This is a genomic window from Mucilaginibacter terrenus, assembly GCF_003432065.1.
GTDB lineage: Bacteria > Bacteroidota > Bacteroidia > Sphingobacteriales > Sphingobacteriaceae > Mucilaginibacter > Mucilaginibacter terrenus.
The window spans coordinates 979,888-1,210,573 of sequence record NZ_QWDE01000001.1 but is presented as its reverse complement, the minus strand read 5'-3'; the positions used below and the strand labels follow the sequence as shown (position 1 = coordinate 1,210,573).

201 protein-coding genes and 1 tRNA gene (2 of these 202 running past the window's edge) are annotated in these 230,686 nt (G+C 43.8%); 99 read left to right on the top strand and 103 right to left on the bottom strand.

What is annotated here, in order from left to right:
* Nucleotides 1-3,831, bottom strand: partial view of a T9SS type B sorting domain-containing protein gene (locus tag DYU05_RS05335; RefSeq protein ID WP_117381929.1) — the 5' portion only. The gene continues 48 nt to the left of window position 1, outside the view; 3,831 of the gene's 3,879 nt are visible here — the first part of the coding sequence; it begins with the start codon at nt 3,829-3,831; the stop codon falls past the left edge of the window.
* 138 nt (nt 3,832-3,969) lie between these two features.
* On the opposite strand from DYU05_RS05335, the gene DYU05_RS05330 reads away from it, so the two are divergent.
* The 4 genes from DYU05_RS05330 (at nt 3,970) to DYU05_RS05315 (ending at nt 7,029) form a co-directional block, all read left to right on the top strand.
* Nucleotides 3,970-4,797, top strand: coding sequence for an MBL fold metallo-hydrolase (locus DYU05_RS05330; protein ID WP_117381928.1), 828 nt, complete (start codon nt 3,970-3,972; stop codon nt 4,795-4,797).
* Complete coding sequence (locus DYU05_RS05325; protein WP_117381927.1) at nt 4,797-5,474, top strand: pseudouridine synthase; 678 nt, start codon at nt 4,797-4,799, stop codon at nt 5,472-5,474. The genes DYU05_RS05330 and DYU05_RS05325 overlap by 1 nt, the downstream gene beginning before the upstream one ends.
* Before the next feature lie 66 nt (nt 5,475-5,540).
* Nucleotides 5,541-6,776, top strand: coding sequence for a beta-ketoacyl-ACP synthase II (gene fabF, locus DYU05_RS05320; RefSeq protein WP_117381926.1), 1,236 nt, complete (start codon nt 5,541-5,543; stop codon nt 6,774-6,776).
* A gap of 19 nt (nt 6,777-6,795) precedes the next feature.
* Nucleotides 6,796-7,029, top strand: a complete 234-nt coding sequence (locus tag DYU05_RS05315) for a DUF1456 family protein (protein WP_235853955.1) — start codon at nt 6,796-6,798, stop codon at nt 7,027-7,029.
* Here the strand turns inward: DYU05_RS05315 and DYU05_RS05310 are convergent.
* The 7 genes from DYU05_RS05310 to DYU05_RS05280 all read right to left on the bottom strand — a co-directional run bounded on the left by DYU05_RS05310 (nt 7,026) and on the right by DYU05_RS05280 (nt 14,163).
* On the bottom strand, nt 7,026-7,601 hold the full coding sequence (locus DYU05_RS05310) for a CAP domain-containing protein (RefSeq protein WP_117381924.1): 576 nt from the start codon (nt 7,599-7,601) through the stop codon (nt 7,026-7,028). The genes DYU05_RS05315 and DYU05_RS05310 overlap by 4 nt on opposite strands.
* Before the next feature lie 111 nt (nt 7,602-7,712).
* The gene (locus tag DYU05_RS05305; protein ID WP_133300165.1) at nt 7,713-8,486 is read right to left on the bottom strand and encodes a hypothetical protein; all 774 of its coding nucleotides are present in this window, start codon (nt 8,484-8,486) and stop codon (nt 7,713-7,715) included.
* Between the two features lie 221 nt (nt 8,487-8,707).
* Nucleotides 8,708-9,646, bottom strand: a complete 939-nt coding sequence (locus DYU05_RS05300; RefSeq protein WP_117381922.1) for a phosphatase PAP2 family protein — start codon at nt 9,644-9,646, stop codon at nt 8,708-8,710.
* Nucleotides 9,639-10,265: a sterol desaturase family protein gene (locus tag DYU05_RS05295; protein WP_117381921.1), complete on the bottom strand. Its 627-nt coding sequence runs from the start codon at nt 10,263-10,265 to the stop codon at nt 9,639-9,641. The genes DYU05_RS05300 and DYU05_RS05295 overlap by 8 nt, the downstream gene beginning before the upstream one ends.
* Nucleotides 10,266-10,271: 6 nt before the next feature.
* Complete coding sequence (locus DYU05_RS05290; RefSeq protein WP_117381920.1) at nt 10,272-10,877, bottom strand: DUF4833 domain-containing protein; 606 nt, start codon at nt 10,875-10,877, stop codon at nt 10,272-10,274.
* Nucleotides 10,874-11,587, bottom strand: a complete 714-nt coding sequence (locus DYU05_RS05285; RefSeq protein ID WP_117381919.1) for a CDP-alcohol phosphatidyltransferase family protein — start codon at nt 11,585-11,587, stop codon at nt 10,874-10,876. The genes DYU05_RS05290 and DYU05_RS05285 overlap by 4 nt, the downstream gene beginning before the upstream one ends.
* 32 nt (nt 11,588-11,619) lie before the next feature.
* Nucleotides 11,620-14,163 carry a DUF5686 and carboxypeptidase-like regulatory domain-containing protein gene (locus tag DYU05_RS05280; RefSeq protein ID WP_117381918.1) on the bottom strand — a complete coding sequence of 848 codons (2,544 nt, stop codon included), beginning with the start codon at nt 14,161-14,163 and terminating at the stop codon, nt 11,620-11,622.
* A gap of 374 nt (nt 14,164-14,537) precedes the next feature.
* Between DYU05_RS05280 and DYU05_RS05275 the strand changes: the two genes are divergently transcribed.
* Genes DYU05_RS05275 through DYU05_RS05265 form a run of 3 tightly spaced genes read left to right on the top strand, consistent with a single transcriptional unit; the run spans nt 14,538 to nt 16,187 of the window.
* A complete protein-coding gene (locus DYU05_RS05275) occupies nt 14,538-14,867 on the top strand; it encodes an ArsR/SmtB family transcription factor (RefSeq protein ID WP_117381917.1) in 330 nt (109 codons plus the stop codon).
* 39 nt (nt 14,868-14,906) lie between these two features.
* Nucleotides 14,907-15,752: an arsenite methyltransferase gene (locus DYU05_RS05270; protein WP_117381916.1), complete on the top strand. Its 846-nt coding sequence runs from the start codon at nt 14,907-14,909 to the stop codon at nt 15,750-15,752.
* A 12-nt stretch (nt 15,753-15,764) separates the two neighbouring features.
* Complete coding sequence (locus DYU05_RS05265; RefSeq protein ID WP_117381915.1) at nt 15,765-16,187, top strand: arsenate reductase ArsC; 423 nt, start codon at nt 15,765-15,767, stop codon at nt 16,185-16,187.
* Nucleotides 16,188-16,258: 71 nt separating this feature from the next.
* On the opposite strand, the gene DYU05_RS05260 is transcribed toward DYU05_RS05265, so the two are convergent.
* From DYU05_RS05260 to spt, 3 genes are all read right to left on the bottom strand, one after another.
* Nucleotides 16,259-17,587, bottom strand: a complete 1,329-nt coding sequence (locus tag DYU05_RS05260) for an inositol-3-phosphate synthase (RefSeq protein ID WP_117381914.1) — start codon at nt 17,585-17,587, stop codon at nt 16,259-16,261.
* A gap of 308 nt (nt 17,588-17,895) precedes the next feature.
* Entirely contained in the window at nt 17,896-19,017 is a 1,122-nt protein-coding gene (locus tag DYU05_RS05255) for a hypothetical protein (protein ID WP_317127850.1), read from the bottom strand.
* Nucleotides 19,018-19,088: 71 nt separating this feature from the next.
* Nucleotides 19,089-20,294 carry a serine palmitoyltransferase gene (spt, locus tag DYU05_RS05250; protein WP_117381912.1) on the bottom strand — a complete coding sequence of 402 codons (1,206 nt, stop codon included), beginning with the start codon at nt 20,292-20,294 and terminating at the stop codon, nt 19,089-19,091.
* 354 nt (nt 20,295-20,648) lie between these two features.
* Between spt and DYU05_RS05245 the strand changes: the two genes are divergently transcribed.
* From DYU05_RS05245 to DYU05_RS05230, 4 genes are all read left to right on the top strand, one after another.
* Nucleotides 20,649-22,073: a TolC family protein gene (locus DYU05_RS05245; protein ID WP_117381911.1), complete on the top strand. Its 1,425-nt coding sequence runs from the start codon at nt 20,649-20,651 to the stop codon at nt 22,071-22,073.
* 3 nt (nt 22,074-22,076) lie between these two features.
* Nucleotides 22,077-23,261 carry an efflux RND transporter periplasmic adaptor subunit gene (locus DYU05_RS05240; RefSeq protein WP_235853954.1) on the top strand — a complete coding sequence of 395 codons (1,185 nt, stop codon included), beginning with the start codon at nt 22,077-22,079 and terminating at the stop codon, nt 23,259-23,261.
* A gap of 55 nt (nt 23,262-23,316) precedes the next feature.
* Nucleotides 23,317-26,490, top strand: coding sequence for an efflux RND transporter permease subunit (locus tag DYU05_RS05235; RefSeq protein ID WP_117381910.1), 3,174 nt, complete (start codon nt 23,317-23,319; stop codon nt 26,488-26,490).
* Between the two features lie 418 nt (nt 26,491-26,908).
* Nucleotides 26,909-27,469, top strand: coding sequence for a hypothetical protein (locus tag DYU05_RS05230; protein ID WP_117381909.1), 561 nt, complete (start codon nt 26,909-26,911; stop codon nt 27,467-27,469).
* 57 nt (nt 27,470-27,526) lie between these two features.
* On the opposite strand, the gene DYU05_RS05225 is transcribed toward DYU05_RS05230, so the two are convergent.
* The 4 genes from DYU05_RS05225 to DYU05_RS05210 all read right to left on the bottom strand — a co-directional run bounded on the left by DYU05_RS05225 (nt 27,527) and on the right by DYU05_RS05210 (nt 31,729).
* Nucleotides 27,527-28,474: an SGNH/GDSL hydrolase family protein gene (locus tag DYU05_RS05225; RefSeq protein ID WP_117381908.1), complete on the bottom strand. Its 948-nt coding sequence runs from the start codon at nt 28,472-28,474 to the stop codon at nt 27,527-27,529.
* Between the two features lie 2 nt (nt 28,475-28,476).
* Nucleotides 28,477-29,901 (bottom strand): MBOAT family O-acyltransferase, encoded by a 1,425-nt coding sequence (locus tag DYU05_RS05220; RefSeq protein WP_117381907.1) that lies wholly within the window; start codon nt 29,899-29,901, stop codon nt 28,477-28,479.
* 173 nt (nt 29,902-30,074) lie between these two features.
* Nucleotides 30,075-31,268: a pyridoxal phosphate-dependent aminotransferase gene (locus tag DYU05_RS05215; RefSeq protein ID WP_205771791.1), complete on the bottom strand. Its 1,194-nt coding sequence runs from the start codon at nt 31,266-31,268 to the stop codon at nt 30,075-30,077.
* Between the two features lie 218 nt (nt 31,269-31,486).
* Nucleotides 31,487-31,729: a hypothetical protein gene (locus DYU05_RS05210; protein ID WP_117381906.1), complete on the bottom strand. Its 243-nt coding sequence runs from the start codon at nt 31,727-31,729 to the stop codon at nt 31,487-31,489.
* 164 nt (nt 31,730-31,893) lie between these two features.
* On the opposite strand from DYU05_RS05210, the gene DYU05_RS05205 reads away from it, so the two are divergent.
* Together DYU05_RS05205 and DYU05_RS05200 are read left to right on the top strand one after the other, a co-directional pair.
* The gene (locus DYU05_RS05205; RefSeq protein ID WP_117381905.1) at nt 31,894-32,298 is read left to right on the top strand and encodes a GlcG/HbpS family heme-binding protein; all 405 of its coding nucleotides are present in this window, start codon (nt 31,894-31,896) and stop codon (nt 32,296-32,298) included.
* Between the two features lie 310 nt (nt 32,299-32,608).
* On the top strand, nt 32,609-33,808 hold the full coding sequence (locus tag DYU05_RS05200) for a DUF763 domain-containing protein (RefSeq protein WP_117381904.1): 1,200 nt from the start codon (nt 32,609-32,611) through the stop codon (nt 33,806-33,808).
* Here DYU05_RS05200 and DYU05_RS05195 read toward each other — a convergent pair.
* From DYU05_RS05195 to DYU05_RS05185, 3 genes are all read right to left on the bottom strand, one after another.
* Nucleotides 33,800-34,333 (bottom strand): DUF4142 domain-containing protein, encoded by a 534-nt coding sequence (locus DYU05_RS05195; RefSeq protein WP_117381903.1) that lies wholly within the window; start codon nt 34,331-34,333, stop codon nt 33,800-33,802. The two genes, DYU05_RS05200 and DYU05_RS05195, sit on opposite strands and share 9 nt — an antisense overlap.
* A 96-nt stretch (nt 34,334-34,429) precedes the next feature.
* Nucleotides 34,430-35,605, bottom strand: coding sequence for a glycosyltransferase family 2 protein (locus DYU05_RS05190; protein WP_117381902.1), 1,176 nt, complete (start codon nt 35,603-35,605; stop codon nt 34,430-34,432).
* A complete protein-coding gene (locus DYU05_RS05185) occupies nt 35,602-36,525 on the bottom strand; it encodes a glycosyltransferase family 2 protein (protein WP_117381901.1) in 924 nt (307 codons plus the stop codon). Before DYU05_RS05185 ends, DYU05_RS05190 begins: the two co-directional genes overlap by 4 nt.
* A gap of 70 nt (nt 36,526-36,595) precedes the next feature.
* Between DYU05_RS05185 and DYU05_RS05180 the strand changes: the two genes are divergently transcribed.
* From DYU05_RS05180 to DYU05_RS05110, 15 genes are all read left to right on the top strand, one after another.
* Nucleotides 36,596-37,096: a hypothetical protein gene (locus tag DYU05_RS05180; protein WP_117381900.1), complete on the top strand. Its 501-nt coding sequence runs from the start codon at nt 36,596-36,598 to the stop codon at nt 37,094-37,096.
* 10 nt (nt 37,097-37,106) lie between these two features.
* Nucleotides 37,107-38,240 (top strand): fused response regulator/phosphatase, encoded by a 1,134-nt coding sequence (locus DYU05_RS05175; RefSeq protein WP_117381899.1) that lies wholly within the window; start codon nt 37,107-37,109, stop codon nt 38,238-38,240.
* Nucleotides 38,240-38,581, top strand: coding sequence for an STAS domain-containing protein (locus DYU05_RS05170; RefSeq protein WP_117381898.1), 342 nt, complete (start codon nt 38,240-38,242; stop codon nt 38,579-38,581). The genes DYU05_RS05175 and DYU05_RS05170 overlap by 1 nt, the downstream gene beginning before the upstream one ends.
* A gap of 8 nt (nt 38,582-38,589) precedes the next feature.
* Nucleotides 38,590-39,126, top strand: coding sequence for an ATP-binding protein (locus DYU05_RS05165; protein ID WP_117381897.1), 537 nt, complete (start codon nt 38,590-38,592; stop codon nt 39,124-39,126).
* A 93-nt stretch (nt 39,127-39,219) separates the two neighbouring features.
* Entirely contained in the window at nt 39,220-39,693 is a 474-nt protein-coding gene (locus tag DYU05_RS05160) for a helix-turn-helix transcriptional regulator (protein ID WP_235853953.1), read from the top strand.
* A 110-nt stretch (nt 39,694-39,803) separates the two neighbouring features.
* Entirely contained in the window at nt 39,804-40,343 is a 540-nt protein-coding gene (locus DYU05_RS05155) for a DUF4199 domain-containing protein (RefSeq protein ID WP_117381896.1), read from the top strand.
* 11 nt (nt 40,344-40,354) lie between these two features.
* Nucleotides 40,355-40,738 carry a VOC family protein gene (locus tag DYU05_RS05150; protein ID WP_117381895.1) on the top strand — a complete coding sequence of 128 codons (384 nt, stop codon included), beginning with the start codon at nt 40,355-40,357 and terminating at the stop codon, nt 40,736-40,738.
* Between the two features lie 140 nt (nt 40,739-40,878).
* Nucleotides 40,879-41,916: an aminoglycoside phosphotransferase/kinase family protein gene (locus DYU05_RS05145; protein WP_117381894.1), complete on the top strand. Its 1,038-nt coding sequence runs from the start codon at nt 40,879-40,881 to the stop codon at nt 41,914-41,916.
* Between the two features lie 61 nt (nt 41,917-41,977).
* Nucleotides 41,978-42,829: an HAD-IIA family hydrolase gene (locus tag DYU05_RS05140; RefSeq protein ID WP_117381893.1), complete on the top strand. Its 852-nt coding sequence runs from the start codon at nt 41,978-41,980 to the stop codon at nt 42,827-42,829.
* Between the two features lie 55 nt (nt 42,830-42,884).
* Nucleotides 42,885-44,069 (top strand): aldose epimerase family protein, encoded by a 1,185-nt coding sequence (locus DYU05_RS05135; protein WP_117381892.1) that lies wholly within the window; start codon nt 42,885-42,887, stop codon nt 44,067-44,069.
* Nucleotides 44,070-44,637: 568 nt separating this feature from the next.
* The gene (moaA, locus tag DYU05_RS05130) at nt 44,638-45,666 is read left to right on the top strand and encodes a GTP 3',8-cyclase MoaA (protein ID WP_235853996.1); all 1,029 of its coding nucleotides are present in this window, start codon (nt 44,638-44,640) and stop codon (nt 45,664-45,666) included.
* 4 nt (nt 45,667-45,670) lie between these two features.
* Complete coding sequence (locus DYU05_RS05125; RefSeq protein ID WP_117381891.1) at nt 45,671-46,864, top strand: molybdopterin molybdotransferase MoeA; 1,194 nt, start codon at nt 45,671-45,673, stop codon at nt 46,862-46,864.
* Nucleotides 46,865-46,896: 32 nt separating this feature from the next.
* Nucleotides 46,897-47,367, top strand: a complete 471-nt coding sequence (gene moaC, locus DYU05_RS05120) for a cyclic pyranopterin monophosphate synthase MoaC (protein ID WP_117381890.1) — start codon at nt 46,897-46,899, stop codon at nt 47,365-47,367.
* Nucleotides 47,348-48,523 carry an NTP transferase domain-containing protein gene (locus DYU05_RS05115; RefSeq protein WP_205771787.1) on the top strand — a complete coding sequence of 392 codons (1,176 nt, stop codon included), beginning with the start codon at nt 47,348-47,350 and terminating at the stop codon, nt 48,521-48,523. Before moaC ends, DYU05_RS05115 begins: the two co-directional genes overlap by 20 nt.
* Nucleotides 48,516-49,574, top strand: coding sequence for a ThiF family adenylyltransferase (locus DYU05_RS05110; protein ID WP_117381889.1), 1,059 nt, complete (start codon nt 48,516-48,518; stop codon nt 49,572-49,574). The genes DYU05_RS05115 and DYU05_RS05110 overlap by 8 nt, the downstream gene beginning before the upstream one ends.
* A gap of 6 nt (nt 49,575-49,580) precedes the next feature.
* Here DYU05_RS05110 and DYU05_RS05105 read toward each other — a convergent pair whose 3' ends face one another.
* The 4 genes from DYU05_RS05105 to DYU05_RS05090 all read right to left on the bottom strand — a co-directional run bounded on the left by DYU05_RS05105 (nt 49,581) and on the right by DYU05_RS05090 (nt 51,288).
* Nucleotides 49,581-50,000, bottom strand: coding sequence for a molybdenum cofactor biosynthesis protein MoaE (locus DYU05_RS05105; RefSeq protein WP_117381888.1), 420 nt, complete (start codon nt 49,998-50,000; stop codon nt 49,581-49,583).
* A gap of 1 nt (nt 50,001) precedes the next feature.
* Nucleotides 50,002-50,244 (bottom strand): MoaD/ThiS family protein, encoded by a 243-nt coding sequence (locus DYU05_RS05100; RefSeq protein WP_117381887.1) that lies wholly within the window; start codon nt 50,242-50,244, stop codon nt 50,002-50,004.
* A 50-nt stretch (nt 50,245-50,294) separates the two neighbouring features.
* Complete coding sequence (locus tag DYU05_RS05095) at nt 50,295-50,702, bottom strand: pentapeptide repeat-containing protein (RefSeq protein ID WP_117381886.1); 408 nt, start codon at nt 50,700-50,702, stop codon at nt 50,295-50,297.
* 163 nt (nt 50,703-50,865) lie between these two features.
* On the bottom strand, nt 50,866-51,288 hold the full coding sequence (locus tag DYU05_RS05090; RefSeq protein WP_117381885.1) for a secondary thiamine-phosphate synthase enzyme YjbQ: 423 nt from the start codon (nt 51,286-51,288) through the stop codon (nt 50,866-50,868).
* Between the two features lie 431 nt (nt 51,289-51,719).
* On the opposite strand from DYU05_RS05090, the gene DYU05_RS05085 reads away from it, so the two are divergent.
* Nucleotides 51,720-53,072 (top strand): APC family permease, encoded by a 1,353-nt coding sequence (locus DYU05_RS05085; protein ID WP_117381884.1) that lies wholly within the window; start codon nt 51,720-51,722, stop codon nt 53,070-53,072.
* Nucleotides 53,073-53,092: 20 nt separating this feature from the next.
* Here DYU05_RS05085 and DYU05_RS05080 read toward each other — a convergent pair whose 3' ends face one another.
* Nucleotides 53,093-53,947, bottom strand: a complete 855-nt coding sequence (locus DYU05_RS05080; RefSeq protein WP_117381883.1) for a helix-turn-helix domain-containing protein — start codon at nt 53,945-53,947, stop codon at nt 53,093-53,095.
* 125 nt (nt 53,948-54,072) lie between these two features.
* Here DYU05_RS05080 and DYU05_RS05075 point away from each other — a divergent pair, with 125 nt between their 5' ends.
* Nucleotides 54,073-55,056: a phytanoyl-CoA dioxygenase family protein gene (locus DYU05_RS05075; RefSeq protein ID WP_235853952.1), complete on the top strand. Its 984-nt coding sequence runs from the start codon at nt 54,073-54,075 to the stop codon at nt 55,054-55,056.
* 49 nt (nt 55,057-55,105) lie between these two features.
* Here the strand turns inward: DYU05_RS05075 and DYU05_RS05070 are convergent, their stop codons facing one another.
* Nucleotides 55,106-58,165 carry a PAS domain-containing protein gene (locus DYU05_RS05070; RefSeq protein WP_117381882.1) on the bottom strand — a complete coding sequence of 1,020 codons (3,060 nt, stop codon included), beginning with the start codon at nt 58,163-58,165 and terminating at the stop codon, nt 55,106-55,108.
* A gap of 136 nt (nt 58,166-58,301) precedes the next feature.
* Here DYU05_RS05070 and DYU05_RS05065 point away from each other — a divergent pair, with 136 nt between their 5' ends.
* Complete coding sequence (locus DYU05_RS05065) at nt 58,302-59,642, top strand: PhoH family protein (RefSeq protein WP_235853951.1); 1,341 nt, start codon at nt 58,302-58,304, stop codon at nt 59,640-59,642.
* A 1-nt stretch (nt 59,643) separates the two neighbouring features.
* Here DYU05_RS05065 and DYU05_RS05060 read toward each other — a convergent pair whose 3' ends face one another.
* Entirely contained in the window at nt 59,644-61,794 is a 2,151-nt protein-coding gene (locus tag DYU05_RS05060; RefSeq protein ID WP_117381881.1) for an FUSC family protein, read from the bottom strand.
* 198 nt (nt 61,795-61,992) lie between these two features.
* Here DYU05_RS05060 and DYU05_RS05055 point away from each other — a divergent pair, with 198 nt between their 5' ends.
* Nucleotides 61,993-64,566: a phosphoenolpyruvate carboxylase gene (locus DYU05_RS05055; protein ID WP_117381880.1), complete on the top strand. Its 2,574-nt coding sequence runs from the start codon at nt 61,993-61,995 to the stop codon at nt 64,564-64,566.
* 282 nt (nt 64,567-64,848) lie between these two features.
* On the opposite strand, the gene DYU05_RS05050 is transcribed toward DYU05_RS05055, so the two are convergent.
* Nucleotides 64,849-65,748: an SMP-30/gluconolactonase/LRE family protein gene (locus tag DYU05_RS05050; RefSeq protein WP_235853950.1), complete on the bottom strand. Its 900-nt coding sequence runs from the start codon at nt 65,746-65,748 to the stop codon at nt 64,849-64,851.
* A 123-nt stretch (nt 65,749-65,871) separates the two neighbouring features.
* Here DYU05_RS05050 and DYU05_RS05045 point away from each other — a divergent pair, with 123 nt between their 5' ends.
* The 5 genes from DYU05_RS05045 (at nt 65,872) to DYU05_RS05025 (ending at nt 69,919) form a co-directional block, all read left to right on the top strand.
* The gene (locus tag DYU05_RS05045; RefSeq protein ID WP_117381878.1) at nt 65,872-66,327 is read left to right on the top strand and encodes a DUF4268 domain-containing protein; all 456 of its coding nucleotides are present in this window, start codon (nt 65,872-65,874) and stop codon (nt 66,325-66,327) included.
* A 304-nt stretch (nt 66,328-66,631) separates the two neighbouring features.
* The gene (locus DYU05_RS05040; RefSeq protein ID WP_117381877.1) at nt 66,632-67,609 is read left to right on the top strand and encodes a cation diffusion facilitator family transporter; all 978 of its coding nucleotides are present in this window, start codon (nt 66,632-66,634) and stop codon (nt 67,607-67,609) included.
* Nucleotides 67,599-68,048, top strand: coding sequence for an NUDIX domain-containing protein (locus DYU05_RS05035; RefSeq protein WP_117381876.1), 450 nt, complete (start codon nt 67,599-67,601; stop codon nt 68,046-68,048). Before DYU05_RS05040 ends, DYU05_RS05035 begins: the two co-directional genes overlap by 11 nt.
* On the top strand, nt 68,045-69,310 hold the full coding sequence (gene bioA, locus DYU05_RS05030; RefSeq protein WP_117381875.1) for an adenosylmethionine--8-amino-7-oxononanoate transaminase: 1,266 nt from the start codon (nt 68,045-68,047) through the stop codon (nt 69,308-69,310). Before DYU05_RS05035 ends, bioA begins: the two co-directional genes overlap by 4 nt.
* A gap of 3 nt (nt 69,311-69,313) precedes the next feature.
* Nucleotides 69,314-69,919, top strand: a complete 606-nt coding sequence (locus tag DYU05_RS05025) for a hypothetical protein (RefSeq protein WP_117381874.1) — start codon at nt 69,314-69,316, stop codon at nt 69,917-69,919.
* Between the two features lie 78 nt (nt 69,920-69,997).
* Here DYU05_RS05025 and DYU05_RS05020 read toward each other — a convergent pair whose 3' ends face one another.
* The 4 genes from DYU05_RS05020 to DYU05_RS05005 form a co-directional block, all read right to left on the bottom strand.
* Nucleotides 69,998-70,645, bottom strand: coding sequence for a DUF4412 domain-containing protein (locus tag DYU05_RS05020; protein ID WP_133300164.1), 648 nt, complete (start codon nt 70,643-70,645; stop codon nt 69,998-70,000).
* 61 nt (nt 70,646-70,706) lie between these two features.
* Nucleotides 70,707-72,788, bottom strand: coding sequence for a ComEC/Rec2 family competence protein (locus DYU05_RS05015; RefSeq protein WP_117381872.1), 2,082 nt, complete (start codon nt 72,786-72,788; stop codon nt 70,707-70,709).
* 74 nt (nt 72,789-72,862) lie between these two features.
* Nucleotides 72,863-73,198 (bottom strand): MerR family transcriptional regulator, encoded by a 336-nt coding sequence (locus tag DYU05_RS05010; protein WP_117381871.1) that lies wholly within the window; start codon nt 73,196-73,198, stop codon nt 72,863-72,865.
* 56 nt (nt 73,199-73,254) lie between these two features.
* Nucleotides 73,255-73,797 (bottom strand): AAA family ATPase, encoded by a 543-nt coding sequence (locus DYU05_RS05005; RefSeq protein WP_117381870.1) that lies wholly within the window; start codon nt 73,795-73,797, stop codon nt 73,255-73,257.
* A gap of 106 nt (nt 73,798-73,903) precedes the next feature.
* On the opposite strand from DYU05_RS05005, the gene alaS reads away from it, so the two are divergent.
* Nucleotides 73,904-76,597 (top strand): alanine--tRNA ligase, encoded by a 2,694-nt coding sequence (gene alaS, locus DYU05_RS05000; protein WP_117381869.1) that lies wholly within the window; start codon nt 73,904-73,906, stop codon nt 76,595-76,597.
* 279 nt (nt 76,598-76,876) lie between these two features.
* On the opposite strand, the gene DYU05_RS04995 is transcribed toward alaS, so the two are convergent.
* Nucleotides 76,877-77,386: a hypothetical protein gene (locus tag DYU05_RS04995; RefSeq protein WP_117381868.1), complete on the bottom strand. Its 510-nt coding sequence runs from the start codon at nt 77,384-77,386 to the stop codon at nt 76,877-76,879.
* Nucleotides 77,387-77,570: 184 nt separating this feature from the next.
* Here DYU05_RS04995 and gatB point away from each other — a divergent pair, with 184 nt between their 5' ends.
* The 3 genes from gatB to DYU05_RS04980 all read left to right on the top strand — a co-directional run bounded on the left by gatB (nt 77,571) and on the right by DYU05_RS04980 (nt 80,956).
* The gene (gene gatB, locus DYU05_RS04990; RefSeq protein ID WP_117381867.1) at nt 77,571-79,040 is read left to right on the top strand and encodes an Asp-tRNA(Asn)/Glu-tRNA(Gln) amidotransferase subunit GatB; all 1,470 of its coding nucleotides are present in this window, start codon (nt 77,571-77,573) and stop codon (nt 79,038-79,040) included.
* 4 nt (nt 79,041-79,044) lie between these two features.
* Entirely contained in the window at nt 79,045-80,160 is a 1,116-nt protein-coding gene (locus DYU05_RS04985; RefSeq protein ID WP_117381866.1) for a TlpA disulfide reductase family protein, read from the top strand.
* A 106-nt stretch (nt 80,161-80,266) separates the two neighbouring features.
* On the top strand, nt 80,267-80,956 hold the full coding sequence (locus DYU05_RS04980) for a response regulator transcription factor (protein WP_117381865.1): 690 nt from the start codon (nt 80,267-80,269) through the stop codon (nt 80,954-80,956).
* A gap of 57 nt (nt 80,957-81,013) precedes the next feature.
* On the opposite strand, the gene DYU05_RS04975 is transcribed toward DYU05_RS04980, so the two are convergent.
* Nucleotides 81,014-81,523 (bottom strand): hypothetical protein, encoded by a 510-nt coding sequence (locus tag DYU05_RS04975; RefSeq protein WP_117381864.1) that lies wholly within the window; start codon nt 81,521-81,523, stop codon nt 81,014-81,016.
* Nucleotides 81,524-81,667: 144 nt separating this feature from the next.
* Here DYU05_RS04975 and DYU05_RS04970 point away from each other — a divergent pair, with 144 nt between their 5' ends.
* The 3 genes from DYU05_RS04970 to DYU05_RS04960 all read left to right on the top strand — a co-directional run bounded on the left by DYU05_RS04970 (nt 81,668) and on the right by DYU05_RS04960 (nt 84,363).
* On the top strand, nt 81,668-82,387 hold the full coding sequence (locus DYU05_RS04970) for an RluA family pseudouridine synthase (RefSeq protein ID WP_117381863.1): 720 nt from the start codon (nt 81,668-81,670) through the stop codon (nt 82,385-82,387).
* 16 nt (nt 82,388-82,403) lie between these two features.
* Nucleotides 82,404-82,724: a hypothetical protein gene (locus DYU05_RS04965; RefSeq protein WP_117381862.1), complete on the top strand. Its 321-nt coding sequence runs from the start codon at nt 82,404-82,406 to the stop codon at nt 82,722-82,724.
* Between the two features lie 223 nt (nt 82,725-82,947).
* On the top strand, nt 82,948-84,363 hold the full coding sequence (locus tag DYU05_RS04960; RefSeq protein ID WP_133300163.1) for a tetratricopeptide repeat protein: 1,416 nt from the start codon (nt 82,948-82,950) through the stop codon (nt 84,361-84,363).
* A 36-nt stretch (nt 84,364-84,399) separates the two neighbouring features.
* Here DYU05_RS04960 and DYU05_RS04955 read toward each other — a convergent pair whose 3' ends face one another.
* From DYU05_RS04955 to DYU05_RS04945, 3 genes are all read right to left on the bottom strand, one after another.
* Nucleotides 84,400-84,834: an RrF2 family transcriptional regulator gene (locus tag DYU05_RS04955; protein ID WP_117381860.1), complete on the bottom strand. Its 435-nt coding sequence runs from the start codon at nt 84,832-84,834 to the stop codon at nt 84,400-84,402.
* 67 nt (nt 84,835-84,901) lie between these two features.
* Entirely contained in the window at nt 84,902-85,180 is a 279-nt protein-coding gene (locus DYU05_RS04950) for a SelT/SelW/SelH family protein (protein ID WP_117381859.1), read from the bottom strand.
* Between the two features lie 17 nt (nt 85,181-85,197).
* Nucleotides 85,198-85,929, bottom strand: coding sequence for an NUDIX hydrolase (locus DYU05_RS04945; RefSeq protein WP_117381858.1), 732 nt, complete (start codon nt 85,927-85,929; stop codon nt 85,198-85,200).
* A gap of 103 nt (nt 85,930-86,032) precedes the next feature.
* Here DYU05_RS04945 and DYU05_RS04940 point away from each other — a divergent pair, with 103 nt between their 5' ends.
* Nucleotides 86,033-87,664 carry a carboxylesterase/lipase family protein gene (locus tag DYU05_RS04940; RefSeq protein ID WP_117381857.1) on the top strand — a complete coding sequence of 544 codons (1,632 nt, stop codon included), beginning with the start codon at nt 86,033-86,035 and terminating at the stop codon, nt 87,662-87,664.
* Nucleotides 87,665-87,709: 45 nt separating this feature from the next.
* On the opposite strand, the gene DYU05_RS04935 is transcribed toward DYU05_RS04940, so the two are convergent.
* The 3 genes from DYU05_RS04935 to lpdA all read right to left on the bottom strand — a co-directional run bounded on the left by DYU05_RS04935 (nt 87,710) and on the right by lpdA (nt 91,755).
* Entirely contained in the window at nt 87,710-88,660 is a 951-nt protein-coding gene (locus DYU05_RS04935) for an MBL fold metallo-hydrolase (RefSeq protein WP_117381856.1), read from the bottom strand.
* A gap of 29 nt (nt 88,661-88,689) precedes the next feature.
* Nucleotides 88,690-90,246, bottom strand: a complete 1,557-nt coding sequence (locus DYU05_RS04930) for an FAD-dependent oxidoreductase (RefSeq protein ID WP_117381855.1) — start codon at nt 90,244-90,246, stop codon at nt 88,690-88,692.
* Nucleotides 90,247-90,366: 120 nt separating this feature from the next.
* Complete coding sequence (gene lpdA / locus DYU05_RS04925) at nt 90,367-91,755, bottom strand: dihydrolipoyl dehydrogenase (protein ID WP_117381854.1); 1,389 nt, start codon at nt 91,753-91,755, stop codon at nt 90,367-90,369.
* A 317-nt stretch (nt 91,756-92,072) separates the two neighbouring features.
* On the opposite strand from lpdA, the gene DYU05_RS04920 reads away from it, so the two are divergent.
* Together DYU05_RS04920 and DYU05_RS04915 are read left to right on the top strand one after the other, a co-directional pair.
* A complete protein-coding gene (locus DYU05_RS04920; RefSeq protein WP_117381853.1) occupies nt 92,073-95,354 on the top strand; it encodes a TonB-dependent receptor in 3,282 nt (1,093 codons plus the stop codon).
* A 78-nt stretch (nt 95,355-95,432) separates the two neighbouring features.
* A complete protein-coding gene (locus tag DYU05_RS04915; protein ID WP_117381852.1) occupies nt 95,433-95,822 on the top strand; it encodes a hypothetical protein in 390 nt (129 codons plus the stop codon).
* Here DYU05_RS04915 and DYU05_RS04910 read toward each other — a convergent pair.
* Together DYU05_RS04910 and DYU05_RS04905 are read right to left on the bottom strand one after the other, a co-directional pair.
* Nucleotides 95,819-96,508 carry a sterol desaturase family protein gene (locus DYU05_RS04910; protein ID WP_235853949.1) on the bottom strand — a complete coding sequence of 230 codons (690 nt, stop codon included), beginning with the start codon at nt 96,506-96,508 and terminating at the stop codon, nt 95,819-95,821. The genes DYU05_RS04915 and DYU05_RS04910 overlap by 4 nt on opposite strands.
* A gap of 32 nt (nt 96,509-96,540) precedes the next feature.
* The gene (locus DYU05_RS04905; RefSeq protein ID WP_117381850.1) at nt 96,541-97,722 is read right to left on the bottom strand and encodes an AIR synthase related protein; all 1,182 of its coding nucleotides are present in this window, start codon (nt 97,720-97,722) and stop codon (nt 96,541-96,543) included.
* A gap of 207 nt (nt 97,723-97,929) precedes the next feature.
* Here DYU05_RS04905 and DYU05_RS04900 point away from each other — a divergent pair, with 207 nt between their 5' ends.
* Nucleotides 97,930-99,570 (top strand): chloride channel protein, encoded by a 1,641-nt coding sequence (locus DYU05_RS04900; protein ID WP_165851998.1) that lies wholly within the window; start codon nt 97,930-97,932, stop codon nt 99,568-99,570.
* 290 nt (nt 99,571-99,860) lie between these two features.
* Here the strand turns inward: DYU05_RS04900 and DYU05_RS04890 are convergent, their stop codons facing one another.
* Nucleotides 99,861-102,035, bottom strand: a complete 2,175-nt coding sequence (locus DYU05_RS04890) for a glutamine synthetase III family protein (protein ID WP_117381847.1) — start codon at nt 102,033-102,035, stop codon at nt 99,861-99,863.
* A gap of 584 nt (nt 102,036-102,619) precedes the next feature.
* Between DYU05_RS04890 and DYU05_RS04885 the strand changes: the two genes are divergently transcribed.
* The 3 genes from DYU05_RS04885 to DYU05_RS04875 all read left to right on the top strand — a co-directional run bounded on the left by DYU05_RS04885 (nt 102,620) and on the right by DYU05_RS04875 (nt 105,280).
* The gene (locus DYU05_RS04885) at nt 102,620-103,648 is read left to right on the top strand and encodes a porin (protein ID WP_117381846.1); all 1,029 of its coding nucleotides are present in this window, start codon (nt 102,620-102,622) and stop codon (nt 103,646-103,648) included.
* A 71-nt stretch (nt 103,649-103,719) separates the two neighbouring features.
* Complete coding sequence (locus DYU05_RS04880) at nt 103,720-104,298, top strand: DUF4468 domain-containing protein (protein ID WP_117381845.1); 579 nt, start codon at nt 103,720-103,722, stop codon at nt 104,296-104,298.
* A gap of 151 nt (nt 104,299-104,449) precedes the next feature.
* Nucleotides 104,450-105,280 carry an energy transducer TonB gene (locus DYU05_RS04875; RefSeq protein WP_117381844.1) on the top strand — a complete coding sequence of 277 codons (831 nt, stop codon included), beginning with the start codon at nt 104,450-104,452 and terminating at the stop codon, nt 105,278-105,280.
* 14 nt (nt 105,281-105,294) lie between these two features.
* Here the strand turns inward: DYU05_RS04875 and DYU05_RS21025 are convergent, their stop codons facing one another.
* The gene (locus DYU05_RS21025) at nt 105,295-105,516 is read right to left on the bottom strand and encodes a hypothetical protein (protein ID WP_117381843.1); all 222 of its coding nucleotides are present in this window, start codon (nt 105,514-105,516) and stop codon (nt 105,295-105,297) included.
* Nucleotides 105,517-105,532: 16 nt separating this feature from the next.
* Here DYU05_RS21025 and purL point away from each other — a divergent pair, with 16 nt between their 5' ends.
* Both purL and gloA2 read left to right on the top strand, forming a co-directional pair.
* Nucleotides 105,533-107,761, top strand: a complete 2,229-nt coding sequence (gene purL, locus DYU05_RS04865) for a phosphoribosylformylglycinamidine synthase subunit PurL (protein WP_117381842.1) — start codon at nt 105,533-105,535, stop codon at nt 107,759-107,761.
* Nucleotides 107,761-108,150, top strand: coding sequence for an SMU1112c/YaeR family gloxylase I-like metalloprotein (gene gloA2, locus DYU05_RS04860; RefSeq protein WP_117381841.1), 390 nt, complete (start codon nt 107,761-107,763; stop codon nt 108,148-108,150). The genes purL and gloA2 overlap by 1 nt, the downstream gene beginning before the upstream one ends.
* Here the strand turns inward: gloA2 and DYU05_RS04855 are convergent.
* A complete protein-coding gene (locus DYU05_RS04855; protein WP_117381840.1) occupies nt 108,147-108,566 on the bottom strand; it encodes an SRPBCC domain-containing protein in 420 nt (139 codons plus the stop codon). The two genes, gloA2 and DYU05_RS04855, sit on opposite strands and share 4 nt — an antisense overlap.
* An 83-nt stretch (nt 108,567-108,649) precedes the next feature.
* A complete protein-coding gene (locus DYU05_RS04850; protein WP_117381839.1) occupies nt 108,650-109,594 on the bottom strand; it encodes an ion channel in 945 nt (314 codons plus the stop codon).
* A 508-nt stretch (nt 109,595-110,102) separates the two neighbouring features.
* Between DYU05_RS04850 and trpD the strand changes: the two genes are divergently transcribed.
* Genes trpD through trpB form a run of 3 tightly spaced genes read left to right on the top strand, consistent with a single transcriptional unit; the run spans nt 110,103 to nt 112,888 of the window.
* Nucleotides 110,103-111,092, top strand: coding sequence for an anthranilate phosphoribosyltransferase (trpD, locus tag DYU05_RS04845; protein ID WP_117381838.1), 990 nt, complete (start codon nt 110,103-110,105; stop codon nt 111,090-111,092).
* A 1-nt stretch (nt 111,093) separates the two neighbouring features.
* Entirely contained in the window at nt 111,094-111,723 is a 630-nt protein-coding gene (locus tag DYU05_RS04840) for a phosphoribosylanthranilate isomerase (protein WP_117381837.1), read from the top strand.
* Entirely contained in the window at nt 111,707-112,888 is a 1,182-nt protein-coding gene (gene trpB / locus DYU05_RS04835) for a tryptophan synthase subunit beta (protein ID WP_117381836.1), read from the top strand. Before DYU05_RS04840 ends, trpB begins: the two co-directional genes overlap by 17 nt.
* A 20-nt stretch (nt 112,889-112,908) precedes the next feature.
* Here trpB and DYU05_RS04830 read toward each other — a convergent pair whose 3' ends face one another.
* Nucleotides 112,909-113,475, bottom strand: a complete 567-nt coding sequence (locus tag DYU05_RS04830) for a hypothetical protein (protein ID WP_117381835.1) — start codon at nt 113,473-113,475, stop codon at nt 112,909-112,911.
* Nucleotides 113,476-113,732: 257 nt separating this feature from the next.
* On the opposite strand from DYU05_RS04830, the gene DYU05_RS04825 reads away from it, so the two are divergent.
* The 3 genes from DYU05_RS04825 to DYU05_RS04815 all read left to right on the top strand — a co-directional run bounded on the left by DYU05_RS04825 (nt 113,733) and on the right by DYU05_RS04815 (nt 121,117).
* Nucleotides 113,733-116,159, top strand: coding sequence for an ABC transporter permease (locus DYU05_RS04825; protein ID WP_117381834.1), 2,427 nt, complete (start codon nt 113,733-113,735; stop codon nt 116,157-116,159).
* A gap of 84 nt (nt 116,160-116,243) precedes the next feature.
* Nucleotides 116,244-118,655, top strand: a complete 2,412-nt coding sequence (locus DYU05_RS04820) for an ABC transporter permease (RefSeq protein WP_117381833.1) — start codon at nt 116,244-116,246, stop codon at nt 118,653-118,655.
* A 38-nt stretch (nt 118,656-118,693) separates the two neighbouring features.
* Nucleotides 118,694-121,117, top strand: coding sequence for an ABC transporter permease (locus tag DYU05_RS04815; protein ID WP_117381832.1), 2,424 nt, complete (start codon nt 118,694-118,696; stop codon nt 121,115-121,117).
* Between the two features lie 24 nt (nt 121,118-121,141).
* Here DYU05_RS04815 and DYU05_RS04810 read toward each other — a convergent pair whose 3' ends face one another.
* The 5 genes from DYU05_RS04810 to DYU05_RS04790 form a co-directional block, all read right to left on the bottom strand.
* The gene (locus tag DYU05_RS04810) at nt 121,142-122,197 is read right to left on the bottom strand and encodes an L-dopachrome tautomerase-related protein (protein WP_117382957.1); all 1,056 of its coding nucleotides are present in this window, start codon (nt 122,195-122,197) and stop codon (nt 121,142-121,144) included.
* A 114-nt stretch (nt 122,198-122,311) separates the two neighbouring features.
* Complete coding sequence (locus tag DYU05_RS04805) at nt 122,312-122,833, bottom strand: GNAT family N-acetyltransferase (protein WP_117381831.1); 522 nt, start codon at nt 122,831-122,833, stop codon at nt 122,312-122,314.
* 26 nt (nt 122,834-122,859) lie between these two features.
* Nucleotides 122,860-123,450: a hypothetical protein gene (locus DYU05_RS04800; protein ID WP_117381830.1), complete on the bottom strand. Its 591-nt coding sequence runs from the start codon at nt 123,448-123,450 to the stop codon at nt 122,860-122,862.
* Nucleotides 123,437-123,937, bottom strand: a complete 501-nt coding sequence (locus DYU05_RS04795; protein WP_117381829.1) for an RNA polymerase sigma factor — start codon at nt 123,935-123,937, stop codon at nt 123,437-123,439. Before DYU05_RS04795 ends, DYU05_RS04800 begins: the two co-directional genes overlap by 14 nt.
* Before the next feature lie 50 nt (nt 123,938-123,987).
* Nucleotides 123,988-124,515, bottom strand: coding sequence for a hypothetical protein (locus DYU05_RS04790; protein WP_117381828.1), 528 nt, complete (start codon nt 124,513-124,515; stop codon nt 123,988-123,990).
* Nucleotides 124,516-124,582: 67 nt separating this feature from the next.
* On the opposite strand from DYU05_RS04790, the gene DYU05_RS04785 reads away from it, so the two are divergent.
* The 5 genes from DYU05_RS04785 (at nt 124,583) to rpmA (ending at nt 128,032) form a co-directional block, all read left to right on the top strand.
* Entirely contained in the window at nt 124,583-125,956 is a 1,374-nt protein-coding gene (locus DYU05_RS04785) for a dicarboxylate/amino acid:cation symporter (protein WP_117381827.1), read from the top strand.
* Between the two features lie 70 nt (nt 125,957-126,026).
* On the top strand, nt 126,027-126,524 hold the full coding sequence (locus tag DYU05_RS04780) for a hypothetical protein (RefSeq protein ID WP_117381826.1): 498 nt from the start codon (nt 126,027-126,029) through the stop codon (nt 126,522-126,524).
* Nucleotides 126,525-127,214 (top strand): tetratricopeptide repeat protein, encoded by a 690-nt coding sequence (locus DYU05_RS04775; RefSeq protein ID WP_117381825.1) that lies wholly within the window; start codon nt 126,525-126,527, stop codon nt 127,212-127,214.
* A 73-nt stretch (nt 127,215-127,287) separates the two neighbouring features.
* Nucleotides 127,288-127,596 carry a 50S ribosomal protein L21 gene (gene rplU / locus DYU05_RS04770; RefSeq protein ID WP_117381824.1) on the top strand — a complete coding sequence of 103 codons (309 nt, stop codon included), beginning with the start codon at nt 127,288-127,290 and terminating at the stop codon, nt 127,594-127,596.
* A gap of 49 nt (nt 127,597-127,645) precedes the next feature.
* On the top strand, nt 127,646-128,032 hold the full coding sequence (gene rpmA / locus DYU05_RS04765; RefSeq protein WP_117381823.1) for a 50S ribosomal protein L27: 387 nt from the start codon (nt 127,646-127,648) through the stop codon (nt 128,030-128,032).
* An 86-nt stretch (nt 128,033-128,118) separates the two neighbouring features.
* Here the strand turns inward: rpmA and DYU05_RS04760 are convergent, their stop codons facing one another.
* The 5 genes from DYU05_RS04760 to DYU05_RS04740 all read right to left on the bottom strand — a co-directional run bounded on the left by DYU05_RS04760 (nt 128,119) and on the right by DYU05_RS04740 (nt 132,322).
* Complete coding sequence (locus DYU05_RS04760) at nt 128,119-128,895, bottom strand: nitrilase family protein (protein ID WP_117381822.1); 777 nt, start codon at nt 128,893-128,895, stop codon at nt 128,119-128,121.
* 55 nt (nt 128,896-128,950) lie between these two features.
* A complete protein-coding gene (locus DYU05_RS04755; protein WP_117381821.1) occupies nt 128,951-130,096 on the bottom strand; it encodes a methionine aminotransferase in 1,146 nt (381 codons plus the stop codon).
* Between the two features lie 123 nt (nt 130,097-130,219).
* Nucleotides 130,220-130,972, bottom strand: coding sequence for a copper homeostasis protein CutC (locus DYU05_RS04750; protein ID WP_117381820.1), 753 nt, complete (start codon nt 130,970-130,972; stop codon nt 130,220-130,222).
* Nucleotide 130,973: 1 nt separating this feature from the next.
* Nucleotides 130,974-131,996, bottom strand: a complete 1,023-nt coding sequence (locus DYU05_RS04745; RefSeq protein WP_117381819.1) for a N(4)-(beta-N-acetylglucosaminyl)-L-asparaginase — start codon at nt 131,994-131,996, stop codon at nt 130,974-130,976.
* Between the two features lie 77 nt (nt 131,997-132,073).
* Nucleotides 132,074-132,322 (bottom strand): putative signal transducing protein, encoded by a 249-nt coding sequence (locus DYU05_RS04740; protein ID WP_117381818.1) that lies wholly within the window; start codon nt 132,320-132,322, stop codon nt 132,074-132,076.
* Between the two features lie 53 nt (nt 132,323-132,375).
* On the opposite strand from DYU05_RS04740, the gene DYU05_RS04735 reads away from it, so the two are divergent.
* Together DYU05_RS04735 and DYU05_RS04730 are read left to right on the top strand one after the other, a co-directional pair.
* Nucleotides 132,376-133,320 (top strand): helix-turn-helix transcriptional regulator, encoded by a 945-nt coding sequence (locus DYU05_RS04735; RefSeq protein WP_117381817.1) that lies wholly within the window; start codon nt 132,376-132,378, stop codon nt 133,318-133,320.
* A 99-nt stretch (nt 133,321-133,419) separates the two neighbouring features.
* Entirely contained in the window at nt 133,420-133,647 is a 228-nt protein-coding gene (locus tag DYU05_RS04730; protein ID WP_117381816.1) for a helix-turn-helix domain-containing protein, read from the top strand.
* Between the two features lie 50 nt (nt 133,648-133,697).
* Here the strand turns inward: DYU05_RS04730 and DYU05_RS04725 are convergent, their stop codons facing one another.
* A complete protein-coding gene (locus DYU05_RS04725) occupies nt 133,698-133,916 on the bottom strand; it encodes a hypothetical protein (protein ID WP_133300162.1) in 219 nt (72 codons plus the stop codon).
* A gap of 125 nt (nt 133,917-134,041) precedes the next feature.
* Here DYU05_RS04725 and DYU05_RS04720 point away from each other — a divergent pair, with 125 nt between their 5' ends.
* Complete coding sequence (locus DYU05_RS04720) at nt 134,042-135,163, top strand: acyltransferase family protein (protein ID WP_117381814.1); 1,122 nt, start codon at nt 134,042-134,044, stop codon at nt 135,161-135,163.
* Between the two features lie 4 nt (nt 135,164-135,167).
* On the opposite strand, the gene DYU05_RS04715 is transcribed toward DYU05_RS04720, so the two are convergent.
* The 5 genes from DYU05_RS04715 to DYU05_RS04695 all read right to left on the bottom strand — a co-directional run bounded on the left by DYU05_RS04715 (nt 135,168) and on the right by DYU05_RS04695 (nt 143,143).
* Entirely contained in the window at nt 135,168-138,203 is a 3,036-nt protein-coding gene (locus DYU05_RS04715; RefSeq protein WP_117381813.1) for a GH92 family glycosyl hydrolase, read from the bottom strand.
* Between the two features lie 161 nt (nt 138,204-138,364).
* Nucleotides 138,365-139,759, bottom strand: a complete 1,395-nt coding sequence (locus DYU05_RS04710; RefSeq protein ID WP_117381812.1) for an arginine decarboxylase — start codon at nt 139,757-139,759, stop codon at nt 138,365-138,367.
* 310 nt (nt 139,760-140,069) lie between these two features.
* Nucleotides 140,070-140,984 (bottom strand): citrulline utilization hydrolase CtlX, encoded by a 915-nt coding sequence (gene ctlX / locus DYU05_RS04705; RefSeq protein ID WP_117381811.1) that lies wholly within the window; start codon nt 140,982-140,984, stop codon nt 140,070-140,072.
* A gap of 45 nt (nt 140,985-141,029) precedes the next feature.
* Nucleotides 141,030-142,475: an arginine deiminase family protein gene (locus tag DYU05_RS04700; RefSeq protein ID WP_117381810.1), complete on the bottom strand. Its 1,446-nt coding sequence runs from the start codon at nt 142,473-142,475 to the stop codon at nt 141,030-141,032.
* Between the two features lie 305 nt (nt 142,476-142,780).
* Nucleotides 142,781-143,143: an endonuclease domain-containing protein gene (locus DYU05_RS04695; RefSeq protein WP_117381809.1), complete on the bottom strand. Its 363-nt coding sequence runs from the start codon at nt 143,141-143,143 to the stop codon at nt 142,781-142,783.
* Nucleotides 143,144-143,815: 672 nt separating this feature from the next.
* On the opposite strand from DYU05_RS04695, the gene DYU05_RS04690 reads away from it, so the two are divergent.
* The gene (locus DYU05_RS04690) at nt 143,816-146,773 is read left to right on the top strand and encodes a TonB-dependent receptor (RefSeq protein WP_117381808.1); all 2,958 of its coding nucleotides are present in this window, start codon (nt 143,816-143,818) and stop codon (nt 146,771-146,773) included.
* Between the two features lie 206 nt (nt 146,774-146,979).
* Here DYU05_RS04690 and DYU05_RS04685 read toward each other — a convergent pair whose 3' ends face one another.
* From DYU05_RS04685 to rnr, 9 genes are all read right to left on the bottom strand, one after another.
* Nucleotides 146,980-148,230: a sulfate adenylyltransferase subunit 1 gene (locus DYU05_RS04685; RefSeq protein WP_117381807.1), complete on the bottom strand. Its 1,251-nt coding sequence runs from the start codon at nt 148,228-148,230 to the stop codon at nt 146,980-146,982.
* Between the two features lie 21 nt (nt 148,231-148,251).
* Nucleotides 148,252-149,157, bottom strand: a complete 906-nt coding sequence (gene cysD / locus DYU05_RS04680) for a sulfate adenylyltransferase subunit CysD (protein ID WP_117381806.1) — start codon at nt 149,155-149,157, stop codon at nt 148,252-148,254.
* Nucleotides 149,154-149,879, bottom strand: a complete 726-nt coding sequence (locus tag DYU05_RS04675) for a phosphoadenylyl-sulfate reductase (RefSeq protein ID WP_235853948.1) — start codon at nt 149,877-149,879, stop codon at nt 149,154-149,156. Before DYU05_RS04675 ends, cysD begins: the two co-directional genes overlap by 4 nt.
* Complete coding sequence (locus DYU05_RS04670) at nt 149,880-151,388, bottom strand: TSUP family transporter (protein WP_117381805.1); 1,509 nt, start codon at nt 151,386-151,388, stop codon at nt 149,880-149,882.
* On the bottom strand, nt 151,366-152,157 hold the full coding sequence (gene cobA / locus DYU05_RS04665; protein ID WP_117381804.1) for a uroporphyrinogen-III C-methyltransferase: 792 nt from the start codon (nt 152,155-152,157) through the stop codon (nt 151,366-151,368). Before cobA ends, DYU05_RS04670 begins: the two co-directional genes overlap by 23 nt.
* A complete protein-coding gene (locus tag DYU05_RS04660) occupies nt 152,154-154,247 on the bottom strand; it encodes a HEPN domain-containing protein (RefSeq protein ID WP_117381803.1) in 2,094 nt (697 codons plus the stop codon). The genes cobA and DYU05_RS04660 overlap by 4 nt, the downstream gene beginning before the upstream one ends.
* Nucleotides 154,248-154,512: 265 nt before the next feature.
* Entirely contained in the window at nt 154,513-156,123 is a 1,611-nt protein-coding gene (locus DYU05_RS04655; RefSeq protein ID WP_117381802.1) for a M1 family metallopeptidase, read from the bottom strand.
* Nucleotides 156,124-156,134: 11 nt separating this feature from the next.
* Nucleotides 156,135-157,100, bottom strand: coding sequence for a polyprenyl synthetase family protein (locus DYU05_RS04650; RefSeq protein ID WP_117381801.1), 966 nt, complete (start codon nt 157,098-157,100; stop codon nt 156,135-156,137).
* Between the two features lie 92 nt (nt 157,101-157,192).
* Nucleotides 157,193-159,331, bottom strand: coding sequence for a ribonuclease R (gene rnr / locus DYU05_RS04645; RefSeq protein ID WP_117381800.1), 2,139 nt, complete (start codon nt 159,329-159,331; stop codon nt 157,193-157,195).
* Between the two features lie 142 nt (nt 159,332-159,473).
* On the opposite strand from rnr, the gene DYU05_RS04640 reads away from it, so the two are divergent.
* Nucleotides 159,474-160,868, top strand: a complete 1,395-nt coding sequence (locus tag DYU05_RS04640) for a tetratricopeptide repeat protein (protein WP_117381799.1) — start codon at nt 159,474-159,476, stop codon at nt 160,866-160,868.
* Nucleotides 160,869-161,133: 265 nt separating this feature from the next.
* Here DYU05_RS04640 and DYU05_RS04635 read toward each other — a convergent pair whose 3' ends face one another.
* Together DYU05_RS04635 and pbpC are read right to left on the bottom strand one after the other, a co-directional pair.
* Entirely contained in the window at nt 161,134-161,841 is a 708-nt protein-coding gene (locus tag DYU05_RS04635) for a 3'-5' exonuclease (protein WP_117381798.1), read from the bottom strand.
* Between the two features lie 13 nt (nt 161,842-161,854).
* Complete coding sequence (gene pbpC, locus DYU05_RS04630) at nt 161,855-164,251, bottom strand: penicillin-binding protein 1C (RefSeq protein ID WP_117381797.1); 2,397 nt, start codon at nt 164,249-164,251, stop codon at nt 161,855-161,857.
* Nucleotides 164,252-164,300: 49 nt separating this feature from the next.
* Between pbpC and DYU05_RS04625 the strand changes: the two genes are divergently transcribed.
* On the top strand, nt 164,301-165,011 hold the full coding sequence (locus DYU05_RS04625) for a tRNA1(Val) (adenine(37)-N6)-methyltransferase (RefSeq protein WP_117381796.1): 711 nt from the start codon (nt 164,301-164,303) through the stop codon (nt 165,009-165,011).
* Between the two features lie 10 nt (nt 165,012-165,021).
* Entirely contained in the window at nt 165,022-165,513 is a 492-nt protein-coding gene (locus DYU05_RS04620; RefSeq protein WP_117381795.1) for a metallophosphoesterase family protein, read from the top strand.
* A gap of 1 nt (nt 165,514) precedes the next feature.
* Here DYU05_RS04620 and rnhA read toward each other — a convergent pair whose 3' ends face one another.
* From rnhA to DYU05_RS04600, 4 genes are all read right to left on the bottom strand, one after another.
* On the bottom strand, nt 165,515-165,970 hold the full coding sequence (gene rnhA / locus DYU05_RS04615) for a ribonuclease HI (protein WP_117381794.1): 456 nt from the start codon (nt 165,968-165,970) through the stop codon (nt 165,515-165,517).
* Nucleotides 165,971-166,022: 52 nt separating this feature from the next.
* Nucleotides 166,023-166,096, bottom strand: a tRNA-His gene (locus tag DYU05_RS04610).
* 97 nt (nt 166,097-166,193) lie between these two features.
* Nucleotides 166,194-167,318, bottom strand: coding sequence for a hypothetical protein (locus tag DYU05_RS04605; protein ID WP_117381793.1), 1,125 nt, complete (start codon nt 167,316-167,318; stop codon nt 166,194-166,196).
* Nucleotides 167,319-167,335: 17 nt separating this feature from the next.
* The gene (locus tag DYU05_RS04600; RefSeq protein WP_117381792.1) at nt 167,336-168,460 is read right to left on the bottom strand and encodes an SPFH domain-containing protein; all 1,125 of its coding nucleotides are present in this window, start codon (nt 168,458-168,460) and stop codon (nt 167,336-167,338) included.
* A 157-nt stretch (nt 168,461-168,617) separates the two neighbouring features.
* Between DYU05_RS04600 and DYU05_RS04595 the strand changes: the two genes are divergently transcribed.
* From DYU05_RS04595 to DYU05_RS04590, 3 genes are all read left to right on the top strand, one after another.
* Nucleotides 168,618-169,202 (top strand): NUDIX domain-containing protein, encoded by a 585-nt coding sequence (locus DYU05_RS04595; protein WP_117381791.1) that lies wholly within the window; start codon nt 168,618-168,620, stop codon nt 169,200-169,202.
* Nucleotides 169,203-169,239: 37 nt separating this feature from the next.
* On the top strand, nt 169,240-169,413 hold the full coding sequence (locus tag DYU05_RS21020; RefSeq protein ID WP_165851997.1) for a hypothetical protein: 174 nt from the start codon (nt 169,240-169,242) through the stop codon (nt 169,411-169,413).
* A gap of 248 nt (nt 169,414-169,661) precedes the next feature.
* Complete coding sequence (locus DYU05_RS04590) at nt 169,662-171,947, top strand: PAS domain-containing sensor histidine kinase (RefSeq protein WP_117381790.1); 2,286 nt, start codon at nt 169,662-169,664, stop codon at nt 171,945-171,947.
* A 9-nt stretch (nt 171,948-171,956) separates the two neighbouring features.
* Here DYU05_RS04590 and DYU05_RS04585 read toward each other — a convergent pair whose 3' ends face one another.
* Entirely contained in the window at nt 171,957-173,024 is a 1,068-nt protein-coding gene (locus DYU05_RS04585; protein WP_117381789.1) for a PAS domain-containing protein, read from the bottom strand.
* 216 nt (nt 173,025-173,240) lie between these two features.
* Between DYU05_RS04585 and DYU05_RS21015 the strand changes: the two genes are divergently transcribed.
* The gene (locus DYU05_RS21015; protein WP_165851996.1) at nt 173,241-173,417 is read left to right on the top strand and encodes a hypothetical protein; all 177 of its coding nucleotides are present in this window, start codon (nt 173,241-173,243) and stop codon (nt 173,415-173,417) included.
* A 66-nt stretch (nt 173,418-173,483) separates the two neighbouring features.
* Nucleotides 173,484-174,188 carry a DUF92 domain-containing protein gene (locus tag DYU05_RS04580; RefSeq protein ID WP_117381788.1) on the top strand — a complete coding sequence of 235 codons (705 nt, stop codon included), beginning with the start codon at nt 173,484-173,486 and terminating at the stop codon, nt 174,186-174,188.
* Here the strand turns inward: DYU05_RS04580 and DYU05_RS04575 are convergent.
* Genes DYU05_RS04575 through DYU05_RS04560 form a run of 4 tightly spaced genes read right to left on the bottom strand, consistent with a single transcriptional unit; the run spans nt 174,181 to nt 177,430 of the window.
* Nucleotides 174,181-175,437, bottom strand: coding sequence for an aspartate kinase (locus DYU05_RS04575; RefSeq protein WP_117381787.1), 1,257 nt, complete (start codon nt 175,435-175,437; stop codon nt 174,181-174,183). The genes DYU05_RS04580 and DYU05_RS04575 overlap by 8 nt on opposite strands.
* Nucleotides 175,424-176,242, bottom strand: coding sequence for an RsiV family protein (locus DYU05_RS04570; protein WP_117381786.1), 819 nt, complete (start codon nt 176,240-176,242; stop codon nt 175,424-175,426). The genes DYU05_RS04575 and DYU05_RS04570 overlap by 14 nt, the downstream gene beginning before the upstream one ends.
* Nucleotides 176,242-176,724, bottom strand: coding sequence for a GNAT family N-acetyltransferase (locus DYU05_RS04565; RefSeq protein WP_117381785.1), 483 nt, complete (start codon nt 176,722-176,724; stop codon nt 176,242-176,244). The genes DYU05_RS04570 and DYU05_RS04565 overlap by 1 nt, the downstream gene beginning before the upstream one ends.
* A gap of 16 nt (nt 176,725-176,740) precedes the next feature.
* Nucleotides 176,741-177,430: a YggS family pyridoxal phosphate-dependent enzyme gene (locus DYU05_RS04560; RefSeq protein WP_117381784.1), complete on the bottom strand. Its 690-nt coding sequence runs from the start codon at nt 177,428-177,430 to the stop codon at nt 176,741-176,743.
* A gap of 43 nt (nt 177,431-177,473) precedes the next feature.
* Here DYU05_RS04560 and DYU05_RS04555 point away from each other — a divergent pair, with 43 nt between their 5' ends.
* Nucleotides 177,474-177,851 (top strand): DUF4296 domain-containing protein, encoded by a 378-nt coding sequence (locus tag DYU05_RS04555; RefSeq protein WP_117381783.1) that lies wholly within the window; start codon nt 177,474-177,476, stop codon nt 177,849-177,851.
* Nucleotides 177,832-180,195, top strand: coding sequence for an endonuclease MutS2 (locus DYU05_RS04550; RefSeq protein WP_117381782.1), 2,364 nt, complete (start codon nt 177,832-177,834; stop codon nt 180,193-180,195). Before DYU05_RS04555 ends, DYU05_RS04550 begins: the two co-directional genes overlap by 20 nt.
* Before the next feature lie 64 nt (nt 180,196-180,259).
* Here DYU05_RS04550 and rseP read toward each other — a convergent pair whose 3' ends face one another.
* The 7 genes from rseP to DYU05_RS04515 are packed head-to-tail and all read right to left on the bottom strand — an operon-like array spanning nt 180,260 to nt 187,552.
* On the bottom strand, nt 180,260-181,588 hold the full coding sequence (gene rseP / locus DYU05_RS04545; RefSeq protein WP_117381781.1) for an RIP metalloprotease RseP: 1,329 nt from the start codon (nt 181,586-181,588) through the stop codon (nt 180,260-180,262).
* A gap of 13 nt (nt 181,589-181,601) precedes the next feature.
* Nucleotides 181,602-182,777, bottom strand: a complete 1,176-nt coding sequence (locus DYU05_RS04540; protein WP_205771838.1) for a 1-deoxy-D-xylulose-5-phosphate reductoisomerase — start codon at nt 182,775-182,777, stop codon at nt 181,602-181,604.
* A 27-nt stretch (nt 182,778-182,804) separates the two neighbouring features.
* The gene (locus DYU05_RS04535) at nt 182,805-183,329 is read right to left on the bottom strand and encodes a hypothetical protein (RefSeq protein ID WP_117381780.1); all 525 of its coding nucleotides are present in this window, start codon (nt 183,327-183,329) and stop codon (nt 182,805-182,807) included.
* Complete coding sequence (locus DYU05_RS04530; protein ID WP_117381779.1) at nt 183,326-184,837, bottom strand: GH3 auxin-responsive promoter family protein; 1,512 nt, start codon at nt 184,835-184,837, stop codon at nt 183,326-183,328. Before DYU05_RS04530 ends, DYU05_RS04535 begins: the two co-directional genes overlap by 4 nt.
* 1 nt (nt 184,838) lies before the next feature.
* A complete protein-coding gene (locus tag DYU05_RS04525) occupies nt 184,839-185,573 on the bottom strand; it encodes a hypothetical protein (RefSeq protein WP_117381778.1) in 735 nt (244 codons plus the stop codon).
* Nucleotides 185,574-185,580: 7 nt separating this feature from the next.
* Entirely contained in the window at nt 185,581-186,549 is a 969-nt protein-coding gene (locus DYU05_RS04520) for a glycosyltransferase (RefSeq protein ID WP_117381777.1), read from the bottom strand.
* 52 nt (nt 186,550-186,601) lie between these two features.
* A complete protein-coding gene (locus DYU05_RS04515; protein ID WP_117381776.1) occupies nt 186,602-187,552 on the bottom strand; it encodes a glycosyltransferase family 2 protein in 951 nt (316 codons plus the stop codon).
* 265 nt (nt 187,553-187,817) lie between these two features.
* Between DYU05_RS04515 and DYU05_RS04510 the strand changes: the two genes are divergently transcribed.
* Both DYU05_RS04510 and DYU05_RS04505 read left to right on the top strand, forming a co-directional pair.
* On the top strand, nt 187,818-190,301 hold the full coding sequence (locus DYU05_RS04510; RefSeq protein ID WP_117381775.1) for a T9SS type B sorting domain-containing protein: 2,484 nt from the start codon (nt 187,818-187,820) through the stop codon (nt 190,299-190,301).
* Between the two features lie 55 nt (nt 190,302-190,356).
* Nucleotides 190,357-192,957 carry a M1 family metallopeptidase gene (locus DYU05_RS04505; protein ID WP_165851995.1) on the top strand — a complete coding sequence of 867 codons (2,601 nt, stop codon included), beginning with the start codon at nt 190,357-190,359 and terminating at the stop codon, nt 192,955-192,957.
* A gap of 70 nt (nt 192,958-193,027) precedes the next feature.
* Here DYU05_RS04505 and mqo read toward each other — a convergent pair whose 3' ends face one another.
* Complete coding sequence (gene mqo, locus DYU05_RS04500; RefSeq protein ID WP_117381774.1) at nt 193,028-194,527, bottom strand: malate dehydrogenase (quinone); 1,500 nt, start codon at nt 194,525-194,527, stop codon at nt 193,028-193,030.
* Between the two features lie 254 nt (nt 194,528-194,781).
* Between mqo and DYU05_RS04495 the strand changes: the two genes are divergently transcribed.
* Both DYU05_RS04495 and DYU05_RS04490 read left to right on the top strand, forming a co-directional pair.
* Complete coding sequence (locus DYU05_RS04495; protein ID WP_117381773.1) at nt 194,782-195,297, top strand: hypothetical protein; 516 nt, start codon at nt 194,782-194,784, stop codon at nt 195,295-195,297.
* Between the two features lie 274 nt (nt 195,298-195,571).
* Nucleotides 195,572-196,582: a glutamine synthetase beta-grasp domain-containing protein gene (locus DYU05_RS04490; RefSeq protein ID WP_117381772.1), complete on the top strand. Its 1,011-nt coding sequence runs from the start codon at nt 195,572-195,574 to the stop codon at nt 196,580-196,582.
* Nucleotides 196,583-196,612: 30 nt separating this feature from the next.
* On the opposite strand, the gene DYU05_RS04485 is transcribed toward DYU05_RS04490, so the two are convergent.
* Entirely contained in the window at nt 196,613-197,026 is a 414-nt protein-coding gene (locus DYU05_RS04485; protein WP_117381771.1) for a gamma-glutamylcyclotransferase family protein, read from the bottom strand.
* A 169-nt stretch (nt 197,027-197,195) separates the two neighbouring features.
* Between DYU05_RS04485 and DYU05_RS04480 the strand changes: the two genes are divergently transcribed.
* From DYU05_RS04480 to DYU05_RS04470, 3 genes are read left to right on the top strand one after another with little or no spacing between them, the layout of a single operon-like run.
* Nucleotides 197,196-198,554 (top strand): glutamine synthetase family protein, encoded by a 1,359-nt coding sequence (locus DYU05_RS04480; RefSeq protein WP_117381770.1) that lies wholly within the window; start codon nt 197,196-197,198, stop codon nt 198,552-198,554.
* A gap of 50 nt (nt 198,555-198,604) precedes the next feature.
* Nucleotides 198,605-199,675 (top strand): SGNH/GDSL hydrolase family protein, encoded by a 1,071-nt coding sequence (locus DYU05_RS04475; protein WP_117381769.1) that lies wholly within the window; start codon nt 198,605-198,607, stop codon nt 199,673-199,675.
* Nucleotides 199,676-199,722: 47 nt separating this feature from the next.
* Nucleotides 199,723-200,769, top strand: a complete 1,047-nt coding sequence (locus DYU05_RS04470; protein WP_165851994.1) for an SGNH/GDSL hydrolase family protein — start codon at nt 199,723-199,725, stop codon at nt 200,767-200,769.
* Nucleotides 200,770-201,820: 1,051 nt separating this feature from the next.
* Here the strand turns inward: DYU05_RS04470 and DYU05_RS04460 are convergent.
* Entirely contained in the window at nt 201,821-202,369 is a 549-nt protein-coding gene (locus DYU05_RS04460; protein ID WP_117381766.1) for a hypothetical protein, read from the bottom strand.
* 153 nt (nt 202,370-202,522) lie between these two features.
* Here DYU05_RS04460 and DYU05_RS04455 point away from each other — a divergent pair, with 153 nt between their 5' ends.
* The 5 genes from DYU05_RS04455 to DYU05_RS04435 all read left to right on the top strand — a co-directional run bounded on the left by DYU05_RS04455 (nt 202,523) and on the right by DYU05_RS04435 (nt 206,816).
* Nucleotides 202,523-203,227, top strand: a complete 705-nt coding sequence (locus tag DYU05_RS04455; RefSeq protein WP_117381765.1) for a CoA transferase subunit A — start codon at nt 202,523-202,525, stop codon at nt 203,225-203,227.
* A 6-nt stretch (nt 203,228-203,233) separates the two neighbouring features.
* The gene (locus DYU05_RS04450) at nt 203,234-203,890 is read left to right on the top strand and encodes a 3-oxoacid CoA-transferase subunit B (protein ID WP_117381764.1); all 657 of its coding nucleotides are present in this window, start codon (nt 203,234-203,236) and stop codon (nt 203,888-203,890) included.
* A 67-nt stretch (nt 203,891-203,957) separates the two neighbouring features.
* Nucleotides 203,958-204,614, top strand: coding sequence for a ribulose-phosphate 3-epimerase (gene rpe, locus DYU05_RS04445; protein ID WP_117381763.1), 657 nt, complete (start codon nt 203,958-203,960; stop codon nt 204,612-204,614).
* 150 nt (nt 204,615-204,764) lie between these two features.
* The gene (serC, locus tag DYU05_RS04440) at nt 204,765-205,832 is read left to right on the top strand and encodes a 3-phosphoserine/phosphohydroxythreonine transaminase (protein WP_117382954.1); all 1,068 of its coding nucleotides are present in this window, start codon (nt 204,765-204,767) and stop codon (nt 205,830-205,832) included.
* Between the two features lie 33 nt (nt 205,833-205,865).
* Nucleotides 205,866-206,816: a D-2-hydroxyacid dehydrogenase gene (locus tag DYU05_RS04435; RefSeq protein WP_205771785.1), complete on the top strand. Its 951-nt coding sequence runs from the start codon at nt 205,866-205,868 to the stop codon at nt 206,814-206,816.
* Nucleotides 206,817-206,893: 77 nt separating this feature from the next.
* Here DYU05_RS04435 and DYU05_RS04430 read toward each other — a convergent pair whose 3' ends face one another.
* From DYU05_RS04430 to DYU05_RS04420, 3 genes are all read right to left on the bottom strand, one after another.
* A complete protein-coding gene (locus tag DYU05_RS04430) occupies nt 206,894-208,294 on the bottom strand; it encodes an MBL fold metallo-hydrolase (protein WP_117381762.1) in 1,401 nt (466 codons plus the stop codon).
* Nucleotides 208,295-208,562: 268 nt separating this feature from the next.
* Nucleotides 208,563-210,431: a Fe-S protein assembly chaperone HscA gene (gene hscA / locus DYU05_RS04425; RefSeq protein ID WP_117381761.1), complete on the bottom strand. Its 1,869-nt coding sequence runs from the start codon at nt 210,429-210,431 to the stop codon at nt 208,563-208,565.
* Between the two features lie 119 nt (nt 210,432-210,550).
* Nucleotides 210,551-211,249 (bottom strand): hypothetical protein, encoded by a 699-nt coding sequence (locus tag DYU05_RS04420; RefSeq protein ID WP_133300161.1) that lies wholly within the window; start codon nt 211,247-211,249, stop codon nt 210,551-210,553.
* A gap of 160 nt (nt 211,250-211,409) precedes the next feature.
* On the opposite strand from DYU05_RS04420, the gene DYU05_RS04415 reads away from it, so the two are divergent.
* From DYU05_RS04415 to DYU05_RS04390, 6 genes are all read left to right on the top strand, one after another.
* Nucleotides 211,410-214,205, top strand: coding sequence for a hypothetical protein (locus DYU05_RS04415; protein ID WP_117381759.1), 2,796 nt, complete (start codon nt 211,410-211,412; stop codon nt 214,203-214,205).
* 87 nt (nt 214,206-214,292) lie between these two features.
* Nucleotides 214,293-215,264 (top strand): ABC transporter substrate-binding protein, encoded by a 972-nt coding sequence (locus DYU05_RS04410; RefSeq protein ID WP_117381758.1) that lies wholly within the window; start codon nt 214,293-214,295, stop codon nt 215,262-215,264.
* Nucleotides 215,264-216,130 carry an ABC transporter permease gene (locus DYU05_RS04405; protein WP_117381757.1) on the top strand — a complete coding sequence of 289 codons (867 nt, stop codon included), beginning with the start codon at nt 215,264-215,266 and terminating at the stop codon, nt 216,128-216,130. The genes DYU05_RS04410 and DYU05_RS04405 overlap by 1 nt, the downstream gene beginning before the upstream one ends.
* Entirely contained in the window at nt 216,127-216,876 is a 750-nt protein-coding gene (locus tag DYU05_RS04400) for an ABC transporter ATP-binding protein (RefSeq protein WP_117381756.1), read from the top strand. The genes DYU05_RS04405 and DYU05_RS04400 overlap by 4 nt, the downstream gene beginning before the upstream one ends.
* 33 nt (nt 216,877-216,909) lie before the next feature.
* Nucleotides 216,910-217,149 carry a hypothetical protein gene (locus tag DYU05_RS04395; RefSeq protein WP_117381755.1) on the top strand — a complete coding sequence of 80 codons (240 nt, stop codon included), beginning with the start codon at nt 216,910-216,912 and terminating at the stop codon, nt 217,147-217,149.
* Nucleotides 217,150-217,652: 503 nt separating this feature from the next.
* Nucleotides 217,653-218,162 carry a hypothetical protein gene (locus DYU05_RS04390; RefSeq protein ID WP_117381754.1) on the top strand — a complete coding sequence of 170 codons (510 nt, stop codon included), beginning with the start codon at nt 217,653-217,655 and terminating at the stop codon, nt 218,160-218,162.
* 66 nt (nt 218,163-218,228) lie between these two features.
* Here DYU05_RS04390 and DYU05_RS04385 read toward each other — a convergent pair whose 3' ends face one another.
* Nucleotides 218,229-219,539 (bottom strand): PQQ-dependent sugar dehydrogenase, encoded by a 1,311-nt coding sequence (locus tag DYU05_RS04385; RefSeq protein WP_117381753.1) that lies wholly within the window; start codon nt 219,537-219,539, stop codon nt 218,229-218,231.
* A 269-nt stretch (nt 219,540-219,808) separates the two neighbouring features.
* Here DYU05_RS04385 and DYU05_RS04380 point away from each other — a divergent pair, with 269 nt between their 5' ends.
* Entirely contained in the window at nt 219,809-220,789 is a 981-nt protein-coding gene (locus DYU05_RS04380) for a hypothetical protein (RefSeq protein WP_117381752.1), read from the top strand.
* 63 nt (nt 220,790-220,852) lie between these two features.
* Here DYU05_RS04380 and DYU05_RS04375 read toward each other — a convergent pair whose 3' ends face one another.
* The 6 genes from DYU05_RS04375 to DYU05_RS04350 all read right to left on the bottom strand — a co-directional run bounded on the left by DYU05_RS04375 (nt 220,853) and on the right by DYU05_RS04350 (nt 224,057).
* Nucleotides 220,853-221,803, bottom strand: a complete 951-nt coding sequence (locus tag DYU05_RS04375) for an aldo/keto reductase (RefSeq protein WP_117381751.1) — start codon at nt 221,801-221,803, stop codon at nt 220,853-220,855.
* Between the two features lie 3 nt (nt 221,804-221,806).
* Nucleotides 221,807-222,037 (bottom strand): hypothetical protein, encoded by a 231-nt coding sequence (locus DYU05_RS04370; RefSeq protein WP_117381750.1) that lies wholly within the window; start codon nt 222,035-222,037, stop codon nt 221,807-221,809.
* Nucleotides 222,038-222,113: 76 nt separating this feature from the next.
* Nucleotides 222,114-222,539: a c-type cytochrome gene (locus DYU05_RS04365; protein ID WP_117381749.1), complete on the bottom strand. Its 426-nt coding sequence runs from the start codon at nt 222,537-222,539 to the stop codon at nt 222,114-222,116.
* The gene (locus DYU05_RS04360) at nt 222,536-223,186 is read right to left on the bottom strand and encodes an SCO family protein (protein WP_117381748.1); all 651 of its coding nucleotides are present in this window, start codon (nt 223,184-223,186) and stop codon (nt 222,536-222,538) included. Before DYU05_RS04360 ends, DYU05_RS04365 begins: the two co-directional genes overlap by 4 nt.
* Nucleotides 223,183-223,581 carry a hypothetical protein gene (locus tag DYU05_RS04355; RefSeq protein ID WP_117381747.1) on the bottom strand — a complete coding sequence of 133 codons (399 nt, stop codon included), beginning with the start codon at nt 223,579-223,581 and terminating at the stop codon, nt 223,183-223,185. The genes DYU05_RS04360 and DYU05_RS04355 overlap by 4 nt, the downstream gene beginning before the upstream one ends.
* Before the next feature lie 8 nt (nt 223,582-223,589).
* Complete coding sequence (locus tag DYU05_RS04350) at nt 223,590-224,057, bottom strand: DinB family protein (protein ID WP_117381746.1); 468 nt, start codon at nt 224,055-224,057, stop codon at nt 223,590-223,592.
* A 284-nt stretch (nt 224,058-224,341) separates the two neighbouring features.
* On the opposite strand from DYU05_RS04350, the gene DYU05_RS04345 reads away from it, so the two are divergent.
* A complete protein-coding gene (locus tag DYU05_RS04345) occupies nt 224,342-225,697 on the top strand; it encodes a GH1 family beta-glucosidase (RefSeq protein WP_165851993.1) in 1,356 nt (451 codons plus the stop codon).
* Nucleotide 225,698: 1 nt separating this feature from the next.
* Here the strand turns inward: DYU05_RS04345 and DYU05_RS04340 are convergent, their stop codons facing one another.
* Both DYU05_RS04340 and DYU05_RS04335 read right to left on the bottom strand, forming a co-directional pair.
* The gene (locus tag DYU05_RS04340; RefSeq protein WP_117381745.1) at nt 225,699-227,801 is read right to left on the bottom strand and encodes an ATP-binding protein; all 2,103 of its coding nucleotides are present in this window, start codon (nt 227,799-227,801) and stop codon (nt 225,699-225,701) included.
* Between the two features lie 74 nt (nt 227,802-227,875).
* Nucleotides 227,876-229,057 (bottom strand): acyl-CoA dehydrogenase family protein, encoded by a 1,182-nt coding sequence (locus tag DYU05_RS04335; RefSeq protein WP_117381744.1) that lies wholly within the window; start codon nt 229,055-229,057, stop codon nt 227,876-227,878.
* A 225-nt stretch (nt 229,058-229,282) separates the two neighbouring features.
* Here DYU05_RS04335 and argS point away from each other — a divergent pair, with 225 nt between their 5' ends.
* Nucleotides 229,283-230,686 carry the 5' portion of an arginine--tRNA ligase gene (gene argS, locus DYU05_RS04330; protein WP_117381743.1) on the top strand. Its footprint extends 366 nt past the window's final position, so the window shows 1,404 of its 1,770 coding nt (coding positions 1-1,404); its start codon is at nt 229,283-229,285; its stop codon lies off the right edge, out of view.

The window sequence follows — 230,686 nt, the reverse complement described above, 5'->3', positions numbered from 1 at the left end:
TGTGTCAATAACGTAGTAGTATACGCCTGTTGGCAGGGGCTTTCCGTTTGATGTTCCATCCCATGGTTTGTTATACCCTGTTGATGTAGTTATCTGTTTTCCATTTCTGTTGAATATGCTAACCAAACACTTTGGGTAGGAAACAAGTGCCGGAATGCGCCACACATCGTTTATGCCATCTCCGTTGGGTGTAAAAGTATTAGGCGGAACTATTGCGGTAGGAGTAGGCAAGACAGTTATAGTTAGCGGCCCTGCCGTGGATGGCATAATACATCTGTCGGTGAATGTTACAACACAGCTTACGAGGTCGCCATTAGTGAGCGTATTGATGGTAAATGAAGGCGTATTGCTGCTTAGAGATACTCCGTTCACCATCCAGTTATAACTGCTTACTTCGCCTGCAACTGTAACCGTAAAAATGGCGTCCTGCCCGTCATATATCTTTTTGGGTACCTGTAAAGTTGCGCTTGGTCCGGGCAGTTTCGTGCCGGTACCTACAACAAGCTGCTTCTCGATTACCGGTGCTGCAACATATAAAAGTGAGGCATCCTGGTAGGCACTTAACGTGGTACTGCCCTCAGAAAGGATATGTATTAACCCGGCTGAAGAGATGGTTGCCACCGCAGGATTGCTACTGCTGTAAATTACAGGAGCTTGGCTATTAAGCGTTGTTACCGATAAAGTGAAATCTTCACTGCATATTGTTTTACCTGTTGCATCGGCAACAGACAGCATTGGATCTGCCTTTGCAACCACTATTTGCCTGGATACCGGTTGTGCAGGCAAATAATTATCGCTGCCATCCTGTGTTGCAGTAATAGTGGCTTCCCCAACACCCACAATGTGTAACGTGTTATCTGCATTGATAGTAACAATGTTTTCGTTGCTGCTTTTTAACACCAATGGGCTTTCTTGTTGATTGCTTGTTATTGTAGGGTTGTAGTTGAAGTTCTTGTCCCAACTGATCGGTACAGGTGGATCAGGAAAGGTTATCACCGACGGTTGCTTCACCTCGCTTAACACTACTTTAAGCGTAAGCGTAGTGGTTGAGCTTCCTCCCGAGTTGTACGCTGTTATGTGATAATCGGTAGATGGGCTAAGCACCGTCGGCTTGCCGGATATCACTCCGGTAACTTTATCAAAGCTCAGTCCCGCAGGCAGCTGCCTATCTATAGTGTACCTGTCAAAAGAAATCGTTTGAATTACGTTATCAGATGTAGGCATGTAGATCAATCCATCATTACCGAAAGTTATAGAATTTGGACCGGAGAGGTAAATCTCGCTGCCACCTGCGTCTACTATTCGCACCGTAGATACAACGTTATCCTTATCTATTCGCCTTAAAATAGCATTCCCCTCATTTAGCACATTGTTGCCTATGTCAAGAATATAAAGATCACCCCATTCGTTCATGCCAACGCTTACCGCATTACCAAAACTTGCCGACATTGCCGGACCATTAATTACACCGCTACTGCCATTACCTGCTATCGTAGTCACCTTGCCGTCCGTTGTTATTTGACGTATTGTAACGTAATCAGCAACATAAAGGGTGCCATTCTTGTACAACAATCCTTGTGGCGCATTGAACCTGGCGGCAGCGCCTTGCCCATCAACATTGCCCTTCAAGCGGCTTCCGGCAAGAGTGGTAACAACGCCCTGTGGCGTTATTTTTCTGATACAAGCATTGTTAAGATCGGCTACATATAAATTGTTGTTTTCGTCTACGGCGAGGTCAGCGAGTCCATCAAACCGCGCTTTACCACCCGAGTCATCAACGTAGCCGCCTGTAGCCCCACCTGCAAGGGTAGTTACGTTGCCGCTCTGGTCTATTCTTTTAACAGAGTATTGATCTGTTATATAAACAACTCCCTGCATGTCGGTAACAATGCCCGACAAACCTGTAAGGAAGGCATTTATTCCCGGGCCCACAACGGTACTTACAATGCCATTTGGAGATATTTTCCTCACCGAATAGTTGTTGCGGTCGGTAGTATATACGTTACTGTTTGCATCAATGGTTACTTTAAATGGCGAATCGAATTGGGCGGAAGCTTTAGGGCCATCAGTACGCCCGGCTTGCCCGGTGCCTGCATAATTATTAATTAATCCGTAAGAGTATCTTGCAACTACTCCACCGGTGTTTGATGGAGTTATTGTTACGGCAGCATTTAAGATAAGGGTTTGCGGCGTGTTGTAATTAATTACAGGTGCTGGAGGTGCCTTAACTATTTCGCCGGAAACTTTAATGTTTATTGTTGCCTGGCTTGGCCCGAGAGCATTAACGGCAGTTACCGTGTATATAGTTGCCGGCGAAATGGTAGTGGGAGTGCCGCTGATAACACCGGTATTTTGGTCAAGAATTAAGCCGGCAGGTAAGGGTTTGTCAATGCTGTATCCTTTGGGCTGCACGGCACCACCAGAGTTGGTAGGCTGTAAAGGCGGAATTGCTGAATTAACAACATATATTTTGGGTGTTGGATAACTTATCTTGGGAGCTTGTGTGGGTGGCGGTACGTTTACATCTTTTACTTCTATACTTAATGTTGTGGTGCTTGCTCCATCTTTGTTTATAGCTGTAATCTTGTAATCTGCGCTGGGCGACGCCGCAGCTGGTGTTCCTGTAATTACCCCGGTAACACGGTTCAATACTAACCCGGCAGGTAATGGCATGTCAACTGAGTAGCCAGAAAGCAGGATCTTTCGTACGACATGATTTGATATCTCGGCTGCATACAGCGTTCTGTCCCTGGCAAACGCCAACCCGGCCAAACCGTCAAACCGCGCTGTAGATACACTTCCATCAACGTAACCTGCTATACTGCTTCCGGTCACCGTGGTTACAGTTCCGTCAGGTGATACTTTGCGTAGTAAGCTGCCATCGCTAACGTACATGTCGTCGTTATCGTCCAATACAATAGGCCCCAAGTTCGCGAATCCTGCCATTTTTCCTTTGCCGTCAATTGATTGCGAACTGCCCGTTCCGGCGAGTGTAATCACTGTACCCGAAGGATCAATTTTCCGGATAGAATTATTATACAGATCACATACAAATACGTTACCATAGCGGTCGCAAGCTAAGGCATAAGGGTCCCCAAAACTTACATTAGTTCCTGTGCCATCACTTGCCGCGTTTATCCCGTTCCCTGAAAATGTGCTTACCTCTCCCGCTGGTGTTATTTTACGGATCAGGTGATTCCCTGTATCTGCAACATAGATGTTACCCGCGACGTCTATAGCTAATCCATTCGGGTCCCTAAAACTGGCTAATGCACCTGTGCCATTTGTATTACCCATCAGGCCGCTTCCCGCAAACAAGGTCACGTCACCGGATGGACTTATCTTTCGTATAGTTGCTCCAATGGATTCGCTAACATAGAAATTACCAGATGCATCACGTACAATGCCGGATGGCGCATAAAATTCTGCCAACCTTCCGTTGCCATTATTTCTACCAACCGAACCACTTCCTGCAAACGTTGACACCGCACCATCAGGTGCTATCTGTCGTATAACATGGCTGCCAAAATCGGTAAGGTAAAAATTGTCAGTTCCATCGTTGATCATGAAACTCGGTATCCTGAACGACGCCGTGGCAGGCGGCCCGTCAGCGGATCCGTACTGGCCATTACCAGTAAATGTAGCCGCGGCACCATATTCAGATCCGTTTATTGCGCCTCCTGTATTGGTTGGGGCAAGAGGAGGCACAGGGCTATTAACAATGTAGCTTTGGGGTGTTTTATAGGCAATGGATGGAGCTTGGGCGAACACGCCGGCACTTAACAGGTAGCTCGTCAAAAATATATAAAGCCTGGCTAAATGAATTTTCATCGGTTGGGTGACAATCTAACGCCCAGATCGTGAGATAAAAATACCCTTTTTACAGGATGTTTAGTCACTTAATTCAGTAGAATAATACTTGCAAGCACTGCTTCTGCAATTGCTAAAAATATTACTAAATTGCAGCCTATGCCGGTGTATATTGCGTCATTGAATTCAGGGAGTAACGGCAATTGCTATTACGTTGGTAACGAGCGCGAAGCCGTGTTGGTTGATGCAGGTATATCCTGCCGGGAAACAGAGAAACGGATGCTGAGGCTGGGCCTGTCAATGCAAAAGGTTAGGGCTATATTTGTTTCGCATGAACACTCAGACCATATCCGTGGGTTAGAAGTGCTGTCTAAAAAGTACAATCTTCCGGTTTATGTTACTGAGGCTACATCTGCATACTGCGGGTTGATACCACAAGGGTTGTGCATTCATCTTAACGCTTATTCGCCTGTTAAAATTGGCGATCTGGAAATAACTGCCTTCCCAAAACACCATGATGCCATTGACGCGCACAGCTTTATGATCACTAGTGGCGATACCCGCATTGGTGTATTTACAGATATAGGTGCACCGTGCGAACACCTCATCCGCCACTTTTCGCAATGCCATGCAGCTTTCCTGGAAGCAAATTACGATGAGCAGTTGCTAGACCAGGGCAGGTATCCATATTTCCTGAAAAGGCGGATCAGAGGTGGCAAAGGTCACCTTAGCAATAGCCAGGCTTTGCAGCTTTTTATAGATCATCGGCCGCATTACATGAGCCATGTGTTATTAGCACACCTCTCCAAGGACAATAACGACCCGGAACTCGCATTAAAGCTATTTTCGGCTCACGCCGGCAACACCCATGTAAGTGTTGCATCAAGAAATGTGGAAAGTGAAGTTTTTTGCATTGATCCTACAGGTGCCGCCACACATCTGGACATCAACCAGGTAACCGGTCAGTTTCAATTTGCTTTAAGCTGATGTTGGATATTCTTTACCAGGACGAGCATCTTATTGCTATAAATAAGCCGCATGGCTTGCTGGTGCATCGTTCATCTATAGCAGCTGATGCTACCGAATTTGCCATACAAATTCTGCGCGACCAAATAGGGCAGAAGGTGTACCCCGCTCATCGTATTGACCGGAAAACAGGTGGTGTATTGCTTTTTGCTTTAGATAAGGCAACAGAGATTGCTATGCAACAGGCTTTTATGGAGAACAGGTTGCATAAAAAGTATCTGGCAGTACTGCGCGGGTTTACACCTGACGAAGGTGAGATTGACTATCCCTTGCGAAAAGAGAATGGTACTTTGCAGGATGCGCTCACACGTTATAAAACCCTAAAGCGTGCCGAAATTGATGTGCCGCTTGGCAAGCATACCACTTCCCGGTATTCGCTTATTGAAGCCGAGCCGCAAACCGGCCGTATGCACCAGTTAAGAAAGCACTTTGCGCATATCTTTCACCCCATAATTGGTGACCGTACGCATGGATGTAATAAGCAAAACAAGTTGTTTAAGGAGCGCTGGGATATGGAGACCATGCTGCTGCATGCAAAGGAGTTAAACTTCACACATCCTGCAAGCGGAACAGCCATTACGATAGAAGCGCCGCTCCAGCCAGAGTTTACCGCTGCAATGGCGTTAATGGGCTGGTAAAAAAAATAACAAATACTCAAATACTGTGTTACTTTTGCATCGGCTATCTAGAGCCTATTATTGTTAATGAAAAGAGTTGTAGTTACCGGCATGGGCGTTGTCTCTGCCTGCGGCACCGACATCGCCGGATTTTGGAACACTATTGTTGAAGGCAGGAGCCCTGCCATACCGATTACCCGGTTTAATACCGAAAAGTTTAAGACACGTTTTGCTACCCAGATACCTGAGTTTAACGCTGCAAACTACCTTGACCGCAATGAGATAAAGCGAAGTGACCTTTACACACAGTACGCGCTTATTGCAGCCGATCAGGCTATTAAGGATGCAGGTGTAGATGTAAGCACCATGTCGCCGTTTGATATAGGTGTGATATTTGGAACAGCTCAGGGTGGTATGGATACCTTTGAACACCAATACCGCGAATTTGCGGAGAAGGGTTATGAACCACACTTTAATCCCTTCTTTATTCCTAAAACATTGGTGAATATGGCTGCCGGTCTAATATCTATTAAGCACGGCTTTATGGGGGTTAACTTTTCGGCTGCATCGGCTTGCGCCAGTGCAAATACAGCTATCATGGACGCTTTTAACTACATTAAGTGGGGTAAAGCTAAAATTATTATTACCGGCGGCTCTGATGCGCCTATTTCAGAAGCGTCAATCGGTGGTTATAATTCACTAAAAGCCTTATCTACACGTAATGACGATCCTACAAAAGCGGCACGCCCATTTGATATAGAACGTGATGGCTTTGTAATGGGCGAGGGTGCTGGTATATTAGTGTTGGAAGAATACGAGCATGCGAAAGCCCGCGGCGCACACATTTATGCAGAAGTGGGCGGTGCAGCTATGACATCAGACGCTTATCACATTACCGCAACACACCCGGAAGGTAAAGGTGCTATACGTGCTATGCACCTGGCGATGGAAGATGCAGGCGTAAATACAACAGATATCGGCTTTGTGAATGCACACGCTACCTCTACACCTGTTGGTGATATCAGCGAAGCTAAAGCAATAAAATCTGTTTTTGACGGACACGATGTTATGGTAAGCGCAACAAAATCTGTTACGGGGCACCTGTTAGGGGCAGCTGGTGCGGTAGAGGCTATAATCAGCGTAAAAGTAATTACCGACGGCATTATACCGGCAACCATTAACACCACAACCATTGACCCGCAAATACCGCAGGATCTTCATATTGTTACAGGAGAGTCGATAGACAAAAAGGTAAATGCAGCATTAAGCAACACATTTGGCTTTGGTGGCCACAATGGTGTGGTAGTATTTAAAAAGATATAGCATGAGCAATAATGAAGTAATGAAAAAACTCCGAGTAGCGCTTCAGCTACGCGATGACGACATTATTGAAATTTTAAAGCTAGTAAACTTCAGAACGACTAAGACAGAGCTAAGCGCCATCTTCCGCGCCGATGATCATCCAAATTTTATGCCTTGTAAAGATCAGCTGTTACGTAACTTCCTAAACGGATTGGTGATTTACAAACGCGGCCCTATGCCAGACAAACGCGAGAAGCCAGCACAAGAGCACTAGTGGCTGCTTACGTCTTTTTGTATCAGCCTGTATTTTCCTTGTTTAATAAGTTTTTGCTGTTCGGCAGAAAATGATTCTCGACCTCCAAAGTCCTGCACCCAGTACTTGTTTACTTCGGCGACACCAACTTCTTGAAAGCCCGGGTTCATCAGATTTTTGCAATGACCCTCACTTTTAAACCAGCCGGCCATTACCTCATCAATACTGGTCTGACCAAAAGCAATGTTCTCACCAATCATAAAGCTTTTAAATCCTTTGAAGTAATACCCAGCAAATACTATTCGGTCCTCCATGCTGCGGCCATCTTTACTGGTGTGGCTGAAATAGCTGCGTTTAGACATGTCTTTAGCATGGCCTTGTGCTGCTTTCTCCAGGTTGTTGTTCCAAACCAACGGCGCTGCAGGCGGGTAATACGTGTTACCGCAATTACACCCCATTTGCCGTGTTTTATTGATAAGACGTAAGAAATCCTGTTTAAAGTTATCGTAGCTAGTCTCTTCCTGCAAATACGCGAAACTGCTTACAGTTGCCAGAGTGGCTATTAAAGCTATACCTAAGATGTATTTTCTCATCACGTATATAGGACAACGTGAAACATTTAAGGTTTAGTTTGGCAAAAGCTGATTATGTGTTCCTTTTTCTGTAGCTAAATATTACAACAAGGATAACAATGATAGAAGTAACTATAACGATGCTACCAATTTTTTGACCGGAGCTTTGCGAACTGCTTTCTTTGTGGACGATGCGAGTAGTTTTTTTTTCGTTACCGGCTTTACTTTCTTACTACCAGAGGTATCAGGTGCTACTTGCAGCGCAGTAAGTTTAGCTTCTTCATCTTTTTTAATGCTGTCCAGTATGTCATCTGCACGCTTCATGGCAATCGTGCCTTTTTCATAATCCTTCATTCTGTTGTACAGAAATCCGTAATTCTTTTGTACAAGGGCTTCCATTTGCGGTGTGCGGATCTTTATTGACATACCAAGAGCTTCATTAAGGTCGCGCATGGCCAGCTTATAATCTTTAATAAGCATTTTTATGTTGGCCAACTTTACAAGAGAAGATATAATGTTTGTAGTATCGTTCCTTAATCTGGAGATACTGTTGCTTTGCAGAATAAACCATTTGGCCTGTGCAAACTTGCGCTGAGATGTGTATACCTTAGATAATGCTTCGAATGAGGTACGCAACCCTAATGTATCATCGTAACGGCTGTACAAGTGCAAAGCCATCATGCTGTAGTTGATAGCTTCGTTTTGATATCTCAACCTCATGCCTCGGTTGGTTATCGTATCATATTTTAAATACTCGTTAGCTATTTCGGTATATACAGGAGCTTTTAGTGAATCATAGGCAATCAATTGCAGCTTTTGTTTCAAACTGTCAAGATCACTATGCTGCGCTGCTTTTAGGCTGGATACGGCAAATAGAAGTGCGGTAAGGATAAATAGTTTTTTCATCTGGTTGCAGATATCATACATACACCATTGTTATTCAAATTGCATGCCCGAATAAGTGTAACAAGCTTCTAAGTTCATCCGGCGCTTGCAATCTGAGGTATGGATGATATAACCCGCTGATATGCAGGTAAAAGTGCATAAATTATATTTATCAACAGTATGCTTAATGTAAATACTATTAAATAATTGTACACAATACTATTCACAATCTTGAATATAGCCTACTGAATGATCTTTTCGTAATGATCAAGTGACCTTTTGATAAGCTTAGAAGAAGAGAGAATTAAATTAAATAGTATTATACCCAGTATTGCGCATATAATACCGGCCAGAACATCCAACACGTAGTGGTGGCTAGCATATACAGCTGTAAACCAAATTCCTACGGTTACTATAAAGAAAAAGATATTTGCTACACCAAGCTTATTTTTTATTCCGTAATACAATACTATAACCGGGTATGACGAGTGTAACGACGGCATTGCCGCAAAAACATTAGACCCTTTAGAGTAAATGGATTTAAACACATTTACGTTAAAGTATTTGTCAAAACGGTCCAACCCGGCGGTGCTACCGCGAGTTAAAGGGTGAAAGTTAAAACCATGTGCCTGTATATACCAGGGTGGTGCCGCAGGGTAGGTATAGTAAACAACAAAGCCCAGCAAGTTTACCACAACAAATGTAAGCGAAAAGTATAAGAACTGCTGCTTATTTTTAAAGAACAAGTAGGCTGCAAAACCAAGAGGAACCGGTATCCAGCACAGGTAAAAAAGACCGGCCATTACATCGATGAAGGATGTACTCCTGATCAAAAAGTATTCGTTTGGAGTTAACAGCTTACCGTCAACGTAAATGCCAAATAAACTTTTTTCTGCGTTGTACAGGTCGTCAATAGCTACAGGATTATAATTGTAGTTTGGAAACGCCTTCATATAATCGAAGATGATCCAATAGACAATGAAGATAGAAAAACCCAGGATGAATTTACGGGTAACTACCGATGCATAGAAAAGTACATTGAAGATGCCTATAAGCACCAACTGATCGCTTTTGAAGCCGACCAGAAAGTAGGAGATAATCAGGTATAAAACCGACAGCCCCGTTACAACACTTACACTTTTAAGATTGATACGGATGCTGCCATTAACAGCATCAGCCATTCTGCTTTTTAATAAAATCCGAATTGAACACTTTATCCCAAAGGGGAGAGCTCACACCGTAACCCTTGGTTGGATCCTGGTAATGGTGCAGCATGTGGTGTTGTTTAATCCTCTTCCAAAAGCTTCCTTTAAAGTTGAAATGATGTATGGCGTAGTGCGATATATCGTACACAAGATAACCTAAGATGAAGCCAGGAAAAAAGCCGAAAATGTAATTGGCCGGCAGCAAAGCATTAAACAGCAAGTAAAAAGCGGTAGCTAAAGGTATGCTGGCGGAAGGCGGCATTACCAAACGCTTTGCGTCGCTGGGGTAATCATGATGTACACCGTGGAATATAAAGTGCAGGCGTAATGCCCAGGGCGCCTTTGGCACAAAGTGAAACACAAAGCGGTGCATAACATATTCGGTAAGCGTCCATATGAACAGGCCTGCTAAAAACAACCATATATAGTTACCAACACCAATGTTGTTTGTGTAGGCAAAATAGCTGCAAACCAGTATAACAGGTACAAAAATTATAATCGGCACAAAGTAGTGCACTTTAGACAACCCTTCTAAAAGGTCGCTTTTGAACATCCTTACGGATTCTTGCGAGTTAGAAACAAAATTCCTTGCCATAAAACATCAGGGTTTAAAACGTTCTGTAATTTCTTTTCCGGTCACCGGGTCGTTGCCCCTCATCTCCACATACACAATATTGGGCAACCAGAAAGAACCTCCCTCTATTTTAATAAATATATAACTAAGCGCCATTAACTTTTGCGCAACAGTTGCGAAGATATGATATTTTCCGTCAGCACCCTTCATAAGGGTAAGCGGAAATTTTTTGTATGACACAAACCTGATATCATACTTGTCTTCACCGGTCTTTTTCTGCACCAGCCCATAAGCAAACTTGCGTTGTACATAGTTCAGCTCTTCTTTCTGGCCTTTATCTGCATAACGTATCCAGTAGGGGTGTACCGGTGCATCCTCGTTGGGCTTACCTGTTTCTTTGTCAATGTTAAGCTCGTATATCAGCGTGTTGATATTAGGCATACGCTGTACGTAGAACAGCCTGCTGAGGTCTGCAGGAGGCGTAGGAAAAACAATTGGCTTCTCGCCTTCGTAAGCATTGTTCAGCCTTAAACGACTGTCCGGATCGGTAATACTTGTCGCCTGTGTACGTGTTGCGCAAATAACTAACCCTACTAAAAGTAACGGTAATCTTAAACTTTTGTACCAGATCATTGCTCGTTCTCTGACAGCGCCTTTTTGGCGTCTACTAACCTTTTAAAGGCAGTAAAATTTGTTAATACAGCAAGTATTGCAATAGGAAAGGTGAAAACCGACATGGTTTCAAACACGTGGAAGCGAATGCCGGGTACAAACAGCTTATAATCGCCACCGATGTATGATGATGTAATGCCACAAGCTATAGCGAAGACGCCGATGGTAATAACTCGTTCCGGGCGCTGCATTAAGCCACCTTTTGATTCTACCCCAAGGCCTTCTGCACGCGCTCTTACGTAACTCACCATCATCGAACCTATAAGCGCTATAAACGCGAATATAGAGCTCAGAAAGTAATGGTGGGCTACCAGGTAGTAGCATATGCCCAGGAACATAATAAGTTCGCTATAACGGTCAAGCACCGAGTCATATAAAGCGCCAAATACCGATTTCATATTACCTAAACGTGCAACCTGCCCGTCCAGCATGTCAAATAATCCTGCAAAAAGGATAAGGGCACCTGCCCACCCCACATAAGTAAAATCCCCCCGGTTTCCGTCCTCAGCTCCAATAATGAAGATGGCCGCAACGCCTACGTTCAATACAAAACCAATTGATGTAACCGCATTTGGTGTTAAGCCCAATTTGATCAGCAGCTTAACAAACGGATCAATAATCTTGTATATCCCCAGCTGTAAACTGGTGCGTATTGATGTTTGCTGTTCCATTATATAATAAAAATAAAAAAATTCAACAATAATTAAAAATCGAACTTGATTTTGACCCTTAAGCCAATCTTGGCAATATCCGGGTGGTCCAGGTACGATAGTCTTTTTACAACGTCAAGCCTGATAAACTTGAAAATGTTTTCTACACCAACACTGGCTTCCATATAAGGAGTATTGCCAAGTGTGTAGGTAATAGGCGCACCCGCAGCGTTAACCGGGAACTGAAAAGTCTCCGGATTGGTAGCCGGGTTATTTTGCGTGCTTATTCCTCCCCATAGTGCCTTGAAAGATGCTGTTTCGCGCAGCTTTAAACGTTTTAGCAAAGGTACTTTATTAAAAAAGAAACCACCGAAATGCTGGTCGATATTTACACTTGCTGACCTGTCGCTTACAAATTCAAGAAAGTTCATCAGGTTATAAGAGTCGATAACATAGGCAAAGGTTTGATTGGCTCTGTGAATATTTAATAGCGGATAGGGTACATTGCCAAATATCCGCGAACCTTCAACAGTTACGTCTGAAAATCCGAATGGAGCTATATAAAAGCGTTTATCAAATCTTGCCTTTATGTCCTGGTAATTATATTCTCCGCCTAAAAAGTTCTTTAAACCTGCTGTAAAGTCGAGCGATACAATTGGATATTTATTAATGATAGGTGTGCGGAACATTTTACCCTGGTAGTATTGCTCATTTGGAGCATAACGGATACCCGCAGATACCTCTGACGTGGTAAGGTGGTAAATGATGTTGTTGCTGTTGTCAACAAACGGGAACAATGTGCCGGTAGGTGTTTGCACCCAGTTACGATAACCTAGTTTATACGAAAAGTGGTTCTCAAACTCGCGCACATAATCAATTTTGAACTGATCGTTATACAAGTACTTATCGTTTGTGCCACGCTTAAAAGATAACAATACGTTGTCTTCCTGTATAAACTGTAGCTCCTGGCCCGGTATTTTGGTGTCACGCTGATAACTTACACGCAGGTAGTTTTGCGGGAAACGGTAAATACTTTTACTATTAAGTGAGTATGTTGCCGCTAGAAAGTACTTCCAGCGGTCGTCTTTGAAACCGTACGCACCATATCCTTCAAAATAGTAGCGTTTGCTTAGCTCCGTTGTAGTACGGCCACCAACACGCAGCCTAAAACCTTCTATGGGGTTGAAGCTATAAAACGTACTTGCAGGTCCTACTTCAAATTTCCCAAAACCTTTATATCCCGCCAATAAAAGGGTAACCAAATCAGCAGTACGGCGGAAGGACGGCATGTGGGTGAGGCTGTCAATGTTTTTATAAACCTTTGATTCTGCTGTGGTAAGTGTATCGAGCCGGTTCTCGCGCCAGAATTCTTCGCTTCGGTGCTTCACCTCGTCGTTCACCTCCATATTTGGGGCGTACATAAACTCAGGCTCCTGTTTGTTCACAACATAGTTAGCAAACGTAACGGTGCGCACCCCAAAAAGCCCGCTTTTACGCTTTTGCGTGATACCGAAATCCGCAAAGGTGTTGCTGCGGCTAAGGTGATAACGACCGTCTGGATTGGCCTCAAAGCTAAGGTCGACATGCATCATGCGAACAAAGTTCACGTTGATGTTTTTATTTATGGTAAGGGCAGCCTTTTGTACGGCGTAGTTACCGTCAAGCGTAATATATATATCACCTTCAAACAAGATGTCGTTGGTGTTACGTGGCGTAAAGCTTAGCTGTACCAGTTTCTTGTTGTCGGCAGTTGTAATTGTATCTGTGATAAAGAATTTGTAATAAGAGGGTGCCGCATCAGCAATGGGGCTTAAAAACTGTCGTCCAAGCAGGTAAGAGCTGTTAGCATATATATCAACATCTGCATACAAGTGCTTAAAGTATTGACCAACACCTTCGTTATCAACTGCAGGGCCGAAGTTCACGCTTTTTTCTCCCAACGGCACTTCCTTTTTAATCTCAGGGCTTTTGCGATAGTATACCTGAGATAGCTTTTCTACCAGGTAAATGGGCAGTAACGATTTGCCGGGATAGCTTACACTGTCTTTATTCTCGAAAAGGAAGTTATATTTCTTGAAGAATTTACGCTCTGTTATCTTTTCTGACAAGTTGCTGAGCGAGAACTGCATCTTATCGTATTGTTTATATTCTACAAAATTGTAAGCTTCGGGCCGGTTCTTATCTTTATTAGCAATAACCTTGCGGATGAGTTCTACCGCAGGATTCTCTTTATTGGTGTAGCGCGCGTTCTTTTTTCCTTTTACTGTAACTTCAGTAAGCGATTTTGCAGACGGAAACATGCGGATGTTGATCACCTGCTGCTTGCCCGGCGTAACCTGAACTATGGCATCCTTATAGCCAAGGTAACTGGCTTTAAGCTGAGTATACGGCTGAGAAGATCTTATAGAAAACTGGCCCTGGTCATTTGTGTTAACACCTATTGTGCTACCGGGGAAAGTAACGGTTACAAATGGAAGCGGTTGTTTATTCCCGGCATCGGTAACAGTGCCGGTAACAATGGTTTGAGCAGATAACGCTGAGCTTACAAACAAGAATAGTATTAGCAGTAAATACTTGGTATTGATCTTATTATTCATTTATAAACTTGCTGTTGGCGGATACAACCTAACTGGCTAATAATTTAACTTAATGGGGATAATTTTAATTTACTGCTATTGATAATAAGTAGCTAGTGATAATTTGGAATTTGCCTGCTACTTAAGGTGCAAATGTAGCAAAAATTCGCTACAGACTATTGTGGTCAAAAAGTCAAATGTAGTTGTTGATTTTAACTCCGGTGGAACCAAAATTGTAGTTTGTGATCTCATCTTTTGTATTAAATAATGTAGCTTATTGCTGATGTAGACGTGCTAGGTTGGTAATTGTTACCATGTACGATAAAAATTGGAGAGTAGTAAGTTAAATACAAAATAAACTTGTATCTCAACTATTTATCGTAATATTGCGATGTATGGGAGTGACTAAAACCGAGATGTATACTAATGAGCAGAACCAATTGGCTGTTCAGTTAAAAGCTATTGCCCACCCGGCACGTATTGCCATTCTGCAAGAACTAATTAAAGCTAATGCCTGCATATGCGGCGACCTGGTCACTGAATTGGGTTTAGCACAGGCAACTATTTCACAGCACTTAAAAGAGCTAAAAAACGCCGGCCTTATACAAGGGACTATTGAAGGTGTAAGTGTTTGTTATTGCATCGAACCAAAAGCATGGAAGAACCTTCAGGAGAAATTTAATGTGCTGTTTTCTTCTTATCAGGAAAGCGGCACTTGTTGTTAATTTTTATTTCATAAAATCAATCGTAATATTACAATAAATATGGAAACAGATCAGGAATTAAAAGAAATTGTAAGGCAGAAGTATAGCGAAATTGCTTTACAGGACAAGGAAACCAATCAATCGTCTTGTTGTGGTGCCGGAGGATGTTCCACGGAAGTATACAACATTATGACGGACGACTACACGCAGGTAGCTGGCTACAATGCTGAAGCAGACTTGGGGCTTGGGTGTGGATTGCCCACACAATTTGCATTGATAAAGAAGGGGGATGTGGTTATCGACCTTGGGAGCGGCGCTGGTAACGATTGTTTTGTGGCCCGAGCGGAAGCAGGGGAAACAGGCAAGATAATTGGAATAGATTTTACTCCCGCTATGATTGATAAAGCACGTGCCAATGCAGAAAAGCTGGGCTTTAATAATGTTGAGTTCAGGCAGGGTGACATTGAGAAAATGCCCGTAACCTCTAACATTGCCGATGTTGTTGTAAGCAATTGTGTGCTTAACCTGGTTCCAAATAAAGACGGCGTTTTCAAGGAGATTTATCGTGTGCTGAAACCAGGAGGACATTTTAGTATATCTGATGTGGTTTTGGTAGGAGATCTGCCCGAAGCATTAAGGCGCGACGCTGAGATGTATGCAGGTTGTGTGTCTGGTGCTATCCAGAAAAATACCTATCTCGATTTGATTGTTGCTAACGGTTTCACAGGTATGACGGTACAGAAAGAAAAACCGATCATTATCCCGGATGATATCTTAACTAAATATCTGAATGAACAGGAACTGTCTGCATTCAAAGGAGGAAGTACAGGTATTTTCAGTGTGACAGTGTTTGCTCAAAAGCCAACAGAATCCCAAGCCTGCTGTGCACCCGGTTGTTGCAGTTAACTTGATAATCAAATGAAGAATATACTAGTATTATGTACAGGTAATAGTTGCCGTAGCCAAATAGCCGATGGCTACCTGCGCCATTTTACAAAAGGAAAAGCAAGTATCTATAGCGCAGGCATCGAAACACATGGTGTTAATCCTAGAGCAATAGAAATTATGAAGCGAGACGGCGTAGATATTAGCGATTATACGTCAAACAATGTGAATGAGTATTTAAACATCCCGTTCGACTTTGTAATCACTGTTTGCGATAAAGCTAAAGAAAGCTGCCCTTACTTCCCGTCGAATGCTGTCAGGTTGCATTACAATTTTCCGGACCCGGCAAAAGCGACGGGAACTGAAGAGGAGATTATGGAACAATTCAGAATAGTAAGGGAGATGATCAGAAATTATATTCAAAACTTTGTGAACGAAAACCTGAAAGATAGCTGACCTAATAAACGTTTTAAACAAATAAAGCCGGGTATTTACCCGGCTTTATTTGTTATTGTAGAGATGTAATGTTACTGTTGCTGACCTGCAAACATGTCATCGTAGTAATCAAGACCAAGGTGCGTGATAAGGTCTTCACCCATCAGGTAACGCAGGGTGTTTTCCAGTTTTATCAACTGTTTGAAGATGTCGTTTTCTGCGTGTAAACCAGGTGCAGTTTGAGGCGACTTCAGGTAGAATGATAACCACTCCTGTATACCGCTCATGCCTGCACGTTTAGCCATATCGCTGAAAATAGCAAGATCCAAAGCAATAGGCGCTGCAAGGATAGAGTCACGGCAAAGGAAGTTGATCTTTATCTGCATTTTGTAGCCTAACCAGCCAAAAATGTCGATGTTGTCCCAGCTTTCTTTGTTATCACCATGAGGAGGGTAGTAGTTGATACGGATCTTGTGGAAGATCTCACCATACAACTCAGGGTTCTCATCAGGGCGAAGGATATCTTCCAATACGCCAAGTTTCGAAACTTCCTTAGTTTTAAAGTTATCCGGATCGTCTAACACCAAACCATCACGGTTACCCAAAATATTGGTAGAGAACCAGCCGTGTACGCCCAATGCGCGTGCAGCAAGGCCCGGAGCCAAAACGGTCTTCATTAAAGTTTGACCGGTCTTGAAGTCTTTACCTGCAATAGGAGTTTGTGTTAACTTAGACAGCTCGATCATCGCAGGGATATCCACCGTAAGGTTAGGAGCGCCATTAGAAAATGGTACACCCAGCTTTAAAGCAGCATATGCGTAGATCATACTAGGAGCAATGCGTTTGTCATCGTCCTTTAATGCCTGCTCGAAAGCAGCAAGGGTTTCGTGTATTTCCGAACCTTCAAAGTAAACTTCCGTAGAACCGCACCAAACTAATACCACACGGTCAAGTCCGTTCTGCTCTTTAAAGTTCTTGATGTCTTCCATCACCTGCTCAGCAAGTTCCTGGCGGGTACCGGTTTTAACGTGGGTGCCATCCAGGTTTTTAGCATAGTTCTTATCAAACGCGGCTTTCATCGGTTTAATAGATTCTAAGCCTTCACGTACCTGGTTCAATAATGTTGGCTCAAGTACTTTTGCGTTCATTGCCGCTTCGTACACGTTATCTTCATATACGTCCCAACCACCAAAAACAATGTCTTCTAACTTAGCCAAAGGCACAAAGTCTTTGATCTTCGGGTGACGGTTCTCAGTCCTTTTTCCTAAACGGATGCTTCCCATTTGTGTAAGTGAACCCACAGGCTGAGAAATGCCTTTCTTAACGGCTTCAACGCCGGCAATCAGGGTTGTAGCTACCGCTCCTAAACCTGGTATTAAAATACCTAGTTTACCTTCGGCAGGTTTAATGTTGATCTTCATTATCGTAATTAGTGTTAAATGTATAATGAAACTATCCTAAGCCGGCTGAAGAAGCAACCCACGATAGTTATCATTTTCTTGTTTTTCATAATGGTCTAAGCCATGTCTGATGTGTAGCCGGTTTTAGTTGCCCGGTCTGCGGCGCAAAGAACTCGTTTTTACCTTCAAGCCGACAGTATTATTTACAAAGTTTACAGGCAGATGAAACTAAAATATACAATTTGAACTGCTTTGGTGCAAGGGCTTGGTATTCCTGGGGCATTGCACTTGTATCTTGCTCTGTTCCTCTTGTTCAGAGATAGGTTATCTTATATTTCCTTTTCGTAAATCCTGTATGTTTTGTATTGATCGCCGCCAATTGCCTCGATAGCGCGGTTGACCATGTCGTTTTTTTCAAGCGTCCATGATGCTTCTGCATATTTCAAGCCCTTACGGCGGTATTCTTTTATAATGCTACCATAAAGGCAAGCCTCTATGCCCATCTTGCGATACCCGTCTATAACTCCTAGAAGCATAATACGGATACCTTGTATCTTACTTTTATTCAACAGGAGCTTAAAAATACCGGTAGGCAATAAGCGACCTTTTTTTATTGTTTTTAGTATTTGGTTGATGTCTGGTATGGCAACACCAAAACCTACTATCTTCCCATTCTGCTCAGCAACAAGCGCGAAATCGGGGTCAAGTATCATCTTAAGATCTTTAGCGGTATAATCAAATTCCTCGTTGGTCATCGGGAAGAAACCAAGGTTCTTATCCCATGCCTTGTTGTATACATCACGCAAGGCATCAGCTTCCTGTTTAAATTTTTTAAGGTTTATTTTTCGTATAGTAATGCCGCTATTGCGTGTCAGGCGTTCCTGCAGCCTGTCTAGCATCTGTAACGATTTATCATTGTAATTTCCGCCTTCCCAGTACCAGGCTAGTAAGTCTGTCTGTTTCTGTAAACCTGCTTGCTCTAGCAGCGTAACATAATACTGGGGGTTGTACGGCATCATAACAACCGGCGGCTTATCAAAACCTTTGATCAAAAGCCCGCAGGTTTCGTTGGTAGATGGGTTTACCGGGCCTACTAACTTAGTAGCACCTTTTTCTTTAACCCAGTTAGCCGCAGTAGTTAACAGCAGATCGGCAGTTTCCTGGTTGTTCTCACAATCAAAAAAGCCGAAAAAGCCATCGTTAACATTGTTGAATTTGTTATGATTGGTGTTGTAAATAGCGGCAATACGGCCAACTATCTTGTCTCCGTCATAAGCCAAAAATGTTTGCAGCGATGAGTGCTTGTGAAAAGGGTGCGTGGTTAGCAAATCCTTTTGAGCTATAAATAATTCCGGTACGTAGTTTGGATCGTTTTTGTACAATTCATGCGGAAAATCAATAAAAGAAGCAAGCTCTTTTTTTGATTGAACCGGGACTATTTTTTTCATCATGAGAGATTAACTCCGGGACACAGCGGGGGCAATGAACAGAAGCAGGGCTTTTACAGACAGTTGATAATTGGTTATATATTTTCTTTAATGGTGTTTACACCAACTTCTTTACATACCGCTATCAACTTTTCTACAGCTTCATCTATCTGCTCAAATGTGTGCGTAGCCATTAAAGAAAAACGCAGTAAAGATGAGTCGGAAGGTACAGCAGGAGAGACAACCGGGTTAACGAAGATACCTGCCTTTTGCAAGTAATTTGTCACCAGGAAAGTCTTGGCATTGTCGCGTATATATATAGGTATGATCGGGCTTTCAGTAGCGCCTACATCAAAACCTTCGTCGGTAAGCAGTTTCATGGCATAATTTGTATTATCCCAAAGCTTCTGTATACGTTCAGGTTCAGATTCTATAATATCCAAAGCAGCAATAACACTGGCAACTGAGCCAGGCGTCATGCTCGCACTAAACATTAAAGAACGCGCACGGTGTTTAATGTAATCTATAGTTTCATAGTCGGCAGCAATGAAACCACCAAGAGAGGCAAGAGACTTGCTAAAGGTGCTCATGATCAGATCTACCTGGTTGGTTAGGCCGAAGTGAGATGCAGTGCCAGAGCCATTTTTACCAATAACGCCTAAACTGTGGGCGTCGTCAACCATAATGTTAACACCATATTTATCAGCTAGCTCAACAATTTCGGGCAATTTAACAATATCGCCTTCCATGCTGAAGATACCGTCCACCACAATAACCTTCACGGCTTCCTCCGGCAGGATGCTAAGCTTGCGCTCCAGATCTGCCATATCATTGTGCGCGTATTTGATCACTTTAGAGAAAGACAAACGGCTGCCGTCTATAATAGAGGCGTGGTCGTATTCATCAAGTATCAAGTAATCGTTACGGCCGGTAATGCATGATAATACGCCCAGGTTCACCTGAAAGCCGGTGCTGAAAAGCACAGCAGCTTCTTTGCCAACATAATTTGCCAAACGGTTTTCCAGCTCAATATGAATATCAAGTGTACCGTTCAAAAATCTTGATCCGGCACAGCCAGATCCATACTTATCAATGGCTTTTTTTGTAGCTTCTTTGATTTTGGGGTGGTTGGTTAATCCCAGATAGGAGTTAGAACCAAACATTAAAACACGCTGGTTATTTATAATAACTTCTGTATCCTGGCCGCTTTCTATAGGCCTGAAAAAAGGATACAGTCCCTGTGCCCGGATCATATTCGCATCCTGGAACTGGGCTATCTTCTCGTGTAACTTTTTAACCATTTATTAACACTTCTTTAAATTTTTGTAAAAATACCATGAATAAGCAAAACTCGGGCATACAACATGCAAAAAAATTTACACACATTTCATTCAAGCCACGCCACGGCATACTACTTCATCAGGCAAATTAATTAAATTTTTATTTAATCAATGTCACCAATTTTCAATTTCTCTCAAAAAGATGAACAATTATGCTGTTTTAAGCCTAAATATCTTTACTAAGTAAAAATTCTGTTGCCAACTTTATATTGTTTTATAATTGTTTCATCTTCGCAGCGCTATACTTAATAAATCAAAAATCAATGGGAACTTTCGGTCCCTATTTTGGTTGTAATATTCGAACTGTATTCCTCTATGAAAAAATTCTGCTTTCTATACCTTACTAATATACTATTTTTTTTACCAATTGCGGTATTTGCTCAAAGTTCCTCAGTTGATACGGGAGTAGCTATTGTAACATTAAAACAAAGTGTACAGTACGCGCTGCGCAACCAGCCTGTACTAAAGCAGGCATATATTGATGAGCAGATCAACGAGCGCGACATCCGTATAGGTTTGTCGGGATGGCTGCCGCAGGTGAACAGCAGCAATAGTGTTCAGCATTATTTTCAGCGTCCCAACATCATTGGTGGCGGTGTGGCAACAGGTGTTGGTACCGGCACTGGCGGTACTGGTACCGGTGGAACCGGCACAGGTGGTACAGGCACGGGAGGAACAGGCACCGGCACTTCACAGCAGAACCTGGCCATAGCTAAAAATGTATCTACACTTGGCGTATCGGCTAGTCAAACTATATATAATAATGATGTGTTGCTGGCGTCGCGTGCATCTAAATACTCAAGGCAGTACTACAAGCAAAATACCGAGAGCAACAAAATAGACCTGGTATCTGATGTAAGTAAGGCGTTTTACGATGTGTTGCTTTCTCAGCGCCAACTGGATATTATTAAGGAAGATATTGTACGGCTTCGCCGCAGTTTAAAGGATGCTTACTCGCGCTACCAGGCAGGTGTGGTTGATAAAACAGATTATAAACAGGCAACTATCGCCTTAAACAACGCCCTCGCATCACAAAAGCAAACTCAGGAAGCTATCAAAAGTAAAACTGCTTTCCTAAAACAAACGATGGGTTTCGACCCGAACAGACAGATAGTACTGTCGTATGATTCTGCACGACTCCAAAACGAAGCGGTGGCAGACACTACTCAGATGTTGAATTACGGCAACCGGGTTGAATACCGTTTGTTAGAAAGCACTAAAAGCCTGCAAAACCTTAATGTGTCTTATTACCGTTGGGGTTTCCTGCCTTCATTATCTGCTGTAGGCGCTTATAGCCTTGCTTACTTTAATGATAGCTTTAGTGGTTTGTACGATAAAGGATACCCAACATCTTACGTTGGCCTCTCATTAAACATTCCAATTTTTACCGGTACAAAAAGGTTACAAAACTTAAGCAAGGCCCGCTTGCAGGTTAAACGTACAGATCTTGACCTTGAAAATACCCGCAATGCCATTAACACTGAGTATGTACAGGCGCTTGCAAATTATAAAAGCAATTACACCAACTGGCAGCTGCTAAGCCAAAATGTGCAGCTTGCGCAGGATGTATATAAGGTAGTGGATTTGCAATATCGTGAGGGTATTAAAACTTACCTGGATGTTATTGTTGCTCAGGCCGACCTTCGCACCGCCGAACTTAATTACTACAACGCGTTATTCCAGCTGCTATCAGCAAAAATTGATCTTCAAAGAGCTTTAGGAACCTTGCCACTTGAATAGAATATGACCATGATAAACAAATACAATTCGTTTTTAGCCGCTGTTGCGTTGCTCGCTGTAACAGCCTGCGGTGATAAAAGTAAGAAAGATGCTGCCGCGGCTGCACCGCCCCCTACGCCTGTAAACGTTGTTGCTGCCGAAAAAGCATATGCAACCTATTATGATAACTACCAGGGTGTAGTAACAGCTATTAACACCGTAGAGCTTCGCAGCCAGGTAAGCGGCTTTATCACCGGCATATTCTTTAAAGAAGGTGATGTGGTTACAAAAGGAGCACCTTTGTACGAAATAGACAGGCGCAAGTATGTTGCTGCTTACGAACAGGCACAAGCCAACGTTTCCAGCGCAAAGGCTAACCTGGTAAAAGCACAAAAAGACGTAGACAGGTATAACATGCTGTTGAAAAATGATGCTGTTGCCCGCCAAACTGTTGACCAGGCCACCGCAGCTTATGAAACCAGCCGCAGCCAGGTGAGCGTAGCGCAGGCAGCACTTGCATCTGCAGCTACTGATCTTTCTTATGCTACCATCCGCGCGCCATTCACCGGCCGTATCGGCATCTCACAGGTAAAGCTAGGCGCACAGGTGTCACCGGGTACAACCTTGCTGAACACCATCTCTGCAGGCAACCCTATAGGTGTTGATGTTGTAGTAAACGAGCAGGACATCGATCGCTTTTACAAACTTCAAAAAGCAAGCAGCGATTCTACTTTTAGGTTAACGATGGCCAATGGAGATGAGTACCCTTATCATGGTAAGGTGTTCGCGATTGACCGTGGTGTAAGCGATCAGACCGGAAGTATTAAAGTACGTATACAGTTCCCCAATCCTAAAGATGATCTTAAGGACGGTATGAGCGGTGTGCTTAAGGTACTTAACACGGCATCTGGTGATAAAGTGCAGATACCTTACAAAGCTGTAATTGAGCAAATGGGCGAGTACTTTGTATTCATTTCTCAGGATACTATCGCCAAACAACAAAAGGTAACGTTAGGCCCGCGTGTACAGGCTAATGTTATTGTGCTTGACGGCGTTAAACCGGGCGATAAAATTGTAACTGAAGGTTTCCAGCGGTTAAGAGACGGTGGTAAGATAACACTTGGCCCTCCTCCGGCTGCAACAGGAGCAGGAGCTTCAGGCGCAGGTGCCCCGGCTGGCGGAGGTAAACCTGCAACTCAAAGCAAATAAAAAGACCAATAAGCAGGAGGGTAGTACCCTATTTTAAAGCTTAAAGAATTTAATAATGATCGCAGACACCTTTATACGACGCCCAGTAACCGCCATTGTAATATCACTGGTGATAGTTATCGTGGGCATCCTTTCTATCCTGAGCCTGCCGATAGGGCAGTACCCGGAAATTACACCACCTACAGTACAGGTTACCGGTAACTACACCGGTGCCGACGCGTTAACAGTAGAGCAAACCGTTGCTACACCTGTAGAGGTGCAGGTGAATGGTACCCCCGGCATGACCTACCTGCAAAGTAACAGCACCAGCAACGGTGCCATGAGCATGACGGTTAACTTTGAAGTAGGTACTGACATTAATATAGCAGCGCTTGACGTACAAAACCGTGTGGGTATTGCACAGCCAACGCTGCCGCAGGAAGTACAGCGACTTGGTTTGATCGTGCGTAAACGTAATCCAAGCATCCTGATGCTGGTTGCCATGTTTTCGCCTAAGGGCACACACGATGTAACTTTTGTAGATAACTATACCAACGTATTTATTAAAGACGCTTTGCTGCGTACTAAAGGCGTGGGTGACGTGTTTACCCGTGCAGACGACTTTAGTATGCGTATCTGGCTGAAGCCCGATAAACTGGCGGCACTCAACATGACTGCTGCTGATGTTACGCAATCATTGCAAGAGCAAAACGCCCAGGTTGCCGCTGGTACCGTTGGTGCTACACCACAAATGAAGGGGCAAACGTTTGAGTATACCGTTCTTGTAAAAGGCCGTTTAACCAGCAAAGCCGAGTTTGAGAACATAGTCGTAAAAACCCGCCCTGAAAACGGCGCGGTAGTCCACCTGAAAGATGTGGCGCGTGTGGAACTTGGTAAATTTAATTACTCCGGTAACTCATTTGTTGACGGTAAACGTGCCTCGTACCTGCTTATATACCAGGCGCCAGGTAGTAACGCTATCGAAACAGCAAACAATGTTGTGGCTACTATGAAGCAACTAAAAGCTACATTCCCTGCGGATGTGGACTTCGTAGTACCTTTCGAGTCGGTAACAGTGGTAAAGGTTTCATTGGAAGAAGTAATTGAAACCTTAGTTATCGCGCTGGCGCTGGTAATTGTGGTGGTATTCCTGTTCTTGCAGAACTGGCGTACAACACTTATACCTGTACTGGCTATTCCGGTATCGATAGTTGGTACGTTCATCTTTTTTATTCCGCTACACTTTACTATTAATACGCTAACGTTGTTTGGCTTCGTACTCGCAATAGGTATTGTGGTGGATGACGCCATCGTGGTGGTGGAAGCAGTTCAGCACTACATGGATGAAAAGGGGATGGATCCGCGTGAAGCTACAGAACACGCCATGCGAGATATATCCGCTCCAGTTATTGCTATTGCGCTCATCCTCGCGGCAGTGTTTGTGCCGGTTGGTTTTGTGCCGGGTATAGTAGGAAGGTTATATCAGCAGTTCGCAATTACCATTGCTATCTCTGTATTGATATCTGCTTTTGTCGCTTTATCACTTACCCCAGCGTTGTGTATTTTGCTGCTTCGTCCACATAAAATAGATGAGAATTCTACCGGTATCAACAAGTTATTTTACAAGTTCAACTTATGGTTTGATAGGGTTACCGGTCGTTACCGTAATGCTGTTGATAAAGGTATTAAGCACTCGAAGTTTGTTATCGTTATATTGATATGCGTGGTGGTAGGTACAGTGTTATTGTTTAAAGGTAAACCATCCGGCTTTATCCCGTTGGAGGATGAGGGCCGTGTTTATGTAACTTACGACTTGCCTGAAGGTTCATCTACCGAACGTACTGTAGCTGTATTACACGAAATGATGGACACGCTGAAGACAGTAGGAGCTATAAACCACTTTGCAGCCTTAGGCGGTTTGAACGCGGTTAACTTTGCAACAAAGTCTAACAGTGCTACCATATTTGTGCAGCTGAAGCCATGGGAAGAGCGTAAAGATGAAAAAGATCAGCTGAATGGGGTGATTGCAACTATCCAGAAGAAGCTGCTGAAATTTAAAGAGGCCAGCGTTGTAGTTATCTCTCCTCCGGCGATACCTGGTTTAGGTAACACAGGTGGTTTCTCGTTCATCCTGCAGGAAAAAGAAGCAGGCGGCGATATCAAGAATTTCGAGAAGGTGCTTAACACGTTCGTAGGTGCCGTGAACCAACGACCGGAGATAGCCAAGGCTTTCTCTTTCTTTGGTGCGCATACACCTGCTTATCAACTCACTATCGACAGGGAGAAAGCTAAAAAGCTGGGGGTAGCAATATCAGACATCAACAATGCCCTGCAAACGTATATGGGTAGTGCTTACGTAAACGACTTCACTATTTACGGCCGTAACTTCCGCGTGCTTACACAGGCGGATACAAATTATCGTACCAGTATACAAAACATAGGGCAGTATTTTGTGCGTAACTCGCAGGGAAGCATGGTGCCGCTAAGTACGCTTACCTCTTACAAGGTTATTGAGAATGCACCTTTGATATCGCACTACAACTTGTTCCGTTCTGCGGAGATAAACGGTGCAACAAAACCTGGGTATAGCTCGGGTGACGCTATTAAGGCGTTACAGGAAGTTGCAGCGCAAACGCTGCCTCAGGGCTACGGGTACGAGTTCTCCGGTTTGAGCCGTGAGGAGATCCTGTCAGGATCTAAAACAATATACATATTTGCTTTATCTATCGGGTTTGTATTCCTGTTCCTGGCTGCGTTGTATGAAAGCTGGTCGGTTCCGTTCTCGGTACTGCTTGCCGTGCCGCTTGGTGCCTTTGGTGCCATATTATTTTTATCATTTAGTAGTACGCTTACTAACAACGTTTATGCGCAAATCGGTCTGATTACGCTTATAGGTTTGGCAGCTAAGAACGCCATCCTAATTGTGGAATTTGCCAAGGAGCGCGTGGATAGGGGTATGGAACTTGAAAAGGCTACACTGGAGGCGGTACGGCTTCGTTTGCGGCCAATTATCATGACGTCGCTGGCGTTTATACTTGGTGTGTTACCGTTGCTGTTTGCATCAGGTGCTGGTGCCGAAGCACGTAAAACAATCGGCTTCACGGTATTTGGCGGTATGCTCACGGCTACATCGCTGGCAATATTCATCGTGCCGGTATTGTTTTACCTTATCACTAAGGTGGCTTACGGCAAAGAAAAGCTGGCGGAGTTGGAAAAAAACTATGACCCCGACGCTGAAGAAAATCATTAAGAATTGACATAACGAGAAGCCCCGCCAAGGGGCTTTTTTTATGGTATAAACGGTTGTAAACTGTTAAATAACGTTAATTAATGTTAAGCGGCACGGCAAAGCCACCACTTTGTCAAGGTTTCATTAAACGTTTTTATAGTATTAAGCATACACTTTTGTATGCTAACGGGAACGGATTTCACAATTTCTTAAAATTGTGATACAGCTTATCTGCCAACTATCGTGCACAGTCATGAGCGTGCATAAATTTATTGATTATCAGTGCATCTATGTTCAAAAATAGCGTTGCTAATTATTAAAATGGCAATTTTATTTTAAAAAAGTTGTAAGTATTAACGTATTGATTGGCATACACTGGCAAAGTATTTGATTATGCCGGGTTATCACAATTAAATTGTTTACTACTAAAAACACGACAATGAAAAAAATGACAACTTTAGTAGCCGCAGCTTTTACAGCCGCAGCTTTATTTATCGGAACTACTACAGCTAGTGCACAATCAACTCCAAGAGGAAAATGGCGCTTTGGTATTGGTGTAGAAGGTTTATTGCCAACTGGTAACTTGAAAGATATTTCGAGCTTCGGCCTTGGTGTTTCTCCACGCCTGCAGTATGGCCTAGCTGACAACCTTGCTTTAACCATCACATCTGGCTACAATGGCTATTTTGGTAAAGAGATAGGCAATACCGGTGTTGACTACAAATCTTACGGTTTAGTACCAGCTAAAGTAGGTATCAAAGCCTTCATTTCTCAAAATGTTTATTTGAGCGGTGAACTGGGTGCAGCTTTTGAAACTTCTGGTTTTGGAGAAGTTAAAGGCGGTCCGGACTATGACACAAACACCAAGTTTCTTGCTTCACCTGGTATAGGCTGGGCAAACCAAAGCTGGGATGTTGGTGTGCGTTATGAGAACTACACTGGCCAGAGCAACAACTTCGGTACAGTAGGTCTTCGTATTGCTTACGGTTTCGGTTTGTAAAACATACAACACAAAAGCCACAACAAAACAGAAGCCTCCTGCGAATTGCAGGGGGCTTTATTGTTTTATAATCTCGTCGGTATGCTTACGGATGGCTTTGATAACCTCTGCTGTAAAAAGGTGCGCGCCGTTTTCATTGAGGTGTTTAGGCTCCGAGAAGTTACCGGCCGTTAGGAGCGTGCCTTTGTTAGTCATATCAAGAAAAGGTATGTCCTGCTCGTGTGCTATTTGTTCAGCTAAAACATCGTAGTTTGGTCGCTGCAGGTACTTGCCATAATAGGGAGATTCAATCATAATCAGTTTTATATTCTCTTTTTTGCAAAAAGCTATAGCGGCTTTGTAAAACCTCACGCAATTACTATCAATGGGCATAGTAGCTCCATTGTAGGATGATACAGTTAGCGGTTCTGTCCAGGTATGTTTAAGCGGTACAAAACCCTTTACCGACGCTTCCTTTTTATCGCTTTTATATGCATTTACAACCTTGTTAAGGTTATACATCAGGGTTGAGTTATAAGGATAAACCCGCGACAGCATTTTGTACTTTTCTGAAGGCTTTGCGAAATCTATAACTTTCCTGATTTCTTCATGTGTGTTGTAAAAAGGGTCCAATGATGCCACATCCTGATAAGTAAGTTCGTTTTTGACAAGGCCTTCCCAGTAATCCCAGATAATTATTTTAGGGTGATACCGGTGTACAATAGTTTGCAGCGTTGCATACTGATGCAAAAAACGAGTACCCCACATGCCGGCATTATAACAACTTATATGCAGGCTGTCTTGTATTTGTTGTGCTACGTAACTATGGGTAGCTCTTGACGATCCTACAATCACAAGATCAGCTCTGGTAGAGTCCAGGGCATAAGTAAGATCATGGTATTTGCCTTCTTTCGGCTTAAAATAAAGGTAGCGCAGGCCCCAACCAACTGTTCTGTCCAGCAGAAACAAAAGTGCTAAGCACAGCAGTACTTTATAAATATTTTGATATTTTCCAGTCAGCTTCAAAGTTAAAATTGAAAATAAATAAATTGGCTTCCATCAAAAACTCCTAACGCCACTATTGATACGGCTAAAAAAGAATAAGATAGGCATCTCACCACAAAGTGGTCGCTTTTTATAAACCACTTATGCTGTGGGTAATATTCCTGCACTAATTCGCTTAAAAATAGTACCGCTGCTCCTAAAAATACATAAAGCATGTTCTCCTGAATAAATAGGTGTCCCCAAGCTGTAACTATTTTATTTACCGCATAAAGTGCACTGTGCATGTCGTTCGCGCGAAAGAATATCCAGGAGAAGGAAATCAGTATTATGGTTGTAATTATTTGAATAAGGGTGTAGAAGGCATTAATCTTGGTAATACCTGCAGCTTTATGCAACTTTTCTTTTGGCGCTTTAACAATAGCTCCAACAATAAGGTAGAAGCCATTAATGCCACCCCATACAACATAGGTCCAGCTGGCGCCATGCCACAATCCGCTGATCAGAAATACGATCATCAGATTAAAATATAGCCTTGGTACTGACACCCGGTTACCTCCCAGGGATATATAAACATAGTCCGTAAACCAGGTAGATAGAGATATATGCCATCTTCGCCAAAATTCAGATACCGTCCGGGCGAAATAAGGCCGTTTGAAATTCTCCATTAAACGGAAGCCCATGATCTCTGCAGTGCCAATAGCGATATCAGCGTAACCAGAAAAGTCGCAATAAATTTGGATGGCAAAGAACAAAGTGGCAACCACAAAGTCTACACCTGAATGGTGCGTAGGGTTGTCGTAAACAGCGCCAACGTACGTTGCGGCCCTATCCGCCACAACCAGTTTTTTGAAGAAACCCCACAGCATCCGCTTTGCGCCGCCACTTGCATTATCCCAGTTAAAATCATGTCGCTCATAAAACTGGTGCAGCATATTTTGAGGGCGTTCTATTGGCCCGGCTACCAATTGCGGGTAGAACATTACATACAGCGCATAGATGCCGAAATTACGTTCAGGAGGCTGATTACGGCGATACACCTCAATGGTGTAGCTCATGGCCTGGAACGTGTGGAACGATAAACCGATGGGCAGTAATATTTTTAGTAATGGCAGTGAATATTGCCAGCCAAAGCTCTGCAGCAGGCTGGTGAAGTTCTCACTAATAAAGTTAAAGTATTTGAATACTGCCAGGATACCCACATTGGCAACAATGCTTATGGTAAGCAGCATTTTTCGCCGCGTGCCTTCAGCATCGGCAATGTAAATGCCCGCAAAGTAGTCTATAAAGATAGTAAAACCCAGTATCAGGATGTATACCGGTACAAAAGCCATGTAGAACACACAACTTGCAGCTAACAATAAAAACCAGCGGAAGCGGTGAGGTAATAAAAAGTAGAGCGGCGTTACAATCAGGAAAAAGATAACAAACTCTACCGAATTAAAAACCATATAAAAGGATAAAGAGAGGCAATGGCTAAATAGCAGCCACTAATATAATTAATAATTACTCAGGATAGGAATTTACAGCATGTTGAGTAAATTGAAAAAAAGAATGACCGGTCGGGAACCCGACCGGTCTTTATGCTCATTCTTGAATTCTGTAAATCCTGATTCAGATAATATTACACCAGCTTGGCCAGTGCTTCTTTTATCCTGCGCACGGCTTCAACAAGTTTATCTTCTGCAGCTGCGTAAGATATACGGATTGATTTTTTGTCGCCAAAAGAGTCGCCGCCTACTGTAGCTACATGCGCTTCTTCCAGCAGGAAGATAGAAAGCTCATCGGCATCGTTTATGGTTTTGCCATTGTAGCTTTTACCAAAAAACGAAGTTACGTTAGGGAAGAAGTAGAACGCGCCATCAGGCAGGTTCACGGTAAGTCCCGGTATTTCTGTTAGTAACTTGTAAACAAGGTCGCGGCGTTTTTGGAACTGCTCGCGCATGGCGTGCACACTTTCCAGGCCGCCGGTGTACGCTGCTACACCCGCTTTTTGTGTAATAGAGCAGGTACCTGAAGTGATTTGTCCCTGCATTTTGTCACAGGCAGCTGCAATAGCGCTGTTGCTGGCTGTGTAACCTATTCTCCAGCCGGTCATGGCAAACGCTTTAGACCATCCGTTGATGATAACTACACGGTCCTTAATGCTTTCAAACTGGGCTATCGATTCGTGGCCGCCGATAAAGTTAATGTGCTCGTATATCTCGTCACTCAAAATATAAACGTGCGGGTATTTCTCAAACACTTTTGCTAGCGACGCCAGTTCGTCTTTGCTGTAAACGCTGCCGGTAGGGTTACAAGGAGAAGAGAACATGAACAACTTGGTTTTTGGCGTAATAGCAGCCTCCAATTGTTCGGCAGTTATTTTAAAGTTGCTCTCTACAGTAGTGTCAATAAAAACGCTTACACCTTCGGCAAGTTTTACAACTTCCGAGTACGATACCCAGTACGGGGTAGGGATGATCACCTCTTCGCCGGGGTTTACCAGGCATAGCACCGCGTTAGCAATAGCCTGCTTGGCGCCGGTAGATACAACAATTTGCGTGTCAGTATAATCCAGGTTATTCTCATCCTTTAACTTGGCTACTACAGCCTTACGCAGGTCAGGGTAACCGGCTACGGGTGTGTAGTAAGTAAAGTTTTTGTCCATAGCTGTTTTAGCAGCTTCTTTAATGTGCTCCGGTGTATGAAAATCCGGTTCGCCAAAGCTTAGGCTGATCACATCAACGCCTTTGGCCGCCAGTTCGCGACCCATTTTGGCCATCTTAATGGTTTGAGATTCCGACAGGTTGTTTATCCTGTTACTTAATGCGCTCATTGTTATGTGTTTTGTTGCGCGGCAAATATAGAAAATTAGTCGGGGCGAAGGCAAGCAAACAGCAAATGCAGTGTTCTGGAGCCGTTTATTTTGCACGGCTGCCACTACTCAACTTATCATAGTGTATCCGAAATACAATATAATTACCAGCACGCGATGTTCAAATAGCGAAGAGTAAATAAACAATGAGGGCCACTGTTTTGCAGTGGCCCGTTATTTTAAAGTGCAGTAGTTATAGCATGTAAGCTGCCGACATCAGATTTCGGGCGCTTCTTTTCTGCATGATCCTGGTGATATGGGAAGTTATGTACCTCTTCGGCAATTTCCCCACCTTTTCTCTTAAGGTAGTACCATGCAGCTGCACCTGCAGCGGCAGTGCCTAATGCTATTGCAGCAACCCAAAGGCCGCCATTACTTTTGTGTTCAAACGGGTTTTTCAGATTATCAAGTAGGTTTTTCATAGTAGTATTTTCTTTAAACAACACCTTATTAACTATTTGGTTGCAATTATTTTAAATTGGACGTATTGCCCGCCATCCGCCACGAGAAAGCTTGTATCAGCAATTTAATAACTAACAATTACCAGTACTAGCTGTTGCAGATAAGATTGATTAAAAACACAATTATGAGTATTACAATTGAACAAGCCGAAAGAATTTCCGAAGCAGCAAAAGCCAAAGCAGCAGCTATAGGCGTTGCCATGAATATTGCTATTGTTGACGAAGGTGCCAACCTGAAATCTTTTCACCGGATGGATGACGCGTGGCTGGGTTCTGTAGATATTTCTATAAAGAAAGCTAAGACAGCCCGTTATTTTGATATGGCGACCGGCGAAATTGGTAAGCTATCGCAGCCGGGTGGGCCGTTATACAATATTGAACATTCTAACGGCGGCTTGATCTCCTTTCCGGGCGGCGTGCTGTTAAAACAGGATGGAAAAATTGTTGGCGCAATAGGCGTGTCAGGCGGATCTGTAGACCAGGACCATGAAGTAGCCACAGCAGGGGCCGAAGCTTTTACAAACGGTTAACGGGTACTATGTAAAGAAATTAAAAGCCGGTTAGCCGGCTTTTAATTTGAATGATTATTTTATTGCCGCCTTATTAAAGAGGTTATAGGTGTCCCACCTCAATATCTTTAAATATGCTCTAATTGGTATAACCTGTTGTTTCATAAATGTTTATGAGGTTAAATTAAAGCTTTTGTACTGTCCCGCACTGTCCCGCTTGTGTTAGTTAAGCCGCTGTAAGTTAGACGTTTAGTGCAAAGAGGTGTCCCGGGTGTCCCGCTTGCAAAGCGGGACACTTGTAACTGAATAGAGATTTGCTAACTTTGTTAGCATGAAGCGATCCGGTAGTGCCGATCTTCCTTTACACCACGGGCATGTACCACCCTGGCTTGCCGAAAGGATGGCCAAGCTTGGTCTCGCTGTTGTGGAGAATATAGTGCTCGATTACGGTAAAGATGAAGTTCTTCGCAGATTAAGCGATCCTTTCTGGTTCCAGAGCCTTGGTGCCGTTATGGGTATGGACTGGCATTCGTCGGGCATCACCACATCTGTTATGGGGGCATTAAAAAAAGCTGTAAACCCCCATAGTAAACAACTAGGTATCTACATATGCGGCGGGAAAGGCAAGCATAGCCGCGCTACGCCGCAGGAACTTATAATGATAAGCCAGCGTACAGGGCTAAATGGTGACTACCTTGTAAAGTGCAGTAAGCTAAGCGCCAAGGTAGACAATACCGCGATACAGGACGGTTTCCAGCTATATATGCACAATTTTATCCTGAGCGACACCGGCAAGTGGGCCGTGGTACAGCAAGGCATGAGCGATGCCAGCAGCACCGCCCGGCGTTACCATTGGCACTCCGAACAACTTACTTCCTTTGTGGAGGAGCCGCAAACTGGTATATACGGCAAGAACAATGGCTTTATACTAAACATGGTAGCTAAAGAGGCTGACACCAGCAGGACCGGTGTCATGCAAATAGCACATGAACATCCGGAGAGAATGCTGAGGGAAATTAAACTGATAATGCCTACTCATCATGACGTCAGAGAGAAAGATGTAGACCTTAAGCGACTCGGCGCTGTGCTTTGGCTGGCGCATGAAAAACAACCAAAGGATTTTGAAGAGCTATTGCAATTAGAAGGACTTGGCCCGCGTACGCTGCAGTCTCTGGCTTTAGTTAGCGAAGTTATACACGGTACACCATCACGCTTTAAGGACCCTGCGAGGTTCTCGTTCGCCCATGGTGGTAAAGATGGGCACCCGTTCCCCGTACCTACAAAGGTTTACGATGAGACGATCAGTACACTTCAAACCGCGATAGAGAAAGCGAAGCTTGGCAATAGTGAAAAGAGTGACGCTATACGCCGCCTTACTAATATTGCACAAGCAGCTGAAAAAGAATTTACGCCTAATGCCAATTTCGACAAGGTTATAGAACAAGAACGCCGTAACTCCTGGAAGTACGGCGGTCAAACTGTGTTCGGGAAAGCAAAGCCGCCGGCAGGGCAGCAGCTTAAACTATTTTAGTTTTGCACAAATAGCATTTGCTTCTTTTAAATGCTCGCGCAATTTTGGCAACGTTTTATCGGCAAGGTCATTTATCTTCTTGTCGGTATTATCTGTAACGGTCTCAAACAAACCAATAGCTTTTTCATGATCATGAACCATTACCTGCATGTATTCTTTATCAAAGTCCGCACCTGTTTTGGTAGTAAGGCTGGTTAAGATACGGTTGTGTTCAGTATCAATCCCATCGGGAATATTAACTTTTCTTTTGCTGGCCAAATCGGTAAGCTCTTTGCCGTTTTGCGTATGATCGTTAATCATCATCTGGGCAAACTGCTTTATTTCAACATTTTGGGAGTTCTTTAATGCCAGTTCTGAAAGTTTAACTTCGGCGTTTCCACTTTGTATGCCCTTCTGTAAAAACGGCAGTGCCTGGTCATCAACTTGTGTTTTCTCGTTGTAGTTTTTGGCTTTGCGCTGGTCGTTACATGCGTAAACGCTAAATATTAAGCAAGACAGAAGTGCTATGCGGGTTAGTAGTTTCATTGTAAAATTGTTAAGCGTGTGGTTAATTTCTTAACAATAAATGGGGCATCATGTTTACATAGCCTTCACTTATTTTACTTGGAACTTATACCAGGCTTAAGTTCTACGTTGTGCCTTCTCCCAAACAGAGCTTTGTTTTTTTGTAAAATAGCGAATGATGCCTGCCATAACAGCATAGTTCATCACGCAGAAATAATAGGGTACAAACAAAGCCTTAACGCGTGTTTGTCTTTTTTCCATTATATAGCCAAGAAGCGCCAGCAAATAGAAAAAAACCTGTCCGGCAAACAATGCCTCGTAGATCCAGCCTTTTTCTGCAAAGGCAAGCGCCAGATTGGTTATGAATGCAAGGATCATGAAAAAAGGAGTAACTGTCCATCTTAAAACACGATGGCTAACATATTGAAAAGAAAGCAACGGATATTTAAAAGAGAATAGGAGAGGCTTTAACCGCAATATCGACTGCACGCCACCTGCCGCAATCCTTATTTTACGCTTGAGTTCTTCCGAGACGTTTTCCGAAGAGGTTTCCAGAGCGTAAGCGTCGGGTTCATAAACTATCCGGTAACCTTTCGCTGCTATCAGCATCGAAATCATAAAGTCGTCCAGTACGGTGTCCGCCGGTACGTCCTCATATAAATCCCTCCGTACGCTGAACAGTTCTCCGGCTGCGCCCACTACCGAGTATAATTCTGAGTCCCACTTTTTCAACGCCGATTCATACTTCCAGTAAAAACCTTCACCGGCAGCGCTTGCATCTGCACTGGCATCAATATGTACACGCTTTTCCCCGGCAACAGCTCCCACAGTAGCATCAGAATAGTGCCTGCAAATGCGAATGATCGCCTCCGGGTTTAAAAATGTATTAGCATCAGTAAATACAACAGCTTCGGTGTCTACAAACTCCATTGCGCGGTGCACTGCCGCTATCTTGCCAGACCGTTCAGGTTTATGCAGCAACTGAATTTGCGGGTAAGTAGCAATTATCTCGGCGGTACGGTCGGTAGAGCCGTCGGTCACAAATATAAATTTGAGCTTACCAGCAGGATAGCGAAGCAGCAGGCTATTTGCTATTTTCTCTGCTATAAAGTGTTCTTCGTTATATGCCGCAACCACAAGCGTGCAACGGGGGAGAAGCTCGTCTGCTACATCAAGTACCACTTTTCGGCCTTTAACGGCACGCTTTATCTTGATAATAATAAATAGCAGAAAGCCATAGCCAACAAAGGTGTAAAAGGCAATAAAAAGGCTGAACCAGAATGCGAACTTCATGAAACTTTATTTACGGTAAAGCCTAGTTCTTCGCTATGCTTGTTATGGGTAACGTTCCACCAAATTGCACGAAACAGTATGCTGATAAAATTATATTTTTTCTCTTTTACGTAGCTGATAATGTTACGTGGTACTACGGTAAGCATGAAATAGATGTAAAATACAAAAGCTTTCAACGGCGGCGCATTATGGCGAATGAAAAGAATGCGGTTGCGATTCATAAAATATTCCTTGAACGGACTTTTCTTACCAACCGTCATTGATTCTTTATGATATATAACAGCGTCCCCGCGCACCCAGGCCTGGTAGCCCGCCCTGTTGATACGTTCGCCCCAATCCACCTCTTCATAGTAGATAAAGAAATTGTCTGCCATTAAGCCAGCCTTATCGCATGTTTCCCGTTTAACCATCATGGCACCGCCGTGGCAGTAGCCTGTTTGGCCTAAGAAGCTATCGTACTGGCCAACATCCTTCTGGTTTTTACCAATAGCCTGGTTACGGCAGGTGTAATAATCAATTAAGGTAAAACCCATGTATTGAATTATGCTCCTGTCAAAGTCATACACCAGTTTTGGTGATATAATACCCACTTGCGGGTTTGCGTCTAGTACCTCAACAAGTTTTTGCACCAGCCCTGGTGTAAACTCGGTATCGTTGTTCACCAGGAAATAGTAATCGCCTGTGGCTTTTGCAATACCAATATTATTCCCTCCGGAGAAACCTAAGTTAAGTTCTGAACGTATAAAGGTCACATCAGGGTACTTTGGCAGCCATTTAGGGAGTGGATTTACAGTGCTTCCATTATCAACAACAATAATCTCTATGTTTTCATAGGTGTTTGTTGCGGCAATAGAGTCTAACAGTTCCTCGGTTATGGTATCCTGGTTAAAATTAATGGTGACTACAGAAACTTTTTTCATGTAATAATATTGATTACTGTTCTACGCTAAAATATAACAAAAGTTGGGGATTTTATCAGCAAATACAACATTGAAGAGTAAACAGGTTAATGACGAGGCAGCCTTACTTGAACTTAAGGCAGATGAATTGGTTAGTTTACTGCAGAAAGGCGTAGTAGATGTAGCGCGTGTGAAAGCCATACAGCAAAGGGTTATCATTGCATTGGATGAAGCATCGTTACCGAAAAAAATTGAAGCTTTTAAAGAAATAGACACCAACGCAGACCGGTTGGATATGCTGAACAGTTTTGAGCAACTACTTTCTCAGCATCAGCTGGATACCGCTGTGTCAAAAAAATACATCACCCGCGAACGGGTAAAAAAAGCTCTGGTTGTGGTTATAGGTATTATCATGATAACGCTTGGCATGGCCATGATAATTATGCCGGCTCCGCCATACTTTGAAATGTTTACCATATTCTATTTCAACGATAATGACGGCGTTACAATAATGGATATAATATCGTTGCTTATCGTTTTTACGGGCGTATATTTGTTCTTAAGCGCTGTGTTAAAAAAGCAGACGGCGTAACTGAACCTTAATGGCGCAATCCAAAAAAATTTTATTGGTTGACGATAACCCGCTTGTGCTGGAAATGATGGGCAGAGCTTTGTTTAAGGAAGGTTTTGAATGTATGAAGGCCAACTCTGCAAGCGACGCGCTGATATTGCTAAAGAATGAAAAGCCCGACATCATTCTGTCCGACTATCACATGCCGGACATAAATGGATTCGAGTTTCGGCAAACGCTTTTGTCCTCTCCGGATCTAAGCGACATTCCATTTATGTTTTTAACCAGCGAGGTAGATAATGAGGTAATGCTGGAGGGCATAAACCTGGATGCAGTAGATTATATTTTGAAAGATACGCCTGTAAAGGTGATTGTTACCAAAATAGATAACTTTCTTGCCTCAGTTCGTGAAGAACACGAGCGTACACTTCAGGAACTTAGCAGGCAGGCAATTGCACTGGGTTTGCGGTCCGTACCACGGCAAGCACCTAATATCACCGGTATAGAAGTTGATATCTGGCATAAGTCTTTCCAAAATTATCCTGGTGGAGATTTCATTGATTTCATCACCGTTGATGAACAATACACGTTTGCGGTTTTGGGGGATGTGATGGGAAAGAAGTGGGGTGCGTGGTACTTCTCATTCGGATTCTTAAGCTACATACGTGCTGCTGTACGTATCTGCATCGCCGAAGGAAACTTTTCTACCAGGAGCATAATGCAAAAGATCAACTCCGTTGTTTATCATGATCCTGTTGTAAACGATGTGCTTTCGAGCTTGTCAATGCTATTGATAGATGCTGTGAATGGCCTGGTAAGATATTCGGGAGCAGGAGACCTGCCTATGCTTTGTTACAATAAGCAGAACGATGCGGTTACAAGGGTGCAGTCGGCCGGATTATTGCTGGGTTTAATGCCTGATGGCGATTACGATGAAATTGAAGTAAAGTTAAACACCGGCGATCAGTTGTTTGTACTAACAGACGGGTTGATAGACAGTGAGACGGCGGAAGGAAAAAAGACAGACTACTATTCGTTTGAAATAGCTGTGCAACCCTTTTGGAGCAGTACGTTTGCAGAATTTAAAAATAGCACATTCCTGAAGGACAAGGCAAACAACCAGGTTGATGATTGCAGCCTCATATACTTAAAAAAAATTAGCTGATGATAGTACAAACAGAAGTTCAAGAGTCCGCCACAGTCGCAACCATTTTAGTGAAGGAAGCCAACCTGATGGTTTCCGATCAGTTTAAACAGGAGGTTACGCTATTGCTTGATGGCGGCCAAAAGTATCTGGTAGTTAGTTTTGAAAATGTGATATATGTAGACAGCTCCTTTCTGGGTGCTTTGGTTGCTGCTTTAAAGCACGCTATAGCCCATAAGGCAGATGTAGTTTTGGCCAATCTTAACAAAGATGTCCTGGGGTTATTTCAGCTGATAAGGCTTGATAAAGCTTTTAAGATTTACCCATCCGTTAACGACGCACTGGCGGCACAAGCTAAATAACCATCAATTTGGCTTTACATCATTATACCTTTAATAACAAGGCAGAAGAACTGTACCCGCTGGTAAGCACAGTGGAGCAGCTTTTGCAGTCGGTGGCTCATGCAAGCAGCGCCGCGGGTTTCCGTGCGAAAGCAGCACTTACCGAACTGCTCACAAACGCTATTAAGCACGCCGGAGATGCAGAGACTACCATCGAAGTTATAGTTGATGATCAGGCTATCCTCATAAAAAAACTCGACAGCGGAGAACCCCTGGTATTAACCAGTGATGGGCTCAAGTACGTATGGCCCTTGCCCGGTGTCCATCATCAGGAAAAAACCATTACTATATACGGCGATGACGAACTGGTGCTTAAAGCACGGTTCATCAATAACACTGAAGTAACTTTTTATACCGAAGAGCTGCTAAACTTACACCCTGATGCCGGTCACCTGCCGGAACACTTCGGATTGATGATAATTGCGCGGGCATGCTCACATTTTAGCTACCGATTTGACATTGACACCTGTACCAATATCTTCACGGTAATCATACCTACGGAATAGATTGAAGTAACAGCATATAGGCCCCGGCTAATTCCAATCTGTACTTGCTTTATCAGGGGCAAATTCTTTATTTTTAGCTTCCTTATAAAACACGTGGTCATTACTTTTTTTAACAAACATCATCAGGTTATTGTATATGGCGCAGCTTTGGCTTTGCTGCTCTTTGTGATGAAGTGGCTGGAATGGCGCTTCCTGATACTTGACCATGCTTTTGAAATATACGCCGGGTTAATTGCCTTGCTGTTTACAGGCCTGGGTATCTGGCTGGCATTAAAACTTACAACGCCAAAAGTGACCACTGTTGTTGTTGAAAAGGAAGTAATAGTAAACAGCCCCGAATTTGTGTTCAACAAGCAGGAACTTGAACGGGTTGGGATAAGCCAGCGCGAACTGGAGGTGCTGCAGTTAATGGCCGGTGGCCTGAGCAATGCCCAAATAGCCGATAAACTATTTGTATCGCTCAATACCGTTAAAACACATTCGTCAAAAGTTTTTGAAAAGCTGGAAGTGCAAAGGCGTACGCAAGCTGTCGAGAAGGCAAAACAGATAGGCCTTATACCTCGGTAAGCGTGATACTTTAGGGCGAATACAGGCTGTTTATTAAAAATCACCCTAAAGTATGAGCTTTGAAATGTGTATCATCAGCAACTTTGAGCCATAAACATTAACAAAAAGTTATGAAAAGAAATGTAATTGTGTTTGGACTGATAAGTGGATTGCTGATCTCCGCTTTTACGGTTTGTACGATGGCAATGTGCTACAATTCGGGCACGTTGGAAAGTAGCATGGTCATTGGCTTCTCGGCCATGATATTGGCGTTATCGTTGATCTTTGTGGCTGTAAAAAACTATAGGGATAAGTATAACGGCGGCGTAGTGAGTTTTGGCAAGGCCTTCCAAATAGGATTATTGATCTCGCTTATAGCGTCTACTATGTACACCCTGTCATGGGCCATAGAATACCACGTATTTATACCGGATTGGTTTGATAAATACACCGCGCATGCGTTACGTGACCTTCGTAACAGCGGCAAGAGCGCTACCGAAATAGCAGCCAAAACCCGCGAGCTCAACGAGATGAAAGTAGCTTATCAAAACCCGTTGATATTTGCAGCTTATACCTATTTGGAGATTTTCCCTGTAGGCGTTATCGTGTCTTTAATAGCTGCATTAATACTAAAGAGAAGACAAAGACCGGCACATTTTGCAACCGTATAACTTAAACATCTATGAAAATAACCATAACAAGCGTATTGGTTGACAACCAGGACAGAGCACTTGAGTTTTACACTGAAAAACTTGGGTTTGCCATAAAACATAATGTTGATATGGGCGAGTTTAAGTGGCTTACGGTAATATCTCCTGAAGGGCACGACGATGTAGAACTCCTGCTTGAACCTAATGCCAATCCCGCATCAAAAGACTTTCAGGCAGCGCTGTTTCAGCAAGGTATCCCGGCCACTATGTTTAACGTTGAAGACACGGATGCCGAATATGAGCGCCTTAAATCGCTTGGCGTGGAGTTTAAGATGCCGCCCACCCAGGCAGGACCTGTCAAGATTGCGATACTGAATGATACCTGCGGTAACTGGATACAAATTTATCAGCAGTAATAATAAGGCTAAGTAAAAAGGCGTGTACTTCCTGCTTATAGAAGCAGGAAGTACACGCCTTTTTTATTGATTTGTAGCGCTCAGGCAACCTAAAGCAAGCTAATTATTTGTAATCTTGCACCGCCAATTTACATCCTGTTATGGATTTTACTACCGTTATAAGAAAAGCCTGGGAAGGCTACGATGCTTCAAAAACCATCAGCAAGATCGAGGAGATCAGCGCGATGGTATCTACCAATCATGTATTCCGCATTACCTTTGATGATGACGATATTATCATTGCCAAGCTGTCCAACTTTGGCACTTTTGAGCATTTTAAAGAAGATCACCGCATCATACACTCGCTAAGCAATAACCTGCTTTACCCGTTTGAGAACGTATTAGCCAAGTCGCTGCTCAAAAACAACCGGGTATACATATATCATTATAAGCAGGGCAGAAGCGATGCCTGGGTTGTTTTTTATAATCCGACCCGTATACTCGACCGCTTGCCACGGCGGCTGGACGATGAACTGATTAAGCGCCTGGGACAGCAGATGGGCAAGTTCCATAAGGCATGTTCCAAGATCCGTAATGTGCTGCCAAAGTCATCTAAAACGCTGCGTACAGACATCTATGCTTTACAGCAGCAACTGGAAAAAAACGAGAAAGATTTTGGCTCTGCCATGCAGGTAGACTTTTTAAAATACCATTGCGACCTGTTCCTGCGCAACCGCTCTAAGTACAACATGAGCTCGTTTGACATTATTCCAGTTTTTATCGACTGGAACATCGGCAATTTTTCGGTAACGCCAAGTTATGAGCTATATTCACGCTGGGATTACGACTGGTTCAGGATGAGCTACCGTGTGCTGGACTTTTATTTCCTGAGCAGGGTAGTGTCAGACGTGGGCGACCGCACGGTGTTCAGTTACGTGATCACTACAATGATGGAAGATCGCTTTATCCTCTTTTTGCAAGAGTATCATAAGGTGTACCCGCTTACAGCTGATGAGATCCGTTTTATGAAGGAGGCGTACCGGTTTTTCATCCTCAACTATGTTATTAAGGACGGTAAGCACTTCTTTAGCGAGCAGTACGCTAAGAAGCTGCAGGCCGAGGCATTTGACGTTTATTTGCCATCAGTAGACCGCGACTTCGATGTTGAAAAAATAGTGGCTGCGCTGGGTTTAAAATAGCCGGCGAGAGCCAAACTATTTTGTTGTTTATATTATTAAATCATCTCTACCATAATTACACATGAGGCGCATAGAAGATTTCAGGGAAATAATTGATAATTATGAGGTGGTGTTCTTTGATGCCTTTGGGGTTATTAAAAATTATGGCGGCCTTGTACCCGGTATAGAAAAAACATTTGACTACCTGGAAGAGGTAGGCAAGGAGTATTATATTGTTACCAACGATGCATCCAGGAGTCCCGCGCAACTGGCCGAATCTTACCATAAAAAAGGGCTAACTGCAATAGCTGCCGACAGGGTAATATCTTCGGGCATGCTTACCAAGGAGTACCTGGACCTTAAGGTTGATGAAGGTATAGTAGCTTACCTGGGTACCGAAGATTCTGCGCATTATATTGACAGTTCCGGCCTGCATACCTTACCGGTAAGCGCCATTAACGACGACAACATAGATAGTGTTAACGCACTGGTGTTTTTGGATGACGAAGGCTTTGACTGGTTTTCAGACCTGAATAGAGCTGTGAACATTTTGCGCAGGCGAAACATACCTGCCATTGTTGCAAATACTGACAAGGCTTATCCATTATCAGTAAAAGATGTTTCTATAGCAATAGGGGGGCTTGCCGGAATGGTAGAGAACATTGTAGGCAAAAAATTTATCCGCTTTGGTAAGCCCGACTCGCAGATATTCATGTTTGCTTATGACCTTATCCGCGATTACCGGCCTATTAATAAAACCGAAATTGTAATGGTAGGAGATACACTGCAGACCGACATACTGGGAGGTAATAAATTTGGCCTGGATACGGTGCTGGTTTTAAGCGGAAACACGCTGCCTGCAGATGCACAGACCAGGATGACCAGCACCGGCATTGTACCCACTTATGTATGCGATACGGCAGTTATTAAATAGAATAATTGTACCTTAGACATCAATCCACCCGGACTAATCAATTATCATTTATATTATGCAAAACATTCTAAAAAACTCAACTTTGTCGTTGGCACTTGCGGGCAGCCTTTTAACTGCGGCTTGTAATCAAAACGCCTCCAAAAGCACAGCTACCATGACAGACAGTACTTCTTCTACAACGGCCGCCGCTACGTTGCCAGCAGCTTCCGGTTTCGAAAAAACTATAGATGGCAAGCAAACTCATTACTTTTTGCTAAGCAACAAAAATGGCTTAAAGGCAGCAGTGACAGACTACGGTGCTCACCTGGTTGGTTTACTTGTGCCTGATAAAACGGGTAAACTAACCGACGTTGTGCTTGGTTTTGATGATATATCCGGCTTCCAGAAAGCTAAAAGCGCTTACTATGGGGCAACAATAGGCCGTTATGGCAACCGCATTGCCAACGGTAAATTTAAACTGGATGGCAAAGAGTATACCTTATTTAAAAATAACGGCCCGAATACATTGCACGGCGGTAAAGATGGTTTCGACAGCAAAGTTTGGGATGCCAGGCAAATCGACAGCAGCAGCGTAGAGCTTACCTATACCTCAAAGGACATGGAAGAAGGTTTTCCGGGCAACCTTAAAGTTAAAGTAGTGTACACGCTTACAGACGACAATGGTATAAAAATCACTTACGAAGCTACGACGGATAAGAACACGGTTGTTAACTTAACCAACCATACTTACTTCAACCTTAATGGTGCCGGTAGTGGTACAAACCAGGATCATATTGTACAGATTGCTGCAGACGGCTACACTCCGGTAGACAGCACATTGATACCGACCGGTAAAATAGAACCGGTAAAAGGTACACCGTTTGACTTTACAAACGCGACATCCATAGGTAGCCGTATAGGAAATGATGACCAGCAACTGAAATTTGGTAAGGGATATGACCATAACTACGTACTGAACAAACATGACATGAATACACCTATTGCTACTGTTGTTGGCGACAAGAGCGGTATCCAGATGCAGGTGTTCACAGAAGAGCCCGGGCTGCAGTTTTACACCGGCAACTTTATGGATGGCAGCAACACTTTGTTCGGCGGAAAAAAAGACGAGCACCGTACGGCATTTGCCATGGAAACACAGCACTTCCCTGATTCTCCAAATCAGCCAAACTTCCCAACCACGGTGTTAAAGCCGGGTGCAGTTTACAAAACGCAAACCATTTACAAATTCTCAGTTAAATAATAACAAGAAGGGCTGTTCCGAAAAGAACAGCCCTTCTTGTTTAAAGATATATGAGACGGTAGGAAGTACTGTCTCGTAGGGTCTTCGCAATCAAGTTAATAGAATTGGGTTTCCATTGGCCACATTCACAAGCGAAAGCTGGTCAGGTATATGTTAGAGTTTTCTCACAGCAGTTGGTCTTACAACATTATTGTTCAATTTGTTTAGCACTATAGCACCACGTTTTAGTAATGTTGGAACAAATTCCAACCGTTAACACTACATATTGTTCAAGCTTAGATGCAGTACTTTTAAGCCGGGTATTTTAAGAAGTAATAACTTATTAAGTTCCAAATTTTTGTGAAAATAGGCCGATAAAAAAGTGTGGTTTTTAAAGGTGGCCACATGGTTTTTGGTGCGAAAACCTGCTTAACAGTGCTTTTTCGGCGGTTTTTATGAAGGTGTAAACAGGTGTTCAAAAATGCAGATTAAGTGATGAACACAAAAAAAGCTGAACACTTTTGAACACCTGAGCTGATTGCGGGTGATATAATCGTACTTTATCTTTACCACCGCCCGACAAACTTTGGTGCTCAACGAGGCGTTATCTGCTTATATTTACATCACTTTGCTTTTAGATAATCACGGAAGACCGATAAATTACCTCAGGCTGGCTGTAACAGACAGGTGCAACCTGCGCTGCTTCTACTGCATGCCCGAGCATGGCCTGGATTGGCTTTCCCGTGCAGAGCTGATGTCCTACGAGGAGATGCTGCGTACCTGTCGTGTAATGATGGGTATGGGTATAAATAAGATCCGAATCACGGGCGGTGAGCCTTTCGTTCGTAAGGATATCATGAAGTTAATGACTGCGATCTCTAATCTTCAAGGCCTTAACGAATTAACCCTAACGACTAATGGTGTACTAACTGCACCTTACGTAGCGGACCTTAAGAAAATAGGTGTACGATCAGTTAATTTAAGCCTTGATACCCTGGATGCCGCCAGGTTTTTTGCCATTACGCTTAGGGATGAATTTGCCAGCGTAATGCACACGATGCAAGAGCTGCTTAAGCATGGCATCGAAGTGAAGATAAACACCGTAGTAATGGCCGGCAAGAACACACAGGATATTATCCCGCTGGTAAACCTGACCAAAGAACTACCTGTAAGTGTGCGGTTTATTGAAGAAATGCCTTTTAATGGTGATGGCCATGCCTATAGCGGCATGACATGGGATTACGTTAAAATATTCGAAGAGATTAGAAGTGTTTTTCCGGATATACAGAAGACGCCTGATCCCACTTACTCAACCTCATACAACTACAATATGCCCGGGCACAAAGGGTCAATTGGTATTATAGCGGCTTATTCGCGCACTTTTTGCGGTACATGCAACCGCATACGTATAACCCCGCAGGGCACGCTTAAAACCTGTTTATATGATGACGGCGTACTAAATATAAAAGACCTGATGCGCAGCGGTGCCGATGATACAGTCCTACAAGGTGGATTGCTTAAGGCAATGAGCAACAGGGAAAAAGACGGCTGGATGGCGGAACTTAAAAGTATGCAGAAGCCGGGCAAGAGAGAGTCGATGGCCTCAATAGGAGGGTAATAAAATGATAACGGTAGAACAAGCCGACAGGATTATTTTAACTGAGCTTCGTGATTATGGTACTGAACTGGTGCCATTTGAGGAGGCACTCGGGCGTGTTCTGGCGCAGAATATAGTTGCCGACCGTGACCTGCCACCATTTAACAGAGCAACAATGGATGGCATTGCCATTGGCTTTGAAGCTTTTTCTAATGGCTTACGAACGTTCGAAATAGAAGGAACGCAAGCGGCAGGTGACACGCCTTTAGACATACAAAATGGTACTGAATGTATAGAGATCATGACTGGTGCTGCCCTATCGTCAACTGTTGATACAGTTATACGTTATGAGGATGTTGAGATTGCCGGAGGTAAGGCGGTTGTTACTGTCAACAGTATCAGCAAGGGTCAAAACATCCATTTAAAAGGGAAAGATAAGAAGCAGGATGACGTAGTTGCATCGGCAGGGCAAAAAGTAACTCCCGCAATAGTTGGCCTTGCCGCATCTGTTGGAGCATTAGAACTGCTCGTAAAAAAGTTACCGAAGGTTTTGATTATATCCTCCGGGGATGAGCTGGTAGATGTAAGCGATACGCCAGCTGATTATCAGATCCGCAGATCTAACAGCTACACCGTTAAAGCGGCTTTAAGTAGAATTGGTTTACAAGCAGATATATTGCATGTACCGGATAACCCGGTTATCATCAAACAGCAATTATTATACTCGCTGCAATCTTACGATGTGTTGCTGTTAAGCGGTGGGGTAAGCATGGGTAAGTTCGACTATATTCCTAAAGCTTTAGCAGAACTCGAGGTAACGCAGTTGTTCCATAAAGTACAACAGCGGCCGGGCAAGCCATTCTGGTTTGGCACGCATGCTGATGGCGCGCTTGTCTTTGCCTTTCCAGGCAACCCGGTGGCTACTTTCATGTGTATGCGTCGGTATTTCCTTCCGTGGCTTAATGCTGTGCTCGGGCTGCCCAATGTAAAATCATTTTACGCTATTTTAAGTCAGGACATCAGCTTTTTGCAACCTTTGACCTATTTTCTGCAGGTGAAACTATCATTTTCTGAAGACGGCAGGATGCTCGCGATTCCCCTTGAAGGAAACGGCTCAGGTGATTTTGCTAACTTAGCAGATACGGATGCTTTTATGGAATTGCCCGCTGAAAAAAATAACTTTAAGGCAGGGGAGGTCTTTCGCGTGTGGCAGTTTTAAAAACGAGTTTTTAATTTCGATAAGAGTAAACAATGCTGAGTCATATCGACGATCAAAATAATCCTTCAATGGTAGATGTTTCTGCTAAACAGCCTACCCACCGCACAGCCACTGCTCAGAGTATAGTTGTGCTGCCTGATGCAGTCATGCAATTGATAGAAGGCGAGGAGTTACAATCAAAAAAGGGTCCGGTGTTTCAAACCGCAATAATAGCCGGCATTATGGCGGCCAAAAAGACCGGTGATCTTATCCCGCTTTGCCATCCATTAGGAATGGAAAACTGTAGCATTAGCATAAAACTACATGCAGATAACCAGGTAATTATAGAATGCACTGCAAGCATCACAGCAAAAACAGGTGTGGAGATGGAAGCCCTGGTGGGCGCCTCCCTGGCAGCGCTAACAATTTATGATATGTGCAAAGCAATGAGCCACGACATCATTATAAAAGAAACAAAACTCATAAGTAAAACAGGAGGTAAACGTGACTTCAACAGGGCATAAAAAGCACGTTGCAATTACAAGACCAGCGTTAGGCAATTTTGCACTTAATGAATGGGCGATTGTAGGAGGCCCATGCACGGTAATAAAGCTGATTGCTGATAATGTGATTACCAGCCTGGCTGCCGATTACAAGTGTGCTTATGCAGATACCTCTCACAATGACAATGTTATTGTTGCGCCCGGCAGGCTGGCTAACGGTGCTGCAATGGAATATACAGATCAACTGAATTATTCCCAGATTAACATTAACGCGAAACTTAGCCCTTTTAAACAGCGGTCCTTATTTGCAGAAATGGACCTGGTGCTGGTAAACGGCAACCATCAGCAAGCAAAAGCGCAGGTGGTTATTATCGATATAAATAAACGCGCTTCTCTCCTAAAAAGAATAGGTGAGCTTACCAATGTTGAATTGATATTATTGGCCGACAATGCTGATGATGTGTTCGATTTTGTGCAGGAGGCCGTGCCTCTGTGGAAGCAACTACCAACCTTTAAAGTTAACGACACTGCAGCAATAATAGATTTTTTCAGATCAAGATTACAACAGCGGCAACCAGTCCTTAATGGACTAGTATTGGCCGGTGGGAAAAGCGTTCGGATGGGCCAGGATAAAGGAGCTGTAAACTGGTATGGTAAAGAGCAGCGTTACCATATGGCAGACCTATTGAAAAGCTTCTGTAATGAGGTTTATATATCCTGTAGAGATGCTGTGCAGCAGCAGGAGATAGATGAAACTTATAATACTATTACAGACACGTTTACAAATTTGGGTCCGTTTGGCGCAATATTATCGGCCTTCCGGCAGCAGCCTAACTCAGCCTGGCTGGTAGTTGCCTGCGATATGCCACTGATAGATGAACATATACTACAACATTTAACATTAAACCGCCAGGTTAAAGCTATTGCAACAACCTACCAGAGCGAGACGACCAATTTTCCGGAGCCATTAATTACCATTTGGGAGCCGAAGGCTTATCCGGTACTGTTGCAATTTCTGGCGCAGGGCTATTCTTGTCCGCGTAAGGTACTTATCAACGCCGATGTTGCCGTCTTAGATGTACCAGATCAGGAGGCGCTCTCTAATGTAAATACACCCGAAGAAATGGACAGGGTTAGGCATGTTATCAAACAGAGATCAAAAAAGCCAAATGGATAAAGATCTGTTAAGATATAGCTGTCAGATGGCTTTGCCTGGCTTCGGCGAATCTACTCAACGACTGTTGCAAGCTGCCCGGGTCCTTATTGTAGGTGCTGGAGGACTAGGCTGCCCGGCAGCTCAATACCTTGCAGCCAGCGGAGTAGGAACAATTGGAATAGCAGATTATGATGTAGTATCAGTTAGTAACCTCCACCGGCAAATATTGTATGATCCGGATGATGCAGGTAAAAACAAAGCAATTATAGCTTGTGAACGTTTATTGCGCCAGAACCCGGAGATCCAGCTGGTGCCGCATGTAGATAAGATCACTTCAGCAAATGTGTTGCAAATAATCGACGGCTATGATGTCATTGTAGATTGTACCGACAACTTCGACACACGTTACCTGCTAAATGACGCAGGGGTGCTAAGTAACAAGCCCGTTGTTTATGGCGCTATTTACCAGTACGAAGGTCAGGTTGCTGTATGGAATGTAGTTAACCACGACGGTGCCCGCTCACCTAATTACCGCGACCTCTTCCCTAAAGTAGACGCCAGTCAGATACCAAATTGTTCTGTAGCCGGTGTTATCCCTACACTGGCGGGGATAATAGGTTGTATACAGGCTAATGAGGTTATAAAGTACATTACAGGTTCGCTAGGCGTCCTCACCGGAAAAGTACTTGTATTTGATGTGCTGAGTATGCAAAGCAGGATCGTAAAAATAGGGGCGACTACCAAAACGAGCATAACGGAACTTGCACAAACTGTTGATGTACAAACAATTTCGCCTTTGGCGTTAAAGCGCAGCATTGCAGAAGTACAATTGATCGACGTACGCACCTATCAGGAGCGTGACCTGGAGGATATTGGTGGAGAGCACATCCCCTTGGATGAGTTAGAGCAGAATCTCGATAAATTAAGTACCGGCAAAAAAGTAGTGTTTTACTGCGCAACAGGCAAGCGTAGCGCCGAGGCAGTAAAAATAGTAAAGGATAAAATGCAGGCTGTAGATGCGTTTTCCCTGCAGGATGGACTCGCAGGCTGGTCGGGGTTAGAAGAGCACTGATAATTGCTAGGGGTGGGCCGCTACCCAAGTCTCACCATCTTCAAACACTTCTTTTTTCCAGATGGGTACGGTTTGCTTTAATGTATCGATTACATACCGGCAAGCCTCAAATGCAGCATCGCGGTGAGGTGATGATACAGCTATTATTACAGGCACATCGCCGACCTCCAAAACCCCGGTACGATGATGAACAAGCACTTTAAGCAGTGTCCATTTCGTAAAAGCTTGCTCAGCTATCTTGATCATCTCCTTGACAGCCATTTGTTCATAAGCTTCAAACTCGAGTCTTACTACGGCTTTGCCCTTTGTGGCATTGCGAACGGTGCCAATAAAAACATCTATGCCACCAGCTTCCGGAGACATTACCCTGTCGATACAGGCTGATACGTCTAAAGGTGTTGAATGCAGTTCTACGTTGATATCCATTTTAACCTCCGCTAACAGGTGGTATAATTGCTATCTCATCACTCATGGTTAAAGCCAGCGTATTGTCAGCATATTCGTTGTTAACAGCAACCATGTAGCTGGAAAGTTGCTTTAAACGTGGGTAACGGTCTTCCAGTGTATCTTTAAGACAGGCAACATCTACATCCCCATGAAGGTCGACTGTAATTGTGTTGCTGCCGAAGATGTCCTTTGCAATGCCAAATGCCAATATTGTTATCGTCATAGATAAGCAAAGATGCAATAATCCGACGATAATGATAGTATAAGCACCATCTACCCGCGGTTTTCGTAGGCTTTTAGAAGCTCTTCCACGAGTATGCCGTTTATTTGCATACCTGTTATATTGCAGCAGGATATACTCACTCCGCTAAGATCACAGCTGGTAAAGGTACTGTTGTTTAAGTCGCAGTTTTCGAACTTCAATGGTCGTTGTTTGGCGTTAGGATCAAAAAAAGGATGCCCTTCTGGTGGCATACCTATATTGTGTATGAAGGCGCCACCCAGTTGAGCGCCATCAATTTCCAGATCGCTTAGATTTGCATTGGTGATCTTCACACCAACCAGTGCTACATCTTCAAAGCGGGCATTGTTTAGGCAGGCCATTGTGAAGCTCGATCCTGCAAGGTTTACTTCAGTTGCCGATATCTTTTTTTCAGCTTGTTTAATTTCCAGGGTTTCCATTGGTTTTAGCTTTTCCAAAGATCACAAGAATTTTCCTTATCAATCAGGGGGTAATAACGACAAAGGAACATGCTTTTAACGACTAAACCAGTGAGCCGAAGCATAAACAAGGAAGAAAGCTGGTGCTTACACTTGTTAAATGTAGCGCACTAAATCTCTGTAGCTAAGCTCCCCAAGCGGTAATTACCAGCCGCCGCTCGCCGCCATGATCACGATGTTCGCACAGGTAAATGCCCTGCCATGTACCCAGGGCAAGCCGGCCATTGCGAATAGGGATAGTGACAGAACTACCAAGCATTGCAGCTTTTAAGTGGGCCGGCATGTCATCCGGACCTTCATCGTTGTGCAGGTAGTCGGGGTCGTTCTCCGGTACGGCTTTGTTAAAATACATTTCAAAATCCTGCCGTACCGTAGGGTCAGCATTTTCGTTGATGCAAAGCGAGGCAGAGGTATGCTGTATGAAAACCTGGCATATACCAGCAGTGATCTGGCCAAGCTGAGGAATTGCCGAGATTACTTCTGATGTAATAACGTGAAAACCACGCCTGCGTGCCCTCAGAGCAATGCTATTTTGATAGATGTTCATGATACAGGAACAAACTTAGAGCAAAGAAGTTGGTGTTTCACCCCGTAACGAGTACAATTACCAGTTATTGATCTAACATCCGGGTGGAACACTTAAGAAAACAGCCGACCAACCAGTATTTCAAATTCACTCACTTAACTTACGTTGATACGCCCGGCCAGGCGCGCTCTGCCCACCACTTAACTTATGGGTAGAAACCGGCTGTTTAAGTACCATGACGGACGTTTTGGTGTAACTGATACACCCCTACGAAAATAATTTTTGATTTTTAGGGCAGTGATAATTGCTATGGATGTTACCAACCTTGTATCCTATGGCTTATTGTTTATTTGCAAATCTTGAGAGCTTAAAATTTCTGAAGAGTATTACATAAAACTGACCGCTATAATTAACTCAGATTAGCTAATTACCTTATTTTTGCAGCATAAACTATGGCTGAAAAATCACTCGCGCGCCGCCTGGGGCTTGCACAGGCAACAGCCATAAACATGACCGATATGGTGGGCATAGGCCCCTTTATTACTTTGCCTATGGTAATAGGCATGATGAACGGCCCCTGGTTCTTGTATGCCTGGCTTGCCGGCGCTATTCTTTCCTTTATTGATGCCATGGTTTGGAGCGAGCTTGGTGCCGCTTTCCCGATGGCCGGCGGATCATACAACTTTTTAAAAGAAACTTACGGCAAAACAAAGCTGGGCAGGCTCATGAGCTTTTTGTTCGTTTGGCAAACTATGATACAGGCACCGCTGGTAATAGCGTCCGCCGCAATAGGTTTTTCTTACTACTTTTCTTTTCTGACGCCACTTACCGCATGGGAATCTAAACTGATGAGCGGTGGGGTAGTTGTGGCTATTGTTGCCTTGCTATACCGAAGAATAGAATCTATCGGGAAAATAAGTGTTGTGCTTTGGGTAGGAGTGTTGGTGACCATGTTCTGGATAATAGGCGGGGGTATAGCTCATGGTAACTTTATGGCGCCAATTAAACACATTAATGATGGTTTTAAAGTTAATTACGCCTTTGTTGCAGCTATAGGTTTTGCCAGTGTCAAGAGCGTTTACAGCTATTTGGGTTATTATAATGTTTGCCATTTAGGCGGGGAGATTATTAATCCTTCTAAGAACATTCCGCGCAGCATGTTCTTATCCATTGCAGGCATAGCACTGTTATACCTATTGATGAATATCAGCGTGGTAAGCGTTATACCATGGCAGCAGGCAAAAGATAGTAAGTTTGTTATTAGCGAGTTTATGCAATACCTCGCCGGCGATACCGCTGCAAAGGTTGTTACCTGTCTAGTTTTGCTTGTGGCGTTCTCATCGGTATTTTCGGCAACATTGGGGTACAGCCGTATACCATATGCGGCAGCTGCCGATGGTGCTTTTTTTAAGGTATTTGCCAAATTGCACCCAAAGGGCAATTTTCCATACGTCTCCTTATTGGTATTAGGTGCAATAGCATTTGCTTTTAGCCTGCTCTTCAAGCTAAGCGATGTGATCAGCGCTATATTGGCCATGCGTATACTGGTGCAGTTTATAGCGCAGGCAATTGGCTTGCTGTTGCTACGTAAATCTCGAAAAACAAGTCTGTTTCCTTATAAAATGCCATTCTTTCCCGTTCCGGTGATACTTGCCGTGCTTATTTGGCTGGGTATACTCATCTCAACAGGGTTGCACATGGTGGCCGGGGGATTAATAGCTATAGCTGCAGGCACTGTAGTCTACTTTGTAAAAGCAAAGATGAACCGGGAATGGCCTTATCAACCTAAAAACATTGTGGAATAAAAATACTGGAATACAGCTACTTAGCTTACTTGCTGGCGAATATTCTTCCTAAAGTTTGATGGGTTTACCCCAACCAACTTCTTGAATAGCTTATTAAAATAAGAGAGGCTTTCAAAGCCAACATCGTAGCAGGTTTCCGTGATGTTCTTGTCCTGCATTAACAAATTTTTTGCAATGTCTATACGGTACTGGTTCACAAAGTCGGTGAAGGTCATCTTGGTCTGCCGTTTAAAATACCGGCAGAACGCAGCTGTAGTGAGGTTTACCTTGGCTGCTACCACATTCACGTCCGGCTTGCGGTTGTAGTTAGCATCTATATACTCGTATATCGCACCCATCCTGATCTTGTCCTTTAAGAAAAATTGTATGCTGATATCATCTTCATTTAATATCAGGTACTCGTTTGATTGTGCCAGCACATTGAATATACGCACGAGCTCTATCAGCTGCTCAAATGAATTCATTTCCTTTAGGTTTTTCAGCCGGGAAGCTATGGCTGTCCTCGTTTCACCGTAAAATGCTATTCCCCTTTTAGCTCTTTTAAACAGCTGATCTATAAGTGCCATTTCCGGTGCCGTACCAATAGCTCTGCCGAGAAAGTTTTCCCGTAGCTGAACAACTATCTGGTGGTAATCGCTGCGCAGGCGATAGTCAAAATTGAGGTGCGGGATGTTACTGCCAATTAGCACCAGGTCGCTTTGCGTGTAGCTGGATATGTGTGCTCCCACGTGCCTTATGCCGGCATCCGCTTCAACATACACCAGTTCAAACTCAGGATGGTAGTGCCATAAAAAAGTATTTCTCAGGCGCGGGGAAAACAGCTTGAATGACTTGCCCGGCTCAAAGTCTACTTTTTCTAATTGTATTTCGTTCATCTATTATTGATTACAATCTCTAGTTAAAGATAGAATATTGGTCAATACAGAGCAAGTTTCTGTCATTGTAAAGAATATTGAAGGGTAAGACCAGTTTTACATTTGTAATATAAACCACATTAAACATGATGACTGAGCAAAAAACAATGGAGACAATGACAATGGCCGCCGGACCGAAAAATGCCCATAAGGAAATACCCGGCAATCCGTCTACTGCAAAATCAAGCACGCTTAAGCTTAATGACCGGAGTTCGGGAAAATCACTGCAAGTAATGAGTGAAGAAGACTGGAAATTTTGGATAGAAAACGGTTACGTAATTATAAAGAGCGCCGTACCGCGCGAACAGGCAGAAAAGCTTGCCGCTTATATATGGGAATATGAAGATAAAGATGCCAATGATATTAACACCTGGTATAAACGGCCAAACGCACAAATGCAGATGGCTGAACTAAATAATACGGGCATGGTTGAGATATATAATCATCAACTCATGTGGGACAACCGCCAAACACCTAAAGTTCATCAGGCCTTTGCTGATGTATGGGGCACAGAAAAGCTTTGGGTTACGATAGATCGTGCCAATCTTAATTTCCCACTGCGGCCAGGGTTTGAGTATAAAGGCTTTATCCACTGGGATTATGATCCGGAAACAAAGCCTCAGAACGTGCAAGGTGTATTGGCACTGGCCGACCAGACTGACGAAGCTATGGGGGGCTTTCAGTGCATACCCGAATTATACCGCACGTACGACACCTGGAAGCTTACACAACCTGCGGACCGCGACCATTACAAACCCGATACTACTGGTTTTGAATTGGTGAAGGTTAAACTAGAGGCTGGTGATCTGTTGATTTTTAACAGCTTGCTGCCACACGGCATACGTGCAAATACAAGCGGTAATAAAGTGCGTATTGCACAGTATATTGCTATGATGCCAGCTCAAGAGGATGACGAGGACCTTGTTAACTGGCGTATAAATAGCTGGAAAAGCCGCGAAGCTATGCAGGGTTATGCGTTCCCCGGCGATCCGCTTGAACGCGAAAAGAAAAACCCTGTAGCTGAGCTTACCGAACTTGGGGAGAAATTGCTGGGCGTACGCAAGTGGTAAATGCCGATATGTAAAACAACTAAAGGGAAGGAATAACGCTTCCCTTTAGTTATACTTCGTTTATCCACCTTTCGGCATCGTAGTAATCTGTAAAGAATTGTACAGTAACATTGCCTATACTCACATCTGCGCTTTTTTCCGCAGCAAGCCTGGCAAACGCGCTGGGCGAGTAGATCCATGCAAAATACCTTAGCCCGGCTGCCTCCATCATCGGGAACCATTCCTGAGCCGCCCAGTCAGATGCTTCAGACCAATTACCAATAACATGAGTATTATCATTAAGTACCCTGCTCACTTTATTATGTTTTAACATGCGCAGCATACGCATTCCGCCAGCCTTTACGCTTTCCAGGTCCTGGAATCCCGTCCAGTCTACATCTAACCGCTTGGCTGCTTCGTTGTAAGTTACGGTAATGGTTTTATCCTTGTAAAACACATCATCCTGATCAATTATTTCTACAGGTTCGTCATTCTGCAAAGGAAGGCGGAAGAAGAAGGTGGTGCCCTGTCCTTGACGGCTTTCTATCCAAAAGGTGCCATGGTGGCGTTTTAATATTTCCGAGGAGATGAACAGGCCCAAACCAAGGCCCTCAAAACGCATGGCGGTGTTATCTACGCGGTAATAACGGTCGAAAAGTTTGTCCAGGTGTTCTTCATCTATACCGATACCAAAGTCTTCAACGGATACTACCACGCCATTGTCCTGCACCCTGGAGTTAATAAGAATACGACCACCGTTTGGTGAGTATTTTACGGCGTTGGTTAAAAAGTTGTTCATCACCTGTTCCAGCCTGAGCCTGTCGCCGGTGTAGGTAAGCGAATCTGCACTTTCCAGTATGATTTGGTGGTTATCTGCTTTTAACTGCACACTCTCGATCGAGTCGGACAGCATTTGGGTAAAATCGAATGGCTGCAACTCGTAGGTCATTTTACCGGCGTTTATCCGGGTTACGTCCAGCAAATCAGATATTAGTTTTTCCAATCGGAAAATATGATCAGCCGATTTGCCAATAAATCCATTCAACTTTTCGGGATCTTTTGTGCGCTGCATTAGCTGATTAAAAGCTTTAATGCTGGTTAGCGGCGTTTTTAGCTCATGGCTTGCAATGGATAAAAACTCATCCTTTTTATGCTCATTAGCTTTCTGCAGATCGATGTTGGTATTTGTTCCTAGCCATAATGTAACTACGCCGTTTTCCCGGAATGGTACCGCCCTGGCCAGGTGCCAAATGTAGCTGCCATCCTTCATTTTTAAGCGAAACTCAGTTAGATAAGGAGTTTCTGCGGTAAGTGCGGCGCGCCATGCGTGCATACATCCCGGTAAATCGTCCGGGTGAATGAACTGCTGCCAGCCATAGCCAACAATTTCGTGCCCCGCAAAACCAAAATCGTTCGCAACTACGTCATTCACATAATCAAGAGCGCCGTCAGGCCTTGCGGTCCAAACCTGCTGTGGTATAGCGTTCAGCATAAAACGGAACCGCTCTTCACTTTGCTCAAGTTTGCGCCTGGCTTCTACCTGCTCAGTTACGTCCTGGCACAGCACCATAACACCGGTTACTGTACCATCAGTTTCATGATAGGGTTGGTAAGCCAGGTTCAAAAAGCCTTCAATTGTTCTGTGGTCGTTATATACAAAATAAGGCTGATCATACAGGTAAAGGGTTTCGCCGCTATCGCGCACGCGTTCAATTATCGGGCGGAAGGTTGCTTCGGCTTCCGGGATAATGCTAAACAGCGCTTTGCCTTGCAGTTCCTCGGTTGTCCGACCAATAAGATTGCCGTAAATTTTATTTACCACATCAACCTTAAACTCTTTTCCCGTAACCAGTATAATACCTATTGTAGCATCGTTAACCAGATTGCTAAGCCGTTGCTGGGTCGCTGTTAAACCGGCTAATGTTTCACGCAGATGCTGCTGTGTTATATTAAGTTCTTCATTGGTTGCCGCTAATTCTTCATTGGCAGCAAGCATCTCTTCGTTGGCGGCTCTTATTTCTTCATTTAAACCTTGCTGCTCTTCTATGCTTTCTTCAAGTTGTTTTGTACGTTCTGCAACACGGTCTTCCAACTGGGTGTTTAGTTCTCGTAAGCTGTGCTGCGCTTTTTGCAGGTCTTCGTTGGTTGAGGTAAGTTCCTCATTTGATGCCTGCAGCTCTTCGTGGATTGCTTGTAGTTCCTCGTAAGCAGCCTTGAGTTGTTCGTTCGCTTCCGATAACTTCTGCTCGTTTAACTCCAGGGTTTTCCTGGCGAGTACATGTTCTGTAATTTCGTATTTAAAGCTAAGCAGCGCATCTATTTCGCCCCTGTCATTCCTGAGCGGCTGGTACACACTGTTAAAATAATGGTCTATCAGTTTGCCGCCTTTATAAGCTGCCAATGGTACGTAAAGTTCATTTTCGATGTGGGGTTCACCTATCGAGTAAACTTGATGTAAAACGTCTATTATGGGTTGATTGTTCAGTTCGGGTAAAGCAGCCAGTAAAGGCAGGCCTAGTATGTCTCTCCCCGGAAACAGCTCCCGCTGATATTGAGGATTTACATAATCAAAAACCATATCCTCTCCGCGAAAAATTGCTATCTGAGCCGGTATATCGTGAAAAAGGCGCTCCATCTGCTCGGCTAGAACCGTTGCCTTTATTGCAGACTTATGCTCGTCTTCAAGCGCGTCCTTCAATCTGTTTTCACGCAGCACCTGCTCTGTAACCTCTTCTGTAAGATGGATGATATACTTAAGGTTCCCGTTGGCATCTTTAACGGGTTTATTGGTTGTTTTCCAGTAACGCTCTTTTAAGCTGGCGGCTCCCACAGTTTCCGGTGTGTCAAACCGTGTAACAGGCAGCTCATGTGCTTCACCGGTGCTTATTACCTCTCGGAGAGATCGTTCAATACCCTGATCAACGTTGGGCAGCCATTGTGTATAGGTGGGGAATACATCAAACAGATGCTGTCCGCTCATATCTGTTCTGGTCTTGTGCGCAGTATAAAGGTAAGCATCGCTTGCCTCTATAATTATCAATTCCGGAGATAGCAAAAGAATGTTTTGCGGTAAGTTCCTAAAAATTAAAAGTTCTTCCGGATTGAGGTCGTTAGTAAAATTCGGCTGCATCAGACGTTAGATAGCTTCTTCAGAGTGCAAGGATACTAAAGCAATACAACCTGGTTAATAAAAAGTTTGCCGGTGCAAAAAAAATGTGTTTGTTGCAGTGCCTGCTTGTTTCAAATCAAAATAGCTACTTTAGCTTATGATGAATAAGGATGGGAAGAAAAAGATATTCGTACTGGATACATCAGTAATATTGTACGATCATAATGCCTTTGAGAACTTTCAGGAACATGATGTTGCTATACCTATCCAGGTGCTGGAAGAACTGGACAATATGAAGAGCGGTAACGACACCAGGAACTTTGAAGCGCGCAGCTTTATCAGGCTGATGGACAGGTTCTCTCAAAACTCGCTTATTAACCAGTGGACTCCACTCGACGGAAAAACCAAAGGCAGTTTTAAGGTGATAATGGACGTAAAGAACGCCAGCGCTGATGCTGAAGCCGTTTTTGGATCCGAAAAGATAGATCACCGGATATTGAATGCGGCGCTGGGCGTACAATTTGAGCACCCTGATAAAAAAGTGATTCTTGTTTCCAAGGATATTTGCCTGCGACTAAAGGCGAAAGCCCTAAATATTCATGCCGAGGATTATGAAACCGGCAAAGTAAAAAACCTTGATGAGCTTTACAGTGGCAAAACCGTACTTAGTAAAATAACCGAAAAGCTGCTGGGTAAGCTGAACAAGAACGACAGCCTGCCGGCCGATGAATTCAGCATTAAACCAAATGCGGGGAATCACTTCTATATACTCAACAGCAAAAACGGTAACGGCGCAACCGGCTTTTACAACGCAACTACCAGGCAAGTCGAAAAGGTAACAGAGCAGCCTGTGCTCAACATTCATCCGCGTAATACCGAGCAAGCGCTGGCGATACATGCACTGCTGCATCCGGATATAAAGCTGGTAACTATACAGGGAAATGCCGGTACCGGGAAAACGCTGCTTGCCTTAGCCAGCGCGCTGGAACAACGCAAGTACTATCGTCAGATATTTGTTACCCGGCCCATAGTGCCGCTGAGCAATAAAGACATCGGCTTTTTACCGGGTGATGTGAAATCAAAAATCGACCCGTATATGGCGCCGATATGGGACAACCTAAAGTTTATTAAAGACCAGTTTGCCGACGACGAGAAGATGCGCGCCAAGATAGATGAACTGGTAACCAACGATAAGATATCCATTACACCGCTGGCCTTCATCCGCGGGCGTACGCTGAGCAAGATATTCTTTATTGTAGACGAGGCACAGAACCTTACACCACATGAGGTGAAGACAATTATCTCCCGTGCGGGTGAAAACAGCAAATTTGTATTTACAGGCGACATTTACCAGATAGATACGCCGTACCTGGATGCGGAAAGTAATGGCTTATCCTACCTTATCGACAAAGCTAAGGGCCATCCATTGTACGCGCATATTACCCTGCAAAAAGGGGAGAGGAGCGAACTGGCTAACCTGGCAACTGAGCTGCTTTAAGTTAACGAAGAATATTTTCTGTCACTTTAGAAATATCCACGGCTATTTTGTTGATAAAGCCAAGTTGTTCTTTCATTAGCTCATCGTCTATGGAAAGCGGTACAGGCGCCTCCGTTGATTTTGGCGGAGCAGGTTTTTGTATAGTTGGCTCCGGTTCTTCTCCGCTTAATTTTTTGCTTGTTTCCTTTAGTACGGCAATACTTCTTTTTACAAGCTTTAACATATCAGCATGCGGCTTTTGCCTGCCGGTACGTATCAGTGCCGATGCGATGTTTGCGGTATAAGATGCCAAGATATGGCTCAGCACAACAAACTTGTGTATATCTTTTATATGTATCTGCTTGCTTTTAGGCTCCGAGGTCATCCGCTCGAACGTAGCCGACAAGTTGGCTGAGTGTACAAATACATCCTTACGGGCCAGCTTATATTCGGTAAGTTCAACCATTTCACCGCTAAGGCTGTCCCGAACCTTACGGAGATAGTTGGTATTCGCGTTAATAACCGCTTTAAGGTTTTCCTGCACCAGTTGAAACTCCCATGTGGGAAAAATAAGGTAGCTGGCGAGAAAGGCGATGGTAGATCCTATAACGGTATCTACAATACGCTCCTGCGCAACATCTATCAACCCCACACCCAAAAACTTGAATAGGATAAGTACATAAGGCGTCATAAAAATAACGCTTACAACGTAGTTTAGCCGTAAAAAGCTGTAAGTACCCACCATAAACACAATAAAGAAGATGAACTGGACCGTGGTATTGGGTATGAAGTTCAGGATAAGTATACCAATAACACCGCCAGCTATGGTGCCAATGAGCCTTTGGTAATTGCGTTGTTTGGACAGGCTGAACCCCGGCTTCAGGATTACAATAATGGTAAGCAGTACCCAGTAGCTATGTCCGCCTAAAGACACATTTTTTGCAGTTACAAAGCCAACTAAACATACCAGGGCTACCCGCAACGCGTGTTTGAACGTCGCGGAACTAAGGCTGAAGTTGTCCCAGAAAATATGTGGTGCAAAATCCTGGTGGGTAACAAATTTAGAATACTCCACCTCTTTGTCGCTGTTGATCAGCAGTTCCGAAGCCTTAGAGTGGTAATATTTATAAATGTTTGATATACTTTTGCTGACATCGCGCAGGTTAATCAAGATCTTTTTTAGAACAAGATTGCTGGTCTCTCGGTCATCAGCGCCTACAGCATCTATCTTAATCTTTAATTGCTCCAACCGTTCGTTCAGGCTGCTCAATTTTCGCGGCCGGGTATTGGTGAGTACAGCGTAGCCAATATTGTCCAGATCGTCTGCCACTACATGTAAAAAGCTGGCTATCTCTTCCAGTACGCCGGTGTCTTTAAACTTCTCGCGTATATGCTGGTAATCATAGTGTGTAGCCATAATCTGCTCAAACATATCCACCAGATCGTTAAAGGTCAGCACCAGTATCCTGCTGGCTCCTGTAGATTCTTTAACCATTAGCCTGCTTTGGAAGAGCATCTCGCGCACCGCGTCCTGGTGGTTACTTACCGATATTTGCTGAAGCACAAGGCGCCTGTAGTTCTCATCAATGTCGGTGTCAGGCAGGTAAAAATCTGCTTTAATACGCAGAAAACGTGCGACGTCCGCCACGTTTTCTCCAAGCGTTTGTTGTGCAGCCCGGTAAGGCCGTATGCCGAAGAACACCAGGCTAAATACCATATACCAAACACCACCTGCAAGTATTTCCAGGCAAAATACAGGGAGTTGGGGCGGGGGTATTGCCTTATCCATCATGAATATCATGATGAGTAAGGACGATGTACCTACTGCCGCGGCCCTGTTGCCATATACATTCAGCATACTGAACAAAAACGAGAGTAACGTTATCTCTAGCCCCAGTGTGAACACATTAAGCCTGGCGTAACCGGTAATAAGCGCCACCAAAAACAATAGGAGGTTGCCGGCAGCCATGGCATTGCGTTTGTGTAATACAGGCCCCGGGCTGTCAATAGCGCAAATACAAAGTGCACCGAGTGAGAGGGTTAAGCCCAGGTCAAATTCGCCAAATTGCATGGCCGCAAGCGACGGTATTAATATCCCTGCCGAGATACGTAATCCGTCCGAAAAATACTGGCTGTAAAAAAAGCTCGTTATCTCCCGCTTGTGGTTTTGCATGCAGTTTATCTATATGAATTTAGTACACTGCAAATTTAAACAAATAAAAGGCGCAAGAGTTGTAATAAGCATTATTGCATTAAAACGGGTTATCTGTTATTAATTATTCATATATTAAGATAATTTAGTTTTAGATACCTAAATTCACGCCATCATATACCGGGTAACTGGATTATGTAATTTACAAAACTGTTTGTTATGCCATCAACCCAAAGGCTCAGCCAGCGCGAAGCTACCTTTAATCACGAAGTTGTAACCCGATTTGACCTGTACAACAGCCTCTTTCAAACGCTGCCGTTTTACCAGGTAAAGGAAATAGGTATTTTGCTGCCGTTCTTCAGTGCGCATTGCGAAAAGGGCGCTGCAAGCCAGCTTTCGCCAAAGGAGATCATCGAGTCATTTTTTGAGAAGTATGTGCCGGGTATAGATCACCGCGAGCAGCTAAACCGTCTGTTTCGTTTTATACAATATATAGAGCGGCAGGTAGTACTGTTTGATGCCATTGAAGATTCATCGTTTGGTACCCTCGGCCGGTCTGATGATACCGGCCCACTGCAAAGCATGGTTCAGCAGGCAACCTCTAACGAGCAGGCAAGGCGTGACATCAGCAAACAGCTTAACGATTTTTCACTCCGCCTGGTGCTTACCGCGCATCCTACCCAGTTTTACCCGGGTACCGTGCTGGGGATCATGACAGACCTGATAGAGGCGCTGAAAACAAACGATATCCCCAGCATAAACGTATTATTACAACAGCTGGGTAAAACACCTTTCTTTAACAAAACGTCGCCAACGCCGGTAGATGAGGCGGTTAGTTTAGTGTGGTTCCTGGAGAATATTTTTTACCACGCGCTCTCCGGCATACAAAGCAAACTGGAAGAAGAATTTGAGATAGATAACGCCCACCAGGTACTGGAGATGGGCTTTTGGCCGGGCGGCGACCGCGACGGCAACCCCAACGTAACCACAGAGACCACCAAGTCTGTTTCTTCACTCCTGAGGCAAATTATTTTTCGCTGTTATTACCGCGATTTCCGCAACCTGAAGCGCCGTATAACCTTCCGCGGCTTTGGCGATAATCTCGGCAAGCTGGAAACCATGCTTTATGATAACGCGTTCAATCCACAGGAAAACGCTAAGGACCTACAGCCCGAAATGCTGGACCTGCTGGTGAGCATACGCCAAACACTGGTTGCCGATCATGACAGCCTTTTTGTTGATGTGGTAGATAACCTTATTCAAAAAGTAAAACTCTTTGGATCTTACTTCGCTACGTTGGACATAAGGCAGGATAGCCGCATACTGCGCAGTGTATTTGAGTACGGCACACGTAAAATATATACAGGCGTACCAAAAGGGTATGCCGAAATGGATGAGGCTGCTAAGCTAAAGGTACTGCCTTTTACCGAAGCCGACTTCGTTTGCCCGGATGATGCGGATGAAATGACCAAGGACACGCTGAACACAATCCGCCTGATGCAGCAGATACAAAAGAGCAATGGCGTAAAAGGCTGCCAGCGGTTCATTATCAGTAATTGCCAGCAAGCAACAGACATTCTGCAATTGATAGACCTTTTCTTGTGGAGCGGATGGAAAAAAGATAAGTTAACTATTGATTTTATGCCGCTGTTTGAGACCGTGAACGATCTTAAACATGCCAGCGGGGTGATGGAAACCTTGTACAATCACCCTTTCTATAAAAAACACCTTAAGAACCGCGGTAACAAGCAAACCATTATGCTTGGCTTTAGCGACAGTACCAAAGATGGCGGTTATTTAATGGCCAATTGGTCTATATACAAAGCCAAGATTGAGCTCACAGCCATGGCGCGTAAGTACGGTATCAACCTTGCGTTTTTTGATGGCAGGGGAGGCCCACCTGCACGCGGTGGTGGCAAAACCCATCGCTTTTATGCATCAATGGGCAGCGAGATAGCCAATAATAATATACAGCTTACCATACAGGGGCAAACGGTAAGTTCGCAATATGGCTCTATCGAAACAGCACGGTTCAATACCGAGCAGCTTATCAACGCAGGCATCATATCTGCATTGCACCCCAACCATAAAGACCTGCTGGATGACCGACACAAGACATTAATAGCCGATATGGCCGAAGAAAGCCATAAGCTGTTTATGGCAATGCGCCACCACCCGCTGTTTATGGAATACCTGGAGAAGTTTAGTCCGCTAAAGCTCCTGTCGCAAACCAACATCAGCAGCAGGCCAATGAAACGGAACGCTTCTGCAAAGCTTAAACTGGAGGATTTACGTGCCATCAGCTTCGTTACCTCATGGAGCCAGCTTAAACAGAGCATCCCGGGCTTTTATGGCGTAGGTACTGCGCTTAAGAAGATGAAGGATGAAGGCCACTGGAAAGAAGTTTGCGAGCTATACCAAAATTCCGGATTTTTTAAAACCATGCTGGATAATTGCATGATGTCTATGTCTAAATCCGACTTTAGAGTTACGGCGCATCTTGCTGAAGACAAGAAGTTCGGTGCGTTCTGGAAAGGTTTGAAGGATGAATTTGAATTAACAAAAGCCCTGCTATTAGAACTAACAGGCACCACTATGCTGATGGAAGAATCGCCTGTGGAACGCCACTCGATAGCTTTGCGTGAGCGTATTGTTTTGCCGCTGGTAATTGTACAGCATTATGCTTTGCAATGCCTCAACAAAGAGCATGACGAAGAGCTTACGAGCATCTACAATAAATTGATCATCCGCACGGTATACGGCATTGTAAACGCGGGAAGAAATTTGGCGTAAGAAGTACGTGTTGTGTAAGCTTGTGTCAGCAGCTCAAGTGTTGAGGTTAAAGCATAAGAACCGAACGGGGAACCTTAAAATGCGGCCTCAGAACGGGCGGTGCGCACAGGTACTGATTTAGCAGTGACTTTAACAGACCGTTGTGCAGCCGCGAGTTTTTTCTTTGTTACTTTCTTTTTTGCGGAAAAAAGAAAGTAAGGGCACTAACGTTAATCTTGCACTATGGGCGGTAGCTATGCTCAAGTTCTAAACACTTTGTTAAAGTGTTTAGATAATAGTAAACTATTCAACTCCCTTCACCTTCATCTTTAGGGTATAAATAGCTTTGGAGGCTGTAATAAAGAGCAAATCTTTGTTTTTACCGCCGAAGCAAACATTTGCGCTCCATGGCTCAGGAATGTCAATATGGGCTATCTGTACCCCTTCAGGATTATAAACCGTGATGCCATTACCCGCCAGGTACAAGTTACCGCGTTCGTCCAACGTCATACCGTCTGCACCTTTATTAATAAACACCACTTTACCGCTGAGACTGCCATCCTTGTTGACAGCGTATTTATAAATCTTATTGTCACCTATGTCTGCCACGTAAAGCAGTTTACCATCCGGCGTACCCACAATGCCGTTTGGTCGCTTATAATCAGCATCTACCATAATTGCTTCAGATTTGCCCTTTGGTAAGTAGTAGACCTTTTGTCCATCCTGATCTGGCTGCGTGCGTGTCCACCAGGGGCGCTGGTAATACGGATCGGTGAAGTAGATATTGCCATTTGGGTGCACCCAAAGATCATTCGGACCATTAAGCAGCTTACCCTTGTAATTAACCATAAGCACCTTCACCTTGCCATTGGGTGCTACCTGCCACAGCTGATTGTGTTCATCTGCACAAACTATAAGGTTTCCTTTTTTATCGAAGTAAGTACCATTTCCGCGCCCGGCGCTGTCCATGAATACTGAAAGCTTTCCATCTGTGTCATACTTCCAAATCTTGTTGTTTGGCTGATCGGTAAAAAAAACATTGCCCTTTTTATCAACTGCAGGCCCTTCTGTAAAGGCGAACTGGTTGGATATCATTACCGGCTTAGCGGTGGTGTCGTACAGGACGGTGCTTTGCGCATTGGCGTAACTGCTTATAAAAAGCGTGCAGCAAACTGCTATTAAAAACGAAGGGAACTGCTTCATAGGTTTCATGTTAGATGTTGCTAAAATAGAGTTTTGGCATCTTTTGAGTGCATCTTGAAAAAATTAGTCGGTAAAGCTGATTTCTTTTTATGTTTAAGCCGGAAAGAGCAGTGACTGGAAAATATGTACAGCAAAGAACAGGCATCACAATTAAGGCAGGAGTTTTGGACAACCTTTGGGCAGTATATGAGGCCTGTGTTGTCTGCAGAGGGGCTACGCATCAACTGGATAAATTATAAAACAGGCGTGCGCAACATTGCTTTTAAAATGGATGCTGATAACAAGCGTGCAAGCGTAGGGATAGAGCTAAACCACGCCGACCCGGAGTTGCAGGAGCTATATTTTGAGGAACTGAAAAATTTCAGGACGTTGCTGCATAATACGCTGGAAGAGGAGTGGGACTGGGTGCTCCATACCTCGGATGACTCAGGCAGAACCGTGACGCGCATCTTTACAGAAATACAGTCGGTAAGTATTTACCAGAAGGAAGACTGGCCAAAACTAATCTCCTTTTTTAAACCCCGGATGATTGCCCTGGACGATTTTTGGAGTAATGCTAAACCTGCGTTTGAAGCGTAGGAATTTGTTTGAGGGTGTCCCGCCTGGCTTAGTTTTTAACTGTCCCACCATTTGTATCGAATTCATTTAATCTAAGTATATAAATCTGTTTTACAGTAATTTATACCATTATTATTAAAGTTTTTGTACTGTCCCGGGGTGTCCCGCTTGTTTGATGTAATTGACTGTATTACAGTTTGATGCAGTTTTTAGGTGTCCCGGGTGTCCCGCTCTCAAAGCGGGACACTTTAAAACAATATAGCTGGTTAGTCATTGTAAAAAGTGGGCGCATTTTGTTTAAGTTTGTCGCCTCAATTGCATCGCCTTGAAAGAACACAAACGGATTATCCTGATATCGCTTGTCACCGGCGCGTTGCTGATGGTGCTTAAATTTACAGCATACTTTCTCACCAATTCTAACTTTGTACTTACCGATGCCGCGGAAAGCATCGTAAACGTTGTAGCCAGCGCGTTTGCCTTCTACAGCATTTACCTGGCTGCGCTGCCCCGCGATGAGAACCATCCCTACGGGCATGGTAAGGTGGAGTTCTTTTCTGTGTTTTTGGAAGGTTCGCTTATTGGCATCGCCGGCCTAATTATTATCCTAAAATCGGCTTATAGCTTTTTCTATCCGGAGGTAATTCACGACTTGTTAACCGGTGCAATTATTATTGGTGCTACTGGAATTATAAACGGCGGCCTTGGGTATTATATGATCCGAAGGGGTAAAGCATTGCCATCAATTACCATAGAGGCCGACGGCCGGCATTTGCTTACCGACACGGTAACCAGTACCGGCCTGGTTATAGGTTTGCTGCTGATTTACTTTACAGGTATTTTATGGCTGGATAGCGCGTTATCCATTACTGTTGGGCTATATATACTATTTACAGGTTATAAGCTCATACGCCGATCCGTAGCAGGCCTTATGGACGAAACGGATTTTGGTATTGTAAGCGATGTGGTAAAGGTACTCGGCGAACAGCGCCGGGACGAGTGGATAGATATTCATAACCTTCGTGCTCAAAAGTATGGTAACGAGCTGCACATCGACTGTCACCTAACGCTTCCGAATTATTTTGACCTTAATCGCGTGCACGAGGAAGTAAAACTTGTAGATAAAATGGTTAATAGGGAAGCTGGTATCACAACAGAGTTTTTTATACATACTGACCCATGCCTGCCGTACTGCTGTCATTACTGCAGTATGCCCAATTGCCCTATACGGTCTGAGCCAAAACGCGAGGAAATTGAATGGACAATGGACAAAGTGATGCGTAACAAGAAACATTATGAACAGTAAGCAATTTTTTAACGTACGCGTTTATGGCTTGCTCATAAACGGTAAGAACGAAGTACTTATCAGCGATGAGCAGGAGTATGGTATGCAATTTACCAAATTCCCGGGTGGCGGGCTGGAGTACGGCGAAGGCCTGCCGGATGGCTTAAAGCGGGAGTTTATGGAAGAGTGCGACCTGGAAGTAGAAGTGCTGAGCCACTTTTATACAACAGATTTTTTTATAAAGTCGGCCTTCAATGATTCGCAGATTATTAGTGTTTACTATATGGTAAAGGCACTCACCGAGCCGAAATTCGCAATTAAAACAAAGGTTTTTGATTTCGAAGGAGAAGGTGATCTGCTGCAATCGTTCCGATGGGTAAAGGTGACCGACTTGTTACCAGAGCACCTTACTTTTCCTACAGATCAGCACGTTGGTAAACTACTAAACGCACAATCATGACGTTATCTGAACGCGACCTTCAGGTTATATGGCACCCTTATACTCAGATGCAAACCGCTGCCGCACCAATAGGCATTGTAAGGGGCGAAGGTGCTTGTGTATACGCAGAAGATGGAACTAAGTATATAGATGCGGTATCCAGTTGGTGGGTAAACATCCATGGGCACGCTCATCCGTACATTGCACAAAAAGTCGCCGAACAGCTAATGAAGCTGGAACATGTAATCTTTGCGGGGTTTACTCACCAGGGTGCTGTAGAACTAGCCGAAAGGTTATTGGCGATACTTCCGTCAAATCAAAAGAAAGCATTTTATAGCGATAACGGTTCTACCGCTGTAGAAGTAGCCATAAAGATGTGCCTGCAATATTGGCATAACAAAGGAGAGCAACGCACGAAGATAGTCGCCTTCAAAAACGCCTATCACGGTGATACTTTCGGCGCCATGTCGGTAAGTGGAAGGAGCGCTTTTACAGCAGCGTTTGATAGTTTACTATTTGATGTAGAGTTTATTGACTTGCCGGATGCATCTAATTTAGCAGATATTAAAGCATATATAACAAGCATCAAATCACAAATATCTTCTTTCATATTCGAACCGCTGGTACAGGGCTCTGCAGGTATGGTAATGTATGAGGCCGCTTATCTCGACGAATTGCTCGCTCATTGCAAAGCAGAAGGTATCTTGCTTATCGCTGATGAGGTATTTACGGGGTTCGGTCGAACAGGTAAAAACTTTGCTTGTGACCACCTGCAAACGCAGCCTGATATTATGTGCTTTTCAAAGGGGCTTACCGGTGGCACAATGGCTTTCGGTTTAACTACCTGCACTCAGGATATCTACAACGCCTTCTTATCTGACGATAAGCTAAAAACGCTTTTTCACGGTCATTCTTACACCGCAAATCCGGTTGCCTGCGCTGCTGCATTAGCCAGTTTAGACTTATTTCTGCATCCATCGGTACAAGAGAATATTGACAGGATAGTGGCCGCACATCAAGCTTTTGCCGTTAGAATAAACGGGCACCGTTCAGTTCGTTCTACTCGTCAAACGGGAACAATAATCGCTATAGAATGGGAAACGGGCAACAATACATCGTACTTCAGCAGCCTGCGGGATAAACTATATCACTACTTTTTAGATGCAGGTATAATTCTTCGTCCATTGGGTAACATCGTTTATATTTTACCACCATATTGCATAACCAACGAGGAGCTAAACTATATTTACAGCAAAATTGAGCATGCCCTCGACGAGATATAGATCATGGAACTAAGTACTATTCTACCTAAAATAATTTCAGACAACAATTTACACGCCAAATGGCTAAATACATTATCGCTGATGGAGAACACCGGCGCACGTAAAATATCTGCCAGTGAAGATCCAGCAACGGTTACATATATTATCCTTAAGCATGCAGCTGAGGAACATCGCCACGCTTTCTACCTAAAGAAACAAATAGAAAAAACAGGCGTGGATTGCCCGACCTATACAGGTGATTACCTGCTTGCTCCCGCATTTAGCAAGTATTACTTGAATCAGCTGGATATAGATGTTTCCAGGTATTTGAAATACGGTTTAGGGCTAAGTGGAAAAGAGCTTCGTTTTGCTGCATATCTGCTGGTAACCTATGCTATAGAAGTTCGTGCTGATGAACTTTATCCTATTTATCAGGAGGCACTAGATAATGTATCGAGCAGGGTGAATGTAAAATCTATAATTCTTGAAGAAGAAGGCCATTTAGAGGAGATGATCAACCAGCTTCAACATTTTTCACCTGATTGGGAGCTGCATGCAAAAAAGGCAGTAGACTTTGAAACAGCATTGTTTAATGGTTGGGTTAACAACCTGGCATCTTCATTAAACTAAAGCAATCAACAAAAAGAAGCCCGGGTAACATTTTGTTATCCGGGCTTCTTTTTTTTTTAAGTTTTTTGTGATAACTTATTAGTTACCGCCGCCACCTAATGATTTCAGATCGTCCATGCTGATCTTTTCAAAGTCAGCAGGGATGCCGAAAGTTCCGGCAGGTACTTTTTGCTCAACAATGCTCTTGATAGTTACTTCAGAAGCCTGGCCGTTTTGGAATGTGGTGTACTGAATAGGGAAGCCGCCTGCACCAGCATATAATTTAGTAGCTGATGTCTCAGGGATTGACACGTCCTTGGTTACCCAAATGTCGTAAGTTTTGCCTGCTTTTGCATCAGTAGCAACAACTTTTGTACAGTTAAAGCCGTTAATGACCTTTGTTTCTGTACCTGGTTTAAAAGTAAGTACCGGGAATTTAGAACGCTGTTCTTCAATTTCGGCAGGTGTAGCAATAGCTGCTTTTTTAATTGATGCTACCGGAACGTCAACCAAAATAGCCATGTAAGTGCCTTTGCTGTCAGAAAGTACTTTGATATCAGCAGGCCCAGCGTTGAAAGCCACAGAAGATGAATCGGTACGGAAGTAGCTTTTAGCTTCTATTGCCTGTCCCATTGCATTCATGTTCATGGTAATAACACCTTCTTTGTAAGCCTTTTGAGCGTTAGCGTTAAGTGCTGTTGCAATAAAGGCTGCGCCCATGGCAACGGTAAAAAGTTTAATCTTCATAGTTTTAATTTGATGATACAATGTAGTGCGTGTTTAACTCTTATGCAAATTTTTTAAATAATTACCTGTTAGAGTTTATGATGATGGATTTGTTACGTTTAAGGGATTGATAATTTACCTGGTTTGCAGTAAGCACTGAGATATAGCGATCTGAGTTACTGGCATCCACAATCACTTGTTTGGTTATTAGGGACCTTAGATCAACTGAAGCATTCTCTCTTATATAAATGTAATCTAATCTCAATGTCGACGGGATAGACCATGCAGGGGGCTTATGGTTTAAGATCATCAATCTTTTATTTCTAAACTGTACCAATCCACCTCGTTTTAGCAGGTACTCGTTTTGCAAGTTCTTATCGAAACCACATATGATATAATTGGTGATTCGGTTACTATCCAAACCCGGCTGTATTGAATATTTAAATACTTTATCCGTATCGGTTATATCAGTCAGCACAACTCCATTGTTGCCGTTCTTAAATACAATTCCGCTATGCTTTTTCAGGTTAAGGAAAGTTATGGATTGGGTACTGTCCGAGTTGATTTTCTTAATGCTGATACTTATAGAAAACAAAAGAGTAGCAAATAATGCTGCTGCGAGCAACCACTTTCGTCTCCTGTTGTACAGCAAGTAAAAGAAAGTTACAATTATTAGGTAGAGTAAAAGATGTTCGGTATTAGTGAGCCAAATTTTGCTGATGCTGGCATAAGGAAGATGTTCTATAAAGCCAAGCAGCTTGTTCATAATTAAAATGGACTTCTCGAGAATAAGGCCCAACAAGTTTGAGACGACAGGAATCTGCGGCAGCATCAGCAATAAAAGTCCGGAATACATGATAACCGTTACAGGTATCATAATTATAAGGTTGCTGATAAGAAAGTAAACAGGCAATTGATGAAAATAAAAGGCGCTTAAAGGGAAAGTAATTGCTTGTGCTGCGGTAGATACCGATGTGGCTTTCCATAGGTAATCTGCTACACGGTTTTTAGACGATGCAAATTGATTGATGATCGGTTCGAAAATAATAAGGCCGGCAACGGCCAGGTAGGACAATTGGAAGCCTACATCTGTAATCAGAAAAGGATCGTAAAGCAGCAAGGCAAATGCAGAACAAGCCAGAACGTTAAGCGGATTTACATATCTACCCGCCGTTTTGCCTACGATTAAGAACGAAATCATTAAAGCCGCGCGGCATACCGCAGGCGATAATCCTGTAAGCAGTGCATAAAGCCAGATCAGCAATATTATCACGACAACTCTTATGATCTTGCCTTTTTTGTGACCGTTCAGAAATGATAGCGCCCACGCTAATACAACATACAAAATTGCCACGTGTCCGCCAGATACTGATAATATGTGTATAGTGCCGGTTTTGGAATACGCCTGCATTACATCATTGCTTAGGTCGGCCTTGTAGCCCAATATCAGCGTGGATGCTACAGCAATAGCTGTGGTATCATGCATATTACTGTACAGCTTTTTAACTAATTGCTGCCGTGAGTTTAAAGCTGCAGCTATGAGGCCGTTACCAAAGCCGCTCCCGGTTATTTTGTAATGCTTGGGAAAAAGGTAAGCCTGATGGTACACATTTTTGTGCGCGAGGTATTGTTTATAGTTAAACTCACCAGGATTAAACGGCGGATCAATTATGGTGTATTTAGCCGGCACAAGCAGTTGTTCGCCATAAAAAAGATTCCTGGCGAGTTCATCTTTAATGGCGATTAGCAGGGTGCCGCTGCTGTTTCGAACTTTATTGTTACTAATAGTTGACGATACCTCTGCTGTAAACCTGGTCCACTCGCCCTTTACAACAGGCTCGCTGTTAATACACACCACCAGGAACTGCGCCTGCTGCTTGCTAAAATGATCTGCCCTGCGAAGTTGGTTATGGTGGATGCTGATGAGCCAACCAGCGAGGAATAGTATAGGGTAAATCAGCATCCCGCCAATCCATTTGCTCTTGTAAACGGAAAATTTGCTGTAGCCGAGGTTAAGAAAAACAAAGATGGAAAATAAAACAGCGGCTGTAATCGCCAAAGCAAGCATATCTACTCCCGGCCAATATAAGCCTGTTGCTATGCCGCCTATAAAAGGCAGTAATAATATAACAACAGGGATTTCGCCTTTGTGCTCAGCTATCATAGTGGTCTCCCTGTTGCACAGGCAGGCAATAAGGTTTTATTTTGAAGCACCAAAATAGCTTTAACTGCAACAGTTTACAACTCGTCGCGTACTTCCAGCAGGAATTTTTTCAGGTTTTCAAGTGAGTCGATCACACGCTGGTTCTCTCGTGTGCCGGTTATATTTGTTTTTAAGTGATCCTTTGCACCTTGCAGGGTAAAGCCTTTGTCGCGGAGAAGGTGGAAGATGATTTTGAAGTTCTCTATATCTTCTGCTGTAAAATAACGGTTGCCCTTTTTATTCTTCTTGGGCTGCAGTACGTCAAACTCCTTTTCGTAAAAACGTATAAGCGATTGATTTACATCAAACATGGTTGATACCTCACCCATGGTATAGTATACTTTGCTGATCTCGCGTTCTTTGTAGGGCATATGCAAAAGTAAACGTTTAGCAGCAAAGTAAATAGTTTCGGGGTACAAAACATCAACTATGTTAGCCGGCTAATTTCTTGTACAACCATATCTATTCTTTCGTTGATTGTTGTGTCTCCGCTAATTTCTATCTTCCTGCCGCTTGCTACCGTTAACCAGTCCCTGTGTGCTTTTACATTTCGTCCGCTGAAATCCGGATTGTCGTATTCTGCAGCCCAGTCTACAAAATCCCGGAATAGTTTTGCCCTGACCGGATCATTATAAATCGCATCACCATAACGTTCTTCTTCCCTTGCGATTAAGCGTTTTATTCGTATATCAGCAGGAATGTACAAAAAGACCACAAGGTCAAACATCGTCCAGAATACATCTCCCCACTTGATTACACTCCCGCCAAGTATCCAGCTTTGATGTTGTGCCATGTCATTTAGCAACATCCGGTTACGGATTGCCGGATTGCGTTTAACAGTATAAGGTACTTCGGTCGTTTCCCAAAAGTATTCATCGGTATCAAAATAAGGAATATCGAGCCGCTCTGAAAGCGCTCTCCCCAAGGTGGTAGAACCTGCGCAGGACGCACCCATAATTTGAATTTTCATAGCGTTAAATCAAAATAACAAACATACCAAATACCATTCGCAGAAACGCTTAATGGTTTTGTATTCTATTAATTTGGTTCGGCACAATTTTTTACCTTTGCACCCTATGACAGCTACCGAAATACGTAAAGCTTTTCTTGATTTTTTTACATCAAAGGGGCACCTGGTTGTACCAAGCGCGCCTATTGTAGTTAAAAACGACCCAACACTGATGTTCACCAACGCGGGCATGAACCAGTTTAAGGATATATTTTTGGGTGAAGCAGCACCTAAATCTTCACGTGTTACTGACACCCAACGCTGCCTTCGGGTAAGCGGCAAGCACAACGATTTGGAAGAGGTAGGGATTGATACCTATCACCACACCATGTTTGAGATGCTGGGTAACTGGAGCTTTGGCGACTATTTCAAAAAGGAGGCTATAACCTGGAGCTGGGAATTGCTGACTGAAGTTTACAAACTGCCCAAAGACCGCCTTTATGTTACTTATTTTGAGGGGGACACTAAAGAAGGTTTAGAAACTGATACCGAAACTTACGAGTTGTGGAAGCAATATGTTGATGAAGCACATATACTGCCGGGCAACAAAAAAGACAACTTTTGGGAAATGGGGGAGACAGGACCCTGCGGCCCTTGCTCTGAAATACACTACGATGGTCGACCGGACAATGAGCGTGCACAGGTAAACGGTGCAACCCTGGTAAATGCCGACCATGATCAGGTAATTGAAATATGGAACAATGTATTCATGCAGTTCAACCGTTTGAAAGATAGTTCACTGCAGCCGCTGCCCAACAAACATGTTGATACCGGGATGGGATTTGAGCGTTTGGTACGGGTAATGCAGGGTAAAACCTCAAACTACGATACCGACGTTTTCCAGCCGATGATACAGTTCATCGCGGCGAAAAGCGGAAAATCCTATAACAGCGTTGCCAAGCCAGGTGATACTGATTGGAACGATGCTGTAGCCATGCGCGTGCTTTCAGACCATATCCGTGCAATAAGCTTTGCCATAGCAGATGGTCAGTTACCGGCGAGCAATAAGGCGGGCTATGTTATCCGCAGGATATTGCGCCGTGCAGTGCGTTATAGCTATCAAACATTAGGCTTTAAAGAGCCATTCTTTAATCAGTTAGTGCCGTTATTGGCCGAGCAGTTCAAAGGTGTTTTTGATGAATTGTATGCTCAAAAGGATTTTGTACAGAAGGTGATCTTGGAGGAGGAGGTTGCGTTCTTACGAACATTGTCCAAAGGGATAGAGATTTTTAATAATATAACAGCCATCTACAACGGGGGGACAACAATCTTAGATGGGGGCAACTTTGTTAATCATGAAGCTGGAAAAAATGTCATAAAAGGTAAAGATGCCTTTGAGTTATCTGACACTTACGGCTTCCCAATAGATCTTACCGAACTAATGGCCCGTGAAAAGGGTTGGTCTGTGGACATTGACGGCTTCAACGCAGCTCTCCAAGAACAAAAGACGCGTTCACGTGCTGCCACCGCCATTGACACCGGCGACTGGATTATGATCAAAGATGAAGACGAAGCAGTTGAGTTCACCGGGTATGATGAGACGGAAACCATCGCACACATCATTAAATACCGTAAGGTTAGTGCTAAAGGCAAAGAGCAGTACCAGATTGTGCTGGATAAAACGCCGTTTTATGCAGAAAGCGGCGGCCAGGTAGGTGATAAAGGCGAATTGATATTCCCTAACGGCGATATCATCTATGTAACGGACACCAAAAAGGAGAACGGGCTTATCGTTCATTTCACAGATAAACTGCCATCTACTCCGGAAGATGCTTTAACTGCTATTGTAGACCCTCAGAAACGCAACAGTACCGAGGGTAACCACACTGCTACGCACCTTTTGCACGCTGCCATGAAGCAGGTACTGGGTAGCCACGTCAATCAAAAAGGCTCGCTGGTAAATAGTGATTACCTGCGGTTCGACTTTTCGCACTTTGCTAAAGTTACTGATGAGGAATTGGCGCAGATAGAAACCATCGTAAATCAAAAAGTGCGCGAGAATATTCCACTGAAAGAGGAGCGCATGGTGGCTTACCAGGAAGCTATCACCAGTGGTGTAACTGCACTATTTGGCGAAAAATATGGCGAGTATGTACGCGTTATCACTTTCGATGATAACTTTAGCAAGGAGCTTTGCGGTGGCACCCACGTAAAGGCCACCGGGCAAATAGGCTACTTTAAAATAGTGGCAGAAAGCGCTGTCGCTGCCGGTGTCCGTCGTATCGAAGCTATTACCGGCGTCGCTGCTGAAAACTACATCAACGAGCAAACTAAATTGGTACAGGGGGTGAAGGAACTGCTAAAAAATCCTAAAGACATCAACAAAAGTATAGAGGCTTTACTGGAGGAGAACAACCGCCTTAAAAAGGAAATAGAGAAAGCGGTACTGGAGAAATCATCGGGGCTGAAGGACGAACTTGCAAAGAAAGCAACTGAAATAAACGGTGTCAACTTTATTGCCGAGAGGGTAGAACTGCCGAATGCCGATGCTGTGAAAAATGTCTCCTACCAGCTAAAGGATATTGTACCTAACTTGTTCCTGGTACTGGCTACCGAGAACGACGGCAAACCCGGCCTTACTGTAATGATAGCCGAGAACCTGGTGAAAGAGAAGGGCCTGAATGCCGGAACCATCGTTCGTGAATTGGCTAAGGAGATACAAGGCGGCGGCGGTGGTCAACCGTTTTATGCAACGGCTGGTGGTAAGGACGCGACAGGTTTAGAACGTGCGTTGGAAAAAGCCAAGTCGTTTTTATCCTGATCAACTGTTTCGGCTAGAGTGAAACAGCTGAAACATACTTAATTTGTAAGTGGTTGTTTTACAATAACTTAATTTTTTAAGCGAAACAAACCGAAACAGTATAAAAACTTCAGGATAGTTAAGTTAAATAGTAATCCGTCAGATTGTTATCAGATATACATAGATTTTTACAATTATGGTGAAACAGTGTCCGGCTTATTAGTTTTGAAACAAACCGAAACACTTTAAAATAAAGAAGCCCAGCGTACGCCGGGCTTCTTTATTTTGCTTTCTAACCTATTAGTGTTTGCCGTGACCGTGGCCATTGCCGCCGCCATGGCCTTTACCGCCACCGTTGCCGCGGCCATTACCCCAGCCATTATGATTGCCGTTGTCGTGCTTAACTTTAACAACGCGGGTATTGTTGTTGTAGTAATTGTTGCGTACAATAACCTGCTTTTTGTTGCCTTTGTATTTAGCATATTTTACACGGTCGGTGGTGAAATACCTGTATGCCTGCGGGCGGTTCACCGCAACCTTGTAACCGTTATTTATGTTGAATGAACCATAACGCGGAGGAGGCGTATTGCGCCACACCCAATTGCCGCCGTCTAGGTAAACGTACTGGTGTTTGGGTACATAGTAGTAGCTCTCAATGTCTGGTACGTAGTAATAATCAACGCCCGAGTATTCTGCCGGTGGGTTCCATAAACCAACATTAAGGTTAACGCTTACCTGGGCATTAGCTTTTGTAAAGAGTGCAAGGGCTAAAATTGATAAGAAACTTGCTCGTAAAATTGTCTTTTTCATCGTAGTGTGAATTTATAGCATCATGAACAAGCTGTGCATTGTTTTGTTTGTAGATGCTCACAACCACCGCATAATAGACTACCTGAATACTGGATATTTTCTAAATAATAGCTTCAAAAAATAACTAATACTACTATATTTGACAGGTTAGATCAATGCCGGTCCATCTGGCAATTTGTAAAATATGACAGTTGTAACAAGCGCCGTGAGCGAAAAATACGAGCTGGTTGTAGGGTTAGAGATACACGCACAATTATCTACGTTAAGTAAATCCTTCTCATCAGATCCGGCTGCTTTTGGCGGTTCTCCCAATAGCCACGTTAGTGTTATATCACTTGGGCACCCGGGCACCCTGCCGCGCATCAATAAGCGTATGGTAGAATTTGCTGTTAAGATGGGATTAGCCTGCAATTGTACAATTAATCAGCATAATACATTTGCCCGTAAAAATTACTTCTATGCCGATCTGCCAAAGGGCTTCCAAACCACGCAGGATCAGCAGCCTATTTGTTTAGGCGGCTTTGTGCCTGTAAAACTGCATGACGGTACAATAAAAAACATTGCTATACACCACATCCACATGGAGGACGACGCCGGTAAAAGCGCGCACGACCAGCATGATGAGTATTCATTTATAGACCTGAACAGGGCAGGGGTGCCGCTGATAGAAATCGTCTCTCAACCCGACTTGCGCAGTGCCGAAGAAGCAGGCCAGTTCCTGACCGAGGTGCGCCGGCTGTTGCGTTACCTGGAGATATGTGATGGTAATATGGAAGAAGGCAGCATGCGTTGCGACGCCAACATCTCGGTGCGTTTAAAAGGCGCTCCGGAATATGGCAATCGTTGTGAAGTGAAAAACCTCAACTCTATACGTAATGTACAGCGCGCTATTGACCATGAGTTTGAGCGACAGGTCGCCATTATTGAAGCGGGCGGACACATAGATCAAAACACACTTAATTTCAATGCAGATACAGGCGAAACATCGGTACTCCGTTCCAAAGAAATGGCGAACGACTACCGCTACTTTCCAGAGCCCGACCTGCTGCCTGTGGTAATTACCGACGAAACTCTTGCCGAAATCCGCAAGAGTATGCCTGCTTTACCTGCGGAACTGTTCAATAAGTATACAACTGAGTTTGGCCTGTCCGAATACGATGCAGGTGTAATAGCAGCCGAAAAGACTTTCGCGTTGTATTTTGAGGAGGTAATAAAATTTACCGGCAACTACAAAACTGCAGCGAACTGGATGATGGGCGCTGTGAGGTCCTACCTTAACGATCATAATCTAACCACTACTGATCTTACGTTAACACCGGAAGCACTTGCCGGGTTGATAAACCTGGTAGATACCGGCAAGGTAAACAACTCTGTAGCCGCGCACAAGATATTCCCGGAAATGCTGAAAAGCAACAATAAAACCGCCGAACAACTTGCTAAAGAACTCAACCTGATCATAAGTGAAGATTCGTCCCAACTGGATGATTTTATAAACGCTGCCCTGGCGAAATTCCCAGATAAGGTAATAGAATACCAAAAAGGAAAGAAAGGCGTTTTAGGCTTGTTTATGGGCGAGATCATGAAGATATCCAAAGGCAAGATCGACCCAAAGAAAACCAATCAGCTTTTAATAAAGCAACTAGAATCTAAATAGTAACATGAAGCTTCGTAACCTTATATTAACCGTATCAATAGCGGCTCTTTTTGCCGTATCCTGTAGCGATAAAAACAGCTTTACTATATCAGGAACCATAAACAATCCCGGTAAAGATAAAAAGATCATGTTGATGGGTACCGATACTACCGGAGTTATCGCCTTGGATTCGACCATGGTTGATGATCAGGGTAAATTCTCATTCAAGCACAGTACGCCTTATGCCAACCTTTTCAAGCTCCGTTACAATGGAACTATATTTGACGTCGTGGCTGCTAATGGAGATGATATAAAGATAACTACTGATGCTGCAGATGTTACGCATAGCTATGAGATCACCGGGTCTGATCCTTCTGAAAAGATAAAGGAGTTTAACAAGATTGCCAATGTTTACGGTGAGAAAAACAGCAAACTATCTGACGAGTACACCGCTAAAAGCGAAGCACTGGGCCGAGAGTCGGACTCGCTATTGGCTATTTACATGCCGATGTTTCAAAAGAACATAGCAGAGTACAGCCAGGAAGTTTTAAAATTTGTTGAAGCGAACAAACACTCCCTGGCGGGATTTTACGCAGCTACATCACTGGATCAGCAAAAGTACGAGCAGCAGCTGGTAAGTTATGCAGACGAGATAAAAGACGACTTTAAAGATAACCCGGGTGTGCAGATGTTCCGTAAACAGATGGAAGGTATTAAACCTATATCAATAGGGCATAAAGCACCGGAGTTCAGCACTGCAGGAATTGACGGCAAGCAAGTTAAATTGTCAGACTATAAAGGAAAGTACGTAATGATTGATTTTTGGGCTTCCTGGTGCTTGCCATGCCGCCAGGAAAATCCTAACGTATTAAAACAGTATAAAAAATTTCACGATAAAGGCTTTAACATTCTTGGAATCTCCCTTGATGAGAGCAAATCTGCCTGGCAAGGTGCAATAAATGCTGATAAGCTGAATTGGGCTCATGTCTCTGATCTTCAGCGGTTTGAAGGAGCAACCGAGCGTCTGTACCGTATTGAAGCTATTCCGTCAAACTTCATAATAGATCCGCAAGGAACTATAGTAGCCAAGAATGTTTTTGGAGCAGATCTGGAGAGTTTTTTAAATAAAACATTTAAGTAAACTAAACTGAACGTTAAGCATTTAGGGTAGTTAACAATTTGTTAATATTGTGTTAACCATTAGCTTGAATTAAGGTTATACATTTATGCCAAATATTTAACCTTACATGAGCACTACCGGAAAACAAAAGATCCTGATCGTAGATGACGAGCCCGATATTTTAGAGCTGATAGAATACAACCTTAAAAAAGAAGGTTATCAGGTTTACAGCGCCCGCAATGGACAGGAGGCAGTAGCTGAAGCTAAAAAGACCCTTCCTGATCTTATTGTGCTTGATATTATGATGCCTAAAATGGATGGCATTGAGGCATGCCGCATTATGCGTACTATGCCTGAGTTTAAAAATACCTTTATGGTGTTCCTGACAGCACGAAGCGAAGAGTACAGTGAAATTGCCGGCTTTAACGTAGGTGCCGATGATTATATAGCTAAGCCAATAAAGCCACGTGCCCTAGTTAGCCGTATCAACGCCATATTACGCCGCAATGCCCCGCCTGAAGAAGTTACAGACAATAAGCTTGAAATAGGCGATCTGGTTATTGACCGTGAGGCTTACCTGGTTTATAAAAATGGCGTAAAGGTTGTTTTGGCTAAAAAGGAATTTGAATTATTATACCTGCTGGCTTCTAAGCCAGGAAAAGTATACACCCGCGAGGTTATCCTCAAGAACATTTGGGAAGATTCGGTAGTAGTTACCAACCGTACTATAGACGTACACATACGTAAACTGCGCGAAAAACTGGGCGACGACTGTGTTGCTACGGTAAAAGGAGTAGGTTACAAGTTTGAGAAATAACAAAAAGGCCCTGAAACATTCCGGGCCTTTTTGCTTATGATAGAATTGTGTTGAAAGTTATGCTTTAGCTGCACTTTTTGTAGCACGGGTTTGTTTTGCAGCAGCCTTAGGCGCGATCGCCTTTTTTACTGATGTTGTTTTATTTGCCTTTACAGCTTTAGGCGTGGGTGCCGTTTTAGTATCAGCTGATTTTTTATCCTGCGCGCCAGCTGGTTTCGCCTTTGCAGTGGTGGCTTTTTCGTCAGCTTTAGCTTTTATACCTGCTGTTGGTGACTTAGCCTTTTTGGTTGCGGTTGTTGCCTTAGCTTCAACGTCAGCGGTTTTCTTTTTAGAAGTTGTTGCATTTGCGGCAGGCTGTTTAGCCCCAGCTGGTTTTACAGTAGAAACTTTACGGGTTGCGGCAGGCTTTTTAGCAGATACCGTTTCCTCAACCTCTTCTATCTTGTCTCCGGCTTTTTCCGTGAGGTCTTCAGCAGTTTCTTTTGTGCCATCCCAAAACTCCTCTATGGTTTCCTTTATCTTCTCAAAAAAACCTTTTTCTTCGGGCTGTGTACTGTTCTTGCTCATGATGTTTGTTTTTAGGTGATGTTAGTTGCTGTGATTCAAATAATTAACATCAACTATTTGCAATTGTTTTATCACCTGGAGCCAGCCATGTACATTGCCGTCGTTTAAACAATAAAGCTTATTTTTGCAGGCTAGTTTAAAATAATGAAGATACCCAAATTTGCCGACCTGATTTTATTTGAAGATGATGACATCATTGTGGTTAATAAACCACCGTTCATCAGTTCGCTTGATGAGCGTGAAGGCGGAGAGATAAATATGCTGCGTTTAGCTAAACAATATAGTGACGACGCGCAGATATGCCACCGGTTGGATAAAGAGACCTCAGGCGCGCTGATAATAGCTAAGAATCCCGAAGCTTACCGCCACGTAAGCATGCAGTTTGAAAAGCGCAAGGTAAGAAAGGTTTACCATGCAGTGATAGATGGCACCCACGTGTTTGATAACCTGTTTATAGATCTACCCATCCTGAACGTAGGTAAAGGAAACGTTACCATAAGCCGGCAGGAGGGTAAAAGGGCTGAGACATGGTTTCAGTCGTTAAAGTACTTTAAGCATTATACATTGGTAGAATGCCGCCCTGTCACCGGGCGTATGCACCAGATACGTATTCACCTGGCGTCGCAGCGTGCTGCCATTGCGGGAGACGAAATGTATAAGGGCTTGCCGGTTTATCTTTCTAAGCTAAAACGCAAATACCAGTTAGGAAAAGATCAGGAAGAACTGCCCATCATGAAACGCTTTGCGCTTCATGCTTATGAGGTTACCTTTAAATTACTGAACGGAGAGGATATTACTATTCATGCGCCTTACCCTAAAGATTTCGAGACGCTACTAAAGTTGCTTGACAAGTTTGATTCTTAACTTACAGCATTTGTTGATGAAAGCCTTTAGCTTATTTGATGCAAACAAAAAAAGCCCCTGTGTAAACACAGGGGCTGAATATTTTATAAGCTATCCTTACTTAGCAGGCGGAGGAGTAGTATCCTTAGCTACAGTAGTAAATGATGCAGGCGGAGGAGTAGTATCCTTTTTCAACCGTAAAGCAGACGGCGGAGGAGTAGTATCTTTTTTAGTTCTTTCTAATTGGCCAGATACTGATTTTTTCACAGCCTGGTCCTTTTGGCAAGAGTATACGCCTATAGCGATAACTGCTGCTAAGATAAAAGGTAATATTTTTTTCATGATTGCTGGGGTCTAATGTAATAAAATTTTTATAAAGGTATGTACAATATCCGGTACTGTCAAGGGGATTTTAATATTTGATTAACAATGTGCAGTTATATTTGTTTTTATAAAAGGCAAATGTAAATTTATGGAAAATATACAGCATGCTCAGAAAGCTCCTAATTGCTTTAAATTTTTTGATTCTTTTTGTGTGCATTTGTAAGGCTGATGGTCTGAAGCAGAGTGCTGTACAATCTGTGCAACTTAAAATAAACCAGGATACCCTTGCCGACATACTGGAGCAAAAAGATTACTTCATCCGGCAAAAAAGATTACTGGTATTCGTGAAAAACTACATTCAGGCTTCCCATCCTGACAAAATGAGTGCTGTTCAGGATACCTTCAATAACGTTTTTAGCAGGTATAACGCCAGAAATAAAGAGGCTTACAGCGCTTTTATGAGGAGCATTGCCCTGTACAAGCAAAAATATCTGAAAGAAGCTGAACGCTATATGACAGCAGCGGCGCAGATGGTGCAACGAGATAAGGAGCACTACCTTGCTTATCAGTTCCTTACGCACCTGGGGTTCATACAAACAGACAGGGGAAATTTTATTGGTGCTATTTACAACTACCGTATGGCTACCAAAGAAGTTATACAGATTAAAGACAAGTTTAAGGACAATCGAGCCCAGGCTGCACTCAACATCAACATTTCCGATCTTTACTACAAGACGGGCTTTTACGCCCAGTCATTAAATTACCTTGATAATGCCTGGTCTCTCATCAGTAAAGATGAGGCGAGTAAAAGCTTACTTTCAAGTGTAATTTTTTACAATAAGTCAGAAAATTTCTTCAGGCAGAAGAATATAGATTCGTTGCGGGCTTATCACAAAAAACTTAACGATCCACGTAATAAAAACTACAAGATTTATACTTACCGGGAACGTACCGCTTATTACCTGAACCTGCTAAAACAGGAGTATGACGTAGCTATAAAGCAGATACTGGATCTCAAGAAAAACAAGAGCTATGTTCCGAGCGAGTTAGAGGATCAACACCTTGCCGATGCTTACTACGCCAGCGGACAACTGGACTCATCAAAAAAAATATTAGACAGGCTTATTACCGCTGATAACGAGAACAACCATCCGGAAATTAAATATCACTTGTACGAAATACTTGCCTGGATCTCTGGTAAAAAAGGCGATTATAAAGCATCTGCTGAGAATTTTAAATTGGCGCTGCAACAGTCTCAGGAGAATACCACCCGGCTTACCCAGGTAGGTAATATCTCATCTCAGATTAAGATAGACGAAACGGAAAACTCTTACATACAGCAAACACAGGAATATGAGCGCGAGCGCCTGTGGCTGATATTCATCGTAATAATAGCTGCACTAAGCCTGATTGCCGTAGCGCTAATTTATCGCAACGTAAAACAGAAGAGACATTACGAAAACCTGCTCTACGCGACTAAAAAGGCCGAACTCTCATTCATTAATTCCCACGAAGTGCGTAAGCACCTTACCAATATACTCGGCATAATGGACATCATCCAGCACAGCGACAACAATAAGGAAGAATATAAACAATGTGAGGAATATCTCCTGAGCTCAGCAAAAAGGCTGGACGAGGCTATAAAGAATATCTCAGATAAGATAAACGAGTAAGACTGCAACTCACAGCCAGCCCGTATATTTAGTTAATTAAAGGTTTATTAAACTTGTTTCCCGCTGAATAATATCAGCTACGCTGGTTTCCGAAAGGATTTTAAGTGTAGCATCGCGCACTTCTACAAATACGTCGCGTATACCGCAGGTGTGTTCCTGGTGGCACTCATCACAGCGATGATAAAAGTTAAGGCTTGCGCAAGGTACCATGGCGATAGGTCCATCGGTGATACGGAGTATGTTTACCAGGTAAATGTCTTTGGGGTCTTTGTTGAGGCTGTAACCACCGCCCGCACCTTTTTTACTATAAAGATACCCGGCGTTGCGGAGGTCCAGCAGTATCTGTTCAAGAAACTTTTTAGGTATTTTTTCCAGCTCAGCTATCTTTGATATCTGCATGGGTGGTTTATCCATGTTCTTGCCCATAGCTACCAGAGCCTTAATGGCATATTTCGTTTTTTTGGAAAGCATCTAAAAAAATAAGCAACAAAGTTACGTAAACAAATCCATTAAGCTACAGGCTGAATATACGCAATTATTAAGATTTATCAGAATGCCCCAAACTTTTGTCGGGGCTGATCATATCCCTTACTAACTGTTTCAACTCCTTTATTTCCGGAAACCTGCCTTGTTCTTTCCTGTCAAAAATAAGCTTATCTTCTATGCTAATACTATACCTGCCTGCCACTTCGCTTGGTTGTAAAGTTACACCATGCAGTTCATCGCTAAAGGTAGTTAGCAGTTCCTGCGCCATGTAAGCGGCGCGCAGTAACCAATTGCACTTTGGGCAGTATTCTATAGTAATTGTCGGCTTCATAGCTGCAATATTAACACCTATTTACCTCTGAATTTGTATAGGTAGGGAGCTTTGTGAGCGCCGCCGCTAAATTTTTTTGCTATACGCTCCAATTTGCCCAGTGCCAGCATTTTCCGTTGGAAAGCAGGCCTCAGCAGTTTTTTGTTTAAGATGGTTTCATATAGGGCCTGTAATTCGGCCATAGTAAATTCCTCCGGCAAAAGATTAAAGCCAATTAGTTTATCGTCCAGCTTTTCCCTTAGGGATTGTAGGGCTTTCTCTACTATGGTGTTGTGATCCTGAATTAATGGTGGCAGTGCTGTTAGGTCACACCATTCGCAGCTGTCAAAAATCTTGTCGGGTGTTGGGCTTACCTTTGTGAAATCTACCAGGGCAAAGTAGCCCACACTGATAAAACGCTGTAACAACCAATGTTTCTTTAGATCGTTAGTAGTTGTTTCATTGGCCTCCATAAAGGTAATAAATGGGGAGGGGTCATGCCGGGATACATCGCCAAACACATAAAATTGCTCCAGAAAAATATCAGACAGGCCAGTACGTTCTTGTGCAACCCGTTTGGCTGCCTGGTTTAGATCTTCATTATCTCGTACAAAACCTCCGGGCAGCGCATTTAGGCCGGTTTTGCTATAGCGCATTATTAATACCTTCAGTTGGTTGTCATGAAAGCCAAATATGACAGCGTCTATAGCTAAATGCGGGATGAACCCTTTACCCGCAGGATCACTCTCGTTAGGTTTGGTCGAACTCATTTATGATTGACAAAGAATTTATTTGTTAAAGCCAATTATACAGGCTATTATTGTAACACAATGATACAATAATAATTGTTGTAACCAAATTACAAACTAACACATGAAAAAACTATCTATTATCGTGCTGCTGCAAATTGCTGCCATAAGCGTTTTTGCACAGCCATCAACGCAGGTGAAAACGGTAAATGGCACCGTAGAAGGCGTTACCGAAAAATCGGGCGTTGTTAGCTACAAGGGCATCCCGTTCGCCCAGCCGCCAATTGGCGAACTGCGCTGGAAAGATCCGCAACCGGTTAACAACTGGACAGGTGTGCGCAAGTGCGATGCGTTTGGCTACAACGCAATGCAGAAAAAGGTATTTGGAGATATGGGCTTCCGGTCCCCGGGTATGAGCGAAGATTGCCTGTATCTCAACGTATGGGTACCTGCTAAAAAAACTAAAGAAAAGATGCCGGTGCTGGTGTATTTCTACGGCGGTGGCTTTGTGGCCGGCGACGGTTCCGAAGCACGCTACGATGGCGAGAGCATGGCTAAGAGAGGCATTATATCACTTACTGTAAACTATCGCCTGGGAGTATTCGGATTTTTGTCGCACCCGGAGCTGAGCAAAGAATCGCCGCATCATTCGTCTGGTAATTATGGATTGTTGGATCAGAACGCTGCGCTAAAGTGGGTTCAGGCTAATATCGAAGCATTTGGCGGTGACCCTAAGCGGGTAACTATTGCGGGTGAATCTGCCGGTTCTATGTCTGTTTCCGCGCAAATGGTATCGCCACTATCAAAGAATCTCATCAATGGCGCTATTGGTGAAAGCGGTGCCATGCTGGGCCCGTTAGCACCAGCCCCACTAAGTACCGGCGAAAGCAATGGGGTAAAATTTGCAGAAAAAATAGGTGCCACAACATTAACCGCTTTACGCGCGCTTCCGGCAGATCAACTATTAGAACTGGCGTCTAAGCCAGGTAACCCATCTATAAGTTTTATTGTAGATGGTTATTTTTTCATAAAAAAACCTATAGAGACATTTTCGGCAGGGGAGCAGGCACATGTTCCTTTATTAGTAGGCTGGAACTCGGCCGAAATACCTTTCCAGGCTTTTATGTACGGAAACGCGCCAACGCCTGAAAACTACATGAAACAGTTGAAAACGTTTTACGGCGAAAAAGCTGATGAAGTGGCTAAGTTATATCCTGGTACTACAGAGGCTGAGGTTATTAAATCTGCAACTGAACTGGCTAGCGATAGGTTTATAGTTTATAGCACCTGGAAATGGACGGATGTTCACGCACAAACAAGCGGCCAACCGGTTTATCGTTATATATTCTCGAAAGTTAAACCGCCTATGACTGCTAAGATGGCGGGCGCAACGCCGGGTTTAGCAGGTGGCATGAACAAAAGCGACCCAGCAAAGCCTACGCCGCCAAAAGGCCCAGAGCCGTATGCTGGTGCGCCACATGCTTTCGAGATAGAATATGCCATGGGTAACCTGGCAACTAACGAAAGTTACCAGTGGTCAGCAGCAGACTACAAGGTATCAAACACTATGGAAACCTACTTTGCCAACTTTGTAAAAACTGGTAACCCTAACGGTAGCGGCGTTCCTAAATGGGTTGCAAACACTAAAGGTAGCCCGGTGCATTTCATTAACCTTGATGTGAAAACCGTCCTGGAAAAGGAAACTCCTCAGTTAAGGGGCAGGTACGTATTTTTAGATAAAGAGTATACCAAATAACAGTACTCATAGAAAAGTCCGCTGATTAACTCAGCGGACTTTTCTTTACAATAGTGAATTCTTAATTAATTTCCTGGCCACTATAAACGCCACCGAACCTGATACAAGTAAGATTGATGCAACAAGAAGCTGGTTTATTGATTTTTCAGGTACATACTGTACGCCTTTCCTGTTAGCTTTTGCAGGCTTATGTACGTATCTTCCGTTAGATGGTACTGCGTCTGCGTCAAAGTTATCTATCAGTTCGTCCAGACCCTTTATTAACTCTTCACCATACATAGGTTTACCGTGCCCGGTTGCGGCAATAGCAGGTGCTAACTCGCGTAATTTCAACACTGTTTTTTTTGCTGCAGGCCAGTTGTAAGTGAAATACCTTGGCGGACCCGAAATAACTTTCTTTTGTGTAGCTACTGCAAACGCAGACTCCTGCCTGGTGCTTACAAAAGCGTCGCCACTTATTAATAACCTGTCTTTCTCTCGGAATAACGAAATATGCCCAGGAGCATGCCCGGGAGTGTGTATATACTTCCAGTCGGTTAAGAATGGCAAGTGCTCTCCTGAGTCTAGCTGGTGCACCCTGTTGCCCAGGTTTATTGATTTGTACGGATAGGTTACAGAAAGCAAGCTCATTAGTCCACCACCTGATGTAGGATCCGGAGGTGGATAGGCCGACCCTCCTGTAACATATGGAAGTTCTAACGGATGTACAAATACAGGTACATCCCAGTTCTTAAGCAACGTTTCTATATTCCCTACATGATCGAAATGTCCATGAGTTAGAATAATAGCTTTGGGTGGGTTGTTACCAAAAAGCTCGTTAGCCATAGTAAGTATCTTATCTGCTGATCCTTTAAGGCCGGCATCTACCAATACCCAATCGTTTTTGTTTATGGCGATCATATACAGGTTTACAAAAACTGTCTTCAATCCCCAAACACCTTTTGCTACCTCAAAGTGGTCGGTTTTTGGGCCATCTGCCGCTAATACATTCTTCATTATTTCTCCTTTCACTTTTCTACGCTTAATTAATGAATGTTTATTTTTTCGAGATCTGCACGCGGCGGGCCTGTTAAAACTTTTCCGTCTAAATCAAAGCGGCCGCCGTGACATGGGCAATCCCAGCTTTTTTCTGCGTCGTTAAACGCCACTATACATTTAGCATGTGTACAAACCGGATTTAGACATGTTACTTTCCCTTCAGCATCTTTATAAACAGCAAGTTTTTCTCCCTCGTATTTTACTATTGTGCCGGTATCAGCCTTTAGCTCTTTGAAAGAATCAATCGTGTCAGCTGACAAACGGTCTGCAATGAAGCGATAAGCCACATCAGCATTCTCTTTAACAAATTCAGTAAAGCCCGCCACAGGTTTTACCCTGGCCGGGTTATATAGTGAAGTGTACTTGTTTTCTTTACCAAGGATTATATCGTTAAGGATTTTGCCGGAAATAGTGCCGAACATCATGCCGTTTCCATTATAGCCCGTAGCTACGTAAAGGTTGTTGTATCCACCGGGTAAATGACCTATGAACGGCAATCCATCAGACGATGTGTAATATTGCGCCGACCATTTAAAGCTTACTTCAGAAACGTTATAGTACAAGCGTACATAGTCTTCTAGGCGCTGGAAAGATTCTTCCGGACTATCGTGCCCAGTTTTATGATCTTCGCCGCCTACCAGCAGGTATTTCTTTCCGTCAACAACGTGTGTACGAAAGTAGTGGTATGGCTCCTTGCTGTCATAAGATAGTGCATCAGGGTAGGCTGATTCATCGGTAAGCCTGAAACCCATAACATAACTGCGGTAAGGGGCGCAGTAAAAGTCCATCAGGTTTAAACCTGGTGGCAGGTGCGTGGCATATACCAGGTCGCGGCTTTTAATACTTACATCATCTGCTTTAGCTATATGTGTATTGTCCTGGTAGCTGGTTTCACGAATGAATGTATTTTCGAGAATGATCCCACCGGCAGCTACAAATTGTTCGGCGAGCGCAAAAATGTACTTAATGGGATGGAACTGTCCCTGATTTTTTAAAACGATTGATTTTTTAAACGGAACTGAAACACCATTGATATTCGCCTCTTCGGCAGCAATCCCGGCGCGCTTTGTTGCTTCAAGTATCTCATCCAGCACCTTTACCTCCTCGTCTGTTTCGGCATACACGTAACCGTCTTTATAAGCCAGGTCGCAGTCTATGTTGTATTCTTTTACCAGTTGCTCAATAAGGCCAAATGATTCTTTGCCGCATTCAGCCAGCAACTTTGCGCTGTCTTCGCCAAAGTCCTGTTCTACTTCGGGGTAGGTAGTGTCAAAAAAGGTATTAAGGTGTGCACTTGTACCGCCTGTGGTACCAAAGCCAAGTGTGTAGGCTTCGGCAATGATGCACTGTTTGCCTTGTTTTTGCAACAGTAGGGCAGTAGTGATACCGGTTATCCCTCCGCCAACAATCAAGGCATCATATATAACATCTCTATTAAAGGCTCCTGACTTATTTTCCAAAGAAAAAGGCCCTTTTTGCCAAATGCTGCGGGTTTTGCTGTCACGTAATATTTGCTTGCGTTCTGTAGCGGTCGAGTTTTCCATGGTTTTTCAGGTAAATAAAAAAGCCGCTGCGTTTATAGCAGCGGCCTTTGTTTAAAGGCATCATGTTTAAAACAAATGTGATGCCATCCTGTAACCAGGCGTTACAATATTTTCTTAATATTATAAATGTATCACTTCGCCGTAAGCATCAGCGGCGGCTTCCATCACCGCTTCACTCATGGTCGGATGAGGATGTACAGACTTGATGATCTCATGGCCGGTAGCTTCCAGTTTACGGGCGGTCACCACTTCGGCTATCATCTCGGTAACATTATAGCCCAGCATGTGCGCGCCAAGAAACTCGCCGTATTTAGCGTCAAATATCACTTTAACAAAGCCATCCTTTGCACCCGCAGCGCTAGCCTTACCAGATGCTGAGAAAGGAAACTTACCTACTTTAATGTCGTAGCCTGCTTCTTTTGCAGCTTTTTCGGTGTAACCTACAGATGCAACTTCAGGCGAGCAGTAGGTACAGCCCGGTATGTTATTGTAGTCTAGAGGCTCAGGGTTGTGGCCGGCTATTTTCTCAACGCAAATGATACCTTCGGCAGATGCAACGTGTGCAAGCGCCTGCCCTTTTACAATGTCGCCAATTGCATAAACGCCTTCAACATTAGTTTTGTAGAAATCGTCAACCAATACTTTTCCTTTGTCGGTTTTTACGCCATTTTCTTCAAGGCCGATACCTTCAAGGTTGGTAGAAATGCCAATAGCGGACAGTACAATATCAGCTTCCAGCACAACGTTGCCGCTGGCTGTTTTTACATTTACACGGCAGCCTTCCCCGTTGGTATCGACAGATTCAACAGTAGAACCTGTCATGATGTTAATGCCCTGTTTTTTAAGGCTGCGTAATAAACCTTTTGATACCTCTTCATCCTCCAGTGGAACAATGTTATCAAGGTACTCTACAACAGTAACTTTGGTTCCTAAAGCGTTGTAGAAGTATGCGAACTCTATACCTATAGCACCTGAACCCACTACTACCATTGACTTTGGCTGCTGAGGCAACACCATAGCCTGGCGGTAACCAATTACTTTCTTACCATCCTGTTTAAGGTTAGGTAATTCGCGTGAGCGGCCACCCGTAGCTAATATAATGTGCTTAGCTGTAAAATCTTTAGCTGTGCCGTCATTCATTTTAACGGTTACGGTGCCTTTACTCTTAAGCAAGCCGTGACCCATTAAAACGTCTATCTTATTCTTTTTCATCAGGAACTGCACGCCTTTGCTCATACCATCAGCAACGCCGCGGCTCCGTTTGATAACTGCTTCAAAGTTTACTTCGCCGCCCTGCGTGGTAATGCCATAATCGGCAGCGTGGTTAAGGTATTCAAATACCTGCGCGCTTTTAAGCAACGCTTTGGTAGGTATACAGCCCCAGTTTAGGCATATCCCGCCCAGTGATTCTTTCTCAACGATAGCGGTTTTTAAACCCAGTTGCGATGCACGTATAGCTGCAACGTAGCCACCCGGGCCCGAACCTATAACAATCAGATCGTAGTCCATATACTTGATTTATTTTTATGATTAGGAAAGCCAAAGCTAAGTAAAAAGCGGAGAATTGAAAAGTGCCCTTGTTTTTAGGAAGGTTAAATGATAAACAAGGCCTTAATAACAAAGCAACAACCGCAAGTTGTATCAACTCAAGTTTAATGTAAATATTATAGTTAAATTTCATCAACATTTCATTATTGCCTAAATAAGCTGTAAAATGTTGATAAATATATAATTATTGTTAACACTAACTTAACATTGCCCATCAGCCGAATACCTATATTTGTGCCAAATTTTAATCACTTAACGTTTAAACTAAAAAACAGAGTATGAGGAAGCATTTACTTCTATTTATCTTCTCCCTGTTTGCTGCGGTTGCTGCATTTGCACAAACCACAACCAGTAGCATGTCAGGGGTTGTAGTTGACGAGAAGGGTTTGCCGCTGCCGGGCGTTACTATTACGGCGCTGCACACCCCAACCGGAACCAACTACGCCACCGTATCACGTGTGGATGGCCGTTACAACTTGCCTAACTTACGTGTAGGCGGCCCTTACACCGTTACGTTTTCTTTTATCGGCTTTAACACCCAAACACAGCGTGACATCAACCTTACGTTAGGCCAGGAGTTCAAGATCGACTCTAAATTAATGCCGACCAGCACTCAGTTGGGTGAGGTTGTTGTAACCAGCACACAAAACAAGGTTATCAACAACTCACGTACAGGTTCACAGGAAATTATCACCCGTACACAGATCGACCGTTTGCCAACCATCAGCCGTTCTATTTATGATTACACCAAGTTAACTCCATCTGCGAATGGTACCAGCTTTGGTGGTCGTAACGGTAACGGTAACAACTTAACCGTTGACGGTGCTTTGTTTAACAACTCTTTCGGTCTGTCAAGCACTTTAGGTGGCCAGGCAAACTCCCAGCCTATATCTCTCGACGCTATCGAGCAGATCCAGGTTGCAGTTTCTCCATTTGACGTTACCCAGGGTCGTTTTGCAGGTACAGGTATCAACACCGTTACCAAATCTGGTACAAACGAATTCAGAGGTAGCGTTTACTACTACAAACGTTCTGCAGGTTTAGTTGGCTTACATGCCGGAACTGCTGATGTACTTAAACCAAGCGTTGATTACAACCAACGCGGTATCAGCTTAGGCGGCCCCATCATTAAGAATAAATTATTCTTGTTTGTATCTGGCGAGCAGGAAAGAATCAGCGACCCCGCTACATCTTTCACCGCTTTACGTTCTGGTCAGTCAGCAGGTGGCAGTATTTCACAAGCTTCTTATGACGACCTGACCAAACTGCACGATTTCCTTCAAACTAAATACGGTTACGACGCTGGTGCTTTCGAAAACTACCAGTTACGTACACAGTCTGACAAGATTACTGCTAAACTGGACTGGAACATCAACAAGAACAATACTTTATCATTTAAGTATTTTTACCTGAAATCGTTCCGTGATGTGCCTCCAAGCAACTCCGGTGCACAGGGTAGCCGTAGCGCAGGTTCACAAACTTTGCCTTTCTTCTCTTCTTACTATACCATCAATAACAACTTTAACATTGGTATAATGGAGTTGAACACCCGCATCAGCGACAAATTTGCTAATAAGCTGATTGTTGGTTACCAGGCATTGCGCGACTTCCGTGAGTCACCAGGCGGTGGTTCATTCCCGTTGGTGGATATCTTGACTCCATCAGGCACTAACACCTTAACCTCTTTTGGTTACGAGCCGTTCACTGCAAACAACTTGCTGAACACTGATACTTACCAGGCGTCTGATAACTTTACTTACTTTGCCGGTAAGCACGAGTTTAACATTGGCGCAAGCTTTGAGTTAAACAAGTTTAAAAACGGTTTTGCACCTAACTACAATGGTGGTTACCGTTTTGCAAGCCTTCAGGATTTTTATGATTCTGCTAATAACGGCTTGCCTTTGGCTAAACGTTACGATTTCCGTTACTCTGCACTGCCAGGCGGTGAGTTTCCGTTTGCTAACATTAAATCTTACACAATCGGTTTCTATGTACAGGATAAATTCCAGGTAACCGATAACTTTAAGTTAACTTACGGTGTACGTGCAGATATCCCTGTATTTAACACTACCAGCGAGTTCAACTCAAACGCTGCTGCTTTAACTAAATTCCAGGGCGGTTACCAGGTGCTTACCAACCAGTATCCAAAGTCAAGCGTGCAGATATCTCCACGTGTTGGTTTCAACTGGGATGTTAACGGCGACAACAGCACTCAGGTACGTGGTGGTTTAGGTATATTCCAGGGCCCGGTTCCTTACGTGTACATATCTAACCAGGCCAGCAACAACGGTGTGCAGTTTGGTTCATATAGCCTTGTACCGGGAACTGGTGGCGTATTAGCTACTGACCCTCGCCTGATTTTCAACCCTGATGTTAATGCAAACAGGCCAAAGACAGCTGCTGCAAATACATCTTACAACCTGGTAGTTAACGATAAGAACTTTAAGTTCCCGTCAAACTTCCGTGCTAACGTAGCGGTTGACCAGAAATTACCGTTTGGTGTAATTGGTACCTTAGAAGGTATCTACAGCAAGGACATCAATGCTTCTTACTTTGTTAACGTTGCCTTGCCTACAACCGGTACAACACTTGCTGGTCCTGATCCACGTTTCCGTTACAGCAGCACTTCAGTTTACCCTTCTATTCCAGCTGCTCAGGGTGGTAACACTGCTGCTAACCCTAACATTACTGATGCTATTGTTACTAAAAACACCAGCAAAGGTTACACTTACAGCATCACAGGCCAGTTACAGCGTACTTTCAAAAACCTGTATGTGAGCCTGGCTTATACATACCAGGATGCACGTTCGGTTAACGACGGTGGTTCTATCGCTCAGTCAACCTGGAGAGACCGCCCGGTTACTAACGATCCTAACGCTGACATTGCACAGTACACCAACTTCCGTCAGCCAAACCGTATCATCGGTGCTATATCTTACCGCAAAGAGTATATTGGCCATTTGGCAACTTCAATTGGTTTAACTTACGAAGCTGCTAACGCAGGTTCTGCTTCTTACACCTACAGCGGCGACGTTAACGGTGACGGACAAACCAGCAATGACCTGCTTTACGTACCAAAAGATGCTAATGACATCATCCTGGTAAAAGATAATAGCAGTTCTTTCACCGACCCTCGTTCTACTGCCCAGATATGGGGCCAGCTAAACGCTTACATTAACCAGGATCCTTACCTGAGCAAGCGTCGTGGTAAATATGCTGAGCGTAATGGTTTGGTATTACCTTATTACCACCTGGTTAACCTGAACTTTACTCAGGACCTTTACCAAACAACCGGTAAAGTTAAAAACACCCTGCGTTTTGAGTTCAACATCATCAACTTCGGTAATTTCCTTTACAGGAACTGGGGTAACTTTAAGTTTGTTAACCGTACCGGCATCCTTTCTTTCAAAGGTGTTGACGCCGCTACCGGTAAACCAACTTACTCTTTCCCGTTACTGGATAACAACAACCTGATCCCGCTTACCAACTCATTTGGTAATGGTGTGTCACAGTCTTCACGCTGGCAGGCACAAATCGGTTTACGTTACTTGTTCAACTAAACCGAACTTTATACAAAAGCGAAACCCGGACAGCAATGTCCGGGTTTTTTGTTTTAGATAGTTTAATAGCTTTGCGGTATGAGAAAGCGGTTTCGTATTTACCTGTTCCTGATTATCGCATTTAGTTTTTTGCTGGGTATGCCTTACCACACGCTTGCGCTTGAGGTAACCTCAATTTCTTTTATTGGCACACCCGGGAGGGCTACAACAGACATTATAAAAATAGTATTGCTGGTTTTAGCACATTTGCTCCTCATCTCCCTGTTGTTCATAAAAGACTCAGGCAAGTATAAATACTACCTTATCATTTTCCCGCTGGTATTCTTGCCGGTTTACTTTTGGAATGCCTATGTGATTTATTCAGTTGAACCCAGGCTATATTCATGGCTGCTGCCTTATGGGGTAGCTTACTTTCTGGCGGTAAGTACTTACTTAAGGCTGGCGAATACTTCAGCTGATAATGATTAAGGTTTAAAAGTGCCGAACAGCCTATCCCAAATAGAAGTATAAAAGCCGAAGTTGTAATTTATGTCGGCATGATGATCGTGATGGAACGACGAAGTGCCAATGAATTTTAACAGCGCATTGCTTCTGTACTTAGCCGGCAGCGGCTCTGTTCCCAAATGTCCGGCGATGCCAAAGGCTACGTTTACGGTGAGATAAACGGCTACCGCGTAAATGTTAAAGGAATAAACAATAAGCAGGATAAGCCAAAGCGCACCAAAACTAACCGTCTCCAGCGGGTGCAGCACAAACAGGTCTATAGGTGTGGGATGCTCGTATTGATGATGAAACCTGTGGATTGGTTTATAGAACACCGAGTGATGGATGAAGTAATGGAAAACATACATCAGGAAATCCATACCTATAAATAGCAGCAGAAAGTGTGGCAGGATCGTCCATGAGAAGTCAAACCTAAAAATAATAAAACCGTAGTCCCACAGGCGGAAGCCCAGGTACGTAATTATAGTATTAACCAGGTTAGTTATTATACAAATGCCAAACTCTGCCCGGCTTGGCCAGGCGGCGGACTTTATGCAAAGCTTAAGCGTAAGCCAACCGGCAAAAAGCGCTATAGCTGTTACCGTAAGGTTTTCTGCAAGAAATATCAGCCACAATCGGGTTTCAGATAGTGTAGCTAGAAATTCCAGCATGTGGTGCATAACACTATCTTTTTGGCTAATGATTACTCGTACTCAAAAACGCCAAACTCAGATGTTACCGTTACCTTTTTGTTGTCAGCGGCTTCAACACGGCCAACTATTTGTGCGGGTATGCCGAAGCTCTCGCTGATGCTGATAAGGTTTGCAGCTATTGCTTCTGGAACGTATAATTCCATACGGTGGCCCATATTAAACACCTTATACATCTCCTGCCATGAAGTGCCCGATTCTTCCTGTATCAACTTAAACAATGGTGGGATAGGGAAGAGGTTATCTTTTACTACGTGGAGGTTATCAATAAAGTGCAGCACCTTGGTCTGCGCGCCGCCGCTGCAATGTACCATTCCATGTATCTGGCTACGGTAATCATCCAGAATTTGTTTTATCACAGGCGCGTAAGTGCGGGTAGGCGACAGTACAAGTTTGCCCGCCGTGATGGTTTTGCCACCGCCAATTTCTATTTGGTCAGTAAGTTTTTTACTTCCGGAAAAAACAAGATCGTAAGGCACCGCCGGATCAAAGCTTTCCGGGAATTTGTCGGCAATAGATTTATTAAAAACATCATGACGGGCAGAAGTAAGGCCGTTAGAACCCATACCGCCATTATATTCCGTTTCGTAAATAGCTTGCCCGTAAGAAGCCAACCCTACTATCACGTCGCCGGGTTGAATGTTGTGATTAGATATTACGTCCTCACGCTTCATACGGCAAGTTACGGTAGAGTCGACGATAATGGTTCGCACTAGGTCGCCCACGTCGGCAGTTTCACCGCCGGTGGAATAGATGCCTATTCCTGCATCACGCAGTTCAGCAAGTATCTCTTCGGTACCGTTAATTATAGCGGCTATTACCTCACCCGGTATAAGGTTCTTGTTACGACCTATGGTTGATGATACCAGGATATTGTCGATAGCGCCTACGCAAAGCAGGTCGTCCAGGTTCATGATAATAGCGTCCTGCGCAATCCCACGCCAAACTGATATGTCTCCGGTTTCTTTCCAGTAGGTATATGCAAGTGATGATTTTGTACCCGCACCATCGGCATGCATAATATTGCAGTATTCCGGGTCGTTAGTTAATATATCGGGTACAATTTTGCAGAAAGCCTTAGGGAATATTCCCTTGTCGATATTTTTAATGGCGTTGTGTACATCATCTTTTGATGCAGATACACCCCGTTGATCATATCTTTGCGGAGAAGTCATGGGCAAATATACTGCTAAATACCTTTTTAGGCGGTAATTTTGTTAATTTGCCGCACTCATCCAACTATGTTACGATCTTTAGTTTTCAAACTCAAACGATGGCGGTTAAACCGCACAGCTCAGCGCAACTTTTTAATGTATTGTAGTGTCGTCGCCGGCCTGCTTGGTGGTCTTGCGGCTGTGACTTTAAAGTTTTTAGTACGTTTTATGGAAGATCTGAGCCGCAGCATCTCGTCGCATCTGCCTTACCATATTATATACGTTTTTTTACCAGCGTTCGGTATACTGCTTACAGTATCGTGGCAGCACATTGTTAACCGCGACAAAATGCAAAAGGGGATTGGTAATATTCTTATCAATATCAAGAAAAACCGAAGTAACATCAGGTTCAACAATATATACTCACATTTGGTTACCAGTTCGTTAACGGTGGGCTTTGGCGGATCGTCAGGACTAGAGGCCCCTATCGTTTGCACAGGTGCGGCAATAGGATCAAGGCTGGGCCAGCTTTTTAAACTAACACCCTACGAGAAGACGGTGCTGATTGCCTCAGGTGCCTCGGCAGGTATAGCGGCAGTATTTAACAGCCCTATAGCCGGTGTGCTTTTCTCATTAGAGATACTGATAGGGGAGATAACCATACCAACATTTATCCCTTTGCTTATCGCTTCTGCCACAGGAGTGGTGGTTTCCAAAGTGCTGTATTCAGGGCAACTATTTCACCTGGTAACTGAGGGTTGGGTAATAAGTGCACTGCCCTTTTATGTTGTACTTGGCCTTTTAAGCGGCTGGGTATCTGTTTATATTGCCAACATTGCCGGAAAACTAGAGAATGGCATCTTTTTAAAACAAAACCGTTATATACGGGCAATATCCGGTGGGTTAATACTTGGTCTTATCCTCATTGTATTTCCCACACTTTTTGGCGAAGGGTACCACTACCTGCAGGCAATACTCAACGGGAACCTGGAAGCCCTGAAAGAAGAAACCTTTTTTGGCGAATGGCTTTCTGAGCCTTTGCTGATGCTGCTTTTTATTGCTGCTTTGGTGCTTATGAAAATTGTAGCGGCAGGTATTACCATCGGCTCGGGCGGCAATGGTGGTACTTTTGCCCCCACCATGTTTACAGGTGCTTTCCTTGGGCTGTTTGTGGCTTTTGGTGTTAACCAAACAGGGTTAATTCATCTGAGCGCAAGTAACTTTATAGCTGTGGGTATGGCGGGCGCACTCAGCGGAGTACTGCACGCACCATTAACGGCTATATTCCTGATAGCAGAGATAACGGGCGGATATGTGTTGTTTATCCCGCTGATGATTGTTTCGGCTATGTCATACATCATATCGCGGCTTACTAATCCGCATAATATGTACTGGCACCACCTGGTACATGAGAATAATATACACCCGGGGCAGGACTACAGTATGCTTAATGCAATAAGCCTCGAGAATATTATCAACCGGAGTTTTACAGCCGTTACACGATATACACCTATATCTGAACTTCATCAATTACTGGCCAATACAAACGCAAACATCTTTCCTATTTTGGATGGTTCAGGAGCTTTGGAAGGTGTTATATGGATGGACGAAATACGTAAGCACATTTTCTCTCCTAACCTCGAAGACGAAACTGTGGCCGATATAATGGTGTCGCCCCCTGCCACTATACTGGTTACCGATAATATAAGTACGGTAATGGAGCTTTTTGACAAATTTGATGTATGGCAATTGCCGGTAGTTGAAGAAAATAGATTGATCGGGTTTGTCTCCAAATCTGCCCTGCTGGCAAAATACCGGGACATCATCGTAAGTCAGCAACACCAGACAGATTTGTTCGCGAACAATTAACTCTAAAGGCATTAACAAGAAAGAGCGGCTTTCTACCAGACAGCCGCTCTTTTAATTAACAGATCATTAAGCCTGTTTTTACCTGTAATAAAACAATCACTTCCAAAATTACTTTGTTTTTACTTGTTTTTTCACTGCGGTTTTTAAAGGTTGCTGAAGAAAAATAAGTATTTAAAACGCTATAATTCTGCGGTTTATACAGGTTATTACACCCATTGTGTAAGCGTTTAAACAAGTGTTCATTTCAATTAGGCGCTAAAAAAACTGAACACTTTTGAACATTACCACCCTTATTTAATAAACAGCAGCTCCCTGAATTTAGGCAGCGGCCACATGGCATCATCTACCAGTTGCTCTAGTTTGTCCACGTTATAACGAATAGGCTGGAAGTAGCTTTTTACATTCTCATCATAGCTGATAGCGCGCTCGCGAATGTCTTCAATAGCATTTGCCTTCTTACGTTCGCTTATCATCTTTTCCACATCATTCTTTATTGTGTTGATGTGACCCGCGATACGGCTGATAATATCTAACTGAGCTGCGTAAGCGCTTTCATCTAAGCCAATTTCTTTTAACCCCTTTACGTTTGTAATAAGCTTAGTTTGGTACTCCAAAGCCGCTGGTATGATGATATTGAGCGTTAGCTCGCCAATAACCCGGGCTTCTATCTGCAGCTTTTTGTAAAAGCTGTCCAGCAGTATTTCATGACGTGCATGTGCCTCGCGTTTGCTAAACACGCCTGTTTCTTCAAATAGCTCTTCCGCTTTAGGGGATATTAGCGCGTCAAGTGCTTTAGGAGTTGTTTTAATGTTTGCTAACCCGCGTTTTTCAGCTTCGCGCTCCCAATCTTCGCTGTAGCCATTGCCTTCAAAGCGGATAGCGCGTGATTCTTTAATGTACCGTTTGATGATGGTCATTAACGCTACATCTTTTTTCTCGCCTTTTTTAATCAGTTTATCTACATCAAACTTGAATTTTTTAAGCTGATCTGCCACTATCAGGTTCAATATGGTCATAGGGCTGGCAGAGTTGGCTGATGAGCCTACTGCACGCAGTTCAAACTTATTGCCGGTGAATGCGAATGGCGACGTACGGTTACGGTCGGTATTGTCCTTTAATATCTGTGGTATTTTAGGAATACCCTGCCAAAGTGAATTTTCCTCCTTGATCTTTTTGCTTAGGCGAGAGGTATCTATCTCATCTAATACATCATTAAGCTGACTACCCAGGAATATGGATATAATCGCCGGCGGTGCTTCGTTAGCACCCAAACGATGATCGTTGTTAACCGAAGCAATAGATGCACGAAGCAAATCGGCATTCTCATGTACTGCCTTTATAGTGTTTACAAAAAACGTGAGGAACTGGAGGTTGTTTTTTGGCGTTTTCCCTGGCGACAGCAGGTTTTTACCCGTGTTGGTAATCATACTCCAGTTGTTGTGTTTACCGGAGCCGTTTATTCCCGCATATGGCTTTTCGTGAAGCAACACCTTAAAGTTATGGCGCGCTGCAACACGGTCCATAATATCCATTAATAGCTGGTTATGATCTATAGCAAGGTTTATTTCTTCATATATAGGTGCGCATTCAAATTGTGACGGTGCAACTTCGTTATGACGCGTTTTTAACGGTATCCCCAGTTGCAATGCCTCTGTCTCCATGTCTTGCATAAAGGCATACACACGGCTGGGAATAGACCCAAAGTAATGATCTTCCAGTTGCTGGTTTTTTGCAGACATGTGCCCGAACAAAGTGCGGCCGGTAAGGTAAAGGTCAGGTCGGGCGTTAAACAACGCAGTATCTACCAGGAAATACTCCTGCTCAATGCCCAATGATGCATTAACTTTTTCAATGCTCTTATCAAAGTAGTGGCAAACATCCACGGCAGCTTTGTCCAAAGCACTAAGCGCTTTAAGTAACGGAACCTTGTAATCCAATGCCTCGCCGGTGTAGGATACAAATACGGTTGGTATACAAAGTGTGCGGCCTATGATAAAGGCAGGCGACGACGGGTCCCACGCGGTGTAGCCACGTGCCTCAAAAGTGTTACGTATACCGCCGCTGGGGAAACTGGATGCATCCGGTTCTTGCTGTGCCAAAGCGTCGCCGCTAAAGCGTTCTATAGCGCCGCCATCTGCGGTAGGTTCAAAAAAGGCGTCGTGTTTCTCGGCAGTACTGCCGGTAAGCGGCTGAAACCAGTGTGTGTAGTGGGTAGCGCCTTTGCTCATCGCCCAGGAGCGCATGCTGGAGGCTACCTGCTCTGCAAGCTCACGAGGGATTGTTTCTCCGTTATCAATAGAGTTAACAATTCCGGCGAAAGCTTCAGATGATAGATACTCTTTCATCTTGTGCTTATCAAATACATTAGCGCCAAAGTAGTCTGAAATTTTGCTTGATGGTGTTTTTAGTTCTGGTATCTCGCGATTGCTTGCGTCTCGCAGTGCCTGGAAGCGAATGTTGGGCATGGTATATGAATTGGTTACGCCAAAAGTAGAAATTCTCCTAAAATAATACTACTAAGTATTGTTAGTCTAGCCATTGCGATACCCGCTAAAATCATTTCTAAATTCTTATAAAATTTACGGTTATAATCATCTTTACCCTAATTTTTTATCAATATTTCTATATAACTAGTGTTTTATTTTGTATTTATCTCATTTTTACCGGGTTTTTTTCGCTTAAAACTAATATAATTAGGTTTTTTATAAATTTAATTCGAGTATATAGTTATATGTTGTGTTATTTGTTGCTGTTACAAACATTTCAAACAGCAATAATTATATTTTTTGCTATTTTTTATAAATATTAATTTGTTTTTAGTTGTTAAATATCTATTTTCATGAAAAATTGATAAGTAATACAAAATCTATAGAGATTATTATTATTCAAAGAAGCTTTTGAGATGGATAAAGTAGGTGTAAGGGTAAATTGGTGAGAAAAGTTGATGGTGATTAAGCTCCTTGTGATTTAATTGTAGTTGATTGAGTGTTTTTGTCGATGATTAATATGTAACCCACAATTAATTACTATAAACAACAAATTCTTTATCATGAAACAAAAACTTTTACTTTTATCTTTATTTGCAGCCGCAACGTTTACAGCCAGCGCACAAGAGACGCCTAAAGCGGATCCGCCTCTGGTGATTTCAGGATCCGTTGACACCTACTACAAATACGATTTTTCCGGTTACAGAAACCCAGCCAACAATAGCTCAAACATTGGTACCAGTTTCGCCAGCGATCAAAATTCGGTATCTATTGGTATGATAGATCTCGGTTTAAAGAAAAAGGTAGGTAAAGCAGCGTTCGTAGGAGAGCTAAGCTTCGGTCCGCGTGGCCAGGCGCAGTCTATACCTGATGCTGGCAGTAACGGGCAGTCGTTTCATATTCAAAACCTTTACGTATCATACGATCTTACCGACAAATTTACGGTTACGGGTGGTTACATGGCAACCTTCGTAGGTTACGAGGTAATATCGCCTGTTGGTAATTTCAACTACTCTACGTCTTACCTGTTTACCAACGGCCCATTCCAAAATGCAGGTTTAAAAGGTACTTACGCTTTCTCTGATAAGGTAAGCCTGATGGCGGGAATCTTTAACGACAGCTGGAACAACTATACTTCCACAAAGGACGTATCAACATTTGGGGCGCAGTTGTTTGTGAGCCCGGTAACCGGCTGGACCGCTTACCTTAACCTGGTATCAGGAAGTACATCGGGTACTGAAGTAGACCTTACAACCGCATACCAAATCACCAGTGCTTTTAAACTAGGCCTGAATGCTGCAGATTTTAACGCGCCTAACAGCAACGGCGGCTTCCAGGGTGTTGCCTTGTATCCGCAGATTGCAGCCAGCTCAGTAGTGTCCTTTGGTTTAAGAGGGGAGTACTTTAAGTATAAAGACGGTGGCCCTAGTGTTAAAGCATTCACTTTAACATCAAATATCAAAGCTGGCCCGCTAACCGTTATTCCTGAGGTAAGACTTGATCATGCTAATACAGAATCATTCGTAAACAAAGACCTGATGGGTAAGAAATCTGCATCGCAGTTTGTACTTGCTGCAGTTTACGCCTTCTAAAATACCGCGACTAATAATTAAGTTTATCTTTAAGCCATCTGTATTTATACAGGTGGCTTTATCTTTATTGTATGAAAAAAATCATCCTCTTCCTTATATTAGTAACATCTGTCTGCATTGCGTTTGCACAAACAGAATCCCTCCAATTAGATGAGAACAGTAAAAACGTTTACTACGCAGTGGTGGAGAAAGCCGGGCTTAATGCGGATAGTCTGTACATGCGTGGTTTAAGCTTCGTAAGTAAGTACTACGATGATGATCTGGCGAAAAACCAAACGCAAAATGCTATAACAGTAAAAGGTAGATACGTGGTGTATACCAGTTCGCTCGCATCAAAAAAACAAGGTGGAGATGTAACCTACAAATTGTCCATCGAAACCAAAGATGGGAGATATCGATACAAGTTTACCGATTTTGTATTTACACCTTATAAGATAGACAGGTATGGCAATATGGTAGCAGTACCAGGTATATTCATACCTGCGGAAAAACTATCCTCGAAAGTGGCTGCAAAGGATGCGGAAAGTTACTTAACACAGATTGCTGCTGCTTGTAAGGAAACAGCCGACAGGCTGAAACAAGAGATGGATAAAGTGCCAGCTTTAAAGAAGGCTGAGGTTTTGAAGAAAGTTGATACAGAAAAGTGGTGATCATGCCAAATAATAATTTTAATAAAAATGCTTTTAACATATTAAATTTGTAATTTGAGATTAATACAAATGTTTATTTTGCAAAAGTTCGATTAACGCCAACTTTTTGTGTTGCAATATCGTTATATTAGAAAATTAAATTCTAAACGTTATGCTAAACACAAAATTTGATTTGTACAACACCGAGTGGCTTGATGTTGTATTTACCGACCGAAACAAGGAATACGGCGCTTATGAACTGCGAAACAGCTATTCCTCTACTATGGCTAAAGCTATGGGGCACACCTTTGGCACAGTTGCATTTTTATGCACCGTTGCTTTCATTATTGCTCGATATACGCCGATAGAAGATGTTGTTAAAATGATTCCGGTGAAAATGGATGATAAGGTCATTAAAATAATCCTACCTGAAAAAATTGCTCAACCGAAGCAACCAAAGCAAAGTACCCCTGCTAAACAACTGCCTGCAACATCTACTACAAAACTTACCTCCTTCGTGGTTACTAAGCAAACAGTAACTGAAGAACCCCCGATCATCGACCAGATTAAGGGTGATATTGGCAGCACAACCACAAAAGGTGTAGATGGTCCTGCACTAGCACCGCCAGCAGATGGCCCTGTGGGCCCACCAGCTGCTCCGCCGTCTACCGGAAATGAACTGGTGCCCTTTGAAAGTTTGGAGGCAATGCCCGAGCCTATGGGCGGATTCGACGCATTCTCTAAATTCTTAGGAAAAAACATGCATTTTCCGTCACAGGCTGAGGACGCGGGAGTATCCGGCAAAGTCATAGTAAGCTTTGTTGTCGAAAAAAATGGTGAGCTCAGTAATATCACTATAGTAAAAGGAGCAGGTTACGGGTTTGACCAGGAAGCTGCACGGGTACTTAAGTTAGCTAAGGCCTGGAAGCCAGGCAAACAGAACGGCCAGCCGGTAAGGGTAAGATACCAGATTCCTATAAATTTTCAGTTACCAGTAGAATAATGGCCGGTGGGATTTTAGTAGCGGAAGTATTTAGTAGATGTGAAGTGATGATTTAACGTGATTATATTAAGCAAATCCCATTTAGTCCTGGTGTTTAGTTTAGCTCCGGTAACTTTGTAAAGTTGCCGGAGCTTTTTGTTAATAGAAAGAGGAACGTTAACTAACGTCGAGCGTAAGCTTTCGCCTTTTACCTTTCGCCTTTCACGGCTTTTTTCTACCTTTGCACATCCTTTCATCTAAACGATAACTACATTGGAGCAGCAGGAATTAACCACCGTTGAAACCGCCAAAGATCTGGGCCTTTTACCGCAAGAATTCGACAGAATAAACGAGATAATGGGCCGCGTACCCAACTTTACCGAGCTATCTATTTTCGCGGTAATGTGGAGCGAGCACTGCTCATATAAAAACTCTATCACCTGGCTTAAAACCTTACCTAAAGATGGCCCGCGCATGTTGGCAAAAGCGGGTGAAGAGAACGCCGGATTAGTTGATCTTGGCGGAGGTATTGGATGCGCTTTTAAGATTGAATCACATAACCACCCGTCGGCGCTTGAACCTTATCAAGGAGCAGCAACGGGTGTCGGCGGTATTAACCGCGATATATTCACCATGGGCGCCAGGCCTATTGCGCAGATGAACTCCCTGCGTTTTGGTGATCTTAAATTAGATAAGACCAAGTGGCTGGTAAAAGGCGTGGTAAAAGGTATTAGCCATTACGGCAATGCCTTCGGCATACCTACAGTTGGTGGCGAACTTTACTTTGATGATTGCTTTAACATCAATCCGTTGGTAAACGCGTTCTCCGCAGGCATTGTTAAGGAAGGTGAAACGGTATCTGCAACATCTTACGGAGTAGGCAACCCTGTTTACATTGTTGGCTCTGCTACCGGTAAAGACGGTATTCACGGTGCTGCTTTTGCGTCGAAGGACATTACTGAAGATTCGGTAAACGATCTTCCTGCCGTACAGGTAGGCGACCCGTTCCAGGAAAAATTGTTGCTTGAAGCTACACTGGAGGTTATTAAGACCGGTGCTGTTGTAGGCATGCAGGATATGGGTGCCGCAGGTATTATTTGTTCAAACTCAGAAATGAGCGCCAAAGGCGAGCACGGCATGGTTATACACCTGGATCGCGTACCTATGCGCCAGGAGAACATGAAACCATATGAGATATTGCTTTCTGAATCTCAGGAGCGTATGCTGATTGTGGTAGAAAAAGGTAAAGAAGCCTTAGTTGAGGCGGTGTTTGATAAATGGGACCTTAACTGTGTTAAAATAGGTGAGGTTACCGACACTAAACGCCTGGAATACTTTATGAATGGTGAGAAGGTTGCTGACGTTCCTGCCGACGATCTTGTGTTGGGTGGGGGCGCGCCGGTTTACCAGCGCGAGTACCGCGAACCAGCTTACTATGCAGAAAATCAGAAATTTAAAATTGAAGATATAGCGGAGCCGGAGAATTTGGTAGATGTTGCTGAGCATTTGATAGCACATCCAAACATTGCATCAAAGCGTTGGGTAACTGATCAGTATGATTCTATGATCGGCCATTCTACAATGACTACTAATCGCCCGAGCGATGCTGCCGTGGTTGCTGTACAGGATACCGAAAAAGCTATTGTATTAACATGCGATTGTAACTCCCGTTACGTTTACGCCGATCCGCAGAAGGGTACCGCTATAGCCGTTGCAGAAGCTGCCCGTAATATTACATGTGCAGGTGGCGAGCCGGTAGCTATTACTAACTGCCTTAACTTTGGTAACCCATACGTGCCCGAAGTATATTGGCAATTTGTAGGTGCTATTAAAGGCATGGGCGAGGCTTGTACCAAGTTTGAAACACCGGTTACAGGTGGTAACGTAAGCTTTTACAATCAGTCCAGTGATGAGGGACCTGTGTTCCCGACACCTACCATCGGTATGCTGGGAGTAATGGATGACCGTACAAACATGATGACGCTTGACTTCAAGTCACCCGGTGATTTGATTTATATGATAGGTGAGTCACAAAACGATATAGCTTCATCTCAATACCTTGCATCTTACCACAAAGTACTAAAGGCGCCTGCACCTTATTTTGACTTAGATAAGGAATATGCCATGCACCAGGTGGTAAAAGAACTTATCAGGCACAAGGTTGTGCAATCAGCTCACGACGTAGCTGACGGCGGTTTATACATTGCGCTGGTAGAATCGTGCCTGCCAAATGCTTTAGGGTTTGACATTGTTACAGATGATGCCTTCCGTAAAGACGCGTTCTTATTTGGCGAAGCGCAGGGCAGGGTAGTGGTAAGCATTGCACCTGATGATCAGGAACGCTTTGTAGAAATGATGGCTACCAGCGAGGTAGAGTTTAGCCTTTTAGGTAACGTAAATGGCATAGGTAACACCAATATTGATGGCGAGCTGTTCGGCAACATTATGGATATCAAAATGGTTTACGATAGTGTGCTTCACGTAAGCCTGGGCGAAGCATAATGCTTAAGCTTAACAAGATACAGCACGTTGCAATTATCTGTTCAGATTATGAGCGGTCTAAGCACTTCTATACCGGAGTGCTTGGACTGAAAGTTGTTCGCGAAGTGTACCGTGAAGAGCGAAACTCTTACAAACTGGACCTGGAAGTGGGCGGACAGTATCAAATTGAGCTTTTCTCGTTTCCTGATCCACCTGCACGTCCGTCCGGCCCGGAAGCGACTGGCTTAAGGCACCTGGCCTTTGAGGTTGACAACATTGATGAAGCTATTGCTCACATTAATGAAAATGGAGTGCCTGCTGAACCTGTTCGCATAGACCCAACCACCGGCAAGCGCTTTACTTTTTTTGCTGATCCTGATGGTTTGCCTTTAGAATTATACGAGATTTAGCTGGAAACCAGAGCTTTCTCGGCATACATCTTAAAGTTGTTGAGGACAGATTGGCAAGCCCGTTGCTGATCTTCTGACGGCATGCTTACATTAGGTTCAAATGTCTCCGTAATCCTTACAGGAGAACTCCCGGTAAACAGGATAGTAGATCGCCTGCCGTCATCTAACTTATACGACATCAGCTGATTAGCTATTACATCTGTATAAACGCCTGCAAAATCGAAGCTGAAGCTACCATCCTTTAAGGCCATCACAAAATTAAACCTGCCCCCAGTCTTGGGATCGTTTTCCGCATGCGGGCAATGCCAATCGTCGGACATTACGTTCCATTGCATAATGTGTTCAGGCCCGTTCCATAGTTGCCATATAGTTTCTATAGACGCGTTTACTTCGGTAGTTACAGTTATTGCGTTCATGTTTTGTCGCTGATGATCAAAGATATAGGCGCTATCATTACATGCAAACGGGTAAATGCGGCAATAGCAGAGGGTAAATGCGACTAATCAACCATTTTGAAAACGCTTATTTTGCTCATATCCAGTTCAATCCTGCCGCTTTCTTCACGGTCAAACATGGGTATGAACTTAGCCCCCCAAACCATATCTGCATACGTGTAAGAGGTTCTGGAATGGACGGTTTGCGAGAAGGTATCATCAAAAGCCTTTAATAGTACCGAAAAAGATGCCTGGGTACGCTCCAGTTCTTCAGGCGTGGCATCTGCTAATGGGCTGTTCTCATCAAGCGGATGTACAATTGTCCAGTTGAGCGTTAGCAGGCTAACTTCCTTTCGCTCAAGTTCTAACGGGAAAAATTTACGTGTAGCTTTGCCATTTACTATCTCGTTGTAGGAGAATATCACCTCCACGCCCAAGTCGATTAACACGTTGCGCCGAAGGTTTGACAACCTGAACATCAGTCCTTTATCACCGTCGCGGTAGGGGCTCACCAGTATCTTGTCGCTGTATACAATTTTTGCTGATGGCTTGGAAAAACGCCCGTAAAGCAAGCCGGTTGCCAGCGCGAATGCCAACAGGCCTACCATTGACTCTATAGCAGCTACCCCATTGGCAGTCACGCCTTTAGGGTTGATATGGCCGTAGCCTACTGTAGAAATAGTCTGCGCTGAAAAGAAGAAAGCGTCTAAAAAATGGCCTAGCGGAGTAGCACCATCAGCGCCTTGAAAGCTATCCATACCTATTGATACATAGATAGTTGCAAAGAAAAGATTGGCAATAAGGTAGCCGGTCAATACAATAAACCAGAACTTACCCCAGCTCATTTTGATGAGGTTATGGTAGTTATCTGCCGTATTGAAGAGGGCTAAACCCTTGCGCTTTACATTGACAGAACCGTCTTTGTTAATAAGCGGCTGACTCTTTATAACCGGCTGAGGGCCAAAGCCTAAGTCATTCTCCGGGTTTACTTTTTGTTCGCGTATTGCCATGTTTGTATCAGCAAAATAGGTAATTATTAGCCAGGTTTTATATTGCCTGGTGACAAAACCTTGTCACCACAATTTTTAGCGATAATCCTTATCTTAGGGACGATGTTTTTGGCAGTAAATTAATTGCTGCTGCCGGGTCGTAAAGTTAAAATCACGAGCAAAAATCTGCAAAAACCACATTTTTTGACCCGCTTTTATTCTTGTTTAACGGCAGCGAGATCCGTTCCGCTGAAATGTGCAAACCTTCCATTGTAAAAGTATCATAAAGCTTGTTTTTAGAAAAAAGTATTTCCATATTTGCTGCGTAATGAACGCGAACGTAGTAAACAATAACTGGTGGTGGCTTAACGAGAATTCGTAAGGCAACCTCATTTTTGTTTTCACAAGATATTTTGAAAGGGTTGCCGTAAGGCGGCCCTTTTTTGTATCCTGACTTTTTAATAGAAAATGTTAAGGATGATAATTAATTAAACTAACAAACGGACTTCCCCTTAGAGGGATCAGGCTCATGAAACAGATACTTAACCACCTTTTCGAACATAAGACCTTCAGCCGGGAGCAGTCTAAAGAAATACTCAAGAACATAGCGCTTGGGCAGTATAACAACTCCCAAATGGCTGCCTTCATGACAGCTTACTGTATGCGCAGCATTACGGTTGACGAACTGGAAGGCTTCCGTGATGCCATGCTGGAACTTTGTCTGCCTATAGATCTTCAGAACGGCGAGCTGGTAGACCTTTGCGGTACCGGCGGCGATGGTAAAGACACTTTCAACATATCGACACTGGCCTCTTTCGTGGTGGCAGGGGCAGGTTACAAGGTGGCCAAACATGGCAACTATGGTGTGTCATCAGGCTGCGGATCATCAAACGTGATGGAGCACCTGGGCTATGTGTTTACTAATGACACGGACAAACTCAAGCGGAGTATAGACGAGGCAAATATCTGCTTTCTGCATGCACCGCTGTTCCATCCGGCTATGAAGACAGTAGCGCCTATAAGGCGTGAACTGGGTGTAAAAACATTCTTTAACATGCTTGGTCCCTTGGTTAACCCGGCCCGGCCGCAAAACCAGATGGTGGGTGTGTTTAACCTGGAGCTGGCGCGGGTTTACGCTTACCTTTATCAAAAATCAGGTATTAAATACACTATTTTGAATGCTCTGGATGGTTATGATGAAATATCGCTTACCTGCGATTTCAAAACCTTTTCGGCCGAAGGCGAAAAGATTAACAGTATTGAGCAGTTGGGTTTTGAAAAGCTGGCGCAAAGTGATATTACCGGCGGGCACACTGTAGCCGAGTCGGCGGATATATTTATGAAGGTTCTTAATGACGACGCCACATCGGCGCGAACCAATGTGGTGCTAAGTAATGCTGCTATTGCTATCCAAACCATTGCGCCAAACAAAAGCTTTGCCGATTGTTTTTACGAAGCAGAGGCGGCGCTTATTAGTAAAAAAGCATTGGCCAGCTTCAAACGCTTGATAGCTAACTAACATGAAAATAAAAGTATGCGGATTAAAGTTTCCGGATAATATTAGCAAGGTGGCGGCACTTTGCCCCGACTTGGTGGGGTTTATTTGTTATGACAGGTCGCCGCGATATATACAGGGTATGGAGGACAGCGATTTGATACCGATAGCTGACAATATCCTTAGAACCGGCGTTTTTGTTGACGCGCCGCTGGAAGAGATAAACGAGCTGATAGAACGTTACAGTTTTAATGCCGTACAACTGCATGGCTGCGAAAGCCCGGACGACTGTAAGATATTAAAGGCACGCCTTAAAGTGATTAAAGCATTTGGCGTAGACGATTGCTTTGACTTCGCCGAACTGGAGCCTTACTATAATACAGTAGATTATTTCCTGTTCGACACCAAAACCGCCGCACGAGGCGGTTCGGGACAAACTTTCGATTGGACCATATTGGATAAGTACACCGGCAGCGTGCCGTTCTTTCTATCGGGCGGGATAAGCCCCGACAATATAGACGAGGTAAAGAACATTAAGCACTCCATGTTTTACGGGGTAGATCTTAACAGCAAATTTGAGGCAGCGCCGGCAGTGAAGGACATTAAAAAATTAGAAGACGCATTTAAGAAGTTAAGAGATGAAGTACGGAGTTAACGAGCAGGGTTATTACGGTGATTTTGGCGGAGCATACATTCCCGAAATGTTGTACCCCAACGTTGAAGAGCTAAGGCAGGAATACCTTAAGATCATAAACGATGAAAGCTTTAAAGCGGAGTTTAACCAGTTGATGCGCGATTACGTAGGCAGGCCATCCCCGTTATATCATGCTAAAAGGTATTCGGAAAAGTATGGCGCTAACATCTTTTTTAAACGGGAGGACCTCAACCACACCGGATCGCACAAAATAAATAATGCCATCGGTCAGATACTTTTAGCCGAGCGTTTAGGTAAAAAACGCATTATTGCCGAAACGGGTGCCGGCCAGCACGGCGTTGCTACCGCTACGGTTTGTGCGTTAAAAGGTATAGAGTGCGTGGTTTACATGGGCGAGATAGACATGGAGCGCCAGGCACCCAACGTATCACGCATGAAAATGCTTGGTGCAAAGGTAGTAGCTGCAACATCGGGCAGTAAAACGCTTAAAGATGCCACTAACGAAGCCCTGCGCGACTGGATAGGTAACCCTGTAGACACTCACTATATTATAGGCTCTGTAGTTGGTCCGTTTCCTTACCCGGAAATGGTGGCCAAGTTTCAGTCCATTATATCCGAAGAGACTAAGAAACAATTGCTGGAGCAAACCGGTACCGAATTGCCGCAGTATGTTATGGCTTGTGTAGGTGGTGGTAGTAATGCCATGGGTATGTTCTACCATTTTCTTGATGACGAAAATGTAAAGCTGGTAGCAGTAGAAGCAGCCGGAAAAGGTGTAGAAAGCGGGCATTCCGCAGCCACTACTTTTTTAGGCCGCGAAGGTGTTTTGCACGGCAGCCGTACCATATTAATGCAAACCGAGGATGGACAGGTGGAAGAACCATATTCCATTTCGGCAGGGTTAGATTATCCGGGCATAGGGCCACAGCACGCGCATTTATATAAAATAAAACGTGCGACCTACGTAAGCATAACCGACGACGAAGCTTTACAGGCAGGCTTACTTTGCTCACAGATGGAAGGCATTATACCGGCAATTGAAACCGCGCATGCATTGGCTTATCTGGACAAGATGACCCTTAAAGCCAGCGACAATGTCGTGATATGTCTTTCGGGAAGAGGAGACAAGGACCTCAATACTTATATCAAGTATTTTGGCTTTTAGGAGTGCCCGTTTACGGCAACTCAATGCCCGGCTCTCCCGAGTATGGGTTTTAAATTGAAATGAAGTACGTGTTCCACTTGTTCTAACAAATTATGTTGTTCTTTCGGTAACGTGTAAGGTGCAAAGTAAAGGTTCAGCTTTAAATCAAAGTTTGTTGCCCATTGAGCTAGTTGCAAGGCATATATCTTGTTTGGAGTAATACCGATGTGGGTTTTAAAGCGATGCAGAAAATTACTGTTAGTTTTACCAACATACAGCACCGATGAGCTTTCACTTTGAGTAGAATTTATTTTTGGTAGCATTATCAACGACGAGCCTTCGCATTTACGTTTCATCTCGTTAATCTGCGAATGAATTTTGCTGCAGTCAAAGGTAGATTCTATATTAAAATAGTACAAGACAGGCATTTGGTTGTTAATACCTTTTTCACGTAATATCTCAATCCAGCTGTTATAATTTTCTACATTAATGTCCTTGGTGTGGAATTGCAAAGATTCAAATTTAGGCGGAGGAAGTTGTGCAACCAATTCCAGGCTGGAGCGTTGAAAGGTTAGCCATTTTTCAAGGTGGGTGGTATATTCGTACATCGTGGAGCTAAGATAAATTTCAAACGTCAATCTTTAACATTCTGATTTAACTTGCTATCATTTTCAAATATAGTTTTCGTTTTATCGGCTGCGGTTAAATGCGGATATTCGATTCAGAAAACTACTGTATCGTTACCGAACAGTGTGTGTTACACTTGCGTACATAGTGTACATGGTTAATAGTTCACAATTTATTGTTATACAGTTACTTATAAAATTGGTACGGCATTAACTAAGTTAGTGCAAATACCGGTTTTATGTTACAGAACTACTTTAAAATAGCATGGCGCAATATTGTTCGCCATAAAGGATATTCCTTCATCAATATTGCAGGGCTCAGCGTAGGTATAGGCGCCTGCCTGCTTATTTTTGTAATACTACAATTCGAGCTGAGTTTTAACACCAGCTTTGCCAATTACAAAAATATCTATCACATCATCACACAGCAAAAAAGTGAAGATGGCGTGGCCTACAACCCCGGAGTTTCTGTACCGGCTGTAGAGGCATTAAGGCTCGACTTTCCGCAGGTAAAGTTTGCCGCGTTTAACACCAGTTACGGCAGCCAACTCACGGTACCAGGTGCCGACCCCGGCAATGCTGCAAATGCAAAGAAGTTTACAGAACAGATTGGCGTGTTCTTTATGGAGCCGCAGTTTTTCGATATTTTTCAGCAACAATGGCTACAGGGTAGTAAGGATGTTTTAAAGCAGCCTAACATGGTGGTAATTGACAAAAGCACCGCAACCAAGTACTTTGGTGACTGGAAGGATGCTATGGGTAAAACACTGCGGATGGACAATGTGCTTACGCTTACTGTGGCGGGCGTAATTGAAGATTCGCCTGAAAACTCAGATTTTCCGCTCAAAGTATTGGTATCTTACAGTACCTGGAAAGAACACCCGGCAGATTATAACTGGGACGGCACATGGGATTCGTTAAGCAGCAATCACCAGGTATTTGCAATGTTACCTGATGGTTTAACTGCTCAACAAATGGACCAACGGCTTATTCCGTTTACCGCGAAGTTTAGCAACGATAAAAAACGTGTAACCAAAGTGCACTACCTGCAGCCACTGTCAGAACTGCACTTCGATACCAGCGTAGGTGATACAACAGGCGATCACCTTACCAGTAAGGCCACCATTAAAACACTTTCGTTTATTGCCATACTCATTATTGTTATGGCATCTATCAACTTTATTAATCTGTCTACTGCGCAGTCGGTAGGCCGCTCTAAAGAAGTTGGTATCCGCAAGGTATTGGGCAGCAGCCGCAAGCAACTCATCTTCCAGGTAATAGGGGAGACCGCGCTGATCGTTTTATTCTCTGTGTTAATTGCCACAGCCCTTGCCAAATTGGCTTTACCCCAGCTAAAAAACGTAGCCAGTGTACCGGATGATATTGGCATCTTTAATATAGGTACGGTATTATTTCTGATGATTGTTTTTGTAGCTGTTATCCTCTTATCCGGCATTTACCCAGCATTGGTAGTATCAGGCTTTAAGCCGGTATTAGCTATAAAAAATAAGATCACTGCTGCATCAATTGGTGGTATACCGTTGCGCAGGGCGCTGGTAGTAGCGCAGTTTGTTATAGCGCAGGTACTTATCATAGGCACATTGGTAGCCGTGAGCCAGATGGACTTTGTAAACAAGGCGGACCTGGGCTTTAACAAAGATGCCTTATTGATACTGCCGGGTTATACCGACAGTGTAAGCCTAACCAAAATAGAATCGTTTAAACAGCAGTTGCTGCAAAACCCGCAGGTGAAGTCAGTAAGTTTTGCATCAGACGCACCGTCGTCAGACAACAACTGGGGACAAAACTTTTACTTTAACAACTCACCCAACGACCCAACCTTCAATACATTCGTGAAGTATGCAGATGCTGACTACTTCAAAACATTCGGCTTTAAGTTTGCAGCAGGCAGGGGATACGAGCCCAGCGATACCATACGCCAGGTTGTAGTAAATGAAACCTTTATCCATAAACTCGGCATCCAGAAAGCGGAGGACGCTATAGGTAAAACTGTAAAGTTAGGTGGACGTGGATTTTGGGCACCCATAGTGGGTGTTGTAAAGGATTTTAAAACCAACTCGCTGCGTGACGCAGTTAAGCCGATAGTTATCTCACCTCGGAAAAAATACGAGTCGTTAGCGGGCGTAAAAATTCAAACCGGTAATTTAAACCGTACAGTTGCAGATATAAAAGCACTTTGGGAACAAACTTATCCCGAGTATGCTTATACCGGCTATTTCCTGGATGAAAACATTGCAAAGTTTTATCAGCAGGAGAACCAGTTAGCACTGGTGTATAAGGTGTTTGCCGGCATCGCCATATTTATTTCCTGCCTTGGTTTGTACGGTCTGGTGTCGTACATGGCGGTACAGCGTACTAAAGAGGTTGGTGTACGCAAAGTACTAGGTGCATCAGTAACCAGTATCGTGCTCATGTTCTCGAAAGAGTTCATGATACTGATCGCTATCGCCTTCTTGATAGCTATGCCGCTGGCGTGGTACACCATGTCAGAATGGTTGCAAAACTTTGCTTACCGTATATCACTTGGCGCAGGCGTGTTCGTACTGGCTATTGTAGGGTCGCTGGGTATTGCCTGGTTAACGGTGGGGTATAAGGCAGTAAAGGCAGCTTTGGTGAACCCGGTAAAGAGTTTAAGGAGCGAGTAAAGCCCGAAGCCTCACTCCAACCCCTCTCCTTCAGGAGAGGGGCTATATTAACTTAATAGTACAAGCGATATTACAAGTGTTTATATGATAAAGAACTACTTAAAAACAGCATGGCGCAACCTGGCGCAAAACAGGTCTACCTCTATCATCAGCGTAGCCGGCCTCGCGGTTGGCATCTGTTGTTTCATGCTTTTAGCAACGTACCTGATCAACGAGTTGAGGTATGACCGTTTTCACGAGAAGGCTGACCGTATCGCCAGGTTAACCAGCGGCTATCAATCATCTGATGACCCGGAGCCGCGGGTATTTGCAGTAACGCCAACTGCGCCGGCTATAGTGCTTAAACAGCAGATACCGGGTATAGAGGACGCTGTTCGGATTTTTCCTTACAGCAACTCAAGTCCATCGGTTATAAAGCTGGGCGATAACTTGTTTAAAGAAAAGAAGGTGCTGGTGACTGATCCATCGTTCTTTAACATTTTTGATTTCAAATTTATAAAAGGGGACAGGAAAACCGCATTAAACGGATCTGCTTCTGCAGTTTTAACAGCATCTTCTGCAAAGAAGTACTTTGGCAGCGACGATGTTGTTGGTAAAGTAGTGGTGCTTGATGGTATAAATCTGACTGTAACAGGAGTTATTGAAGATGTACCCGAATACTCTCAGATAAAGTTTAATGTACTTGCGAGCTACGCTATCATGCCGCGTTCTAAAAATCTAAAGTGGAACTCATCAAGCGATTATTCGTACTTTTTGCTGAAGCAAGGTACCAGCATTGCTAAAGTTCAAGCGCAAATTGATGCCTTTACAAAAAGCAGGCTTAAAGAAGAGGTACGCCCCGGTGCACGCCAGTGGTACACGCTGGAGCCACTTACAAAGGTGCATCTGTACTCGGAAGCAGGTTATGGCATCGAGCCATCAGGTAACGTAAAATACATTTATATTTTGGGTGCTGTAGCTATAATACTGCTTGTATTGGCCTGCGTAAACTTTCTTAATTTAGTTACCGCGCGTTCTGCCGAACGCGCCAAGGAAATAGGCGTACGTAAAGTAATGGGCGCACAGCGTAAACAGCTGTTCTTCCAGTTTATTACCGAGGCAGGTATCATTACGCTTACTTCCTTGTTGATAGGATTGCTAATGGCTGGCCTGGCTTTCCCATGGTTCAGCAACTTTAGCGGGCAAACGCTTGGCTTTAGCACATGGAACATCAACTGGTTGGTACTTGCTGTAACCACGTTATTTATATTGGTAACGCTGCTTGCAGGTACTTATCCGTCGCTGTACCTATCGGCGTTTAAACCTGTGGTTACGCTTAAGAGCAGTTCTCCCGGGCCGGCAGGCGGCAATGCGCTGCGTAAATCGCTGGTGGTGTTCCAGTTCATCGTCTCTGTGTTTTTTATCATCAGCACGCTGATAGCAGGCAGCCAGCTTCAATACATCCAGCACCTTAATACAGGCATGAACCGTTCGCAGGTAATGGTAATTGACATAGGTGGCATGGGCTACAACGAACTTGAAGCATTCAAGAACGAAGTTGCACAGCAACCCGGCGTTAAAGGTGCCACAGCTACTTATAACTCCCCTATAAACGTTACAGGCGGCTACTCCATTAACTCGGCCGACGGTAAGAATGCTGATTTCAGCTTATCCGTTGTTGCAATGCCTGTAGAGAAGACCTTTATCAGCACAATGGGTATCCAGTTGCTACAGGGCCGGGATCTTGACTTGGGCGACGAACAGCAGGTGAGGATTAAAGAGGACTCGCTCCGAAAATATAGCTTCATACTTAACGAAACTGCGGTTAAAGCAATGGGCTGGAAACCCGAACAAGCTATTGGTAAGCATATCGGCCTTAACGGCAGGATGGGAATTGTAAAAGCAGTGGCTAAAGATTTCAATTTCACCTCATTGCACGACAAGATATCGCCAATTGTAATATTCCCGGAATATAGCTGGTTTGCTAAAGTTTTGGTAAAGACCGATGGCCGTAACACAGCGGCGACCATTGCAGCCGTGCAAGCTAAATGGCACACCTTTTACCCTAACGCGCCAATAGAGTACCATTTCCTGGATCAGGAGTTTGAAGAGATGTATAAGGCAGACCAGCGGACCGGTGATATCCTGAAGGCATTTACTTTTGTCACAATTTTTATATCTTGCTTAGGGTTATTTGGCCTGGCGGTATTCTCTACCCGTTTACGCCTAAAGGAAATTGGCATCCGTAAGGTGCTTGGCGCAAATGTGGCTGGCATAGTTGCACTTATATCATCAGACTTTTTAAAGCTGGTGCTGATAGCGGTGGTAATATCTTCACCATTGGCCTATTACGCCATGACTAACTGGCTGCAGGGTTTTGCTTACCGCATAAACATACAATGGTGGGTGTTCCTGCTTGCAGGTGGCTTAGCAATTGTTATTGCGTTTGTAACGGTGGGTTACCAGTCTATAAAGGCAGCGCTTGCAAATCCGATTAAAAGCCTACGGTCAGAATAGTCCCTTTATTAACATCATCTACCTAAAAGACTATAACCATGTTCAAAAACTATTTTAAAATAGCCACCCGTAATATCTGGCGCCATAAAGGATTTTCTGCTATTAATATTTTTGGCCTGGCTATAGGGCTGGCGGTTTGTTTACTGATCACCTTATTTGTTGTAGAGGAGTTTAGCTACGACAAGTATAATACTAGAGCGGCAGATATTTACCGGGTATATTCAGATTTTAAAGTAAATGGAAGCCTTTTTAAAGAACGCGAGTCGCCTGCACCTTTGGCGACCATTATGATGAAGGAATACCCACGTGTAGAACAAGCTACCCGTATAAAAGAAAGCGGTAAAACACTCGTTAGGAAAGGTAATCAAACCATAATAGAGCCGAACAGCTTTTATGTTGATCCGAACATATTTACCGTGTTTACTTTGCCTATGATAGCCGGTGACCCAAAGACCGCCCTGCTGGAATCTCACACGATAGTTATCACGAAAAAGGTTGCCCTTAAGTATTTCAATTCAACAGACGTAATAGGGAAGACCCTACACCTGGATAATACCGACGACTATAAGATAACTGGCGTTTTACAAGATGTTCCCGAAGAGTCGCACATTCATTTTAATATTTTAAAATCGATGACCGGCAACACGGAAAGCCGCAGCACTCAATGGACCAACGTGGAATTCAACACCTACATTCTGGTGCGTAAAGGAACCACTCAGGCTCAACTAGATGGGTATCTAAAGCAGGCGACCCGCAAATATGCCGACGCTGAATTACAGCAGTTTATACATACAACAATTGCAGCGCTGGAGCAAAAAGGCGATCACTTTACGTTTGCAACAACACTTTTAACAGCAATACACCTTCATTCTCCCCTTACTACTGAACTGGAACCCGCAGGCAACATTCAGTATGTATACATCTTTACTATCATTGCTATATTCATCCTGGTAATAGCCTGCATTAACTTTGTTAACCTATCCACTGCAAGTTCTGCCGGGAGAGCAAAAGAAGTAGGCGTACGCAAAGTTTTAGGTTCAAACAGGTTATCCCTTGTTTACCAGTTCCTCACAGAATCTGTCCTCACCAGCTTCATGGCGCTGTTAATAGCTGTTGCTGTCGCCATGGTTATGTTGCCTTATTTCAACGGTTTGGCAGGCAGGCAGCTTATGATCAATCTGTCGCCATCTAATTGGACAACGCCGGTGCTGATAGTAACTGCGCTTACAATAGGCATACTGGCGGGCCTTTATCCGGCATTTTATTTGTCAGCATTTCAGCCTATATATGTGTTAAAAGGAAAGCTTACCTCAGGTTTTAAAGGGAGTTTTCTTCGTAACGGGCTTGTAGTTTTCCAATTTGCGGCCGTAATCATCCTTATTGTAGGCACGCTGGTCATCTATACACAATTGGATTATATCAGAAATAAAAATCTAGGTTATAACCGGGAGCAGGTACTTGTACTCAGGAATACTTACGCGCTTGGTAATCACATAAAAGCATTTAGAGAAGAAGCATTGAACCTGCCGGGCGTTAAATCAATTACCACCACCGGCTTTTTACCTACCGAAGGAAAAACACAAACCCAGGTTTACCACACCAACGAAGGATCTAACGCAGGACAGTCGCTTTCTTTGGCAACATGGCAAGTAGACTGCGGCTATATACCAACGCTTGGAATGAAAGTAGCGAAAGGAAGGAATTTTTCGCCGGCGATGAAGACGGATTCTGATGCTGTGATTATTAATGAGTCGGCTGTAAATATGCTCGGACTCAGAGACCCGTTGAATAAAAGTATATACATGTCTGGTGATGACCAGGTAACGCCGCATAAGATCGTAGGTATAGTTAAAGACTTTAACACCGGATCGTTGCGTAATAAGGTTCAACCCTTGCTTTTGAGGCTCAGGAATAATAATGCTGCAATGGCTTTCAGGATAGATACTAAAAACGTTTCTTCAACCATCAACCGCATCAAGGACATTTATTATAAAGCTGATGCAAACATGGCCGGCCAACCTTTTGACTTTTCGTTTATGGACGACGACTTCAACCGCTTGTACCGTTCAGAGCAAAATACCGGTAAGATTTTCATGTCTTTTGCATTCTTTGCTATACTTATTGCTTGTTTAGGCTTGTTCGGCTTAGTAACCTATGCGGCAGAGCAGCGCACCAAAGAAATTGGTATACGAAAAGTATTAGGTGCAAGCATTAGCAGTATAGTTGGTATGTTATCAACCGATTTTCTTAAACTGGTGGGTATTGCAGCTGTTATTGCATGCCCTGCAGCATGGTGGGCAATGAGTAAATGGCTGCAGGATTTTGCCTACCGTACAACCATAAGCTGGTGGGTATTTGTAATAGCCGGTTTGCTTGCTGTATTGATAACGCTGGTCACCGTGAGCTTCCGTGTAATAAAAGCCGCACTGATGAACCCGGTTAAGAGTTTAAGATCGGAATAGACTAATCCGCTTAGCTCTATACTCTTACTTAAGCTTTACTTTAAACACCATGTATGGAGACGTACGCTTATTAACGCCGTTATTGTAATCGGGCTGTTTGTTTATTTGCGATGTGGTAATGTAAAGGTAGCCGTTAGCAATAGAGTAACTGTCCGGCCAGATCAGGCGTTTATCGGAGATCCATGTTGTTACTTTCAAGTCAGGCGACATCTTCAGCATTCGATAGTTTTGAGGATCGCCAAAGTAAAGGTTGCCATCCTGGTCGAAAATCATACCATCTGTGCTTGGGAAATTGCTTCCAAGGTCATTTACTCTGCCTGCAAGCTGCTGCCTTGTTAAAGTACTATCCAGCAGGTCGGCCGTCTTAATCCTGTATAGCTTATGATCAGTAATTGATTTGTAGTATAGCCAAGCTCCGTCGGGCGTTAATGCCAGTCCGTCTGAATTGAATTTTGCCGGAACGCCTTCCTTTGTAAGCTCACGGCCGTCAATGATGTATTTAAAATAGGGATCGGACAGTACCGATTTATGTCCCTGTAAAACCTGCCTGCTGCTGCCGGTATTTAAATCTAATATCACTATACCACCTTCGTTTGAGTTGGTTAGGTAAGCAACTTGTTTTTTCACATCAACCCTGATGTCGTTTAAATAACTGCCGTTGTCGGTTGTTCCGGTGAAAAAGTACGTACGTTCTACCTTATTGGTCTTTAAATTTATCTTTACTACTTTATTGCTGTTCTGATAAACTTTTTCTAGCTTGGGCGATGCAGGATCAACCACATACATAAAGTCGTTTTCATCTATGTAGGGCGATTGTACACACACCCACTTGTTTTTACCATCATCGCCCGGCTTCCAGCTATTCCATTCTTCATTAGGATAGGGCTTAACCTGGTTGTTAGGAAGTACTTCTACCAAAGCATATTTATAAGTTGACGACCACAGCGGATAGTTTACAAATATCCTCCCTGTTGATGAGGCAGCTACACCTGTTAGCTGGTAGGTATTATCAGAAAAAACAGGTTCAAGCTTTGACTGTGCAGAAGCTTTGTAAGTGTTTGATAAAATTGCTATGCTCATCACAGCTGTTGTTAGTAGCAATACTTTGATTTTCATGCAGGTATAACCATTGCCAAAAACAAAATGTTTACTGTTGTGCAAAAGTTTTAATTAAAAAGATAAGATGTGTATGGTTTAAAGCGCTTTCCTCATCAGGAGATCGGTTTGTTCTTCGTTACCGAGCCAAAATGGATGGCTGCCAAACATGGTAAAGCCTTGTCGTTGGTAGAAGCGGATTGCATCGTGATTTTGATCCCAAACGCCCAGCCAAATGTAGCTTAGACTTTTCTCCAAAGCTTTGTTAAAAGCAAATTGAAGCAACTGAGAACCAATTTGCATCCCCTGGTAATCATTTAACACGTAAATACGCTCAAGTTCCATGGTATCAGGGTCCTGCAGCTCTGTTTGAGCGTTATTGAAATTAAGTTTGATGTACCCGGCTATATTCCCGTTAACAAGGGTGTAGTAAAATTCGGAGTTAGGGTTAGCTAGCTGTTGAGTAAAGCTTTCTGTTGTAAATGCGATTTTGGCGAAACCCTCCATTTGTTCGTGACCGTTGCGCGATGCAAATGCATCAAAAAACGTCTTGCGGCTTAATTGCATTAGTCGGTCTATGTCGTCCGCAGGTACTCGCTCAATTGAAATTGTAGTTGGCATGATAGCTAATTATTGCTGCCGTGTACTTAGTCGAACTGTTCCTGTAACCTCACCAGGCGATCTATCATTACGTTAAGCTTCTCCTGCTCACTGGCGAATATGCGGCCTTTAAGGTAGAAGGTACAGAACAGCAACCAGCCAGCGGTAAGCCCGTAAGCAATTACTTTAAACCTTATTGATGCACTTGCCAGCACTTCGTAAAAATACATGGCAAGACCTATGCTCAACAGCAACACATACAGATAGTATAGCCAGCCGTAAATTTTGGTGCGACTTTTTTGGTACTCTTTTAAGCTTTGCAGGTATTCGGTAGGGTGGGTGGTTACATCCCGCTGGTGTATCAGTCGGTAATCGCGTATCATCATCACTACATAAACTACCATAGTTAATATGATGATGGCCATGCCCGCGTAAGTTACCCAGGAGGTGAACACAAAAAAAAGCATTACTGCCACTATGCCGGCAAGTGCTCCAATCATGCCTGTAATACCCCAAAATAAGTTACGGGTAATACTGTTCATTCCTTTTTTAACCTGTTTTAATACTTCGTCTACCGCTGCCGGCTCCTGTTTTGGCTGTCCCTGCCAAACCATCATCAAATGATCAAAGTCTTTCATAATGGTTGTATAATTCTGTTAACTTCTGTTTAATACGAAATATCTTCACTCTCAGGTTTCCTTCTGATATGCCCGAAATGTCTGCAATTTCGGGGTATGGCAACTCATCGAGCACCATAGTTATAATAATCCTTTCCGACTCCTCCAGCTTAGATATACACTTATAAAGCAGTGCTACCTGCTCGTTCTTCTCAGAGAATTCCTCGCGTTTGGTTTCGGCTATTTGCGGTGTGAGCTCGTCTTTTGCCTGTCGTTTTTCCGACCGCAAATAAGTTAAGCAGGTATTCACCGCTATGCGATAGATCCAAGTGGATATGAGTGCCTGGTTACGAAACTTGTGCAGGTTTTGCCAAACCTTCAAAAAGGTTTCCTGCAGCAGGTCGTTGGCGGCATCGTCGTCGCCGGTGTAACCGTAGCACAAATGGTAAATTTTTTTTGAATTGGCTTGATATACCTTACGGAAAGCTTCTTCTTTATTATCGGCCACCTGTTAATAGTTTAGATGTTTGTTGGTTTGACTTCGGTAATAGGTAATTGTTACAACAAATAACTATTTTTATTGAACCACGGCAGTTTTTTGCCGGCATCATCCAGTAAGTTGTTGTAATCCTGCGTGTAATCATGCTTTAAATCTTCATGCAGTTTGCTGATTGAAGCCTTTATCTTCTCCAGTTGGCGGGTCAGAATCATCCTGATAGGTTTATAGGATGATTGCTTTGCCGCATATTGCACGTATCCCTGGCAAAAGGCAAGCAACATTTCTATCTCAGCAGTTTTAGATCCAATAAACTTGATGTACTTGCTCAACAACTTGAGTATTTTACGGAGCGCTTTGGCTGCAAAGTAGTTCTGAGGCGGCAACTGGCTGAACATGAAACCAGCTTCGGCCTTTACGCTTTCAATAAAGTCGTGCTCGTTATGTGCTTCGAACAGCAGGTAGGCCAGTAGTTCCTTGTTCTCTTTTTTATAGCGGGTAAGGCGCAGGCACAGCTCGGCCAAATCTTCCTTAGTCAGGTGTTGTAGCTCTTTTTTTATTTGTTGTAAACCGTAGGTAGTAACACTCATTTAGGGCCTTATATTAAACTTTACGCAACATAGTAATTTTTGTAGTTTAGCAAACTGAACTAACCAAATGCAAAAAAACAAACTTACATTATATATTTTCTTAGCTCTGGTACTCGGCGTTATTGCCGGTTATATTTATAATAAAACTGTTATTGACAGCATCAATGCAAAAATGAGCACTGCCGAGGCAGCCATTAAAAGCATTGATAAACAGGCGCTGGATATGCCTGATAGTACCACCACCGTTTATAAAGCACTTAAAACAGAACGCGAGGCGCAGGTAAAAGTTCGGAAAGAAAACGACACCTTGCGTGAGGATAAACTAACAGGTTTTACTGTACTAAGCGACATTTTCCTGCGATTGATAAAAATGATAGTGGCACCACTCGTTTTTACCACGCTGGTGGTAGGTGTAGCCAAGGTTGGCGATATAAAGTCAGTGGGCCGTATTGGTGGCAAAACGCTGCTTTGGTTCCTGAGCGCAACTTTGGTGTCGTTGTTGCTGGGTATGGTTTTGGTGAATTTTTTTCGCCCTGGGGAGGCCATGCACCTTCCGCTACCGGATAGTCACCTTTCTACAGGTATACAAAAAACAGCGTTGTCGCTTCGCGATTTCATCGGTCACGTTTTCCCAAAAAGCTTTATTGAGGCTATGGCCAATAACGAGATACTACAGATAGTAGTTTTCTCGCTGTTCTTTGGTGTCGCTACAGCAGCAATTGGTGAGCAAGGCCAGATAGTTATTAAGGCGCTGGATGCTGTTGCACACGTGATATTAAAGATCACAGGCTATGTTATGCAACTGGCTCCGTTAGCAGTGTTCGGAGCTATCACAGCTATTATTGCCAAGCAAGGATTGGGGATATTGTCTACTTACGCGATTTTTATAGGTGAGTTTTACTTTTCGTTACTGCTGCTTTGGCTGGTGATTGTACTGGCAGGTTTTGCTGTATTACAAAAGCGTGCGTTCAATTTAGTCGGCAGAATAAAAGATGCTATGCTTATTGCTTTCAGTACATCTACCAGTGAGGCCGCCTATCCAAAAGTATTATTAGAGTTGGAGCGGTTTGGCTGTAATAATAAGATTGTGAGCTTTGTACTGCCCCTGGGCTACAGCTTTAACCTGGATGGGTCGATGATGTACATGACGTTCGCTTCGCTGTTCCTGGCGCAGAGTTACGGTATACACCTTTCTTTTGAACAACAACTATCTATGCTGTTGGTGCTGATGCTTACCAGTAAGGGTATTGCGGGCGTACCGCGTGCATCGCTGGTGGTAATAGCGGGTACCATATCGCTGTTTAACATACCCGAAGCAGGCCTGGCACTGCTCATTGGCATAGACCCTCTACTGGATATGGGCCGTTCTGCTACCAACGTGTTGGGTAACGCTATGGCGACTGCCGTAGTGAGCAAATGGGAGGGAGAGCTGGATAATTAATGATTTATTTCGGATAACGTTTTTGAATGCCGAATTTTGCAGCCTTTTAAATCATTAATTAGCTAATTAAATGTCCTTACGTTCCAAAAAAATATTCTTTATCCTCAGCGTTGCTGTACCGTTCCTGCTCTACTGTGTTTACTATTATGGTATGATGGTAAAAAACGCGCCTTATAAGTTTGCGGAGTTCCAGTCATTTACCATAGAATATGGCTACCGCGACAGCCTTTTTAATAAGTACAACTCTGAAACAGGCGCGTACCAGTTCGTAAACAAAAAAGACTCTATAGTAAAGAAAAAGCTTTGGCTTACCAAAGACGACTTACTATACCTTCACCGTAAGGCAGCTGAACTTGGCTATTGGGACTTCCCGAGTAATGAGATAGGAGATACCACCAAAAAGCACGTTCCCCGTTTTATAGTGCAGTTTAATTATAAGCGCAAAAGCAAGCGTGTAATTTATTATGCCAATTACGATGGGCACGAGAAACTCAGGGATGCTAACGAGCGCTTGATTAAAGAGATACAAGGTAAGTTGACCGAAGCATCTGCCAGATATGATAAATAAATGAAACGCTATCTAACACTGTTATTCTGCTTAATGTGTTTCGTGAGTTATGCTCAAAAAATAAATTACATCAACTGGAAGACTGAAGCGTCCAACGATATTAGGCTACAACCTGAGTATGGACATGCCGTTAAAACCAAGGAACAGATAGCAGCAGATGACGAGCTTATTGCTACGGTTTTAAAGCAAGACCGTACTCGCCGTAAAGGATCAGACCACCTTATCAACCTTGAGTTTAAGTACTTATATAACAGTGATATGAGGACGGCAATGTCTCGCTTTAATCAAGCTTATCTACTTGACCCTAAAAACGAGAATGTGTATTGGGGATACGGTGCTGTTTATGTTATGTTTGGTGATAAAGAGGAAGCAATAAGGCAATATGATAAAGGATTGTCCATCAATCCAAATAGTGCTGTAATATTAACTGATAAGGCCACTATCTATTTTGCGGAATTCCAGCAGGAGCAGGGCAAATTTCCTGAGAAGCTTGAAAAGGCCCTAACTCTGCTTAACGCCTCGTATAAAGTTGACCCCAAAAATCTAAATACTTTATATAAGCTTTCTATTTGTTATTTTTTAATACAGGACTGTGCTAATGCATGGAAATACTACAAGGATTGCCAGGCGCTAGGCGGTACGCCCATTTCACCGGATTTTACAACGGCATTAAAGCGGCAATGTAAATAATTTATAAGCGTTGTTTTTGTAAGTTATTAAAACTATATTTGCACCTCAAAATTTAAAACAATAATTAATAACAATGTACGCAATAGTAAGTATAGCCGGACAGCAATTTAAAGTTGCAAAAGACCAGCAGATCTTTGTACACCGTTTACAGGGGGATGAGGGCGCTAGTATTGAATTTGACAGCGTGTTATTAGCAGAAAACGAAGGTAGCTTTAAGTTAGGTGCAGACCTACAAGGCGCTAAGGTATCAGCTAAGATCGTGTCTCATTTAAAAGGTGATAAAGTAATTATCTTCAAAAAGAAAAGAAGAAAAGGTTACAAAAAGAAAAATGGTCACCGCCAGCAGTTTACCAAGATAGAGATCACCGGTATCACATTATAATTAAATTTTAACCGACCCGATCTGATCTGGTCACAAAAGGAATTAAGAAATGGCACATAAAAAAGGGGCCGGTAGTTCAAGAAACGGCCGCGAATCACATAGCAAACGTTTAGGTATCAAAATTTTCGGTGGTCAGCCAGCTATTGCAGGTAACATCATCGTTCGTCAGCGTGGTACTAAACACAACCCGGGCCTTAACGTAGGTTTAGGTAAAGATCACACTTTATTTGCACTGGCTGATGGTCAGGTAATCTTCAAAAAGAAAGCTGATAACCGTTCATACGTATCTGTAGTTCCTTTCGAAACTGCAGCTGTTGCAGAAGTTGCTGCTCCGGCACCAGAGGCTGTTGCTGCTACTGAAGAAGCACCTGCAAAGAAAGCTCCTAAAGCAAAGAAAGAAGCTGCTGCTGATACAGAAGAAGCAGTTGCTGAGTAAAATTAGCCTAAGCTAAGATATTAAGAAGGCCCTTATCGTATGATAAGGGCCTTCTTGTTTTTATTGAGTATTGTTGTTGTATCTGGCTATTCTATACTAAATTCATCCGCATCCTTTAAGAAAGGCAGGGTTCGACGCGTTTTTTTAACTTCATCATAAATGATGGAGAACGTGTATACATCCTCTTCATCACGTTTGTAATAAACTACCTTTCCGTTAGGATCTATACAGGTAGAGTCTCCGGAATGGTATATTTCGTTAGCATCGTGCCCAACACGGTTTACCGCAATTACATAGCTTTGGTTTTCTACAGCCCTTGCCGGAACGAGCGTGCGCCAGTGTAATGCCCGCTTTTCGGGCCAGTTGGCAACTATCAGCAAAACATCATAAGCTTCATCTACATTGCGCAGCCACACCGGGAAACGCAAGTCATAGCATATAGCAGTGCTTACCTTCCACCCGTTGAGGTCTACCACTAGTTTTTCTGTACCGGCAGTATAGGTCTCATGCTCTTTACCCAAGGCAAACAGGTGGCGTTTGTCGTATTTTTCGTGGGTGCCATCCGGGCGCATCCATATTAATCTATTGTAGTATTTACCCTCTTCTTTAATGATCAGACTGCCGGTTACAACTGCATCGTACTTTTGTGCGGTTGTATGCATCCATTGCATGGTTCTGCCGCCCATGGGTTCAGCCAGCGCCTCAGCATTCATGGTAAAGCCGGTATTGAACATTTCGGGCAGTACGATCAAATTAGTCTTTTCGCGTATGTTGGATAATTTCAGGGTTATATTCTGCAGATTTTTGTCGACATTTTCCCAAAATAAATATCCCTGGTAAACGGTAATTTTTAAATTATCCATAAGAGCAGATGTTAGGTAACGGCTAAGTTAAGTGTACGTAAATTTAGCAGTAAGGTTAAACCTTAATTAATCTTTCAACGGCTTTATCGAGCGTTTCTTGCCTTTTAGCAAAACAAAACCTTAATACATGGTTGTCTGTGGCCTTACGATAAAACGCCGAAACAGGTATAGCAGCGACCCCAAACTCTTTAGTTAAACGAATAGCCAGGTCGCTGTCTTTCTCGTCAGAGATAGCACTATAACTGACTGATTGAAAATACGATCCGGCACAAGGAAGTATCTTAAAACGACTGTTTTTTAGGCCTTCTCTGAAGTAGTCTCTTTTTTGCTGGAAAAAATCTGGCAAACCCAGATAAGTATTTTCATCTTTCAGGTATTCTGCAATGGCGTGTTGCATAGGTGCGTTTACACTAAACACCAGAAATTGATGTATTTTCCTGAACTCCTGCATCAGGTAGGCAGGGGCGAGGCAATACCCTACTTTCCAGCCTGTAGCGTGGTAAGTTTTACCGAACGAAGCTACAATAACACTGCGTTGCTGCAGTTCGGGATAGCGGGCCATACTATGGTGTTGCACGCCGTCGTAAACCAGGTGTTCATACACCTCGTCGCTTAGTATCAAAATATCCTGATGCTTTACCAATGCGCTTAACTCATCTATGTCTTCCTTGCTCAGAATAGTAGCCGTAGGATTGTGCGGAGAATTAAGGATGATCATCCTTGTTTTGTTATTGATGAGCCTTTTAACCATATCCCACGCAATACGGTAGTTTGGAGGATCAAGCTCAAGTGATTTTACTACACCGCCCATTAGCTTTATAGCGGGCGCGTAGCAGTCGTAAGCGGGCTCGAAGATAATTACCTCATCATTTGGATGGATAAGGGCGCTTATAGCCGTAAAGATAGCTTGGGTGGCACCGGCGGTGACCGTTATCTCCGTATCCGGGTTGTAAACGGCACCATAAAGCTTTTCTGTTTTAATAGCTATTTGTTCCCGAAGCGACATAAGGCCCGGCATAGGAGCATACTGGTTATAACCATCTTTCATGGCTTTGGTAACCAGTTCGATCAGTTCGGGTGAGCTTTCGTAGTCAGGAAACCCTTGTGAGAGGTTGATAGCGCCCACCTCTGCGGCCAAGGCCGACATGGTGGTGAATATCGTTGTTCCAGTTTGGGGTAGTTTAGAAATCACAGGTATCATCAGCGGCTAAAATACCCAAAATATGTACGCAACGATGGTTTTATTGTAAAATGAAATAGATTTTATTACTGGTTACAGTTTTTAACAAGCGCTTGTTAAATCAATATAAAATAGCTGTAAAACTTAGCTATTAGCAGCTTTAATTATGTCTTTTACCAGCTCGGCACTTGTTACATCTATCCCGTGTTCATCCGTGTAGCCGTTGCTAAGCAGGATATGATCGTTCCTGTAAATCATTTTACTGGAGACATGACTTCGCGCGGAGCTGTGTACCTCCGATGCTCCTGTAAAGTGAACCAGGTCTGCAACGTTCTTATTGTTTATACCACTACCGGGCATTATTATGATGCGGCCATTGGCTTTCTCAATCAAGTGATTCAGCACATTAGCGCCTTCCATCGCGGTGCTTTTACCGCCCGATGTAAGTATGCGGTCACAGCCAAGTTCTATTACATCCTCAAGGGCTTGATAAAGATCAGCACATAAGTCAAACGCGCGGTGAAAAGTTACGCCAAGGCCATGTTCTTTTGCCGTTTGTACAAGTTCGGAGCAGCGTGGCTTATCAATAGTGCCATCAGCCTTCAATATGCCCATAACTATGCCGTCACAGCCTGCTGTTATACAGTTTTGTATATCCGCTTTAATTATGTCAAACTCCAGATCCGAGTAAAGGAAATCGCCGCTGCGCGGACGGATAAGTACAAACAAGTCAATAGTGAGGTGTTTACGAGCCAGCAGTATTTGCCCGTATGATGGGGTGGTGCCGCCTTCCGCAAGATTCTCGCACAGTTCTACGCGTCTAGCCCTGCCTTCCTGCGCGGCTATAGCCGATAGGGCAGAGTTAGCGCAAACCTCTAACATTACCTGTTGCGGCATATTACTTCTTAACCTCCTTGTACACGCTTTTGCCAGGAATGATTAGATCCTGTTTATCCTTATCGCATACAGCAAAGCTAAAACCCTCCTGTAATGCATAGGCACCATACTCACCTTTTTTGTTGATGGCCAAGAAGCCAACTTGTATTTCTTTAGATTTCTCCGGTTTTTTATGGATAATGCGATCGACAGCCTCTTTACAAGCTGCTTCAGGAGACATTCCCTGCCGCATCAATTCTACTACCAAAAAACTGCCTACGTTGCGTATAACTTCTTCACCAACTCCGGTAGAGGTGGCACCGCCAACCTCATTATCTACATATAGTCCGGCGCCTATAATAGGGCTGTCGCCTACACGGCCATGCATTTTAAAGGCCATGCCGCTGGTGGTACATGCACCGCTGATGTTCCCCTTTGCATCAATAGCAAGCATACCAATAGTATCGTGGTTATACTTGCTGCCGGGTTTCATCATTTCGTTTTCGATATTTATTTTGGGAGAGTAAACGGCCTTTTTTAACCATTTTTTCCATTCTTTCTCTGATTCTTTCGTCAGCAGTCTTTCGGCCTTAAAACCCTGTTCTATGGCAAATTGCCTCGCCCCGTCGCCTACCAACATCACGTGAGGTGTTTTGTCCATTACCAAACGCGCCACCGAAATTGGATGTGCAATGTCCTCGATACCGGCTACTGATCCGCAATTGCCCAGTTCATCCATAATGCACGCATCGAGTGTTACAAATCCGTCGCGGTCAGGATAACCTGCCCGGCCTACGGAATGGTTTTTCATGTCTGCCTCAGGTATTTTAACGCCAGCCTCTACAGCATCAACCGCCCGGCCACCTGTTGACAATGTTTTCCAGGCTTCCTGGTTGGCTGCCACGCCAAAATCCCAGGTAGATATAACGATAGGATAATTAACAACTTCTGCTTTAACAGCGGGCTTTGCAAGTGTATATTTTGATACTGCTGCAAGTGAGGCAGTAGCTGCAGATAACTTTAGAAAATTGCGACGGCTATACATTTGGCTAAGATATAAAAGGTAGTTAATTAAAAATAATTGTAGCGGCTTTAATACAATAATTGATCATTCTATATTGATTATTGCTCATCAGGCAAGGTGTTGTCTTCTGCAAGTATTTGTTGGCATTTTTCCAGGTCACGTTCAAATATCTTTATCTTAACTCCGCCAACTGCCTGATTGTAGAATGGCTGCGCACCAAGCGTATTCTCGTCTGCAATAAAGCAGGGAATGCCGGCATCCTCCAGCCGGGTACGGATGATGTGCGCCAGCATTGGATCGTAATAAGAATCGAAGGTGATGATCTTGTCGTTTTGGGTATCGCTCATATTTACATAAACTCTGTTGGCACTAAATTAGTTTAATTTACTTACTTAGAGACATGAACCGGGTCGACAGGATTTCTGCTATATTAATACAACTTCAATCGAGACGGGTGGTAAAGGCCTGCGATATTGCCGATCGTTTCGGCATAAGTCTCCGCACGGTTTATAGAGACGTGCGATCGCTGGAAGAAGCTGGCATACCAATCATTGGAGAGGCAGGAGTGGGGTATTCGCTTGTGGAAGGGTACCGGCTGCCGCCTATTATGTTCACCAGGGAAGAGGCGACAGCCTTTCTAACAGCCGAAAAATTCGTGGAGAAGCTGACTGATACATCAACTGCAGCACAACACAAATCGGCAATGTACAAAATACGGGCTATACTAAAAACATCTGAAAAAGACCTGCTGGAAAGCATGGACAATAGTATTGAGGTGCTGAAAAGCCATAGCCAGCGGCGTGTTAACAACACCGATCATTTACAAGGTATACTAAATGCTATAGCGGATAAAAAAGTACTTCGGATTAATTATAGAGCAGGTTATAATCAGCTGGATACGCAACGGGACGTAGAGCCGGTAGGTGTGTTTTACCTTGACAGCTACTGGCACCTGATTGCCTGGTGTCGTATGCGTGAAGATTACAGAGATTTTAGAACAGACCGTATATACGCGCTTACAGAAACCGGCGAGACTTATAGTGGAAAGCACCCTACGCTAAAAGCATATATAGCACAAACAGCGTTCGAGAAAAAACTGGAGACCATTGTAATTAAAGTTGATAATAAAGCTGTACGCTACATAAACGAGCAACGCTATTACAATGGTTTCGTATCTGAAAAGGTTGATGACGAGCAGACGGAAATGACCTTCCTGACCATTTCTGTTGAAGGTTTTGTGCGATGGTTTATGATGTTTGGTGACTGCGCGGAGGTAATAAGCCCGGAAGCAGTAAAAGATAAAGTTAGAGTATTAGCCGAACAGATTGGTAACCGGAATAGCTAAATGTTTTTCTGATATGTAAATAAAACTTCTTATAAGTTAATTACGTAAGTAATTGATATCCGGAGTAAACGAAATCAACCCGGTTCATAAGGAGCTTTAATGAAGTACGATGGAAAATTGATTGCCACGATCATTCGTGAACGGAGGCTGGAACTAAACTATTCGCAGGATTATGTAGCATCCAAACTGAGCATGTCGCAAAATGCTTACAGCAAGCTGGAGCAGGGGCAAACAGGTATCACCCTTGGTAAGTTTATGGTTATCTGCGAAACACTTAATTTAAACACAGCCGATTTTATGCTGATCTACGCTAAACGGCTTAACTAAAGCTTCACCTGCATAATTCCAAAGTCTTGCCGGTGAAGCTTTTAATGTTATTACTCCTCTTCGTTAGGCGCACCATCATCTTCTTTAAGTTGATCAAGCGAGAGGTTTGTGGTACCTCCAAGGTTTTCTTTTAATTCCGCTACATCGCCCTGAGTTGAGAGATCGTCGCCAAGTTGTTGTGACGGATCCTCCACGTGGTTGTTTGCCGTTCTGTTGGTCTCATTGTCTGTTTGTTCGTTATTTTTCAAGAACGCTTTATCGTTATCCATGACATTTCGGTTTATTAAATAAACTAATAAGTAAATAGCAGGTTTTATTACATTGGATTTATTTTTTTTGCGCTTGCGTAAGGATAAGCTTATCTTAAGGGCCAAACCCAATTTAAACCTTAAGAATGAAACCTCATTACCCGATATTGGATGGCTTGCGCGGTACCGCAGCTTTGCTGGTCGTGATCTTCCACCTTTTAGAAGGCTATTACCCAGAAATGCCTAAGCATCCAATGCACCACGGTTACCTTGCGGTAGATTTCTTTTATCTTTTATCAGGCTTTGTGGTAGGCTATGCTTATGACGACAGATGGGCGAAGGGAATGACCATAAAAGAATTCTTTAAAATAAGGTTGGTTCGCCTTCATCCGCTTGTGATATTGGGCACAATCATAGGGGCCGTAGCTTTTTGGTTTGATCCGTTTAAAGATGTCCAACATGTAGTAATGTGGAAGCTAATAGCGCTTACACTCATCGGTATGACGTTGCTGCCAGCGCCACTGGATGTTAGGGGATGGGGCGAATCACACCCGCTTGACGGCCCTTGCTGGAGCTTGATGCAGGAGTATATAGCCAACTTGATTTACGCTGTGTTTGGCAAAAAGATGAGCAACGTGGTTCTTTGGATAGTTGTTATCATCAGCGGCATTGTATTAACCGTAGTTGCTGTGGACCATGGTGATGTAGGCACCGGCTGGGGCTATGGGCCAATAAAATCGAAATTTCTTGCAGATTTGTTTGGTAGTTCTACGCCCGGGCAATATCCTAATATCTGGGTAGCTCCGGTACGGATGATGTTCCCTTTCTTTGCCGGCCTGTTGCTTTATCGCACCGGAAAGCTTATTCGTATACCTATGGCTTACACGGTTTGTTCATTAGTGCTATTAATTCTCTTTTCTCTTCCGTACTTCTCATGGAACGGGTATTACGAGGCCGCAGTGATTATTATTGCTTTTCCGTTGATTGTTGCGGCCGGAGCAGGAGGTACCATCAATGGCAGATGGGCAAAGCTATGCAAGTTCTCCGGTGATATATCATATCCTATTTACATTACCCACTATCCCTTCATCTACATCTACACCTTCTGGATCATAAAAGCCAAGCCTGAACCATCGCAGGTGATATTAGTTGCAGTAAGCCTCTTCTTCTTTTTTATACTGCTTGCTTATACCGCATTGAAGTTGTACGACGAACCGGTACGCGCATGGTTAAAAAAGAGGTTACTGGTGCAAAGAACCACGCGGTAGCTGTTTATTGTATCGTTATTTCATCGGCAAAAATGTAGGATGGGTTTCCTTTGCTTTCGTGCCAGTCGGGTAAAGGGCCGTATTGTTTGGCTATTATTTTTATATAGCGGGCTTTGGTGTTTACTGTGGCAGTGAACTCCTGGGTACTTACATCAAGGTTGTCTACCGCTATCTTTGTATTTACCCTCGATGCAAGTTTGTAGTTCTTGCCGTCCTCAGATGTCCAATACTCTACATACTTGGGGAATACTATCCATGCGCGCGAGTCTTGCAGTGTACCCACGCTTAACTGCTTTATGGGTTTGCTCTGGCCCATGTCTATCACTGCTTCAAGATCTTTTCCCTGGTAACCCTGCCAGTTACCTAGCCGCCAGTTGGCTGTGCCGTGTATGCCATTAATCAAAGTCTCATCACCCTGGGCCGAGTAGTTGGGCAGATATTTATTGATCAACGTTAACTTGATATCGCTTCGGATTTTAGTAAATGTTGCTTGATCTACAAAACTTTCGCGGCCATTATTCACGGCAATCGCCTTTACCGTAGTATTTACCAGTATTTGTATGGGTTTGTTATATTGAGCCGACGATGCTGATGGTGTGCTGCCATCCAGCGTGTAATAAATTTTAGCCAGGCTGTCGGCACATTTAATTTCTACAGTAATAGGCTGTTTGAAAGTTTTTGTACCCGCTATAATGTAGGGATTGGGAACAATTAATTCGTCGGTAATAGCTGATGTTGGTTTCTCCAGATCCTGTACAAATAGCTTGTTGGCCAACCTACCGGTGAATACTTCAAAGTCGCCGCCCTTTGCTATCGTTTCATAATCCAGGTAAAGCTTATTGTATGAAGTCTTATTTAGGTTCATGCCTTGCAGATAGTAATTCTGTCGGCTTACTGTAGCGCCCGGGTTGCTGATGTTAAAGCGCTTGCCGTTCTCCAGGCTAATCACGATCGACTCGAATTGCGGGGTACCCACCAAGTATTGCTGCTGGCCCGGCGCTATGTTGTAAAAGCCCAGGCAACTCATCACGTACCAGGCAGACATTTGACCGCAGTCCTCGTTACCAGACAGGCCATCAGGCTTATCGCTGTACTGCTCGTTTATGATCCTGTTAAGGTAATATTGTGTTTTGTCGGGTGAGTTGGTAAAGTTGTAAAGGTATGCAATATGGTGGCTTGGTTCGTTGCCATGCGCGTACTGACCTATTAACCCGGTTACATCAGCCTGCTCGCGTCCGCTAAGTTTAGCATTGGTGCTAAAGAGTTCGTCCAGTTTCATCTCCAGGTTTAGCCTGCCTCCCATATACTTCATCAGTCCGCTGACGTCCTGCGGAATCAGGAAAGTGTATTGCCAGCTATTACCTTCGGTATAGTTGTTATTGATCTCCGTTGGTTCAAATGGCGCATACCAGCCACCGTTATCCCGCGCCTGCATAAAGTTGTTCTCGTTATTAAAAACGTTTTTCCAGTATTGGGCCCTCTTGATGAATTCGGCATACTCCTGTGGTTTGTTCAGCATTTTAGCCATTTGTGCAATACACCAGTCGTCGTAGGCATATTCAAGAGTCCTAGATACCGATTCATGTTCAACATCGCCGTTAACGGCGCCCGTGCTGCGGTAGTTATCCAAGCCGAACTGGTTACGGTTTACAGCAGCCTTCATAGCCGTAAATGCTTTTTCCGCATCAAAATCCCTTATTCCTTTTGCATAAGCATCAACAATAACAGGAATAGAGTGGTTGCCCACCATGCAATAGGTTTCGTTTGAAGCCAATGGCCATATAGGAAGAAGGCCGCCTTGGTCATACATTGCCAGAAAGCTTTTAATGAAATCCGAGGTGCGCTTGCGGTCTATCAGGTTGAGCAAGGGGTTTTCTGCCCTAAAAGTATCCCATAAGGAAAATACCGTATAGTAGTTAAAGCCCTCTGCGGTGTGTATCTTTTGATCAAGCCCCCGGTATTGACCATCCACATCGTTATAGATATTTGGCGCAACCATACAGTGATAGAGAGCAGTATAAAAGATAACCTGCTTTTTATGCGACTGATCCGGAAGCTGAGCCTGTTTAGCTGTATTAGTAGGATAGCCGTAAGCCGTAGTTTGCTGTGCAGGCCTTGAGGTCGGTGGTGCACCACCTTCAACCTGAATTTTATTAAGTTCTGTGTTCCACGCCGCTTTAGCAGCTTTTGCCACTTTCTTGAAATCAAAATCAGGCACTTCAGTATCAAGATTTTTAAGCGCCCCTTCGACGCTTACTGATGATATACCAACTTTAGAAACCACATTGCCCGGGTTGTCAAATTGTATATACATCTTGATGTTTTTACCTTGTATCTTATTCTTGCCCTGTTGTATCTGATCATTAGATGCTATGCCATAGGTTTTAAAAGGCTTAGAAAACTTGGCGTAAAAATAAAGGTGCTGATCATTTGCCCACGATTTAGAACGCCGGTAGCCACGGATCTCATGATCGTTAACTACTTCTATCCATGAATCTAAAACCTCATCGCGATGCTGCAGGTCTATAATGATGTTTGCCTTGTCGGTAGTAGGATAGTCGTATTGGTGTACACCCACACGAGTGGTAGCTGTTAACTCAACATCTATGTTATACTTGTCCAGCTTGGTGCTGTAGTAACCTGGAGCGGCGGTCTCGTTTTTCTTCTTGAAACCTGAGCGATAATCGGTATTCTTTACCTTTGGTTCGCCAATAGTAGGCATAAACAGCACGTCGCAGTAGTCGGCAATGCCAGTACCACTTAAGTGGGTATGAGAAAATCCATAAACGGTGGTGTCGCTATAATGATAGCCCGAGGAGCCGTCCCATCCTTCCAATCGCGTATCTGGACTTAACTGAACCATGCCGAACGGTACTACCGCGCCCGGAAAAGTGTGGCCGTGACCACCTGTGCCTATAAATGGATCTACAAATTGGGTGAGCTCTTTTTTCTTAAGCGGCCTTTCTTTTTTCTGCGCCCATGCATTTAGGGTAAACAGCAGTACAAATACAACAGACACACCTTGTAGAACTGATCTCATCTATAATTCAGGTTAAATTTGTTTCAATAACGCAAAATAGCAAGTTTTATTTAGTTGAGTACGTTGCAGCGTTTATAAATGCGACAGGTAACATGTCTCGGGTATGTAAAAACAAAAAAGCATCGCTGTTTGCGATGCTTTAGAAGTGCTAGGTAATCTACTTAAGTAGTATAGCCTAATATCTTTAGTACTTGTTTGCTATTCTGTTCTTCTCCGAATACTTCAAAATTGAAGGTTTCATCACGATTGCGACGTATGATAACGTGCTTTGGAGACGGCAGCAGGCAGTGGTGTATACCACCATATCCGCTTAATACTTCCTGATAGGCACCTGTGTTAAAAAAGCCGAGATACTGCACCTTACGGGTTTTAGGCATGAATACGCTATTCATATGCGCTTCCTGATTGTAATAATCCTGGCCATCGCAGGTGATGCCGCCAAGGTTAACACGTTCGTACTCGCTATCCCAGTTGTTAACGGGTAGCAATATGTATTTTTGGTTAAGTGCCCATACGTCTGGCAGGTTGGTGATGAAAGAACCATCCAGCATCAGCCAGCGTTCCCGGTCGTTTTGTTGCTTGCGGCCCAGTACTTTGTATAAGATGCCTGATGCTTCTGCAACGGTGTACTTACCGAATTCAGTAATAATATCCGGTTCTATCGTGTCGTTCTCGGCGCAGATCTCTTTTATACGGCTCACGATCTCATTGATCATGTACTCGTAGTCGAAATCGAACACCAATGAATCCTTAAACGGCATACCGCCGCCGATATCCAGTGTATCCAAATGCGGGTTCACTTTTTTGAATTTGCAATATAGCGTTACGTACTTCTCTAGTTCGTTCCAGTAATATGGCGTATCAGAGATGCCCGAATTAATGAAGAAGTGAAGCAACTTCACCTGGAAGTTAGGGTTGTCTTCTATTTTATTGTGGTAGAAGTCGATCACGTCTTCCATACGAACACCAAGGCGTGAGGTGTAGAACTGTGAATCAGGCTGCTCCTCAGCCGCTATACGGATGCCGAGATTGCATGGAGTGTCCATTTCTATCTCGTCGTCGTACAGGTTAAACTCTTCTTTATTATCCAGTACAGGTATAATGTTCTTAAACCCGTCATGAAGCATATCAATGATATACTGCTTATACTGAAAGGTTTTAAAGCCGTTACATATAACCGTCATATCCTTGCTCAATGCGCCTTTCTTCTCCAGCGCATCTATCATCGGCATATCGAATGCTGAAGATGTTTCAAGGTGTATGTCGTTGCGTAAAGCCTCTTCTACAATATGGCGAAAGTGCGAGCTTTTAGTGCAGTAGCAATATTTGTAGCTGCCGCGGTAGTTATTTTTAACAATGGCCTGCTGGAAAAGTAACTTAGCCTGCTGTATCTTTTTCGATACCATAGGCAGGTAAGTAAAGCGTAACGGCGTGCCGTATGTCTCTATCATTTCCATCAGGTTAAGGTCCTGAAAGTAAAGTTCATCGTCGATGATCTCGAAGCCATCTTGCGGGAAACCAACACTCAGGTCAAGAAATTCCTGGTAACTCTGCATTCTTTAAAATTTTGGCAAAAATGTAATTTTTAAATGGATATTTTGCCACTTTATTAGTGCATTTTTTGTGGGCGGAGTGTAATTTGTTGTGAACTGCTGTAACACGATAAGGTGTTACACCTGATACACTTTTTATGTGCTAAAATTAGGTAAATTGTTGGCCAATAACAACTTATCTGATTTTCATGTTACAGTTTTTTCAAGTATGTTACAGTAGTAATACTTTAACTGAAACTACCCATATATCTTAAAATCAGATAAATAAGGTATAATTCCTCTTGTATTAGCATAATGCTGATACAAAGGATTTCTATATGGCTTCCAGATGTACTTCGGCCATCATGCACCTTGCGCTGCCGCCGCCGTTTGTTTCAATTGTGCTTATATCGGCATAAACAAGCTCACCATATTTTCCTAATGTGGTTTTCTGTTCATCATTAAGCGAGTTAAACGCCGTTTTCGACATCACGATCAAACTTGCGCCGTCCGCGTTTTTTACCTCCAGCATGTTACCCGCAAAATGAGCCATTTGATCAAAGCTGATGTTGATGACTTCTTTACCGCTGAATATCAACGATGCAATAACCGCATCCTGTTCATCTGCGTTTGATATACTGCTTAAACATATTCCTGCAAACCGACTGCCTACACACATAAGTACATTGGTGTGGTAAATCGCTTTTCCAGCCTGGTCATGCGCTGCAAAGGTAACCGCCTTGTAGCCGGTGTATTCGCAAAAGGCTTTTAGTACTTCCGCATTTGTACGGGGCGAAATACATGCGTAAGCTATCTTGTTTTCCCGGTCCAGCACCATACTCCCGGTGCCTTCCAAAAATTGCTCTTTAGCTTCAAACCTGCTCAGGTCTATTACATGTTTAGCCTTAAAGTTTTCTTCCAGTTGCCTGATGATGTCTTCCCGGCGTTCCAGGCGGCGGTTCTCGGCTTGCATGGGGTAGAGGATAATGTCGCCGTTATCATGAAAACTAATCCAGTTATTGGGGAAGATAGAGTCGGGGGTATGTGGTTCAGGTGTATCCTCAATTACGGTAACATTAACACCGTTATCACGCAAGATCTGCACAAACCCGTCGAATTCTGCCAGGGCTTTCTGGTGAACGGTGCTTTGATCTGCGCTCTGTACCTGAAACGCGTTACTATCCGCGGTTTGCGCATTAAACCCGAAGTTAACCGGGCGTATCATCAGGAGGTTACTGGTAGTTTGCATGTGTCTGAATCAGATATAGAATGATGGTATATGGTTGACTGACACTTAGTGGACCTTGTCCCTCATTAATGGCATGCTCATGCAATGGAAACCTCCCCGCGCTCGCGAAAGCTCTGCCGACGGCATGAGAATGAGCGTATCAGTCATTTCCTGGGGGTTCAGTTCGCCGGTCTCAAACTTTTGAAGCAGGTCCTGCACTTTTATGATCTCGAAACCGCTTTTCTGAAATGCCCCAACCGTTTTATCATTACGGTCATAACCCAATACTACGCCTTCTTTCAGCGCAAGCAGGTTACAGCTGTCCGTCCATTGCTCGCGGGCATCAAACGGGAACTCGTCATTACCCGAATAGATAAACCTTGTTGGCTCAGTGCTTTGCAGGTCCTTTTGGCTGATGTTGTCCAGCAATGCTTCTAACGTACCGAAAGTTTTAGGCTTTTTACCCCTGCGGAACTGTACTATTTCTGGCCTGTCCTTGTTCTTCTTATCGGCAAACCAGGCAATTGGTTCACTTTCGTCCTGCGCCGGCTCGGCTATTGTAAGCGAGCGCAGCAACACCCACACGTTGCGTTTTACCTGGGTAAATACCGTATCAATGTGCATGTAGTCCCGCTTATGCGGAATTTTAACTACCGTTACCTTCTCAACTACATTATTTGCGAACAGCAGTTTAATAGCTTCGTTTGCGCCGCTTACTGATGTACGTTCGCTGCAGCCAATAAGTAAATGCTGCGGACTAACCATCATTACGTCGCCGCCCTCCAGTGTGGTTTTACCTTCCTGTTCTTCGCCGGGGCGCAAAAAGTGCTGTACGGTATCGGGTATCTCCAGTATGTTGTCGCGGTAACCTTCGAACAGCGGATGGTTAAAAAATATGTACTTCACCAGCAAAGTCTCGCGGGCTCGGGCCTTTTTTGCCGGCTTATTAAGCAGCATGTGGTTGTTTATGGCAATACCAATGTCGCGGGAAAATATCATGTTTGGGATGGGAGCGAAGATCATCTGCTCGTCATTCAATGATCCGGAGATGAAGATTTTTGCCAGTTCTACCGGTTCTATATCAATTAGTTGTAACTGCAAACGGTACGTACACCCCTCAATAGCGCACACCGCCGCAACAAGTTTCTTACGGATATCTTTCTGCTGTAAAATGTCGCTGAGGAGGGTTTGTATCTCTACCACTTTACCTGAATTGTGAAATGTCTCATTGTCGGGTTTGAAGAAAGCCCGTTTACTTTCCGGGTTATCTATGTCGGCCAGTTTACCCTTTATCTTATCCGGATCAAGGAAGTACATCAGCAGTTTTACGTAGTAATCGTATTCCCCGGTACGCATAGTATCCAGGTGCACAATGTCTTCGAATAACCAATCCTGCGCTTTAGAGGGCACAACTTTGCCCAAGCCGCTATCCGGACTGTGAATTAAAAGCACCCGCAGGCGTCCTATCTCGGAAGTAACATCAAGTTTAAAATCGTTGTTTTCAAGTATCATAAAAGGTGTTAGCAGAACAAAGCTAGTCTTTTTAGCGGATAGTTGCAGGAGCAACCAACTCACCCCGGCAACGCTATCGCTAGCCGACCCTCTCTACGCTTCGCGCAGAGAGGGTTAGGAGATAAGGAACATAATTCAACACCCTTCGGTTATCAACTCACCCCGGCAACGCTGTCGCTCGCCGACCCTCTCTCCGCTCCGCGCAAAGAGGGTTAGAAACATAATAATATACTATACACCGTAGACAGCACCCCCTCTTTCCGCGACAGCGGAGAGAGGGCCGGGGGGTGAGTCGATTTGCAAACTTACTTGTCTAAAGCCAACTTGATCACCTCTAACACGCCACTCATATCATTCTCAATCTGCTTATTCTCAAATCTCAAGATCTGCAATCCAAGTCCTGACAACACTGCGTCCCGGTTTTTGTCGTAATCGCGTTTGTAAAGATGTACCGGACCGTCGGCCTCAACAATTAAGTTCGCTTCTGCGCAATAAAAATCAGGAATGTAGCATTGCACTAAGCCTTGTACAGATTTAATAAATATAGGGTGCTGACGTAAAAACTTCTTACCAAGGAGTTTTCTGTTACGCAGTTGATTCCAAAGTAATGTCTCAGCCGGAGTTTGCCGTTGCCTAAGTTCGCGGCATAGTTCTGTGATAGATGGCATGTCTAAATATAGCAACTTTGATAGGTTAAAGTAGTCTGTAAAGCTTGCTGAGAATGTTAAGCGACGTTCGGCGACCGACTCACCCCGGCAACGCTACCGCTCGCCAACCCTCTCTACGCTGCGCGCAAAGAAGGTTGAGAAACATGATTATTATACTATGTAATATATTGCAGACAGCACCCCTCTTTCCACGATAGCGGAGAGAGGGGCAGGGGGTGAGTAGATTGTTAAGCGTACCCGACTACTAACTCACCCCGGCAACGCTATCGCTCGCCGACCCTCTCTCCGCTCCGCGCAAAGAGGGTTAGGAGAAACATAATTATGGATACTATATACAGTAGCCAGCACCCCCTCTTTCCGCGCTAGCGGAGAGAGGGGGCAGGGGGGTGAGTAGATTATTAAGCGGTGCTCATAAAGTGGCCGCCAGCACCCCCTCTTTCCGCGCTAGCGGATAGAGGGGGCCGAGGGGTGAGTAGACTTTTTTAAAAAATTATTTAAAGGAACAATATTATCTATATATTTGTCTACTTATTCTATAGACAATGTATTATTTACTTGCTTGCACATCAATACCAATGTCTTACATGCAGTGCTCTACTGCGTGCTGTTGTTGTTAATGGCCTAATTAACATCAATTAAAGTATTAACGCACCTTTCTTTCAACCTTATACCATGACTATTTCTACGAAATTTTTCAAACTAATTGCGCTCGTTCTGCTCCTTGTCCCGGCACTGTCTTATGCACAGCTAAACGGCAGCTATATACTAAGCGGCAAAGTAAACAGCGATCAGGGTAAGCCACTTGTTGGTACAACAGTTACCATAAAAGGTACATCAAACGCTGCGGTTACAGATAGCACGGGTACTTTCTCGTTAACCAGCAGTGCGAAATTCCCGTTTACGCTTGTGTTTACAGCAGTAGGTTATCAACCGCAGGAATTCCTGATCAGGAATGCTAACAGCGCAGTCAATATTCAACTCACCTCACAATCTTTGTTGTTAAACGAAGTTGTGGTTACAGCATCGCGCCGCGAAGAAAAGCTGTTGCGATCGCCCGTCGCTATCGAAAAGCTAAGCATTAACGCACTAAAACAATCGCCGGGCCCAAGTTTTTATGATGCCCTGGAGAATGTTAAAGGTGTTCAAATGACCACTACCAGCATCACGCTTAAAGTGCCAAACACGCGCGGCTTTAACAGCCCTAACAACTTCAGGTTTATGCAGCTTGCAGATGGCGTGGATATGCAGTCGGCTACGCTGGGCGTGCCCCTCGGCAACGCAATCGGCCCAACCGAGCTTGACATTGCCAGTATTGAGATCACCCCCGGAGCTGCAGCTGCACTGTACGGTACCAACGCTATTAATGGCTTATCAAACCTGTTCACCAAAGATCCATTTAAGTACCAGGGCTTGAGTTTTTATCACCGTACAGGCATTAACCATGTAGACGATCCGCGCCTTGGTGCAAGTGCCATAAACGAGGATGCTATACGTTACGCTAAAGCCTGGAACGATAAGTTCGCGTTCAAGGTAAATGCGAGTTACCTGAGCGGGAAAGACTGGCAATCGGACACCCGGCTGGATCAAAACCCCACCAACCTAAAATCGGCAAACCCGGCCTTCCCGGAACTTACCGGCAGCAGTAATGCGGCTTACGATGGCTGGAACAAATATGGCGATGATGCGCTTGCCGGCAGTAATACCGTATCTATAAAGGGCATTACTGTTGATGGCGTTGCCAGGCCGAACCTTACTGTTGCACGTACAGGTTATAACGAGGTAGACCTGGTTAGCCCCAGGGTAAGCAACCTTAAACTGGATGGTACGCTAGCTTATAAGCTTTCGCCTACTACAACCCTGTCTTACACCTACCGCTACGGCAAGATGGATGGTGTTTTCCAACGCGGAAACAAAATATCACTTAACGGCGCCAGCGTCCAGAACCACAAGGTGGAACTGAAGGGCAAAGACTTCCTGATAAGGGGGTACGAATCTATCGAGAACACCGGTAATTCTTTTAATGTAAAACCGCTAGCCGATAACCTGGACCTGAACCATGCCAGCAACTCGGCGTGGGGCACTATCTTTAAAAACGCACTAACTACTTACGCAAACGCAAATGGCGGATTAAAATCGACCAATCTCGCTGCTGCCGAAGCTTTTGCACGGGCCGCTGCAGATAAAGGCAGGGTAGAACCGGGTACGCCCGAGTTTGACGCTCTGCGCAAAACCATCATAGGCATTAATAACTGGGACATCAAATCCAGCCTGATACCTGATGCGCCGGTTACAGGCGGTGCAGCCCTGGTACAAAAAAGCCACCTGTTTAATGGTGAGGCACAGTGGGACCTGAGCAGTAAAGTAAAGTTTGCAGACCTGCTGGTAGGCGGAGACGTAAGGGTTTACCAGATCATCCCGGATGGCAACAACTTTGTTGATTTTACCCGTCCGATAGCAGACCGTAACAAACCCTTAGAAGATGGCAGCTTTGGCGATAATGTGATCTATAAGAAATACGGCGCTTTTACACAGGTAACCAAGACCTTTTTCGACGAGAAATTAAAGCTGTTCGGCTCATTACGTTGGGATTACAATCCTTACTTTGATCCGAAGTTTACCCCGCGCCTGGCGGCCGTTTATTCGCCTAACCAGAATCATAACTTCAGGTTTACGTTCCAGAACGGCTATCGCTTTCCATCACTGTTCGAAGCGTTGTCGTACGTGAACAATGGTCGTGTAAAACGTGTGGGCAGCCTCGGTTTTATAAACGAGGGATTGGGCTACTTGGATAATAGCTATACACAATCATCAGTAACGGCCTTTAACGCCGCAGTAAAAGCACAGTCGACCACCGGAGATGATGCTACAGCTTTAAAAAACCGCGGAATGCTGCAAGTGGCCGACCTTCCTAAAGCGAGGCCGGAGCAGATAACCTCGTTTGAGCTTGGTTATAAAGGCATCCTGCTGGATAATAAAGTATTTTTAGATATAGATGCTTATGCTAACCGCTATAATGGTTTCCAGGGCCAGGTACAGGTATTTGTGCCCAACGGAACAACAGTTGGCACCGATGCCGCTGTACTAGCAATGCTCGATGTTAACCGCGACCCAACGACGGCTACCGGCACTAACGCCGCCAGCCAGGGACAAAGCCGCTATCGTGTTTATACCAATGCTAAAAACGCCTACAACAACTACGGTTCATCTGTAGGCCTTACCTACAACTTCTATAAACGGTATACAGTATCTGGTAATGCGAGCTTTAACAAGCTTAAAGCCCAAAAGTCTTCAGATATATTCGTCACTGGCTTTAATACGCCGAAATGGTCAGGAAACCTCTCGTTCGGTAATCGCGAGGTGGTAAAGAACTTCGGCTTTAACATCGTTTATAAATGGCAGGAATCTTACTTGTGGGAGAGCCCGCTTGTAACCGGGACAGTACCGGCCATACACGCGGTTGATGCGCAGGTAACTTACCATGTGCCGGTTTACTATGCAACCTTTAAGCTAGGTGCTACCGACGTGTTCAACAAGCGGTATATACAATATGCCGGCGGCCCAACTATCGGCGGCATCTACTATGTATCTGTAACGCTGGACGGGCTGCTCAGCGGCCAGCGTCCGCAATAATATTTGAAATTGTTTTTAGGTTTAATTTAGTTTTAGAAAAGCGGGCGGGTGAGCTGCCCGCTTTTTTTTATTATCCAAAAGGTGAATTAATGCTATTTGTTGGAAATCGCACATTACGACAAATTATTAAACAATAAACCCCGTACAAGTTGCACCTTGCCGGGGTTCTCACTTAACTGCAGTATATAATTGATAATTCTCCTTGGTTAGTCCACAGCCTGCCGCAGCATAAGCGCACCTACTGTGACATTTGTGCGGCTGTCAATAATGATAGCGCCACCGTTAGCTTTATTGACCTGGTAAGGGTCAAACGCCAGCGGTTCGGCAGTTTTGATAACCACGCGGCCAATGTCGTTTAACTTAAACTCCTCATCGAAATCTTTCTCCAACGTGTTGATATTTACCTTATACAGCACTTCACTTATTTTGCAGCGTACCGTTTTAGTATTGTGCTGAACCAGATAGGTCAGGGACGTGTCTAGAACTCGTGTGTCCATCCAGCAAAGGTCAGCCTCTATGAGGTTTGACACTTGCGGCTGGCCGGCACTACTTACTATGATATCGCCACGGCTGATGTCGATGTTATCTGCCAGGTGCAAAGTAACCGACATGCCAGCTACTGCTTCATAGGGCTGCTTCTCATACAGTTCAATTTTGGATACTGTTGAGCTGAAACCGGATGGGAGAACAGTAACCTTATCATTAACCCTGAACGACCCGCTGGATACACGTCCGGCATAACCCCGATAGTCATGCAATTCCTCTGTTTGCGGGCGCACTACCCATTGCACAGGCAGCCTGGCGTGTGACGAAAGATCATCTATCTTGATCTCTACGTTTTCCAGGTGGCTCAAAAGGCTGTCGCCAATATACCAGCTCATGTTTGATGACGGGTAAACAATATTATCGCCTTTCAGCGCACTCACCGGGATGTAAGTTACATTGGTTAAGCCCACCTTGCCTGCCAGTACTTTATAATCAGCTACAATCTTGTTGAACACATCCTCGTTGTAGCCAACCATGTCCATTTTGTTTATTGCTACTACCACTTGCGGTATCTGTAGTAGCGACACTAGGAAAGAGTGCCTTGTAGTTTGTTCGACCACGCCCTTGCGGGCATCAACCAAAATAATGGCTAAACCGGCGTTACTTGCACCGGTAACCATGTTACGGGTGTACTGTATATGTCCCGGCGCGTCAGCAATAATAAACTTACGCTTGTCGGTGTCAAAGTATTTGTAAGCCACGTCGATAGTAATGCCCTGCTCGCGTTCGGCTTTAAGGCCGTCTGTAAGTATTGCAAGATCTATAGTACCATCGTCGTTCTTGCGGTTGGATGCATGCAGCGCCTCCAGCTGATCTGCAAGTATTGCCTCACTATCGTACAAAAGGCGACCTATCAACGTGCTTTTGCCGTCATCTACACTGCCTGCTGTTATAAATTTTAATATGTCCATCTATTTGGATATCAGATTTAGTTAAAAATACCCGCCTTTTTTGCGTTCTTCCATAGCAGCTTCGCTTACCTTGTCGTCCATACGGGCGCCACGCTCACTTATTTTAGAGGATGCAATCTCGTCGATGATGTCATCTATCTCGAACGCGTAAGATTCCACTGCCGCGGTACAGGTCATGTCGCCAACTGTACGGAAGCGTACGTTTCTGCGGGTTATCACATCATCCTCATCCATATTCAGGAATGGGGAAGCCGCCATTAACTGGCCGTTGCGGGTAATGCAATCCCTTTGGTGGGCGAAGTAAATAGTAGGTAATGGAATATTCTCCCTGCGGATGTAATTCCATACATCAAGTTCTGTCCAGTTGCTTATCGGGAACACGCGTACGTTCTCCCCTTTATGAATTTTGCCGTTGTAGATGTTCCACAACTCGGGGCGCTGGCGTTTAGGATCCCACTGGCCAAATTCATCACGTACAGAAAAGATGCGTTCTTTAGCGCGGGCTTTTTCCTCGTCGCGGCGGGCGCCGCCTATACAAGCATCAAAACCGTGTTTGGCAATGGTGTCCAAAAGGGTGACTGTTTGCAGCGCATTGCGACTGGCGTTTTTGCCTTTTTGTTCTATTACCTTGCCCTTGTTAATGCTGTCCTGCACATGGCCTATGATTAATTTCTCACCTATGCGGGCGATCATCTCATCACGGTAGGTAATAGTTTCGTCAAAGTTATGGCCGGTGTCTATATGTACCAGCGGAAAAGGAAACTTACCCGGGCGAAATGCTTTTAATGCAAGGTGCACCAGCGTAATAGAATCTTTACCGCCGGAAAATAGCAAAGCAGGCTTTTCAAACTGCCCGGCAACTTCGCGCAAAATGTATATGGCTTCTGCCTCTAACTCGTCCAGGTGATCTAACCGGTGTCTGCTCATTCTTTTAAATCATTTAGTTCAACTGCATGCGAGTGCAGACCGCACTCTTTTTTACTTTGGTCTTCCCACCACCAGCGCCCGGCCCTAAAGTCTTCGCCAGGCTGTACAGCACGGGTGCAGGGCGCGCAGCCTATGCTCGGAAAACCGCGATCATGCAGTGTATTGTATGGTATATTATGTAGTTTGATGTATGCCTTAACATCATCCAAGGTCCAGTTGAAGATAGGGTGGAACTTGTACAGGTTATTACCCGCGTCCCATTCCACGTTGCTCATGTCTTCCCGGTTGGGAGATTGCTCTGCCCGGATGCCTGTTACCCACAGCTTGTTGCCCGCCAGAGCACGGTGAAGTGGTTCTATCTTGCGAATTCCACAGCATTCTTTACGGTTTTCTACCGACTCATAAAAACTGTTAGGGCCTTTACGGTTTACCATTTCTTCCAACAAGTGGTGCACCGGGTAATAAGCATGAATAGGTTGGCCGTATATCTCCATCGTGCGGTTCCACACGTAATAAGTTTCGGGGAACAAGCGACCGGTTTCCAGTGTGAAAACCTTTATGGGGATGTTGTTGGCGAAGATCATGTGTGTAATTACCTGGTCTTCCCACCCGAAACTGGTGGAGAACACGATCCCGCCCGGGAATTCATTAGCCAGCACCTGTAAAGCTAGAACCGGATCTTTCCCGTCGATCAGCTGCGATATGTAAGTAGTATCTGCCACTTAAAAAACCTTTGTTATAAATAAAATTATACTGCGTAAACTGATTAAAATTACAATAACTGCTACCGCAAACATGATTGCCCGCGCAGAGATCTTGTTTGATATTCGTGCGGCTATTGGCGATGCCAGCGCACTGCCGATGATCAATCCTGCTACCGCTTCCCAATGTTTGCCATTAAGCATGGCTATAAACGTAAGCGAGCCCATTAAGGCGACGAAAAACCTTGATAGCTTTACCGTTCCCAGCGAAAACCTTGGATGGCGTCCACCGGCAATTAAAGTGGAGAGTACAATAGAACCCCAGCCGCCACCACCAACAGCGTCGATAAAACCGCCGCCTAATCCCAGTAAGGATATGTTTTTGATCTTTCCGCCTTTACGTTTGCGGTTCAGATTGATAGCTTTCATGAATATAACAGAACCCAATATCAGCGTGTAAACAGATACCAGCGGCTTAGTATACTGAGCGTAATGCTCCAGCGATGATAACAGGTAAGCGCCGGTTACTGCACCTATAATGCCTGGTACGAGTAGTAATTTAAACAGCTTCCAGTTTACGTTACCCATCCTATAATGCATCCAGCCGGCTATGCCGTTGCTCATTATTTCTGAAAGGTGCACGCCCATACTGGCAGATGCAGGAGGGATACCCATGGACAGAGAAAAGGTAGTAGAGGTAACACCGTAAGACATGCCTATAGCTCCATCGATAAGGGCGAATACAAAACCAGCTCCCAGGAAGTAGTAAAACATTGGATTAATATGCTCTACAAAGTTTTTAAAACCAGGCTCTTTAAGCCACAGTGCCGAAAAGGTAATTGCCAGGAACAGGACAAACGTACCCCAAACCACCAGTTTCAGCAGCTTGTTGCTGGGTGGTTTTTCGCCGCCGATTAAAATAGCTGTTACCTTGTTAAGTTCTTTCACTTTGTGAGCAAAGTCGCCAGAGAGGTTGTTGCGTACCTGGCTCATCTGCTGCAGGGTTATGTCAAGCTCTGCAGGTAGCGCTTCGTTTAAAACCTCTTTAAGGCGCTTGGCTACTGTGGGTGATTTCCCGTTTGTAGAAATGGCTAATTTTAAGTCGCCCTTTTGTACAATAGAGCCAAGATAAAAATCGCATAGCGCCGGCTTGTCAGCCACATTAATCAGCAACTTACGGTCATGTGCCGCTTGCCGCGCGTACTTGTTCAGGTCGGAATCGTTTGTAGCAGCAATTACAATATCGGCAGCTTCCAGGTCTGTTTCTTCAAAAGCCTTCTGTTTAAGCACTACTTGCGGGTGCCCGCCGGCTAATGCCTCTATTTGCGGCAGGAAAGTTTTAGATACGACAGTCACCGCTGCTGCGGGGCTGTTCTGCAGCAGGGCGGTTAGCTTTTCCAAGCCAACATTACCGCCGCCGACAAGCACCGTATGCAGGTTCTCCAGCTTTAAAAATACGGGGAAAAGTTCATTTCCACGCGTTTTTTCCGGCTGAGGCTCTGTTATATTATTCTTGTGCAACAATGTCATAAAACTCCCTGATGGGCTGAAATTTTGGGTGTAAAGAGACTACGTCACCAAACACGATCAAAGCAGGAGAGGAGATGTTGTTCTCTTCTGCGAGTTCGGCAATGGTATCTACAATGCCTACAACAACTTTCTCGTTTGCGGTAGAGCCGCTTTGTATTACGGCAGCAGGCAGCCTGTGCTTGCCTTTGTTACGGAATATCTCCGCTATTTCGGCAAGTTTATGAATACCCATCAGCACAACAACAGTTGCTTTGGTTTTGGCTGCTTCATACAGGTCGGCAGATACTTTTCCTTCTGAAGTGGTGCCGGTTACCACCCAAAAACTCTCGCTTAAACCACGATGGGTTACCGGGATACCCTGCAGGCCGGGTACACCAATAGAACTTGAGATGCCGGGGATAACTTCGGCGGGAATGCTGTAATCGGCAGCGTGGTCAAGCTCTTCGTAACCCCGGCCAAATACAAACGGATCGCCGCCTTTTAAACGTACAACGTGCCCATAGTTAAGGGCATAGTCTATCATTAGCTTGTTAATGTTCTCCTGTGAAAAAGAATGATCCCCCGAGCGTTTACCTACGTAAACCTTGGTAGCACCTTCGGGCGCAAACTCCAGCAGCTCTTCGTTCACCAGGGCATCATAAAGCACCACATCGGCAGCTTGTAAAGCTTTTATGCCTTTTATGGTGATCAGTTCGGCATCGCCGGGGCCAGCACCAACCAATGTGATCCGTGGTTCTTTTACCGTGTTCTTTGTTGTTGTAATGATCATGACTGTAACACCGCCTCTCTTTTTTCTTTAACCAATGCCAGGAACTGCGTTGCCTGTTGTTTATAGGCAGTTGCAAATTTTTCTGACGGTTCGTTCTTGTTTATTTGCAGCACCAGGTCCGTAAAGCTGCCGTTAAGGGTGAGCTCGCCTGTTTCTACGTAATTGTTATCAAATTCTTTTATAATGCCTGCCTGCGTGCTGCTGTTTACGCCTTTATCAAGCAATAAGGCTTTAGCGCAGCTGATCATGGTATTGTATGAGTGGTATATGGCATCGCTCCATAATCCCTTTTCGTATGAGCCGTTTGCCCACCCAAGTTTTTCATCTGCTTCGTACAGCAGCGTTGCGACCAGGTCTATTACCACACCGGCACACTCACCAACACCTATTGCTGTGGCAAAGGTTTCCTGGTGCCCCCAGTCTACAAACTCGTCATCTGTAAGGGTGGCCAGGTCGGCAAGTGGCTTTAACAGGCGGTAGAAGTAATCTTTTCCCTGCCTGTCGTAATAATCATTAAACCGTTCTTCCTCGTGAGATAAAGCTTTGTAGTCGTTCAGTACCGCTCTTAAAACATGTGTTGCACGTTTAGACGGTACTTTTATCACCCGTTCGGCGGCCCGGCCCACACCGTCGCCTACCGTACCACCGCCTAACATCACTTGTACAGAAGGGAGTACTTTAGCGCCGGCTTTTAACGAACTGCCGTGAAAGCCGATATGCGCTAGCCCATGTTGACCGCAACTGTTCATACAACCACTTATTTTAATCTTGATATCGCGGTTATAAATAAAATCTTCGTATTCGTTATAGATCACATCTTCCAGTACCCGCGCCATAGTCATGCTGTTGCTGATGCCCAGGTTGCAAGTATCAGTACCGGGACAGGTGGTTACGTCGGCAAGGCTGTCAAAACCCGGGGCGGCAAGGTCCAGCGCGTGCAGGCCTTCGTACAGGGCAGCCAACGCTTCTTTACGAACAAACTTGAGTAATAGGCCCTGGTTTTGTGTAATACGTATCTCGTCGCCGACATAAGGCTGTATAGCGGCAACTAACGCGCGTGCCTTATCTGACGGGATATCGCCAACGGGAACTTTTATGTACACCCCGTAAAAACCGGTTTGCTTTTGTTCGAAAACATTGGTTGCCAGCCATTGATCATAACGGAAAGGGTTAGCTATTTCTACCTGCGGATATGCTGTTGCTGTTGGCAGGGGTGCCTCTTCTATAGCATTACGGTTGATAGGGTAGGTTTTAACCTTTAATGCGGTACGTTCTTCTTTGGCCAGGCGCAGCACTTCATCTAAACCTAGTTTTTGAATAAGATACTTCATACGGGCCTTATTGCGATTATTGCGCTCTCCGTAGCGGTCGAACACACGGATGATAGCCTCTATAAACGGTATAAGTTGGGCTTCAGGTAAAAACTCTTCAACTATACTTGCCAGTAAGGGCTGCGCGCCTAAACCGCCACCTAGCATTACCTTAAAGCCCCTGTCGCCATTCTCTTTTAATTTGGGGATGAAGCCGAGGTCATGTATGTAAGAGAAAGCGGTATCGTCATCCGTTGACGAGAACGAGATCTTGAATTTGCGGCCCATTTCCTGGCAAACAGGATTTCGAAGAAAATACTCGAATGTTGCCTGTGCATACGGTGAAACATCAAATGGTTCTTTTGGGTCGATGCCGGCAGTAGGCGATGCAGTTACGTTGCGGACAGTATTACCACAGGCTTCGCGTAGAGTTATATCATCTTGTTCCAGTTCGGCCCATAACTGTGGGGTACGGTCCAGGCTTACATAATGTATCTGGATGTCCTGGCGGGTAGTTAGGTGCAGATTGCTGCTGCCGTATTCATCGGAGATGTCGGCTATTTTCAGCAACTGTTTGAAGGTCACCTTACCAAATGGCAGCTTTATACGCACCATTTGTACACCCGGCTGGCGCTGCCCGTAAACACCACGTGCAAGTCGAAGACTACGGAACTTCTCGTCGTGGATCTTCCCTTCACGGAAAGCACGTATTTTTCGCTCCAGGTCTATGATGTCCTGCTCTACTATCGGGTTCTCCAGTTCTGTCCTGAAGCTCTGCATATCGTTTTGGTTATATCTTAAAAAAAAGCCCCTTCTGCTGCGGCTGAAGAGGCTGATACATTTATTCTCAACTACTTACAACCGCTCGCCTTGGCTGTACATACAGCAAAACATCAGTTGGTTAAAGCAAATAGTTGCAGTGTTATTCATGTTATACTTCCAAATATATATATAGTATACGGGAATAGTAGAATTTATTTTAAAAAAGAAGAGAAGCTGACTTTCAGATCGAACTTCTCTTTCCTAAAAGATTAAGAAATGTACTCTATTCGTAAGTTACTTTCTTGAAATACCAGCCATCCGCATCTATAACCGGCATGGTTTTGCTGGTGATGATAATGCCTTTACTGCTCGCCGTAATGTGATGCACACCGCCATCGGTTGTAACATCAAGAGGGAGATCCATATTGATGTTAGAAAGCTTGATCAAATATTGGTTGTCGCGTCGTCCGGTGGTAACGCTTATCTCAAGCTTATTGGTAGTACGCAGGTACATGTCAAACAAAGGCTTTAACGATTTACCGTAAGCTTTGCTGAAGAACTCTTCTACACCATCTGTATTGTTGAGGTTATTATAGGTGTGTTCCGGCGATGTAGCAAAGCTTTTCAAAGTAGGGAAGAAAAGGCTGTCGCCCATAACATAATTAAGCGTGTGCATAAAAAAGGCCCCCTTGGTATAAATGTCATTATTGTATGCCGACTCTTCATCAATGTCTTTACCTAATACCAATGGCTGCTTGTTCTGGATGCCTTTACCTGATTTTTTAAAGTAGTCTATATAAGCTGGTTTACCGGCAAACTCCAGGGTAAAAAGCGCATCAGAGTAGCTATCTATTCCCTCGTGTATCCAGTAGTCGGCCCAGTCAATAGCGGTAACTTTGTTTCCCCACCATTCGTGACCGAACTCGTGGTGCAGCAGCCAGTCGTAATCTTGGTTGCCTACTTTTACATACCTGAACTTGTTGCCGTAAGCCACCATGCTTTGGTGCTCCATACCTAAGTGTGGCGTTTCTACCAGCCCGACTTTTTCTTTAGCCCAAGGGTATTCGCCAAAGTACTTCTCCTTTTCGTGGATGGTTACCTCGAAGATGTCCATCAGCTTATCAGCTTTTTCGGCATGCTCGTTAAGTACGTAGAACCACATTGGTACCGTGTTGCCGGCGATGCTTTTGTAACTGCGTTTTACCAGTTTGTAGTCGCCTACGTTAAAAAGAATGCTGTAGTTGTTGATGGTGTATTTGGTGCGCCAATGAAAAGTAGCCTTATTGCCACTGGTTGACTGTTTCACCAGCAATCCCGGACCGGCAACCACCAGACCCTTAGGCACAGTAATAATGAGATCGGCACCTTCATTTGGCTCGTCGGAGGGGTGATCTTTGCACGGGTAATAGATCTTGCCGCCAGTGCCCTCGGCAGTAACTGCCAGCCAATCGTGGCCAGTGCTATCGCGAGTGAAGGTAAAGCCATCGTCCCAGGGCGGACGAACGGCAATATGTGGCTTGCCGCCATAAACCACCTTAACGGCGTACTTACCAGCGGGTAGTTCTTTAGTTGTATTGATGTTGATGAGGTTGTTCTTATAAACAAATGGCTCGCTCGTGCCATTAACGGACACGCTTTTTACATTAAGTGAGTCGAGCAGATCGAACAACAATGTGCGCGTAGGTTTCGCAGTGATAATGTCAATAGTGGTGTAACCATCTATTGTCTTTTGCTCAAAATTTACGTCCAGCGCTATGGTATAATGGCGCACATCCATGTTGGCCTGTTCGGGCTTGAGCTTACCGCCGGAGGTTGTTTTAGTTTGCGCGGAGACGGTAAAACAGAAGACAGAAAGAAGTAAAGCGGTAACGCATTTAAGACAGTTTCTTTGCATACTTATTTAATCTAATATTCCCTCACCAGCAAGCCATCCGCAAAATCGCGGAGGTATTGTTTGCTGTCTTCCGGCAGGTTTATTTTCTCGAGTGCCGTAAAAGCTTTTTCGGCATAGGCCTGCATTTCTGCTTCGGCGTGGCGCCTTACATCAACCTTGTTATAAATGGCCGTTACTGCAGCTACTTTTTCAGCTGCATCAAACTGAGCAGTGGCAAGCCAGGTATTAAGTTCATCACTGCCTGATAATTCCTGAGCTTTAAGTAGCAAATATGTTTTTTTATTGGAGATGATGTCTCCGCCAACCTGTTTGCCAAATTTCTCTGGGTCACCATAAACGTCCAGTATGTCGTCCTGCAACTGAAACGCGATGCCAAGGTTAACGCCAAAGTCGGATAACAAGTCAGCATCCGTTTGATCAGCATTACCAATAAGCGCGCCTATCTTTAAAGCGCCGCCCAATACCACAGCTGTTTTCAGGCGGATCATGTTAATGTACTCCGCAATGGTAATGTTATTGCTGGTCTCGAACGTCATGTCCAACTGCTGGCCTTCACATACGCCTACAGCAGTATCATTAAAAATGTCCAGTACCTGGTGAAGGAGATCGTTACGTACCTGCATCATCAGCTTATAACCTTCAATCAGCATTACGTCCCCGCTGAGGATCGCCACGTTGTTGTTCCATTTTTCATGGACGGTAGCACGGCCACGGCGTTTTGGCGCATTGTCCATAATGTCGTCATGCATCAACGTAAAGTTGTGGAACACCTCGATGGCAAGGGCAGGAGGAAGGGCAGCTTCTACATCGCCGCCAAACAGGTCGCAAGCCATCAGCAGCAGGGCAGGTCGCATACGTTTGCCGCCTATTGCTAAAATGTATTTTATCGGCTCGTAAAGCTCAGCCGGATAAACCGGGTAAGCCAGCTTCTCTACAGATGTGGCTATGAGCGCTTGCAGGTTTTCGAGTTTTCTCATTTGAAATATTACACCGGCGCAGCGTTAAGCGTCGGTGTTTGCTCTTTATGGTGAGCAACAAACCATTGTTGTTGAAGCTGCTAAATAACTAATTAATCCTGTACTAAACTAAAATCAATCTGTTTCTTGGTAAGGTCTACCTGTTTAACGCGGATCTTTACCTCGTCGCCTAACTGGTACACCTTCTTTTTGCGCTGACCAATAATGGCATAGTTCTTTTCGTCCAGGGTGTAAAAGTCGTCGCTGATGTCGCGCAGGCGAATCATGCCTTCGCACTTATTTTCAATGATCTCCACATACATACCCCATTCAGTAACACCGGAGATGATGCCTGTGAAAACGTTGCCCACTTGATCGCGCAGGTACTCAGCCTGTTTGTATTTTACTGAAGAGCGTTCTGCATCTGCAGCTTTTTTCTCCATAGCCGAACTGTGCTTGCACAATTCCTCGTAATGGTCTGCATTGGCGCTTTGTCCCCCATTAAGGTAGTGGAACAATAGGCGGTGCACCATTACATCGGGATATCTACGAATAGGTGAGGTAAAGTGTGTGTAGTGGCTGAAAGCCAGTCCATAATGGCTTGTGCTTTGCGTAGTGTAAATTGCCTTTGCCATTGACCGGATAGCCAGGTGGGTAAGTACGTTCTGCTCTTTTTTGCCTTCCACATCTTCCATCAGGTGATTAAGTGATCTGGCTATTTCTTTGTCCGATTTTGTATTTATCTTATAACCAAACCTTGCAGCAAACTGCGCGAAATTAGCCAATGCGTCGGGTTTTGGGGAGTCGTGCCCCCGATAAACAAAGGTGTATTTATGTTTGCCTTTACCCATTTTGCTTACAAACTCGGCCACTTTGCGGTTGGCTAAAAGCATAAAGTCTTCTATCAGCTTATGGGCGTCCTTACGCTCTTTTACGTACACGCCTGTTGGCTTGCCGGTTTCGTCAAGCTTAAACTTAACTTCAGTTGTTTCGAAGTTGATGGCACCAGCTTTAAATTTCCGCTCACGGAGCTTGTAAGCCAAGGCGTTAAGCTTTTCAATTTCTTCAACGTAGTCGCCCGTCTTTGTCTCAATTACCTCCTGCACTTCCTCATAGCTAAAGCGCCTGTCCGAGTGAATAACAGTTTTGCCAAACCATTCGGTAATAACATTGGCGTTTTCATCCAGTTCAAATACCGCAGCAAAACATAGTTTATCTTCTTTTGGCCGCAACGAGCATAAGCCGTTACTAAGCCTTTCAGGCAGCATCGGTATCACACGATCTACCAGGTAAACCGATGTTCCGCGTTCGTATGCTTCCCTGTCCAGTGCTGAGTCGGGTATGATGTAGTGCGCAACGTCGGCAATGTGTACACCTACCTCATAATTGCCGTTCTCCAGTTTTTTGAACGACAGCGCGTCGTCAAAATCTTTGGCATCTACCGGGTCTATAGTAAAGGTAAGCACATCCCGAAAATCGCGGCGTTTGGCAACTTCATCTGCACTTATCACGTCAGATATTTCATCCGCATCTTTTTCAACATCAGCAGGGAAGGAAAGGGGAAAGCCATACTCTGCCAGTATAGCGTTCATCTCTGTATCGTTCTCGCCCTGGTTGCCTAAAATATGCTTTATACGCCCAACAGGGTTTTTAGCGCCAGCAGGCCAGTCGGTAATTTCGGCAACTGCCTTTATACCGTTTACTGCCCCGTTAAGATCTGTAAGCGGTATAAAAATATCATGCATCATCTTCCGGTCGTCGGGGATAAAAAATGCAAAGTGTTCCGACAGTTTTACGATGCCGGTAAACTCCATTTTGTTGCGCTTTAGTATCTCTACTACTTCGCCTTCCTGGCGTTTTCCCTTGCTTTTTGCATAAACGTAAACCTTCACCCGGTCGCCATTTAGGGCGTTGCGAAGTTTACGCGGAGCAACATATATGTCGGTTTCGGCAGGGTCATCTGTTACGATAAACGCCGAGCCGTCATTGGTGAGATCAACCTTACCCTCTACAAAGGTTTTGAGTTCAAGTAATTGAAACTTGCCTGGAGAGGCTTCTTTCATGACACCTTTAAAGGTTTCGTCATTCAAAATATCGAGTATAACGCGGCGCGCATCAGGGTCGCGTACGTTCAGTTTAGATGAAACTTGTTTGTAATTCAACGGGGTATTCCCATTTTCTTCGAATACGTCCAGCACCATTTGGGTAAGTACCTGATCAATGGACGATGCGTGTTTTTTCTTTTTAGACATAAATAAATGTAACGCGTTAAAGATACGGAAAGATGATTGGTTTTGTTTGTAGTTGATTTATGTAGATAAAAACTCGTGGTAGAGTATATCGTGGTTTTATGTACATTTAGTCAGTTAATAAACATAAACCTTCACGAAATAAATGAATGCTCATCTATACCGGTTATTGCTTTTACCAGCAGGTATTATTTTGTTGTTAAGTTGTAGAGAGAAGCCAAGGTTGCCAACTGAATCAACAAAAACATCAGCCTCGATAGAAGCGCTTGTTAGCCGTGGTGAAAGGTTGGAGAATGCTGATGCAGATTCTTTGTTAGAAATTTCAAAAAAATTGCTCGCCTTAGGACAACAAAATGGCATCGGAAAGGCTAAGGTTTATGGCAGGTTGTTTAAAGCTCACTATTTATGGATGGCCAGCCGCCATCCGCAAGCGATGGACGAGGCAATTAAATGCCTTGCGGATGTAGAACGGTACAATATAAAAGCTGTTTATCCCGAACTGTATGGATTGATAAGTAACCTTCATAAAGAGAATGCCAACTATAAAATGGCTTTAGTAGCGCAACAGAAAGGTTTGCATTGGGCAGTTGTAAATGCAGATACAGCCAAGATAATTGGATTACTGAGCCTGAAAGCTATGTTGATACATAACAAGCGTAAAGTATTTCTTGTAGATACCGTGTTTGCAGATACGTCTTTAAATGTACAGTTAAGAGCACTTAAGATAGCCGAGTCAAGCCCCAAATATGAGGTGAAGCGAATCCCGTTGTATGATAACGTTGGGCAGTATTACCTTGATAAAAATGTTTACGACAAAGCGATCTTATACGCCGGTAAAGGCATCCAACTTTCAACTAAACACAACCAGCAGCGCTCGCTTACTTATGGTTACTGTTGGCTTGGGCAAGCATTGTTTTATAAAGGCGACCGGGAAAAAGGCCTCAGCTATGTAAATAAAGCGCTTGCAATTGCCCGAAATCTGAATGAACCTTACAGGGAAATGGAGCTTTACAAGCACCTTTATGACTGCTATTACTCTGTAAATGATTATAAAACGGCATTAGCTTACATCAGGCGATCGCAAAATATGCGTGATTCTTTGCAGGTAAGGAAAAACGAAGTGCAGCTAAGTGAGTTGCAGATTAAATATGAATCTGCTAAGAAAGATGAAGCTTTGGCGTTAATGGATAAAAAACAAGCAATAAAAAACAGGCAGTTAGTAGTTACGGTAGCAGGCTGTGTACTATTTATTGTTTTTACAATTATTATGTTCCTGCAGTATAGGCTTATTAGTAAAAACAACCGTTTAACAGTTTTAAGCAATGAAAAGAAAGACAAAGCACTTGCTAACATTGCTTTTATTCAGTCGCACGAATTGCGTAAGCCTCTGGCATCCATTATGGGGTTAATTAGTGTAATAGAAATAAGTGATCACATTGTTGATAAGGAAACGCTCGAAAAATTAGGTAAAGCAGGTGAACAACTCGATCAATCCATACGAGAAATTATAACACATGTAGAGGAGGAAGCAAAGGCGTAAAATTTTATTGCTGAGCCTTGCACCATGCCAATATTTTTAGATAAAAATCAGTAACAGGTATACTCTTATCAGTTGGTGAAGGTTCAGCAGCGCGCGGTTAAATGCCTTTAACTTACCAATTTGTGCTTGTTTACACTCATGTCTTCGCGCAAATCAATAACAACTTCAGCCTTTGCTTTGTCCTAAGTATCTGCTACTTCTAAGCGGAAAACCAATCGGTAAGATAAAGCAGTACAGCATGAATCAACATTAATTTTGAAATGCATTAGCCCACAACAGTTATACATTCTTCCTCAATCAACGGTTCGCCGCGATATTTACGCAAGAGTTGCGCCGTTGCAACAACATCCTTTTGGCAGTAGGTACATATACGTGGCAGGTCCTTTTCCACCCAGTATACGTGTCCTACCTGGCTGCCGTCAATGTCGTCCTTAGGGGTGGGGATATCAAAGATAGCGGTAAGCAGGCTTAATGAGGTATAGCTCTTGTAATCGCCAAACTTCCACAATTCCATGGTATCTAAATGATTTATTTCCCAAGGCTTTTTGCCGGCTATTTGCAGGTGAGGTGGAAACTGTACGCCATTTATCAGCATTCGGCGGCATATATACGGGAAATCAAACTCTTTACCGTTGTGCGCGCAAAGTATAATGCTTGCAGGCTGGCTGCTAAGCATCCGGCTAAAATCTTCAAGTAGTTCTTTCTCGTCGTCACCGGCGTAAGACTTTACCCGCAAGCCTGTCTTTTTACCGTTTAAAAATATACCTACAGATATACAAACGATTTTCCCGAACTCGGCCCATATGCCGGCACGTTCGTAGAAGGTTTCTGCGGGTTCTTCTTTGCGCTGGTACTGTGTCTTTGCATCCCACAAGTGCTGTAGGTGTTCAGGTACCATATCGTGACTAGGGTACTGAGGTACTGTTTCAATATCCAGCACCATCATGTTGCCAAGGTCGTATTGTTCAAGCATGCACTAAAATAGGCTATTTATTTTTATCGAGCACTTCAAAGTTAAGCTGCAAGGTGTTGCCATCTGCATCAACCAGCGTTAACTTGTGCCTGCCCGGAGAAGGGTTAAGTGCAACCTGGTGGAACGCAGTTGTTTCAGCCACGTACTTACCGTCGAGATGCCAAAAGATTTTGATGCCCGTTTGCCGGTGCGCCGCATTAAATATTACCCTGCCCCGTTTACCATCTGCCTCCACCGGAACATATATTTTTGCATTCTCTTTTGGGTAAATCAACTCCATCAGGTTGCCGTAATCTCCTTCACCACAGCCAGCCTTAAAAGGTGGTAAAACATGGTACTGGTAGTTTTTTGCTTTATAGTAATATTCCATTGATGGCGGCAATACAAACCAGGGGCGATTCACAATATTGTCAGGCAGTTCGCAATTGCCATTTACCTGCCATTGCAGGTCGGGTGAAAGGTGTACCAGCTTGTGCCACGGGCATACCGGTGCCTTTAACCCTCCGCGGGGTACATATTGCTCAACCGTGTTGTTGCAGTATTGTCCTGCTCTAAAACCGCTCTCTTTACATATGCTGATCTTTACCATTTCGCCAATTGGTATTTCAAACCAGTCGCGGGCTGCAGGCAAGAGCCTGAATATTTCAAAGAGGGCGGGAGCTGCCGTGTTTATTCCGGTTAAACCCGGACGACCTTCGCCATCAGTATTACCCACCCAAACCCCTACCACGTATTTTGGCGTAATGCCAATTGCCCAGCCATCACGAAAGCCAAAGCTGGTGCCTGTTTTCCATGCTATGCGCTGTGTAGAACTAAACTGCTGCCAAAGCATTTCTTCGCCGGGACGCATCACTTCTTCCATGGCTTGTAGCGTATAGTATATGGAGCCTGCATCCAGTAAACCGCTTTTCTCCAAATTCTTCTCCGCTGCCGGTCTTGGCGAGTAAACAGGCTGATGATAGTCGTCAGAATCGTACTTGCCACCGTTGTTGTTATAGTGGTTAAGCACCCGGGCCATGCCTGCGTAAATACCTGAAAGCTCCCATAACGTGTTCTCGCCGCCACCCAAAATCAGCGATAAACCGTAATGATCTGCCGGCTGTTTTAGCGTTGTAACTCCCGCTTTTTTCAACACATCATAAAAGCGCTCATACTTATATTGCTGCAGCATTTTTACGGCAGGTACATTGAGGGAACGCGCTAGGGCCGTTGAGGCGGGCACTGCACCGTCGTAACCGAGATCGAAGTTTTCCGGATGGTACCCTGCAATTTGCGTAGGTACATCGGCAATCAGGCTGTTTGGAAGTATAAAACCATCGTGCAGCATAGAGGCATACAACAGTGGCTTTAGCGTGCTGCCTGGACTGCGTGGCGCGTCTATTACGTCTACATTGCTTTCCATTTCAGGGTCTTCGCGGTGAGCTACGTTACCTGCATAGGCTAGGGTAGCACCTGTCTCTACGTCTAAAACTATGACAGCAATGTTATTAATACTATTAGCTTTTAGTACCTGGTGATGCTGCTCCAATATGTCTGTAACCTGATGCTGCAGGTTGGTCCTAAGTGTTGTAGTGATACGTGTTGTTCCCTCAGGATTAGCTTTGTGATCGTTCTTAAAACGTTGCAGCAGGTGTGGGGCCATTTGCGGCAGTGCTACAGGTTTTTCCGGCACTGGTTCAAACTCGGCAAGCTTTGCTGTAGTGCTGTCTATTACACCCTGCTTGTAAAGCCTGTTTAGCAGCAGGTTTCTTTTTCTCAGCAGGATTTGGCGGTTCTTGCCCGGATGTACCAGTGACGGTGAATTAGGAAGTACCGCCAAAGCCGCCATTTCTCCCCATGAAAGTTTATCCGGGCTTCGCCCGAAGTAGCGCCACGATGCAGCATCAAGCCCGATTACGTTGCTTCCGAACGGCGCATTGCTGGCGTACATGGCTAAAATCTCGTTTTTGCTGTAGCCAAGCTCTAACCGCGTAGCCATAAAAATCTCACCTACTTTATTTAGTACAGTTCGCTTGTGGTGTGTGGCCAGGCGTGCTACCTGCATGGTAAGTGTACTGCCGCCGCTGGTCACCTTTCCTCGTTTGATAGCCTGCCTTACAGCCCGGCCGAAAGCCAGAGGGTCGAACCCTAAATGGTGCATAAAGCGCTTGTCTTCAAAGGCGATAATGCATTGTTTAAATTTTTGGGGCACACTGTCATTATACGGAAACCGCCATTGCCCGTCTGATGCTATAGAAGCGCCAAGCAGTTCACCTTTGTCATCATCAATTACAAATGAAGTAGGACTGTTAAATAGCGGACGAGGCAAACAAAAGGCAAACCATACCCCAAGCGCCAGTAAAATGGTGCTGATAATAATTACTTTTGGCTTTTTAAAATAGCGCTTTATTCGGGGGATAACGGGTAGCATTATAAAAGCCCTAAGGTTAAATCGGGTATGAAAATAGGCAAATTAATTGATGGATATATTCCGGTTTAAACAATTCGGTATAAACCAGGCCGGCTGTGCCATGAAGGTAAACACCGACGGAGTTTTACTGGGAGCCATAGCAGGAGAGGGTACGCCCGAAAGCATCTTAGACATTGGTACGGGTACCGGTGTCGTTGCTTTGATGCTGGCGCAACGGTTTCCTACTGCGAGGGTTGATGCCGTTGATATTGATGTATCGGCAGCTAAAACAGCGGGGGAAAACTTCGAAAAGTCTGATTTCAGGGATCGACTTAGCATATTCCCGATGAGTTTTGAGGAGCATTTAAACAGTGATAATCAAACCAGATATGATCTGATTGTTTCTAACCCTCCTTTTTTTCTGAATTCACTAGCGTCCAAAGGAGCTCAAAAGAGCATGGCGAGGCATACCGATGAAGGTTTTTTTGAAAAGTTGGTTAGTAGCGTGGCGGATCACCTAACGCAGGATGGAAGCTGTACAATGGTGCTGCCGCCAGAGATTGCTGACCTGGTGAATGACCTGTTCCTGGCAAAGGGTTTGCACCTGCAAGCGATTACCTACATCAGCTCATTCCCGCAGTCGCAACCGCATCGTGAGATAGTTACGTTTGGCAAACTAACCAATGTAGTAACAGAGGCTGAACTCACAATATACGAACAGCAGAAGGTTTATTCGACAGAATACCGGGACACGTTGAAAAATTTTCTGACAATATTTTAATTATTCACAAATGCGGATAGGCCTTACATCAGACACCCACAATTATTTGGATGAAGCGGTGTATAAACATTTTGAATCATGCGACGAGATATGGCATGCGGGCGATTTTGGATCGTTGCAATTAGCCGATCAACTAGCTGCTTTTAAACCGCTAAAAGGTGTATATGGCAATATAGACAGTGCCGACCTGCGGCAGGTTTATCCGGAAAACCTGCGCTTTAAATGTGAGAATGTAGATGTATGGATGACGCATATTGGGGGGTATCCTGATAGGTACGCGCCTGCTGTTAAAAAGGACATCTACCTTAACCCGCCGCAATTATTCATTAGCGGGCACTCGCATATTTTAAAGGTGATCTATGATAAAAAGATCAGCTGCCTGCACCTGAACCCTGGTGCAGCAGGTAAACAAGGCTGGCATAAGGTGCGAACCTTAATGCGCTTTAATATCAATGAAGATAAAATAACCGGCTTGGAAGTTATTGAACTAGGCGGAAAGTAGGCTATCGGTTCTCCATTTCAAATACCGAGTCGATTAGCAGGTCCTTTTGTTTGCCTGCAGCTACTGCAAGCTGATCGCAGCGTTCGTTTTCCGGATGCCCATTATGGCCGCGCACCCATACAAATTTTACGTTGTGCAATTTGGCTACAGAAAGGTACCTAAGCCACAAATCTTTGTTTTTCTTGCCGGCAAACCCTTTAGCCAGCCAGCCATTTACCCATCGTTTTTCAATGGCATCAATAACGTATTTAGAATCGGAGAAGATGGTTACATTTTGATTAGGGCTCTTCAGCGCTTCCAGCCCGGTGATCACTGCCAGCAGTTCCATACGGTTGTTGGTGGTTTTACGGAACCCCGCGCTCAATTCTTTATAGTGGTTGCCAGATCTTAAGATCACGCCGTAACCACCCGGACCCGGGTTCCCGCTTGATGCACCGTCTGTATAGATCTCGATCATTCCTAAATATTGTTAAACAAAAAAGTCCCGGCAAAACTACCAGGACTTTAAGGGTAAATGATGGGGCTCGAACCCACGACCCTCGGTACCACAAACCGATGCTCTAACCAACTGAGCTACATCTACCGTGTTGGGATTGCAAAAATAGAAATTTACAAATGCTTTGCAAAGGCTTTTTTAAAATAACAGTAACTATCATTTGCAGAATTAGTTACAACACGGTTTACGCCTGTTGTTGTGAATTATACAGGAAAATGCCCCCGACTATTAGTGCTACAGCTAGCAATATAGCCAGTACGATCTTTATAATGCTTAAAGGACGTTCGCCAATTACCTCACCAGTGCTGGCATTTATTTTAAACTGAAAGATCTTTTCCTTGTACTTATAAGCACTCATCCATACAGGCAGCATGGTATACTTTATACCTTTATTATTGTATTTGCTGTCGGTGCTGTCAACACGCTGCTCGTCGCCACCGATGTCATCCCGTACAGCATCCAAAATGCGTGGGTGAATGGCCTCAGTCATTTTAATAAAACCTTCCTGCGGGGTTACCTGGTAAGTTTCGGAGCGGAAACCACTCATGTAACGTTCATCAAACTTTACCAGCATGCCAAAGTTCCAGGGGCCAAGATCAACCAAAGTCTTTTCCGGTAACGACCGGCTTGCCGGGATTGTCTCATCCTTAAACGTACAGTAAACAGTTCCCGACGCGTAAGACCATCTGGTATGCCTTACCTGCCTGGTACGTGTTTCAGTTTTACCGTTTACTGTTTCGGTGTAAGTTTCAGTTGTATAGTAGTAGTCGCCACGTTCGCCGGTGTAACGGGTTACAGTATCGGCATCATAAGCCCAATGCGGTATGTAAATGCCCTTTAAACGGGCGTTACTTTGCACAAGCTTTTTCTTCAGATCATTTGGCGACCACCATAAGCTGCGGATCCACTTCTTAAAAAGGTCTATAGCTTCCTTCTCCGTTACATGAAAGGGGAGAACGTAATGGGGTGTAACATATTCTTGTCCTGCTGCAATGTCCAGCACCAGCGGGGCAGTACAAAACGCGCAGGTATCTGCTGTAACAAACTCGTCCAGCAAACTTTGCGAACCGCAGCCGTTGCATTTTACCACTTTTAAGTGGCCAGTATGTTTACCGGTACTTATGCTCGCAACATACTCATCGTAGTCATAACTTATAATCTGTTGTTCATCATCTTTTTCGATGATATTGCTTTCGCCACAGTAATCGCACTTGAGTTCATGTGTGCCAGGTGCAAAATGAAGCAGTGCACCGCAATTTTTGCAGCTAAGGGAATTATTTATAGCTGATGGTATTTCCAGTTTGTCCATGTATAATGCAATGCAGTTTATAACGGAAATGGAGGTGGCTGGCTGTTCATTAACTCTGCAATTTCAGCCACGTTTGAAGCTTTTGCCCAGGCTGACATGCCTTTGGTCCACACTAATGTCTCGCCGGTAAGCGTATGCTGGCTCACCAGGTTTTCCAAAACCGCCAGAGTGTGTGGCCCATCCTGCTTACCATCTTTAACAATAAAGTACTGTGTAGATGCTTGCAATGGTGGAGGCATATCTCCTGTGTTCACTTCAGTGGTATTCGGGTCGTACTGGCCCTGTTTAAACACGTTTCCTATCTGACCCATCATGGCTGCGCCCACTCCAAGCCCCATACCCGCAGCACCCAGGTTGCCTCCGATGCTGTTCTCTGCAGACTTCTCAATGGCGTTAGCGGCCTGGTATTGCGCGTAAGCGCCTAAATTGCCGATTATCCCCATGCTGCTGCGTTTATCCAGTACTTGCTCCACTTCAGGTGGCATAGATATATTCTCTACCAGCATTTTGGTGAGACTAAGGCCCAGTTCAGTAAAGTCCGGCTTTATATTAGTAGCAATTAATCCGCTCACTTCGTCGTAGTTCGCGGCAAGGTCAAGTATGCTTATTTTTGAAGCGGCAACTGCATCCATACCGCGTGATACCACAACGTTTCGCAACTGCTCGTGTATGTCATCTACAACAAACTCCGGGTTGGTTGCAGATATTTGCTTAAGAAAGGTTTTCGCGTCATCTACCTTAAAGTTGAACGAACCGTAAGCGCGTAACCTTACCGGCCCAAACTCGGCATCGCGTATCATCACGGGATTTTTAGTACCCCATTTTTGGTTAGTGAATTGCCTGGTGCTAACAAAATATACATCAGCCTTAAAAGGGCTTTTAAAGCCATATGGCCAGCTCATAAGGGTAGTGAGCAGCGGCATGTTCTCGGTATCAAGCGTGTAAAGCCCGGGGGTAAATACGTCTACTATTTGCCCCTCATTCATGAAAACTGCCACTTGAGATTCACGAACGGTGAGTTTTGCACCCATTTTAATGGCGTTACCTTCTCGTGGAAACTTCCAAACTAAAGTGTTTTGCGTGGAATCTACCCATTCAATTACATCAATAAACTCGTTTAATAATCGGCTTAACAATCCCATTTTTATAAATCTATTTGTTCTTAAATATGATTAAAATACCACTTTATTGTTACTGTTTTTTCAATTTAATCTGAAAAGCTTTTAACGACGACAATATAACAAGGATATAGGTTGAGAACATTTCGTTTTAAGAGATGTATTTAATTAAAATATATCGATGTCAACAATCCAAATTCTTGAACGTACCCTCTTAAGTGATCAAAAATACCGTTTGGAGCGTGTGTTGTTTGAAAAACCTAGCCTGAAAGGAGAGATGCACCACCAAGAAAACGAGGTGTACTTTCGGCCAGACGCTGTCACCGTGCTTCTTGTTGATGAAGAAGAGCAAAAGTTTTTGTTTACCAAGCAGTTTAGGCTGCCAACTTTTCTAAATGGTAGCGAAACTGGCTACCTTCTGGAGTCTTGCGCCGGGCTTATAGATGAGGGTGAAACACCTGAACAAGCTGCATACCGAGAAGTAAAAGAAGAAACAGGGTATGATATAAAGGAGCTTACCCGCTATACAGGCGTCTACTCTTCGGCAGGTGGTATTACGGAATATATCTATCTCTTCACGGCCATTTACAACAGCAATGGCGAAAAGGAACAAGGTGGCGGGCTGGAGAATGAAGGGGAAGATATTGAGATTGTAGAAATGAGTTTTAACGACGCTAAAACTAAACTTTTCGCGGGCGAGTTCAGGGATGCAAAAACAATGATGCTGCTACAGCACTATTTTTTAACAAGGGGTCTGGCAAACTAAAATTTCCACTTGTTGTTAATTAACTAAATTATAAACGATGAATAATTTCTTCAGAGGCATAATAGCAGCTTACGGTGCAAAAAAATTAGGCGGCGGGTGTTTTTCTACCGTTATCATATTTATTTTAATATGGGTTGCGCTGGGTAAATGTAACCAGCAGTCACGTGCGCAAACCTTACCTATGCCTGTTAAAACTGTAGTGTGTAAATAAACAGATAGCTATCTACCGTTATTTAAAATAAATAGCTATCTATTCATTATGGCGTTTACTTTATTGACACTGATATCCATAAGGTTCGGTTTAGATACAGTCCTGTTGATCAAACCACAGCCTCCTAAAATTTCGTCTAAAAAACATCATTTGTAAGTATGTTAATTTAAACGATAGTTGCACTTGGTTAAATGCATAATATAGCTTAGTTTAGAACATCCAAATCTAAACCTGTCGAATCAAGTATTATGCCTAAGCCTATGGGGTTATCGTTAACTCTTATTGATGAGAAATTACTTCAATTACTGATATCACGTGTTGAGGGTTACGCCATTTTTATGATGGATGTAAACGGATGCATTCTTACCTGGAATCAGGGCGCGGAAAAAATAAAGGGCTACAATGCTGATGAAGCAATTGGCAGTCACATATCGATGTTCTATACAGACGAGGACCGTAGAAAGAACATTCCCGGGAAAAACCTTAACGCAACGCTCAAAAACACCACTTTCGAAACAGAGGGTTGGCGTCTAAAAAAGGATGGATCTAAATTTTGGGCCAATGTGGTATTTACCGCATTATATGATGATAACGGCTATTTGGCGGGGTTTGCCAAAGTAACCCGCGATGTTACTGCCAAGAAACTTAATGACGACCAGAGGGCACTCATAAATGCTGAGTTGGAACGACGTGTAGACATAAAGACCGAAAAAGTTGTTGCTACAGAGAGACGGTTTAGGAAACTGATTGAGAATAGCACGGATGGTATTTCGTTATTTGACAGTCACTTCAACTTGTTTTATCGGAGTTTATCTGCAATGCGGATTACTGGGTGGGGAAATGAAGAACGTACTCTAAAACCAATAGAAGATTTTGTACATCAGGAAGATATTGCAAGTGTTAGAGAGGCATTTAACAATGTTCTTCAACAACCGGACTTGACGGTAATAAGCACATATAGAGCCAGGCACAAGCAAGGGCATTATTTTTGGGTAGAATGCATGTACACCAACAAGTTGAACGACCCTGATATAAATGCCGTAGTATGTAACTTTAGAGATGTTACGAAAAAGGTGGAAGCCGAAGAGCAGATCAAAGAGCAGAACAAACAAATCGAGGATATACTTCATAGCATCACCGATGGCTTTATTGCTGTGGATAAGAACTTTAATTATACTTACGCTAATAGAAAGATAGGTGAAATGCTGGGCTGTGAACCCGCTTCATTGATAGGTAAGAACATGTGGGACTTATACCCTGATGCAGTTGGATCAGATACCTATAAAGCTTTCTATGAGGCGTTGAATAAGCAGTGTTATGTGGTTAAGGAAGATTACTATCCACCTTTAAAACTGTGGCAGGAGAACCATGTTTACCCATCAGCAACCGGCCTGTCTATTTTTATACGAGACATTTCTAAACGCAAGAAGGCAGAAGCCTCGTTACTACGATCAGAATCGAACTTACGGTCAGTTTTCGAAAATACAGACCTTGCTATAATTTTGTTCGATATGGAAGCGAAGTTGCTCTCATTTAACAACAATGCAAGAGAACTCTCAAAAATTTACTTCAAAAGAGAGCTTGAAATTGGGCAATCAGCTTTTTACTACAGTCCGCCTGAACGGCTAACAGACATAAAGCACATAATGAAGCAACTGCGCAATCAACAGGCAATAACTTATGAAGTCCCTTACTCGTTAGGCGATAACAACACAGCATGGTATGAAGCGCGTTGGGTAAGCGTGTTGAATAAGGAAGATGAGCCCGTAGGGATAATCCTGACCATGAAAAATATTACTGACAAAAAGCAGGCAGACCTGGAACGTGATCGCATGACAGCCGACCTTATTCAACGTAACAAAGACCTGGAGCAGTTTACCTATATTGTATCTCATAACTTGAGAGCGCCGGTAGCCAACATTAAAGGATTAACGGATTTGCTGCAGTTAGAAGCCGAGGAGAGTGATAAGGAATGTGCCGCCGAGCTAAAAGCTCTGTCGGCGTCGGTTTACAACCTGGACAAAGTTATTATCGACCTGAATAATATTCTGCAAACCGGTAATGCGTCTAACGACACCTTGGAAGCAGTATCCTTACCGATGCTGGTGGACGAAGTTAAAGATGTTAATGGCCAATTAATCAGCAAAAACAATGCTACTATAAATTGCGATTTTAATAGCATAAGCCAGTTAAGTAGTTTGAAAAGTTACCTGTACAGTATATTTCAAAATTTGATTATTAACAGTATCAAGTATTCGTTACCAGGTTTAGATCCTATAATAAATATAACCTCTAAACTGGAGAACAACAAGGTTTGTATAGTTTTTAAGGATAACGGCAGGGGTATAGATATGGAGCGTAACGGCCAAAACATTTTTGGTTTATACAAACGCTTTGACCTGAGTGTTGAAGGTAAGGGTATGGGGTTGTTTATGGTAAAAATGCAAACTGAGAGGTTGGGTGGAAAAATAAGCGTAAGCAGCAAGCTAAACCATGGCGCGGAATTTAAACTCGAGTTTCCGTTAAACAGCTAGAGATTAGCTTTATTGAGTAGGAGCTACTTGCTCCTCGGTTTTGTTCGTAATTGTAGTTATTACGCTATCCAATTCCCTTGCTGAGGTGGCTATTTTATCCAGCAGGTCTGTCTTATCCAGTTCATCTGCATTGTAGTTTTTAAATAACTCAATAAGGCCCAGAATTCGGGCTAATGGTGCTCTGACGACATGTGACTGTATCCACGAAATATCCTGTAAGTGCTTGTGCTGTGTTTCTATTGCATTTATTTGCACCTTAAGTTGTTCTTCGGCCAGTTTCGCTTCAGTGATGTCCAGGCATGCGCCTATCATCTTCAGCGGGTTACCTTGTTCATCAGTTTGAACTTTCCCCCAACTCTTCAGATATCTGATTTCGCCGTTGGGTCTTACTATACGTTCTTCAAAAACCGAGTCTTTTTGGGTGTGCAGTACGCTGGTAATAAGGTTGTAAACACGTTCTCTGTCATCCCGGTGCAGCAAATCAAGATATCCCTCAAATGTCGCCTTGAATGTTTGTTTATTGAGGCCATAGATGTTGTATAACGTCTCGCTCCAGGTTACAATATTTTGGTTAATGTCCCATTGCCAATTACCAAAATTTGCCAGTTCCTGTCCTTGCGTCATCAACAACGAGGCTTCCTCTAAGTTCTGTTGGACGCTTTCTTGCGCGGCTTTAATAGCTATCGTTTCTGTTTCCTCTGTAACGGTATGAATGATATAAGCTACTTCGCCGGTCGCGTCCATTATAGGTAAGTTTGCGGCTTTAAAATACCTGATGTGTGGTTCTCCGGAAATTAAATTTTTGAAGTTGTAACTATTTATCCCAGTTTCAGTAGCTTCTTTGGTTGATAATACCCTTTGCAAGGCGCAAAGATCATCACTCATGTCTTTTCCCTCAAAATTGATGAAGTATTCAAAAAAACTTTGTCCCACAAGGTCTTCTTTCGAAAGATTTAATCCTTTTAAATAAGCATCGTTAACTTCAGCAATGGTAAATACCGGCTCATTAGGCAAAAGGATTAAGCATGGTAACGGAATAAGCGAAAAAATAGAGTTTAGGGCGGAGTGACTGAGCATCGGTTATTCTATTACTTGTTCAATTTCAACATGGTACAACCGGGGAACATAATACCTTCATAAATATAAACTAATTAGCTACCGCTTGCATTTATAGTTGTTAATATTTGAAAATTAGATGTTTTAGATAATGCGAATGTTCTAATAGTTAAAATACGTGCGGTACGGTTATTGTACAAAAGATTATGTAAATAATTGTTAACTAAACTTATTGTTATGAAAGCTCAGGATATTACGAATAACAACAATGGACAGGGCAGTACCAAGGCCGATCGTGCATTTACAGATCAAAAGCAAAAACAGCAACAAACCGGCATTAGCAACGGAGGCGCACAACGGTCGGATCAAACTTCCAGCAGAGACGGAGCTCATCAGCCGCAACGTAAAAAATAACAAAACAAGGCCCCTGAATGGGGCTTTTTAGTTTGTATGATGTTATGTTTGTAGTAACGTAACTTAATGTATCAACGCGACATCATCTTTTCTGCCATACTGATTGGAGCTACGACTGCTGTCTACAAAACCCGTAAGCTCACGCTTGCCGGTAGTTTTACCGGAGCCACGGTAGCAATATGTTTGTATTTAGGTTTCTTGGTTCCTGGTGTCAGTATTCTTGCTGTGTTTTTTGTTATGGCGACAGTTGCAACCTCATGGCAGAAAAGGAAAAAGGCGGCTGCGATTAAAGATACACATCAGGAAAAAAGAGACGCATACCAGGTAGTGGCAAACGGAGGCGTTGCTGCAATAATGGGCTTGTTTAACCTGTTTGTACCATCTCTTACTCCGTATTTTGTTATCATGGCGGCTGCAATGGCATCGGCAACAGCGGATACGTTATCGTCTGAATTAGGCACCGTTTACGGAAAGCGGTTTTATAACGTTATTACGTTCAAGCCCGACGAAAGGGGCAGAGATGGAGTAATAAGTTTAGAGGGTACCCTTATAGGTGTTGCCGGAGCGGCTGCCATCGCGGTTGTTTTTGCTAGTTACGGTGGGGCAGCAGCGCACGCAATAGTTATTGTTATTGCAGGTACTGCAGGTAACCTTATGAACTCTTTATTGGGAGCTGCGCTTGAACGTAAAGGCTATCTCAGCAACAATATGGTAAATTTCCTGAATACCGCCTTTGCGGCCTTTATAGCGTGGTTGTTGGTGATTATTTAATTACTACCTGCGCGGTGTTCCTGTTGGTTTGCTTCATCAACACTGTTTTACCGCTGGTAATTTCCAACAAAGAACTATCGGTATAATGCCTTAGTGTGATCAGCGTAAGCTCGTCATTGTACTTTACTTTGAAGGATTGTTTAAGTGTTGCCAATAGCTTTGTGAATCTATCTAGTGAATAGTCTATACATGCAGTGAAACTCAAAGCAGAAGTCTGCATCAGGTTTACTTTAACTTGATTTTCGGCAAAAACTCCAAAGATCTCGCTTAGATGTACCTCAGATATAAACGAATAATCGTTTGTAGATATGGATAGCAATACCTGCTTTTGCTTAACTATTATTACTGGCTTGGTAAATGCATTTACAGCGCCTTCCCTTATAATAGTACCTGGAGCCGAAGGATCACTAAATGGCTTTACCAGCAGCGGTATTTTAGCATTCTGCAGTGGCTTTATTGTTTTTGGATGGATAACGCTGGCACCGTAGTAGGTCATCTCTATCGCTTCCTGGTAGCTTAACTCATCAAACTTTATAGTATCAGTAAAATATTTAGGGTCGGCATTGAGGATACCGGGTACGTCTTTCCAAGTGGTTACAGATTCTGCACCCAGGCAGTTGGCGAAAATAGATGCCGTGTAGTCAGAACCTTCACGGCCCAATGTTGTGGTGAAGTTTTCTGATGTGCCGCCTAAAAAACCTTGAGTAACCACAATGCTTTTCTCCAGTAAAGCAGGTACGTCTTTTTGTATGCTTTCACGTGTCTTATCCCAGTCTACAACACCTTCACGATAAGTATTATCAGTATGGATGTAACTGCGTACATCCAGACATTTGCTTGCAATGCCTTCCTGGTTGAACCAGGCATTTACGATGCGGGTAGAAACCAATTCGCCGATAGAAACGATTTGATCATATATAAAATCAAAGTCGTCGTGCGGTTCATCTTCAATGGCCCAATCTATCTCAACAAAAGTATTCGCTACTTCGTCATAAACCGAATGCCCAGGTGCGAAAAGTGAAGATAATATGCTATAATGGTATTCTTTGATCTCATCAAAGATCTGATTCAAGTCGTCTTGTTGATTTACGTAAGCGGTTGTAAGCCGTTCTAACGCATTGGTGGTTTTGCCCATAGCGGATACAACCACAAGTATTTTATTGCCGGCATAGCTGTTTACCACTTTGCCCAGGTTTATAACACCGGCAGCATCCTTTACCGACGCGCCCCCGAATTTAAATACCAACATCGTTCTTTATGTATCTAGCTATGACAGATTTAGGTATTATCAGCTCTTTTATCTTGTCGTAAGGAATTAGCAACTCTGTTTGCCCCGCTGCGTAAGGCTTAATTTCGTATTCGTTATACATGAACCGAATGCCAACCGGCGTAAGTGAGAAGTTATTGTTGAGCGCGAACCTATCGTCCTTGAAAAAGTAATCTCTTGCGAGTGAAGAGGTATCCTTTAGCTTTTCGTCTTTTCTGAAGATGCTGTCGGCCACATGGGTCAGCTTATCCTGGTAGCCATCTACCAGTATGTCCTTTAGTAATATTTCGCTTTTTGTTTTAGGATTCCAGTTGATAAAACCAATGTAGGTGCCGCCGTGTGCGCCACCTTGGAAGATGCTGCCCGTAAGCTGCAGAGCCAGCAATGCCGAATCCTGTTGCACTAGGTTAACATTTATATCAAGCCTGTAAATTACATTAGACTTGTTTTTCGGTGCAACATCGTTCATGTATAATTGCAGGAAATTTTTTGTCAATGCATGTAAAGAGGTAGCTGCGTTTTCGCCAACCATAAACATCTTGGCGCCCTTTGCCTCTATGGTGTCATTCAACAATGGGGCATTCTTGAAAAAAGGGTATTTCACATTCACCACCGTGCATGCACTATCTGCCTTGTTACCGCAGTCGGTCGCCCGCTCATGAATAGTCTTGTATGTATAAGTGAGGGTGTCTTTAAAAATATCCGGCCGATCTCGCCGGCGTTCAGTTCCAAACTGACACGATGAAAAAACAATCAACAATGTACACACCCAAAACAATATTCTCATTACATCAAATTTAAAACCTGCTCTTTAGAAAGCGATGCGTTTAGCCATCCGGCTTCTATACTCGCTTCGTATTTTCGGTAAAAATTAATAGCCGGTTCGTTCCAGTCAAGCACCTGCCAAACCATACCGTTAAAGCCCAGTTCGCGGGTTTCCTGTATCAGCCGGTCAAACAGTAGCTTGCCAAAACCCTTGCTGCGGTAAGCCTCCGTTATGATCAGGTCTTCAAGATACAAACGCTGGCCCTTCCAGGTAGAAAAGCGAATGTAATACATCGCAAATCCAACTATTATCCCGTCCACTTCTACAACAAAAGCTTTCCAAACAGGTTTGCTGCCAAAACCGGCTTCTTCAAATTCCTGCAGTGTAATGGTAACTTCTTCAGGCGCGCGTTCAAACAGTGCCAGTTCATGTACAAGTTCAAGCAATCGCGGGCAATCTTCTTTAACCGCTATGCGGAGAGGGCTGGTTTTTTGTTCACTCATGATATGATAATATCAATTAATTATTTTTCCAGTGCTTTATTACGCGGCTTCCAAATATGGTACTTCCTAACCTCACCAGGTTACTGCCTTGCTCAATGGCTAACTTGTAATCAGACGACATGCCCATCGACACAATATTAAACGAATCTTCCTTGCGGAAAAAACTAACCTTAACACCGTCAAAAAAAGTCTTCAACTCGTAGTATTCTTCCTTTATCTGCCGCTCTGCGTCTGTATTAGTGGCTATTCCCATTAGCCCACGTATACGCACATTGGTTAATGCAGCAAATTCTTCACTCCGCAGCAGTTCTATAGCTTCGTCAAAACCCAGGCCATACTTGGTTTCTTCATCGGCGATGTATATCTGCAGCAAGCAATCTATCACACGTTTATGTTTAAGGGCATGTTTATTAATCTCCTGTAGCAGCTTAATGCTGTCTACAGATTCAATCATACTTATAAAAGATGCTATGTACTTTACCTTGTTGGTTTGCAGATGACCTATCAAATGCCATTCTATATCCTTCGGCAAAGCTTCATACTTTTCGGTAAGTTCCTGCACTGTGTTCTCACCAAACAGGCGTTGCCCTGCATTGTAGGCCTCCAGGATATCTTCATTGGGCTTTGTTTTTGATACAGCCAGTAACGTAACACCAATGCCGTCCGTTTCTTTTTTTAAGGCGCGGATATTATCTGTAATGCTCATTTATGCGTATTTTTGTACTTTATAAACGCCGCTAAATTACGTAATGCATAAACATATCATTGTGTTTTTTTCAGTATTGGTATTTTTGAGTGCCTGTAAAGAAGATACCCCAACAGGAATACTTTCAGAAAACCGGATGGTAAATGTACTTACCGACATGCACATTGCCGATGGCAGCCTTTATGTAGTGCCGCAAATTCCTGATAGCTTGTACAAGTATGGTGCGGAAAAGTATAGCGCGTTATTTAAAAAACACCACATTACCAGTGGACAATTCACCGCAAGCCTTCGCTACTATAGTAAGCAACCTGTACAATTAACAGAGATGTACGATAAAATTGCTGCTAACGTTAAGGCCAAGGTAGATTCGTTAACGAAAAGCAACAACTCAAAAGTAAAAAATGCTCTACCCGCCCAATAGTGCCGATAAACTGGGTTTTACTGAAATAAAGGAACTGATAAAAACACACTGCCTCAGCGTTATGGGGCAGCAAATGGTTGATAAGATTGGTGTAATGACCAATTACGACCAGGTAGTGAAATTCCTGAACCAGGCAAACGAATTTAAGAACATACTGCAGAACGATGACGCGCTGCCAATAAACCACTTTTACGATATTAAGTCGCTGGCCAATAAGGCCAGGATAGAAGGCGCTTTCCTATCCGAGGAGGAATTCTTCCAGGTACAGGCATCATTAACTACAGTGTTTGGTGTCATAGCTTACTTCAATGAGCGTGTCGGGGTATACCCTAATCTGGAGGCGTTGTTTGAACATCTGCCGATAGAAAAGGCTATCATCAGGAAAATAGACCAGGTAATTGATCCGAAAGGCAAAATACGCCATAATGCTTCACGCGAGTTGCTGGAGATAACTAGTGGTATCGCGAAAGCCGAACAGGAGGCACGCCGTAAAATAGACCAGATATTTAAGAATGCCGCGGCCAACAACTGGACAGCAGACGGCTCGCTGACTATACGCGACGGCAGATTATGTATACCTATGCTTGCCGAAAATAAGCGCAAGGTGAAGGGCTTTGTTCATGACGAATCTGCTTCCGGGCAAACAGTTTACCTGGAACCCGAAGAGGTTTTTACCCTTAACAATCGTATACGAGACCTGGAATTTGACCGCCGCAGGGAGATCATCAAAATATTTACGGCTCTTACAGATGAACTGCGGCCGTATGTTCCACTGCTGTTATCTTATCATGGTTTACTTACTAAATTAGACTTTGTACGGGCAAAGGCATTATTCGCCATTGACATCGAAGCTGAAATGCCCAAGGTAGTGAACGAAGCAAAGCTGAAGTTGTTTAACGCCCGGCACCCGCTGCTGTATCTTAACTTTAAAAAGGAACAGAAGACTGTAGTGCCGCTTAACATGTCAATAGACGACGGCACACGTATAATAGTTGTTTCGGGGCCTAATGCGGGCGGAAAATCAGTGTGTATGAAAACAGTTGGCTTACTGCAAATGATGGTACAGGCAGGGTTACTTATACCTGCAAGCGCAGACAGTGTTGCAGGTGTTTTTAAGCAGCTGTTTGTTGACATAGGCGATGATCAGTCGATAGAGAGTGACCTGAGTACCTACAGTGCGCATCTTTCCAAAATGAAGAACTTTGTAGAGAATGCCAACGGCAAAACTATGGTACTCATAGACGAATTTGGTACGGGTACCGACCCACAGTTTGGCGGCCCCATTGCTGAAGCGGTATTAGAAGCCCTGAACCATAAAAAGGTAAGGGGAATGGTAACAACTCACTACTCTAACTTGAAAATATTTGCCAGCAATACCGAAGGTATTGAGAATGCCTCTATGCTGTTTAATAATACGGAAATGCAGCCGCTGTACATGCTGGAAGTAGGTAAACCAGGCAGTTCTTATGCATTTGAGATTGCCCAAAAGATTGGCCTGCCGCAAAACGTATTAAACCTTGCACGAAACAAGATAAGCGCCGGTCAAAAAAAAGTAGACAGCCTGCTGGTTGATCTTGAGCGTGAGAAGAAGGAAATTATTGATACGAAACAAAAGCTTAACAAACAACAGCAGCGTGTTAATACGCTGCTTGCAGAGAACGAGGAACTGAAAACTTTTTTGGATGAGAACCGGAAGAACCTCATTCGTGAAGCTAAGCAGGAGGCAAAAGATATCATTTTAAATGCTAACCGTTTAGTTGAGAATACTATCGCTGAGATAAAAAGCAGTAATGCCGATAAGGAGGTTACCAAAGCCCTGCGTGATACCCTGAATGTTGAGGTAAAGAAGAACACGATAAAAGCGGAGCAGCCAAAGACTGTAGTAAAGGTAGATGAAGAAATAAAGCCGGGTGACTGGGTGAAATTGATAGACAGTGACACCACGGGCCAGGTGATGGAAGTTATTAAAGACAATGTGGTGCTGGCTATGGGCGAGTTACGCACCGTGGTTAAAAAGAAGCGGGTAGAAAAAGTTTCCAGATCTGCAGTGCCGAAAGAGCAGCGACGGAGCAGTAATGTTTCTACCGGGGATATAGCGAGTTTTAGCCCCGAAATAGATGTGCGCGGCATGCGCACAGAAGATGCGCTGCATGCAATTGAAAAGTTGTTTGACAGGGCATTGATGATGGGCTACGGCAACTTAAAAATACTACATGGCAAGGGCGACGGTATCCTGCGAAAAATGATACGCCAATACCTTAAAAAATACGAACAGGTAGACAGGATGGAGGACGAGCACCCGGACAGGGGTGGAGACGGTATTACTTACGTTTACTTAAAGTAAATGGTATTATTACAAACAAGAAAGGCCACAAATACCGTGGCCTTTCTTGTTTGTAAAGGGTTCTTTATTTCCTTACTATTTTCAAGATGTCATTACCAAAGGCAAACACCATCAGGGATATAAGCAGTACAAATCCAACAATTTGCGCCCGCTCCAGGAACTTATCACTAAGTGGTTTACCCTTTACAATTTCTATAAGCAGGAACACCGTATGCCCACCGTCTAATCCCGGAATAGGCAGCAGGTTTGTTAAGGCAAGTACCATGGAAAGAAAGCCTACAAGGCTCCAAAAGCGTAGCCAGTCTACATGATTGCCAAATTTTTGCGCAATGCCTATAGGGCTCGAAATGGCTTTAGTGGCCTTTACCTGGCCAGCGAAGATCTTACCTATCCCTTTAGCATTGTCCCTGAACATTCCCCATGCCCGGGATGCGCCAACTGGTAAAGATTCTACAAAGCCGTAAGATATATGTTTAATACCCGGCTCGTTAACTTTCGGCCTGAAACCCAAAACAGCTTTATTGTTTACCATTGCCGATACTTTCTGTACGCTGTCAGCACGTTTTATGGTAAGTTCTACTTTCTTGTTTTTATTTGCCCTAAGCTGATCTTGCAATTGGTCAAAAAAGGTAACAGCAACGCCATTTACGGCCAAAATACTGTCTCCATGTTGCAAGCCGGCAGCCTGCGCGCCGCTTTTTGGCGCGACGGAGTCTATACTGAACTTGCTACGGGGTAACGGACTGATGAATTCATCTAAGCCAAGGTCAGACAGGTCGTTCAAAATTGTAGATGGAACAGTGAGCATTTTTGTGTCTGCACCTCTAACAACAGTAAGCTGAGTTTTGTCCAGTAAAACCTTTGAACTGATCACGTCTTCAAAGCGTTCTACAGGTTTGCCGTTTATAGCTACAATTTTATCGCCTGCCTGCAAGCCCATCTTTTTACCTATTACACCTGGCACAATACCATACTTGATATTGGCTACTGGTGTATAGCTTTCGCCGTACTTCATGGTAAGTATCCAAAAAATAAAGATGCCTACTATTATGTTGACTATAATGCCACCAAGCATTACAATCAGGCGCTGCCAGGCTGGTTTAGAGCGGAACTCCCATGGCTGCGGAGGACCGGACAACTGATCGGTATCCATTGACTCGTCAATCATTCCGGCTATTTTAACATAACCGCCTAATGGGAGCCAGCCAATTCCATATTCAACACCTTTATAATTAAACTTAAAAAGGCTTACACCCCAGGCATCAAAAAATAGGTAGAACTTCTCAACTTTTATATTGAAGGCGCGGGCAGCAATAAAGTGACCAAATTCGTGAAGTATAACCAGTATAGAAAGACCAAGTATTAATTGGCCAGACATTATCAAAACATCCATTCGTTATTTTATTCTAAGATCGTATAGCCTTTAACGGCATTTTGGTAATTAAATTTTCCGCAAATATGCGTGTTTCTTTATCGGTATTCAAATAGTCATCCAGGGTAGGCTCGGCAAGGTAGCTTATCTCCTGCATGCAGCTTTCAATTATATCGCTCATATCCAGAAAGCCGGTCTTATTTGCCAGGAATGCAGCTACTGCAACCTCGTTAGCCGCGTTGATGATACATGGCATATTGCCGCCGCGCTCCAGTGCTTTGTAAGCTAGCTCTAAGTTTCTGAAAGTTGCCGTATCTGGCTGCTCAAAACTTAGGTTTGGGTAAGATGTAAAGTTAAAACGGGCGAAGCTGCTTTTGATTCTCTGCGGATAGGAGAGCGCGTACTGTATAGGCAGCTTCATATCTGGTAAGCCCATTTGCGCCTTTATGGACCCATCTCCAAACTGAACCATAGAATGAATGATAGATTGCGGATGTACAATCACATCTATTTGGTCTGCCCGAAGATTGAACAACCATTTCGCTTCTATTACCTCAAGTCCTTTATTCATCAACGAAGCAGAATCAATCGTGATTTTGGCACCCATCACCCAATTAGGATGTTTAAGCGCGTTTTCTCGTGTTACCGTAGAAAGAAACTCACGATCTTTGCCCCTGAATGGCCCTCCAGATGCGGTAAGTATAATTTTTTCTACAGAATTCTGTTCTTCTCCGGCGAGGCACTGGAATATGGCAGAGTGTTCGCTGTCTACCGGCAATATTTTTACATTATGTTCTTGAGCAAGAGCTGTAATAAGTTCTCCCGCAACAACAAGAGTTTCTTTATTTGCAAGAGCTATGTCCTTCCCGGCTTTTATGGCGTTAATAGTGGGCTCCAGCCCCGAAAACCCCACCATAGCCGTAAGTACAATATCTATTTCGGGGTGGGTAACCAAGTCCTTAATAGCGTCATAGCCAGCCATCACCTTTATAGGGAGGTGTATAAGCGCATCACGTACCTGCTGGTACTTACTTTTATCGCATATAACAGCATACTTCGGCTTAAATTCAAGTGCTTGCTCTATTAACGCTTCAGCATTTACATTCACAGTTAGTAAAAACACGTTGAAAAGCGCAGGATTTTGGCGAATAACATCAAGCGTTTGTGTACCTATGCTGCCCGACGAACCAAGAACGGCTATTTGTTTAATTATACTCAAGTTTAATTTAGATGTGTGTTATTGTTTTACCAGCTGACTGGATTTAAATACGTTTGTCCACTTAAAAACAAATACAGTCGGAATCCATTTAGCTTTTACTGCTACGAAGCTAACATATAAAGTTCTATCGCCTTGTATAGCGTAGTAAAGTTGTGATTCAGGAGCGGGCGAATTTTTGAATGAAGGCGATTCGATTTTAAATATCGTCCACTGCCGTCCCGCTTTTACACCGTTTTCTAAAACGGTAAGTTTTGCCAGCGGTGCGTTTTTTTGAGTAGTCGTAAAAAGCATCGGCGGTACTTTTGATATAGACGGCACTCGCATGTTTTTATAGGACATCATGGTGGCCATTATAGTCCAACTGTTCAGCGTCTCAGCACCGGGAATAAGCTCTATCATATTAGCCGCCGACGTTTGCTGATTAGAGGCCACTTTCCATTTGTATTCACCTGGCCATGCTATCTTAAGATTTTCTGTTCCCTGTCCGTTAGCCATCATAAATGATAGCAGCAAGAGTGTTAACACCGAAAATAGCTTTTTCATCTCGTTTGGTTTACAACATACTGCTTTAACTCGTCCGCTATCTTCCTGTCGTTTGATAGCCTGGGTACCTTGTTTTGGCCTCCAAGTTTACCTTGGCCACGCATGTAGTTTATAAAAGCGTCTTTTTTTAAACTATTGACTACTAAAGGCCTTAAAATGTTACCCTCAATAAGGTCCGTGTAGTAAATATTTTTTTTCTGAAGTGCCTTATCTACCTTCAAAGCAAAGTCTGCCAGGTTATTAGGCTCTTTTCCAAACTCTACAAACCATTCGTGAAAAGGCAGCTCGCCACTTGCGGGTGTTACCTGTGGCGCTATGGTAAATTCAATAACATCAACACCTTCTTCAGCGGCAACGCTCATTAAAGCTTGTTCAACTTCTTCGCCTATTACATGCTCTCCAAAAGCAGAAATGTAATGTTTTATGCGCCCGGTCACTACTATGCGATACGGGTTCTTACTAACAAACTTTACGGTGTCTCCTAAACTATAACCCCAAAGCCCTGCGCTTGTGTTTAGTATCAGCGCATAATTTTTATCCAGCTCAACATCTTTCAAATTGATGCGGATAGGGTCTTCATTGTAATACTCCTCGCTCGGAATAAATTCATAGAAAATACCTGCATCAACCATTAACAGCAAGCCCTTTTCAGTACGGGTATCCTGAAACGCGATAAATCCTTCAGATGCAGGATAGGTTTCTATACTGTCGATACCAAAGCCAATAGTTTCTTCCATACGAGCGCGGTATGGCTCAAAGTTTACACCGCCATGTACGTAGAGCTTAAAGTTGGGGAAAATGTCTTTTATCTTTTTACCACCGTTTACGGCAGATAGCTTGTCAAAATACATTTGGCACCATGGCGGTATTCCGGAGATCAGGCGCATGTCTTCGTTTTGGGTCTCCTGCACAATTGCGTCCACTTTTTCTTCCCAGTCTTCTATGGAATTAGTATTGTAGGAGGGAAGCCTGTTTTTTTGCAAATACCCGGGAACGTGGTGCGCTACAATGCCTGAGAGCCTCCCAGTTTGGATACCTGCTTTCTCGGCAAGTACCGGACTGCCTTGCAAAAATATCATCTTACCACCTACAAACTCTGCATTGCCTGTTTCATGGATGTAGCTTAGTAAAGCGTTACGTGCAGCCTTAATGTGTTCGGGCATGCTTTCCTTAGAGATAGGAATATATTTTACACCAGAGGTAGTTCCCGATGTTTTTGCGAGGTAAGCCGGTTTGCCCGGCCACATAACATCCTTTTCACCTTGAACAACACGATCTATATACAACCTCAACTCTTCGTAATCACGTACAGGAACTTTCTTTTTGAAGTCTTCGTAGCTTTCGATTGAAGAGAAATCATGATCCTTCCCAAAGATTGTATTCTTAGCCGCAAAAATGAGATCACTAAATGTTTTCTGCTGCAGAGAAACCCCGTTTTGGCGAATGTGGTTCAGTTCACGGTTTACCCACCAGGCAAATACTTTACTCAATGATGCTTTTAACCCCATGTTAGTTGGTTTCGGCAATATCGTCGTCTACATCCTGGTGGCTGTAGATAAGTTTACGATAGGTGACGGCGAGTATTATATTTACAAAAGGATAGGTAAACACAATTGTAATAGAGATAAGCGGAAAATATTGTGACAGCCAGGCTGGTATTGCTATAAAGATAATAATGCTAAGTAGTATTAGTACTACTTTCAAAATATAGCCTTTAGTCAGGTCAAAGCTTTGTTTAATAGACTCGATAGGGCCGGACGCGTCATCAACGATAAACGTGTTGAAAAACATGATGCGAAGAGCAAAGTACAGACCTACGAGCGTTAGCACGTCGGTGATCACCAACCTTAAAATTGAATCGTCTTCAAGATAATCCAAACCAATATTTACATTGGTAATAATGAAAGCCAATATAAAGATAACTCCCAGGTAGCTTAGTACCATCTTAAATGTGGGAACAATTTGCTTAAACTCGAACTCGTAATATTCATTATCAATCACGGTAAATATTAGTTTGTAAAGTCCCAGGGTGGTAAAAGCTTGCACAAAAATACCTATGAACGATACTATCATCGTACCTGCAAAATCTTTTTCAGATGGAGAGTAGGTAAAAGAGATGATCACGCCAATAACGATCAGCAACAGAAAAGAAAGGATCGAATAAATAATTATAACCGCAAAGTTCTTTTTAAGAAGATCCCAGGAAGTCTTAAGGGTTTCCCCAACGGAAAATGGATGGTACATACTACTCTTATGATCTTTTTAACACCACACGCTTCCAGTAATCCTGCATAAATCCTAACCCGTAGGCAGTCAGTTGTGTGAAGGCAGCTATCACGCTCAAAAATGCAATTTTAAGCGATTTGTTTTTCCACCAGGCATGAAAAAATATTAACAAAATAATCGATATCAACACGGCATTACACAACACTGCTATTTGCCATCGTAAAAGGTTGGCTACAAGCGTGAATATAATTCCAAGCGTAAAAAGTGCCGGAAAAAAGTGCACGGCTTTTAGCTCCGAGGGGAAAAATTTATAAATGTTTATCCTTGCTCTGCCAAAAAAATGCAATTGCTTGTAAAACTTTAAGAAATCTGTACGGCGCTTATGATAAACAATAGCTTCAGGTATAAGCCCAATTTTAAACCCAAGTGAATGCACCCTGATGCTATACTCAATATCTTCTCCGAGCCGGGTAATTATGAACCCGCCGGCTTTTTCCCAAACCTGCCTGGATATACCCATATTAAAGCTGCGCGGATGAAATTGCCCGATAGCCTTTTTACTTCCACGTATACCGCCGGTAGTAAAAGGAGAGGTCATGCTGTAACTTATCGCTTTTTGAATAGGGGTAAAAGATTCATGAGCTCCGTCCGGCCCACCGTACGCATCAAGCCAATTAGTGCTTAACCAGTCATTTACAATTTGCAGGTAATCAGCAGGTATCAGGCAATCTGAATCAAAGATGATAAAGTAATCTCCTTTTGCCCTTTCGAAGCCAAAGTTGCGGGTGAACCCTTGTCCTTCGTTTGCCTTTTCGAAATACCGGATATCAAGTTTGTCTTGATAGCCGCTAACAATATTATCAGCTTTGTTAGTAGAGCCATCCTCTATTACCAATACCTCGAAGTGCTTGTACGTTTGCTGTACAAGTGTTGCAAGCAGCTCATCAATCTCCTGCGGTCGGTTATAAAGAGGTATTATTATCGAAAAAAACATTAAAACTGTTTAGTGAACACAGGTAAATGATGGTTTAGCAAGGTAGTAATGATCAAACCGTTTCTTCGATTTGGTACCTGTTCCTTTCGGGCGCGTTTCTTGATACCAGTTCGGCAACAAAGCCGGTAAGGAAGAGCTGCGAACCAAGAACAATTGCAACCAAGGCTAGATAAAATAAGGGATTGTCTGTAATATCGCGGTAATGTTCGTGTTTTGCTATCAGGTATAGCTTTTCACCCATTATCCATAACGCCAATACAGTGCCTGCAAAAAAGCTCAGTGTACCCATAGTGCCAAAAAAATGCATTGGCCGTTTGCCAAATTTGCCCACGAAAAAAATTGAGAGCAAGTCAAGAAAGCCGTTAATGAACCGGCTCCAGCCAAATTTGGTCTTACCGTATTTACGCGCGCGGTGTTCAACAACCTGTTCGCCAATTTTTGTAAACCCGGCCCACTTTGCTAACACCGGAATGTAGCGGTGCATTTCGCCATATACTTCTATATTCTTGACAACAGTTTTTCTGTAAGCCTTAAGTCCGCAATTGAAGTCGTGCAAGTTATTTATACCGCTCATCTTGCGTGTGGCGGCATTGAAAAGTTTTGTAGGTATGGTTTTACTTAGCGGATCGTATCGTTTGGCCTTCCAACCAGAAACCAGGTCGTACTTATCTTCCGTAATCCGGCGGTACAAGCCGGGTATCTCATCGGGACTATCCTGCAGGTCGGCATCCATAGTTATGATGACTTCTCCACGCGCAGCTTCAAACCCGGTGTTCAGGGCTGCAGACTTACCATAGTTACGCCTGAACTTAATACCATAGATGAAGGGATTGCTCTCTTTTAAACGGCAAATCATGTCCCAGGAGCCATCGCGGCTACCATCATCCACCAAAATTATCTCATATGTATAATTGTTATCGTTCATTACCCGGCTTATCCACGAGGTAAGCTCAGGTAACGATTCTACTTCATCATACAACGGTACTACTACAGATATATCCATTTATAAGCAACCTTGTGTAAGGCAAGCTACAAAAATAGAAAAAAGCAGCAACGGTTTAAAAAACATTGTTGCAGGGCAATGGGTAGCGAGGTTTGCGTTAAAATATTTTTTGGTATAACAAGTTATTTATACTTTTATGTATTGATTAAACCCTATTCACAATGCTCCCGATAACTCCATCACAGTGCTGCATAAGTGCTACCCTTAGGCCCTTCCCGCCTGAGAGAAATTCTACAATAGGCTCTTATCTTCAATAATCGGCGATGTGAAAAGAATCATCTTTGTACTGTGCCTCTTCTACAGCGGATCGCTACTTGCCCAAAAACAAGGGAACATCTGGTATTTTGGATACGGCGCAGGATTAAATTTCAATACATCTCCGCCTACCGCTTTAACAGACAGTAAGATGTCGGCCTTTGAGGGATGTTCAAGTATTGCTGATGCTGAGGGTGCTTTACTTTTTTATACCGACGGCATTACCGTATATAACAGGCAAGACACAATGAAAAATGGGAATTACTTGTTTGGCAATCCTTCGTCAACACAATCAGGAGTTATCGTCCCCCAACCTGGAAGCTCCAGCATCTATTATGTATTTACTATACTTCAGGAAGGACGATCAATGTATTACTCAATTGTTGATATGTCCAAAAATTCAGGCCTGGGCGAAGTTATTGAAAAAAACAAATTATTGATTGAGAAATCTACTGAGAAGATTACCGCTGTAAAGCACCAAAATAACCAGGATATATGGGTGTTAACACATGAATATCAATCTAATAAGTTCTTATGTTATCTTATAACCAAAGACGGGCTACAGCCGTCACCTGTGGCGTCTTCCGTAGGGACCTATATGGCAGATGATTATCTGGGAACGATAGGATACATGAAAGCGTCGCCAAAGGGTGATAAATTAGCAGCAGCTATGGATTATAGTACAAATCTTGTTGAGATTTACGATTTTGATAAAGTAACTGGAAAAATTACAAACCCGCAAACGATTACCGGTTTTCAGGGCTTTGGCCCATATGGTGTAGAGTTTTCTCCCAACGGACAATTTTTGTATATAGGTGAAGAAGGATCAAATATTTATCAGGTGAAAATGCCTGCATCTAGCGGCACAATAGCAACTAAGGGTGTAAAAATAGGGACCGCATCGAGATTAGGTGCTTTGCAACTTGCAAGTGACGGCAAAATATATGTGGCAGAACCCGGAGGTCAGTATCTTCATTCTATAGAGCAGCCGAATTTGGAGGGACTCAATTGTAATTTTAAAAATAGCACAATTTATTTGGGAGGAAAGAGCAGCTCGTTTGGTCTGCCAAATTTTATCCAAAGCTATTTTGCAGAGGTAGCATTTTCATCTGTAGGAACATGTATAGGCGAAGTAACTAATTTTAAGATGAATACCTCGTTGGAGAACATCCAAAGCATGAAATGGAATTTCGGTGATCCAAGCTCGCCGGATAATACATCAACTACAGCAACGCCAAGTCATAAATACGCCACTGTAGGTACTTATCCTGTAACGCTGGAAGTTTTACATGATGGGGAAACAACAAAGTTTACTAAAGATGTTGTAATAGCGCCTTTACCCCAAGTAGATCTGGGTAAGGATGTTACACTTTTCTACGGGCAAACACTACAGCTTGACGCAGGCAATCCCGGCAGTACTTACAAATGGAATAATGGCACAGCGCAACAAACACTATTAGTGACAGCACCTGGCACCTACAGTGTAGACGTTACAAGTTCTGCCGGTTGTAGTTCAAGCGGATCCATAAACATTAAATATGACCAGGTAATCGATGTATCGTTACGTACAGACACCGTGATATGCAAAGACGAAACTATAACGCTTGACGTAAAATTACCCGGCGCAACATACCTATGGTCTAACGGTAGTACGGCATCTTCCATTAGCCTGACCCAGCCGGGCACATATTCGGTAACTATTACCAACGCTTATCAAAATCGTACAAAAACGCTGTCAATCAAGGTTGCAGAATACCAATTTGCGCCTGTTACCGTAACCAGTAACACAGTTCTTTGCGAATGGGGCAGCACATCTATCACAGTAAAGGGAGCTAAAGCGAAAGAAAAATACAGGTGGTTTGATGCTAACAAGAATTTTGTTGAAGAAAACTCAGGTACGCTGTTTACCGGTATTATCCGTAGGGATACGACATTGTATGCTCAGCTTACCAACGGTAAATGCGAGAGTACGTTGTATCCAGTCACGTTAACTTTTGATAAACCACTTGCTACTATTTACAACAAAGATACCATTGTGACCTTAGGCGATGTGGTTAAACTTAAAGGTACAGGGTCAAAGTATTTCCGCTGGGTGCCAGACACCTATCTTGATAATGCAAACATAGCTGCACCAACCAGTACCCCTGATGATGATATAACTTACCAGCTAATTGTGTCTAATGACAACGGATGCTCTGATACATCCACTGTGACCATACTTGTTAAAAAGCAAGTGGTAATACCAAACACTTTTACCCCTAATGGTGATGGTATAAACGATGTGTGGAACATCAAATATGTAGACAGACTATTGGGTAATCACCTTTACATCTATAACCGAAACGGCTCTATTATAAAAGACATAAAATATTACACAGGCGGTTGGGACGGAACCAACAACAGCGGTAAGCCTCTTCCTGCAGGTGTTTACTATTATGTTATACAACTAGATGAAAAGAATAAACAATCTGGCTACGTCACAATCATCCGGTAGCATCTTGTTTTATTTTACTAAAAACGATAGATTAGCTTTATATCACTCATCAACTATGAAAATTATTTCACTGGCACTTTCTGTGCTCCTTGCGGCAGGCTCCTACACGCTTCATGCGCAGGATACTACATCAACCAAATCAAAGTACGATCAGCACAAAGTATTTAACCCCCTTTTTTATTTTGGAAAAGGCACAGAGTTCCGCTCTGCATCTGGTGCACCCGGCGTTAAATATTGGCAAAACCGCGCCGATTATAAAATTGACGCCAAATTGGATACGGCTGCGCACCGTATTACGGGCAGCACGATAATCACCTACACAAACAACAGTCCTGATCCATTGAGCTTTTTATGGCTGCAGTTGGATCAGAATATTTATAAAGAGGATTCCCGCGGGCAAGCAACAACTGTTGTTGGCGGCGGCCGCTTTGCAAATACTGGCTTTACTAAGGGTTACGAGATAAAATCGGTAACGGTCATAAAGAACGGCAAAGCCGAAACGCCTGTTTACCGCGTTACAGATACCCGTATGCAAATACGCCTGAAAGATACGCTGCGGTCATCAGGAGCTAAGCTTCAGATAAAGATAGAGTATGCTTATACCGTGCCTGAATACGGCACCGACCGCACCGGACGCTTAAAAACACCGCAGGGTTGGATATACGATATAGCGCAATGGTACCCCCGCATGGAAGTTTATGATGATGTGAGCGGATGGAACACCATACCTTACATGGGCTCATCTGAGTTTTACCTGGAGTATGGTAATTTCGACTATACCATTACAGCGCCGGCAAGCCTGGTTATTGTAGGCTCAGGTGAATTAATTAACCCTAACGAAGTGCTTACCGCAACAGAACTTAAGCGCCTTGCACAAGCGCGCACAAGTGATAAAACAGTCATGATAAAAGACTCGGCAGATGTGGTAGGTGGTAATGCTTACCTAAAAAAGCCTACACTTACCTGGCATTTTGTGTGTAAAAACTCACGTGATGTTGCCTGGGCAGCTTCAAAAGCCTTTGTATGGGACGCCGCACGCATTAATCTTTCAAATGGTAAAAAAGCTTTGGCGCAATCGGTATATCCTATATCAAGCGGTGGTAAAGGTGCTTATGGCCGTTCTACCGAATACGTAAAAGCTGCAATTGAGCTTTACTCGGGCAAATGGTTTGAATATACTTACCCGGTTGCCACCAATGTTGGCGGTCCGGTTAGTGGTATGGAGTACCCGGGAATTGTGTTCTGCAGCCATGAGAGTGAAGGAGGTGGATTATGGGACGTTACTAACCACGAATTTGGCCACAACTGGTTCCCGATGATAGTAGGCTCTAACGAACGTAAGTATGCCTGGATGGATGAGGGTTTTAATACCTTTATAAATAAGGTAGACACCAAACAATTTAACAGCGGAGAGTACTACCACCCGGATGAGGTACAAGCCGGGGCACCAAGCATGTTCAGCGCCAATGCAGACGCTATTATGAATACACCGGATGTTATCCAGTCATCCTACCTGGGCTACGCCGCGTATGAGAAGCCAGCTGCCGGTCTAATGATTTTACGGGAGCAGATATTGGGAGAAGAGCGGTTTGACTATGCATTTAAAACATACATCAAGCGCTGGGCGTTTAAACATCCAACACCTTGGGATTTTTTCCGTAGCATGGATAATGCGGCAGGAGAGGACCTGAGCTGGTTTTGGAACGAATGGTTCCTGAATACCTGGACGCTGGATCAGTCTGTAAAAAGCATTGCGTATACAAAGAATGATCCATCACAAGGCTCGCTTATCACTATTGAGAACCTGGGAGAAATGGCCTTACCTGCTATAGTCTACGTGAAGGAAGAAAACGGAAAAAGCAGTACCGTTAAGTTGCCAGCAGAAATATGGCAGCGCGGACCAGAATGGACCTTCGCTTATAAATCCACTTCGAAAATTTCTTATGTAACATTAGACCCGGAAGGTGTACTGCCCGATGTTAATCCGGAAAATAACTCATTAAGCGGTCAGGAAGTTGCCAAAGGCGTAACGGCACAAACTGTTATACAGAACTACATTAGCGCCGTAGGAGGAGAGGGAAGGCTTAAAGATGTAAAAGACCTGACCATAACCGGCGAAGCAACTCTACAGGGTGTGGCGTTGAAATTAACAACTAAATACAAGCAGCCTGATAAGTTCAATATGAATTTGATTGCGCCGTCTTACAACAACTTTGTGGTGTCGAATATTGTTATCAATGCCGACAGCGTACGTATGGTGCAGTTTAACCGCCCATCCGATGTATCAAAAGAGGCAAAAGGCGTCCGTAACAGGTATAGGTTATTTCCTGAGCTGGAGTATGGTAAAACCGGGTATACTTTGACACTGGCACCTAACTTACAGGTTGTGCATGATAAACTTGCTTACATGGTCACCATAACCAACCCTGAAGGTGTGCGTGTTAAGCACTGGTACGATATGAAAACAGGTTTAAAAATTAAGCGTGTAACAGATAGCGCCGGAAGTTCACCGACTGAATACGACGACTATAAAGGAATTCCAACAGGGATAAAAATTCCTTTTAGCGAAAAGACCAGCATAGGCGGCGCAGCTACTGCAATTAAGATAACTGACGCAACTGTAAATTCCGGGATTTCGGATGCGGATTTCAAGTAAACAATTAACACCATAAAAGGAAGAGGCCAAAGTGAATACTTTGGCCTCTTCCTTTTAGAGGATATTCAGCTTACGCCAGCCCCAACACCCCGCTTGTTCTTGCTCTCGTTGCATCAGCTAAAGCTTCGTCTTTGCTTAACGATTGCCCTAAGGATGGTATCATTTGCTTTAACTTATTCTGCCATTCACTAGTGCCGGATTGTGTTTTGAAACACCTGCTGATCAGATCGATCATAATAGGCACTGAGGTAGATGCTCCCGGCGATGCGCCAAGCAAAGCAGATATACTGCCGTCTGCGGCAGTAACTACTTCTGTGCCAAATTCCAGCACGCCGGTGTGTTCCTGGTCTTTCTTGATTATTTGCACGCGCTGGCCTGCCACTTCCAGTTGCCAGTCCTCAGCTTTGGCTTCAGGGAAGTATTCTTTCAAAGCATCCAACCTATCTGCAGGCGATTGCATTACCTGGCCAATAAGGTACTTTGTAAGCGGCCAGTTATCTCTACCAACAGCCAGCAGCGGTAGTATGTTATTGGGTTTTATAGAACCAAAGAGATCCAGAAGCGATCCTTTCTTTAAGAATCTTGTTGAAAAACCTGCATAAGGGCCAAAAAGCAGTTCTTTTTTACCACCTATGTTCCGCGTATCCAAATGCGGTACAGACATCGGCGGAGCACCCACAGATGCTTTACCGTAAACCTTAGCCCAATGTTTTTCAACTATTGCTGGGTTGTTGCAAACCAGCCATTGCCCGCTTACCGGGAAACCACCAAAACCTTTGCTCTCTGCAATGCCCGATTTTTGCAATAGTGGCAAAGCGCCACCACCCGCACCTACAAAAACAAATTTGGTATTTAGCTTGCGTTTTTTGCCCGTAACCTTATCGGTAACGGTAATGCGCCATGTATTGTCGCTATTTCGTTTAATGTCGTTTACGTCGTGATTAACGCTCAGGCCAACATTTGCTTGTTTACTTAGGTTGGCAAAAAGGCTGCGGCTCAACGCGCCAAAGTTTACGTCGGTGCCTATGTCCATGTAAGTGCCGGCAACTTTTTGGCTGGCATCACGACCTTCCATTACCAGCGGCATCCACTTTTTTAGCTGCTCATGATCTTCTGAGTACAGCATGTCTTTAAAAAAATGGTGCTTAGTTAATAAGCGATGGCGTTCTTTAAGGAACTTTACATTTTCTTCGCCCCATACAAAGCTTATATGCGGCACTTTGCTGATAAAACTCTCCGGGTTGCCTACTTGCCCTTTTTCTACAAGGTGCGCCCAAAACTCTTTACTTATTTCAAATTGCTCGGCTATTTGGATGGCCTTGTTTGTAGTGATTGTTCCGTCTTTTTTTTGCGGCGTGTAGTTAAGTTCACAAAAAGCGGAGTGTCCAGTACCCGCGTTGTTCATCGCGTCAGAACTTTCGGCGGCAATGGTGTCCAGCCTTTCAAAAATCTCAATAGAAATATCCGGCTGCAGCTCTTTTAGCATTACACCAAGTGTGGCGCTCATAATGCCTGCGCCAATTAAAACTACATCAACCACCGAATTAGATACTGTACTGCCGTTACTCATGATATTACCGAATGCCAAAGATACATTCAAACAAATAGCCTGCCGATAAAAGCCGCTTTTGAAATGTTAAATGATAAAAATTTTACACTGATAGACTGTACAAAGGTTTTATCCTACAGCAAAGTGTAAATCGGACAATATTAATAAATTTCGGGCTAAAAATATTTACAAAAACGTTTAAACAGCTATTTGTTACGATAGTGCCATTCACACAAAAGTTCTTTTTACAGGTTAAGTATAAAAACGATTGTAAAATGAGCAGATTATCTTTTGGAGTACTTATGGCTTTATTAGGTTTCGGAGTGTTGTCATGCAACAACAATAAGCCGAAGCCGGTGTCTGACACAGTAGGGCGGACAGCCGTTATGTTGAACGGAAAGAAAGACAGCGTTATTAATAACCCCCAAAAGAATTACGGCAACGCCACAATTGCAGAGCCCTGCGTTAAATGCCTGCTGCAGGTGATCCAGGCTGATGACAATTATAAGAAGAGTACATTAAACATACCCGACGTGAAATACATTGTGAACTACGTTAAGACCGCCATGCCCGAAGATACAGTGTCGGAGGTTAAAGCAACAAACGCCTTACGGGTTGACGTTATAAACAAAAGCGGGCAACCTCAAAAGCTCTCTGCATTTTTATATGATAACAGTAAGGCCAAGCTATATTTCCTGTCAGGCAAAAGCAAAAATGAGCTAAAGGTTGACAGTGTTGGATTAATGAAGATCAGGAACAGCTGTTACTGGGGCGTAGCTTCCGGGAAGTAAAGTTTAGCGCTGGATAAGTTTAATGAAAGCGGTAGCCGTAAAGGTTGCCGCTTTTTGCTTTTCTACGATATATCTAAATTCAGACCTAAAATCTATAAAATTGATATGTAATTAATCGATTTTAGAATTAAACTTGAAATTTATTACTGATTTTTATAAAATTTATAAACAATACTATGAATTTTATAAAAATAATTTAAATTCGCCATATAATTTAGAAGTACAAACTCTGCGATAACTATAAATTAAACTTAAAATTACAAAACACATTAAAATGGCAACAAAACTCGAGTACATCTGGCTTGACGGCTACAAACCAACTCAAAGCCTGCGTAGTAAAACAAAAATTGTTAAAGAATTTAGTGGCAAGGTAGAAGATCTGGATAACTGGAGCTTCGATGGTTCTTCAACCGAGCAGGCACCAGGTGGTTCGTCAGATTGTATTTTGAAACCAGTTTTTGTTGTTCCTGATCCGGCAAGAAAATCAGCTTACCTGGTAATGTGCGAAGTGCTAGATTCTACCGGCAAGCCACACGAGTCTAACGGCCGTGCGCTTATCGAAGATGATGATAACGATTTCTGGTTTGGTTTTGAGCAGGAGTACTTCCTGTGGGATCCTGAAACCAACAAACCGCTTGGTTTCCCGGCAGGTGGTTACCCAGGTCCGCAAGGCCCTTACTATTGTTCAGTAGGCGCTAAAAATGCTTACGGACGCGAAATTGTTGAAGAACACCTGGATGTTTGTTTAGAAGCAGGCCTTAACGTTGAAGGTATCAATGCAGAAGTTGCTGCCGGACAATGGGAGTTCCAGATATTTGCAAAAGGCGCAAAAGAAGCAGGCGACCAGATTTGGGTTGCACGTTACTTGCTTGAGCGTATAGGCGAAAAGTACGGAGTAGCAATAAACTGGCATTGCAAGCCGCTTGGCCAGCTTGACTGGAATGGCTCTGGTATGCACGCCAACTTCTCTAACACACTGTTGCGTACTGCTAACAGCGAAGAGAAATTCAAGGCAGTTTGCGAATCATTCCGCCCTGCAGTTGCTGAGTGTATTGCTGTGTATGGTGCAGATAACGATCAGCGCTTGACCGGTAAACACGAAACCGCTTCAATTCACGACTTTAGCTACGGCGTATCTGACCGTGGTGCTTCTATCCGTATCCCGCTTTATGCTGTTGACCATAACTGGAGCGGCTACCTGGAAGATCGTCGTCCTAACTCTGCTGCCGATCCATACAAAGTTGCAGCAGTTATTATCAAAACAGTTAAATCTGCAAAAGTTTAAATACCCCTAGTTCTATCTTTATCCCCCGGCTTAACTACCCGGGGGATTTTTTTTGTGATAATATTCCAAATAGTCTCCGCCTTCTACCAATACCAGGTTTTCTACCGGCAGATTATACTGGTACACCCATGATTCTAAATAGCCCTGTGCAGTAAGTATGCTGGTTCTTGTTCTGATGTAAAGGTTTGGCTGCTGCTCATCTGGTCCATAGCCTTCGTAAGCGTCAATCTCGGCCATTATCAGCGGGCTTTCTATAACGTAAATGCTGCCATGTACGTAACCAGCATTATCATCTAATATAAGCCCGGGGTATTCACCAACGTCGTAAAGCAATCCTTTTACTTTCCCCTTGCTTACGGGTAAGCAATGCTTGCGCAGATACTGTCCAAAAGCGTTATGCTGCTGCAGAAGTGTGCCGTAAACAAATAGATAATCTTTTTGCATCAGTATAAATAATCTTGAACCGGAATCAATGATTACATGAATGATCAGAAACCTGGTAAATCCTTTGATTATGAAAAATCAAGTTCAAATAATAGAAATTCCTGTTACGCAGTAGTAAAACAAATCATCATTTATAAAATTACTAACTTGCATTCATTAATAAACCACCATGAACCGCGAACAAGTAATAAGCTATATAAAAGACAACAACATTCAGAAAGTTAAATTTGCTTTCGCAGATATAGACGGCGTTTTACGTGGAAAGGTTATCAGCACTAAAAAGTTTCTTGAAGGACTAAAAACCGGTTACGGTTTTTGCGATGTTGTGTTCGGATGGGATAGCAACGATGTGGTTTACGATAATGTAGATATCACCGGCTGGCACAGCGGTTACCCGGATAGGTTATGTTTTATTGACCTGGACACTATGCGTAATGTGCCCTGGCAAGACGATATTCCCTTTTTTCTTGCTGATTACAGTGGCCCTAACGGGTTAACTGTTCCGGCGGACCCGCGAAGCTTGTTAAAAAAGGTAGCTGAAGAATTTAAAGCAATGGGCTACCATGCGGAGTTTGCTCAGGAGTTTGAGTGGTTTAATTTTAAGGAGACACCGCAAACGCTTCAACAAAAAGGGTTTGCCAACATAGAGCCACTAACACCGGGTATGTTTGGCTACTCGATACTGCGAACTTCTCAAAATGATGCTTTTTATGCCGATCTCTTTAATTTATTAACTCGTTTTAATATACCTGTGGAAGGCCTGCATACCGAGACCGGCCCGGGTGTATATGAAGCAGCAATTGAACATTGCGAAGTGTTGCAAGCAGCTGATAACGCGGTTCTTTTCAAAACAGCTGTAAAGGAGATCGCTGCCAAACACGGCATAACTGCTACCTTTATGGCTAAGTGGAACCAGGAACTACCAGGCTGCAGTGGCCACATTCACCAAAGCCTTTGGACAGAAGAAAACGGCGAAAACCTGTTTTATGATGGCACAGACGCGAATAAGATGAGCGAACTGCATAAGCAGTATTTAGCCGGGCAATTATACTGCCTGCCACACCTGCTGCCCATGTATGCGCCTACCATTAACAGCTACAAGCGGCTTGTAGAAGGGGCGTGGGCACCAACCACCATTACCTGGGGAGTAGAAAACCGCACCACTGCCCTGCGCGTGATAAATACATCTGTGGGTTCAACCCGTTTGGAAACGCGCATTCCCGGGTCAGACACCAACCCGTACCTGGCTATAGCCGCTGCATTGGCTTCAGGCTTATACGGCATAAAAAACAAGCTCAAGCTTGATATACCCCAAACTATCGGCAACGGCTATCAGGATAAAACGCATGGAACGTTGCACAGCAACCTTTTTGATGCTGCAACAGCAATGCAAAATTCTTCGGTAGCAAAAGAGCTGTTTGGAGAAGGCTTTGTTCAGCACTTTACCCAAACCCGCTTGTGGGAACACCGCCAATATGCCAAAAGTGTAAGCGACTGGGAACTGAAACGTTATTTCGAGATCATTTGATAGGAGCAGCTTGCGCTTGCTCAAGAAACTTATTACAGTTATTTTGCAGTATGTTAAAACGTTACCTTTTATTTCTACTACTAGCGGCTGGTACTGCCTGCAAAGCAGATACAGTTGTGCCGTTTAATGACCCTAATATACACTACATGGGGCGCATCGGCATGACGGCAGATGCTGCGAAACTTACCTGGACGGCATCATCTGTAGTAATTAACTTCACAGGAACCGGTGCTAAAGCTACCCTGAGCGACGACACTGGTTTTGATTTTGTTACGGTAGTGGTAGATGGTAAGGTGATGACCACCCTGCAACCAAAAAAATACATGCAGGAGTTTGTGTTAGCAAGCGGACTGAATGAGGGTAAACACAAGCTGGAGCTTTTTAAGCGCACTGAGTATGACATGGGCACGCTGATGTTTTACAAGTTTACGCTTGATGGAGACGGCAAGATATTGCCGCCACCTGCTTATAAACACCGGATAGAATTTTACGGGAACTCAATTACTTGCGGTTATGCTATTGAAGACAAAGAAGGAAAGGACAGGGGGACCTACGAGTTTGAAAATGGTTATAAAAGCTACGCAAATATTACAGCGCGGCACTTTAATGCCGATAACTACTGCATAGCTAAAAGTGGGATAGGGGTAGTGATCAGTTGGTTTGATTACGTTATGCCCGATATTTACGACCGTGTGGCGGCGCATGACTCCACCGCAAAATGGGACTTTACCAAGTACACCCCTGAAGTTGTAGTTGTAAACCTTTTCCAGAACGACTCCTGGTTAGTGCTAAAGCCAGAACATGAGCAGTTTAAAAAACTGTTTGGCGACACACCACCCACAGCAGAGTTCATTGTAAAAAGATACCAGGAGTTTATTGGTAAGATCCGGTCTAAGTACCCGTCGGCCAAAATTATTTGTGCCCTGGGAAGTATGGATGCAACAAAAAAAGATTCTCCATGGCCTGGATATATAGAAAAAGCCGTAGGTAACATGAAGGATAAGAACATCTACACGCATTTCTTTCCATATAAGAACACCCCTGGGCACCCAAGCGAAAAAGAACAGCAGGAGATGGCCGATAGCCTGATAGGGTTTATTACCAAAAAAATGAAGTGGTAAGCCCAATGCGCTGCTATCGCTTGTTGGTTTTTACTTGTGTAGCGTTATTGTTAACCTCGCAATTTTCCTGTACGCCAAAGCCTACGATTAATTTTAACGATCCCCACATTCGGTATACCGGTCGCATTGGCCTCAAAGACGATGCTGCTGAGCTGAGCTGGACAGCTTCATCGGCCATCATCAACTTTAAGGGTACAGGTGTAACCGCAGTTTTAAACGATACCAAGGGTTACGACCTGCTGACCATTGTAGTTGACGGTAAGGTTGTAAATACAATACAACCAAAACGAGGAAAATACAAGAATTACCAACTGATATCGGCTTTGCCGGATACCATTCACCGACTTGAACTATTTAAACGCACCGAGGCAGAGAACGGTACATTACTGTTAAGGGGATTTTCTATTGAAGGTAGTGGAACTTTGCTGCCGCCACCCACATTTAAGCACCGGATAGAATTTTATGGTAACTCAATTACATGCGGCTTTTCTCTTGAAGACCCGGAAGGGAAGGACAGGGGCGATTATGGCTACGAGAACGGCTTTTTATCGTACGCCAACCTTACAGCACGCCATTTTGATGCGGAATATTACTGTATAGCCAAAAGCGGGATAGGGGTAACAGTAAGCTGGTCGCCCAACATTATGCCGGAATTGTATGCTAGGGTAAACGTAGATGACACTACGCGGCTGTGGGACTTTAATAAATATACGCCCGAGCTGGTTGTGGTGAATCTGTTCCAGAACGATTATCACCTGGTAGACCTTAAGGATCACAAAGAATTTAAACACCGCTTTGGCAGCACTCCGCCAAAACCGGATTTTCTAATAGCTAAGTATAAAGAATTTATCCAAACCATCAGAAGCAAGTACCCGAATACCAAGATTATTTGTGCGATGGGCAGTATGGACAGTGTGGAGCCAGGTTCGCCATTTCCGGGCTATGTGGAGAAGGCCGTAGCGGAGTTGAAGGACAAAAATATTTATACTTTATTCTTCCCTTACCTTGGCGCGCACCGCCATCCAAACGCTGGCGAACACCGTGTGATGGCAAAACAGCTGATCGATTTTATTCATGAAAAATTTGGTTGGTAACTGTCCCAATTGGCTTAATATTTACTTGTTCATAATACAGAAGGGATACTTATCAAGTAAATCACAGAACACAACGTTGAAGCCGGTACTATCACGATTCATTCGTTAAATGCCAACTATGAAGACGAGACTTTTAACCTTGATGATGTTGCACAAATATTTTCGGTAGTAAAAGTATGTAATAGACAAATAAATTATGGCCACCTTAACACAAACCCAGTGCCCTAACTGCAACAGCTACAAAACGGTAACTGATACCAAGCAAAAATTTCTCGTGTACGGGCTATTATGGCTAGTGCCTGGCATTTCATTTTATTATTTCGCTGTTAAAGATAACTTCGATGGTTTTTGGTTCCCTCTACTGTTGGCAATGGTTATTGCCGGCATAATTTATATTATTAGAGGTTTAATCCTAAAAACACCACAACATACTTGTAAGAACTGCGGTAAGATATGGTAAACGACTCGTTGTTGTAATTCCGCTATAAAACTGCCTTGGTTATATGTTTTAATAGGTATGTTTCAGATGTAAAAAACGCTTTTGAAAGCTATAATTTACATCTATCGGTAATCGTATGTACGTCCAAATTGTATGCTATTGTACATGCATCTGTACACCCAAGTGTACCTGCAAGCTATAAAAAGACGTTTTTTTCACCATCTCACTTTCGACTTAACTAACACTTTTAGATATCGGCTATACTGTTTTGTGGCAGTTTATCGGATTAAAAAACCGCTTTAAATGCCGTTTTTATGCGGTTTAAAGCGGTTTCCGATTTACCAATACAAAGTAACTAGCTTAATTTATTGAGATGTCCCACCGATTTTAGAACGAAGCTGTTAAAAAGAGATAATCAAATGTATTTCAATTTGATAGGTTAATTTAGTTAAAGTTTTTGTACTGTCCCGGGGTGTCCCGCATCAATGTGCTAATAAATTGATTGTTAGTTAGTTGAGTATTTCAGCTGTCCCGGGTGTCCCACTTTCTAAGCGGGACACTTCGAGCGATCAAACAAACAAAAAGGCCAAGGTAAAAACTCCGGCCTTTTTGTTATTCACCAACTTTTTGCTGGTCGGGTAATTCATTGTATCCCGGAATGTTGTTATCATCCTCGGACGGAGCACTGCGGTTTCCGTCGTTGTCTGCAGTACCTTCTTCATAACTTACGTTAGCGTCCTGCTGGCTATCTTCAGATGGTTGAGCATCCTGCTCCCGTTGCGGAGCATTGTCCTCACTATCCGACTGTCCTGCATTTGCGCCATCGGCTGCCTGCGCGTAATTAGGCTGGCCCAGTTGGTTAGGGTCTTTAAAGTTATTGTGCTCCGGGTGTTCCTCCAGCGGTTCTGTCCGGCGGAAGTATTCGTTGCTATAACCCGCATTTTGTGACGGATTGTTTTTATCGTCGCCCGCCGGTGTGCCAACATTTTCTCCAAAGGACTGGCCGCCGTAGCCCTTACCTTCAAGGTTTGGCTCGTCGCCGCTCAGTTCGTCGTCGCCCTTGCCAAACAAGTAAGTGCGGCGCAGGTCTTTTTCTTCTATAGCATCATCGTCTTCTACACGGTATGCGTTGGGTTGGGTGTTTTCTTCGTTAAGAGCCATGGTAATTATAGATTGATGTACCCATATAAGACAAGATGCGTGCCAGTGTTGGTTGGAAGGTAATGGCTCGTATTAGCCGGCGCTATCTACTTGAAAACGATTATCTATGAACTAAAATCCCTACTTTCGCCTTACCAATTATACACTACTAACATGAACAAAGTTGTAAGCGGCGCCGACGAGGCCATCCGCGACATACAGGATGGCATGACCCTAATGCTAGGCGGCTTCGGTATGTGCGGCCTTCCCGAAAAATGTATTCTGGCGCTGGTAAAAAAAGGAGTGAAGGACCTTACCTGCATCTCCAACAATGCAGGTGTGGATGATTTCGGCATAGGGCTTTTATTGCACAGACATCAGGTGAAAAAGATGATATCATCATACGTGGGCGAGAATGCTGAGTTTGAACGTCAATTACTGAGCGGAGAACTTGAGGTAGAACTTATCCCGCAGGGAACACTGGCAACGCGGTGTATGGCAGCAGGATACGGCATGCCGGCTATATTTACTCCTGCCGGCATAGGTACCGAAGTAGCCGAAGGCAAAGAGGTGCGCAACTTTAACGGTAAGGATTACCTGATGGAGCTGGCCTTTGATGCCGACTTTGCTATTGTAAAAGCCTGGAAAGGGGACAGGTTAGGCAACCTTGTATACAGGTCTACCGCGCGGAATTTTAACCCCGTTATGGCTATGGGAGGCAAAATTACCATTGCTGAAGTAGAAGAGTTGGTAGAGCCGGGTGAACTGGACCCGGACCATGTGCATACACCCGGCATATACGTTCACCGCATTTTTCAGGGAGAAAATTACGAGAAGAGAATAGAGCAAAGAACCGTAAGGAAACGAGACAACCGGTAAGGCATCATGTTAGACAAAACAGGAATAGCAAAACGCATAGCGCGGGAGATAAAAGATGGTTACTATGTTAACCTGGGTATTGGTATACCCACACTTGTAGCTAATTACATTCCAGATACAATGGATGTGGTGCTGCAGTCTGAAAACGGCTTGCTCGGAATGGGGCCATTCCCGTTTGAGGGTGAAGAAGACGCGGATGTTATCAACGCCGGTAAACAAACTATCACTATGCTGCCGGGCTCCGCGGTGTTTGATTCAGCAATGAGTTTTGGGATGATAAGGGCGCATAAGGTGAACTTAACCATACTTGGCGCTATGGAGGTATCCGAGAATGGTGATATTGCCAATTGGAAAATACCCGGTAAAATGGTGAAAGGTATGGGCGGTGCAATGGACCTGGTAGCATCGGCAGAGAACATCATTGTTGCTATGCAGCACATTAACAAAGCTGGTGAGTCCAAATTGCTGCCGAACTGTACGCTGCCGCTTACCGGGGTGAAATGCGTTAAAAAGATCGTGACTGAATTGGCGGTGCTGGACGTTTTACCTGAAGGTGGTTTTAAGCTGATCGAACGTGCGCCGGGCATTAGCGTCGACGAGATAAAGAATGCTACTGCCGGGCGGTTGTTAATTGAAGGGAATGTTCCGGAGATGGTGGTTTAAGTCAGTTAAGTTTGCATTATTAAAATTTTGACTAGCTAAAATACCGGCAACCTGCTACCTTTACCACATGAGTCATTTGGTAGCACCCTCAGTTTTAGCAGCCGATTTTGCCAACTTGCAACGCGATATTGAACTTGTAAATAACAGTAAGGCAGATTGGTTTCATGTTGATATTATGGATGGCATGTTCGTGCCGAATATATCTTTCGGTTTTCCGGTAGTAAAAGCTATTAAAAAGCATGCTACAAAACCGCTGGATGTTCACCTCATGATTGTTGATCCGGACAGGTATTTAAAGCAGTTTGCGGAAGCGGGAGCTTACAGCATTACTGTGCATTATGAAGCTTGCCCGCACCTGCACAGGACAGTTCAGGCGATAAAAGAACTAGGATGTAAAGCATCCGTTGCTATTAATCCTCATACACCAGTATCACTCTTAAAAGACATCATTGCCGATTTAGACATGATATTGGTAATGTCCGTAAATCCTGGCTTTGGTGGACAGAAGTTCATCGAACATACCTACACTAAGTTAGCGGAGGTGAAGGAGCTTGCTAAAGCTGCTAACCCAAACCTCTTAATAGAAGTTGACGGCGGGGTAGATGACACTAATTATCAGGCACTACTTTCAGCCGGTGCAAGTGTGCTGGTTGCTGGTAACTCGGTATTTTCAGCTCAGGACCCATCGTTGGCCATTACAACACTCAAGCAGGCTCAGGTTTAATCGGGTACTTATCATAGGGCAACTTCGTTGTAGTTACCTGTTTGCTGTTTATAAAAAAGCAAAAAAAGTCTATGAACTTTATAGGAATTACTAACTTCGGGACTTCAACCTATCAAGTTGACAAAAAAGGAAAACAAACCAACCCATAATATGAAACATAATTTCGGTGCCGGTCCCGGCATTTTACCGCATGAAGTTTTAAAACAAGCAGCGGCAGCAGTAATAGATTTTAACGGAACAGGTTTATCATTACTCGAGATATCGCACCGATCACCGGAGTTTGAATCTGTGCTAAACGAAGCAGTTAAGCTTGTTAAAGAACTGTATGAAGTACCCGAAGGATACTCTGTGATGTTCTTGCAAGGCGGTGCAAGCACTCAATTTGCATTAGCACCATATAACCTTTTGCCGGAAGGCGGCAAAGCAGCCTACGTGGAGTCCGGTGTTTGGGCTAACAAGGCATTAAAAGAAGCAAAGTTCTTTGGTGATGTTGAAGTTGTGGCTACTTCTAAGGAAAGCAACTTTACCTACATTCCTAAAGATTTTACCGTGCCAGCTGATGCGGCTTACATCCACATCACTACCAATAACACAATTTACGGCACGCAGATGCATAGTTTCTTTGATTCGCCTGTGCCTGTTGTTGCAGATATGTCATCAGATATATTCAGTCGTAAAGTAAATGTTGCCGATTTCGGTTTGATATATGCAGGCGCTCAAAAGAACATGGGGCCGGCTGGCGTAACCCTTGTAATAGTTAAAGATAGCTTGCTTGGGAAAACTGGGCGTAAGATACCGGCTATGTTCAACTACCAGGTACAGGCTGAGAATGGCTCTATGTACAACACTCCACCTGTATTCGCCATTTACGTGTCAATGCTAACCTTAAATTGGTTGAAAGCAAAGGGCGGTGTAGCTGCAATAGAGAAAGAAAATGACGCTAAAGCACGCGTACTTTACGAGGAAATAGACCGTAATCCAATCTTCAAAGCGGTTGCTGCTAAAGAGGACCGTTCACACATGAACGTTTGTTTCGTTACTGAGAATCCGGAACATGAAAAACCATTCCTGAAACTTTGCGATGAGCGGGGCATAGTAGGTATAAAAGGTCACCGCAGTGTAGGTGGTTTTCGGGCGTCTATTTACAACGCATTGCCAATAACCAGTGTTTATGTGTTGATTGATGCTATGCAAGAATTTGCAGAAAAGAATAAATAATCTTTAATCCCTAAATAAGAATAGTAAACAACTATGATTAAGATACTCGCCAATGACGGCATAGACCCGATAGGCAAAAAGATGTTAGAAGATGCGGGCTTTTTTGTTGAAACCAACAACATCCCGCAGGATGAGCTTCCCGTTAAATTACAGGAGTACGATGCTATAACCGTACGCAGCGCGACAAAGGTGCGTAAAGCGCTTATTGACGCTTGTCCTAACCTGAAACTGATAGGCCGTGGAGGCGTAGGTGTAGATAATATAGATGTGGACTACGCTAAAGAAAAAGGCATAGGTGTTTACAACACGCCGGCTTCTTCGTCACTGTCCGTAGCCGAACTAGTTTTTGCGCACCTGTTTACCGGTATAAGGTTTCTGCAGGACAGCAACCGCAAAATGCCTGTAGAAGGCGCAACCAAGTTTAATGACTTGAAGAAAGCTTACGCCAAAGGTGTTGAACTGCGCGGCAAAACGATAGGTATTTTAGGTTTTGGCCGTATTGGTCGTGAAGTTGCGAAGATTGCTATCGGTATTGGTATGGAAGTACTCGCCTATGACCTTTTCCCATTTAACCCAGAGGTTGATGTTGTACTTGGCGGTGGATATGTAGCTAAAGTGAAGGTGAAAACTGCTTCAAAGGAGGAAATTATTTCCAATGCAGATTTTATATCTCTGCATACGCCTTTTGTAGATAAACCTCTGATTGGTGCCGAAGAATTCAACCTCATGAAAAAAGGGGTAGGACTGGTAAATTGTTCACGCGGCGGACTAATAAACGAAACTGAACTAATTGCTGCTTTAGACAGCGGTAAAGTTTCTTTCGCAGCATTAGACGTGTTCGACAATGAGCCAACACCCCGCCATGATATCTTATCTCATCCAAAAATATCTCTTACGCCCCACATCGGTGCTGCTACAAACGAGGCACAAGAACGCATAGGAGTGGAGCTTGCCAGCCTGATCATTCAGCATTTTAAAGGATAAGGCAACATCTTTATACAGACAAAAAGCCCGTTGATACATTAACGGGCTTTTTGCTTATTCTTAATTGCTGAATTAACTTAAACTAATTCATAAGTAACGCCTTTTTCTGGTATGGTTACTTTGTAACCATCTGCTTCTAACTCATCAGCCAGCTCTTGCATGCTGCCAACTTCTCCGTGAACCAGGAAGACACCCTTCAAAGATTTCGCATCCTGTGACTTAATGTTGTTCAGTAAATCCTCATGATCACCGTGCGCGCTTAGTACATCGGTTTGCTTTATGGTGGCGTACACGGAAAGGTCACGGTCTTTTATGTGAACGATGGAATCCCCCCTTAGTAAGCGATATCCTAATGTGCCTTTTGCACAGTATCCTATGAACAGGATAGTGCAGTAGTAGTTCTGGATATTATAAAACAAGTGATCCTGTATACGGCCGCCCTCCAGCATCCCTGCTGAAGATATGATAATGCAAGGCTCGTAATAATTAGATACTTGCCTGCTGTCTTTTAAAGTCTCTACGTAAGTCAGGTTGTCAAATTCAAACTCGTCACCCTGGTTTTTGTAGAACTCTTGCGCTTCTGGGTTAACGTAGTTGTGGTGCTTACGGTACAGTTGCGTAGCCATCCCTGCCATGGGGCTATCTACAAACACCTTCACCGGTGGTAGTTTGCCACTGCTGAAGATCTTATTTAAAGCAAATACCAGCGACTGTGTACGGCCAATACTGAACGCAGGTATAATAAGCCTGCCTTGTTCTTTTACGCATACTTTGTCAATCGTTTCCACAAGTGTCTCTTCAACTGACTTGCCTTTGGTATGCATGCGCCCGCCGTAGGTAGATTCACTCACCAGGTAGTCAACAGGTGGTAGAGGTTCCGGGTCGTTCAGTACCGGATAGTTCTTGCGGCCAATGTCCCCTGTGAAAGCTATTGAGCGTTCTTCTCCATTCTCTGTCACTTTAAACACTGCTGCTGCAGCACCAAGTAAATGGCCGGCCGGAATAAAAGTTAACTCTACATCGCCGTTAATGCGAAAAGGTTTATTATAACCTATAGTAACAAACCGCTCTACGGTATCCATCACATGCTTTTGCAGGTATAACGGTTGTGGACCGCCGCTGTGGTGTTTGTGTTTACGGCGTTGGTGCTTACCTTTATTTGCCTTCTCCATAAAGATGCTTACCGAATCCATCAGCAGTAATTCTGTAAGATCGGCAGTGGGTGGTGTACAAAGTATTTGTCCGTTGAAGCCCATGCGCACCAGCGTAGGCAGATTGCCGGAGTGATCAATATGCGCGTGCGTAAGCACCACCACATCTATTTCTTCAGGGCGGAAATCAAAGTTCTCGTTCAACTGAATATTATGATCACGCTCGTAATCAAGCCCGCAATCTATCAGTATTTTATATTGGCCAATCTGCAGCAAGTGCATGCTACCGGTTACCTGACGGGCAGCCCCGTGTATGGTTAGTTTCATTCTTTTCTCTAAACTCAGTTATTGTAAAGTGTCCCGCTTTTAAAGTGGGACACCCGGGACACCTGTTTTGCTTAACTATCTGTAAACCAAGTTTTAAAGTTACCTAAGCGGGACACCCCGGGACAGTTGTAAAACTTTAGGTATCTATAAATAAGTCGCTTATTATAAGCATGTTAATACCAATAAACCGACTTACTTAAAATTAGTTTGGGACACTGTTGACATGCAGATCGGGACACTTTTTTGCTGACCCGAAAGCTGCAATCCACTACTCAGGCCCGTCCTCTACACTCTTACCCTTCATTGCTACAGATATTGCCTCGTCCATTAACCGCTCGGCAAAAGGACGGGTGTATTCGTTCACCTCGTCAATTTTGCTGTGTATCAAGTCCTTTTCGCCTGCAGCAAGTGCAACTTTCAAAGCAATAAGGTGTTCGTGGGTGTGGCTCATCTCCTCAGCGGACAGGTGCGTACCATGTTTTTCAATAAACCGCTCAACAGTATATATCATCTGTTCGCCCTCTGTACGCGCCTCTATCAGCATACGTTGCGCAACATCATCCTGGGCGTTGGTAATGCTGTCCATCAGCATTTTTTCAACCAAATCGTCGCTAATCCCATAAGCCGGCCGTACTTCTACTTCCTGCTTAACGCCAGAGCGCAGCTCTATAGCCTGCACTTTTAATATGCCGTCAGCATTCAAAATAAAGTTAATATCCACTTTAGGGAAACCTGCAGGCATCGCCGGAATTCCTTTTAATTCAAATTCTGCCAGCTTACGGTTTTCTTTAATCAGGTCGCGCTCGCCCTGATAAACGGCAATTTTCATGTTCACCTGGCCATCTTTACTGGTGGTGTATTGCCTGCCGGCTTTTGTCGGTATCTTAGAGTTGCGGGGGATAATAGTGTCCATCAATCCACCCATCGTTTCTATCCCGAGTGAAAGCGGTGTAACGTCCAGCAAAAGTATATCGCTGCGGTTACCGGCCAATACATCGGCCTGTATGGCAGCACCCAATGCAACCACCTCGTCGGGGTTTACATCATCATGTACAGGTCTGCCAAAAAACTCAGCAACCATTTTTTTAACCAGTGCAGTGCGGGTACTGCCGCCTACCATAATTACCTCATCAATATCGCCTACGGTAAGTTTAGCATCCTTTAACGCGTTTTGGCAGCTGGTAATTGTCTGCTGCACTTTCGGTAATATCAGCTGCTCAAAAGTGTTGCGATCAATGGTCAGCCATATATCGCCTAGTTGCTCGTTAAATATACTCTGATGCGTAAATGATTTTTTTGCTTCTTCTGCTTTTAACCGCAATTGCTGAGTAAGTTCCCGGTTGTTGGCCAGCTCGTTTTTGTCAATGTTGTTTTGTGCTATCCAGTAATCGGCAATAGCGCGGTCGAAATCATCACCGCCAAGGAAAGTGTCGCCATTGGTAGAAAGTACTTCAAAGATGCCGTTCTGTATCTGTAAAATAGAAACATCAAAAGTACCGCCGCCTAAATCGTAAACGGCTACCGTACGGGTCTCTTCCGGATCAAGCCCAATACCATAAGCAAGGCTGGCTGCTGTAGGCTCGTTCACAATACGCAATACATCCAGTCCCGCCAGTTTACCCGCATCGCGCGTAGCCTGCCGTTGCGAATCGTTAAAGTACGCAGGTACAGTAATAACAGCGCGGTTAACAGGTGTTTTAAGCGCGTGCTCTGCGCGCTCTTTAAGTTCTTTCAATATTAGTCCCGACAGTTCAATAGGGGTGTAGAACCTGTCTCCAACTTTTATCTTAACAAGGCTTTCGCTGTCATCATCAATAACTTTGTACGAAAAAAAGCTCTGATAATCCTTAACGTCGGCGTACGACCGGCCCAATAATCGTTTTACTGAAAAAATGGTATTCTGTGGATCGGTTACCAAAAACTCTTTGGCTTCGTTACCAACAGTGATGTCGCCTGAGCTACCGAAGTGAACTACAGAAGGTACTAAAACACCTTTGCCAGTATCGTTAATAACCTTCACCTGTTTATCCGGATCAATAAACGCCACCAGCGAATTGGTGGTGCCTAAATCAATGCCCACAATTATATCTTCTTTCTGCAGCGAACCTGTTGCCAGGTTTATCGAGATCTTAGCCATAGTACTATTTTACAACCGGCAAATGTAGTTAGTTTTATGGGTGCTAAAGTGGTATTACCCAGAAATTACAGAATTATGGGATTTACGGGCTATCAATTACGAGGTAGTTTCATGCAGCCTTACTTTTTTGCAAAGCCGTTTGTTGTAAGCTTTAATTGAGTTAAGTCGAGATGATATTGATTCTGGAACATTGACGCGATACTTTGCCGGTAAGCTGCCTGGGTGTTTGCTTTTAAAGTTTCCTGCCATCCAAGGGCAAGCAGCACGGTTTGCAGTTTCAACTCCTCGCTTAGCCTTGCCCGTTGGGCCGCGTTGCTCATCTTAGGATTGCTTGCTATTAGTGTGGCCACCTGCGCCCTGGTGCCCCGTTCCATTGCGGGGGTTATTTTATCGTCCTGAACCTGGTTCACTATTTCGTATCCGGCTAGCAGGAGTCCTGCAAGAGCGTCGGCGGCGTTGTTGTCATGCAAAGCAGATGTCTTAAGCATTTGTTGATAAACCTGCCCGTAGTCGGCCTTACCGGGGCCAAAAGCTGTATTTAAGGCTTTAGCACCTTGCGGACTGCTGGCTTGTAAACGCTTGCTGAAACTGGCCACAACCTGCTGCCGTAAAGCCGGGGTAGAGGTATATGCAAAATTGGTTTTACTTGCTGTAGTGGAACGATGAGCAGCACTGTTGCCATAAGCGAGATTGCCCGACCATCCTGCCATTAAGGTTGGATCGAGCGCCATAATGGGGTCTTGTGCACTAACCTTTGATGCCGTAAGCAGCAAAGTACTTGCGAATAATGCGATTATTGATTTTGTGAGCTGTTTCATAAGCCAGAGATGTTGATACCAGTAGGTCAATATATTAAGCTCATCAACAGCCAAAATGTTTGCTAAAGTTGCTAAGTCTGTTTACGTGAAACGTAATGGCTAGAAAATTCCGTTTATCTGTTGATCTGCCTTCACAACAAATTTGCTACTTTCATGGCCAATGAAGCGCCTTCTATTTGTCCTGTTGCTTTTCTTAACAACACTGTGCTATGGGCAGCAGTTTGGTGGTAACCCGCCATCACTAAAGTGGAAGCAGGTGAACACGCCGCAGGCAAAGGTGATCTTCCCAAAGGGCCTGGACTCCACCGCTATGCTGGTAGCCAATATCATCAGCAGTTTTGCGCCGGTTGTGCAACCAACGTTAGGCAACAAGCAAAAGCAGGTAAGCATAGTTTTACAAAACCAGACTACAACATCCAACGCGTATGTAGGCCTGGCACCATTCCGCAGTGAGTTTTACTTAATGCCTTCACAAAATAGTTTTGAGTTGGGCAGCCTTAACTGGCCTGCTCAGTTGGCCATACACGAATACCGCCATGTACAGCAGTATAACAACTTTAATGTAGGGCTTTCACATGTATTAAGGGTTTTATTTGGCCAGGGCGGGCAAGCGCTTGGAAATGAATTATCCATCCCTAACTGGTTTTTTGAAGGCGATGCCGTGTATAACGAAACCCTGGTGAGCCAGCAGGGCAGGGGCAGGTTGCCATATTTTTTTAGCGGGTATAGGGCTATTTGGGCGGCAGGTCGCAATTACACCTGGATGAAACTGCGTAATGGCTCATACCGCGACTTTATACCCGACCATTACCCATTAGGCTACATGATGGTAGCTTATGGAAGGGAAAAGTATGGATCAGATTTTTGGGGTAAAGTTACTCATGATGCTGCTGCCTTTAATACCGGTTTGTATCCGCTGCAGCATGCTGTAAAAACGTATACAGGATTAAAATATGATCAGTTCAGGATAGCAGCTTTTGATCATTTTAAAAAGCAATTTGCTGCTGACCCGCTTTTGCCAACTCTCAAAAACAAGCACTTTACAGGTAACGAGGAGTATCCGGCGTTTGTTAATGACAGTACACTTGTTTTCGTGAGGAGCACCTATGATGATATACCCAAGTTCATCATACATACAGGTGCAAAAGAGCGTGCCTTAGCTGTGCAGCACATCAACAACGATAATTATTTCACCTACAATAACGGTCAAATTATTTACGCTGGTTACCGACCAGACCCTAGGTGGGGATACCGCACCTACAGCGAATTAGTGGTGCTCGATCTCAGCACGGGCAAAGAGCATCGCATTACCCGTAAAACAAGGTACTATTCGGCAGCTTTTAGTGCAGATAATAAAAAGATTATAGCGGTAGACGTAAGCACACTTGGTAAAAGTACACTGCATGTGCTTAACGCCAATGGTACCCTGCAACAAGCCGTACCTAATCCTGGCGGGTTATTTTATACTTACCCAAAGTTTTATGGTGATAAAAAGGTTCTTACTGCGGTGCGCAATCAAAAAGGACAAATGTCGCTTGCCCTTATCAACATTAATACTGGTTCGGCTAAATACCTGTTGCCGTTTAGTTATGAACCTATTGGCTTTCCAACAGTTTTCAAGGACGCGGTTTATTATACCAAAACAATAGGCAAGGAAGATAATTTATATGTAACCTCCCTCACCGACGGCCGGACAGCTATGCTTGAGCCCGGTAAAAACAAGTTTATAGGCGCGTATCAGCCAGCAGTTACCAGCGGTAAATTAGCATGGGTAGGTATGACTGCGACAGGTTTTAAAATACAGGAAGAGCAGCGAGGCGAACTGCTTACCGGCACTATAGCGAAACAACAGTTAAATAATATTAGTATAGACGCGCTGAATACTGACACCGCAGCAAACCGGATAGCTGCTGTTGTTACGTCGCCACTACTGGTTACCCGGTACAGCAAAGCCCACAACCTGTTCAATTTTCATAGTCTTTTTCCAACTATAAACGACCCTAACTATTCAATAGCGCTGGTGGGCGATAACGTTATCAACACATTTACATCAGAGCTGTCGCTGGCTTACAACCGCGATGAGGGCTACAAGCGGGTGGGCTACACGGCTACTTACGGTGGTTTATACCCTTTTATTTCTGCCGGCGCAAATTATACGCTGGACAGAAAAGGCTTTTATAAAGGAAGCAATATTTTTTATAATGAAACAGACCTCCATGCAGGCTTACAGGTGCCGCTGGATTTTACCGTGGGTAAAACATCCACGTTCCTGAACTTCGGCAGCAGTGTTTACTACACGCAAAGCCGTTTTCAGGAAGCTTACCGAACGCTGTTTGCCGATAGACATTATACGTATTTGAGCAACTTTATCAGCTTTAGCAACCAGATACAAAAGGCACGTAAGAACATTAATCCAAGGTTTGCCCAAAGTGTTACTATCACTTACAAGAATGCAATAGCCGGGTTAAATGCTAACCAATTTCTCGCCTCGGGTTCACTCTATTTGCCAGGGTTAAGCATTAATCACAGCCTCGTGCTTAGTGGAGCACACCAGCAAAGCGGCAAGAACAATGGGATAGGGTTTTCCAACAACTTTCCGTTTTCCAAGGGTTACACTGCCGAAAATTTGGACAATATGAATAAGTTCAGCGCGAGTTATCACTTCCCAATAGCTTATCCTGATGCCGGTTTTGGTAACTTGTACTACCTGCTGCGACTGCGCGGATATTTATTTTACGACCATACGCACGCAACCGACGGCAGTTTCCTGCTCAACGGCAAACCATTCAATACAAACTTCAGGTCGGCAGGTGCAGCATTGTTTTTTGATGGGAAGGTATTTAACCAGGGAGCGGTATCGTTTGGTATACGCTACAGCTATCTGCTGGATCCTGACTTGTTCGGTGGCAATGGCCGGAACAGGATAGAACTGGTACTGCCGGTAAGCATATTTTAATTGCCGCATCAAATGCTATTGCATTAACTGAATGCAATATTATTGAGTCGGTTTTATTGTTTGGCGCTGATAAACTACTTTAGTAACATGAAATTTCAGAAGCTTTTTGCCGTAGCTGCATCATTGATTATTCTGGCGGGGTGTTCGTCAGGAAAAAAGGGGAACGTGCCCGTTGTAGGGTTTGTTGAGGCTTTTCAGGACGAGACCATATCGCATGCGAAGGATGGCTTTATTGACGCGCTTAAGGCCAACGGTTTTAGTGAAGACAAGAAGAACATTGAAATAAAATACAACAATGCGCAGGGCTCGGCTATTACGCTCACCACAATAGTTAACCAGTTCGTATCTGAGAAGGTCTACCTGCTAGCCACCTCTACTACCGTATCAACCATTGCCGCCATCCAAAAAACTAAAACAATACCTATTTTCCAGATGGTATCGCCTACGCCTGAGCGAATGAAAGTTGCCGACGCGCAGGGCAAAGGTCCGGCAAACCTGTTTGGTACGATGGAAGAGCTTAATTACATTGATACATCATTCGCCCTAATACCTAAGCTGCTGAAGCCTAAGGGCGCGCAGCTTACCGTTGGTATGATATACAACCAGAGCGAACCGCAGTCTGCCGACGCGCTGCAGCGCATACAAGGCCTTGCTGCTAAGCTAAACGTTAAGATAGTCGCTTTGCCGCTGAACTCATCGGCAGATGCGCAACTGGTTACCCAAGCGCTGTTGAACAAGAACATCGACGCGTTTTTTGCTAATCCGGATAATACCGTGTTCTCTGCTTTCGCAACTATAGTAAAAAGCTGTAACGATAAGAATGTACCAATTTTCACCAGCGAAGCAGGTTTGGTAAAGCTTGGGGCCGTAGCTGCGTTTGGCGCCGACATTTACCAATGGGGCTACCAAAGCGGTTTACAAGCTGCACAGTACCTAAAAACACACAAAACGGATGGATTAAAACTGGAGATGGTAAAAGTGCGCAAACGGGTTTATAATCCCACCGTGGCAAAAAGATATAACATCACCATTCCGCCAGAATTTACTGCTGTAAAATAATGGATTTTTATCTAACCGCTTTATTGCAGGGTTTGTGCTTTGCGGGGATTGCCTTCGGGATTTATCTATCCATGAAGATATTTAACATTCCCGATATAACAACCGATGGCAGCTATACACTTGGCGGTGTAGTATCAGCGGTGATGATTACCCATCATCAACCAGGATATATTATTTTGCCTGCAGTAATGGCTGCGGGTGCTATTGCAGGTGCTTGTACCGGCATTATTCACACCAAATTAAAGATAAATGCATTATTGGCCGGTATATTGGTGATGACGGCATTGTACTCAGTAAATTTGACCATAATGGGCAGGAGCAACCTGCCTGTGCTCAATTTGCCAACCATATTTTCGGCACTTCACGTTGTCACAGATGAGAATCTGAACTCGTTAGTAATACTCATAGTTTTCGTAACAGTGCTTACCCTGGTCATTGGCTACCTGCTTAAAACGGATTTTGGTATAGCTATGCGCGCCACCGGCAACAGCGAGCCCATGATCCGCGCCTTAGGTGTAAATACCGACAGGATGAAGATAATTGGCCTTGCATTAGCTAACGCGTTAACAGCACTTAGCGGTTACCTTATTACCCAACTGCAGGGCTTTGCAGATATTAGCATGGGTATAGGTATCGTAATTATCGGGCTAGGATCAGTTATTATAGGGGAGACCATCATCAACTGGCTGCAGATCACCTCTGTGTGGCTAAGCCTTTTGCTGGTGCTTACAGGAGCCATTGTTTTCCAGTTTGTGCTGGCGTTTACCTTAAGCATCGGCGTAGATGCTAACCTGCTTAAGCTGGTTACAGCAGCATTTGTGCTCGTTATTGTAGGCCTGCCACGTTTAATCTCTAACAGACCATGATCGGCTTTAAAGACATCAGCAAAACATTTAACACCGGTAAGGCTAACCAGGTAAATGCCCTTGCGGATATCGATCTGACTATTAATAAAGGAGAATTTGTGATAGTGGTAGGTGCAAATGGTTCCGGTAAAACCACGCTGCTTAACCTGGTGGCCGGTACCATTTTGGCGGATAAAGGCACCATAACCGTTGATGGAACCGACGCTACCAAACTACCTGACTACAAACGCAGCCGCTGGATAGCCCGTATATTTCAAAACCCGTTACTTGGTACCGCAGCCGACCTCAGCATCATGGATAATTTTAGACTTGCAGCCTTGCGGACGCAAGCTAAAGGCCTTACCATTGGTAAAACCGCTTCCTTTAAAAAGCAGGTCCAGGAAAAAGTAGCCGCCTTGGGTATGGGACTGGAGAGCAAACTGGAGCAGCCAATTGGTACACTCTCCGGAGGCCAACGGCAGGCGCTTACCCTGCTCATGAGCGTAATGGACGAATGTAAAATATTGCTGCTGGATGAACCCACTGCCGCGCTGGACCCACGTTCTGCCAAAACAGTGATGAGCATGGCCGATAATCTTATTAAGCAATATGGACTTACAGCTATACTCGTCACGCACAATTTAAAGGACGCCGGACAATACGGTTCACGTATCATCCATATGGAAGAGGGGCATGTAATAAGGGACGTTAGTGCCGGAGAAAAGCTGAAACTAAAGCAAACCGAGCTGTTTGAGTGGTTCGGGTAATATTGGCAAAGAAATTGTAATACCCGCTGTACTATGAAAAACACAGCTTTTGAAAATATATACGATGCCTACCAACTTGTAAGTGGTGCTAAAATTAAGGGCAGGAACCAGGAAGAGGTTTTTGAACTCGGTGAATACGACGGTAATAAACGTGGCTACACCCTGTATGCTTTTGAAGATGGAATTAAATTTACAGACTTCAGCGTGATCATATCCGAGCGGGAGCTGATGAACAATTACTTGATAGAAAAAGTAGCAAGAATTGCTGCTTAGTTGAAAAGTGTTTCGCTTTTAAAATGTGAAACACTTTTCAGTGTTCTGAAACAGCGTGATATTGGTAATCAATTAGTTACCGTTAGGAAGGTTTAAGAGCGAAACACAAGTAAGGCTTTATATTGTGGGGCTTAATATTGTGTTATTTAGCTTGTTATAGATAATTCGTATATTTTAGCAGTGTTTCGCCCTGAAACACGTTTATTCCGTTGGAACAAGTTTCCTATCTGGAAGTGAGTATACCATTTCTCCTCTAAGAAGTGTAAGCATCGTTGTTTGCTTAATTTGTATTTAAAACGTCTTTGCGTATCTTTGTAGCGTTAATACTACTATAATGCTTATTTCAAACTCTACCTGTAACAAACTGATGTTGCTTATTATGGCACAAGGGAAGGGTTTTGCATTCAATTGCCATCCAATCTCTTAGCACGCCGTAATTATAGCAGCTAACAATCAATCAATTTCAATAACATCTGCGGTATAACGGCAGCACTAATATTTTTATGGACACTTATTACACCATTGAAGAGAAATATCTCCAGGCGGTTGACGAACTGGCTTATGGTGAAACGCCAAAAGCTTTACACTTGCTTAACCGTATAGTTGGCGATGAACCAATGTACGCCCGGGCGCACCATTTGCTTGGGAAAATATATTACTACGATCTGAAAGATTATCAAACCGCTGGTTATCATTTTAAAACCTGTATGGAGCTTGAACCATCCTTCCCGGACAACTACATTCATTATTTAAGCTTAGTAGTTTTCCTGCAGATGGACAAGCAGGTGGATGCAGTATCTGCCAGGGCGCTTACTACGCCCGGTGTTGATACCGCCACGGTTTACGAACAGCTTGGCTTATATGCAGAAAAGAAGAAGCTATGGTCAAAAGCAAAGAAAGCGTACCGGGATGGCCATATGGAAGCGTTAACTAAAGCACAGCGCGATGAGTTTGAAGAAGCTTTTGATCGCGTAAAGCAGAAGAAAAAAGCCAGCAAAGCACTTGCTGGATAATGTAAGAAGGCGACCCAAAACGGGTCGCCTTCTTATTTTACCATATGTTTTGCTATGATGCAAAAACTATTTTTTATAGCTGATTTTGTAAATATTCCCCTTAACATCATCTGTCACGTATATTGATCCGTCCGGGCCTTGTGCCAATCCGCAGGGCCGGTGGGTTGCACTACCTTTAGCGGTATTTTCAGCCGAACCGGAGAACCCGTTAGCAAACACTTCGTAGTTCCCGTCGGCCTTTCCATTTTTCATTGGTTGAAAAACTACAAAGTAGCCCGCCTGAGGTTCGGGTGCGCGGTTCCATGAACCGTGGAAAGCGATAAAGGCACCATTCTTATATTTCTCCGGAAATTGGCTACCGGTGTAAAACAATAATCCGTTGGGGGCGAGGTGCCCAGGAAAAGCTGCTGCCGGATCCTTGTACTTACTGTCGCCTTCTTTCTTGCCGTCGCCGCCGTATTCTGGCATTTGCATTTTCTTGTTGGTTTGCCAATCGTAATAGATGTAAGGCCAACCCGCGTTGTCTCCCTTGTTTAATGCATACAAGCACTCGGCCGGAAGCTCTGCAGATTGCTTTTCAGTAAACATGGTCGGGAACAACTCGTGTAGCTGGTCGCGCCCGTGCTGCATCACAAACAGCTGGTTGGCTGATTTATTCCAGTCCATACCCACAACGTTGCGAAGGCCGGTTGCATACCGCACACCATCTTTGTAAGTTTGATTGAGTTTGCCGGCTTTAAACTGCCATATTCCGCCTGCAGAGTCAAGTATAGGGCAGCCAGGCTGTCCCGGGGAGCCTTTCTCCCGGTCTTTTACCTGGCAAGCATTTGAGTAAGCGCCAATGTTTACATAAAGGTTGCCGCTATTGTCCAGCAATATAGCTTTGGCCTCATGTTCGTTACGGCTGATTAAGCCCGTTACAACTTTTTCGGGAGCGTCCGGGCTAACTACCTGATTGTTTGCATCTAACTTGTATCTAAAGACTTCTTCGTTAGAAGATGCATACAGATAGCCATCCTTAATATACATACCAGTACCTATATAGTTCCCGAACGCGTTTTTTACGGTTGCTTTACCGTTGCTTTCGGTAAGGTATAAAATACCCTTACCGTCTTTTAATCCGCTAAGCTTAACGTAAATACCGCCTTGTGGCGTAACCGCAATATGGCGGGTGCTGCCTAAGTTCTCAGCTACAATAGCCGCGGTAAAGCCGCTTGGTAGCACTAAACCAGCGCCGGAAGCACTGGTATCCGCAGTAGTTTGGGTTGTTGTAGTTTGATCTGTTTTTTTGTCGTTGTTAGAACAGGAGCTTATGCATAAGCTAAACCCGGTTATAGCCAGCGCTGGCAAAAGCAGCCGTAAAGATGTATTTTTCATGATGTTGAGTTTTGTGTATAAAACTAACAGATATACAATTAATACCGAAACCTGTTTACAATGTTATAGCATAGTTACTTTGAGCATTTTGCTGTTGAATAATAATGATTGTTGCACCATTACATCTCTTAATGCTTTAAGAATAATATTTTGTCACATGATGTAACGCCAAATAAAATTCTATTTCCATAACCGACGCTAACATTATCAATAAATAGCCTTAAACCTTTGCTTTTTCATGACGTCATAGATGCATAAAAATTAACACGATGAAAAAGATATATTTAGTTTCGGCAATACTTTTAGGCGGGCTCATTTCAGAAAACGCCAAAGCGCAAGTTTCTATCCATATAGGTTTAAATATACCAGCAAGGCGTGTTTATGTGCCTGCTCCTCCGCCACCGGTGATAGACCAACCAGTGTACGATGATGATTTTGACAACAGTGACGACTACTATTACCTGCCGGAAGTTGAAGCCTATTACAGCGTGCCCATGGGCTGCTACTTTTATAACGATGGCAGCCGTTGGGTGAGGGCACAATACCTGCCCGGTGCATACCGTAACTACAATTGGCGTAATGCTACCCGCTATGAGATACGCGGCCGCAGGCCATATATGAACCATAATGTATATCGCAACAAATGGGGCGGTAATAACAACAGGGGAGACTGGAACCGCCGTAACGACAATTATGCACGTGGAGGCAACAGCCGTTATGATCAGGGTGGATACGGCAGAGATAATCGTTGGGGTAATGGACAGCCACAACGCAGGAACGATGACCGCGGCAATTGGGGCAGACAGGACGACAGGAACAACAACGGACGTGGCAATTGGGGTAACCAACCATCACGCGGACAAAATGGTAGCTGGGGACAACAACAAACGCCGCGTGATCAGAACGGAAGCTACGGTCAACAACAACCGTCACGTGGCCAAAATGGTGGCTGGGGACAACAAACACCGCGTGATCAGAACGGAAGCTACGGTCAGCAACAACCGTCACGTGGACAAAATGGTGGCTGGGAACAACAACAGCCATCCCGCGGACAAAACGGAGGTGGCCAGCAACAGCAACCATCTCGTGGTGGACAGGATGGCGGTAGCTATGATCAAAATAGTGGCAGCGGACACAGTGGCTGGGGTGGCAATCAGGCAGGCGGAGGCCGCGGACAAAATGGTGGAGGACGCGGCCAGGTAGCTAATAACGGCGGCCGTGCAAGCAGCTTTTTATTGCCAAGAAATTAAAGCAATTTCCTCAATATATATAACTATAAAGCCCTTCCGATATCCGGAAGGGCTTTTAACTTTTTAGTAACTGCTGACGGTGGTCAGCATTTCTATTTCATGAGGTTTTAAATTAAGCTCGGCGGCTTTTCCAAGTTCCTTTAGCTGATGCACGCTGGTTGCGCTGGCTATAGGCCCCGTAATACCCGGCCTGGCCATTACCCAGGCTAACGCTACGGCTGCTGGCGTGCTATTGTGTTCGCCGGCCACTTTATCTAAAGCTGACAAAATTTTATACCCTTTTCCGTTAAGATACTTTTTTATACCGCCACCACGCGGGCTTTTGTCAAGGTCAGCTTCTGACCGATATTTACCCGTCAGGAAGCCGCTTGCAAGCGAGTAGTAGGAGATAACGCCCAAGTTGTTTTCCCTGCATAACGACTCAAACTTTTTTTCGTAATCTTCGCGGTCGTATAAATTATACTCTGGCTGGAGGCTTTCGTAGCGTGTAAACCCATTGTCTTTACTTACCTGCAAAGCTTCACGCAAGCGGGCGGCACCATAATTTGACGCGCCTATTGCCCTCACTTTTCCTTGTTTTATAAGGTCTGTAAATGCAGAGAGTGTTTCTTCCAAAGGGGTATTAGCATCATCGTCGTGCGATTGATAAAGGTCGATGTAATCTGTTTTTAGCCGCTTTAACGAGGCTTCTACGGCGCTAATAATGTAAGCGCGCGAAAGGCCTTTCTTGTCTTCGCTCATGGGCTTGCCTACCTTGGTAGCAAGCACGATCTTGTCGCGTTTACCACTTTGTTTAAACCAGTTGCCGATGATTGTTTCAGATTCGCCACCGGTATTTCCGGGAACCCATCGCGAATATACATCTGCAGTGTCAACAAAATCAAATCCGTGGTCAACAAATGAATCCAGTAATCCAAAGGATGTTTTCTCGTCTGCTGTCCACCCGAAAACATTGCCGCCAAACACAAGGGGATGCACTACCAGCCCCGATCTTCCCAACTCCCTTTTTTCCATTGCTTATATATTAACAGATGCTTGTATTTGTTCTGCCAGTTCATCAACCCAGCCGCTAAAATATGGCTCGGTACCGCTCATGCGTTCCCATTTGCCGTCCTCGTTACGTGCTATTACCAGTTGCAAGCTGCCATCTATCGAGTTAAACTCGTAAGCGCCGCTGCTTAATGCAGTAACTACGCCGTTAACCTCGCTGTCTGATCCGGTAAGTACCGCTTCAAATTCTTTTTCCATAATATTCAGGTTTTATAAGGCTAACAACATGCGGCTGCTTTGTGTTTGCCATTATAGCTGTTTGATTTGCCGAAAGCTATTTGCAAGCCTTTAGTTGCGCCGTCACCTGTTCAGCTGTTACTACGCCCATTTTGTTGCCGAATGAATTGGTAACGTAGGTTAATACCTCCGCAATATCCACCGGTGCAATATCGTTAGCAGGCATGTTATTACTAAAAGTTTTACCGTTTACCACCAGCAATTTGCCTTTAAGGCCGAGGTTTACAAAGCAGGGGAGCTGCTGCTTGTTTTTCTTGAGGAATGCAACATCCGTAAGTGGTGGCATCAAGTTAGAAAGGCCCTCACCGTTAGCGCCGTGACAATTTTGACAGCGCTGCTGGTAAATCAATTTCCCGTTTACATAGTACCGCTTAAACTCCAACGAGTCCTGGCTCTCACAAGCAAACATGACGATGAGTAAACCTGTGAAAAACGCAATAAAGGCTGTTGTTTTCGCCTTCATTGGGCTATTTCGGTATTTGTTTCTGCACGCAATTTCTTAATGTCGGCAATCAATCTTTCAGTTTCTTTTTCGTCCGTACCATCATAGCTTCCGCGGATGCGTTTCTGCTTATCTATCAGCAAGAACAATCCGTCGTGAATAAACAGGTCTTTAGCGCTTTCTTCCGGGCGGCGTGTAAGGTAACTCTGTGCCAGGTTGTAAGTCTCTTCCTTTTTGCCCTGCAATAGCCACCAGGTATTGCCACTAATGCCGAGTTTATCTGCATAAGCTTTAAGCACTTTAACGCTGTCGTGTTTTGGGTCAATGCTGTGCGACAGGATCTTCACATCGGGCACGTTCTTAAAATCTGCATATACCTTTAGCATGTTACGATGCATGATAGGGCATATAGATGGACAAGTAGTGAAAAAGAAATCGGCAACGTATATATCGCCTTTCAAGCTGTTTTCAGTGATGCTGTCGCCATATTGGTTTACAAATCTAAATGCCGGTATGGTTTGATAAACAGTGTCGACAACTGTTTTGCCGTTTACAACAACATTTTTGGTATCGCGATTGCCGTAAATCGGTAATCGTGAATTTGCGTCACCATTTTTACAAGCGCTGTATGCCAGTACTATAAACAGGAGGGCTGCTATCTTTCTCATTTCTTTTTAGCCGTTTTAAGGAAGTTGGTTGAAGCATTTATAACGGAATCAAACTGCTGCTCTATGCCGGCTATCTGTTTTTTCTGGCCTTCCAGGTAGGTCATTATCTCCTCGTGCGACTTGCCTTTGTTTTCCGCATCAAACTTATGCATCCAGTCTTCCATTTTCGCGTCCGCGCTGTCCAGGGAAACTGACAGGTTTTTGGCCGCGCTATCAGCATGTGCCTTTAATAAGGTGTCCAACTGCATTTTATTCTTCATCAATTGTCCGTCTTTTGCCATCACCTGGTCGTGCAGGTTTATCACTTCATCTAAAAGCTTTTTCTCTTGTTCCTTTGGGTCAGCGCAACTGTTAAATAGCAGAGCTGCAAATGCGATAATGTATATTTTATTCATGGTAGTGTTTATTGTTGTTGAGATTTCTCCAGGTCGCGTATATATAAGATATAGTCGGTAAGAGTGAGTTCCACACCAGCCTGTTTAAGGTGGACGCCAATTTGTGCCCGGTGATGTGTGCCGTGATTGATCACATGTGCCAGTATATCACTTAGGGTGTTTGTAAAAGCGCCCTGGGAATTCTGGTAAGATATAGGAGTAAGGAAATCTTCAGGTTGTAAAGTATTCAGGTAAGCTATCCATTCCGCATGGTTTGCTGTAATCACATCTCCAAGGGCCTCAGCTGGCCATTCCGGCCAAAGCGGTGCCATGGGTGCCTTAAGGCCCTTACAACGCTGTAGCCAGGTTTGCTGTGCTGTCATCATGTGAGCCATAATCTGTACGGCTTTGGGCTCAGGTGTCGTTGCAATCAAGCCGTTTATGACGCGGCTGGCGTACAGGTCATAATTAAACAGACGGATAAAATAATCTTTCATCGGCAGCAAAAGTAAGCAACCAGCATTTAAAAATATGGAGCCTATTGTAATTTATCAGTTAACTTAAACATAACACAGGATACATATCCAGCTTACACCGCCTACTTATCTTAGCTGTATAAAACAAGTATTATGAAACTCATCGGAAGGTTATCGGCCCTGTTTAATGATGTCCGCAGCTATCTTTTTTTAAGGAGTATGCGTTCATCGTTTAAACACTAATTTTAAAAATAGCTTCGTTTATACAATTATAATGCACATTTTGAGCCCTCAGCTCAAACTGAATGATATCCGACACTCCAAACACGCAGCTTAATAAACAGCTTTTCGGCGACGACTTTGCCTGGGGAGTATCTACGGCCGCCCTGCAAATAGAAGGCTCCTGCGATGCCGATGGTAAAGGCCCTTCCATATGGGACACCTTTTCCGCAAGAAAGGGCAAAATAATGAATGGCGATTCGCCGTCGGTAGCCTGCGATTACTACCAAAATTACAAGCGTGATATTGACTTGGTTAAGGAGCTTAATATCCCTAACTATCGCTTTTCTATTGCGTGGTCACGCATTTTACCTAAAGGAGAGGGGGAAGTAAATCAGGCGGGGATAGACCACTACCATAAAGTTATTGATTATTGCCTGGAACTAGGCATAGAGCCATGGATAACTATTTACCACTGGGATTTGCCCCAGGCTTTGGAAGATAAAGGCGGCTGGACAAACCGGGACATTGTAGGGTGGTTCACGCGTTATGTTGAAATTTGTGCCCAAGCGTTTGGGACTAAGGTGAAACACTGGATGGTAATGAACGAGCCGGCTGTATTCACAGGCGCCGGCTACTTTTTGGGTATTCATGCCCCGGGTAGGATGGGCTTACGCAATTTTTTGCCTGCTGTGCACCATGTGGTTTTAAGCATTGTGGCTGGCGCTAAAACCCTGCGTAAGATAGTGCCTAATGCACAGATTGGCAATACTTTCTCTTGCTCGCATATTGAACCTTATAAACAAACGCCTAAACATATCGCTGCTGCGGCCCGTGCTGACGCATTGATTAACCGGTTGTTTATCGAGCCGATACTCGGTTTAAGTTACCCCACTGAAGTAGCGGCTATCGGTAAAATGAAAAAGTACTACAAGCCTGGTGACGAGGATAATATGTCATTTAATTTCGACTTTATCGGCTTGCAAAACTATACAAGGGAAATAGTAAAGTACTCGTTCTTCACGCCCTACATCGGAGCGACCCTGGTTAAAGCAGAAAACAGGAAAGTAGAGCTTACCGACATGAAGTGGGAGGTTTATCCGCCTGCAATTTATGAGATGATAAAAAAGTACAATGCATACAGCGGCATTAAAAAGATCATAATCACTGAAAATGGTGCCGCTTTCCCTGACGTTGTAACAAACGGCGACACTGTTGATGACCCTAAAAGGATACAATACTTGCAAACTCACTTGCAGCAAGTGTTAAAGGCTAAGCAGGAAGGGTACAAGGTTAGCGGCTATTTTGTATGGACGCTGACAGATAACTTTGAATGGGCGGAGGGCTATCATCCCAGATTCGGACTGGTTCACGTAAACTTTAAAACACAGCAAAGGATTATAAAAAATTCAGGACGCTGGTATGCTAACTTTATTAAGTAGTTTATTTGAAATCCCGGCTTTTAAAATAGGGAAGGCTTATAAAGAAGGTTGTGCCTTGTTGTTCATTGCTCTGAAACCAAATTTTACCCTTGTGCTTTTCCATGATCTGACGACAAATAGAAAGTCCAAGGCCGAACGATTTTTCACCTTCTGTTCCGGTGCGTTGTGCTGATGTAAACATATTGAATACCTGATCTTTAAGTGTCTCTGGAATTCCTATTCCATTATCTCTCACGGATATAACCACCTGATGGCCGTCTTCAGTCAGCTTTACTGATATAGTCTCGCCAGTAGGGCTAAATTTGATGGCGTTACTAATTAGGTTGCTTATAACACGCCATATCTTCTCCCGGCTTATTAATAGGTCCATAGGTTTGTCCAGTGGCTCTAATAGTATTTGCTGGTTCTTCTCTGCAGCTTTAAAACGCAGCAATTCTACACTATTGTTAACCAGCGAATTGATGTCAACCCGTTCCAGGTTCAACGGTACCGAAGACAAATTAGTTGCTTCCAGTATCTCGTTTATGAGTTCAAGCGAGTTTACAGATGTTTCTTTTACCAGATTGATCAATTCTTTTTGGTCATCGGTGTATTCATCCTCAGCCATCATGGCGGTAAGAGAAGCAATGCCGCCGATAGGGTTTCTTAAATCATGGGCTACTGTGCGCAGGATTCTGTCTTTTTCTTTACTGCTGTTGTTCAACTCGTTCAGCGCGTTTTCCAAAACATGGTTTTGCTCGTTAATTTGCTGGTTTAACAAGTTAACTGTAAGCACATCCTTCTTAGAGCGTTTCCAATTGCGATAAACCAAAAACATGATAATGGCCGTTAAGACCGCAACAATAGTAACAGCATAAATGTAAATTAGCTGTAGTTTATTATGAGTACTTAAGGTATCTATTTCATGCTGCTTTTCATAGTTGGATAGCTGTTGGCCTACATTGGTCTCAAGAATTAGATTGTTTGCTTTTGTGATAGAATCTTTCTGAAGATTATAAAGTTGCAAGTGAGATAATGCCAGCCGGAGATTACTTTTATTAGCATAATACCCGCTCATTAAACGGTTATAATCCGCCTCGGCATCCGGGTTTTTAATGGTATCCAGCTGTGCTTTGAGGTCGGCCAGCAACTTTACTAATTCCTCATCTTTGCGTTGTTTAAGATACAACTGCCCAAGTTTTACTTCGGTGAGCTGAGCATCACGGTTGTCATAATCACCTCTTAGATTAATGGCTATGCTTTTTTTGAGTAGTTCCTCAGCCTTAGCATTTTCACCGTTCTGTATGTATACCTCGGCCATATTGCCGTAAACTACACCGCGCGCCATATCCATGTGCTGCTTGCGTTCAGGGTATAGGGGAGTGTTAGTGGTTATTTCTACTAATGCCTTGTTAAAGTAAACTAAAGCACTATCATCCTGATTATTGTGACGGAAGCTTAAACCGATATTATCAAGCAGTTCCTGGCGGCGGTAAAAGCCTACAAAGCCTCTGTTTACCTCTTGTTTATCGCGAACGTTTTGTGCGTAGCTGTCTTTAAAATACTTAACTGCGAGGTTGTACTTACGCTGCTTGTACATAATCATTCCCATACGGTAAGTATAGTCTGATAGGGCAGCCATGTTCACATAGTTTTTCCCCATTAAATAACCCTGGTAGTATGACTGATAAGCATCTGAAAATTGCTGAAGTTCAAACAGTGCGTCTCCTCTTGAGAAACTTGCCTCGGCCACATTCATAGAATATTGCCTGGAGTTTGGCATTTTGGCGGCTTCGGCAACTAAACTGTCGGAGTAGATAAGTGCAGAGTCTTGTTTGTGTATGGTTTTGGCATAGTATACGTAATGAAAAGCATACCTTCGGAAGCGATCATTGCTCGTTGGGGAAGGTATTCTAAGAAATGCAGAGTCGAGATAAACCAAACCGCCTTTTATATCCCCGGTTTTCCAAATATTTTCTACTTTATTCTTAATTTTTAAAAATTCGGGAGAATAATCACCATTATCGGCAGCATTTTTTTCTTTACAAGCGTAAACCAGAAGTATTATAAAGAGGCAACCAAGCCTGGTGAGGTTTCTCCAGGCTAAAAAGTCAATTTTGTACATTAATGTTGGGGTCAGTTACACTTGTCACAACAAATATAATACTTAGCCGACATTGTGGTAATATTTACTTTAAATTACTTAAATGCATCTTCTCCGGTAATATCCATGCCGGTTATAAGCAAATGTATGTCATGGGTACCCTCATACGTAACTACCGACTCAAGGTTCATCATGTGTCTCATAATAGGGTATTCGCCAGTTATACCCATTCCACCAAGCATCTGCCTGGCTTCGCGTGAGATGTTCAAGGCAGTTTCTACACTGTTGCGCTTCGCCATAGATATCTGTGCAGGTGTAGCGCGGTTCTCGTTCTTAAGGATACCTAAGCGCCACACCAATAATTGTCCCTTAGTTATTTCAGTTATCATTTCTGCAAGCTTCTTTTGCTGCAATTGAAATCCCGCTATTGGCCGGCCAAACTGTACACGCTCTTTTGAATACCTTAACGCGGTGTCGTAGCAGTCCATAGCTGCACCTAAAGCTCCCCAGGCTATACCATAGCGTGCCTGGTTAAGACATCCAAGCGGACCTTTGATACCGCTTATATTGGGGAGTACATTTTCCCTTGGAATTTTTACATTATCAAATACAAGCTCGCCTGTTGACGATGCACGTAATGACCATTTGTTATGCGTTTCCGGGGTGCTAAAACCTTCCATACCTCGCTCGACTATAAGGCCCCGTATTTTGCCGCTCTCATCTTTGGCCCATACAACTGCTATATCTGCAAATGGTGCATTAGAAATCCACATTTTAGCGCCGTTCAGCACATAATGATCTCCCTCGTCTTTGATATTGGTTACCATCCCGCCCGGGTTACTGCCATGGTCAGGTTCAGTCAGGCCAAAGCAACCCATCAGTTCGCCTGTTGCCAATTTGGGTAAGTATTTGTGCTTTTGTTCTTCGCTGCCGTAAGCATATATGGGATACATCACCAGTGAGCCCTGTACTGAAGCTGTTGACCGAATGCCTGAGTCGCCTCGTTCCAGTTCCTGCATAATTACGCCATATGCCATGTAATCTAGTCCAAGTCCGCCATATTCGACAGGTACAGTCGGCCCGAAAGCACCAATCTCTGCCAAACCTTTCAAAAGGTGCCGTGGGAACTCCGCCTTTTGAGCGTAATCTTCTATAACCGGACTTAATTCTTTTTTGACCCAATCGCGGACAGTTGCCCGTATTAACTTATGTTCTTCGGATAATAGTTCATCTAAAAGGTAATAATCAGGAGCGTCATAAAGGTCTTTTTTGGCCATAATTGTACGGATTGGTTAGTCAAATATATACAAATGACATACACAAAAACCCTGTTTTTAGACCAAAGAGAATTGTTTTTACTAAAATGTAGGTTTAAACGGTTTAAACCTATTTTTTGAAAGAAACTTATTTAAGCTCAAGCTTAAAAAAACGTTTTTGCAGGCTGAGCATAAAAAGTGACAGCACATTGCCACCAACCATGAACAATTGCTAATTTTGCGACAATGGAGCTAATTACAAATGCGGTAGCTAAAGCGGTAAAGGAGCTTTACGATGCCGACATCGCCGCTAAGGATATAAATTTACAAGAAACACGGAGAGAGTTTGAAGGACAGGTAACGGTGGTTACTTTTCCATATACCAAAATGTCGCGCAAATCGCCTGAGCAAACCGGTGGAGAAATTGGCGAATACCTGCAGCGAAATGTTGAAGAAATAGCTTCTTTTAATATTATCAAAGGCTTTCTTAACCTGTCTTTCACTGACGATTTTTGGCTGAGCAAACTTGATAAAGAGGTGCTGGCAGAAGACTTCGCCACGGTTGTACCAAATGGGAGAAAGGTGATGGTAGAGTACTCTTCTCCAAACACCAATAAACCGCTGCATCTTGGCCATATACGTAATAACCTTTTAGGCTATTCGGTTGCAAAGATATTGGAGGCTGCAGGTTACACTGTAATAAAAGCCAACCTGGTAAACGACCGCGGTATACATATTTGTAAAAGTATGCTGGCCTGGCAAAAATTTGGCAATGGCGAAACGCCTGAGACATCAGGCTTAAAGGGCGACCATCTTGCAGGTAAGTATTATGTGCTGTTTGATAAAGCTTACAAGCAAGAAATAGATCAACTTAAAGCGGCCGGACAAACTGAGGATGACGCTAAAAAGAACGCGCCGCTAATTAAAGAAGCACAACAGATGCTTCAGAAGTGGGAAGCGGGCGACGCGGAGGTCATCAATTTATGGAACACCATGAATGGCTGGGTATATGCAGGTTTTGACGAAACCTATAAAACCCTTGGAGTTGATTTTGATAAGTACTATTACGAGAGCAATACCTATTTACTGGGGAAAGACATTATAGAGGAGGGCCTTTCTAAAGGCGTATTCTTTAAAAAGGAAGATGGTTCAGTTTGGATAGACCTTACAGATGATGGATTAGACCAGAAGCTGGTATTGCGTGCGGATGGCACATCAGTATACATTACGCAGGATATAGGCACAGCACAGCTTAAGTACGATGATTTTGGTGTGGATGAGTCGATTTACGTGGTAGGTAACGAACAGGACTACCACTTTAAAGTGCTTTTTTTGATCTTACAGAAGCTGGGTAAAACTTGGGCAAACGGTTTGTACCATTTATCTTACGGCATGGTAGATCTTCCATCCGGAAAGATGAAGTCGCGCGAGGGTACGGTAGTTGATGCAGATGACCTGATGCAGGACATGTTTAACACCGCTGCCGAACAAACCGAAGCAATGGGCAAAGTGGTAGATTTCAGTGAAGAAGACAAAACAAAGCTATATCGTACTATCGGGCTTGGCGCTTTAAAATATTTCCTGCTTAAAGTTGATCCTAAGAAACGTTTATTGTTTGACCCTGCCGAGTCGGTAGATTTCCAGGGACAT

Bases quoted from the DNA above. Each gene is read 5' to 3' on its own strand.
- DYU05_RS04635 (WP_117381798.1), bottom strand. From the start codon at position 161,841: ATGCTTGAACAATACGACCTTGGCAACATGATGGTGCTGGATATTGAA.
- gloA2 (WP_117381841.1), top strand. From the start codon at position 107,761: ATGCTTAAGCTTAACAAGATACAGCACGTTGCAATTATCTGTTCAGAT.
- DYU05_RS04830 (WP_117381835.1), bottom strand. From the start codon at position 113,475: ATGTACGAATATACCACCCACCTTGAAAAATGGCTAACCTTTCAACGC.
- DYU05_RS04750 (WP_117381820.1), bottom strand. From the start codon at position 130,972: ATGCCGCAACAGGTAATGTTAGAGGTTTGCGCTAACTCTGCCCTATCG.
- trpD (WP_117381838.1), top strand. From the start codon at position 110,103: ATGAAACAGATACTTAACCACCTTTTCGAACATAAGACCTTCAGCCGG.
- DYU05_RS04375 (WP_117381751.1), bottom strand. From the start codon at position 221,803: ATGGAAAAAAGGGAGTTGGGAAGATCGGGGCTGGTAGTGCATCCCCTT.
- DYU05_RS04410 (WP_117381758.1), top strand. From the start codon at position 214,293: ATGAAATTTCAGAAGCTTTTTGCCGTAGCTGCATCATTGATTATTCTG.
- DYU05_RS04365 (WP_117381749.1), bottom strand. From the start codon at position 222,539: ATGAAGGCGAAAACAACAGCCTTTATTGCGTTTTTCACAGGTTTACTC.
- DYU05_RS04900 (WP_165851998.1), top strand. From the start codon at position 97,930: ATGGAAGATCTGAGCCGCAGCATCTCGTCGCATCTGCCTTACCATATT.
- DYU05_RS04650 (WP_117381801.1), bottom strand. From the start codon at position 157,100: ATGAGAAAACTCGAAAACCTGCAAGCGCTCATAGCCACATCTGTAGAG.
- DYU05_RS04335 (WP_117381744.1), bottom strand. From the start codon at position 229,057: ATGGCCAAAAAAGACCTTTATGACGCTCCTGATTATTACCTTTTAGAT.
- ctlX (WP_117381811.1), bottom strand. From the start codon at position 140,984: ATGCAAACTACCAGTAACCTCCTGATGATACGCCCGGTTAACTTCGGG.
- DYU05_RS05210 (WP_117381906.1), bottom strand. From the start codon at position 31,729: ATGAAAAACCTACTTGATAATCTGAAAAACCCGTTTGAACACAAAAGT.
- DYU05_RS21015 (WP_165851996.1), top strand. From the start codon at position 173,241: ATGAAAGCTCAGGATATTACGAATAACAACAATGGACAGGGCAGTACC.
- DYU05_RS04655 (WP_117381802.1), bottom strand. From the start codon at position 156,123: ATGCAAAGAAACTGTCTTAAATGCGTTACCGCTTTACTTCTTTCTGTC.
- DYU05_RS04355 (WP_117381747.1), bottom strand. From the start codon at position 223,581: ATGAATAAAATATACATTATCGCATTTGCAGCTCTGCTATTTAACAGT.
- DYU05_RS05155 (WP_117381896.1), top strand. From the start codon at position 39,804: ATGAAAAGAAATGTAATTGTGTTTGGACTGATAAGTGGATTGCTGATC.
- pbpC (WP_117381797.1), bottom strand. From the start codon at position 164,251: ATGCTACCCGTTATCCCCCGAATAAAGCGCTATTTTAAAAAGCCAAAA.
- DYU05_RS04590 (WP_117381790.1), top strand. From the start codon at position 169,662: ATGCCTAAGCCTATGGGGTTATCGTTAACTCTTATTGATGAGAAATTA.
- DYU05_RS04450 (WP_117381764.1), top strand. From the start codon at position 203,234: ATGTTAGACAAAACAGGAATAGCAAAACGCATAGCGCGGGAGATAAAA.
- DYU05_RS05285 (WP_117381919.1), bottom strand. From the start codon at position 11,587: ATGGAACAGCAAACATCAATACGCACCAGTTTACAGCTGGGGATATAC.
- DYU05_RS05235 (WP_117381910.1), top strand. From the start codon at position 23,317: ATGATCGCAGACACCTTTATACGACGCCCAGTAACCGCCATTGTAATA.
- DYU05_RS04890 (WP_117381847.1), bottom strand. From the start codon at position 102,035: ATGCCCAACATTCGCTTCCAGGCACTGCGAGACGCAAGCAATCGCGAG.
- DYU05_RS04785 (WP_117381827.1), top strand. From the start codon at position 124,583: ATGCAAAAAAACAAACTTACATTATATATTTTCTTAGCTCTGGTACTC.
- DYU05_RS05005 (WP_117381870.1), bottom strand. From the start codon at position 73,797: ATGAAAATTCAAATTATGGGTGCGTCCTGCGCAGGTTCTACCACCTTG.
- DYU05_RS04530 (WP_117381779.1), bottom strand. From the start codon at position 184,837: ATGGGGTTAAAAGCATCATTGAGTAAAGTATTTGCCTGGTGGGTAAAC.
- DYU05_RS04950 (WP_117381859.1), bottom strand. From the start codon at position 85,180: ATGAAGCCGACAATTACTATAGAATACTGCCCAAAGTGCAATTGGTTA.
- DYU05_RS04810 (WP_117382957.1), bottom strand. From the start codon at position 122,197: ATGAGCATAGCAATTTTATCAAACACTTACAAAGCTTCTGCACAGTCA.
- DYU05_RS05300 (WP_117381922.1), bottom strand. From the start codon at position 9,646: ATGGCTGATGCTGTTAATGGCAGCATCCGTATCAATCTTAAAAGTGTA.
- DYU05_RS05145 (WP_117381894.1), top strand. From the start codon at position 40,879: ATGGATTTTACTACCGTTATAAGAAAAGCCTGGGAAGGCTACGATGCT.
- DYU05_RS04690 (WP_117381808.1), top strand. From the start codon at position 143,816: ATGACTATTTCTACGAAATTTTTCAAACTAATTGCGCTCGTTCTGCTC.
- DYU05_RS04580 (WP_117381788.1), top strand. From the start codon at position 173,484: ATGTATCAACGCGACATCATCTTTTCTGCCATACTGATTGGAGCTACG.
- DYU05_RS05230 (WP_117381909.1), top strand. From the start codon at position 26,909: ATGAAAAAAATGACAACTTTAGTAGCCGCAGCTTTTACAGCCGCAGCT.
- DYU05_RS05200 (WP_117381904.1), top strand. From the start codon at position 32,609: ATGAAGCGATCCGGTAGTGCCGATCTTCCTTTACACCACGGGCATGTA.
- DYU05_RS05255 (WP_317127850.1), bottom strand. From the start codon at position 19,017: ATGATGAAAAAAATAGTCCCGGTTCAATCAAAAAAAGAGCTTGCTTCT.
- DYU05_RS04995 (WP_117381868.1), bottom strand. From the start codon at position 77,386: ATGAAAAAGACAATTTTACGAGCAAGTTTCTTATCAATTTTAGCCCTT.
- DYU05_RS05290 (WP_117381920.1), bottom strand. From the start codon at position 10,877: ATGATCTGGTACAAAAGTTTAAGATTACCGTTACTTTTAGTAGGGTTA.
- DYU05_RS05035 (WP_117381876.1), top strand. From the start codon at position 67,599: ATGAACAGTAAGCAATTTTTTAACGTACGCGTTTATGGCTTGCTCATA.
- DYU05_RS04980 (WP_117381865.1), top strand. From the start codon at position 80,267: ATGAGCACTACCGGAAAACAAAAGATCCTGATCGTAGATGACGAGCCC.
- gatB (WP_117381867.1), top strand. From the start codon at position 77,571: ATGACAGTTGTAACAAGCGCCGTGAGCGAAAAATACGAGCTGGTTGTA.
- DYU05_RS04695 (WP_117381809.1), bottom strand. From the start codon at position 143,143: ATGCCATCTATCACAGAACTATGCCGCGAACTTAGGCAACGGCAAACT.
- DYU05_RS05240 (WP_235853954.1), top strand. From the start codon at position 22,077: ATGACCATGATAAACAAATACAATTCGTTTTTAGCCGCTGTTGCGTTG.
- DYU05_RS05315 (WP_235853955.1), top strand. From the start codon at position 6,796: ATGAAAAAACTCCGAGTAGCGCTTCAGCTACGCGATGACGACATTATT.
- rnhA (WP_117381794.1), bottom strand. From the start codon at position 165,970: ATGATCGAGATCTATACAGACGGTGCATCAAGCGGGAACCCGGGTCCG.
- rseP (WP_117381781.1), bottom strand. From the start codon at position 181,588: ATGGATGTTTTGATAATGTCTGGCCAATTAATACTTGGTCTTTCTATA.
- DYU05_RS05055 (WP_117381880.1), top strand. From the start codon at position 61,993: ATGCCATCAACCCAAAGGCTCAGCCAGCGCGAAGCTACCTTTAATCAC.
- DYU05_RS04400 (WP_117381756.1), top strand. From the start codon at position 216,127: ATGATCGGCTTTAAAGACATCAGCAAAACATTTAACACCGGTAAGGCT.
- DYU05_RS04360 (WP_117381748.1), bottom strand. From the start codon at position 223,186: ATGAGAAAGATAGCAGCCCTCCTGTTTATAGTACTGGCATACAGCGCT.
- DYU05_RS05325 (WP_117381927.1), top strand. From the start codon at position 4,797: ATGTTGGATATTCTTTACCAGGACGAGCATCTTATTGCTATAAATAAG.
- DYU05_RS04600 (WP_117381792.1), bottom strand. From the start codon at position 168,460: ATGGGATTGTTAAGCCGATTATTAAACGAGTTTATTGATGTAATTGAA.
- DYU05_RS04555 (WP_117381783.1), top strand. From the start codon at position 177,474: ATGCATAAACATATCATTGTGTTTTTTTCAGTATTGGTATTTTTGAGT.
- DYU05_RS04790 (WP_117381828.1), bottom strand. From the start codon at position 124,515: ATGAGTGTTACTACCTACGGTTTACAACAAATAAAAAAAGAGCTACAA.
- DYU05_RS05090 (WP_117381885.1), bottom strand. From the start codon at position 51,288: ATGAACATCTATCAAAATAGCATTGCTCTGAGGGCACGCAGGCGTGGT.
- DYU05_RS04575 (WP_117381787.1), bottom strand. From the start codon at position 175,437: ATGTTGGTATTTAAATTCGGGGGCGCGTCGGTAAAGGATGCTGCCGGT.
- alaS (WP_117381869.1), top strand. From the start codon at position 73,904: ATGACAGCTACCGAAATACGTAAAGCTTTTCTTGATTTTTTTACATCA.
- DYU05_RS04780 (WP_117381826.1), top strand. From the start codon at position 126,027: ATGTCCTTACGTTCCAAAAAAATATTCTTTATCCTCAGCGTTGCTGTA.
- DYU05_RS04340 (WP_117381745.1), bottom strand. From the start codon at position 227,801: ATGTACAAAATTGACTTTTTAGCCTGGAGAAACCTCACCAGGCTTGGT.
- serC (WP_117382954.1), top strand. From the start codon at position 204,765: ATGAAACATAATTTCGGTGCCGGTCCCGGCATTTTACCGCATGAAGTT.
- DYU05_RS04345 (WP_165851993.1), top strand. From the start codon at position 224,342: ATGATATCCGACACTCCAAACACGCAGCTTAATAAACAGCTTTTCGGC.
- DYU05_RS04915 (WP_117381852.1), top strand. From the start codon at position 95,433: ATGAGAAAGCGGTTTCGTATTTACCTGTTCCTGATTATCGCATTTAGT.
- DYU05_RS04875 (WP_117381844.1), top strand. From the start codon at position 104,450: ATGCTAAACACAAAATTTGATTTGTACAACACCGAGTGGCTTGATGTT.
- rplU (WP_117381824.1), top strand. From the start codon at position 127,288: ATGTACGCAATAGTAAGTATAGCCGGACAGCAATTTAAAGTTGCAAAA.
- DYU05_RS04415 (WP_117381759.1), top strand. From the start codon at position 211,410: ATGAAGCGCCTTCTATTTGTCCTGTTGCTTTTCTTAACAACACTGTGC.
- DYU05_RS04495 (WP_117381773.1), top strand. From the start codon at position 194,782: ATGAGCAGATTATCTTTTGGAGTACTTATGGCTTTATTAGGTTTCGGA.
- DYU05_RS04740 (WP_117381818.1), bottom strand. From the start codon at position 132,322: ATGAGCGATACCCAAAACGACAAGATCATCACCTTCGATTCTTATTAC.
- DYU05_RS05075 (WP_235853952.1), top strand. From the start codon at position 54,073: ATGATGACTGAGCAAAAAACAATGGAGACAATGACAATGGCCGCCGGA.
- hscA (WP_117381761.1), bottom strand. From the start codon at position 210,431: ATGGCTAAGATCTCGATAAACCTGGCAACAGGTTCGCTGCAGAAAGAA.
- DYU05_RS04920 (WP_117381853.1), top strand. From the start codon at position 92,073: ATGAGGAAGCATTTACTTCTATTTATCTTCTCCCTGTTTGCTGCGGTT.
- DYU05_RS04735 (WP_117381817.1), top strand. From the start codon at position 132,376: ATGAACCGGGTCGACAGGATTTCTGCTATATTAATACAACTTCAATCG.
- DYU05_RS05060 (WP_117381881.1), bottom strand. From the start codon at position 61,794: ATGCAAAACCACAAGCGGGAGATAACGAGCTTTTTTTACAGCCAGTAT.
- DYU05_RS05185 (WP_117381901.1), bottom strand. From the start codon at position 36,525: ATGAAAAAAGTTTCTGTAGTCACCATTAATTTTAACCAGGATACCATA.
- DYU05_RS05170 (WP_117381898.1), top strand. From the start codon at position 38,240: ATGATAGTACAAACAGAAGTTCAAGAGTCCGCCACAGTCGCAACCATT.
- DYU05_RS04985 (WP_117381866.1), top strand. From the start codon at position 79,045: ATGAAGCTTCGTAACCTTATATTAACCGTATCAATAGCGGCTCTTTTT.
- DYU05_RS05305 (WP_133300165.1), bottom strand. From the start codon at position 8,486: ATGAAAAAACTATTTATCCTTACCGCACTTCTATTTGCCGTATCCAGC.
- DYU05_RS04840 (WP_117381837.1), top strand. From the start codon at position 111,094: ATGAAAATAAAAGTATGCGGATTAAAGTTTCCGGATAATATTAGCAAG.
- DYU05_RS05220 (WP_117381907.1), bottom strand. From the start codon at position 29,901: ATGGTTTTTAATTCGGTAGAGTTTGTTATCTTTTTCCTGATTGTAACG.
- DYU05_RS04945 (WP_117381858.1), bottom strand. From the start codon at position 85,929: ATGAGTTCGACCAAACCTAACGAGAGTGATCCTGCGGGTAAAGGGTTC.
- DYU05_RS05080 (WP_117381883.1), bottom strand. From the start codon at position 53,947: ATGAACGAAATACAATTAGAAAAAGTAGACTTTGAGCCGGGCAAGTCA.
- DYU05_RS04955 (WP_117381860.1), bottom strand. From the start codon at position 84,834: ATGCTTTCCAAAAAAACGAAATATGCCATTAAGGCTCTGGTAGCTATG.
- DYU05_RS04700 (WP_117381810.1), bottom strand. From the start codon at position 142,475: ATGATACTTGAAAACAACGATTTTAAACTTGATGTTACTTCCGAGATA.
- DYU05_RS04815 (WP_117381832.1), top strand. From the start codon at position 118,694: ATGTTCAAAAACTATTTTAAAATAGCCACCCGTAATATCTGGCGCCAT.
- cobA (WP_117381804.1), bottom strand. From the start codon at position 152,157: ATGATCATTACAACAACAAAGAACACGGTAAAAGAACCACGGATCACA.
- mqo (WP_117381774.1), bottom strand. From the start codon at position 194,527: ATGAGTAACGGCAGTACAGTATCTAATTCGGTGGTTGATGTAGTTTTA.
- rnr (WP_117381800.1), bottom strand. From the start codon at position 159,331: ATGTCTAAAAAGAAAAAACACGCATCGTCCATTGATCAGGTACTTACC.
- DYU05_RS04850 (WP_117381839.1), bottom strand. From the start codon at position 109,594: ATGGCAATACGCGAACAAAAAGTAAACCCGGAGAATGACTTAGGCTTT.
- DYU05_RS05175 (WP_117381899.1), top strand. From the start codon at position 37,107: ATGGCGCAATCCAAAAAAATTTTATTGGTTGACGATAACCCGCTTGTG.
- DYU05_RS04370 (WP_117381750.1), bottom strand. From the start codon at position 222,037: ATGGAAAAAGAATTTGAAGCGGTACTTACCGGATCAGACAGCGAGGTT.
- DYU05_RS04550 (WP_117381782.1), top strand. From the start codon at position 177,832: ATGCTCTACCCGCCCAATAGTGCCGATAAACTGGGTTTTACTGAAATA.
- DYU05_RS04385 (WP_117381753.1), bottom strand. From the start codon at position 219,539: ATGAAAAATACATCTTTACGGCTGCTTTTGCCAGCGCTGGCTATAACC.
- DYU05_RS21020 (WP_165851997.1), top strand. From the start codon at position 169,240: ATGAATAATTTCTTCAGAGGCATAATAGCAGCTTACGGTGCAAAAAAA.
- DYU05_RS04640 (WP_117381799.1), top strand. From the start codon at position 159,474: ATGAATGCTCATCTATACCGGTTATTGCTTTTACCAGCAGGTATTATT.
- DYU05_RS04455 (WP_117381765.1), top strand. From the start codon at position 202,523: ATGAACAAAGTTGTAAGCGGCGCCGACGAGGCCATCCGCGACATACAG.
- DYU05_RS04930 (WP_117381855.1), bottom strand. From the start codon at position 90,246: ATGGAAAACTCGACCGCTACAGAACGCAAGCAAATATTACGTGACAGC.
- DYU05_RS04825 (WP_117381834.1), top strand. From the start codon at position 113,733: ATGTTACAGAACTACTTTAAAATAGCATGGCGCAATATTGTTCGCCAT.
- DYU05_RS04560 (WP_117381784.1), bottom strand. From the start codon at position 177,430: ATGAGCATTACAGATAATATCCGCGCCTTAAAAAAAGAAACGGACGGC.
- DYU05_RS04975 (WP_117381864.1), bottom strand. From the start codon at position 81,523: ATGAGCAAGAACAGTACACAGCCCGAAGAAAAAGGTTTTTTTGAGAAG.
- DYU05_RS05270 (WP_117381916.1), top strand. From the start codon at position 14,907: ATGGAAACAGATCAGGAATTAAAAGAAATTGTAAGGCAGAAGTATAGC.
- DYU05_RS04660 (WP_117381803.1), bottom strand. From the start codon at position 154,247: ATGCAGAGCTTCAGGACAGAACTGGAGAACCCGATAGTAGAGCAGGAC.
- DYU05_RS05065 (WP_235853951.1), top strand. From the start codon at position 58,302: ATGATGAATAAGGATGGGAAGAAAAAGATATTCGTACTGGATACATCA.
- DYU05_RS04730 (WP_117381816.1), top strand. From the start codon at position 133,420: ATGAAGTACGATGGAAAATTGATTGCCACGATCATTCGTGAACGGAGG.
- DYU05_RS04620 (WP_117381795.1), top strand. From the start codon at position 165,022: ATGCGGATAGGCCTTACATCAGACACCCACAATTATTTGGATGAAGCG.
- DYU05_RS05140 (WP_117381893.1), top strand. From the start codon at position 41,978: ATGAGGCGCATAGAAGATTTCAGGGAAATAATTGATAATTATGAGGTG.
- DYU05_RS04800 (WP_117381830.1), bottom strand. From the start codon at position 123,450: ATGAAAGACTTTGATCATTTGATGATGGTTTGGCAGGGACAGCCAAAA.
- DYU05_RS04625 (WP_117381796.1), top strand. From the start codon at position 164,301: ATGGATATATTCCGGTTTAAACAATTCGGTATAAACCAGGCCGGCTGT.
- bioA (WP_117381875.1), top strand. From the start codon at position 68,045: ATGACGTTATCTGAACGCGACCTTCAGGTTATATGGCACCCTTATACT.
- moaC (WP_117381890.1), top strand. From the start codon at position 46,897: ATGCTGAGTCATATCGACGATCAAAATAATCCTTCAATGGTAGATGTT.
- DYU05_RS05310 (WP_117381924.1), bottom strand. From the start codon at position 7,601: ATGAGAAAATACATCTTAGGTATAGCTTTAATAGCCACTCTGGCAACT.
- DYU05_RS04715 (WP_117381813.1), bottom strand. From the start codon at position 138,203: ATGAGATCAGTTCTACAAGGTGTGTCTGTTGTATTTGTACTGCTGTTT.
- DYU05_RS05260 (WP_117381914.1), bottom strand. From the start codon at position 17,587: ATGAAGATCAACATTAAACCTGCCGAAGGTAAACTAGGTATTTTAATA.
- DYU05_RS04435 (WP_205771785.1), top strand. From the start codon at position 205,866: ATGATTAAGATACTCGCCAATGACGGCATAGACCCGATAGGCAAAAAG.
- DYU05_RS04490 (WP_117381772.1), top strand. From the start codon at position 195,572: ATGGCAACAAAACTCGAGTACATCTGGCTTGACGGCTACAAACCAACT.
- DYU05_RS04755 (WP_117381821.1), bottom strand. From the start codon at position 130,096: ATGATACCTGTGATTTCTAAACTACCCCAAACTGGAACAACGATATTC.
- DYU05_RS04395 (WP_117381755.1), top strand. From the start codon at position 216,910: ATGAAAAACACAGCTTTTGAAAATATATACGATGCCTACCAACTTGTA.
- DYU05_RS04380 (WP_117381752.1), top strand. From the start codon at position 219,809: ATGAAAAAGATATATTTAGTTTCGGCAATACTTTTAGGCGGGCTCATT.
- DYU05_RS04515 (WP_117381776.1), bottom strand. From the start codon at position 187,552: ATGGATATATCTGTAGTAGTACCGTTGTATGATGAAGTAGAATCGTTA.
- DYU05_RS05105 (WP_117381888.1), bottom strand. From the start codon at position 50,000: ATGGATATCAACGTAGAACTGCATTCAACACCTTTAGACGTATCAGCC.
- trpB (WP_117381836.1), top strand. From the start codon at position 111,707: ATGAAGTACGGAGTTAACGAGCAGGGTTATTACGGTGATTTTGGCGGA.
- DYU05_RS04480 (WP_117381770.1), top strand. From the start codon at position 197,196: ATGAACCGCGAACAAGTAATAAGCTATATAAAAGACAACAACATTCAG.
- DYU05_RS05205 (WP_117381905.1), top strand. From the start codon at position 31,894: ATGAGTATTACAATTGAACAAGCCGAAAGAATTTCCGAAGCAGCAAAA.
- DYU05_RS04525 (WP_117381778.1), bottom strand. From the start codon at position 185,573: ATGTACCATCCATTTTCCGTTGGGGAAACCCTTAAGACTTCCTGGGAT.
- DYU05_RS04485 (WP_117381771.1), bottom strand. From the start codon at position 197,026: ATGCAAAAAGATTATCTATTTGTTTACGGCACACTTCTGCAGCAGCAT.
- DYU05_RS05010 (WP_117381871.1), bottom strand. From the start codon at position 73,198: ATGCCCTACAAAGAACGCGAGATCAGCAAAGTATACTATACCATGGGT.
- DYU05_RS04710 (WP_117381812.1), bottom strand. From the start codon at position 139,759: ATGCAGAGTTACCAGGAATTTCTTGACCTGAGTGTTGGTTTCCCGCAA.
- DYU05_RS05095 (WP_117381886.1), bottom strand. From the start codon at position 50,702: ATGGAAACCCTGGAAATTAAACAAGCTGAAAAAAAGATATCGGCAACT.
- DYU05_RS21025 (WP_117381843.1), bottom strand. From the start codon at position 105,516: ATGAAAGGATGTGCAAAGGTAGAAAAAAGCCGTGAAAGGCGAAAGGTA.
- DYU05_RS04935 (WP_117381856.1), bottom strand. From the start codon at position 88,660: ATGAAGAATGTATTAGCGGCAGATGGCCCAAAAACCGACCACTTTGAG.
- DYU05_RS04880 (WP_117381845.1), top strand. From the start codon at position 103,720: ATGAAAAAAATCATCCTCTTCCTTATATTAGTAACATCTGTCTGCATT.
- DYU05_RS04460 (WP_117381766.1), bottom strand. From the start codon at position 202,369: ATGGCTCTTAACGAAGAAAACACCCAACCCAACGCATACCGTGTAGAA.
- DYU05_RS05045 (WP_117381878.1), top strand. From the start codon at position 65,872: ATGTACAGCAAAGAACAGGCATCACAATTAAGGCAGGAGTTTTGGACA.
- DYU05_RS04565 (WP_117381785.1), bottom strand. From the start codon at position 176,724: ATGAGTGAACAAAAAACCAGCCCTCTCCGCATAGCGGTTAAAGAAGAT.
- DYU05_RS04745 (WP_117381819.1), bottom strand. From the start codon at position 131,996: ATGTATAGCCGTCGCAATTTTCTAAAGTTATCTGCAGCTACTGCCTCA.
- DYU05_RS05015 (WP_117381872.1), bottom strand. From the start codon at position 72,788: ATGATAGCTGAGCACAAAGGCGAAATCCCTGTTGTTATATTATTACTG.
- DYU05_RS04605 (WP_117381793.1), bottom strand. From the start codon at position 167,318: ATGGACAAACTGGAAATACCATCAGCTATAAATAATTCCCTTAGCTGC.
- DYU05_RS05070 (WP_117381882.1), bottom strand. From the start codon at position 58,165: ATGCAGCCGAATTTTACTAACGACCTCAATCCGGAAGAACTTTTAATT.
- DYU05_RS05125 (WP_117381891.1), top strand. From the start codon at position 45,671: ATGATAACGGTAGAACAAGCCGACAGGATTATTTTAACTGAGCTTCGT.
- DYU05_RS05110 (WP_117381889.1), top strand. From the start codon at position 48,516: ATGGATAAAGATCTGTTAAGATATAGCTGTCAGATGGCTTTGCCTGGC.
- DYU05_RS04430 (WP_117381762.1), bottom strand. From the start codon at position 208,294: ATGAAACTAACCATACACGGGGCTGCCCGTCAGGTAACCGGTAGCATG.
- DYU05_RS04885 (WP_117381846.1), top strand. From the start codon at position 102,620: ATGAAACAAAAACTTTTACTTTTATCTTTATTTGCAGCCGCAACGTTT.
- DYU05_RS05215 (WP_205771791.1), bottom strand. From the start codon at position 31,268: ATGAGCGCATTAAGTAACAGGATAAACAACCTGTCGGAATCTCAAACC.
- DYU05_RS05085 (WP_117381884.1), top strand. From the start codon at position 51,720: ATGGCTGAAAAATCACTCGCGCGCCGCCTGGGGCTTGCACAGGCAACA.
- DYU05_RS05265 (WP_117381915.1), top strand. From the start codon at position 15,765: ATGAAGAATATACTAGTATTATGTACAGGTAATAGTTGCCGTAGCCAA.
- DYU05_RS04720 (WP_117381814.1), top strand. From the start codon at position 134,042: ATGAAACCTCATTACCCGATATTGGATGGCTTGCGCGGTACCGCAGCT.
- DYU05_RS04535 (WP_117381780.1), bottom strand. From the start codon at position 183,329: ATGAAAAAGCTATTTTCGGTGTTAACACTCTTGCTGCTATCATTTATG.
- rpe (WP_117381763.1), top strand. From the start codon at position 203,958: ATGAGTCATTTGGTAGCACCCTCAGTTTTAGCAGCCGATTTTGCCAAC.
- DYU05_RS04420 (WP_133300161.1), bottom strand. From the start codon at position 211,249: ATGAAACAGCTCACAAAATCAATAATCGCATTATTCGCAAGTACTTTG.
- DYU05_RS04970 (WP_117381863.1), top strand. From the start codon at position 81,668: ATGAAGATACCCAAATTTGCCGACCTGATTTTATTTGAAGATGATGAC.
- DYU05_RS04940 (WP_117381857.1), top strand. From the start codon at position 86,033: ATGAAAAAACTATCTATTATCGTGCTGCTGCAAATTGCTGCCATAAGC.
- DYU05_RS04805 (WP_117381831.1), bottom strand. From the start codon at position 122,833: ATGCCAACTACAATTTCAATTGAGCGAGTACCTGCGGACGACATAGAC.
- DYU05_RS05135 (WP_117381892.1), top strand. From the start codon at position 42,885: ATGCAAAACATTCTAAAAAACTCAACTTTGTCGTTGGCACTTGCGGGC.
- DYU05_RS04685 (WP_117381807.1), bottom strand. From the start codon at position 148,230: ATGGACATATTAAAATTTATAACAGCAGGCAGTGTAGATGACGGCAAA.
- DYU05_RS05280 (WP_117381918.1), bottom strand. From the start codon at position 14,163: ATGAATAATAAGATCAATACCAAGTATTTACTGCTAATACTATTCTTG.
- DYU05_RS05245 (WP_117381911.1), top strand. From the start codon at position 20,649: ATGAAAAAATTCTGCTTTCTATACCTTACTAATATACTATTTTTTTTA.
- DYU05_RS04910 (WP_235853949.1), bottom strand. From the start codon at position 96,508: ATGCTGGAATTTCTAGCTACACTATCTGAAACCCGATTGTGGCTGATA.
- DYU05_RS04760 (WP_117381822.1), bottom strand. From the start codon at position 128,895: ATGGATAATTTAAAAATTACCGTTTACCAGGGATATTTATTTTGGGAA.
- DYU05_RS04570 (WP_117381786.1), bottom strand. From the start codon at position 176,242: ATGAGAATATTGTTTTGGGTGTGTACATTGTTGATTGTTTTTTCATCG.
- DYU05_RS04350 (WP_117381746.1), bottom strand. From the start codon at position 224,057: ATGAAAGATTATTTTATCCGTCTGTTTAATTATGACCTGTACGCCAGC.
- DYU05_RS04520 (WP_117381777.1), bottom strand. From the start codon at position 186,549: ATGTTTTTTTCGATAATAATACCTCTTTATAACCGACCGCAGGAGATT.
- lpdA (WP_117381854.1), bottom strand. From the start codon at position 91,755: ATGGACTACGATCTGATTGTTATAGGTTCGGGCCCGGGTGGCTACGTT.
- DYU05_RS05020 (WP_133300164.1), bottom strand. From the start codon at position 70,645: ATGAAGATTAAACTTTTTACCGTTGCCATGGGCGCAGCCTTTATTGCA.
- DYU05_RS04855 (WP_117381840.1), bottom strand. From the start codon at position 108,566: ATGAACGCAATAACTGTAACTACCGAAGTAAACGCGTCTATAGAAACT.
- DYU05_RS04585 (WP_117381789.1), bottom strand. From the start codon at position 173,024: ATGCTCAGTCACTCCGCCCTAAACTCTATTTTTTCGCTTATTCCGTTA.
- DYU05_RS05050 (WP_235853950.1), bottom strand. From the start codon at position 65,748: ATGAAGCAGTTCCCTTCGTTTTTAATAGCAGTTTGCTGCACGCTTTTT.
- DYU05_RS05100 (WP_117381887.1), bottom strand. From the start codon at position 50,244: ATGACGATAACAATATTGGCATTTGGCATTGCAAAGGACATCTTCGGC.
- DYU05_RS05275 (WP_117381917.1), top strand. From the start codon at position 14,538: ATGGGAGTGACTAAAACCGAGATGTATACTAATGAGCAGAACCAATTG.
- DYU05_RS04725 (WP_133300162.1), bottom strand. From the start codon at position 133,916: ATGGATAACGATAAAGCGTTCTTGAAAAATAACGAACAAACAGACAAT.
- cysD (WP_117381806.1), bottom strand. From the start codon at position 149,157: ATGAGCAGACACCGGTTAGATCACCTGGACGAGTTAGAGGCAGAAGCC.
- DYU05_RS04820 (WP_117381833.1), top strand. From the start codon at position 116,244: ATGATAAAGAACTACTTAAAAACAGCATGGCGCAACCTGGCGCAAAAC.
- DYU05_RS04775 (WP_117381825.1), top strand. From the start codon at position 126,525: ATGAAACGCTATCTAACACTGTTATTCTGCTTAATGTGTTTCGTGAGT.
- DYU05_RS04505 (WP_165851995.1), top strand. From the start codon at position 190,357: ATGAAAATTATTTCACTGGCACTTTCTGTGCTCCTTGCGGCAGGCTCC.
- DYU05_RS05330 (WP_117381928.1), top strand. From the start codon at position 3,970: ATGCCGGTGTATATTGCGTCATTGAATTCAGGGAGTAACGGCAATTGC.
- spt (WP_117381912.1), bottom strand. From the start codon at position 20,294: ATGGTTAAAAAGTTACACGAGAAGATAGCCCAGTTCCAGGATGCGAAT.
- DYU05_RS05195 (WP_117381903.1), bottom strand. From the start codon at position 34,333: ATGAAACTACTAACCCGCATAGCACTTCTGTCTTGCTTAATATTTAGC.
- DYU05_RS04595 (WP_117381791.1), top strand. From the start codon at position 168,618: ATGTCAACAATCCAAATTCTTGAACGTACCCTCTTAAGTGATCAAAAA.
- DYU05_RS04670 (WP_117381805.1), bottom strand. From the start codon at position 151,388: ATGACATTGTTGCACAAGAATAATATAACAGAGCCTCAGCCGGAAAAA.
- DYU05_RS04405 (WP_117381757.1), top strand. From the start codon at position 215,264: ATGGATTTTTATCTAACCGCTTTATTGCAGGGTTTGTGCTTTGCGGGG.
- DYU05_RS04965 (WP_117381862.1), top strand. From the start codon at position 82,404: ATGAAAGCCTTTAGCTTATTTGATGCAAACAAAAAAAGCCCCTGTGTA.
- DYU05_RS04475 (WP_117381769.1), top strand. From the start codon at position 198,605: ATGTTAAAACGTTACCTTTTATTTCTACTACTAGCGGCTGGTACTGCC.
- rpmA (WP_117381823.1), top strand. From the start codon at position 127,646: ATGGCACATAAAAAAGGGGCCGGTAGTTCAAGAAACGGCCGCGAATCA.
- DYU05_RS05190 (WP_117381902.1), bottom strand. From the start codon at position 35,605: ATGAAGTTCGCATTCTGGTTCAGCCTTTTTATTGCCTTTTACACCTTT.
- fabF (WP_117381926.1), top strand. From the start codon at position 5,541: ATGAAAAGAGTTGTAGTTACCGGCATGGGCGTTGTCTCTGCCTGCGGC.
- DYU05_RS04390 (WP_117381754.1), top strand. From the start codon at position 217,653: ATGGACACTTATTACACCATTGAAGAGAAATATCTCCAGGCGGTTGAC.
- DYU05_RS05150 (WP_117381895.1), top strand. From the start codon at position 40,355: ATGAAAATAACCATAACAAGCGTATTGGTTGACAACCAGGACAGAGCA.
- DYU05_RS05295 (WP_117381921.1), bottom strand. From the start codon at position 10,265: ATGGCAAGGAATTTTGTTTCTAACTCGCAAGAATCCGTAAGGATGTTC.
- DYU05_RS04905 (WP_117381850.1), bottom strand. From the start codon at position 97,722: ATGACTTCTCCGCAAAGATATGATCAACGGGGTGTATCTGCATCAAAA.
- DYU05_RS05025 (WP_117381874.1), top strand. From the start codon at position 69,314: ATGGAACTAAGTACTATTCTACCTAAAATAATTTCAGACAACAATTTA.